Origin of the sequence: Arthrobacter sp. ES3-54, from assembly GCF_029504395.1 — a bacterium.
In the GTDB taxonomy this organism is placed as follows: Bacteria; Actinomycetota; Actinomycetes; order Actinomycetales; family Micrococcaceae; genus Arthrobacter.
The window spans coordinates 113128-284697 of sequence record NZ_JAQFIF010000006.1; the positions used below are offsets into that span (position 1 = coordinate 113128).

Annotated in this window: 156 protein-coding genes, 3 tRNA genes and 1 pseudogene (1 of these 160 only partly in view); 64 read left to right on the forward strand and 96 right to left on the reverse strand. The window is 67.3% G+C overall.

Annotated features, from left to right (window positions below):
* Window positions 1-760, forward strand: the end of a protein-coding gene (locus tag M2428_RS12785) for a SulP family inorganic anion transporter (RefSeq protein WP_277526318.1). It extends 938 nt beyond the left edge of the window; only the last 760 of its 1698 coding nucleotides appear in the window; the start codon falls outside the window, past its left edge; the stop codon is at window positions 758-760.
* Here M2428_RS12785 and M2428_RS12790 read toward each other — a convergent pair.
* From M2428_RS12790 to M2428_RS12810, 5 genes are all read right to left on the reverse strand, one after another.
* Window positions 750-974, reverse strand: a complete 225-nt coding sequence (locus tag M2428_RS12790) for a DUF3188 domain-containing protein (protein ID WP_277526319.1) — start codon at window positions 972-974, stop codon at window positions 750-752. The two genes, M2428_RS12785 and M2428_RS12790, sit on opposite strands and share 11 nt — an antisense overlap.
* 148 nt (window positions 975-1122) lie before the next feature.
* The gene (locus M2428_RS12795; protein ID WP_277526474.1) at window positions 1123-1977 is read right to left on the reverse strand and encodes a DUF2797 domain-containing protein; all 855 of its coding nucleotides are present in this window, start codon (window positions 1975-1977) and stop codon (window positions 1123-1125) included.
* Between the two features lie 117 nt (window positions 1978-2094).
* Window positions 2095-2958: a CoA ester lyase gene (locus M2428_RS12800; protein WP_277526320.1), complete on the reverse strand. Its 864-nt coding sequence runs from the start codon at window positions 2956-2958 to the stop codon at window positions 2095-2097.
* A 173-nt stretch (window positions 2959-3131) separates the two neighbouring features.
* Window positions 3132-4082: an aldo/keto reductase gene (locus tag M2428_RS12805; protein ID WP_277526475.1), complete on the reverse strand. Its 951-nt coding sequence runs from the start codon at window positions 4080-4082 to the stop codon at window positions 3132-3134.
* Between the two features lie 41 nt (window positions 4083-4123).
* Window positions 4124-5830 carry a glycoside hydrolase family 13 protein gene (locus M2428_RS12810; protein ID WP_277526321.1) on the reverse strand — a complete coding sequence of 569 codons (1707 nt, stop codon included), beginning with the start codon at window positions 5828-5830 and terminating at the stop codon, window positions 4124-4126.
* A 104-nt stretch (window positions 5831-5934) separates the two neighbouring features.
* Between M2428_RS12810 and M2428_RS12815 the strand changes: the two genes are divergently transcribed.
* Window positions 5935-7110 (forward strand): ROK family protein, encoded by a 1176-nt coding sequence (locus M2428_RS12815; protein ID WP_277526322.1) that lies wholly within the window; start codon window positions 5935-5937, stop codon window positions 7108-7110.
* 206 nt (window positions 7111-7316) lie between these two features.
* Entirely contained in the window at window positions 7317-10481 is a 3165-nt protein-coding gene (locus M2428_RS12820; RefSeq protein ID WP_277526323.1) for a M43 family zinc metalloprotease, read from the forward strand.
* Window positions 10482-10580: 99 nt separating this feature from the next.
* Here the strand turns inward: M2428_RS12820 and M2428_RS12825 are convergent, their stop codons facing one another.
* The 3 genes from M2428_RS12825 to yidC all read right to left on the reverse strand — a co-directional run bounded on the left by M2428_RS12825 (window position 10581) and on the right by yidC (window position 13748).
* Window positions 10581-12152 (reverse strand): Na+/H+ antiporter, encoded by a 1572-nt coding sequence (locus M2428_RS12825; protein WP_277526324.1) that lies wholly within the window; start codon window positions 12150-12152, stop codon window positions 10581-10583.
* A gap of 145 nt (window positions 12153-12297) precedes the next feature.
* Complete coding sequence (locus M2428_RS12830) at window positions 12298-12951, reverse strand: NAD(P)H-binding protein (protein ID WP_277526325.1); 654 nt, start codon at window positions 12949-12951, stop codon at window positions 12298-12300.
* Window positions 12948-13748, reverse strand: a complete 801-nt coding sequence (gene yidC, locus M2428_RS12835) for a membrane protein insertase YidC (RefSeq protein ID WP_277526326.1) — start codon at window positions 13746-13748, stop codon at window positions 12948-12950. The genes M2428_RS12830 and yidC overlap by 4 nt, the downstream gene beginning before the upstream one ends.
* A gap of 137 nt (window positions 13749-13885) precedes the next feature.
* Here yidC and M2428_RS12840 point away from each other — a divergent pair, with 137 nt between their 5' ends.
* Together M2428_RS12840 and M2428_RS12845 are read left to right on the forward strand one after the other, a co-directional pair.
* A complete protein-coding gene (locus M2428_RS12840; protein WP_277526327.1) occupies window positions 13886-14476 on the forward strand; it encodes a dihydrofolate reductase family protein in 591 nt (196 codons plus the stop codon).
* 265 nt (window positions 14477-14741) lie between these two features.
* Entirely contained in the window at window positions 14742-15464 is a 723-nt protein-coding gene (locus M2428_RS12845) for an HNH endonuclease family protein (RefSeq protein ID WP_277526328.1), read from the forward strand.
* Window positions 15465-15526: 62 nt separating this feature from the next.
* Here M2428_RS12845 and M2428_RS12850 read toward each other — a convergent pair.
* The 4 genes from M2428_RS12850 to M2428_RS12865 form a co-directional block, all read right to left on the reverse strand.
* A tRNA-Met gene (locus M2428_RS12850) sits at window positions 15527-15600 on the reverse strand.
* 62 nt (window positions 15601-15662) lie between these two features.
* Window positions 15663-15734 (reverse strand) — tRNA-Thr (locus M2428_RS12855).
* A gap of 233 nt (window positions 15735-15967) precedes the next feature.
* Entirely contained in the window at window positions 15968-18097 is a 2130-nt protein-coding gene (locus tag M2428_RS12860; RefSeq protein WP_277526329.1) for a DEAD/DEAH box helicase, read from the reverse strand.
* Window positions 18098-18487: 390 nt separating this feature from the next.
* Window positions 18488-19141 (reverse strand): MOSC domain-containing protein, encoded by a 654-nt coding sequence (locus M2428_RS12865; protein WP_277526330.1) that lies wholly within the window; start codon window positions 19139-19141, stop codon window positions 18488-18490.
* Window positions 19142-19216: 75 nt separating this feature from the next.
* Between M2428_RS12865 and M2428_RS12870 the strand changes: the two genes are divergently transcribed.
* Complete coding sequence (locus M2428_RS12870) at window positions 19217-20407, forward strand: acyl-CoA dehydrogenase family protein (RefSeq protein WP_277526331.1); 1191 nt, start codon at window positions 19217-19219, stop codon at window positions 20405-20407.
* Here M2428_RS12870 and M2428_RS12875 read toward each other — a convergent pair.
* The 6 genes from M2428_RS12875 to M2428_RS12900 form a co-directional block, all read right to left on the reverse strand.
* Entirely contained in the window at window positions 20404-20532 is a 129-nt protein-coding gene (locus tag M2428_RS12875) for a hypothetical protein (protein WP_277526332.1), read from the reverse strand. The genes M2428_RS12870 and M2428_RS12875 overlap by 4 nt on opposite strands.
* Before the next feature lie 35 nt (window positions 20533-20567).
* A complete protein-coding gene (locus M2428_RS12880; protein WP_277526333.1) occupies window positions 20568-21944 on the reverse strand; it encodes a glycosyltransferase 87 family protein in 1377 nt (458 codons plus the stop codon).
* A 102-nt stretch (window positions 21945-22046) separates the two neighbouring features.
* On the reverse strand, window positions 22047-23396 hold the full coding sequence (locus tag M2428_RS12885; RefSeq protein WP_277526334.1) for an MFS transporter: 1350 nt from the start codon (window positions 23394-23396) through the stop codon (window positions 22047-22049).
* Complete coding sequence (locus M2428_RS12890; protein ID WP_277526335.1) at window positions 23393-23914, reverse strand: helix-turn-helix domain-containing protein; 522 nt, start codon at window positions 23912-23914, stop codon at window positions 23393-23395. Before M2428_RS12890 ends, M2428_RS12885 begins: the two co-directional genes overlap by 4 nt.
* A gap of 64 nt (window positions 23915-23978) precedes the next feature.
* Window positions 23979-25187, reverse strand: a complete 1209-nt coding sequence (locus M2428_RS12895; RefSeq protein WP_277526336.1) for a cystathionine gamma-synthase — start codon at window positions 25185-25187, stop codon at window positions 23979-23981.
* Between the two features lie 17 nt (window positions 25188-25204).
* Window positions 25205-26590 carry a cystathionine beta-synthase gene (locus M2428_RS12900; RefSeq protein WP_277526337.1) on the reverse strand — a complete coding sequence of 462 codons (1386 nt, stop codon included), beginning with the start codon at window positions 26588-26590 and terminating at the stop codon, window positions 25205-25207.
* An 81-nt stretch (window positions 26591-26671) separates the two neighbouring features.
* Here M2428_RS12900 and M2428_RS12905 point away from each other — a divergent pair, with 81 nt between their 5' ends.
* A complete protein-coding gene (locus tag M2428_RS12905; RefSeq protein ID WP_277526338.1) occupies window positions 26672-27865 on the forward strand; it encodes an SLC13 family permease in 1194 nt (397 codons plus the stop codon).
* Between the two features lie 109 nt (window positions 27866-27974).
* Here M2428_RS12905 and M2428_RS12910 read toward each other — a convergent pair whose 3' ends face one another.
* The gene (locus M2428_RS12910) at window positions 27975-28397 is read right to left on the reverse strand and encodes a VOC family protein (protein WP_277526339.1); all 423 of its coding nucleotides are present in this window, start codon (window positions 28395-28397) and stop codon (window positions 27975-27977) included.
* A 163-nt stretch (window positions 28398-28560) separates the two neighbouring features.
* Between M2428_RS12910 and M2428_RS12915 the strand changes: the two genes are divergently transcribed.
* The 3 genes and pseudogenes from M2428_RS12915 (at window position 28561) to M2428_RS12925 (ending at window position 31416) form a co-directional block, all read left to right on the forward strand.
* Window positions 28561-29541 carry a 3-methyladenine DNA glycosylase gene (locus M2428_RS12915; protein ID WP_277526340.1) on the forward strand — a complete coding sequence of 327 codons (981 nt, stop codon included), beginning with the start codon at window positions 28561-28563 and terminating at the stop codon, window positions 29539-29541.
* 96 nt (window positions 29542-29637) lie between these two features.
* Window positions 29638-30604 (forward strand): annotated as a pseudogene (locus tag M2428_RS12920) (ATP-binding cassette domain-containing protein).
* Window positions 30604-31416, forward strand: coding sequence for an ABC transporter permease (locus M2428_RS12925; RefSeq protein WP_277526341.1), 813 nt, complete (start codon window positions 30604-30606; stop codon window positions 31414-31416). The pseudogene M2428_RS12920 and the gene M2428_RS12925 overlap by 1 nt, the downstream one beginning before the upstream one ends.
* Here M2428_RS12925 and M2428_RS12930 read toward each other — a convergent pair.
* Window positions 31413-33089: an AMP-binding protein gene (locus M2428_RS12930; RefSeq protein ID WP_277526342.1), complete on the reverse strand. Its 1677-nt coding sequence runs from the start codon at window positions 33087-33089 to the stop codon at window positions 31413-31415. The genes M2428_RS12925 and M2428_RS12930 overlap by 4 nt on opposite strands.
* A 111-nt stretch (window positions 33090-33200) precedes the next feature.
* Between M2428_RS12930 and M2428_RS12935 the strand changes: the two genes are divergently transcribed.
* A complete protein-coding gene (locus M2428_RS12935; protein ID WP_277526343.1) occupies window positions 33201-33479 on the forward strand; it encodes an antibiotic biosynthesis monooxygenase in 279 nt (92 codons plus the stop codon).
* A 144-nt stretch (window positions 33480-33623) separates the two neighbouring features.
* On the opposite strand, the gene trxA is transcribed toward M2428_RS12935, so the two are convergent.
* Window positions 33624-34037, reverse strand: a complete 414-nt coding sequence (gene trxA, locus M2428_RS12940; protein WP_277526344.1) for a thioredoxin — start codon at window positions 34035-34037, stop codon at window positions 33624-33626.
* Window positions 34038-34115: 78 nt separating this feature from the next.
* A complete protein-coding gene (locus M2428_RS12945; protein ID WP_277526345.1) occupies window positions 34116-34661 on the reverse strand; it encodes an acyl-CoA thioesterase in 546 nt (181 codons plus the stop codon).
* 227 nt (window positions 34662-34888) lie between these two features.
* Here M2428_RS12945 and M2428_RS12950 point away from each other — a divergent pair, with 227 nt between their 5' ends.
* Entirely contained in the window at window positions 34889-35323 is a 435-nt protein-coding gene (locus M2428_RS12950; protein ID WP_277526346.1) for a hypothetical protein, read from the forward strand.
* A gap of 13 nt (window positions 35324-35336) precedes the next feature.
* Here the strand turns inward: M2428_RS12950 and M2428_RS12955 are convergent, their stop codons facing one another.
* The 4 genes from M2428_RS12955 to M2428_RS12970 all read right to left on the reverse strand — a co-directional run bounded on the left by M2428_RS12955 (window position 35337) and on the right by M2428_RS12970 (window position 37514).
* Entirely contained in the window at window positions 35337-35771 is a 435-nt protein-coding gene (locus M2428_RS12955) for a VOC family protein (RefSeq protein ID WP_277526347.1), read from the reverse strand.
* A complete protein-coding gene (locus M2428_RS12960; RefSeq protein WP_277526348.1) occupies window positions 35771-36313 on the reverse strand; it encodes a GNAT family N-acetyltransferase in 543 nt (180 codons plus the stop codon). The genes M2428_RS12955 and M2428_RS12960 overlap by 1 nt, the downstream gene beginning before the upstream one ends.
* A 72-nt stretch (window positions 36314-36385) precedes the next feature.
* Window positions 36386-36799 (reverse strand): DUF1801 domain-containing protein, encoded by a 414-nt coding sequence (locus M2428_RS12965; RefSeq protein ID WP_277526349.1) that lies wholly within the window; start codon window positions 36797-36799, stop codon window positions 36386-36388.
* On the reverse strand, window positions 36783-37514 hold the full coding sequence (locus M2428_RS12970; RefSeq protein WP_277526350.1) for an MgtC/SapB family protein: 732 nt from the start codon (window positions 37512-37514) through the stop codon (window positions 36783-36785). The genes M2428_RS12965 and M2428_RS12970 overlap by 17 nt, the downstream gene beginning before the upstream one ends.
* A 180-nt stretch (window positions 37515-37694) precedes the next feature.
* Here M2428_RS12970 and M2428_RS12975 point away from each other — a divergent pair, with 180 nt between their 5' ends.
* Window positions 37695-38159, forward strand: a complete 465-nt coding sequence (locus tag M2428_RS12975) for a DUF1810 domain-containing protein (protein WP_277526351.1) — start codon at window positions 37695-37697, stop codon at window positions 38157-38159.
* Here M2428_RS12975 and M2428_RS12980 read toward each other — a convergent pair.
* The 3 genes from M2428_RS12980 to M2428_RS12990 all read right to left on the reverse strand — a co-directional run bounded on the left by M2428_RS12980 (window position 38156) and on the right by M2428_RS12990 (window position 40218).
* Window positions 38156-39301, reverse strand: a complete 1146-nt coding sequence (locus M2428_RS12980) for an EAL domain-containing protein (RefSeq protein WP_277526352.1) — start codon at window positions 39299-39301, stop codon at window positions 38156-38158. The genes M2428_RS12975 and M2428_RS12980 overlap by 4 nt on opposite strands.
* On the reverse strand, window positions 39298-39474 hold the full coding sequence (locus tag M2428_RS12985) for a DUF1059 domain-containing protein (RefSeq protein WP_277526353.1): 177 nt from the start codon (window positions 39472-39474) through the stop codon (window positions 39298-39300). The genes M2428_RS12980 and M2428_RS12985 overlap by 4 nt, the downstream gene beginning before the upstream one ends.
* 150 nt (window positions 39475-39624) lie before the next feature.
* Window positions 39625-40218, reverse strand: a complete 594-nt coding sequence (locus M2428_RS12990; protein ID WP_277526354.1) for a DinB family protein — start codon at window positions 40216-40218, stop codon at window positions 39625-39627.
* A gap of 121 nt (window positions 40219-40339) precedes the next feature.
* Between M2428_RS12990 and M2428_RS12995 the strand changes: the two genes are divergently transcribed.
* Complete coding sequence (locus M2428_RS12995) at window positions 40340-40909, forward strand: LysM peptidoglycan-binding domain-containing protein (protein WP_277526355.1); 570 nt, start codon at window positions 40340-40342, stop codon at window positions 40907-40909.
* Window positions 40910-41049: 140 nt separating this feature from the next.
* Here M2428_RS12995 and M2428_RS13000 read toward each other — a convergent pair.
* Both M2428_RS13000 and M2428_RS13005 read right to left on the reverse strand, forming a co-directional pair.
* Window positions 41050-41131 (reverse strand) — tRNA-Tyr (locus tag M2428_RS13000).
* 161 nt (window positions 41132-41292) lie between these two features.
* Window positions 41293-41547, reverse strand: coding sequence for a hypothetical protein (locus M2428_RS13005; RefSeq protein ID WP_277526356.1), 255 nt, complete (start codon window positions 41545-41547; stop codon window positions 41293-41295).
* 198 nt (window positions 41548-41745) lie between these two features.
* On the opposite strand from M2428_RS13005, the gene M2428_RS13010 reads away from it, so the two are divergent.
* Window positions 41746-42237 (forward strand): YajQ family cyclic di-GMP-binding protein, encoded by a 492-nt coding sequence (locus M2428_RS13010; protein ID WP_018773569.1) that lies wholly within the window; start codon window positions 41746-41748, stop codon window positions 42235-42237.
* Window positions 42238-42362: 125 nt separating this feature from the next.
* Here the strand turns inward: M2428_RS13010 and htpX are convergent, their stop codons facing one another.
* On the reverse strand, window positions 42363-43232 hold the full coding sequence (gene htpX, locus M2428_RS13015) for a zinc metalloprotease HtpX (RefSeq protein WP_277526357.1): 870 nt from the start codon (window positions 43230-43232) through the stop codon (window positions 42363-42365).
* Between the two features lie 50 nt (window positions 43233-43282).
* Window positions 43283-44563, reverse strand: coding sequence for an MFS transporter (locus M2428_RS13020; RefSeq protein WP_277526358.1), 1281 nt, complete (start codon window positions 44561-44563; stop codon window positions 43283-43285).
* Window positions 44564-44663: 100 nt separating this feature from the next.
* Between M2428_RS13020 and M2428_RS13025 the strand changes: the two genes are divergently transcribed.
* From M2428_RS13025 to M2428_RS13035, 3 genes are all read left to right on the forward strand, one after another.
* Window positions 44664-45131, forward strand: coding sequence for a Fur family transcriptional regulator (locus tag M2428_RS13025; RefSeq protein ID WP_277526359.1), 468 nt, complete (start codon window positions 44664-44666; stop codon window positions 45129-45131).
* A gap of 23 nt (window positions 45132-45154) precedes the next feature.
* Entirely contained in the window at window positions 45155-46654 is a 1500-nt protein-coding gene (locus tag M2428_RS13030; RefSeq protein ID WP_277526360.1) for a catalase, read from the forward strand.
* 175 nt (window positions 46655-46829) lie between these two features.
* Window positions 46830-47465, forward strand: coding sequence for a DUF2461 domain-containing protein (locus M2428_RS13035; protein ID WP_277526361.1), 636 nt, complete (start codon window positions 46830-46832; stop codon window positions 47463-47465).
* Window positions 47466-47473: 8 nt separating this feature from the next.
* On the opposite strand, the gene M2428_RS13040 is transcribed toward M2428_RS13035, so the two are convergent.
* The 6 genes from M2428_RS13040 to M2428_RS13065 form a co-directional block, all read right to left on the reverse strand.
* Entirely contained in the window at window positions 47474-48079 is a 606-nt protein-coding gene (locus M2428_RS13040; RefSeq protein WP_277526362.1) for a TetR family transcriptional regulator, read from the reverse strand.
* Window positions 48080-48240: 161 nt separating this feature from the next.
* Complete coding sequence (locus M2428_RS13045; RefSeq protein WP_277526363.1) at window positions 48241-49812, reverse strand: amino acid permease; 1572 nt, start codon at window positions 49810-49812, stop codon at window positions 48241-48243.
* A 164-nt stretch (window positions 49813-49976) separates the two neighbouring features.
* Complete coding sequence (locus tag M2428_RS13050) at window positions 49977-50384, reverse strand: DUF779 domain-containing protein (RefSeq protein ID WP_277526364.1); 408 nt, start codon at window positions 50382-50384, stop codon at window positions 49977-49979.
* An 81-nt stretch (window positions 50385-50465) separates the two neighbouring features.
* Window positions 50466-51989: an aldehyde dehydrogenase family protein gene (locus M2428_RS13055; RefSeq protein WP_277526365.1), complete on the reverse strand. Its 1524-nt coding sequence runs from the start codon at window positions 51987-51989 to the stop codon at window positions 50466-50468.
* A gap of 133 nt (window positions 51990-52122) precedes the next feature.
* Window positions 52123-53508, reverse strand: coding sequence for a GAF domain-containing protein (locus M2428_RS13060; RefSeq protein ID WP_277526366.1), 1386 nt, complete (start codon window positions 53506-53508; stop codon window positions 52123-52125).
* Window positions 53509-53759: 251 nt separating this feature from the next.
* Window positions 53760-55196 carry an FAD-dependent oxidoreductase gene (locus M2428_RS13065; RefSeq protein ID WP_277526367.1) on the reverse strand — a complete coding sequence of 479 codons (1437 nt, stop codon included), beginning with the start codon at window positions 55194-55196 and terminating at the stop codon, window positions 53760-53762.
* 130 nt (window positions 55197-55326) lie between these two features.
* On the opposite strand from M2428_RS13065, the gene rarD reads away from it, so the two are divergent.
* The 4 genes from rarD (at window position 55327) to M2428_RS13085 (ending at window position 59302) form a co-directional block, all read left to right on the forward strand.
* Complete coding sequence (rarD, locus tag M2428_RS13070; protein ID WP_277526368.1) at window positions 55327-56352, forward strand: EamA family transporter RarD; 1026 nt, start codon at window positions 55327-55329, stop codon at window positions 56350-56352.
* Window positions 56353-56482: 130 nt separating this feature from the next.
* Window positions 56483-56887 carry an STAS/SEC14 domain-containing protein gene (locus M2428_RS13075; protein ID WP_277526369.1) on the forward strand — a complete coding sequence of 135 codons (405 nt, stop codon included), beginning with the start codon at window positions 56483-56485 and terminating at the stop codon, window positions 56885-56887.
* Window positions 56874-58406 carry an EAL domain-containing protein gene (locus tag M2428_RS13080; protein ID WP_277526370.1) on the forward strand — a complete coding sequence of 511 codons (1533 nt, stop codon included), beginning with the start codon at window positions 56874-56876 and terminating at the stop codon, window positions 58404-58406. The genes M2428_RS13075 and M2428_RS13080 overlap by 14 nt, the downstream gene beginning before the upstream one ends.
* 50 nt (window positions 58407-58456) lie before the next feature.
* Complete coding sequence (locus M2428_RS13085) at window positions 58457-59302, forward strand: class I SAM-dependent methyltransferase (protein ID WP_277526371.1); 846 nt, start codon at window positions 58457-58459, stop codon at window positions 59300-59302.
* Here the strand turns inward: M2428_RS13085 and M2428_RS13090 are convergent.
* Window positions 59269-60141, reverse strand: coding sequence for a universal stress protein (locus tag M2428_RS13090; RefSeq protein ID WP_277526372.1), 873 nt, complete (start codon window positions 60139-60141; stop codon window positions 59269-59271). The two genes, M2428_RS13085 and M2428_RS13090, sit on opposite strands and share 34 nt — an antisense overlap.
* Before the next feature lie 190 nt (window positions 60142-60331).
* On the opposite strand from M2428_RS13090, the gene M2428_RS13095 reads away from it, so the two are divergent.
* Complete coding sequence (locus M2428_RS13095) at window positions 60332-61108, forward strand: hypothetical protein (protein WP_277526373.1); 777 nt, start codon at window positions 60332-60334, stop codon at window positions 61106-61108.
* 185 nt (window positions 61109-61293) lie between these two features.
* Here M2428_RS13095 and gabT read toward each other — a convergent pair whose 3' ends face one another.
* Together gabT and M2428_RS13105 are read right to left on the reverse strand one after the other, a co-directional pair.
* Window positions 61294-62649, reverse strand: a complete 1356-nt coding sequence (gene gabT, locus M2428_RS13100) for a 4-aminobutyrate--2-oxoglutarate transaminase (RefSeq protein ID WP_277526374.1) — start codon at window positions 62647-62649, stop codon at window positions 61294-61296.
* Between the two features lie 81 nt (window positions 62650-62730).
* A complete protein-coding gene (locus M2428_RS13105) occupies window positions 62731-64161 on the reverse strand; it encodes a gamma-aminobutyraldehyde dehydrogenase (protein WP_277526375.1) in 1431 nt (476 codons plus the stop codon).
* Between the two features lie 146 nt (window positions 64162-64307).
* On the opposite strand from M2428_RS13105, the gene M2428_RS13110 reads away from it, so the two are divergent.
* The 6 genes from M2428_RS13110 to M2428_RS13135 all read left to right on the forward strand — a co-directional run bounded on the left by M2428_RS13110 (window position 64308) and on the right by M2428_RS13135 (window position 72873).
* A complete protein-coding gene (locus tag M2428_RS13110; protein WP_277526376.1) occupies window positions 64308-65750 on the forward strand; it encodes a PucR family transcriptional regulator in 1443 nt (480 codons plus the stop codon).
* Window positions 65751-65863: 113 nt separating this feature from the next.
* Entirely contained in the window at window positions 65864-67174 is a 1311-nt protein-coding gene (locus tag M2428_RS13115) for an MFS transporter (RefSeq protein WP_277526377.1), read from the forward strand.
* Complete coding sequence (locus M2428_RS13120) at window positions 67171-67851, forward strand: FadR/GntR family transcriptional regulator (protein WP_277526378.1); 681 nt, start codon at window positions 67171-67173, stop codon at window positions 67849-67851. Before M2428_RS13115 ends, M2428_RS13120 begins: the two co-directional genes overlap by 4 nt.
* Before the next feature lie 406 nt (window positions 67852-68257).
* Window positions 68258-69091: a polyphosphate kinase 2 gene (gene ppk2, locus M2428_RS13125; RefSeq protein WP_277526379.1), complete on the forward strand. Its 834-nt coding sequence runs from the start codon at window positions 68258-68260 to the stop codon at window positions 69089-69091.
* Between the two features lie 28 nt (window positions 69092-69119).
* Window positions 69120-71888 carry an HAD-IC family P-type ATPase gene (locus M2428_RS13130; RefSeq protein WP_277526380.1) on the forward strand — a complete coding sequence of 923 codons (2769 nt, stop codon included), beginning with the start codon at window positions 69120-69122 and terminating at the stop codon, window positions 71886-71888.
* A 145-nt stretch (window positions 71889-72033) separates the two neighbouring features.
* Complete coding sequence (locus tag M2428_RS13135; RefSeq protein WP_277526381.1) at window positions 72034-72873, forward strand: DUF1206 domain-containing protein; 840 nt, start codon at window positions 72034-72036, stop codon at window positions 72871-72873.
* 49 nt (window positions 72874-72922) lie between these two features.
* Here M2428_RS13135 and M2428_RS13140 read toward each other — a convergent pair whose 3' ends face one another.
* The 13 genes from M2428_RS13140 to M2428_RS13200 all read right to left on the reverse strand — a co-directional run bounded on the left by M2428_RS13140 (window position 72923) and on the right by M2428_RS13200 (window position 87864).
* Window positions 72923-73924 carry a DNA topoisomerase IB gene (locus tag M2428_RS13140; RefSeq protein WP_277526382.1) on the reverse strand — a complete coding sequence of 334 codons (1002 nt, stop codon included), beginning with the start codon at window positions 73922-73924 and terminating at the stop codon, window positions 72923-72925.
* Between the two features lie 161 nt (window positions 73925-74085).
* Complete coding sequence (locus M2428_RS13145) at window positions 74086-75549, reverse strand: FAD-dependent oxidoreductase (RefSeq protein ID WP_277526383.1); 1464 nt, start codon at window positions 75547-75549, stop codon at window positions 74086-74088.
* Between the two features lie 88 nt (window positions 75550-75637).
* A complete protein-coding gene (gene cobA / locus M2428_RS13150; protein ID WP_277526384.1) occupies window positions 75638-76924 on the reverse strand; it encodes a uroporphyrinogen-III C-methyltransferase in 1287 nt (428 codons plus the stop codon).
* A 211-nt stretch (window positions 76925-77135) separates the two neighbouring features.
* Window positions 77136-77432, reverse strand: coding sequence for an antibiotic biosynthesis monooxygenase (locus tag M2428_RS13155; protein WP_277526385.1), 297 nt, complete (start codon window positions 77430-77432; stop codon window positions 77136-77138).
* Window positions 77433-77628: 196 nt separating this feature from the next.
* Window positions 77629-78567 (reverse strand): ABC transporter permease, encoded by a 939-nt coding sequence (locus tag M2428_RS13160; RefSeq protein ID WP_277526386.1) that lies wholly within the window; start codon window positions 78565-78567, stop codon window positions 77629-77631.
* Window positions 78557-79282 (reverse strand): ABC transporter ATP-binding protein, encoded by a 726-nt coding sequence (locus M2428_RS13165; RefSeq protein ID WP_277526387.1) that lies wholly within the window; start codon window positions 79280-79282, stop codon window positions 78557-78559. The genes M2428_RS13160 and M2428_RS13165 overlap by 11 nt, the downstream gene beginning before the upstream one ends.
* A 44-nt stretch (window positions 79283-79326) precedes the next feature.
* Window positions 79327-80505: an ABC transporter substrate-binding protein gene (locus M2428_RS13170; protein ID WP_277526388.1), complete on the reverse strand. Its 1179-nt coding sequence runs from the start codon at window positions 80503-80505 to the stop codon at window positions 79327-79329.
* A gap of 241 nt (window positions 80506-80746) precedes the next feature.
* Complete coding sequence (locus M2428_RS13175) at window positions 80747-81913, reverse strand: RtcB family protein (RefSeq protein ID WP_277526389.1); 1167 nt, start codon at window positions 81911-81913, stop codon at window positions 80747-80749.
* Window positions 81914-82075: 162 nt separating this feature from the next.
* Entirely contained in the window at window positions 82076-83500 is a 1425-nt protein-coding gene (locus M2428_RS13180; RefSeq protein WP_277526390.1) for a GTP-binding protein, read from the reverse strand.
* Entirely contained in the window at window positions 83500-84447 is a 948-nt protein-coding gene (gene cysD / locus M2428_RS13185; protein WP_277526391.1) for a sulfate adenylyltransferase subunit CysD, read from the reverse strand. Before cysD ends, M2428_RS13180 begins: the two co-directional genes overlap by 1 nt.
* Window positions 84444-85232, reverse strand: a complete 789-nt coding sequence (locus tag M2428_RS13190) for a phosphoadenylyl-sulfate reductase (RefSeq protein WP_277526392.1) — start codon at window positions 85230-85232, stop codon at window positions 84444-84446. Before M2428_RS13190 ends, cysD begins: the two co-directional genes overlap by 4 nt.
* Window positions 85229-86974, reverse strand: a complete 1746-nt coding sequence (locus M2428_RS13195; RefSeq protein WP_277526393.1) for a nitrite/sulfite reductase — start codon at window positions 86972-86974, stop codon at window positions 85229-85231. The genes M2428_RS13190 and M2428_RS13195 overlap by 4 nt, the downstream gene beginning before the upstream one ends.
* Window positions 86975-87117: 143 nt before the next feature.
* Complete coding sequence (locus M2428_RS13200; RefSeq protein WP_277526394.1) at window positions 87118-87864, reverse strand: CbiX/SirB N-terminal domain-containing protein; 747 nt, start codon at window positions 87862-87864, stop codon at window positions 87118-87120.
* Window positions 87865-87925: 61 nt separating this feature from the next.
* Between M2428_RS13200 and M2428_RS13205 the strand changes: the two genes are divergently transcribed.
* Together M2428_RS13205 and M2428_RS13210 are read left to right on the forward strand one after the other, a co-directional pair.
* A complete protein-coding gene (locus M2428_RS13205; RefSeq protein WP_277526395.1) occupies window positions 87926-88591 on the forward strand; it encodes a trimeric intracellular cation channel family protein in 666 nt (221 codons plus the stop codon).
* Window positions 88592-88611: 20 nt separating this feature from the next.
* Window positions 88612-89040, forward strand: coding sequence for a hypothetical protein (locus M2428_RS13210; protein ID WP_277526396.1), 429 nt, complete (start codon window positions 88612-88614; stop codon window positions 89038-89040).
* Window positions 89041-89207: 167 nt separating this feature from the next.
* On the opposite strand, the gene M2428_RS13215 is transcribed toward M2428_RS13210, so the two are convergent.
* From M2428_RS13215 to M2428_RS13230, 4 genes are all read right to left on the reverse strand, one after another.
* Window positions 89208-90029, reverse strand: a complete 822-nt coding sequence (locus tag M2428_RS13215; RefSeq protein ID WP_277526397.1) for a DUF559 domain-containing protein — start codon at window positions 90027-90029, stop codon at window positions 89208-89210.
* 478 nt (window positions 90030-90507) lie between these two features.
* Window positions 90508-91608: a polyprenyl synthetase family protein gene (locus M2428_RS13220; RefSeq protein ID WP_277526398.1), complete on the reverse strand. Its 1101-nt coding sequence runs from the start codon at window positions 91606-91608 to the stop codon at window positions 90508-90510.
* On the reverse strand, window positions 91605-92981 hold the full coding sequence (locus tag M2428_RS13225; RefSeq protein WP_277526399.1) for a geranylgeranyl reductase family protein: 1377 nt from the start codon (window positions 92979-92981) through the stop codon (window positions 91605-91607). The genes M2428_RS13220 and M2428_RS13225 overlap by 4 nt, the downstream gene beginning before the upstream one ends.
* A 12-nt stretch (window positions 92982-92993) precedes the next feature.
* The gene (locus M2428_RS13230) at window positions 92994-93788 is read right to left on the reverse strand and encodes a demethylmenaquinone methyltransferase (RefSeq protein WP_277526400.1); all 795 of its coding nucleotides are present in this window, start codon (window positions 93786-93788) and stop codon (window positions 92994-92996) included.
* A gap of 153 nt (window positions 93789-93941) precedes the next feature.
* Here M2428_RS13230 and M2428_RS13235 point away from each other — a divergent pair, with 153 nt between their 5' ends.
* From M2428_RS13235 to M2428_RS13250, 4 genes are all read left to right on the forward strand, one after another.
* Window positions 93942-95357, forward strand: a complete 1416-nt coding sequence (locus tag M2428_RS13235) for a chorismate-binding protein (RefSeq protein WP_277526401.1) — start codon at window positions 93942-93944, stop codon at window positions 95355-95357.
* 310 nt (window positions 95358-95667) lie between these two features.
* Entirely contained in the window at window positions 95668-96621 is a 954-nt protein-coding gene (locus M2428_RS13240; RefSeq protein WP_277526402.1) for an ABC transporter substrate-binding protein, read from the forward strand.
* Window positions 96622-96656: 35 nt separating this feature from the next.
* Complete coding sequence (locus tag M2428_RS13245) at window positions 96657-97622, forward strand: amino acid ABC transporter permease (protein WP_277526403.1); 966 nt, start codon at window positions 96657-96659, stop codon at window positions 97620-97622.
* The gene (locus tag M2428_RS13250; RefSeq protein ID WP_277526404.1) at window positions 97619-98395 is read left to right on the forward strand and encodes an amino acid ABC transporter ATP-binding protein; all 777 of its coding nucleotides are present in this window, start codon (window positions 97619-97621) and stop codon (window positions 98393-98395) included. The genes M2428_RS13245 and M2428_RS13250 overlap by 4 nt, the downstream gene beginning before the upstream one ends.
* Window positions 98396-98492: 97 nt before the next feature.
* Here M2428_RS13250 and M2428_RS13255 read toward each other — a convergent pair whose 3' ends face one another.
* The 5 genes from M2428_RS13255 to M2428_RS13275 all read right to left on the reverse strand — a co-directional run bounded on the left by M2428_RS13255 (window position 98493) and on the right by M2428_RS13275 (window position 106722).
* On the reverse strand, window positions 98493-99452 hold the full coding sequence (locus tag M2428_RS13255; RefSeq protein ID WP_277526405.1) for a hypothetical protein: 960 nt from the start codon (window positions 99450-99452) through the stop codon (window positions 98493-98495).
* A 268-nt stretch (window positions 99453-99720) separates the two neighbouring features.
* Window positions 99721-101454, reverse strand: coding sequence for a 2-succinyl-5-enolpyruvyl-6-hydroxy-3-cyclohexene-1-carboxylic-acid synthase (menD, locus tag M2428_RS13260; protein ID WP_277526406.1), 1734 nt, complete (start codon window positions 101452-101454; stop codon window positions 99721-99723).
* Window positions 101451-103274, reverse strand: coding sequence for an arginine--tRNA ligase (gene argS, locus M2428_RS13265; protein ID WP_277526407.1), 1824 nt, complete (start codon window positions 103272-103274; stop codon window positions 101451-101453). The genes menD and argS overlap by 4 nt, the downstream gene beginning before the upstream one ends.
* A gap of 150 nt (window positions 103275-103424) precedes the next feature.
* Window positions 103425-105518, reverse strand: a complete 2094-nt coding sequence (locus M2428_RS13270) for a PhoX family phosphatase (protein ID WP_277526408.1) — start codon at window positions 105516-105518, stop codon at window positions 103425-103427.
* Between the two features lie 166 nt (window positions 105519-105684).
* Complete coding sequence (locus M2428_RS13275) at window positions 105685-106722, reverse strand: o-succinylbenzoate synthase (protein WP_277526409.1); 1038 nt, start codon at window positions 106720-106722, stop codon at window positions 105685-105687.
* Window positions 106723-107039: 317 nt separating this feature from the next.
* On the opposite strand from M2428_RS13275, the gene M2428_RS13280 reads away from it, so the two are divergent.
* Window positions 107040-108074 (forward strand): phosphatase PAP2 family protein, encoded by a 1035-nt coding sequence (locus M2428_RS13280; RefSeq protein ID WP_277526410.1) that lies wholly within the window; start codon window positions 107040-107042, stop codon window positions 108072-108074.
* On the opposite strand, the gene M2428_RS13285 is transcribed toward M2428_RS13280, so the two are convergent.
* From M2428_RS13285 to M2428_RS13300, 4 genes are all read right to left on the reverse strand, one after another.
* On the reverse strand, window positions 108052-109266 hold the full coding sequence (locus M2428_RS13285) for an MFS transporter (protein ID WP_277526411.1): 1215 nt from the start codon (window positions 109264-109266) through the stop codon (window positions 108052-108054). The genes M2428_RS13280 and M2428_RS13285 overlap by 23 nt on opposite strands.
* A gap of 38 nt (window positions 109267-109304) precedes the next feature.
* The gene (locus M2428_RS13290) at window positions 109305-110042 is read right to left on the reverse strand and encodes a GAF and ANTAR domain-containing protein (RefSeq protein WP_277526412.1); all 738 of its coding nucleotides are present in this window, start codon (window positions 110040-110042) and stop codon (window positions 109305-109307) included.
* Window positions 110043-110077: 35 nt separating this feature from the next.
* Window positions 110078-111364, reverse strand: a complete 1287-nt coding sequence (locus M2428_RS13295; RefSeq protein WP_277526413.1) for a MinD/ParA family protein — start codon at window positions 111362-111364, stop codon at window positions 110078-110080.
* Between the two features lie 117 nt (window positions 111365-111481).
* Window positions 111482-112297 carry an MBL fold metallo-hydrolase gene (locus M2428_RS13300; protein ID WP_277526414.1) on the reverse strand — a complete coding sequence of 272 codons (816 nt, stop codon included), beginning with the start codon at window positions 112295-112297 and terminating at the stop codon, window positions 111482-111484.
* 245 nt (window positions 112298-112542) lie between these two features.
* On the opposite strand from M2428_RS13300, the gene M2428_RS13305 reads away from it, so the two are divergent.
* Window positions 112543-113172, forward strand: coding sequence for a TMEM175 family protein (locus M2428_RS13305; protein WP_277526415.1), 630 nt, complete (start codon window positions 112543-112545; stop codon window positions 113170-113172).
* 59 nt (window positions 113173-113231) lie between these two features.
* Here the strand turns inward: M2428_RS13305 and M2428_RS13310 are convergent, their stop codons facing one another.
* From M2428_RS13310 to pdhA, 3 genes are read right to left on the reverse strand one after another with little or no spacing between them, the layout of a single operon-like run.
* Window positions 113232-114797 carry a dihydrolipoamide acetyltransferase family protein gene (locus M2428_RS13310; RefSeq protein WP_277526416.1) on the reverse strand — a complete coding sequence of 522 codons (1566 nt, stop codon included), beginning with the start codon at window positions 114795-114797 and terminating at the stop codon, window positions 113232-113234.
* Between the two features lie 2 nt (window positions 114798-114799).
* The gene (locus M2428_RS13315; RefSeq protein ID WP_277526417.1) at window positions 114800-115912 is read right to left on the reverse strand and encodes an alpha-ketoacid dehydrogenase subunit beta; all 1113 of its coding nucleotides are present in this window, start codon (window positions 115910-115912) and stop codon (window positions 114800-114802) included.
* A complete protein-coding gene (pdhA, locus tag M2428_RS13320) occupies window positions 115909-117132 on the reverse strand; it encodes a pyruvate dehydrogenase (acetyl-transferring) E1 component subunit alpha (protein WP_277526418.1) in 1224 nt (407 codons plus the stop codon). The genes M2428_RS13315 and pdhA overlap by 4 nt, the downstream gene beginning before the upstream one ends.
* Before the next feature lie 159 nt (window positions 117133-117291).
* On the opposite strand from pdhA, the gene M2428_RS13325 reads away from it, so the two are divergent.
* On the forward strand, window positions 117292-117756 hold the full coding sequence (locus M2428_RS13325; protein ID WP_277526419.1) for an Lrp/AsnC family transcriptional regulator: 465 nt from the start codon (window positions 117292-117294) through the stop codon (window positions 117754-117756).
* On the opposite strand, the gene galU is transcribed toward M2428_RS13325, so the two are convergent.
* From galU to paaA, 7 genes are all read right to left on the reverse strand, one after another.
* Window positions 117753-118643, reverse strand: a complete 891-nt coding sequence (galU, locus tag M2428_RS13330; protein WP_277526420.1) for a UTP--glucose-1-phosphate uridylyltransferase GalU — start codon at window positions 118641-118643, stop codon at window positions 117753-117755. The genes M2428_RS13325 and galU overlap by 4 nt on opposite strands.
* A 97-nt stretch (window positions 118644-118740) precedes the next feature.
* Window positions 118741-119520, reverse strand: a complete 780-nt coding sequence (locus M2428_RS13335) for an enoyl-CoA hydratase/isomerase family protein (RefSeq protein ID WP_277526421.1) — start codon at window positions 119518-119520, stop codon at window positions 118741-118743.
* Window positions 119521-119559: 39 nt separating this feature from the next.
* Entirely contained in the window at window positions 119560-120798 is a 1239-nt protein-coding gene (gene paaE / locus M2428_RS13340; RefSeq protein ID WP_277526422.1) for a 1,2-phenylacetyl-CoA epoxidase subunit PaaE, read from the reverse strand.
* Between the two features lie 15 nt (window positions 120799-120813).
* On the reverse strand, window positions 120814-121368 hold the full coding sequence (gene paaD / locus M2428_RS13345) for a 1,2-phenylacetyl-CoA epoxidase subunit PaaD (protein ID WP_277526476.1): 555 nt from the start codon (window positions 121366-121368) through the stop codon (window positions 120814-120816).
* An 11-nt stretch (window positions 121369-121379) separates the two neighbouring features.
* Window positions 121380-122270: a 1,2-phenylacetyl-CoA epoxidase subunit PaaC gene (gene paaC / locus M2428_RS13350; RefSeq protein ID WP_277526477.1), complete on the reverse strand. Its 891-nt coding sequence runs from the start codon at window positions 122268-122270 to the stop codon at window positions 121380-121382.
* Window positions 122271-122290: 20 nt separating this feature from the next.
* Window positions 122291-122710, reverse strand: coding sequence for a 1,2-phenylacetyl-CoA epoxidase subunit PaaB (gene paaB / locus M2428_RS13355; RefSeq protein WP_277526423.1), 420 nt, complete (start codon window positions 122708-122710; stop codon window positions 122291-122293).
* On the reverse strand, window positions 122707-123738 hold the full coding sequence (gene paaA, locus M2428_RS13360; protein WP_277526424.1) for a 1,2-phenylacetyl-CoA epoxidase subunit PaaA: 1032 nt from the start codon (window positions 123736-123738) through the stop codon (window positions 122707-122709). Before paaA ends, paaB begins: the two co-directional genes overlap by 4 nt.
* A gap of 184 nt (window positions 123739-123922) precedes the next feature.
* Here paaA and M2428_RS13365 point away from each other — a divergent pair, with 184 nt between their 5' ends.
* Together M2428_RS13365 and M2428_RS13370 are read left to right on the forward strand one after the other, a co-directional pair.
* A complete protein-coding gene (locus M2428_RS13365; protein ID WP_277526425.1) occupies window positions 123923-124285 on the forward strand; it encodes a helix-turn-helix transcriptional regulator in 363 nt (120 codons plus the stop codon).
* A complete protein-coding gene (locus tag M2428_RS13370) occupies window positions 124285-125634 on the forward strand; it encodes a permease prefix domain 1-containing protein (protein ID WP_277526426.1) in 1350 nt (449 codons plus the stop codon). Before M2428_RS13365 ends, M2428_RS13370 begins: the two co-directional genes overlap by 1 nt.
* On the opposite strand, the gene M2428_RS13375 is transcribed toward M2428_RS13370, so the two are convergent.
* Window positions 125627-126529 carry a M23 family metallopeptidase gene (locus M2428_RS13375; RefSeq protein ID WP_277526427.1) on the reverse strand — a complete coding sequence of 301 codons (903 nt, stop codon included), beginning with the start codon at window positions 126527-126529 and terminating at the stop codon, window positions 125627-125629. The genes M2428_RS13370 and M2428_RS13375 overlap by 8 nt on opposite strands.
* Before the next feature lie 141 nt (window positions 126530-126670).
* Here M2428_RS13375 and arfB point away from each other — a divergent pair, with 141 nt between their 5' ends.
* Both arfB and M2428_RS13385 read left to right on the forward strand, forming a co-directional pair.
* Entirely contained in the window at window positions 126671-127093 is a 423-nt protein-coding gene (arfB, locus tag M2428_RS13380) for an alternative ribosome rescue aminoacyl-tRNA hydrolase ArfB (protein ID WP_277526428.1), read from the forward strand.
* A 214-nt stretch (window positions 127094-127307) separates the two neighbouring features.
* A complete protein-coding gene (locus M2428_RS13385) occupies window positions 127308-127898 on the forward strand; it encodes a low molecular weight phosphatase family protein (RefSeq protein ID WP_277526429.1) in 591 nt (196 codons plus the stop codon).
* 15 nt (window positions 127899-127913) lie between these two features.
* Here M2428_RS13385 and M2428_RS13390 read toward each other — a convergent pair whose 3' ends face one another.
* Window positions 127914-128246, reverse strand: coding sequence for a hypothetical protein (locus tag M2428_RS13390; RefSeq protein WP_277526430.1), 333 nt, complete (start codon window positions 128244-128246; stop codon window positions 127914-127916).
* Window positions 128247-128672: 426 nt separating this feature from the next.
* Here M2428_RS13390 and M2428_RS13395 point away from each other — a divergent pair, with 426 nt between their 5' ends.
* From M2428_RS13395 to M2428_RS13420, 6 genes are all read left to right on the forward strand, one after another.
* Window positions 128673-129731 (forward strand): LCP family protein, encoded by a 1059-nt coding sequence (locus M2428_RS13395; RefSeq protein ID WP_277526431.1) that lies wholly within the window; start codon window positions 128673-128675, stop codon window positions 129729-129731.
* Between the two features lie 75 nt (window positions 129732-129806).
* On the forward strand, window positions 129807-130916 hold the full coding sequence (locus M2428_RS13400; protein WP_277526432.1) for an LCP family protein: 1110 nt from the start codon (window positions 129807-129809) through the stop codon (window positions 130914-130916).
* Between the two features lie 27 nt (window positions 130917-130943).
* The gene (locus tag M2428_RS13405; protein WP_277526433.1) at window positions 130944-133160 is read left to right on the forward strand and encodes a S9 family peptidase; all 2217 of its coding nucleotides are present in this window, start codon (window positions 130944-130946) and stop codon (window positions 133158-133160) included.
* A gap of 188 nt (window positions 133161-133348) precedes the next feature.
* Complete coding sequence (locus tag M2428_RS13410) at window positions 133349-134131, forward strand: peptidoglycan-binding protein (RefSeq protein WP_277526434.1); 783 nt, start codon at window positions 133349-133351, stop codon at window positions 134129-134131.
* A gap of 7 nt (window positions 134132-134138) precedes the next feature.
* A complete protein-coding gene (locus M2428_RS13415) occupies window positions 134139-136721 on the forward strand; it encodes a hypothetical protein (RefSeq protein WP_277526435.1) in 2583 nt (860 codons plus the stop codon).
* A 297-nt stretch (window positions 136722-137018) separates the two neighbouring features.
* Window positions 137019-137645 (forward strand): dihydrofolate reductase family protein, encoded by a 627-nt coding sequence (locus M2428_RS13420; protein WP_277526436.1) that lies wholly within the window; start codon window positions 137019-137021, stop codon window positions 137643-137645.
* Window positions 137646-137666: 21 nt separating this feature from the next.
* Here M2428_RS13420 and M2428_RS13425 read toward each other — a convergent pair whose 3' ends face one another.
* The 3 genes from M2428_RS13425 to M2428_RS13435 all read right to left on the reverse strand — a co-directional run bounded on the left by M2428_RS13425 (window position 137667) and on the right by M2428_RS13435 (window position 140123).
* A complete protein-coding gene (locus M2428_RS13425; RefSeq protein WP_277526437.1) occupies window positions 137667-138152 on the reverse strand; it encodes a DUF4383 domain-containing protein in 486 nt (161 codons plus the stop codon).
* Window positions 138153-138329: 177 nt separating this feature from the next.
* On the reverse strand, window positions 138330-138893 hold the full coding sequence (locus M2428_RS13430) for a GNAT family protein (RefSeq protein WP_277526438.1): 564 nt from the start codon (window positions 138891-138893) through the stop codon (window positions 138330-138332).
* A gap of 60 nt (window positions 138894-138953) precedes the next feature.
* A complete protein-coding gene (locus tag M2428_RS13435) occupies window positions 138954-140123 on the reverse strand; it encodes an acetate kinase (protein WP_277526439.1) in 1170 nt (389 codons plus the stop codon).
* A gap of 191 nt (window positions 140124-140314) precedes the next feature.
* On the opposite strand from M2428_RS13435, the gene M2428_RS13440 reads away from it, so the two are divergent.
* On the forward strand, window positions 140315-140578 hold the full coding sequence (locus M2428_RS13440; protein ID WP_277526440.1) for a hypothetical protein: 264 nt from the start codon (window positions 140315-140317) through the stop codon (window positions 140576-140578).
* Window positions 140579-140607: 29 nt separating this feature from the next.
* Here M2428_RS13440 and pta read toward each other — a convergent pair whose 3' ends face one another.
* Complete coding sequence (gene pta, locus M2428_RS13445) at window positions 140608-142719, reverse strand: phosphate acetyltransferase (RefSeq protein WP_277526441.1); 2112 nt, start codon at window positions 142717-142719, stop codon at window positions 140608-140610.
* Between the two features lie 91 nt (window positions 142720-142810).
* Between pta and M2428_RS13450 the strand changes: the two genes are divergently transcribed.
* The 4 genes from M2428_RS13450 (at window position 142811) to M2428_RS13465 (ending at window position 146279) form a co-directional block, all read left to right on the forward strand.
* Window positions 142811-143350 carry a hotdog fold thioesterase gene (locus M2428_RS13450; RefSeq protein WP_277526442.1) on the forward strand — a complete coding sequence of 180 codons (540 nt, stop codon included), beginning with the start codon at window positions 142811-142813 and terminating at the stop codon, window positions 143348-143350.
* Window positions 143351-143366: 16 nt separating this feature from the next.
* The gene (gene paaK / locus M2428_RS13455; RefSeq protein WP_277526443.1) at window positions 143367-144695 is read left to right on the forward strand and encodes a phenylacetate--CoA ligase PaaK; all 1329 of its coding nucleotides are present in this window, start codon (window positions 143367-143369) and stop codon (window positions 144693-144695) included.
* 31 nt (window positions 144696-144726) lie between these two features.
* Entirely contained in the window at window positions 144727-145332 is a 606-nt protein-coding gene (locus tag M2428_RS13460; protein ID WP_277526444.1) for a TetR/AcrR family transcriptional regulator, read from the forward strand.
* An 83-nt stretch (window positions 145333-145415) separates the two neighbouring features.
* Entirely contained in the window at window positions 145416-146279 is an 864-nt protein-coding gene (locus tag M2428_RS13465) for a DUF427 domain-containing protein (protein WP_277526445.1), read from the forward strand.
* 118 nt (window positions 146280-146397) lie between these two features.
* Here M2428_RS13465 and M2428_RS13470 read toward each other — a convergent pair whose 3' ends face one another.
* The 3 genes from M2428_RS13470 to paaZ form a co-directional block, all read right to left on the reverse strand.
* On the reverse strand, window positions 146398-146805 hold the full coding sequence (locus M2428_RS13470; protein ID WP_277526446.1) for a VOC family protein: 408 nt from the start codon (window positions 146803-146805) through the stop codon (window positions 146398-146400).
* Between the two features lie 100 nt (window positions 146806-146905).
* On the reverse strand, window positions 146906-147298 hold the full coding sequence (locus tag M2428_RS13475; protein WP_277526447.1) for a hypothetical protein: 393 nt from the start codon (window positions 147296-147298) through the stop codon (window positions 146906-146908).
* Between the two features lie 330 nt (window positions 147299-147628).
* Window positions 147629-149731 (reverse strand): phenylacetic acid degradation bifunctional protein PaaZ, encoded by a 2103-nt coding sequence (gene paaZ / locus M2428_RS13480; RefSeq protein ID WP_277526448.1) that lies wholly within the window; start codon window positions 149729-149731, stop codon window positions 147629-147631.
* A 166-nt stretch (window positions 149732-149897) separates the two neighbouring features.
* Between paaZ and M2428_RS13485 the strand changes: the two genes are divergently transcribed.
* Window positions 149898-150314: a PaaI family thioesterase gene (locus tag M2428_RS13485; protein WP_277526449.1), complete on the forward strand. Its 417-nt coding sequence runs from the start codon at window positions 149898-149900 to the stop codon at window positions 150312-150314.
* 305 nt (window positions 150315-150619) lie between these two features.
* Window positions 150620-151828 carry a globin domain-containing protein gene (locus tag M2428_RS13490; protein ID WP_277526450.1) on the forward strand — a complete coding sequence of 403 codons (1209 nt, stop codon included), beginning with the start codon at window positions 150620-150622 and terminating at the stop codon, window positions 151826-151828.
* A gap of 116 nt (window positions 151829-151944) precedes the next feature.
* Here M2428_RS13490 and M2428_RS13495 read toward each other — a convergent pair whose 3' ends face one another.
* On the reverse strand, window positions 151945-154701 hold the full coding sequence (locus M2428_RS13495; RefSeq protein ID WP_277526451.1) for a S1 family peptidase: 2757 nt from the start codon (window positions 154699-154701) through the stop codon (window positions 151945-151947).
* A gap of 156 nt (window positions 154702-154857) precedes the next feature.
* Window positions 154858-155463: a tyrosine-protein phosphatase gene (locus M2428_RS13500; RefSeq protein WP_346780750.1), complete on the reverse strand. Its 606-nt coding sequence runs from the start codon at window positions 155461-155463 to the stop codon at window positions 154858-154860.
* Between the two features lie 227 nt (window positions 155464-155690).
* Here M2428_RS13500 and M2428_RS13505 point away from each other — a divergent pair, with 227 nt between their 5' ends.
* A complete protein-coding gene (locus tag M2428_RS13505) occupies window positions 155691-156527 on the forward strand; it encodes an SGNH/GDSL hydrolase family protein (protein ID WP_277526452.1) in 837 nt (278 codons plus the stop codon).
* Here M2428_RS13505 and M2428_RS13510 read toward each other — a convergent pair.
* The 6 genes from M2428_RS13510 to M2428_RS13535 form a co-directional block, all read right to left on the reverse strand.
* Window positions 156524-157147, reverse strand: a complete 624-nt coding sequence (locus tag M2428_RS13510; protein WP_277526453.1) for a GNAT family protein — start codon at window positions 157145-157147, stop codon at window positions 156524-156526. The two genes, M2428_RS13505 and M2428_RS13510, sit on opposite strands and share 4 nt — an antisense overlap.
* Window positions 157148-157179: 32 nt before the next feature.
* Window positions 157180-158055: a 3-hydroxyacyl-CoA dehydrogenase family protein gene (locus M2428_RS13515; RefSeq protein ID WP_277526454.1), complete on the reverse strand. Its 876-nt coding sequence runs from the start codon at window positions 158053-158055 to the stop codon at window positions 157180-157182.
* 2 nt (window positions 158056-158057) lie between these two features.
* Window positions 158058-158858, reverse strand: a complete 801-nt coding sequence (locus M2428_RS13520; protein WP_277526478.1) for an enoyl-CoA hydratase/isomerase family protein — start codon at window positions 158856-158858, stop codon at window positions 158058-158060.
* Between the two features lie 14 nt (window positions 158859-158872).
* Window positions 158873-160084, reverse strand: coding sequence for an acetyl-CoA C-acyltransferase (locus tag M2428_RS13525; RefSeq protein ID WP_277526455.1), 1212 nt, complete (start codon window positions 160082-160084; stop codon window positions 158873-158875).
* 109 nt (window positions 160085-160193) lie between these two features.
* On the reverse strand, window positions 160194-160874 hold the full coding sequence (locus M2428_RS13530) for a pentapeptide repeat-containing protein (RefSeq protein ID WP_277526456.1): 681 nt from the start codon (window positions 160872-160874) through the stop codon (window positions 160194-160196).
* Window positions 160871-161344: an SRPBCC family protein gene (locus tag M2428_RS13535; RefSeq protein ID WP_277526457.1), complete on the reverse strand. Its 474-nt coding sequence runs from the start codon at window positions 161342-161344 to the stop codon at window positions 160871-160873. Before M2428_RS13535 ends, M2428_RS13530 begins: the two co-directional genes overlap by 4 nt.
* A gap of 112 nt (window positions 161345-161456) precedes the next feature.
* Here M2428_RS13535 and M2428_RS13540 point away from each other — a divergent pair, with 112 nt between their 5' ends.
* Window positions 161457-161633 (forward strand): CsbD family protein, encoded by a 177-nt coding sequence (locus tag M2428_RS13540; RefSeq protein ID WP_277526458.1) that lies wholly within the window; start codon window positions 161457-161459, stop codon window positions 161631-161633.
* 106 nt (window positions 161634-161739) lie between these two features.
* The gene (locus tag M2428_RS13545; RefSeq protein ID WP_277526459.1) at window positions 161740-162510 is read left to right on the forward strand and encodes a dienelactone hydrolase family protein; all 771 of its coding nucleotides are present in this window, start codon (window positions 161740-161742) and stop codon (window positions 162508-162510) included.
* A 246-nt stretch (window positions 162511-162756) separates the two neighbouring features.
* On the opposite strand, the gene M2428_RS13550 is transcribed toward M2428_RS13545, so the two are convergent.
* Window positions 162757-164676 (reverse strand): FAD-binding monooxygenase, encoded by a 1920-nt coding sequence (locus M2428_RS13550; RefSeq protein WP_277526460.1) that lies wholly within the window; start codon window positions 164674-164676, stop codon window positions 162757-162759.
* A gap of 223 nt (window positions 164677-164899) precedes the next feature.
* Between M2428_RS13550 and M2428_RS13555 the strand changes: the two genes are divergently transcribed.
* From M2428_RS13555 to M2428_RS13580, 6 genes are read left to right on the forward strand one after another with little or no spacing between them, the layout of a single operon-like run.
* Window positions 164900-166396 (forward strand): fumarylacetoacetate hydrolase family protein, encoded by a 1497-nt coding sequence (locus M2428_RS13555; protein WP_277526461.1) that lies wholly within the window; start codon window positions 164900-164902, stop codon window positions 166394-166396.
* Window positions 166389-167096 carry a GntR family transcriptional regulator gene (locus M2428_RS13560; protein ID WP_277526462.1) on the forward strand — a complete coding sequence of 236 codons (708 nt, stop codon included), beginning with the start codon at window positions 166389-166391 and terminating at the stop codon, window positions 167094-167096. The genes M2428_RS13555 and M2428_RS13560 overlap by 8 nt, the downstream gene beginning before the upstream one ends.
* Window positions 167097-167105: 9 nt before the next feature.
* Window positions 167106-168620: a 5-carboxymethyl-2-hydroxymuconate semialdehyde dehydrogenase gene (gene hpaE, locus M2428_RS13565; RefSeq protein WP_277526463.1), complete on the forward strand. Its 1515-nt coding sequence runs from the start codon at window positions 167106-167108 to the stop codon at window positions 168618-168620.
* A 48-nt stretch (window positions 168621-168668) separates the two neighbouring features.
* Complete coding sequence (gene hpaD, locus M2428_RS13570) at window positions 168669-169757, forward strand: 3,4-dihydroxyphenylacetate 2,3-dioxygenase (protein ID WP_277526464.1); 1089 nt, start codon at window positions 168669-168671, stop codon at window positions 169755-169757.
* A gap of 1 nt (window position 169758) precedes the next feature.
* A complete protein-coding gene (hpaH, locus tag M2428_RS13575; RefSeq protein ID WP_277526465.1) occupies window positions 169759-170544 on the forward strand; it encodes a 2-oxo-hept-4-ene-1,7-dioate hydratase in 786 nt (261 codons plus the stop codon).
* On the forward strand, window positions 170529-171350 hold the full coding sequence (locus M2428_RS13580; protein ID WP_277526466.1) for an HpcH/HpaI aldolase/citrate lyase family protein: 822 nt from the start codon (window positions 170529-170531) through the stop codon (window positions 171348-171350). The genes hpaH and M2428_RS13580 overlap by 16 nt, the downstream gene beginning before the upstream one ends.
* Window positions 171351-171570: the final 220 nt, after the last annotated feature.

The window sequence follows — 171570 nt, forward strand, 5'->3', positions numbered from 1 at the left end:
CGGCTTGTTCGGCGGCATGCCCGCCACCGGGGCGATCGCCCGGACCGCCGTGAACGTCCGCTCCGGCGCCAAGACCAGGCTCTCCGCGGTGGTGCACGCCCTGGTGCTGCTGGCCATCATCTACCTGGCGGCGGGGCTCGTCGGCAAGATTCCCCTGGCGGCGCTCGCCGGCATCCTCATGGTCACGGCCACCCGCATGGTCTCGCGGCACACGGTCACGGCGATCCTCCGGTCCACCCGCGCCGACGCCGCGGTGTTCGTGATCACGGCCCTCATCACCGTCGCCTTCGACCTCATTGTGGCCATCCAGATCGGACTCGCCGCGGCAGCCGTGTTCACGCTGCGGACGTTCGCGTCTCTGAGCGGGGTCCGGCGCGAGGACATCCCCGGGGCGCCGGTCCCGGGAGATGAGCACATCGCCATTTTCCGGCTGGACGGTGCCATGTTCTTCGGCGCCGCGGAGCGGGTTCTGCAGGAGATCAGCCAGGTCCAGGACGTCCAGGTGGCCATCATCCGGCTGTCCCAGCTGCGGATGCTGGACGCCACGGGCGCCCATATGCTCGTCGAGGTGATTTCCGCGCTGGAGCTGCGCGGCGTCACGGTCCTGCTGAAAGGGGTCCAGCCGCAGCATCTGGAGCTTGTGACCAACGTGGGGGTCATCCGCTCACTGCGGCATCACAGGCATCTGTTCACGTGCCTTCCGGACGCCGTGGAGCATGCCCGGAGCCATGTGGTGCGGAACGCAACCGCTAGCGCTTGAGGTTCTTCCGGATCGTCTGGCCGCGGACCACAAGACCGGCAATGTGCAGGATCAGGCCCAGCCCAATCACCGCCAGCGACGCGAGGGCAAGGGCCTGGTTGCCGATGCTGTTGCCGACCACACTGAGGATGATGCCAAGGGCGATCAGGCCCATGGCACTGAAGGCGAGCACCTTGTAGGCGGTTGGCGCGGTGGCCCAGAATTCATTCAGCACCGTGCCAGTCTACCGGGGCACGTCGGCAACGCCGCGAGCCGCAAAAATTCCTGGCGACACTTAGAATGCCTGGCGACGCCCAAATTACTTGGCGACGCCGGAATACGGCCGCGTCCGGTATTTTGCGCGTCGCGGGGCAATTCCAGCGTCAGAACAATGCTTCCTGCACGGCCGGGACGTCCGAGCCGTGGTCACCGAGCTCGATCATCCGCGCTTTGAGCTGCCCCAGGTTCACCACGAATTCCAATTCGCTGCCATCCAGCACTGCCAGCGCAATGCTGCCGCTCAGCGAATCGACCCGGAACCCGTGCGCTCCCGTCCCCAGGTCGTGGGGATAGGCATGCCGGGCGGCCGGGGCGCAGGCGTTGGCAGCGAGCTCCGGCCGGGCCCACCGCTCATCCACCACCTCGAAGCCCTCCCCGCCAGCACCGGCGAGCAATGTCCGGGCCTCCCCTGCCAACCGCCTGTTCACGGCATCGAGTTCGACGGCGGCTGCCGGCGCCACGAGCGCAGCCGCCTTGGCGGCGGCGCGGACCTGCTGCGGCAGCCCGGCGTCGCGCGTGATCATGTCTTCAAGGATGCGGACCACGCGGCCGTCCCCGGCACGGGCGATGTACCGGGCGACGACGGCGCCCTGCTCGGCGAGCCGGTTCCATTTGCGCAGGTCCGAGGCGGTGCCGACCTTGCTGGCCCCGGTGGCGAACGTGGCGACGTAGAGCCAGTGCGGCTGCATCAGGTACGCGCGCAGGCCCGGCGGGACCCGGCCGCCGCGGTGAAAGTCGTGGATAAGCCGCGAGTCGTCCAGGACGAAACACTGTTCGCACTGGCTGCCCTTGGTGGCGGCAGCACGGGCGGGGCAGAGGACGTGGTCCCGGTCCGCGGGACCGTGCACCGTGTGGTGCCCGAGGCAGTGTTTCCCCTTCGCGGCGAGCCGGAAACCGAGCCGGGTGCCGGCGTCGAGCGCCATATCAGTGAGCGTGCCGTCAGGGTCCTGCAGGCGCATCACCGGGAGCCCGCCCTGTCCAGAAGCCGCGGCGGGAACGGGCGCCAGACCATCCCAAAAGACCCCGTGGACCAGATAGCGGGTATCGGTGACGGGGTCTCCTTGAGTGGTGTGGGGCTACAGCGCCGGCTGCACGCCAAAGGCTACCGCGAGCTTCATGATCTTCTCGGCGCGACCCAGGCGCGGCAGGTCGGAACCGTCGCGGATGACGCGGCCGCTGGCCTCGAAGTCGGCCATGAAGTCCGTGGCCCACGCGACGTCGGACGGCGTGGGGCTGATGACCTCGTTGATGACGGGGGTCTGGTCGATGGCCAGGCACAGCTTGCCGGTCATCCCCATCATCACTGTGATGCCGGTCTGCTCGCGCAGGATGGGGTGGTTCGTGCCGACGGTGGGGCCATCGATGGGGCCGGGCAGGTTGCCGACGCGGCTGGCCACAACCAGCTTGGCGCGCGGGTAGGCCATGGCTTCCGCGGTGGCCGCCATGCCGGTGTCGCGGCGGAAGTCGCCCGAGCCGAAGGCCAGGCGGAAGGCACCCTGGGCTTTCGCGATGTTGTTGGCTTCCTCGATGCCGACGGCGGACTCGACCAGGGGAATGACCGGGGTCTTGCCGTCCATCCGGTGGAAGCTCTCCGTGACTTGGTCGGCCGATTCGGTTTTGGCCAGCATGATGCCCAGCAGGCCGGGGGTGCCGCGCAGCCCGGCGAGGTCATCGGCCCAGAACGGGCTGGTGGCGTCGTTGATCCGGACCCACGCGCTGCCGCCAGCGGTCAGCCAGTTGACGACGTTGGCGCGGGCGGTGTCCTTCTGGGAGGGGTCCACCGCGTCTTCGATGTCGAGGATGATCGCATCGGCCCGGGAGACGGCGGACTGGTCGAAGAGGTCGGTCTTCATAGCGTTCACCAGCAGCCAGGAGCGGGCGATGTCGGCCGGGATGTTGCGCTGGGGCCGAAGTGATTCGGCGGTGGTCATAGAGGTCATGCATCTACGCTAGCCGCCCGGGGGCACTTGCCGCCAAGCGATCCTGCCCTCAGGGGCGACCATTACGACCAAAATCACGTCCTCGCCCAACCAGTTGGCAGCAGAAGCCGTCTTCAGGACGCAAAACGGCCTCACCTGCCAGCTAGTTGAGTGGGGCGTGACGGCGGGAGTGGCTAGGGGATGTTGCTGCCCCGGGCCGCGACCCAGAGGCCGTACCACTCGGCGCGGGTCATCGCCGCTGCGGCCTCGGCGGCACCGGCGCAGGCGAGGATCCTGTCCGGGTTGGCGGTGCCGATCACGGGCGCGATCCCCGCGGGGTGCCTCATGAGCCAGCCCAGCACGATCGCCTCCCCCGTAGTACCCTTCGCGGCGGCCAGGGCGGTCACCAGGGCGGAGGTGGCTTCCTCTGCTGGCGTCGGCACGGCGGCCGGCGCCCCGGTGTACAGGCCGCGGGCCAGCGACCCGTATGCCTGCAGCCGGATGCCCTTCCGGACGCAGTGCTCCACGGTGCCGTGCGGGAAGCTGTAGTCCGTGCCCTCGGCATGGTTGACCAGCACCGTGCTTTCGAGCCAGGCACGTTTCAGCAGGCTCATTTCGAGCTGGTTGCCCACCACCGGCGCCTCGAGCCGGTCCTGCAGCATCTCGATCTGCGGGCCCGACATGTTGGACACGCCCACTGCCCGCACCTTGCCTTCGGCCATGAGCTGCCCGACGGCGGACGCCACCTCCGCCGGATCCATCAGGGGATCGGGGCGGTGCAGCATGAGCACGTCGACGTAGTCCGTCCTGAGCCGGGCCAGGCTTTCGTTGACCCGTGACAGGATGCCGTCCCGGCTGAGGTCGTAGTAGGCCTCCAGGCCCTGCTCGCCCAGCCGGATGCCGCACTTGGTCTGCAGCCGGATCTTCTCCCGCAGCCCGGGGGTCCGGGCCAGGACCTCGCCGAAGACGGCTTCGGCTTTGCCGTTGGTGTAGATGTCCGCGTGGTCAAAGAGCGTGATGCCCGCGCTCATGGCGGCTTCGACGGCGGCGGCCGCCTCGTCAACGTGCGCGGACGAGTACGGCTCCGCCGACCAGTTGCCGCCCAGGCCCATGCAGCCGTAGACGAGTTCCTGGGGGAGGCTCACGTCGAGGCCGGGCGTGCCGGTCGAATCCTTCGGTGCGGGCCTCACCGCAGCCAGACGGTGGTGTTGGCCGGCAGCTGTCCATCCTCCAGCGGGCCGCTGCTGGCCAGCACCTCGCCGGCAGGCAGGTCAACCGGCGCATCGCCGAAGTTGGTCACCGTCTGCCAGCCGCCGGGACGGCTGAACCGCAGGACATCGGCGCTGCCGGATTCCTGCCATTGCAGTTCCTCCGAGGTCTGCAGTTCGCGGCGCAGCTTCAGGGCCTTGCGGTAGAGCTCCAGGGTGGAGCCTTCCACGCCGTCCTGGGCTGCCACGGCGTAGCGGCCGAACCAGGCCGGCTGCGGCAGGTGTGCCCCGCCGGCGCCGAATCCGAACGAGGTGCCCTCCGGAGCCCACGGCAGTGGCACGCGGCAGCCGTCGCGGCCGATCTCTACGCCCTTGTTCCGGAAGAAGGTGGGATCCTGGCGCTCGGCGTCGGGGATCTCCGCGACTTCCTGCAGCCCCAGTTCCTCGCCCTGGTACAGGTAGGCGGAACCCGGCAGGGCCAGCATCAGCAAGGTGGCGGCGCGGGCGCGGCGCAGGCCGAGTTCGACGTCGAGCTCTTCGACAGGGGCGCCGGCCAGCAGCCAGCCCTTGCCGTCCTGGCCCTGGGCGTGCTTGCCGCCGCCTTGGGGCAGGCCGTAGCGGGTGGCGTGGCGGACGACGTCGTGGTTGGAGAAGACCCAGGTGGAGGAGGCCCCGGATTCCGTGGCCTCGGCGAGGTTCCGGGCGATGATTTCGCGGAACTCGCCGGCGTCGAAGTCGGCCTGCAGGAGGTCGAAGTTGAACGCCTGGCCCAGGCCTTCCGGGCTGGCGTAGCGGGCGCGGCGGGTGGCGTGCACCCAGGCCTCGGCGACGGCGGTGCGCGGCGGGTTGTACTCGTTGAACACCTCGCGCCATTCGGCGTAGACCTCGTGGACTTCGTCGCGGTCCCAGAACGGGTGCGAGCCGTCCGGGAATCCGTCCGTGCCGGTGTTGGCGGCGCTGAGCTCCACCTTGGAGATCAGCGGCTCGGTGAGGTCCTTGGTCAGCGCGTGGGCGACGTCGACGCGGAAGCCGTCCACGCCGCGGTCCGACCAGAAGCGCAGCGTCTTGAGGAAGTCGTCGCGGATTTCGCGGTTGGCCCAGTTCAGGTCGGGCTGTTCCTTGGCGAAGATGTGCATGTACCACTGGCCGGGCGTGCCGTCGGGCTCGGTGATCCGCTCCCAGGCGGGGCCGCCGAAGACGGACTCCCAGTCCGACGGCGGGAGCTCGCCGTTTTCGCCGAGGCCGTCGCGGAAGATGTAGCGCTCGCGGGCAGCGGATCCGCGCGGCGCGGCCAGGGCCTCCTGGAACCATTCGTGCCGGTCCGAGGAGTGGTTGGGGACGATGTCGGCGATCAGCTTGATGCCGGCAGCGTGCAGCGCGGCGGACATCTCATCGAAGTCCGCCAGGGTGCCGAGCTTGGGGTCCACATCGCGGTAGTCGTCGACGTCGTAGCCGCCGTCGGCCAGCGCCGAGGGGTAGAACGGGGAGAGCCAGACGGCGTCGATCCCGAGTTCCTTCAGGTACGGGACCTTGGCGGTGATGCCCTTGATATCGCCCAGGCCGTCACCGTTGGAATCGGAAAAGCTCCGCGGGTAGATCTGGTACACCGATGCCTGGCGCCACCAGTTGGGATCGGCGGCGAGGTCGGAACCGGACAGGGTTGCCAGCGTGGCGGTGTTGGTCAAAGGGAGATTCCTTCGGGTCTGGGAGGGCTTCTGATAATTTAGATACAAGCTAAATATATTGCCTGAACAATTATGGGTCCGGGAACAGAAGAGGTCAAGAAGTGATGCCGCACGCAGCCGCCGCCACGCCGCAGCTGCTGCGCCGCGTCAACGCCCAGGCCGTGCTGCGCCACCTCCGCGGCGCCGACGCCGCCACCGGCACCGAGCTGATGGCCCTGACCGGACTCACCCGGGCCTCGGTGATTGCCGTCTGCGAGGACCTGATCGGCCGGGGCTGGATCGTGGAGCTGGACCAGCCCCGCGCAGACCCGGCCAATCCCCGGAAGGGCCGCCCGGCCCGGCGGTTTGCCTTCAACCGGGAGGCAGGGTTCGTGCTGGGCCTGGACATCGGCGCCGCGACCACCACCGCCGCCGTGGCCGACCTCCGCGGCACGGTCGTCGGCCGGTCCAGCGAGAGCTTCCGCGCGGCGGACATCCCTGCGCAGGAGCGGGTCGGCGTCATCGATCTCGTCTGCCGCCAGGCGCTGGAGGCCGCGGGAAAAGACCCGCGCAACGTGCTGGCCGTCGGAGCCGGGATCGCCGCACCGGTGGACCGGGACGGGAACGTGCTCGTGACCCAGCGGTTCTGGAGCCTGTTCGACGTCGGGCTCCGCTCCGTGCTCAAGGAGCTGCACGGCTGGACGGTGCTTCTGGAGAACGACGCCAACCTGGCCGCGCTCGGTGAGCGCTGGCGCGGCTCCGGCGCGGGCGTGGACGATCTGGTGGTGCTCCTGGCGGGCGAACGCCTGGGCGCCGGGGTGATGGAATCCGGGCGGCTGCTGCACGGCCGCGGCGGGGCCGCCGGCGAGATGGGCTATCTGGACATGGTGGAAGGCGTTGGCTCCAGCGACGGCATTGCTGCCCTGGCGCGGCAGTGGTCCGCGGCGGGCGGCGGACCGTCCGCGGGCGGCCCTGCAAGCGCGCCGCGCGTCTTCGAGGACGCGGCGGCAGGAGACGCGGCGGCCCTGGCGATCCTGGACCGGATGTCGGAGCGCATGGCGCGCGTCATCGCCTCAATCGCGAGCCTGATCAACCCCGAGCAGGTGGTGATCGGCGGCGCCGTCGCCGAGTCCGCCGGCGCCCTTCTGCCGGGCATCACAGCGCGGCTCCCCCGCTTCACCGCCACCCCGCCCCGCGTCACGGTCTCGCCGCTGGGCGACAAGATCGTCACGGTGGGCGCGATCCGGCATGCCCTGGACTTCGTTGAGGACAATGCGCTGGAACTCGAACTGGCCGGCTGAGGCCTTGCCGGCCGCCTAGTTTTTCACAAGAGCGGTTTCTCAAGATTCGGCAACGATTGGATACCCAAGCCGAAAGTTTGGCGCAAGTTTCCCGGTATTGCGGCCTGCCGTCCGTAGACTGACCTCACTTTGGTCTCTTGCGGCCGTTCAGCTGACCCGTCGGCCGGACGGCCGTCTCATGAAAGATAAACGTGAACCCTCTACGGATGAAGACTGCGTTGTTTGCCGCGCTTGTCCTTGCCTTGGCTTCGGTCCCAGCCACCGGCACGGCGCCAGCCCTCGCTGAGCAGTCGCCGACGCCCGTCGCGGCCGCTACCGCAACAGCTCCGGCAGTTCCGGCCGCTACCGCAACAGCTCCTGCAGCTCCGGCGGCGACCCCGACGCCGGCACCCACGGCTGCTACCTCGACTCCCAGCGCGCAGACGGTCCAGCCGACGCCAAAGTCCTCCGCCCCTGCCGGCGTCAGCCCATCGCTCACGACCGTTGAATCGCTCCCGGTGGAAGGCTCCGACCAACCGTTCATTGCGCACACGTTCGAAAACCCTCCCCCGGTCGGCAAAAAGGGCGCGCCAGCTTCCGCCGCCGCGACGGCACGGACCACGGAGTCCTACTCACTGACCCGCTCCGGCGACATCAAAGTACGCCTGGTCCTGGTCCAGTTGGCCGACAAGAAGGCCAGCATCCCGCAAGCCGCAGCACAGGCTTCCATCGCCACCAGCAGTAACTATTGGAAGAGGATGTCCAACGGCCGGTTGTCGATGACCGTGACCAAGGTGGAGAGCCGCAACAGCAAGGCCACCTCGACGCAGCGTTACCCGGACATGATGAACACTATTGCCGGAGAACTCGGGTGGACTCCCAGCACCAATACCGCCCTCGTGGTCTTCGTCTCCACGCCCACGCTCTCCGACGGCGCGTACGGCGCCGGCTGGAGTTATCAGGGCACCAGCGGGCGGGTCATCATGCCGCTCCCGGCGAAGTTGACCAACAGCGTCCTGACGCACGAATTCGGCCACGTGCTCGGGCTCATGCACGCAAACAGCCTTCAGTGTGGAAGCGGCGCCCAGGATGTCGGCACGAACTCGAACGGGTCATTCGCCGATTCCAGCTGCAGCATCCGTGAATACGGCGACAGCCTGGATCTGATGGGCATCTCCCAACTCACCCAGCCAGCCATCAGCTCAACTCTTTGGACCTATGGGGGGTTTGGCCGCGGCGACGAAATCGTTGACGCAGGGACGCTCAACGGCATGAGGAAATTCACCCTGAAGGCATGGGCGGGTACCGACGCGAACCGGGCAGTGAAGTTTACGGATCCCGTGAGCGGCGAATCCTATTTCCTGGAGTTGCGGCTGCCTGTCAGCTATGACACCACCGAGGCTGTGGACCTGAATCGTGGCGTCAAAATTGTCCAGCAGCTGGGGGCTGGCTCGCTGATTCTCCTGCCGGATTCCAGGCCGTTCGCCGGTTACTACAATCCCCGCCAGACCTGGCAAGCAGGACAGACCTTCACCACCCATGCCGGCACGCGGGTAAGCATTGACGCGATCACCTCCGCTGCCGCAAGCGTGACGGTTGAGTCGATACTCTCAATAGCCGGCAGGGCAATCACCCCTGTCGCTGCAGCCACACCCGCCCTTGGAAGCCCGACAACCGCCGTCGCGTGCGGGCTACGGGCCGGCGGGTGCTACAGAAGTTTTCAGGGCGGCTCGGTCCACTGGTCACCAAACACCGGCGCAGTCGCAACGGTCGGTGCGATCGGCGCCTCCTGGGGTGCCTTGGGATACGAAAACGGCAAACTGGGCTACCCGACCAGCCGTCAGCTTTGCGGTCTGACTGGGGGCGGCTGCTACCAGACATTCCAGGGCGGCACCATCCACTGGTCGCCGGCCACCGGCGCCCGCGCCACCGTGGGCACCATCCGCGCGACTTGGGGCACCCTGGGCTACGAAAACGGCAAGCTCGGCTACCCCGTCACCAACGAGATTTGCGGCCTGACCGGCGGCGGCTGCTACCAGCGCTTCCAGGGCGGCACCATCCACTGGTCGCCCGCCACCGGCGCCTCCGCCACCTGGGGCGCCATCCGTGCCACCTGGGCAAGCCTGGGCTCCGAGAAAAGCAAACTCGGCTACCCGTCCGGCAAGGAAACCTGCGGGCTGGTCAACGGCGGCTGCTACCAGACATTCCAAGGCGGCACCATCCACTGGTCGCCCGGCACCGGCGCGGTTGCCACCTGGGGCGGGATCCGCGGTGCATGGGGAAACCTTGCCTACGAAAACGGAAGGCTCGGCTATCCCACCGCTAATGAGGTCTGCGGACTGGTCAACGGAGGCTGCTCCCAGGCGTTCCAGGGCGGAGTAATCTACTACGCTCCGGGAGCCGGCGCGTTCGCCACGTGGGGCCCGATCCGTAAAGCATGGGGCGCCCAGGGTTACCAAAACGGAAAGCTCGGTTACCCGACCAGCAATGAAATCTGCGGACAGTCCGGCAGCTGCGATCAGTCCTTCCAGGGAGGTCTCATCCACTGGACCGCTGCGGCGGGTGCCATCGCGACCTCAGGGCCGATCTGGACCGCCTGGGCGAGCCTGGGTTCGTCCCAAGGAAAGCTCGGCTACGCCGTGGCCCGTGAGGTCTGCGGCCTGGCCGGCGGCGGGTGCTCCCAAGCGTTCAAGGGCGGCACCATCCACTGGTCGCCCGCTACCGGCGCCTTCGCCACCTGGGGCGGCATCCGTGCCACCTGGGCAGGCCTGGGCTCCGAGAAAAGCAAACTCGGCTACCCGACGGGCAGGGAAACGTGCGGCCTGATCAACGGCGGCTGCTACCAGACGTTCCAGGGCGGCACCATCCACTGGTCACCGGCCACCGGCGCCCGCGCCACCTGGGGCGGGATCCGTGCCACCTGGGCCAGCCTGGGCTACGAAAAAGGCAAGCTCGGGTATCCGACGGGCAAGGAGACCTGCGGCCTGATCAACGGCGGCTGTTACCAGATGTTCCAAGGGGGCACCATCCACTGGTCGCCCGCCACCGGCGCCCGCGCCACCTGGGGCGGCATCCGTGCCACCTGGGCCAGCCTGAGCTACGAAAAAGGCAAGCTCGGTTACCCGTCCGGCAACGAAATCTGCGGCCTGGCCGGCGGCGGCTGCTACCAGACGTTCCAGGGCGGCTCCATCCACTGGTCGCTCGCCACCGGCGCCATCGCCACATCGGGCCCCATTCGCGCAACCTGGGGCAGCCTAGGGTACGAAAGGGGACGGCTTGGCTATCCGGCTGCAGCGGAAGACTGCGACGCGGTCAGCGGCGTATGCAGCCAGCGATTCCAGAACGGAACCATCACTTGGTCTGCCGCGCAGGGCAGCGTGGTAATCCCCTGACCGACTGGCCCGCGGCGGTTGGCCATGAGCACCAACCGCCCGGGCGCCCGGCGCCCGGGAAGTTGCCAGCCCACCACCCGGGCTAACCGCAAAGGGTCATCACTCCGGCATGATCATGGTGCGCAGGTCCAGCTGCCGCAGCACCCGGTCCGCGACTTCCGGGTCCATGCCCGGCTCGTTCCGGGCCGCCACGACTTCCTGGCGGGCCGCGTCGAGGGCGATCGTCTGCACGGCAATCGCCAGTTCGCGGCCGCGTTGGCGCTGCTCCCCCGCGCTCTCATTCTTTAGGCTCCCGTCCAGCAGCTCGGCGTGTAGCCGGGTCATTTTCTCCTTCACCAGCGCCACCTTCTCCGCCGGGAGTTCCTTCATAAGCTCGTTGTCCCTGAGCGCGGCGATTGCTGCCTGTTGCGCACGGCGGGCCAGCACGCGGGCGGCGTCGCGTTCTTCCGAACCGTCCTCGGACGCCTTCAGGAACCGCATGAGCCACGGCAGCGTCAGCCCGGGCAGTACCAAGGTGGCCAGCAGGACCGCGCAGGCGATCACCAGCAACTCGCTACGGGCCGGGAACGGCGTGCCGTCGGCAATTGTCAGCGGAAGGGCCAGCGCCAACGCCAGGGTGGCCAGGCCGCGCATGCCGCACCAGGTCAGGATCAGCACGTCCTTGGCGGACGTAGGGCGCAGGACATCCTTCCTGGCCCGGGACAGGCCGGACATCATGGCCAGCCAAGCGAAGCGTGCGGCGAACACGAGGACGCACACAACTGCGGCTGTGCCGATCATGCCGAACACGGCGCTGCCTTCCTCATGGATGACCTGCCGTACTTCCAGCCCCACCAGCCCGAAGGCCAGGCCGGTGATCAGCAGTTCCACGACGTCCCAGAACGCGGTGCGGGTCACCCGCTCCGCGGCGTCCGCCGGCCGGGAGTGGCGCTGCATTTCCAGGGCGGTGACGACGACGGCGATCACCCCGGAGGCGTGCAGCTCCTCGGCCAGGATGTAGGCGGCAAACGGCACCACGAGGGTGACGGCGCTCCGGGCCACCATGGAGGACACGAGGCGGGTGATCAGGCTCGTGAGCCAGCCCATGCCGATGCCCACGACCACCGCGAGCGCGGCTCCCAGGACAAACTGGAGGACGACGTCGGAGGCGATTTTGGTGCCGGCTACGGCGGCGGCCACTGCCGCCTGGAAGATGACGATGGCGGCGGCGTCGTTGAAGAGGCCCTCGCTCTGGAGAACGTTGATGAGCCGCCGCGGCATATGGACACGACTGGCGATGGAGTCAACGGCCACGGGATCCGGCGGAGCCACCATGGCGCCCAGGGCGATCGCGGCCGGAATGCCGATGCCCGGGATCATGAGCCAGGCAGCGCCGGCCACCACCGCCGTCGAGACCACCACCAGCGCGACGGCGAGCATGAGCAAGGTGCGCCAGCGGACCCGGAAAACGGCCCAGGAGCTGCGCTGGGCCGTCGCGAAAAGCAGCGGCGGCAGGAAGATGGGCAGGATCAGTTCGGGCGGGATCTGAATCTCCGGGAAGCCTGGGATGAACGTCAGGGCGACGGCCAGGAGCAGCATCAGCACCGGGTAGGGCAGCCTCAGCCGGTCCCCCATGCCCACGGCCCCCACTGTGGCCAACAGGAGTCCAACGATAAGTGCCAACTGATCCATGCGCCCGCTTTCCCCGAAGGCGAGCCGGGGGCATCCCGGGTGGATGCACGGGCCGCCCCCACTACCCTATCGAGGTAATCGGTGCGGGGCTTAAGGGCTGGGCCTACGGTTCTGGGCTTACGGTTCTGGGCTTACGGTAACGGGCCTAAGGTTCGAGGGCCGCCGCGAGCGGTAGGGTACCGTCCCGGAACTGGATGATGCGCCCGATCGTGACGGGCAGTCCGAGAACCGCCGCCGCCACCAGGGCGACGTTGGCGCGGGAGGTTGCGGTGCCGTCCGACGTATCGGCGGGGTCGACGTCGATCATCCCGTTGCCGGGTCCGGCCGTCAGCGTGCCGGGCCCCAGAATGGTCCAGTCAAGGCCGGAGCCGCGCAGGTAGGCATCCGCCGCGGCCTTGGCCTCGGCGTAGGCGAAGAAGCCGTTGTCCGAGGGGACCCCGTGGTCCGGCCCGGCGCCGAAGTAGGAGACCATGACGTACCTGCTGACGCCTGCTTCTGCCGCGGCGTCCATCGAACGGATCGCGGCGTCCCGGTCCACGGCGTAGGTCCGTTCGGGGCTGCCGCCGCCGGCCCCGGCAGACCACACCACGGCGTCGTGGTTCCGCAGGGCATCGGCGATCTGCGCCGTCGTCGCGTTCTCCACGTCCAGAAGCGAAGGCGTGGCACCCGTGGCCGCGACGTCGGCCGCGTGGTCCGGGTTGCGGATGAAGGAGGTGACCTCCTGCCCGTCCGCCGCGAGGATCCTGGACAGTTCCAAAGCCACCTTGCCGTGGCCGCCGATGATTGCGATTCGCGTCATGGACCCATTCTGTCCCACCTGATGGCGAACTGCTGCCCCATGGTCCAAAGGTTGGTGGTGGTCCAGTAGATCAGGACGCCGATGGGGAACACGATGCCGCCCACGCCGAAGACGACAGGCAGACTGTAAAGGATCACCTTCTGCTGGGCCATGACCGGACTCGCCAGGGCCTCGTCGGACAAGGTCCTGGCCATGATTTGCTTCTGCGTGATGAACTGCGCGGCTGTCATGGCCAGGATCATCACGATGGAGAGGACCCACACCGAGAGTTGGTTGCCGCCGACGCCGTGCAGCAGCGATGCCGAGAGCGGGGCACCGAAAATAGTGGACTGGTCGAACTGCATGACCTGCTCGGCGCTCATGGCACCGACGCCTTGGCTCTGGCCGGCCGTGGTGCTGATGCCGGAGAGCACCTGGAACAGCGCAAAGAAGAAGGGCATCTGGATCAGCATGGGCAGGCAGGCCGAGAACGGGTTGGTGCCGTGCGCCTTGTACAGGGCCATCTGTTCCTGCACCATGGCCTGGCGGGAGAGCGGATCGGTCTTACCCTTGTACTTCTCCTGCAGCTTCTTCAGGTCAGGCTGCAGCAGCCTCATGCGCTGCTGGGCGTTGACCTGCTTGAGAAACACCGGGATCAGGGCGGCGCGGACGACCAGCACGATCCCGATGATGGACAGGGTCCACGTCCAGCCGCTGGCCGCCGGCATGCCGATGGAGTTGAGGCCGTCATGGAAGGCCGCCATCATGGCTGAGACCAGCCATCTAAACGGGGCCATGACGGTGCCAAAGAAGTCCACTGCTATCCCCAACTGTCAGGTGCTGCAAAGCTACGGTGAAACGAGCCGCTTGTCACGGGCGCGGGCTGCGTGAGGGCACGCAGCCGACCGGGAAACAAGGCGAGACCCGAGCCGCCGAGTGGTGGCATGATGGGCCCATGAGCCAAGTCACGTGCGATCTGACTATCTCCCTCGACGGATTCCTCGCCGGCCCGAACCAAAGCATGACGGACCCCTTGGGCGAGGGCGGAGAGCTCCTGCACAGGTGGCAGTTCGAAGAACGCCAGTCCAACGCGGCCTGGCTCGACGGCATTCTCGCGGCCGGCGCTTACATCATGGGACGGAACATGTTCGCTGGGCCCGGGACGTGGGATGAAACGTGGCGGGGATGGTGGGGTGAGGAACCGCCCTACCACGCGCCTGTGTACGTGCTCACCCACCACCAGCGCGAGCCCCTGGAGATGCAGGGCGGCACCACGTTCAACTTCGTGACCGACGGGATTGAATCAGCGCTGGCCCAGGCGCGGAAGGCCGCCGGCAGCAAGGATGTGGCCGTTGCCGGAGGAGCGCAGACCGTCCGCCAATACCTGTCTGCGGGGCTGATCGACGAGCTGCGGCTCCATATCGCGCCCATCCTCCTGGGAGCGGGCGAGCGGCTGCTGGACGGCGTCGGGAACCTCAAGCTTGAACCGACGGAAGTGAGCGGCACCAACCTCGTTACCCACGTGCGCTATCGGGTGGTCCGCTGAAACGCTGAGTCTTAGTTTTAAAGTTCGCGGCTTCGCCTCATTGAGATCACGTCCCACATCTGGTCACCCATCGGAGTGGCACCCGTCTCGGCCAGGAAACAGCAAGACCCCCGGAAATCGCACGGTGATGGCGTCGACGATGCATCAGCGAACAGATCGCCAAGTGGCCTCCGAAACCGCCCCGAACCGTCCGCTTCTTCAGGTGGCAGGACGCCGGCGACGGGCTACTATTGCTTTCACGTCTTCCTGAGAGTAATCGAGAACCATGAACGTCCATCGCTCCAGCCATGTCGGCGCCACAGCCCTCTCGGTACTGAAATCCAGGCAATTGATTAAGCTGCGGCGGGCGGTGGGTGTAGCGGTGGTTGCGGCAGGCCTGCTGCTGAGCGGCCTTGCCGTTCCGGCCGAAGCAGCAACCGTATACACGGCTCCGCTGCGGACTGCCGTACGCGGACTCACTGTCGCGGCCGAGGTCAACGCCGGCTATGACCGGGATCGCTACTTCGGCGCCTGGGCGGATACCAACGGGGATTGCCAGAACACGCGGCAGGAAGTCCTCGTCCAGGAATCGAAGGGGGCCGTGTCCTATACCAACCGCGGTTGCATGGCCAGCAGGGGACGCTGGGTGACATCGTGGGACAACGGGGTTCACACCTCAGCGACGGAGGTGGAGGTCGACCATCTGGTCCCGGTTAATGAAGCCTGGGGCTCCGGCGCAAGGTATTGGTCCCAGGCGCGGCGCGTGGCTTTCTATAACGACCTCGGGGACAGCCGCACCCTGAACGCGCAGACGTCCGCTCTCAACCACTCGAAGCGGGCCAGTGGCCCGGAAAGGTGGCTGCCGCCGAAGAATCGTTGCGCGTACATCGGCCAGTGGGTCGCGGTGAAGATCCGCTGGGGCCTGAGCGTCAACACCACAGAGAAGGCGGCGCTGATCCTCTACGCAGAATCCTGCCCTAACGTCACCCTGACGGTTACCCGCGTCTAGCCACCCGTCTCCCGATACAGAAAAGACCCCCGGAATCTCAAGGATTCCGGGGGTCTTGCCTGTAGCGGTGGGGAGGCTCGATCTCCCGACCTCACGATTATGAGTCGTGCGCTCTAACCAACTGAGCTACACCGCCATAAATGAGGAAAACCTGCGCTAAGCCGGTCAAAAACCGCCTTGACACAGGCCCTCATCCAGAGCCCCCCACCGGAATCGATCCGGTGACCTCGTTCTTACCAAGAACGCGCTCTACCACTGAGCTAGGGGGGCAACGAGTAAATACTCTACCGGAAGATTCGCCCACCAACAAATCGGCGGCCGGACGACGTCGGACCGGCCGAAAACAGCGGAAATCCGGGCCCCCAGCACGGTCCTGCGAGCCTGAATCGGCTCCCAGAACCGGCATGCCGCCGCGGCTGTGACGAAGTGAACACGGGGGCGGAATAGTTAAACAAGAACGGGCCGGCTCAGGGAGCCGGCCCGTTCTCAGATAGTGCTAGTGATTACCACTTGTTGCGGGGCTTGAAGCCGCCTTCGGTGCGGGGCTTGCGGGTGTCGGCGCCGAAGGTGCGCTGCTCGGAGCGCTCGCTGAAGGAGCGGCCGCCACGGTCAGCGGAGGACCGCTCGCCGTCGCCCTTGCGGAATTCGCGCTTGAAGCCGCCGTTGCCCTTGAAGTTGCCGCTGCCACCGGAGTAGCCGCCACGGTCCCCGCCGCGGTCGCCGCCGCGGTTGCCCTGGTAGGAGCCGCTGCCACCGGAGGGCTTGCGGCCGTTGTCGAGCTCGAGGTGGATCAGCTCGCCGCCGATCCGGGTGCGGGACAGGGCCTTGAGCTGGTCGGCGCTCAGGTCCGCCGGGAGCTCCACGAGGGAGTGGTCCGAGCGGATGTCGATGCCGCCGATCTGGGCCGAGGAGATGCCGCCTTCGTTGGCAATGGCGCCAACGATGGAACCCGGCATGACGCGCTGGCGGCGTCCGACGGCGATCCGGTAGGTGGCGTTGCCCTCGGTCAGGGTGCGGGTCGGGCCGCGTGAGCCGAAGCCGTCCTTGGAGCGCTCGCGCTTCTGGAACTCGGGCGCTGCCGGCAGTTCCTTGACCAGGAGCGGCTGTCCGCCCTGGGCCATGACGGCCAGTGCGGCGGCGATCTCCGAGGCCGGCACGTTGTGCTCTTCCTCGTAGGAGGAGATGAGGTCGCGGAACGCGGCGACGTCCTCGGACTCGAGGGTCTCCGTGATGCGCTCGGCGAACTTGCCCAGGCGCAGCGTGTTGACGGTCTCGGCCGTGGGCAGGTGCATCTGCTCCACCGGCTGGCGGGTTGCCTTCTCGATGGAACGCAGCAGGTACTTCTCCCGCGGCGTCATGAACAGGATCGCGTCACCGGAACGGCCTGCGCGGCCGGTGCGGCCGATGCGGTGGACGTAGGACTCGGTGTCGTGCGGGATGTCGTAGTTGACCACGTGGCTGACGCGCTCGACGTCGAGTCCGCGGGCGGCGACGTCAGTGGCGACAAGGATGTCGATCTTGCCGTCGCGCAGGGCCTCAACCGTGCGCTCACGCTGCTGCTGCGGGATGTCACCATTGATGGCGGCAGCCTGGAAGCCGCGGGAGCGCAGCTTGTCGGCGAGGTCCTCGGTGGCCATCTTGGTCCGCACGAAGGCGATCACGCCCTCGAACTCTTCGACCTCGAGGATGCGGGTCAGCGCGTCGAGCTTGTGCGGGCCCATGACCTGCAGGTAGCGCTGGCGGGTGTTGGCGCCCGTGGTGGTCTTGGACTTGACCTGCACCTCGGCCGGGTTGTTCAGGTACTGCTTGGAGAGCCGACGGATCTGGCTCGGCATCGTGGCGGAGAACAGCGCAACCTGGCGGCCCGCGGGGGTCTGCTGGAAGATCTGCTCAACGTCTTCGGCGAAGCCCATGCGGAGCATCTCGTCGGCCTCATCCAGCACGAGGTACTGGAGTTCGGACAGGTCAAGGGAACCCTTGGAGATGTGGTCGATGACACGGCCGGGGGTACCGACAACAACCTGGGCGCCGCGGCGCAGGCCGGCGAGCTGGGGGCCGTAGGCGGAGCCGCCGTACACCGGGAGGACGGTGAAGTCGTCGATGTGCTTGGCGTAGGAGGTGAAGGCCTCGGCCACCTGGAGGGCGAGCTCACGGGTCGGAGCCAGCACCAGGGCCTGGGTCTTGCGGGACGGGCCGTTGAGGTCGTGGAGCTCGGCCAGACGGGACAGTGCCGGTACTGCGAATGCTGCAGTCTTACCGGTACCGGTCTGGGCCAGGCCCACGACGTCGCGGCCTTCGAGCAGCAGCGGGATGGTTGCTGCCTGGATCGGGGACGGCTTCTCGTAGCCGACGTCCTGCAGGGCAGCGAGGACACGGCCGTCGATGCCGAGGTCTACGAACTTGACGCCTTCTTCCTCGGCGTCCTCGTCCTTCGCCGGGGCGGAAGTGGCCTCGGTCTTGGTGTCAGCCTGCGGGGCAACTTCGGCAGCCTCGGCGGCGGCCGGTGCTACAACGTTCGCAGGAGCCTCGGTGAATTCCGGGGCGGAGCCGGCTGCGGGGGCAGCCGTTTCAGAAGTCTCGACGTCGCTCTGAATGTTTTCGGTGTCGACGGAGTTGTTCTGATTTTCGGGCATAGGTGAAATTTCCTCATCCATAGGGGCCAAGCGGCACAACCCGAGGTGAGCGGAGCCGCAGTACGCGTGACACGAATTGCCGGGCGTACGGTTGACCGGCGGGTCACATAGAAGTCCGGCGCTTTCGCAATCCCGTGGCAGGACTTCCCGCTGCATCTCTTGGCTGCTATCCCAGCAGTCTGTACAGCGTTTTCTTTTGCCGGCTCTCCCTATGAAAATGCCCGCATCACAGTTGCGGGCCCCAACACTTGCCAGTCCTGCCTCAAGAATTGGGCAGGAATAAGGGATTTCCGGAGTGGGGGATATTTCAAGTGTAGGGCATGGATCAGGACAGTGGTAGTTGAGGGGCCAACGGCGGACGGTGAGCTTGCGCACACCGGCGCCCCAGGCCTAGACCCCGAGGCGGCGCTGCAGCTGCTCAAAGCCCTGGTGGTACTCGGGCTGCAGGCGGATCTGGCCGTCGGCGTCGGCGTCGCGCAGGGCCTCCATGTCCTCCAGTGTGGGGTCGGTGAACCACTTGGCGATCGTCACGCCGTGGGCGGGGACGAAGAGCTGGTGGATGTGGTTTCCGGCTTCGATGCTGCCGGTCCTGACCACCCTGAGGTAGGTGCCCACCCGGCCTGCCTCGGTGAACCGCTTGACCCAGTGCGGTTCGCCCATCCGGCGCTGGAAGGTGGCGCAGGGGATGCGGGGTGAGGTGACTTCGACCTCGACGTCCAATCCGATCTTCCAGCGTTCGCCGATCACGGCGTTGGAGGCGTTGAGGCCCGTGATCCGCAGGTTTTCGCCGAAGATGCCCGGCGGCAGGTCCCGCCCGAGCTCGCCGGCCCAGTAGTCGGCGTCGTCCTGCGAATACGCGTAGAGTGCCTGGTCCTCGCCGCCGTGGTGGATCCTGCTGGCCTGGACATCACCGCGCAGGCCGAGTTTGTGGACCCGCACCGGTCCGGCGACGGGGCGCTTGTCAATCGCGGTGACCCCGACGCTGCCGGGATCATCGAGCAACTGGTGAACCCTGCAGACAGCAAGCACAGATGCGGTTTCCATGGCACCAGTGTAGGCCTGCGGCACGGCCGGGCACCGGACTCAACGCGGCACGCTGGCCGGCCGTAGGATGCTGGCATGAGCAACCACGTCAACCAGTCCGACGTTTCCGATGTCCTAGCGATCGATTCGCTGCTGAGCGCTGAGGAGCTGGCTGTGCGGGAGCGCGTCCGCGATTTCACCAACCAGCGGATCCGCCCCGACATCGCCGGCTGGTACGAGGACGCCGTGTTCCCCCTCGACCTCGCCCCGGAACTTGGCGAACTCGGCGTGCTCGGCATGCATCTGGAGGGCTACGGTTGCCCGGGCCGCTCCGCCGTCGAATACGGCCTCGCGGCCATGGAACTCGAGGCCGGCGATTCCGGCGTCCGCACGTTCGTCTCCGTGCAGGGCTCCCTCGCCATGACAGCCATCCACAAGTGGGGCTCCGAGGACCAAAAGCAGGAGTGGCTCCCCCGGATGGCCGCCGGCGAACTGATCGGCGCGTTTGCCCTGACCGAGCCCACGGCCGGATCCGATCCAGCGTCCATGACCACCTTTGCCCGCCCTGACGGGACCGGCGATAGCGCCGGCTGGATCCTGGACGGCGCCAAACGCTGGATCGGGCTCGCCTCCGTGGCGGATGTGCTGGTGGTGTGGGCCATGACCGACGACGGCGTGCGCGGTTTCCTCGTCCCCGCCGGCACCGCGGGCGTCACCGCCACCCCGATCGGGCAGAAACTCTCGATGCGCGCCTCCATCCAGTGCGACATCACGTTCGACGCCGTCCGGCTGGGCCCCGAGGCGCTGCTGCCGGCGGCGCGGGGGCTGCGGGGCCCCTTCTCCTGCCTCAACGAGGCCCGGTACGGGATCGCGTGGGGTGCGATGGGCGCCGCCCGGGATTCCTACGAGGCCGCCCTGGCCTATGCCCAGGAGCGGCTGCAGTTCGGCAAACCGCTGGCCGGATACCAGCTAACGCAGGAGAAACTCGTGAACATGCTCCTGGAAATCCAAAAGGGCACCCTGCTGGCCCTGCACCTGGGCCGGCTCAAGGACGCCGGCACGCTGCGTCCGGAACAAATCTCGCTCGGCAAGCTGAACAACGTGCGGGAGGCACTCGCCATTGCCCGGGAGGCGCGCACCATCCTGGGCGGCAACGGCATCACGCTGGACCATTCCCCGCTGCGGCACGCCGCCAACCTGGAATCGGTCCGCACGTACGAGGGAACCGACGAAGTCCACACCCTGATCCTGGGCCAGCACATCACGGGTCTGCCCGCCTTCCGCTAGCCGCGCGAGTCGAGCGTCCGTGTAGAAGTCCCGGCGGCAAGACGGCGCGCAATGCCGGCGCCCATTCCGGCGAGCCGGCCGACCCCGGTGACAAGGGCCGTCTTATGCGGGACAAGGTTGCTCATACCAGACAGCTCAGCGGTGGCGGCCGTCAGGCCGCCTACGAAGCGGAGGAAGAGGCGGCGGCCCGGAAGTCCCGTTCGGCAGCCGGCCCGGACGCGAGGTCGAGCCCGGGTGGCAGGTCGAGCCCCGGTGCCAGCGCATCGAGCCGCAGGGCGACGAGCCAGCAGACCAGCAGGGCCACGGCGCAGAAGACACCGGAGCTGGAGGCCATGATCCACAAGCCGGGCGTCTGGACATCGAGGTTTTCCGCGCCGAGGGCTGTGCCAATGGTCTTGGGCGAGAACAGGAAGACGAGGATCGAGATGCCCAGCACGACGCCCATGGTCCAGCGCATTCCGGCGTAGCGGCGCGGGGTTTCCCGCAGGGTCCAGGCGAAAGCCGGAAATATTGCCGCGACCCAGACCCAGTGGTGGGACCACGAGACCGGGCTGATCAGGAGCATGGTGAGCGCCGTCGCGGACACGGCCACGACGCGGGCGCCCTGATCGCTGGCGGCTTTGATCACTCCGGCGCCAACGGCCACGACCACCAGGCTCAGCACCAGCCACGGCACAGTGGCGTGCGCCTCCGGGACACCGAAGTGCAGCAGGGCGCCCTTGAGCGACAGGTTGTCCACATAGCCCGCTCCCCCCATCCGGGAGGTGTCCGGCAGCATCTGGAGCCAGAACTGCAGGGATTCGGCGGGCCGCAGCAGCCAGCCGAGCACCACGGTGGCGGTGAAGCCGGCAGCCATGTTGCCCAGGCCGCGCCAGTCCTTGCGGACCAGGTAGTACAGCCCGAACACCAGGGGCGTCAGCTTGATGCCGGCAGCGACGCCCACCAGGAAGCCGCTGCCGGGGAAGCCGCGGGTCCAACGCGGGTTGCGGGCCAGCAGGTCCACGGCGATCAGGCCCATCAGCAGGGCATTGATTTGTCCGAACGCCAGGGTCTCGCGCCACGGACCGAGGTTCAGCACCGCCAGGACCAGGACGGCGGCGGCCCAGCCGTTGCCCGGAGTCCGGAAGGTAGCGCGCCACGAGGATTTCGCGTTCCAGTACCGGACCGCACGGGCCGCGGTCAGGATCGCCACGACGGCGCCGGCCGCGTTGAACAGGTTCAGCGCTGCCGCCTGGGGCAGCCGGGCCAAAAGACCGAAGATCAGGGCGGCGAACGGCGGGTAGGTGAACATCAGGTTCGGGCCGCCGGCCCAGTCCACATTTCCCCTGTACAGGTCCGAGGGCGCCGCGCCGGCGTCGTTGAGGATTTTGCCGCCGTACCAGTAGACGCTGAAGTCCAGGCCGTGCTTGGCCCAGAGGCCGAGCGAGATCCAGATGAAGTAGCCCACGGCGGCGATGGCCAGGACGACGGAGAGCCGGAGCAGCTGCGGGACGGGTGAGTGCCGCGCCGGGCTGTGGTCGGAATCGGGCACTGACATGAATTCCCCAATCGGGCTGCTGGTGTAGACGCTGGCCGTTTGGTCGGTTCCGTCCAGGGCGGCGCAAACGCGCCCTCGCTGTCGGGTCAGTCTACAGAACAGCTACGCCGGGACCGGGACCGACTCCGGCTTCCGGGCGTCTTTGCGGATGGTGGCGCTGATGACGGCGGCGATGGTGCACATGGCGGCGGCGGCAAACCAGGCGTAGGTGTACTGGCCGGTGGCGTCACGCACCGCCCCGGCTGCAAGGGCGGCGGCGGCCGCGCCGAGCTGGTGGGCCGCGAACACCCAGCCAAACACGACGCTCCCGTCGGCACCGAACACCTGGCGGCAGATCGCGGCGGTGGGAGGCACGGTGGCGACCCAGTCCAGGCCGTAGATGACCACGAACACGATCATGCTGGGCTGGACGGTGGCGCTGAGCAGCAGCGGCAGGACCAGCAGCCCGATCCCGCGGAACTGGTAGTACACGGCGAGCAGGATCCGGGGGTTGAAGCGGTCCGTGAGCCAGCCGGAGGCGATGGTGCCGATGATGTCGAAGAGGCCGACGACGGCGAGCAGGCCCGCCGCGGTGGTTTCGGGCATGCCGTGGTCATGTGCGGAGGGGATGAAGTGGGTGCCGATCAGCCCGTTGGTGGTCGCGCCGCAGATCGCGAAACCGGCCACGAGGGCCCAGAAGGTACGCACCTTGCTGGCCCGCTTGAGGACCTGCAGGGCACGGACCGCGGCGTTCCGGCGCGCCTCCGCTGTTTCCGGCCCTATCGATTCGGTCGATTCGGTCGATGCCAGCCCGGTGCTTGCGTCGGCGGCCGGCGGCGTCGCCCCGTAGGGCAGCACGCCGACGTCGGCCGGGGAGTTCTTCAGGAACTTCAGCACGAGCGGCACCACGGCCAGCGCGCCGGCACCGATAAGGAGCGAGGCCTGCCGCCAGCCCGGGTCCTGGGCCAGGAGCGCGATGAAGGGCAGGAACACGAGCTGCCCGGCGGCACTGCCGGCGGTGAGGATGCCGATCACCAGGCCGCGGCTCTTGGCGAACCAGGTGTTGGCGATGGTGGCGGCGAAGACCAGCGCCATGGACCCGGTACCGAGCCCGATCAGCAGCCCCCACGTCAGCAGGATCTGCCAGGACTGCGTCACGAGGACCGTCAGGGCGCTGCCGGCGCCGATCAGCACCAGAGCCACGGCCGTGACGGCGCGGATGCCGAAACGTTCCATCAGGGCCGCCGCGAACGGCGCCGTGAGCCCGAAGAGCACGAGGTTGATGCTGACCGCGGCAGAGAGCACGGTGGTGGACCAGCCGAACTCGTTCTGCAGCGGCACCATCAGCACGCCCGGCGCTGCCCGGAACCCGGCGGCGCCGACCAGCGCGAGGAATGCCACGGCGGCGACAGTCCACGCCGGGTGGAAGCGGCGGCGGACGGGAACGGGGGCCATGGTTTCAGGGGCGCTCATGCGGCGGTTCCGTTCTGGACAGGGGTCCCGGTGCCGGCCGAGGCCAGGGGCACGGGGTCCGCGGTGCGGGAGAGGCTGTGCCAGCTCGTGTTGACGGCCGTCAGCGGTTCCCCGCAGGCCGTACACGTGTCCGCCGAGGAGGTCCGCTCCCCGCAGCCGCTGTGGATGACGAACATGTGCGCCTGCCCGGACGGCGCCGGGAGGTGCTTTTCGGCCCAGATCACGACGGCGTTGAGCACCGGGAGGGCGTCCTCGCCCTTGGCGGTGAGGACGTATTCCTGGCGGGTGCGGCCGCCGTCGTCGTAGGGCCGCCGGGTGAGGAGGCCGGCCTCGACGAGCCCGGCGAGCCGCTTGGTGAGCACGGAATCGGCCACCCCCAGCCGCTGCTTCATGGCCTCGAAGCGGCCGTTGCCGAAGAACACCTCGCGCAGGACCAGCATGCTCCAGGGATCGCCGAGGATGTCGAGGCCGCGGGCCATGCTGCAGGTCCGCTGGGACCAATCGGATCGAAGTGCCATGCGGCCACCCTAGCTGACTCTCTTAGAGAAAGCTAGGGTGGCCGAGGCGCGGGTTAGCTGCCGCTTAGTTGTTGTCCGCCAGCGAGGAGATGGCGGCGTCGAGGTCCGCGATCAGGTCCTCGACGTCCTCGATGCCGCAGGAGAGCCGGATCAGGTTGACCGGGACCGCCAGTTCGGTGCCCTTGACCGAGGCGTGCGTCATTTCCGAGGGGTAGTTCATGAGCGATTCGATCCCGCCCAGGGACTCGGCCAGGGTGAACACGGAGGTCGATTCGGCCACCTTGCGTGCCGCGGCCTCGCCGCCCTTGAACTGCACGGAGATCATGCCGCCGAACTTCTTCATCTGCTTCCGGGCCAGCTCGTGGCCCGGGTGGGACGGCAGGCCCGGGTAGAGCACGGCCTCCACCTCGGGGCGTTCCAGCAGCCATTCGGCCACGGCCTGGGCGTTGTCGCTGTGCCGGTCCATGCGCACGCCGAGGGTTTTCAGGCCGCGGGTGGTGAGGAAGGCGTCCATCGGCCCGGACACGGCGCCGACGGCGAACTGGACGAAGCCAATCTTCTCCGCCAGCTCCGGGTCGTTGACCACGATCGCGCCGCCGACGACGTCCGAGTGGCCGCCGATGTACTTGGTGGTGGAGTGCACCACGATGTCGGCGCCGAGGGCGAGCGGGGTCTGCAGGTACGGCGAGGCGAACGTGTTGTCCACCACGAGGAGCGCGCCGGCGTCGTGCGCCACCTTGGCGAGCGCCTCGATGTCGGTGATCTTCATCATCGGGTTCGACGGCGTCTCCACCCACACCAGGCGGGTCTTGCCGCCGCCGTCGGCGGTGCCTCCGGCCGCGACGGCGGCGGCGACGGCGTCGAGGTCGGCCATGTCCACCGGGGTGTTGCCGATGCCCCACTCCCCCAGGACCCGGCTGATGAGCCGGTATGTTCCGCCGTAGGCGTCGTTGCCGAGCACAATGTGGTCACCGGGGCGGCTGAGGGCGCGGATCATCGAGTCCTCGGCGGCCAGGCCCGAGCTAAAGGAGAACGCGGCGCTCCCGCCTTCCAGCGCGGCCAGCTGCTCCTGCAGCGAGTCACGGGTGGGGTTGGTGCCCCGGCCGTATTCGTAGCCGTCCCGCAGCCCGCCGATGCCGTCCTGGGCATAGGTCGACGAGAAGTGCACAGGGGGCACCACCGCCCCGGTGCGGGGCTCAAACGCCTGGCCGGCGTGGATGGCGCGGGTGTTGAAGCCCGGGTTTTTCGAGGAAGAGCTTTTAGGCAAAGACATGGGACTCCTTGAACTGGTCAGTTGCTGAGGTACGCGAGGAGGTCGTGGCGGGTCAGGATCCCCACCGGGGCGCCGACAAACGTCACCATGAGGGTGTCAGCGTCGGAGAGGAGTTCGCGGGCGGTCGAGATCGATTCGAGCGAGCCGATCACAGGGAGGCGGGCCTCCATGTGTTCGGAGATTTTGTCCGAGAGTTTGGCCTCGCCGCGGAACAGCTTGGCCGTGAGGGTTCGCTCGTCCACGGCGCCAAGGACCTCGCCCATGACCACGGGCGGTTCCTGGGACAGGACGGGGATGTGCGAGACGCCGTATTCGTTCATGATGTTGATGACATCGCGGACGGATTCGTTCGGGTGGATGTGGACGAGGTCCGGGAGTTCACCGGTCTTGGCCTTGAGGACCTCGCCCACCGAGGCCTCGTCCCCGCTGGCCAGGAAGCCGTAGGAGCGCATCCACTGGTCATTGAAGATCTTCGCCAGGTAGCCGCGGCCGGAGTCCGGCAGGATGACCACGACGACGGCTTCCGCCGGGAGGTCCTTGGCGACCTCCATGGCGGCCACGACGGCCATGCCCGAGGACCCGCCCACCAGCAGGCCTTCCTCGCGCGCCAGCCGGCGCGTCATCGCGAAGGAATCGGCGTCGCTGACGGCAATGACGTCGTCCGGGACGGACTTGTCATAGTTGGCCGGCCACATGTCCTCCCCGACGCCCTCGACAAAGTACGGGCGGCCCGTGCCGCCGGAGTACACCGAGCCTGCGGGATCCGCGCCGATGATCTTCACGACCCCGCCCTCTGCCGCGGGCCGCCCGGCGGAAACTTCCTTGAGGTACCGGCCTGTGCCGGTGATCGTGCCGCCGGTGCCGGCGCCGATGACGCAGTGCGTGATGCGGCCGTCGGTGTCGTGCCAGATCTCAGGGCCGGTGGTTTCATAGTGGCTTGCCGGGGCGGCCGGGTTGGAGAACTGGTCCGGCTTGTAGGCTCCCGGGATCTCGGTGACGAGCCGGTCCGAGACGCCGTAGTAGCTTTGCGGGCTGTCCGGCGGGACGGCGGTGGGCGTAACCACCACTTCGGCGCCGTAGGCCTGGAGCACGGCCCGCTTGTCTTCGCCGACCTTGTCCGGCACGACGAAGATGCAGCGGTAGCCCTTCTGCTGGGCCACGAGCGCCAGGCCAACGCCGGTGTTGCCCGAGGTGGGCTCCACGATGGTGCCGCCGGGCAGGAGCTTGCCCGTTCGTTCGGCCTCCTCGATCATCTTCGCCGCGATGCGGTCCTTGATCGAACCGCCGGGGTTCAGGTATTCCAGCTTCACCAGGATGGTGGCAGCGATGCCATCGGTCACGTGGTTGAGTTTGACGAGCGGCGTATGGCCAATGAGGTCCAGGATGGACTGGGCGTACTTCATAGGTACAAAGTTACCGTCTCCGAACGGGCGGGCACGTCGGCGCGGCCACGGCGCTGCCACGGCTCTGGCAGATGCGAGGATATGGCGGTGAAGAGGATCGCCCGGCTGAAGAAGCTCAGGAGCTACGCGCTGCCCGCTGGCATGCTGCTGGCCGGCTGCGCGGCGCTGGCCACCGGGCTGCTGCCGGTCCCCGCTTTTCAGGAGCTGGCAGCGCGGACCGTGCCGGTGCTGGCGTTCGTGGTGGCGATGTCCCTGGTCACGGAGCTGGTGGATGAGGCCGGGCTCTTCCGCGTGGTCACCGAGCGGCTGGCCGCCCTGGGCCGCGGCCGGGTCCTGTTGCTGTGGTTCCTCGTGATCGCCCTCGCCACCGTTTCCACGGTGTTCTTGTCGCTGGATACGACGGCGGTGCTGGTGACTCCCGTCGTCGTGCTGCTGGCCATTCACGCCCGCATTCCGCCGCTGCCGTTCGCGCTGACCACAGTGTGGCTGGCGAACACGGCCTCGCTGCTGCTGCCGGTCTCCAACCTGACCAACCTGCTGGCGCAGGACCGGCTCAAGCTCAGCCCCGCCGCGTTCGCTTCGCTGGTGTGGGCCCCCGCCTTGGTGGGGATCCTCGTGCCGCTGGTGCTGCTGTGGCTGGCGTTCCGGAAGGATCTGCGCGGCACGTACGGGCCGCAGCCGGTCCATAAAGTGCGGGACCGGGTGCTGCTGTACGCGGCGTCCGGGGTCATGGTGGTCCTGCTTCCGGCGCTTGTCTCGGGGGTTCCGGTGCAGATCCCGGCGCTCGCGGCAGCCGCGGCCCTGCTCCTGCTTTTCCTCTGGCGGCGGCGCTCCGTCCTGCGCTGGTCCATGATTCCGTGGCGTCCGCTCATGCTCACGTCCGGACTGTTCATGGTGGTGGAGGCCCTGCACGCCAACGGGCTCACCCGGTTCCTGTCCGGGATCGCCGGCACGGGCGAGAGCCTGCCGGCGCTCCTGCAGCTCGCCGGCCTGGGCGCTGGGGCAGCCAACGCTGTCAACAACCTGCCCGCCTATTTGGTCCTGGAACCGGTGGGCGGCTCCCCGGCCCGGCTGGCGGCCCTGCTGATCGGCGTGAACCTGGGCCCGCTGGTGACCCCGTGGGCTTCCCTGGCCACGCTGCTGTGGCACGAGCGGCTCCGTTCCCTCAACGTGGAGATCCGCTGGGGAGGCTTCGCCGTGGCCGGCGTGATCGCCGTCGTCCTCACTGTCCCGCTGGCGGTCGTGGCACTGTGGCTCACCACGGGGATGCACTGAGGCAGGTGCTGAGGTGATTGTTCTGGGGTTGGATGTACCGAGTTTGATGTACTGAGTTGGATGTACTGAATTGGATGTACTGAGGGGGCCTGCGCGCCCGTCAGGGATGTCAGGCGCCGATGTCATCCGCCGCTGCGCCGGTGCCGCCCTCACGCGGGGCGCTTTGCCAGAGACCGACCACGTTGCCTTCGGTGTCACGGAAGTAGGCGGCCCAGCCCATGGTGCCGATTTCCTGCCGCGGCAAGACGGTGCTGCCGCCCAAGGAATTGATCTTCTCCAGCGCCGCGTCAATGTCATCGACGTCCACCGTGACAACCGGGGACGTGAGGTCCCCTTCGCGGCGGAACATGCCGCCGTTGATCGAGCCCGGAACGGAGGGCATGCCGGTTGCGTCCGTCGGCGTCGTCTTGATCATGGCGTAGCTCATCTCCGGCACGGCGCTTACTTCCCAGCCGAACGCGGAACTGTAGAACTCCCGTGCGCGGCCCTCGTCGTCTGCGGGGATTTCGAAATGTACCACTCCACCAGCCATCACACTCTCCTAAGAACAAGGATTCGGGCCAAGAGGCGGGCGTGGACGCTCCACGCCACAGCCGGATTTTAGTCCCGGCAGCGCCGGGGGTTAAGGGCCGTACGGCCCCTGCTCGGTTGCTTCGGATGCGGCCGCTGTCAGGAGGACATGGGAACATGTTCGAATGACCGTTGCAGACGTCCCCGCAGGCCTCGCCGCCGCGGCGGACGCCTCCTTGCGGTGGCGCCCGGGCGGCCCGTTCGACTTGATGCAAACCATCGGCACGCTCCTGCGCGGCCACGGCGACCCGTCCATCCGCACAGCCCCGGACGGAGTCTGGCTCGCGTTCACCACCCCGCACGGTCCGGCCACACTGCGCCTGGCAACCGCCGGGCCATGGGCGGACCCGGCCGTGGACGCGCAGGCCTGGGGCCCCGGAGCGGTGGACGCCGTCGATTCCGTGCCCCGCATGCTCGGGAGTGAGGACGATTGGTCCGGCTTCGACGAGCCCGCGTTCCACGCCACGCTCCCGCGCATGGTGGTTGAAGCCCGACGCCGGAACCTCGCGATTCGGCTGCCTGCAACCGGCCGGATGATGGATTCACTGGTGCCGACCATCCTGGAGCAGAAGGTCACTGTCATCGAGGCCCGCCGCGGGTACCGCTACCTGATGTACCGCTTCGGGACGGCCGCGCCGGGTGCCGGCACCGTGGCTCCCGCCAATCTGCTAGTCCAGCCGACGGCTGCGCAGTGGCTGCACATTCCGTCCTGGGAATGGCACAAGGCAGGGGTGGGGCCGCAGCGTTCGGCCACCATCATGCGGGCGCTGCGTTCCGCCGCCGCGCTTGAACGGCTCGCCACGCTTCCCGCCGCGGAGGCAGGGACCAAGCTGCAGACGCTCCCCGGAATCGGGGTGTGGACGGCGGCGGAGGTGGTGCAGCGCACGCATGGCTGTCCGGATTCGATCGCGGTGGGCGATTACCACCTGGCGGCCTACGTGGGCGCCGCCCTGACCGGCCGCCGCACGGACGACGCCGGCATGCTCAGGCTGCTGGCCCCCTGGGCAGGGCACAGGCAGCGGGTGGTCCGGATGCTCGGGCTGAGCGGCTTCCGGAAACCGACGTTCGGCCCGCGGATGACCATCCAGGACCACCGCGGCCACTGACAACGCCCGGTGGACCGACCCCACGCGCCGGGTATGCCGTTGCGGCATGGCGTCCGGCAGCCCAGGGCGCCCGTGCCTCGCCCCCTGGAGTGCGCAGTGATTCACACCCGGAAACTCACCAGAAATTTCGTCGTCAAGAAGGAAACAGTAGAAGCCGTCAAGGGCGTCGACATCGACGTCGCGCCAGGTGAGCTCGTAGCGTTCCTCGGCCCGAACGGCGCGGGCAAATCCACCACCCTGCGGATGCTGACCACCCTCCTGAAGCCCACGTCCGGGACCGCCACCGTAGCGGGGCTGGACGTCGCGGCAGATCCGGCAGGGGTGCGGGCCAGGATCGGCTACATCGGACAGGGCAACGGCGGCGGCCACAGCTACCGCGTCATCGACGAGATGATCATGCAGGGCCGCTTCTACGGAATGAATGCCGCGGACGCCAAGGCCCGGGCCGACGAGCTGCTCACATCGCTGGAGCTCACCGACCTCGCAAAACGCACCGTCATCAAGCTCTCCGGCGGCCAGCGGCGGCGTATGGACGTGGCCCTGGGCCTGATGCATTCTCCGCAGCTGTTGTTCCTGGACGAACCTTCCACCGGTATGGACCCGCAGAACCGCGCGAACCTCTGGGAGCATCACGCGCATGCGCGCCGAGCACGGAACCACGATCGTCCTCACCACGCATTACATGGACGAGGCGGATTCGATGTCGGAGCGGGTGATCGTCATAGACCACGGCACGATCATCGCCGATGACACTCCTGCGCGTCTCAAGGCGGACCTGGCCGGGGACCTGTTCGCGGTGGAGGTCGCGGCGGGGTCCGCGGCCGGAGTGCGGCCCCTCCTGCGGCGTGCGGCCGCGGGTGGCGAAGTGGAGGAAGGCGCGTACGACGACGTGGTCCGCTTCCGGCTCCGGATCACTCACGACTCCCGGCTGGCTCCGGGACTTCTCAACCAGATGCACGATGCCGGCGCCCCCGCCTTGTCCATGGAACTCAAGCCTCCAACGCTGGACGATGTGTTCCTTGAACTGACCGGGCGCAGCCTGCGGGAAGGAGCGGACGCCTGATGCTTGGGCAAGCCACCCGGGACCAGACCGCACTGAAGAAACCGGGACTTCGGCAGGTCCTGCGGGACACCTGGTATGTCTTCTGGCGCGAGATGCTGCTTCCGTTGCGGGATCCCTTCTCGCTGGTCTTTTCCTTGCTTCAGCCGCTGGTCTTCCTCGCCCTGTTCGGGCCTTTGCTCGGATCCGCCGTGGGGGCTCCGGCCTTCGGCGGCCAGTCCACATTGCAGTGGTTCCTGCCCGGCGTGGTAGTGATGATCGCGCTGTTCGGCACGTCCATGACCGGATCCAATCTGCAGTACGAGCTCATGACGGGCTCCTACGAGCGGATCCTGGCCACGCCGCTTTCCCGCTCCTCGCTGATGATCGGACGGGCGCTCAAGGAGTGGGCGCCGCTGGTGGTGCAGGGCATGTTGATCGCCATAGTGTGCGTGCCCTTCGGGTTCACCTTTTACCCGTTGCATGTGGTGTTCGGCCTCATCATCCTGGGCATCTTCGGCATCGGTTTGGGCGCCCTGTCCTATTCGCTGGCCCTGGTCTCGCAGAGCAAGGAGTGGATTTTCTGGGCTGTGCAGCAGACGCTCCTGTTTCCGCTCATGATCCTGTCCGGCATCATGCTGCCCATTGAAACCGGTCCGGACTGGATGCAGGTGGCGAGCCGGTTCAATCCGCTGACGTATCTGGTGAACGCGGAACGCGAACTGTTCGCCGGATCCATCGGCCTGGACACGCTGTACGGGCTCGTTGCCGCCGTCGTGACCGCGGTCATCGGCCTTGCTGTGGGCATCCGGACCATCAGCCGGAGCACCAGCTAGAGGCCCAGCCTCGCCGCGGCCTCCTGGCGCATGTCCACCTTGCGGATCTTGCCGGAGACGGTCATCGGGAAGCTGTCCCGGACATCCACGTAGCGCGGGATCTTGTAGTGCGCCAGCTTGCCGCGGCAGAACTCGGCCAGGCTGGCGGCGTCCATCGGCGCGGCGCCGGGCTTCAGGATGACGCAGGCCATCAGTTCCTCGCCGTATTTGGCGTCCGGGACGCCGATCACCTGCACGTCCTGGATGTCCGGGTGGGTGTAGAGGAATTCCTCAATTTCGCGGGGATAAACGTTCTCGCCGCCGCGGATCACCATGTCCTTGATCCGGCCCTCGATCACGATGTAGCCGCCGTCGTCCATCCGGGCGAGGTCCCCGGTATGCATCCAGCCGTCGGCGTCGATCGCCTCCGCGGTCTTGTCCGGCTGGTTCCAGTACCCCTGCATCACGGCGTAGCCGCGCGTGCAGAGTTCGCCGATCCCGCCGCGCTCCAGCACTTCTCCCGTCACCGGGTCCACGATCCGGCTCTCCAGGTTCGGCATGGTCCGGCCCACGGTCTCGGTCCGCTGGGCCATGGTGTCCACGCTCCGGGTCATGGTGGACACCGGCGAGGTCTCCGTCATGCCGTAGCAAATGGCGACATCTGTCATGTTCATTTCGGTGATGACCCGGTTCATCACCTCGATCGGGCACAGCGATCCGGCCATGACGCCCGTGCGCAGGGTCGAGAGATCGTAGGAGGCGAAGTCCGGCAGGGCGAGCTCGGCGATGAACATGGTCGGCACCCCGTACAGCGAGGTTCCACCGAAGTCCTGCACGGCCTCCAGCGCCGAGGCCGGCGTGAACGCCCGTCCGGGGATGATGGTGGCCGCGCCGTGGCTGAGGGCCGCCAGGTTCCCGATCACCATGCCGAAGCAGTGATAGAAGGGCACCGGGATCACCACCCGGTCGTGTTCCGTGTAGCCCAGCTGCTCGCCGATCGAGTAGCCGTTGTTGAGGATGTTGTGGTGCGTCAGGGTGGCTCCCTTCGGGAAACCCGTGGTGCCCGAGGTGTACTGCAGGTTGATGGGATCGTGCGGGTCCAGTTCCGCCATGCGCGCCTTCAGGGCGGAATGCCCGACGTCGTCGGCCCGCTTGAGCAGTTCGGCGTACGTGCGCTCCGCCTCGTTTTCGGGCTCGCCCGCGGTCAGCCCGTCCAGGCCGGCATCCGGGAGGAAGACCAGCTCGCGCAGGTCCGGGCAGGCCGCCAGCGCCTGCCGCGCCATTCCGGTGTAGTCGCTGTTCCGATCCGACGGCGCGGTGACCAGCATCCGCATGCCGTTCTGCTTGACCACGAACTCGAGCTCGTGGCTGCGGTAGGCGGGGTTCACGTTGACCAGGATCGCCCCGATCTTCGCGGTGGCGTACTGCAGGATGGTCCATTCGGCGCAGTTGGGGCTCCAGATGCCGATCCGCCCGCCCTTCGCGACGCCCAGGGCGAGGAGCGCACGCGCCAGGCGGTCGACGTCGTCGTTCAACTTGGAATAGCTCCACCGCCGGGCCTCTTCGCCGGGCACCGCGGCCGCCTCGATCAGGGCGTCCTGATACGGGAACCGCGCCGCAATCCGTTCGAAGTTCGCGCCAATGGTTTCCTCGAGCAGCGGAACGTCAGTGTCCCCGGCTGTGTAAGCAAGCATGATGTGACGCTACCAACTGACCGAAGGCAAAAGAAGAGCAAAGCTTGGAAGTCCTATGAAATCTTGGGTCATCTTCCGGCCCCGGCGTGGCGGCCCGGTAGGGTAATTGCCATGACTGCACCCGTTGACCTTCAGGCCATTTTCATCCCCAACGACGGCGAATTCTTCCGCGTGAAGCTCGCCCTGGACATCGCGATTGACGAGGTGGTCAATGAGCCCGGCTGTATCCGCTACGAGCTCACCGAGGCCAGCGAGGACAAGCTCGTGCTGACCGAACGGTGGGCCAGCCAGTCGGACCTGGACACGCACTCCAAGGGCACTGCCGTCCAGGACCTGAACGAATCCCTCAGCGCGCTGCTGGCCGAGCCGGTCAAGCTGGAAACGCTCTAGGCAGTCCGCCTGCAACCAGCGCCCGGTAAACGCGCAAAAACGCGGGCCCACGCCGCGTCCAATCCCCGAGGGGTTTAGAGGCGCGGCGTGAGCCCGCGTTGCTTAAAGCCGTGGAGTTAAGCCTCCGATTTAAGCCGTGGCGGTTCAAGCTTCCGGGATCTGGGTCCCGTCCTGGTTGGCCGCCGCGGCGGCGGCCTCGGCCTGCGAGCGGGCTACGTGGGCGTGGACTTCTTCCATGTCCAGGGCCTTGACGGCGTCGACCACCTGCTCCAGCTGCTGCGCATTCAGGGCGCCGGGCTGCGAGAACACCAGGACCTTTTCGCGGAAGGCCATCAGCGTGGGGATCGACGTGATGCCGGCCTCGGCAGCGAGCTGCTGCTCGGCTTCGGTGTCGACCTTGGAGAAGACGACGTCCGGGTGCTTCTCGGAGATCGCTGAGTACGTGGGGCCAAACTGCTTGCACGGGCCGCACCATTCGGCCCAGAAATCGACGAGGACGATGTCGTTATCCTCGACTGTCGATGCGAACTGTTCACCTGTGATGTCTACGGTAGCCATGAGTCAACGGTACGGGAGCAGCCGTGAATTGTCCCCGGCATTTCGCTGTTGGCACATCCGGGCAGACCGGAGCGGAGGTCACGCCCAGGCGTGCGGGGCCGGACGCCTGGCGCCGGGCAGGGCATTGGTTTCGCGCCATTCGTGGATCCACTCGGGCAGCTCCAAATCCGACGGCGGAGCGCCGAATTCGCGGACGATTTCCTCCTGGCTGACGGGCTTGCCCCTGCTGACCAGCCGGGTGGCGATGTAGGCGCGCGCGTAAACCTCGCCGTCCACCACCATCCGCTGCTCGAAGTAGATGGCCTTCGAGTCGAGGCCGATGATCCTGGATTCGATGGTGTACTGCTGCCAGAGCTGCAGCGAACGGCGGAAGGCGATGGTCTCCCCCGCCGCCACCGGGGTCCAGCCCCGCCGGCGCATCTTTTTCCAGGTTCCGCTGCGGGCCATGAGATCGAAGCGCCCGAGGTCCATGAGCGAGAAGTACATGCCGTTGTTGACGTGCAGGGCGATGTCGATATCCGTGGGCAGGACCCGCAGCGGCAGCGAGGAGTTGTCCCAGATGCTCAGGGGTGAGCGGCGCGAGGACGTGAACAGCAGAAGGAGGGTCCGGAACAGAAGGTGCATGAGCCAATGTTACCCGTCGGTAACAAGCGTGCCAAGGGGCAAGGCGGCGTACAGCTAGCCGCGCGCGGACAGAGCCGAGCCGACCGCCGCGGCGGCTCCAAAGTGTCTTCAGCGATTGACCGGCCCGAACTGCCAGGAACATAATCGGAATCGGTACTAGCTTCACCACACGACTGCGCCGACCATGAGGCCGACGGCAGAGCATTCAACGGAAAGCGGTCGGCACTATGAGTACTGCCCATCACCCTGTCGCTTCGACTGGCTGGACCGGTTGGGTCCGTTTCGCCGGAGTCATTCTGATCATCAACGGCGTTTTCAGCGGCCTTCAAGGTCTCGTCGCGCTCACCGGGCCCGACACCTACTATTTGTCGACCCCGGGCACGCTGTTCCTCTTCGATGCGAAGGGGTGGGGCTGGTGGAATGTGGCTCTCGGGGCGCTCCTGATCCTCACCGCCATCGCGCTCTTCTCCGGTGCAACGTGGGCTCGAGTGGTTGCTGTCGTCGTTGCGGGCGTCAGCGCAGTCGTTCAACTGATGCTCATTCCGGTGCAGCCGTGGTGGTCCTTCATCGTCATCGCCATGGACGTGCTGATCATCTACGCGGTCATCGCCCACGGCGAGGAACTTAAGGCTGAACAGGCGCCTCCGTCAACCAACCCGTAGGGCACCGACGGGATCAGTCCGAGGCAACCAGCTCCACTTCGTAGCCGTCCGAATTCACGAGGTAGGCGGCGAAGTGGCCGGGGCCTCCAGCGTGCGGGTATTTCTCCGGAAATAGCTCGGCCCAGCCGTGGCTGAGGCTCTCGCCCGCCACGGCGTCCACGTGCTCCCGCGTCCCCGCGCTGAAGGCGAGATGGTTCAGGCCCGGCGCGGTGCGCTGGTGCACGGTTCCGCTCAGGGCCGGGGACTGCTCGACGACTATATACGTGGGCCCCCGGCGCCAGCTGCACCCGTGGGTCCAGTCCTGGTAGGCCTCGTAGCCGAGCCGGCCCAGCAGCCAGCCCCACTGGTCCCTGGCCCGTTGCAGGTCCGGCACCCAGAGCTCAACATGGTGCAGGGCACCAAAGTCCGCAGACGTAATCGGAACGCGTGCATCCGGAACAGCCGCCATCAGTACAGGATCCGCTGGAACAGGATGTGGTCCTGCCAGGAACCGGCAATCCGAAGGTACCGGGGGGCCAAACCGATCTCCTCAAACCCGGCCCGCTTCAGGATCCGCTGCGACGCGGAGTTGTGCGGGAGGGTGGCGGCCTGCAGCCGGTGCAGGCCCAGCTCGTTCCGGGCGGTTTGGACGGCGAACTCCAGCGCTGCCGAGCCAATCCCCCGCCCGGTCATGTCCTTGTCCACCCAGTAGCCAAGGTGGGCGCTGAGGAACGGCCCCCGGACAATCCCGCTGAGGTTCATCACCCCGATGATCCGGGAACCTTCCACCAGAACCCATGGCACGTCCGATCCCGCGATGAACAACCCGAGCTTGGATTCAATGCTGGCGGCCTGCCCCTCGACGGTAAAGAATTCCTTGGTCCGCACCGGCTCCCAGGGCGCCAGGTGCTCCCGGTTCCGCAGGTAGGCATCCGCCAGGGGGCCAGCGTCGGGCCTGCGCAGCACGCGCACACGCACAGTCTTCGTCAGGGCGATGCTGTTCTCGGTCATCCGGAGACTCTAACGGTCATCCCGAACGGCTTCAATCAGCGTGCACGGCAGTTCGAGAATGGTCATCGTGCTTCATCGGCCAGGCTTGAGCTTCCGCCAGCCGCCGGCCCGGTTGTTTGCGATGATCTGCCGGAACATCGCGGTGAGGGCCTGGCCGGGGATGGCCTCCCCCTGGGTGAAAGCGACGGTGCGGGCGGTCTTGTTGTCGTGCCCGCCGGTGATGATGCCCTCCGGGTCCGGGGCGATCCCGCCGTCGTACAGGAAGACGTTGACGTGGTCCTTGGCCGCGAGCAGGGCGCAGATGTTGCCGTCGAGGACGAAGTAGGGCTGCGTGGTGCGCTTGATGGTCTCTTCGACCGCCGGGTCGGCGGCAAGGACAAGTTCACGCACCTGAGCGCAGATATCCTGCTGCCAGTCCGGCAATGCCGCTATGAACGCGTCGACCCGGGGATCCTGCTGCGGCGGGTTGTCAGGCGCTTTCGTCATCGTCGTCTTCGTTCGGGTCGGAGCCCTGGACGGTGACGCTCTTCACGCCGGGCAATTCCAGGAGGTAGGGGACGAGCTCCCGCAGCGGAAGATGCCCGTGGAAGCGGACGTCCATGAGGACGATCGGATTTTGTTCATCGCCCGATTTTTTGGTGCTCAGGATTGAAGAGCTGAAGCCCATGTTAGTAGCGATCTCCAACACTTGCCGCAGCACCCCCTGGTTGTCGGCATAGCCCAGGTGCAGGACCCGGTGGGCGTCCGGGGTCGGGATCTTCCTGATCATGGGAGAGACGACGTACAACGTGATGAGGTGGAAAGCGGTCAGTGCAACAGCCAGGGACAGCATTCCGGCCCCGCACGCCATGCCAACGGCGGCGGAAACCCAAATGCTGGCGGCCGTCGTCAGGCCGCGGACAACGTTCCGTCCCTTGAAAATCACGCCGGCGCCGAGGAAACCGATGCCGCTGACGATTTGGGCCGCAATACGGGACGGGTCCATGGTGGCCCCCGGCGCCATCGCGTAGACGAAGCCGTAGGCCGAGATAAGGGTGAAGGTGCAAGAGCCCAACCCGACCAGAACGTGGGTGCGGTAGCCCGCGATCTTTTGCCGGACCTGCCGTTCTGTGCCAATCAGCGAACAGAGGACAAATGTCGCCAGCAGCAGCCCGACTTCCACCAGCGTGGTTGGGGTATATAGCCCATATGCGTCCTGCATCCCGCCCTCCGGCCCGGCCCGAGAGTGGCGCCCGGTCAACTCTGAGGTGCGCCAAGGACTCTCGAAGTTGATACTACCGCTGCCCTTTGTTGGGGAGTAGGGCGGGGTTGGGGAGTAGGTCGGGGTTGGGCGCTTCCACGGCCCTGTCGCTTCACTGCCTGGCGACGTAGCCTAGCGAGCATGAAAGAAGACCCCTACGATCTTGAACGGTTCGTGATCGCCCAAGACGCCGGCGGAACCTACGGGCACGCCCTGGCGGAGCTGAGGTCGGGCATGAAGCGGAGCCACTGGATGTGGTTCGTTTTCCCCCAGCTCGCAGGCCTGGGGCACAGCGAAACGGCCCGCAAATATGCCATCTCCTCCCTGGACGAGGCCCGGGCCTACGTCTGGCACGACGTCCTTGGCCCCCGCCTCCGGGAGGTGGCCGCCGCGGTGGCTTCCCTGGAGGGGCGGTCCGCGGTGCAGATCTTCGGCGGCATCGACGCTCGGAAGCTGCACTCGTCCATGACGCTGTTCCGGCTGGCGGCCCCCGGCGAATCCGTGTTCCGCGATGTCCTGGACCGCTATTTCGATGGTCTGGAGGACCCCGGCACGGGACAGTTGCTGGGGCAACGGTCAGGCGATCCGGACCCGGCCGACGGTTAGCTGTCGGCCAGGGCCGTGATCATCCGTTCCATGCGGGCGACGCCGGCAAAGCGGCCGGCGTTGTCCGTCACCAGCAGGGGGTCAAACCGGCTGGCCTGACTCCGAGTCATGGAGCGTGCCAGGGCCTCGCTGATCGGAGTGTCCAGGTTGACGCACATTCCCGGGCTGACCACGCCCAGTGCCGCCGCCGCGGGGTCGAGCACCGCAACGGGCCGCAAATGCTCGCCCATCAGCACCACTGACTGCAGGGCGGGGCTGTCATCAAACGCGGCGGCCGCCGTCGCCGTCGTGGTGGCCGTCGTCGCGGGTTCCACGATGTCCCGGATGACGCCCTGGTGGGCCACCGGTGGTTTGGACGCGAGTCGGTGGGCAACCTCAAGGTCGATCGGTTCCCACGCCGGCCCCGGCCGGGCCAAGCAATACCCCTGCACCAGCGGTACGCCGAGGGCGACGAGGGCGTCCAGTTCCTCCACCCGCTCCACTCCTTCGGCCAGGATCCAGGCATCCACGCGGCTGGCAAAGGTTCCGAGCATGGAGATCAGGGCGCGCTTGGCTTCGTCACGGTCGACATCCTGGATGAGTTCACGATCGATCTTGATCAGCGAGGGCCGCAGCGCCAGGAGGTGACGGAGTCCCGCGTAGCCGGCCCCGGCGTCGTCGATCGCGATCAGCGCGCCCGCAGCGCGCAGCTGGTTGAGGTCAGGCTCAAGCTCCAGATAGGAGTCGATCGGGGTTTGTTCCGTAAGTTCAACCACCAGTCCGCCAAGGTTTCCCTGACTGCGCCAGATCTCACGGATCCCCTCCGTCAGCAGCAGCTCCGGTGAGACGTTGAGGGTCAGGAAGCAGTTCGCAGGCAGGGTGGGGCGTGCCGCGAGCGCCACCCGCAAGGCCGCTGCCTCGAGCTCGGCCGCCAAGCCATGCGTGCGCGCGGCGGCAAACCACACTTCAGGATTTTTTTCGGCGAAACCCGGAAACCGGGCCAGGGCCTCATAGCCCACCACTGTGCCGCGGGCAGTATCAACAATGGGTTGGTAGGCCGCGGCAAGGCCAACACCTCGGCAGGCGGCCGCCAGATCCTCGTTCCAATCCGGGCCCGGAGCGGTCCCGGCGTCGGGCGGGTGGCCGCCTGCCTCGTGAATCAACTAACGGAAATGATGGCTTTGTGGACCGACTGCACGACGTCGGCCGGCAGCTCCTCCAGCCCATGTGCGGACGCAGCATGGGCTGCCACATTCACCAGAATTTCGTCTTCCGTACTGCATACCCAGCGGGCTTCGCAGCCCGGAACCACATCACCACAGGCAAACGACTTCACGATCGCTCCTTCTTCTTCAACAGCGGACCGGACCACCCTACGTTGGCACTGCCTCGAAAACTGAGATTTTGCTTTCAGAACATTGGGTGTTGCCGGCAGCGTGTCGCCGGCTAGGTTCTCCGGCCGCTGTCGGCCCGATGTCGGCCTGCGCTACCGGTCTGGCGCGCCTGCTGCGGCGGCGACGGCGGCCGCCTCGATGCGGGCCCGATGAACATTCCACTCTTCGGGTGTGCGTACGGAGAGGTTCGGGTCCCCCGGGCGCTGGCCGGCCCTGCCGTCGATGAGCTCGCGCAGGATGTCCGCGTGGCCTAGGTGATGGGCCGTTTCCACGCACATGTGCACGAGAATCTGGTGCAGGGTCACGTGCTTGCGCTGGTCCGGCCACCAGGGCACCACGCCGGGTGCGTCCAGGGCGAGTTCATCGATGGTGGCATCGCTGTGCACGGCAGAGAGCCGGTGCAGCTCGGCGATCTGCTCGCGCGTCTCGCCGGGGGCAGCCCACATGTCGGCGTCCGGCTCCGCATCGTCGGCGAACCATGGCAGTTCCAGGTCGCTGGGCCGGCCAAAAACCTCGCCAAAGTAACCGAGTTCAACGCTGGCCACATGCTTGACCAGGCCCAGCAGGTTGGTGCCCGTGGCTGTGAGGGGCCGGCGCGCGTCGTACTCGCTGAGCCCGTCAAGCTTGGCCAGCAGGCTGGCCCGCCGGGTGCGCAGATAGGTGTGCAAGATCGCTTTTTCGTCCATGACCGGCACTATACCGAACCCGCGGAGCCTCGCCCTACGGAAAATCATGTTTCATCAAACGTATGGAATAATTGGCGCCAACGGGCCTCGGGGGGAGGCCCCGAATGACAGGACACCCAGCGTGAGTCACGGTTCCGGTGTAAAACGCGTCCGGACGGCCGCCGCAGTTGTTCTGGCCGCGGTTCTAGCCGGCCTGCTGACCGCCTGCGAATCCGGCACGGATGCCCGGGGCGGAACCCCGGCGGCCGCTGCAACGTCCCCGGGGCCCCCTGCAACGTCCCCGGCGCCCCCGGGCCTGCTGGGGACGACCGAACTGAACGGGTTTTATCAGCCGATGCGCTACACGGCCGTCGACGGCGACACCTGGGAAGGCATCGCCGCCCACTTCCGGATGACTCCCGAGATCCTCAGGAGTTTCAACGATTCGGCGTCCGTTGCGGCGGGAAAGGTCATCGATCTCAGAGGCGTGGACGTGCCGCAGCTCGGCGCCGGCGGTAGCGTGACCGGCCAGGACGGGCGGGGGCAGCTCTTGTACAGGACGAGCGCCGGTGATACTCCCTCCGGCATCGCGAGCCGCTACGGCATACCGCTCTATGCACTGCGGATAGCCAATTTGAATTATCTGACCGGCGGCGAATGGATTCCGCCCGCCGGGACAACGATAGCTATCCCCAATCCGCCCCTCGACTGAGCCTCGGACTATCTCTGCGCGGACTGTGTTGGGTGGGCCCGACGAACGTGACTGGGCCCGACGAACGTGGGTGGGGCCGCGGAACCGCGGGCAAAGAAAAAGCCTCCGGAACCGATTGGTTCCGGAGGCTTTTCCAAGGGTGGCAGATGAGGGATTCGAACCCCCGTAGGCGTTGCCAGCTGATTTACAGTCAGCCCCCTTTGGCCGCTCGGGTAATCTGCCGAACTTCAAAAGAAGATCACTCGCGGTTTCCAGTCCCAGAACGCCTGTTTCCAGTCCGTTCCGCTTCCAGCACCCGCGGGCAAGACAACTTTACAGAACTTCCGCCGAAGAATCGAATCGGCGCTTCAGCGGCCCAGAAATGGGCCAAAATGCCTGGAAATTCAGGCCTCTCCGAGAATGCGCCCGGCCAGCCTTGCCTCGAATCGTGCCGCCTGCTCCGGGGTGACCTGGTTCAGCTCGACAGCGCGGGCCAGGTCCGTGTGGACACCGTCCATGCGCGCTGAGGCATCGGGGGCCGGGCTCAGAATGATGGAGGCCGCCAGTGCGGCGGCGGCAACGGAGGTCGCCGTCGCGGCCAGCGTGGTGGCAGCGGCGGCGGTGGTGCGGTTAACGTAGCGGACGGCCTTGTGGTGCATGTTCTTGCCTTTCAGCAGCGGTTCCAACCCTTGCAACTCTTCCGGGCCTGGCTTCGTTCCCGCCGTGATTGAGCTATGAGCGGACTGTGAAACCTCGTCCCGTCCGGCCGCCCTCCAGAATGGGGGCATCCGTACTAGGCTGGAATGCAGACAACCGGCCTCACATCAGGCACCCGGCTAACCATCAGGAGGAAAGTCATGGCAGGCGAATCCACGTTCGACGTCGTCAGCAAGGTAGACAAGCAGGAGGTCGCCAACGCGCTGAACCAGGCACAAAAGGAAATTGCCCAGCGCTACGACTTCAAGGGCGTCGGCGCCGAGGTTGATTTCAGCGGCGAGAAGATCCTGATGAAGGCCAACTCAGAAGAGCGGGTGCTGGCGGTGCTCGACGTGCTGCAGTCCAAGCTCATCCGCCGCGGCATCTCGCTGAAGTCCCTCGACACCGGCGAGCCCTACGCCTCCGGCAAGGAATTCCGGCTCGAGGCCTCCATCAAGGAGGGCATCGCCCAGGACCTCGCCAAGAAGATCAATAAGCTGATCCGGGACGAGGCCCCCAAGTCCGTCAAGTCGCAGATCCAGGGCGACGAGCTCCGGGTGACGTCGAAGTCCCGCGATGACCTCCAGGAGACCATGAACCTGCTCAAGGGCTTCGACGAGGCCGACCTGCAGTTCGTCAACTTCCGCAGCTAGCTTCCCGTCCGCGGCGCAAGTTTCCTCACGACGCGCAAAAGGGCTGGCGACACCGGTATTCGGGTGTCGCCAGCCCTTTTGCGTGTCACGGATCTATTTGCGCGTCGCCAGAGCCGCAGGTGGCTTCAGGTGAGCTGCCGGCCGGCCATCCGCTCCAGCCGGCCGATCCGCTCGGCCATCGGCGGGTGGGTGGAGAACATCTTGGCCACGCCTCCGCCGCGGAACGGGTTGGCGATCATCATGTGGGAGGCGTTGACCAGCCGCTGGTCCTGCGGCAGTGGCGCCAACTGCACACCCTGCTCGATCTTGCGCAGGGCGGAGGCGAGCGCCAGCGGATCTCCGGTGAGCGCGGATCCGTCTTCGTCGGCGTCGTACTCCCGCGTCCGCGAGATGGCCATCTGGATCAGGGACGCGGCGAACGGGGCCAGCAGCGCCATCGCGATCGCGGCGAACGGGTTCGCGTTGCGGCGATCCCCGCCGCCGAACAGCAGCATCATCTGCGCCACCGAGGTAATGACGCCGGCGACGGCGGCGGCCACCGACGCCGTCAGGATGTCCCGGTTGTAGACGTGCATCAGTTCATGGCCCAGGACGCCGCGGAGCTCGCGGGCGTCCAGCAGCCGCAGGATGCCCTCGGTGCAGCACACCGCCGCGGTCTGCGGATTCCGGCCGGTGGCGAAGGCGTTCGGCGCCATGGTGGGCGAGATGTAGATCCGCGGCATCGGCTGGTTGGCCCGGCCGGACAGTTCCCGGACGATCTGGTACAGCTGGGGCGCCTCGGCCTCCGTGACGGGATAGGCCTGCATGGACCGGATGGCGAGCTTGTCGCTGTTCCAGTACCCGTAGGCGGTGGTGCCCACGCCGATCAGGGCCATGATCCAGATCGGCGCGGCACTGCGGGTCCCGGCTGCGATGAACGCCCCCAGACCAAGCAGGACCGCCCACAGGACTCCGAACAGGGCCGCGGTTTTCAGTCCGTTGTGATGCTGGTGCACTGGTCCTCCTGATGCCCTTGACCTCGATGGGTACCAATGAAAACGAACCGCTACGCTACCGGGTTCCGCGCGTCGTACCGCAGGAATCCGCACTGCAGGTGGGCCAGCGTCCAGGCCACGGCAATGCACATCGCGCCGCCGATCAGCAGAACCCATCCCTCGTTCAAAAGTTTAGTCGCGCCGCCTGCCAGCATGTCACCGATCCGGGGTCCGCCGGCCACCACCACCACGAACACGCCCTGCAGCCGCCCGCGCAGGTGGTCCGGGGTGGAGGCCTGCAGGATGGTGGTCCGGAAGACGGCGCTCACGGAATCCGCGATGCCGGCCAGCGCGCAGCACACGGCGGCGGGCAGCAGCCACACCGTCACGCCGGCCTCTCCGGCCTCTCCGGCATGACCGGCGAGGACCACCACCAGGCCGAAGGCCGCCACCGAGGCGCCCCAGCCCATTACGGACCACACCACCGCGGCACCCTGCCGGCGGACGCCGCCCAGCGGGCCGGAGAACAGCCCGGCCAGGAACGCGCCCACGGCCATCGAGGCCAACAGGATCCCCACCGTGGCCTCGCCGCCGCCGATCATCACGGCACCGATCGCAGGCAGCAGCGCCCGGGGCTGGGCGAAGATCATGGCCACGAGGTCGATCACGAATGTCATGCGGAGGTTGGGCCGGGTGCCAAGGAAACGGAATCCCTCCACCACGGAACGCAGCCCGGCCGGCCTCGCATGCTCCCCGGGCGGCATGGGCGGCAGCTTCAGGAGCGCCCAGAACGCAAACGCAAAGCTGACGACGTCGATCGTGTAGGTCCAGCCGAACCCGATCCACGCCACGAGCACCCCGGCCAGCAGCGGCCCGGCGGTCATGGTCAGCCCGAATATCATCATGCTGAGGGCGTTTGCGGCCGGCAGCAGCTCCTTGCGCACCAGGACGGGGATGATCGCGCTGCGGGCGGGCTGGTTGATGGCCTGGGCGCCGCTCTGCACCGCCACGAGTGCGTAGAGCAGCCACACGTTGCCCAGTTGCATCCATGCCTGCAGGGCCAGCGCGGCCGTGGTAAGCCAGAGGACGGACGAGGCCAGGAGCGCCACTGTGCGGCGGTCGTGGGCGTCGGCGATCGAGCCGCCCAGGAGGCCGCCGAACACCAGCGGCACGAGGGCGAAGAGGCTGAGCAGGCCCACATAGAGGCTGTCCTGGGTCAGCCGGTAGATCTCCAGGCTGACTGCCACGAGGGTCAGCTGGCTGCCCAGTGCGGAAACGGCGGACCCCAGCCACAGACGGCGGAAGGCCGGACTTTCACGCAACGGCGTGATGTCCGCCAGAAATTTCCCCACCGGGCAACTCTAGTGGCGAGCCGCGGGCGCCCTGGACGCGGCCGGAAATGTTAGCCGCGCCTTATTGTGAGACAGTCATAATAAGTGCTTGAATGGGGGTATGACGGATTCCTCGGGCACCCACGATGCATGGGCAGCGGCCCTGCGTGCCCACGGCCGCCGGGTGACCAAGCAGCGCCTGGCCGTGCTGGCCGCCGTCGAACATCACCCGCATTCGCCGGCGGAGGCGATCCTTGCCGCCGCCCGGCAGGAATTGCCGGACCTGACCGCGCAGTCCGTCTATGTGGTCTTGGGGGACCTGACCGATCTGCACATGCTGCGCCGTTTCGAACCCCCGCACTCCCCCGCGCTGTACGAGACGCGGGTGGGAGATAACCACCACCATGCCGTGTGCATCAGCTGCGGCCGCGTGGAGGACGTCGAATGCGCCGTGGGCCACGCGCCCTGCCTGACCCCGCACTGGGACGCGAACGCCAAGCCGATGACCATCCAGATCGCGGACGTGCTGTACCAGGGCATCTGCCAGGACTGCCAGCGCACCCAACAACTTCCCTCCGAACGAAACTAAGAAACCCAACCAAAAGGAGAACGATGACCGAGATCATCTCTGCGCCCGCCGTGTCCACGACACAGTCCGGCGCTCCCGTCACTTCCGACGCCCACTCCAAGTCCGTCGGCGCCGACGGCGCGCTCATCCTGACCGATCACTACCTGATCGAGAAGCTCGCGCAGTTCAACCGCGAGCGCGTCCCGGAGCGTGTCGTGCACGCCAAGGGCGGCGGCGCCTTCGGTAGCTTCAAGACCACCGAGGACGTCTCGAAGTACACCAAGGCCGCGCTGTTCCAGCCCGGCACGGAGACGGACATGCTCATCCGCTTCTCCTCCGTTGCCGGCGAGGCAGGCTCCCCCGACACCTGGCGCGACCCCCGCGGTTTCGCCGTGAAGTTCTACACCACCGAGGGCAACTACGACCTCGTCGGCAACAACACCCCGGTGTTCTTCATCCGCGACGGCATCAAGTTCCCCGACTTCATCCACTCCCAGAAGCGCCTCCCGGGCACCCACCTGCGCGACGCCGACATGCAGTGGGACTTCTGGACCCTCTCCCCCGAGTCCGCCCACCAGGTCACCTGGCTCATGGGCGACCGCGGCCTGCCGGCCTCCTGGCGTGAAATGCAGGGTTACGGCTCGCACACCTACCAGTGGATCAACGCCGAGGGCGAGCGGTTCTGGGTCAAGTACCACTTCAAGTCCAACCAGGGCGTCAAGTCCATGTCCGGTGACGAGGCCGAGGCCCTGGCCGGCGCTGACGGCGACTTCTACATCCGCGACCTGCAGGAAAACATCGCCGCCGGCAACTTCCCGTCCTGGGACCTGCACGTCCAGGTCATGCCGTACGAGGACGCCAAGACGTACCGCTTCAACCCCTTCGACCTGACCAAGGTGTGGCCGCACGCGGACTACCCGCTGATCAAGGTCGGCACCATGGAGCTGAACAAGAACCCGGAGAACTACTTCGCGCAGATCGAGCAGGCAACCTTCGCGCCGTCGAACTTCGTGCCCGGCATCGCCGCTTCCCCGGACAAGATGCTGCAGGCCCGCATCTTCTCCTACGCGGATGCGCACCGCTACCGCGTCGGCACCAACCACGCCCAGCTCCCGGTGAATGCGCCCCAGAACCAGGTCAACAACTACAGCCAGGACGGCGCCGGACGTTACCACTTCAACGCTCCGACCGTTCCGGTATATGCACCGAACTCCGTCGGCGGCCCGGCCGCGGTTGAGCCCGCCATTGCCGGCGGCGGCTGGGAGAACGACGGCGCGCTCACGCACTCCGCGCACTCCCTGCACCCCGAGGACAACGACTTCGGCCAGGCCGGCACGCTGTACCGCGAGGTGTACAACGACGGCGAGAAGGCCCGCCTGCTGGAGACCGTCACCGGCGCCGTCAGCGGCGTCAAGAACGCCGGCGTCAAGGAACGCGCCATCCAGTACTGGACCAACGTCGACGCCGAGTTCGGCGCCAAGCTGCGCGCCAGCCTCGGCGCCGGCCAGGTTGAGTCCGACGCAGAGGCCGCCAACAAGGTCTGATCGCCGCGTCGCGGGTTGCCTGAACGGCCGGCCGCTTCAAAGGCCGACTGTACCTGTGACCGTTTGAGCCACTAGAACGCCCCGCCACGGACCTCCGTGGCGGGGCGTTTGCCGTTATCCACATGGGCGCGCGTGCCCCTCGCCACCGTGCACTGCGGCTCCGTAGGATTTGGGCATGACCGCATTTGCAGGCATTCCGGATGACGCCTTCCGGTTCTACGCCGATCTTGAACAGAACAACAACCGGGACTGGTGGCTGGAGCACAAGCCTGTCTACGACGCCGCGGTGAAAGGGCCGCTAACCGAGTTGCTGGCCGAGCTGGAGCCACGCTTCGGCCAGGCCAAGCTCTTTCGCCCCAACCGGGATGTGCGGTTCTCGCCGGACAAGTCGCCCTACAAGACCGCGCAGGGGGCCTTCGCGGCGCTGGACGAAGGAGTGGGCTTCTATATCCAGCTCAGCGCCGACGGCATGCTGATCGGCGGCGGCTGCCACACCCACACCCCGGCCCAGCTGGCACGCTTCCGCGGCGCCGTGGACGATCCCGCCAGCGGCGAAGTCCTGCAGGAGATCGTGCGCCAGGTCGAGGCAGCGGGGTTCGAGGTGGAGGGCGAACGCCTGAAGACGGTGCCGCGGGGTTTCGAGAAGGACCATCCCCGGGCGGAGCTGCTCAAGCACAAGTCGCTCACGGCCGGGGTCAATGTGGGCCAGCCCGGCTGGCTTGCCGGACCCGGGGCGGTGGAGGAAGTGGCGCGGCGCTGGGAGGAATTGCGCCCCCTCGTGGAGTGGGAGGGCCGCTACGCCGCCCCCTGAGATTCAGCTCAGATGTGCTGGCCGTCGGTGGCCAGGCGCCTGTCGAGATTGTTGAAGAAGACCAGCATCATCAGCTCAAAGGCCTTGGTGGCTTCCTCGGGCTGGTTGTTGACGACGAAATCGAACTGGAGCCCATAGAACGCTGCGGTGAACAGGCGGGCGTCGGTGTCCGCGAACTCCGGCAGGATGCCCTGGATGATGAGCCAGTCCCGGGCCTTCTCGTGCAGCATCCGGAAGTGCTCCGGGGCGGTGCCGCGCGGCGCCGCGGCCACAACGTCCTGCGCAGTCGCCTCGAATTCAAGCCGGGCCAGGTGCCGGTTGCGCTGTGCCATGGTCCACTGCCAGGACTCGAGGAAGAAGGCCCGCCATGCATCCCTGTCGATGTCCCTGACGTCGGTGGCACGGACGCTGTCCAGCCGGGATTCGATGCCGCGGATGATCTCGTTGATCAGCTGCTCGCGGTTGCCGAAGTGGTACACCAGGACGTAGCTGCTGACGCCCAGCCCCTCGGCGAGGCTGCGGAATGTCAGCTCCGCCAGCGTCTTGTCCATGAGGTAGTCGAGAATCGCCGACAACAACTCTGATTTACGTTCCGGTCTTGCTGGGCGGGCCATGTGTCCATCTTAGGGAGCGCAGGCCAAACGCCGAGCACCGGCCAAACGCCGAGCGCGTGCCAAACGCCGAAGTCGCCGGAACCGTGCGAGCACGCCGGAAGTTTCCAGCGAATTCGCACGGTTCCGGCGACTCCGGTTATTCGGGACGGACGGCTCCCCGGTCAGGAGCGGGTCAGCGCGTCCTCGTCGGTCTCCGCGGCCGGTGCGGCCGCCTGGACGGGGCTTGCCGTCCCCGGGCCGTTCACGGAGGCGCGGGCCTCCGCGAACTTTTCGTTCAGCCTGGAGTGGCGCTGGCCGTAGGCGAAGTAGATCGCGACGCCGATCACCAGCCAGATCGCGAAGAAGATCCAGGTCTCCACGGCGAGGTTCGTCATGAGGTACAGGCACAGGACGGCAGAGACGATCGGGAGCACCTTGCCGAACGGGACGCGGAAGGCCGGCTTCAGGTCGGGACGCTTCTTGCGGAGCACCAGGATGCCGAGGCTGACCATCACGAAGGCGGACAGGGTCCCGATGTTGATCATTTCCTCCAAAAGATCCACATTGGTCAAGCCGGCAACGAGCGCCACTCCGGCGCCACAGATGATCTGGAGGCGGGCCGGTGTTCCACGCGCGGCGCTGGTCTTGGACAGGGAGCGCGGAAGCAGGCCGTCGCGGCTCATCGCGAGGACCACGCGGGACAGGCCCATGAGCAGCACCATGATGACGGTGGTTAGGCCCACCAGGGAGCCGAAGGCGATGACCTTGGCGGCGTCGGTATTGCCGACGGCCTCGAAGGCGGTGGTGAGCGTCGGGTTCTTGGCCTCGGCCAGCTTCGTGTAGGACACCATGCCGGTCAGTGCCAGCGACACCAGGATGTAGAGCACCGTAACGATCGCCAGGCCACCGAAGATGCCGCGGGGCAGCGTCTTCTGCGGGTTCTTGACCTCTTCGGCCGAGGTGGCGACGACGTCGAAGCCGATGAAGGCGAAGAAGACCAGGGCGGCGCCGGCGAAGATTCCCAGGGTCCCGTACTGGGCGGGGGCCGCGCCGGTCAGGAAGCCGAAGAAGGACTGCTTGAGGACATCCGCGGTTCCGGTGCCTCCGGTCGGCTCGGAAGCCGGGACGAACGGGGCGTAGTTCTCGAACTTCATGTAGGTGAAGCCCACGACGATCACGAAGAGGACCACCGCGATCTTGATGAGCGTGAAGATGTTGCCGACCCGGGCAGAGAGTTTGGTCCCGAGCACCAGCAGCACCGTGAAGATAGCAACAATCAGGAAGGCGCCCCAGTAGAGGTCGACGCCGCCCAGGGAGATCGACGGCGGAATGTCCACGCCCATGAGCGCGAAGACCTTGCTGAGGTAAATGCCCCAGTACTTCGCGATCACGGCGCCGGCCGTGAAGAGTTCGAGGATCAGGTTCCAGCCGATAATCCACGCGAGGATCTCACCCATGGTGGCGTAGGTGAAGACGTAGGCGGAGCCTGCGACCGGGATGGCCGTGGCGAACTCGGCGTAACACATGATGGCGAGCGCGCAGGTGACGGCGGCGATCGCGAAGGAGATGGTCACGGCGGGGCCGGCGAAATTCGCCGCGGCCTTGGCGCCGACCGAGAAGATTCCGGCGCCCACGGCAACGGCGACCCCCATGATCATGAGGTCCCACGTGCTTAGCGAGCGCTTCAGCTTGCGTCCGGGTTCATCGGCGTCGGACATGGACTGTTCGATGGATTTGGTCCGGAAAAGGTTCATAGGAAAGTCCGCAATCTCGATAACTGGTTTGGAAACAGACCTATCTATCCTAGATGTCCATCCACTGGACGGCCCGATTTGTCCCACATAGTGAGACGCCCGGGCAGGGTGGGTGCGGCCGCGGACCAGCCTCAGAACCCGCGCGGGTGGGCCCAGACCAGGACTCAGCCGGGCCAGTCCATCAGCGTCGAGCGGATCAGGAATCGCTTGCCTTCCGGTGCTTCCACCGAGAACCCGCTCCCCCGGCCGGGAACGACGTCGACAGTCAGGTGCGTGTGGCTCCAATAGTTGAACTGCTCCCTGGACATCCAGAATTCCAGCGGCTGGGGCTGCAGACCGTCCGAAATGTCGAACAGTCCCAGCTGCACGTCCGAGTCCCCCGTGATGAACTCCCCTGCCGGATAGCACATCGGTGAGGAACCGTCGCAGCAGCCCCCGGACTGGTGGAACATCAGCGGCCCGTGCTGGAGCCACAGCTTGCGCAGCAGTTGTACGGCCTCCGGCATGAGCGCCACCCGGGAGAAGTCCTCGCCGGGGCAGGTCACGGCGGCGTCAAGCCTGGTCTGGGTCATTTGGGGTCTCCCTGGCTGGTCCGGAAAGTGGTGCGGGCGGGGCGGATCACTGCCGATCCGCCCCGCCCGGGTCAATGCGGCTTAGAAGAAGCCGAGCTTGTTCTCGTTGTAGCTGACCAGGAGGTTCTTGGTCTGCTGGTAGTGGTCCAGCATCATCGAGTGGTTCTCGCGGCCGATGCCGGAGGACTTGTAACCGCCGAACGCAGCCCCCGCCGGGTAGGCGTGGTAGTTGTTGACCCACACGCGGCCGGCCTGGATCTCACGGCCGGCGCGGTAGGCGACGTTGCCGTTGCGGGACCAGACGCCGGCGCCGAGGCCGTAAAGGGTGTCGTTGGCGATGCCCATGGCGTCGTTGTAGTCGCTGAAGCGGGTCACCGAAACTACCGGGCCGAAGATTTCCTCCTGGAAGATCCGCATCTTGTTGTGGCCTTCGAAGATAGTCGGCTGGACGTAGTAACCGCCGGCCAGGTCTCCGGGCATTTCGGCCCGGGCGCCGCCGGTGAGCACCTTGGCGCCCTCCTGCTTGCCGATGTCGATGTAGGAGAGGATCTTTTCCAGCTGGTCATTGGAGGCCTGGGCACCAAGCTGGGTCTCTGTGTCCAGCGGGTTGCCCTGGATGATTTTCTCCGTCCGGGCCACGGCGTCGGCCATGAAGGAATCGTAGATATCTTCCTGGACCAGGGCGCGGGACGGGCAGGTGCAGACTTCACCCTGGTTGAAGGCGAAGAGCGTGAAGCCCTCCTGGGCTTTGTCGTAGAAGGCGTCGTTGCTGTCCGCGACGTCGTTGAAGAAGATGTTGGGGCTCTTGCCGCCGAGTTCCAGGGTGACCGGAATCAGGTTCTGGCTGGCGTACTGGCTGATCAGGCGGCCCGTGGAAGTTTCGCCGGTGAAGGCGATCTTGCGGATGCGGGGGCTGGAGGCCAGCGGCTTGCCGGCCTCCACGCCGAACCCGTTGACCACATTGAGGACACCGGCCGGCAGCAGGTCGCCGATGAGTTCCATCAGCACCAGGATCGAGGACGGTGTCTGCTCGGCGGGCTTGAGGACGACGGCGTTGCCGGCGGCGAGGGCCGGGGCGAGCTTCCAGACGGCCATGAGGATCGGGAAGTTCCAGGGGATGATCTGGCCGACGACGCCGAGCGGCTCGTGGTAGTGGTACGCGGTGGTGTCGTCGTCGAGCTGGGACAGCCGGCCTTCCTGGGCGCGCACGGCGGAGGCAAAGTAGCGGAAGTGGTCCGCGGCCAGCGGAATGTCGGCGTTGAGGGTTTCGCGGATCGGCTTGCCGTTGTCCCAGGATTCGGCGACGGCGAGCATCTCGAGGTTCTCATCGATGCGGTCGGCGATCTTGTTCAGGATGGCGGCGCGCTCGGCGACGGAGGTCTTGCCCCAGGACGGTGCGACCTTGTGGGCGGCGTCCAGTGCCAGTTCGATGTCCTCGGCGGTGCCGCGGGCCACCTCGCAGAAGGCCTTGCCGGTCACCGGGGTGATGTTCTCGAAGTACTGGCCCTTAACCGGGGCAACCCATTCGCCACCAATCCAGTTCTCGTAGCGGTCCTTGAAGGTGACCTTCGAGCCCTCGGTACCGGGCTGGGCGTAGACAGTCATTGCTAGCTCCTTTGCTGTGCAAGATTAATGGCGGCCAGTTGCTGGCGCTCACCGTTGCCTACAGCGTAGAAGCCGGAAGGTTGCAATCAGGTTGCAAGCAAGTGATCCGGGTCACTTTCGCGGGAAATGCCGGTCAGGCGCCGAGTTCTTTATCCAGCCGTTCGAGATCAGAGACGACGGCGGCACGTTTGGGCGAGCGGGGCGGCAGCAGCTTCAGTGCGGCGCTCCGGACCTCGACGTCGTCCCTTGCCTCGGGCAGCTCGGCGTACTTCAGCAGCGATTCCGCGCTGCCGTCAGTCAGCACTGCCTCGCGCAGCAGGGAGGAGACCCGGCTCCGCAGTTCGACGATGCCGGGCGCTTCCGAGCGCGGCAGCACGGCCCCGCGGTAGATCTCCAGGGCAATCCGGTGGGCGCCACGCTGCAGGCAGTTGAGGACCTGGCCGGAGTCCGGCACCAGGTCCATCGGCAGCCGGTAAGGCCGGGATTGCGGGACCGCGTCCGGGTTGAGTTGTTGCAGGACCTTGCGCAGGCGCACCATCTCGGCCCGCAGAGTCATGGTGGAGGCCTCCCCGGGATAGAGCAGGGTGCAGAGCTCCTCCGCGTTCAGTCCTGCGGGGTGGGTGCTGAGCAGGGCCAGGATTTCGCTGTGCCGGGCGGACAGGGCCACGGTGCGGCCGTCGATGCTGAGCAGCGCCTGGTCCCGGCCCAGCAGCTGGAGGCTGTTGCGGTAGAGGCTGCCGGCGGCTGCCGCATCGCGCCCGCTGTGGGAGGCGGGCCCCGCGTTTCGCCGCCGCGACGGCGAGGACTGCCCTGCCGCGGCCAACTGCAGCCGTTCCACCCGCAGGTGCGCCTGGGCCGCGGCGACCGTCGCCTCAACCAGCGACAAGGTATGCGGGGCCACGGCCGACGCCGTGCCGGTGATGTCCACGACCCCCAGCAGGGCGCCGGAATCAGGATCGTGGAACGGCACAGCCGTGCAGCTCCACGGATGCACCGAGCGCTTGTAGTGTTCGGCACCGGAGATCTGGATTCCCCGGCCGAGAGCCAGCGCGGTGCCGGGGGCGCTGGTGCCGACTGTCGCCTCGGACCAGTCGGCGCCGGGGACGAACATCATGCCCTCGGCCCGGCGCTGCAGGGCTGCGTCGCCTTCCACCCAGAGCAGCCTGCCGACCTCGTCCCCCACAGCTACCAGCATTCCGCTGTCATGGCTCGGCAGGACCAGGAGCTTGTGGATCACGGGCATGATGGCGGCCAGCGGGTGCTGGCGGCGGTATTCTTCGAGTTCCTCGCGGTCCATGGCCAGCGGCGCCTCGGGGTTGTCCGGATTGGCGTGCAGCTGCGCGGAACGCCGCCACGACTCCTGGATCAGGCTGCTGAGTCCAGGCAGTTGCAGGTTCCCGGGGAAAGCGAGTCCGCGCGAGTCCAGTTCCTCGTGCCCGGTGCTGGCATGCTGCTGGCGCAGCTCCGCGGTGACTCCGCCTGCGGGCGGCAGAGCTGCCGGATGGACCAGATTCCTCATTGAACTCCCACTGGACGGGCTCGACGGCGTACCGAAGGCCGCCACGTCCGGCCCAGTCTAGTGGGCGTTTCGGACCCCTCGCTAGAGGATGCGCCGTCCTGCCCACCGCATGCCCCCAGCGCCCGTCCTGCCGTGGCGAACAGCTCCGCGACGCGCAATCGCCTCCCCGACGCGCGAAAATACCCCCGCGGCCGGAATACCCTGCGCGCCAGGCATTTTGCGCGGCGTGGAAAAATTTGCGCAGCGCACGGCTACCCGCGGGAAATCTCGATCATATCCTCGCGCGGCACAACCTTGATGCGCTCCCGCTCGATCCCGTCGGCGGACTGCGCCGCGGACCATTCGGCGCCGAGGGCGAGCTCATGGGCGTCGAGCTTGATCCACCCTTCCCACGTGGTGTACTCGATGCCGCGCTCCTGAAGCAGGTCGATGATGGCCTGCGGGTCCGGGTTCTGCGCCGGGGGCAGCGTCAGCCGGTCCTCCAGCAGGAAGCCGATGGTTTCCAGCGCGTCGCCCTTCGTGTGGCCGATCAGGCCGACGGGCCCGCGCTTGATCCAGCCGGTGGCGTAGATTCCGGGCACGGCGTTCCCGTCGGCGTCGAGCACGCGGCCGCCTTCGTTCGGGACAACGCCGCGGCGGGCGTCGTATTCCAGCTCGTCCAGCGGCGAACCGTGGTAGCCGATCGCGCGGTAGACGGCCTGGACCGGGTAGTCGAGGAACTCCCCGGTGCCCTTGACATTCCCGGTGCCGTCCAGCTCCATGCGTTCGAACTTGATGCCAGCGACCTTGCCGGGGTTCGCGGCGTCGTCATGGATCTCGACGGGGCTGTGCAGGAAGTGCAGGTGAAGCCGGCGCGAGGACGGTTCCTCGGCCTCGGCGTGCTCCTCGACGAGCCAGTTCGTCAGGGTGTTCACCATGGTCCGGACCTGGTTGTTGCTGCGGATGGCCTCGTCCGAGGCCTCGTCGAACTCGAAATCCTCCGGATACAGCACGATGTCCACGTCCTTGGCGTGGCTGAGTTCGCGCAACTCCAGCGGCGTGAACTTCACCTGGGCCGGGCCGCGGCGGCCAAAAACGTGGACGTCGGTGACCGGCGAATCCTTCAGTGCCCGGTAGACGTTGTCCGGGATTTCCGTGACCAGGAGTTCATCGGCGTGCTTGACCAGCATGCGGGCCACATCGAGGGCCACGTTGCCGTTGCCGATCACCGCAATCTCCTTGGCCTCCAGCGGCCAGTCCCGCGGCACATCCGGGTGGCCGTCGTACCAGGAAACAAAGTCTGCCCCGCCGAAGGAACCCTCCAGGCTGATCCCGGGAATATCCAGGTCCGCGTCCTTGATGGCGCCGGTGGAGAAGATGACGGCGTCATAGAACGCCCGGAAGTCATGCAGCGTCAGATCCCGGCCATAGGTGACGTTGCCGAGGAACCGGATGTCGCCGCGGTCCAGGACCTTGTGCAGTGCGTTGACGATCCCCTTGATCCGCGGATGGTCAGGTGCCACCCCGTACCGGATGAGGCCGTACGGTGCCGGATATGCCTCGAAGAGATCGATGCTGACCTGGAGGTCGCCGCCTTTGACCTCATTGGACTTCGTCAGGATGTCCGCGGCGTAGACGCCGGCCGGACCGGCACCAACAATCGCGACACGGAGGGGACGAGTGGATGTGGATTCGGCCGAGTTGGACACCGGGAGCCCTTCTGAGTCTTAGGGACAGCGCCAGTAGATACAGCGCACAGGCCCCTATTCTAAATGTCGCCGGCTGGCTCGTGCTCCGATTGGCAGGAATAGGCGCCGCGCAGGTGGTGTTATTGATCTTGTGCCTAAGCCGAACGGATCCTTCTCCCCCGCCCCACTGACAGCGCTGAGCGCCGCAGCCGCTGCAACAGGGTCTGCGCCGGCCCGGCCGGCGGGACCGGCACCGGTAGACAAGGACACGACGGCGGGGATCCTCTTCGGCATCGGCGCCTACGGGCTCTGGGGACTGCTGCCCCTGTACTTCTTTGTGCTGGCACCCGCCGGCGCCGTCGAGATCGTGGCCAACCGTGTGGTCTGGTCGCTGATTTTCTGCACCCTGCTGATCACCGTGACCCGTTCCTGGCGGGTGCTCGGCGCCGCGTTCCGGAACCGCACGGTGATCGGCCCGCTGTCCATCGCCGCAGCTCTGATCGCGGTGAACTGGCTGACGTATACCTACGGCGTGACCACGGGCCAGGCCGTCGAGGCCTCTTTGGGTTACTTCATCAACCCGCTGGTCTCCGTGTTGCTGGGAGTCTTTGTCCTGAAGGAAAAGCTGCGCCCGCTGCAGTGGGCCGCCGTCGGCATCGGTTTCGTTGCCGTCGGGGTGCTGACGGTCTCCTACGGCAAGCTCCCCTGGATCGCGTTGACGCTTGCGCTGAGCTTCGGACTGTACGGATTCGTCAAGAAGCGCGTCGGCCCGCGGGCGGACGCGATCACCAGCCTCACCGTGGAGACGATCGTGCTGGCGCCAGTGGCTGCGGCCACGATGATCTTCCTCGCGGTCAGCGGGGCGGCAAGCCTGGCCTCAAACGGTGCAGGGCATTTTTGGCTGTTGGTGGCGTCGGGCGTCATCACCGCCGTGCCACTGCTGTTCTTCGGCGCCTCTGCCCGCCGGCTGCCGATGACCACGATCGGCCTGCTTCAGTACTTCGCACCTGTCCTGCAGTTCATTGTGGCGCTCGTCGTGTTCAAGGAAGCCATGACGCCGGACCGCTGGGTCGGTTTCGGCGTCGTCTGGCTGGCGCTGCTGGTGCTGACTGTGGACATGCTGCTCACAGCCCGGAAGAACTCCGTGACCCGGAAACTGGCCCGCGCCGCCGCCTAGCGTTACTGCCTAGCCCTACTGCCCTGCGTTACTGCCCTGCGTTACTGCCTTGAGGGGCTATGGCCTGCGCACCACGGCCGCTGTGCATTAGTGTCATCATGAATGCACATGTTGGGGCGAAAATTGAGGATTGCTGGTGCCAGAAGAGGATCGTGAAACTCCGGGCGGGCGCGACTTCTCGTCTTTGGACTTCGACAGCAGCGGCATCTTGCGCCTCGAGTGGGCCCGGGGCGTCGTGATTGATGCCCCCAACGCCCAACTGGCCATGGATCGTGTCAATGACTTGTGCGGCGGCCGGCCCACGCCGCTCCTGATCGACATGGCCACGACGCAGTCCGTCAGCCGGGCCGCCCGGGCCGTGTTCGCCAAGCGCTGCGACGCCTCGGCAATCGCGCTCCTCGGCTCGTCCGCCGTGGACCGGGTTCTCGCCAATTTCTTCCTGGGCGTCAATTCGGCGCCGGTTCCGACACGCTTTTTCACCAACGGCGATGAGGCGGTCCGCTGGCTGACCGCGCAGGGTCATGACAAGGCCTGAGGATGACCGCCGCCTCGAGGAACTCGTGGACGGCATCGTTGTACTGTCCTCGGGCGATCTGTCGAACCGCCTGCCAGTCTCACCGGCACGGGACGGCATTGACGCCGTCACCACGGGCATCAACCTGCTGGCCGAAGAGCTCCAAAGCATGTACGAGGACCTGGAAGTCCGGGTCGCCGAGCGGACCGCGCTCCTGGAGGCGGCCAAAGCCGAACTCCGCCGCGTCATCAACACCGACGAGCTGACCGGCCTGGCCAGCCGCTCGCTGCTGCGGGAAAAAGTGGCCGACGCCGTTGCCGGGGCCGGCACCGGACACCAGCCGGCCCTCATCCTGCTGGACCTCGATTCCTTCCGGCTCATCAACGACAGCCTTGGCCATGCCGCGGGGGACGCCGTGCTGCGCGAGGCGGCCCTGCGGCTTCGCGCAGCGGCCGGGGCCGGCCACCTGATCGCACGCCTCAGCGGCGATGAGTTCGCCGTGCTCATCGCGGACCAGGACACGGAGGCCGTGCTGCAGATCGCGGCCCGGCTCGGCGAATCGCTGAAGGACAGAATCATCGCCGGCGGTGTCGCGGTGGCCCTCACGGCCGGAACCGGTGTCCGGCTGGGGGAACCTGGCCTGCGCAGCGAGGAACTCATCCGCGATGCCGACATCGCCATGCACGAGGCCAAGAAACGCGGCCGGGACACCCTCCTGGTCTTTTCCGCGGCCATGCACGAAGCCGCCAAGCAGCGCGTCCACCAGGTGGCGGAGCTGAGGACGGCGCTGGCGATGGACCAGCTCGAGCTGGAATACCAGCCCATCATGGACCTGCGCACAGGAGCCATTGCCGGCGCCGAGGCCCTGATCCGCTGGCGCCACCCCGCCCTGGGCCTGCTGGCGCCGGATACCTTCCTCGATGCCGCCGACGAGGCCGGGCTCACCGTGGAAATCGGCCACTGGGTACTCCGGAACGCCATTGCGCAAACCGGCCGCTGGAAGTCCGATCCCGGGCTTCCGGCGGACTTCAGCACGCACATCAATCTCTCCCCTGCTGACCTGCACCACGTCGATCTGGCGCCCTATGTCGAAAGCCTGCTGGCCCGGCACGGCGTGGACCCCTGCCATGTCTCAATCGAGATCACCGAAACCGCGATCATGCGCGGCGGCCCGGAAGTGGCAGCCACCATGCAGTCGCTCAATGACCTCGGCGTACGGATCGAGATCGATGACTTCGGCACGGGCTATTCGTCCATCAGCTACCTGCGCACCCTCCCGGCCGCGCAGGCAAAGATCGACAAGTCCCTGCTCGACGGACTAACCACAGACCGGCAACAGGAGACATTCGTCGCGGCCATCCTGCAACTGATCCATTCGGCCGGACTGGGCGCCGTCGCCGAGGGCATCGAGGACAGGGAGCAGGCGAACAGGCTGCGGCAGCTGAACTGCGAATTCGGTCAGGGGTACTTCTTCAGCCGTCCGCTGCCGGTGCCGGACATGACGGATCTGCTCGCGCACAAAGACGGTGCGGTCGCGTGAGCGGACCCGTTCCGGCGGGCACGGACAGAACGGGCACACGCACACTGGGCATGGATAAGGCGGCGGACACGCTCCGGCTGGTGGCCAAGGTTGCGGCACTGTCCCTGCACCGTCCCAGGCGCCCGGACCGACGCTGGGACGCCTTCTGGCGCGGAGTCTCCCTTGGCTCCCTTAGCGAACCGATCATCTGGGATGCCGCCCCCGGCGCCGGGAACGAAGAGATCCGACACCACCTGCAGGCCATGGCCAACGCGATGGATACCCGCCTCCCCTTGATCGATCTCGGCTGCGGGAACGGCGCCATCACACGGCGGCTGACCGAAATCTTTCCCTCGGTCCTGGGCGTCGACGTCTCACCTGAGGCCGTGGCAGCCGCGCAGTCCGCGCACCCGCACGTCCCCGGCCTCAGTTTCCGGCGCCTGGATGCTACGCAGCCGGCCGCGGCGGCAGGGCTCTGGCGCGAACTCGGCGACACCAACGTCTTTGTCCGCGGCGTGTTCCACGTCCTCAGCCGACGACGGCAGGCACGCCTCGCAGGCTCCATCGAGGCCCTCCTCGGCACCCAGGGACGGATCTACCTCGTCGAGACAAACGTCCCGGGCGGCGCGCTCAGCTACCTGCGGGGCCTGGGCGCCACAGGCGAGAAGATCCCCGGACCGCTCCGCCAGGCCATTTCTGCCCTGCCGAAACCGGGGCATTTCGGCACGAGGCAACGCTCGCGCGTGTTCCCCGCGGACCGCTGGACCCTCATCGCGGAGGGTGCCACCGTCCTGAAGACGGTGCCGATGGAGACCGGTGGACCGCCCGGCAGCATTCCCGCGTACTGGGCGGTCCTGGCCCCGCGGCCCCAGACCTCCGGGCCTCAGACCGCCGGGAAGGTATCCACTTGCTGGTAGTCGCGCGGGACCACGACCATCGGAACAGGGAGCGCCCGCAGCACCTTGTAGGCCGTGCTGCCGATGAACAGCTTGTACTTCTCCGCCAGACGGGATGACCCCACGATCATGACCTCGCCGTCGTCCCATTCCAGGTCGTCGATTGCTTCTTCGATCGTGCGCCCATGGGCGACCTCGACACTGACGTGGTGGCCCTCCGGCAGACGGTGTGCGGCGGCGGACAGGACGGTGTTGGCGTGGATGTGGGCCGCGTTGACGTTTTCCCCGCCGTCCCCCTCGACGTCCAGTTCCACGAGGGAGACCAGCCGAAGCGGCACCCCGCGGCGCTCGGCGGATTCGATCGCGACGTCGATCGCCGCCTCCGCTCCGACGCGCTGGCCCACGGCGAGGGTCAGACGCGTGATGGCTTCGGTCCGGCGGTAGCCGTGCGGCGCCAGTGCCACCGGAACCGGGGCGGCGTGCAGAAGGGCGTTGGCCACGTTGCCCACGGTATGGCGCTTAAACAAGCCATGGCTTGCCGCACCCACCACAATCAGGCCGGCCCTGTACTCGAGGGCGGCGTCGATCAGGCCAGCTGCGAACGATTCCGCCTGGCGGACGTGGAAGTGCGCCTCCAGTCCCTCAGGGACGAGTTCCATTCCCTGGCGTTCCGCGGAGAGGACCTGCTGCTCCGCGGCGCTGACCCGGTTTCCTTCCGGGTTCATCGCCACATAGGGCGTGTGCCGGTCCACCACATAGACCAGGTCGAGATGCGCTCCCTGCGCGCGGGCCATGGCCGACGCCAAGGCAACGGCGTCTGCGCCGCGTTCGGTGGGTGTATAGCCGACTACGTATCGCATGTATGAACCCCTTATGGGTCTGTGGCAGACGCCAGCTGCGCCCCGGGGGTTCCGGGCGACGTCGGCCGGTCTGCGCTCCTGCAGTGGATAGGAACGACTCTAGTCCAGCGGGCCCCGAAAGATGGTGACTATTGGCCCTGAGCAGCACAAACTTCTGGGCCTACGCTGGGATGGTCGAGGGGAGCCCGTCATGAACGCCATCCGCAACCGCAGGACCGGGTCGCGGACCGCGCGGGTGGGAACCCTGGCGCTCCTGCTGGTCCTGACCGCCTGCGCGCCGCCAGCCCCGCCGCCCTCGGCCGGCAGCCAGCCGCCGTCGCAGTCCCCGTCCGTCAGCGCGGCGGCCAGCCTGTCCCCCTCGGCGGCCGGCGACGCTGACGAAACGGCGCCCCCGCAACCAGGCGACAAGGTGATCTCGTCCACGGTCACCCACAACTGGTCGGTGCCGGGGCCGGCCACCCCGTTCCACACGGACCACGGAAACCCTGTGCCCATCGCGCCACCGCCGGCGGCACCGCTGCCGACGCTGCACGCGATCGGCGCGGGCCAGCACGCCTCCGACTCGCCGCCATATGACCAGCTGAGCTTCCGGTTCACCGGCGGCTTTCCCAGCTACGACGTTCAGACGGTCCCCGAACTCGTCAATGACGGCAGCGGCCTGCCCATCCCGATGCCCGGCACGGGAAGCATCCTCGAGGTGACGTTCCGCGGCGCCCAGTCGCACACTGCGGACGGCACAGCCAGCACCGTGACCAGCGCGCCAGCGCCGGCCATCGGGTACCAGGCGCTCGCCAGCTACGCCCCGGCCGGGGACTTCGAGGGCGTGCTGAGCTACGGCATCGGCGTCGGCCGTCCGATGAGCACGGTCCCGGAGACAAAGGTGCGCGTCACTGAGGTGGAGAAGATCGAACAGGGCCAGCACCTGTATGTGGTGGCGATCCAGCTGGACGCGACCGCCTGGAAGTAGGGCGGTATACGCCAACACAAGCCGGAACGACGGAGCGGCGAAAGAACGGGAACCACGAAAAGACGCAGGAGCCGCGGACGGTGTGTCCGCGGCTCCTGCGTTGTGTCGCCCGCTGTTCGGCAGGGCTGGTCTCCGGGAAGGGATTGCCTTCCCGGCAGCTCAATGGCGGTTGGCTTGGCGCTTGGCTAGGCGTTGGCCTTGATGGCCGCGGCCAGGACCGCGAGGCCGTCCAGCAGCAGCTCGTCGCTGATCACCAGCGGCGGCAGCAGCCGGATGACGTTGCCATAGGTACCACAGGTGAGGATGATGACGCCCTCCTTGAGGCAGGCTGCGGCGACGGCCTTGGTCAGCTCCGGGTTCGGCTCCTTGGAACCGGCCTGGACGAGTTCAATGGCCAGCATGGCGCCGCGGCCGCGGACGTCACCGATCACGGGCTGCTCAGTGGCGAGTTCGCGCAGCTTGCCGAGCGCGATCTCCTCGATGTGCTTGGCACGGCCGTTGAGGTCGTACTGCTCCATCGAACCGATCGAGGCCAGCGCGGCGGCGCACGCCACCGGGTTGCCGCCATAGGTGCCGCCGAGGCCGCCCGGGTGCACGGCGTCCAGGAGGTCGGCACGGCCGGTGATGGCCGAGAGCGGCATGCCGCCGGCGATGCCCTTGGCCATGGTGATGATGTCCGGGACAACACCTTCGTGGTTCACGGCAAACCATTCGCCGGTGCGGCAGAAGCCGGACTGGACCTCATCGGCGATGAAGACGATGCCCTTGTCCTTGGCCCAGTCAGCCAGCGCGGGCAGGAACCCGTCGGCAGGGACAATGAAGCCGCCCTCGCCCTGGATGGGTTCGATGATGATCGCGGCGACCTGCTCGCCGCCAATCTGCTTCTCGATCATGGTGATGGCGCGCTTGGCGGCCTCGGCACCGGTGATCGCCGGGTTTTCCTCGCGGAACGGGTAGCTCATCGGCATGCGGTAGACCTCGGGCGCGAACGGGCCGAAGTTGGTCTTGTACGGCATGGCCTTGGCCGTCAGCGCCATGGTCAGGTTGGTGCGGCCGTGGTAGGCGTGGTCGAACGCGACGACGGCGTCCCGGCCGGTGGCCAGGCGGGCCACCTTGACGGCGTTTTCGACAGCCTCGGCGCCGGAGTTGAACAGCACCGTGCGCTTTTCGTGATCGCCCGGGGTCAGGCGGTTCAGCTGCTCGGCCACGGCGACATAGCCTTCGTACGGGGTGACCATGAAGCAGGAGTGGGTGAAGTGCTCGACGGCTTCCTTCACGGCGCCGACGACGGCGGGGTCCGAGGCGCCGACGCTCGTCACCGCGATGCCGGAGCCGAGGTCGATGAAGGAGTTGCCGTCGACGTCGTGGATGATGCCGCCGTCGGCGTCGGCCACGAAGACCGGGACGCTGGACGCGACGCCGGCGGCGACGACCGCCTTGCGGCGCTCGGTCAGGGCAACGGACTTGGGGCCAGGGAAGTCGGCCTGGACGCGGCGTTTCTGCTCGAGCCGGTAGGTGATGTCATGTGCGGTGGTGGTCATGGGAAAGCCTTTCTAAGCGGGCGGTTGAGGCGCGCGAGTTATGCGTCAGGGTGAGCTAAGCAGCCGCGTTAAGCGACTGCGTTATGCGTCCAACGCAGACATGACGTGCTTGATGCGGGTGTAGTCCTCGACGCCATACATCGACAGGTCCTTGCCGTAGCCGGACTGTTTGAAGCCACCGTGCGGCATCTCGGCGGTGAGAAGAATGTGGGTGTTGATCCAGACGGCGCCGAAGTCGAGGTCCCGGCTCAGGCGCATGGCGGTGCCGTGGTTGGACGTCCAGACGCTGGAGGCCAGGGCGTACTCGACGTCGTTGGCCAGTTCCACTGCCTCGTCCTCGGTGCTGAACTTCTGCACCGTGATGACCGGGCCGAATGTTTCCTTCTGGACAATGTCATCGGTCTGCTTGGCGCCGGTGACAATCGTGGGCTCGAAGAAGAAGCCCTTCTCGCCCGCGCGGTGGCCGCCGGTCTCGATCCTGCAGTTCGCCGGCAGGTGCTCGACAACGGACGTGACCGCGTTGAAGTGGTTGACGTTGTTCAGCGGGCCGAAGTAGTTGTCTTCGTCGTTCTGCGAGCCCGTGTGCAGGGTCTTGGTGTGCTCCACCATGGCGGCGACGACGTCGTCGTGCACCGAATCCTGGACCAGGACCCTGGTGATGGCCGTGCAGTCCTGGCCGGCGTTGAAGAAGGCGAACTCGGCGATCGCCGCCGCGCTCTTCTTGATGTCGGCGTCGGCGAAGACAATGGCCGGAGCCTTGCCGCCGAGTTCCAGGTGGGCGCGTTTGAGTCCCTTGGCGGCGCCCGAGGCGACGGCGATGCCGGCGCGGACGGAACCGGTGATGGACACCAGGCCCGGGACCTTGTGCTCCACCATCATGGCGCCGGTCTCGCCGGTGCCCAGGACAACGTTCAGGACGCCGGCCGGGAAGATCTCACCAGCGAGCCGGGCCAGCACCAGGGTGGATTCCGGGGTGGTGTCCGAGGGCTTGAGGACCACGGTGTTGCCGGCGGCCAGGGCGGGACCGATCTTCCAGATGGCCATGAGGAACGGGTAGTTCCACGGGGCAACTTGGGCGACGACGCCGATCGGCTCGCGGCGCACGTAGGAGGTGTGGCCTTCGAAGTACTCGCCGGCGGACTTGCCTTCCATGATGCGGGCGGCGCCGGCGAAGAAGCGTAGCTGGTCAGCGCCCGCGGCCACTTCCTCGGAGGCGATCAGGGAGCGGACCTGGCCCGTGTTGCGGTGCTGGGCCTCCACGAGCTCGTCGCTGTTGGCCTCGACGGCATCCGCGAGTTTGAGCAGCATGAGCTGCCGCTGCCCCGGCGTGGTGTGCTTCCAGGTCTTGAACGCGTTCTTGGCTGCCGTCATGGCGGCGTCGACGTCGGCCTGCACCGAGATCGGCGCCTGCGCCACCACGTCGCCGTTGGTGGGGTTCACGATGGGCAGCAACCCGGTGCCGGCGGGGGTGACAAACTCGCCGTTGATGAAGTTCTGCAAGGTTTGAACCACGGTGTACAACCTCTTTCTTACTGCCAATGACGGATGTGTAACTGGTCACGAGCCTATGCCAGCAGTGCAAGTCAGGGAATAGGCACCTGCACACCAGGCCTGCCACACTTTAGTGCGCTTGACCAGCACCCGGCTATCCTGAATTTATGGCCATTTCACTCGCCGCCCTGCTGGGGGTTCCGTCCCTGAATCTCACCAAGGCCGGCCTTGCCGAAACCACCTGGCACCAGGACATTCTCTGGGTTGCCGTCACCGAACAGGAGGATCCGCAGCGCTTCCTCAACGGCGGGGAACTGATCCTGACGACGGGGATGCGGCTCAAGAGCGCCGCGGAGCAGCGCCGGTTCGTGCGGCAGGTCCAGCGGGCAGGCGCGGTGGGAATCGGGTTCGGGGTCGGCCTGACGCACGACGCCGTGCCGCCGGCCCTGATTGCCGAGGCCAACCGCTGGGGGCTGCCGGTGGTGGAAGTGCCGTACGAAACGCCTTTCATCGCGATCGGAAAGCTCGTGGCCGATGCCCAGTCCGCGGACCATCTGGTCAAGCTCGAGCGGCTCATCGCGGGGCACCAGATCCTGGCCCGCGCCCTGCTGACCGGCGGCGGCCTCGCCGAACTCCTGAAACACCTGGGCTCGATGCTGCGCACCGAGATCGTCCTGACCCAGTTCACCGCCCAGCTCTACAACAGCGTGTCCGGCCACCCGGCACCCAAGGCGGAAGGTTGGGCGTCCTACCCCATCCCCACGGGCCGCCGCGACGCCTGCACCCTGTGGGTGAAGCAACCCTTCGAGGACTCGGGCATTGTGGGCTACGCCCAAAACCTGATCAGTGTCGAGCTCAATAACATGGTCAAGCAGCGGCAGGCCCAGCGGGCGCTGGCCGGCCAGGTCCTCGACGACGTCATCCACGGGACGCTGGAGGCCAGCGAAGCCACCCGGCGCCTCGCCGGCGTCGGCATCAACAGCACCCGCAAGAACGTGGTCCTGCTCGCCGAATCGGCCGCCCACCAGAAACAGCTAGGGAGTTCTTCCCTGCCCCAGCCGCTCGAGGCGGCGGTCAGCGCCGTCGTCGGGAAGGACCTCGTGGTGGTGACGCCCGACGACGGCAGCGGCGCCAGCGCCAGCGCCCGCAGCCTCAGCGACCACCTGGCCGAGGCCGGGATCCACGCAACGATTGGCATCGGCGGGGCCTACACCAAGCCCAACGGCTTGCGCTGGAGCTACTTCGAGGCACGCGACGCGGCCAGCCACGGCCTGCCGGTCAATGAGCCCGAGCGACTGAGCCTGACCTCGCTGCTGCTGGCCAGCGAGGACGTTCCGCTGGCGGACATGGCCAGCGAATCGCTGAACCCGCTGCGGGCCTTTGACGTGGCGCACGGGGCCGAACTCATGGCCACACTGGAAAGCTACCTCGGCAACAACGGTTCGGTGGCGGCCGTCGCCGAGGAACTCACCCTGCACCGCAATACGGTCCGCTACCGGTTGGCGCAGATCACCGAACTCACAGGATACGACCCCGCACAGACGGCGGACCGGGTGCAGCTCTGGCTCGCGCTGGCGGTGCAGCGGCTCAGCGCCCGGCACCCGCGCTGACAACCACCGCGCCGGCACCGGCACAGCCCTCAGGAATGCGTCACGTGCCGAGATATTCGCCACTAAAGGCTGACTCCCAAACATCAAACGTCTAACGTTTAAATATGGTAAGCATGGCTAGCAGCACGGCGGTTTCCGCACTTTCCCAGACAGCCCCACCCGGCGCGGCCCGCCCGCGCGGCGTGATCGTGGCCGGCGTCGTGGCGCTCGTGCTCATCGGGCTCAACCTGCGCGCCGGAATCACCGGCGCCGCCGCGCTCTTCCACGACCTGCAGGCTGTCCTGGGCTACGGCCCGCTGATCGCAGCCCTGATCCCCTCGATCCCCACGCTGTGTTTCGCGGTGGCCGGCGCGGCCACGTCCTGGCTCACCCGGCAGCTGGGGCTGGAAAAAGCCATCCTGCTCTCCCTCGTGATGCTGGCGGCGGGGCTGCTGCTCCGCGGAGTTCCGTCCACCGGGATGCTGCTGGCCGGCACCGTGGCCGGGATGTCCGGGCTGGCCATCTGCAATGTGGCCATGCCCTCCTTCATCAGGGTGCACTTCGCGGACCGCACGTCGCTCATGACCGCCGTCTACACGTTGACCATGACCACAGGCGCCACCGTCACGGCCGTGCTGATCGTTCCGGTGGCCCAGGCCCTTGGCTCTCCCTCGGCAGGCGTCGGTTCCATCGGTCTCCTGGCCTTGGGCGCCTGCCTCGGCTTCATTCCGATCGCGGTGCACGCCCATCGCAACGCGTCGGCCGGCAAGGCCGCCCGGGTTTCCCCCTGGCCCCTGCTGCGGACCCGCACCGGGGCGCTGATCACCCTCGGCTTCACCGTGCAGGCACTCCTGGCCTATGCCGTGCTCAGCTGGTTCCCCTACATGCTGGTCACGATGGGCGTCACCGCCTCCGACAGCGGGCTCATGTTCGGACTCATGCAGCTGGTCTCCGTCCCCGCCGGCATGGTGCTGGTCGCCATCGGCTCACGCCCCCGGATGCTGCGGACGGCGTTCTACCTGGCCACCGTGACCATGGCCCTCGGCGTCCTGGCCATGCTGGTCCTGCCAGCTGCTTTGGCTCCACTGACCGCGGTGCTGCTGGGCTTCGGTCTCGGCATCTTCCCGCTGGTCATGGTGATGATCAGCCGCAGTGGCCGCACCACGTCCGAGACCACCGCGCTGTCCACCGTGGCCCAGTCCGCCGGGTATCTGCTCGCGACCCTCGGGCCGTTCGGCATGGGCCTGCTGCACAGCGCCACCAACTCCTGGACGCTGCCCCTGGCGCTCCTGCTGGCAGTGGCCCTCGGCCAGATCGCGGTAGGCCACCTCCTGTCGGCGGGACCGAAGGAGCTGCGGGCCAAGGAACTGCGGGCCAAAGAACTGCGGGCCGCCGCGCACTCGCCCGAGGGAACTGGGTACTCCCCCGAAGGAACACGGCGATGACACTGACTGCCTCGCACCGTCCGCCGTTGGCGGAGGAAATCACGGCCAAGCTGCGGGCGCTGATCCACTCGGGCGAGTGGCCGCTGCAGCAGCGCATTCCGGCCGAACCTGAGTTGATGGCCGCGTTCGGGGTCTCCCGCGGCACGCTGCGCGAGGCCATCAAAGCGCTCGCCCACAGCGGCATGCTCGAGGTCCGCCGCGGGGACGGCACGTACGTCCGCGCCACGAGCGAGATCGCAGGCGCCACGCAGCGGATGTATGAGGACCACTCCCAGGAGCACATCCTCGAGGTCCGGGTCGGGCTGGACACCCAGGCGGCCCGGCTCGCTGCCCGCCACGCGACGGCAGACGACCTCACCTCCCTGCGCGGTTTGCTCACCGCACGCCGTGTCGCCTGGTTGGCCGAGGACTATCCCGCGTGGGCCCGCGCCGATTGGGATTTCCACGTGCGCGTAGCGCAGGCGTCCGCCAACCCGCTGCTGCATGAGCTGTATGTCAGCTTCGGCAGCGTTTTCCACAATGATCTGCTCCGCCAACAGCGGCGGGGAGGCTTCGACGGCCTGCCGCTCGAGGGCCACGACGAACTCGTGGCCGCGATTGCTGCCCGGGACGAGGCTGCCGCCGTCGAGAGTGTCACCCGGAACCTGAACTCCTGCGCGGAATGGCTCCAAGAGTAGCCCCTAGGGTTTTCCCAAGGTGGCCAGAAGATGCTCTGTCTCAGTGGCGGCCGCCACTCGCGCACCGGCCTCGCGGCCAGGCTCGCGATCACGCGGATTCCCGTCATCGTCGGCGTCAACGCCGACTCCAGACGGCCGGTCCCTGCGCCCAGCAGCAGGGGCCGGCTCGGCTGTGGCGCGTGGTTCCGCGGGCACGTCGATAGGGTCTTAGTGCCGTAGACCGGTCTCCGACCTCGGTCAACACTAAGAGTGGTAGGACGCTATACGAAGGTGCCCGCGACAGGGTGCCTGCATTTCAGGTCCAGTCCCGGGGACGAACGTGCAGCCTCATCGAATGACAGTCTCGTCGGGTGTCAGTCTTGCCGGGTGTTGTGATTGCCTCAGCAAGTACGCCGCGAGGAGGTCGATGGTGGGCAAGAAGAAGAAAAAGACCAAGAGCGCCGACGGACAGGACGAGCAGGCCGGCAAGAAGATGCCCCGCAAGAAGTACGAGGCGGAGATGGCCGTCCTGCAAGGTGAGCTGGTCGCCATGCAGGAGTGGGTCAAGGCCACCGGAGCCAAGGTCTGCATCGTCTTCGAGGGCCGGGACACGGCCGGCAAGGGTGGAACGATCAAGCGCATCGTCGAGAGGGTGAGCCCCCGGGTGTTCCGTGTGGTGGCTCTCCCCACCCCGACCGAGCGGGAGAAATCCCAGATGTACCTCCAGCGCTATATGTCGCACTTCCCGGCGGCCGGCGAGGTGGTCATCTTCGATCGCAGCTGGTACAACCGTGCGGGTGTGGAGCGCGTGATGAACTTCTGCACCCCGGAGGAGACCCAGAGGTTCCTCAACTTGGCCCCGATGGTTGAGAAGGCGATGGTCGACGCCGGAATCATCCTGATCAAGTACTGGCTCGAGGTCAGCGCTGACGAGCAGACCCGGCGGCTCAAGAGCCGCATGGATGATCCCCGCAAGACCTGGAAGTTGTCTCCGATGGATCTCAGGTCCTACAAACGGTGGTACGACTACTCCCGGGCCAGGGACGCCATGTTCGAGGCGACCGACACCGCCTGGGCACCGTGGTACGTCGCGAACAACGACGTCAAGAAGCGCGGCCGGCTCAACATCATCAGCCACTTGCTAAGCCAGGTGCCCTACGAGCCGTTCCCGGGGCTCGACGTCGAACTCCCCAAGCGTCAGAAGTCCGACGACTACCGTGAACCCACGCTGGCTGTCCGGCACATCCCGACACCATTCTGAGCAGCGTCCCGGCGATGAGGAGGAAGTCATGACCGACAATCCCGGAGCGGCAGCAGAGTTGGCTGCGACCGACGTGGACACGACGTGGTACGCGCTGGCCCCCGCGGAGGTGGCGGCCGAGCTGCAGGTGGACCCGGCCAGCGGGTTGAGCGCGGCAGAGGCGGAGCAGCGGCTGCAGGAGTACGGGCCGAATGCCCTGGCCGCCGCGAAGCCGGAACCGGCCTGGAAGCGGTTCTTCAAGCACTACCGGGACTACATGCAGATCGTGCTCGTGGTCGCCGCCCTGGTCAGCCTGCTGATCGAGGAGTACGGGACCGCCATCGGGCTCGCCTTGCTGACGCTGTTCAACGCGTGGTTGGGCTATCACCAGGAAGGCAAAGCCGAGGCGGCCGCCGCCTCCTTGGGGAAGATGATGAAGTCGATGGCGAAGGTGCGCCGCGACGGTGACATGGCGGAGATCCCCGCCGAGCAGCTTGTGCCGGGCGACATCGTGGTGGTCGATGCCGGTGACCGTGTCCCTGCCGACGGCAGGATCATCCTGGCGGCGACCCTCCAGATCGAGGAGGGCGCACTGACCGGCGAAAGCGTCGCCGTCGAAAAGGACACGGCGGCCATCAGCCGGCACGAGGTCGGTATCGGAGACCGCGTGAACATGGCGTTCATGAACACCAACGTGACCCGGGGCCACGGCGAGATCCTCGTGACCACCACCGGCATGGGGTCAGAGGTCGGCCACATCGCCCACATGCTGTCCGGCCAAAAGGAGGAGAAAACCCCCCTCACCAAACAGGTGGACCGGCTCACGATTTTCATCATCATCGCGGCCCTCTTCGCGTTCGTCGCGATCGTGGTGATGGGCCTGGCACAGGGCGAGACTTTCGCGGTGCTCTTCGGGATCGGCGTGGCCCTGGCGGTCGGCTCGATCCCGGATGCGCTGCCCGCCGTCGTCACCACCATCCTGTCGGTGGGCTCGGTCAACATGGCCAAGAAGAACGCCATCATGAAGGTCCTGCCGGCGGTCGAGACGCTGGGTTCCACATCGGCCATCAATTCCGACAAGACCGGCACCTTGACCCTGAACCAGATGACGGTGCGGGAATTCGTGACTGTGCAGCACCACTACACGGTCAGCGGCGAGGGCTACAGCTTCAACGGCCAGATCCAACGGACCACCGGCGACGCCGAACGTGACCTGGACTACGTGATGTTCCCGTGCGCGCTGTGCAACGACTCCGATATCGAGGACGGCGAAGTGATCGGGGACCCCACCGAGGCGGCGCTGTACGTGCTCGCGCAGAAAGGCGGCGTGGACGTCCGGGAGTTCCGCAGGAACAATCCGCGGGTGGCGTCCGTGCCCTTTGACTCCGACTACAAGTTCATGGCCACCTTCCACCTGATGCCCGGTGCCGATGGCAGGCCCGTGATCCGGGCCTACGTGAAGGGCGCACCCGACGTCGTTCTCAACAGGTCCTCGTCCGGGCGGATGCCGGGCGGACGCACCGAGACCCTCACCGAGGAAATGCGGGGGAAAGTGCTGGCCGCGAACGAACGCATCGCCAGCCAAGGCCGGCGGGTGCTCGCCCTGGCGCAGCGCGAGTTCGACCCCAGGACGTTCCAACCGTCGGGCGATCTGATGGCGCTGATGCAGGACCTGGAAATTTCGGCGCTGATTGGCGAGGTAGACCCGCCGCGCGCCGAGGCGGTGGCTGCCATCGCCAAGGCGAAACACGCCGGCATCCGGGTCCGGATGATCACCGGCGACCATGCCATCACCGCGGCGGCAATCGCGGACGAGTTGGGCATCCGCGGGCGCGCCGTCACCGGTGCCGAGTTCGCGGCCATGAGCGACTCCGAGGCCGACAGCCAGGTGGACGGGATCGGGGTGATCGCCCGGGTGGCGCCGGAGCACAAGGTCCGGCTGGTCGAGGTGCTCAAGCGCAAGGGCAACGTGGTCGCGATGACCGGCGACGGCGTGAACGACGCACCGGCCATCGCCGCGGCCGACATCGGGATCGCGATGGGCATCACGGGCACCGACGTCGCCAAGGGAGCGGCGAAGATGATCCTCGCCGACGACAACTTCGCCACCATAGTGACCGCTGTCGAGCAGGGCCGGCTCGTGTACGACAACCTGCAGAAGTTCATCCGCATCCAGGTGGCCAACCTGTTCATGTTCATCCTGGCCTTCATCGGCTCGTCGGCGTTCGCGATCGCAGGCACAGCGCTGCTCAGCCCGGCGCAGGTGCTGTGGATCCACATGGCGATCGTGGCCCCGATTGGGGCCGTGATGGGCCTGGACCTCGCGACGCCGGGCATCATGGACCGCAAGCCGCGGCCGTTCAACCAGCCCATCATCGTCCGGTCGATGATGGTGCGCCTGTTCGTGGTCGGGCTGTTCATGGCGGCCGCCACGCTGGTCCTTGTGCAGATCGGCAAGGCCAGCTACGGTTCCCTGGAGGTCGGGCAGACCATGGCCATAGTTGGCCTGGGGCTGATGAACATTGCGGTCGCGCTCAACCTGCGTTTCCCCGAGGAAAGCGCGTTCGGGCCTTCCACCCTGTCCAACCCGAAGCTGCTCTGGGCTTTCGCTTGGGCATTTGTCGGCTCGATGCTGATCACCCAGATACGCGTACTGCAGGAACTGTTCGGCACCCTCCCGCTCACCGGAGCGCAGTGGTTGATCTGCTTAGTGCCGGCCGTGGTGCTGCTGCTTCTTGGCGAACTGTTCAAGCTGATCCTGCGGGCCGTGCACGCGGGCGAACAGGCCAAGATCCAGACTGCGTCCGTACCTGCCTGAGCTCGTCTGCAACGTTGAGGGCCGGAACGCGATGTTCCGTCCCTCAACAGTTGCGGCTTCGCCCCGCGTAGAATCGGCGCAAAAGGCACAATGCCGCGGGCACAACACCGTTTCACCGGACCGAATGAGGATTAGCAGCATCGACATGGCAAAAGAAGACTCCGGGATCGAAGCCGCCCTCGGCGACGCCGCCGACGCCGCCGAGGCGGCGTCGGACAGCATCTGGCTCGACGTCGTCGCACGTTCGGGGTTCGCCGTGATGGCACTTCTTCATATTGTGATCGGGGCCATCGCCGTCGCGCTGGTCCTGGGCGCGCCCGGCCAGGCCGAACCCACCGGCGCCATCGAACAACTCGCCGCCAACCCGTGGGGTCCGGCCGTGATGTGGGCGGCCTGCATCGCCTGCGCAGGGCTCTCGCTGTGGCAGCTGAGCGAAGCGACCCTCCGGGCCCGTCACCTTCCGCGCGGCGAGCAGCTGGGCAAACTCGTTTCCTCCGGCTTCCTCGCCATTGCGTACGGGAGCGTCGGGCTGAGCTTCGCGGGCTTCGCACTCGGCCAGCGCGGCGATTCGGGCGACTCGACGCGGGACTTCAGTACCGCCCTGGTCCAGTCCCCGTTCGGGGCGCCGGCCCTGGTGGGCCTCGGGCTGACCATCATCGGGATCGGGGTGTACTTCATCGTCAAGGGCTTCGGAAAGAAGTTCAAGGAGGAACTGCACCACTTCGAAGGGACCCACCGCGGAAGGCTGATCAGCTTACTCGGAGTCACCGGCCACGCCGCGAAAGGGCTGGCGCTGATCCTTACCGGGCTGCTCTTCGTCATCGCCGCGGCAACCAACAACCCCGGTTCTTCCACCGGTCTGGACGGCAGCCTCAAGGCACTCCGGGACCACCCCTTCGGCCCGTACCTGCTCCTGGCGATCGGGGCAGGGTTCATCGCCTACGGCGTGTTCGCCCTGGTCCGGGCGCGCTTCGGCCGGATGTAGCGGCGGCGCGGGCGTAGCGACCCCAGATGCAGCGGGCGGAATGGGCGCACTAGCCCGCTGCCTTCCGCAGCGGAACCACATCGCCTTCCTGGTACAGCAGGGCGCGGATCTCGGACTCGGCGGAATCCGGCCGCTTCGGGTCGATCGTCTCCCCCGCGGCGAAGTGGTCCAGCAACCGCGGATCCACATAGCTTTTCCGGGCGATCGACGGCGTGTTACCCAGCACGGCGGCGGCGTCCTGCATGGCGCGGCTCACCGCGCTCTTGCGGGCCGAGACTTTCGGCTGCGGGCCGCTCTGCGCCAGGCTGACGGCTGCCGCCGCCGTCCCCCGCAGGGTCCGGAAGTCCTTGGCAGTGAAGTCCTCCCCCGTGCGCTCCTTGACGTATTCGTTGATGTCCGCGCTGGACACCGGATGCCAGCTGCGGCCGTCCTTGTACGCCAGCAACCGGGCTTTGCCGCCGCGCCGCTTGAGCTGGCGCACGACGGCGGCGAGGTCGGCGTCGTCGATCCGCGACTCCCAGGTCTTGCCGCTCTTGGCAGGAAAACTGAGCCGGAGTTCGTCCTTGCGCACCTTGACATGGGCGCAGAGCAGGGTTGCGAGGCCGTGGCTGCCGTTTTCGTTCGTGTAGCGCTCCGAGCCGACCCGCAGCGACCCGCTGTCGAGCATCCGGAAAGCGGCCGCCAGCACCCGTTCCCGGGTCAGCCCTTCGGAGCGCAGGTCCATGGTTACCAGACGGCGTGCGGCCGGCAGGGTCTCGGCCAGCTGGAGCGAACGGTCGAACTTCAGCCGGTCCTTCCGCTCCCGCCAGCTTGGGTGGTAGATGTACTGCCGTCGGCCCACCGCGTCGACTCCCGTGGCCTGGATGTGCCCGTTGTCGTACGGGGCAATCCAGACGTCCGTCCAGGCCGGCGGTATCCCGATGCCCTCCAAACGCTCCCGCACGGGTCCGGGCGGCAGGGTGGACCCGTCCAGGTCCTTGTAGCTGAACCCGGTCCCGGCGGGGACCCGGCGGTATCCGCGGCCGGAGGCGTTGCTGTGACGAAGCCTCATTGGCCGGCCTCGGGCGAATCGTGCTCATCCATGACGGTAAGCCTACTGACTACCGCCCGGGTTTCCACGCACAGCAACAAAAACGGGGTCACTTCGCGCCCATGATCCCGCCGGCGGGGATCGATGGACGCGAGGTGACCCCGCGTTGTTCTGCGTGGACGCTAGACCTCGACGGCGGCGCCGCGGGAGATTTCCACCATGTCCTCGCGGGGCACCACCTTGATGCGCTCGCGCTGGACGGTGACACCGTGCGACCCGCCGGCCGCGGTGGCCTTCTCGCCGAGGGCGCGCTCGTGCTCGTCCAGGGCCAGCCAGCCTTCCCAGCTGGTGTACTCGACGCCGCGGCCCGCCAGGAGTTCCACGATCGCCTCGGGGGCGGGTGTGGCGGCCTGCGGCAGGTTCTCGCGGTCCTCGAGCAGGTAGGTCACGGTTTCGAGGGCGTCGCCCTTGGTGTGGCCGATCAATCCCACCGGCCCGCGCTTGATCCAGCCGGTCGCGTAGATTCCCGGCACGTGGGTGCCGGCGGCGTCCAGGACGCGGCCGCCGTCGTTCGGGACAACGCCCTTGCTGTGGTCGAACTCGACCTCGGGGAGGGCGGAACCAAAGTAGCCGATGGCGCGGTAGACGGCCTGGACCGGGTAGTCGACAAACTCGCCGGTGCCGCGGGCGTTGCCGGTGCCGTCCAGTTCGGTGCGCTCGAACTTGATCCCGGCGACGCGGCCGGGAGCCTCGGCGCCGTCGTACACCTCCACCGGGCTGTGCAGGAAGTGCAGGTGCAGCCGGCGGGACGCGGTGAGCTCGGAGAGGTCCTCGGGCTGTTCGGCGATCCAGTTGGTGAGCGTGCCCACCATGGTCTTGGTCTGGTTGTTGCTCTGGATCTGCCGGTCGGACTCGGCGTCGAACTCGAAGTCCTCGGCGTAGAGGATGATGTCGACGTCCTTGGAGTGCGAGAGTTCGCGCAGCTCCAGGGGCGTGAACTTGACCTGGGCGGGGCCACGGCGGCCGAACACGTGCACGTCCGTGACGGGCGAGGACTTCAGCCCGGCGTAGACGTTGTCCGGGATTTCGGAAACCAGGAGGTCGTCGGCGTGCTTGGAGAGCATGCGGGCCACGTCCAGGGCCACGTTGCCGTTGCCGATCACGGCGATTTCCTTGGCCTCCAGCGGCCATTCGCGGGACACGTCGGGGTGGCCGTCGTACCAGGATACAAAGTCGGCGCCGCCGTAGGAACCCTCGAGCTCGATGCCGGGGATGTTCAGGTCCGCGTCCTTGATGGCGCCCGTGGCGAAGATGACGGCGTCGTAGTGGGTGCGGAGGTCATCGATGGACAGGTCCGTGCCGTAGTCCACGTTGCCGAAGAATCGGATGTCGCCGCGGTCCAGGACCTTGTGCAGGGCGTTGACGATGCCCTTGATGCGGGGGTGGTCGGGGGCCACGCCATAGCGGATCAAGCCGTAGGGCGCCGGGTAGCGGTCGAAGAGGTCGATGCTGACGGTGAGTTCGCCGCTCTTGACTGCCTCGCTCTTGGTCAGGATGTCCGCGGCGTAGACGCCGGCGGGACCGGAGCCGATGACGGCGACGCGCAGCGGGCGGGCGGCGGTTCCTACAGGGGTGTTCGTTGACACGGCTGTGTTCCTTTTTCTTCTGCATCCGTTGCTCCACAACCGCCCTTTTGGGGCTTGATAACGGCAGTTATGGAGCAATCGACGGGCTTTACGGGGTCAGTACGCGGGTCTTGGTGATGCGCGGAGCGTTCGGGGTGATGGTGCTGTAGTCCGCGGTCTTGAAATGCGACGGCGCGAACGGGCTGACGCGGACCACGTCGCCGATCACAATCACGGCGGGGTTCGCGACGCCGGCGGCCTCCGCTTGGTCCGCGATGGTCCCGAGGGTTCCGATGGTCACCCGCTGGTTCGGCAGGTATCCATTCTCTACGATGCCAACAGGCGTCCCCGGAGGCAAACCGGCGCGGGCCAGGGAGGCTGCCGAATCGCGCAGCTGGCCCACACCCATGAGCAGGATCACAGTGTGGTCCGCACGGGCGGGGACCTCGGAGAGTTCCTCGTGGCCGGTGACCACGCTGAAGCCCTTGGCGAGCCCGCGGTGTGTGACCGGGATGCCGGCGGCGGCCGGGACGGAAATAGCCGACGTGACGCCGGGAACCACTTCGACCTCGACGCCGTGCTGCCGGCAGAATTCGGCTTCCTCGCCGCCGCGGCCCAGGACGTAGGGGTCGCCGCCCTTGAGCCGGACCACTCGCTGGCCCTGCAGGGCTTCTTCGACCAGGATGCGGTTGATGCCGGCCTGCGGCACCGGATGATGGCCTGGGGTCTTGCCGACCTCGATCACGCGGACGTCGGGGGCCAGTTCGGTTAGGAGTTCACGCGGGCCGAGCCGGTCCGCCACCACGACGTCGGCCTGGCCCAGGAGCCGGCGGCCGCGGACGGTGATGAGTCCGGTGTCGCCGGGACCGCCGCCTACGAGGGCCACCGATCCGGCGGTTGCGCCTGTGCCGGAAACACGGTGCCGACGCAGCGGCAGGTCCCCGGTGTCCAGGGCGGTGGCGACGGCGTCGCGCAGTGCCATGGCGCGGCGCGGGTCGCCGCCGGCGTTGACGGCGATCTTGACGTCGTCCACCACGGCGACGGCGGGGGTCCAGGCGGCGGAGGCTTCGTGGTCGGAGGCATTGACGCACCAGATGCGCTGCGCCTCGGCGTCGGCCGAGACCTGCGCGTCCACGGCGGCGTCGCCGGTGGCGGTCTGGACGAACCAGACGCCGTCGACGTCGGAGGGGCGGTACAGGCGGGGCTCCCAGTTCAGGAGCCCTGCGTCGGCAAGTTCAGCCAGCGCCGGGCAGGCGAGCGGTGCCACGACGGTGACGCGGGCTCCGGCGTCGAGCAGCCCCTTGGTGCGCCGGGCCGCCACCGGCCCGCCGCCAACCACCAGCACGGGACGGCCTAGGAGGCGCAGCGCCGTGGGGTAAATGTCCTGAATTGCCATGCATCGACGATAGGGCGGCGTCACAGAGCGGAACAACGGTGCGGAAACACCAGTTCACGCAAGGTAACGCCACGTCACATTATTGGCGGGCTTTCGTGGGCAGGCTGGGAGCGGTCCGGGGGCACTTTGACGGCCGGAGCAGTCATCTCGGGCCAGAATGACGGCGTGTCCGTGTCAAGGTGCCCCGCCCCGCAGGAGCGCGGGCCTCGGCCTACTTCACGGCGATGAGTTCAACCGGCCGGATGTCCGGATCCTTGGCGAGCAGGGACGGACCGTGTTGGCCGAGGGCGGCAGGAATGGCCCCGTTGAGGTGGGCCTGCCGGTCCTCCTCGGTGTCAAAAGTGTCGAAAATGCCGAAGGTGTTCTCGTTGACCCGGAACGCGTACCAGGTCCTGGTGCCCGGCTCGGTGAGCACTATCTCGCGGCCCCCGTTCAGGAAGTCCCAAACTTCCTGTTCCTTCCCGGGCTTGGCCTCGACCAGTGCCAGCAAGCCAAATTTCGGTGCCACGGTTACCTCCTGAACAGTTGCGGGATGGGGCCGGACGCCGGCCTTGTCGTGAGTCTAGGCACGCAGTTTCGGCGGAACAAGGGGCTTCGAAGCCAACGGCTGCGGCACACTGACGTGCGGCTGACAAACGGGCAGCAGAAAGCCCGACGGCGAGTATCGCCGTCGGGCTTTCGTTGTTTGGAACTGCTGGGGTGCTTTACCGGGTGCTGCCGGCAAGCAGGCCCCGGCGGCGGAGCAGCCGCTTTTCGATCGGCGCGAAAACGAGCAGTTCGATCAGGATGCCGACGGCGAGGATCAGCAGGATGGCAGACATGACGATGGTCATGTCGGACAGGACACGGCCTTGGTCCAGCATGGAACCCAGGCCAAAGCCGATGGTGCCGCCGACGGCGATGATTTCCGCTGCCATGAGCGAGCGCCAGGAGAACGCCCATCCCTGTTTGAGGCCGCCGAGGTACCCGGGCAGGGCCGCCGGCAGGATGATCTGCAGGGCGAGCTGCAGGCGGGACGCACCCAGGACCTTTCCGACGCTGCGGTACTGCGGCGGAATCTGGTCCACACCGGAGATCAGCCCGTTGATGATCGAAGGAATGGCACCCATGAAGACGACGAAATACACAGTGGCGTCGGTGAGGCCGAACCAAAGGATGGCGGCCGGGACCCAGGCCACGGACGGCAGGACCTGCAGTCCGGAGATCAGTGGCCCGAACGCGCGGCGCAGGGGTGCCACCTGGGCCAGCAGGAGCCCCACCGGAGTCGCGATGACCACGCTGATCAGGAAGCCCACGACGCCGCGCTGCAGCGAGGTCCAGACGGCCTCCTGCAGCTTGCCCTCGCTCCACAGGGTTCCGATCTGGCCCACGACATCCAGCGGGCCGGGCACGACGTCACGACGCTTGAAGCCGAGGGACACGTACAACTGCCAGAGGATGATCAGCACGGCGAGCGCAGCCACCGGCAGCAGGATCCGGCTCCAGTCGATGCGGGTCTTGCGGATGGAGTCGGACTGCAGGGAATCGAGGCCCGCTTCGAGCTCGCGCAGGTCTTCCTTGCCGCTGGAGGAACGGGTCAGGGCCGCGTGGACCTTGCGGGTCTCGGCCGGGGCTTCCGCCACGGGAAGTTGGTTACTTGGCATGGCGGCGAATCTCCTCGCGTAGCCGGGCGGTGATTTCGCCGGTGAGCTGGCCGGCCAGTCCGGCGTCGGTGCGGTGTTCTTCGCTGACGTGCCACTCCCGCACCACGCGGCCGGGCCGGGAGGAGAGCAGCAGCACGCGCTGGCCGAGCCGGACGGCCTCGCGGACGTTGTGGGTGACGAAGACGATGGTCCGGCCGGTTTCCTTCCAGATCCGTTCGAGCTCGTCATGGAGCAGGTCCCGGGTAATCGCGTCCAGGGCCGCGAACGGCTCGTCCATGAGGAGCAGCTGCCGGTCCTGGGCCAGGGACCGGGCCAGGGACACACGCTGGCGCATTCCGCCGGAGAGTTCGTGCGGCCGCTTGTCGCCGGCGCCGCCCAGGTGCACCAGGTCCAGCAGCTCCCCCGCCCGGACCCTGCGGTCGGCTTTCCCGACGCCGCGCAGCTTCAGGGCCAGCTCGATGTTCTCCCGCGCGGTCAGCCACGGAAACAGTGCCGCGTCCTGGAACATGAAGGCGGCGCCGTCGCTGGGCACTTCGAGGGCGCCCGACGTCGGGGCCTCCAGTCCCGCCATGATGTTGAGCAGGGTGGACTTGCCGCAGCCGGACGCACCGAGCAGGGCGACGAACTCGCCCTGCCCGATGGTGGCATTGACGTCGTCCAGTACCGGGGCGTCGTCGCCGAAGCGCTTGCCCAGGTTTTCCAGTACGACTGGCATGGTCTGGTCCTTACTGTTGTGGCGGATGACTGGAGGCCCGGGAGCTAGTCCTTGCCGAGCCCTTCGGCGGAGATCTTCTTGCCGGCCGCAGTCTCGCCGAGGACACTGTTGAGCGCCGTGAGGTCGAAGATGCCGTTGATGTCGGCCTGCTTGGTGGTGCCGGCGTCGACGCCGTCCTGGAGCAGCTTCTTGTACGTCCCCGCGAGCGGGTCCGTGGTGAAGACGATGTTCTTCAGGGACCGGTCGATGACGTCGGCCGGCAACGCCTTGCCTGCGGCTGCCTTGAGTGCGTCGTTGAGGACGGTGGCCTTCTCGGCGGCGGGCGCCGCGTTGAGCCAGTCCACGGATTCAACATGGCCCTTGAGGAGCGCCCGCACGGTGGCAGGGTGCTCGGCGGCGAACTGCTTGTTGACGATCAGGACGGTGGTGACGAACTCGCCCTTCTCCCACAGGTCCTTCTCATCGACCAGGACCTTCGCGCCGGCCTGGAGCACCAGTCGCGAGGCCCATGGCTCCGGCAGCCACGCGCCGTCGAGCTTGCCGTCCTGGAAGAGCTTGAGGGTCTGGGCGTTCTCGGTCGGGTTGATCGCGACGTCGCCGCTGCCGTCCGTGGAGACTTTGAATCCCTGCTTGCCCAGCCATGCCCGGAGGGCCACGTCCTGGGTGCCGCCGAGCTGCGGCGACGCGAGCGTCTTGCCTTTGAGGTCGGCCGCCGAGTTGATGCCGGGCTTGACCACCAGCTGTGCTCCGCCGGCCGTCGCACCTGCGATGATGCTGATGGATTGGCCGTTGCTCTTGACATAGGAGTTGATGGCCGGGTTGGGGCCGATGTACGTGGCGTCAATGGCGCCGGCGTTCAGGGCCTCGATCGCGGCCGGGCCGGCGTTGAAGACCTGTGTGCTGAGCTTGGTCTGGCCGAGTTCCTTGGCCACGAACCCCTTGTTGACGCCCACCAGGGCCGGGGCGTGGGTGACGTTGCCAAAGTAGCCGAGCCGGAGTTCCGCGGCCGGGCCCTGATCCGCAGCAGCCGCTGCCGGGGCGGTTTCCTGGCTGCGGGACAGCGAGGATGCCACGGCTGCGCCGGCGCCGATCAGGAGCACAAGCCCCGCGACGAGGGCGATCTCCAGGGTGCGCTTGCGTTTGGGTTTGCCGGTCTCGCCAGCGACGATCCGTGTGGTGCCGGGCTGCGTGCCGGGCTCGGGGTTTTCGGGGGTGCGTGACATGGGTGAAGTCCTGTTCTGGGGTGTGTGCGGAAGGGCCGGGCTGGGTGGTCAGCGCCGGCGACATCGCCCCTGGAAGTCCCTGCGGGGGAGGCCGGGAAACCGTTCCGTTGTCTTCATTCATTCACCATAGGGAGTGTCATATTCGCGGTTCAACGCTCCGGAAACCCGGGGTCACGCGGGTTCACGCAGCGTCACATTCGGCCCAGGACACCCGGGGTCGCCATCCGGGCTCTGGAGCTCGTCAATCGCCTTTGACGTTGACGAGCTGCCGCAGCTTGTGCCGTATCTTGACGAGGTCGGCGGAGTCGCGCATCACCTGGTCGATGGGTTTGTACGCCGCCGGGATCTCGTCGATGAATGCCTCGCTGGGGCGGAATTCAATGCCCCGCATGGCGGCCTTCAGGTCGGCCAGCGAAAACGTTCTCTTCGCGGCGGTCCTCGAGTATTCCCTCCCGGCGCCGTGCGGCGATGAGTTCAGGGACACCGGGTTCCCCAGTCCGACAACGACGTAGGACGCCGTGCCCATGGAGCCGGGGATGAGCCCGGCGTCCCCCGCTTCGGCCCTAATCGCCCCCTTGCGCGAAACCCAGACGGATTTACCGTAATGCTTCTCCTGCGCGGTGAAGTTGTGGTGGCAGTTGATCCGTTCGGTCTCCCGGACACGACCGCCTGTCCATGATTCAAACTGCCGGACCACACGGTCCATCATCTCCTCACGATTCAGCAGTGCGAAGTGCTGGGCCCAGTGGAGTTCCCTAATGTAGCGCTCGAATTCGGGAGTGCCCTCCTCGAGGTAGGCCAGGGCAGGATTTGGCAGGACGGCGGTCCCCATCCGGTCCCCGCTCCGGGCCCGGGCGATGTGCCGTTGCGCGATGCTGTTGCCCACGCCGCGGGAGCCTGAGTGCAGGAACAGCCACACGGCGTCCGTCTCGTCCGCGCACACCTCGATGAAATGGTTGCCCGATCCCAGCGATCCCAGCTGCAGCTTCCAGTTCGCGGCGTACTGGGCGGGCTCGAAGCCCGCTGTCGCTGCCATTCGCCGCAGCTCAGCCAGCCGCGGTTCGGCGGTGGCGGTGATCCTGCGGTTGCACTTCCCGGAGGACAGGGGAATGGCGTGCTCGATACCCTCACGCAGGCGTTTCCGGTCCTTGGGCAGGTCCTTGAGGGCGTACTGCGTGCGGACGGCAATCATGCCGCAACCGATGTCGACGCCCACGGCGGCCGGGATAACAGCACCCAAGGTGGGTACGACGGATCCCACGGTGGCTCCCAGGCCCAGGTGGGCGTCCGGCATCAGCGCCAGATGCGGGTAGATGATGGGCAGCTGAGCCGTGGCCAGGGCCTGTTCGCGGGTCTTGTCATCCAGGATCGACGCCCAGCTGACGAGCCGGCTGTTGATGACTTCCACGGCACCCCTCCATGATGATGATCATGGTCCGCCGGCCGGGTGGCAAGGGCCAAAGCGGTGAATTCGCGGGAAACGCGCGAGGTCGCCGTAACTATACGGCGACCTCGCGCGTTTCCGGCGACTCCCGAGCAGTCGGGGTGCCTTCAGCCAGTTCGAGCAGGCCTAGATCGAGTAGCGTTCGTCCTCGTGGTCGCCGGGATGGTCGTTCACCAGGCCCGCGGCGAGGGTGTTGCCGTCGAGAGGGTCGATCACCAGGAACGCCCCGGTGCGGCGGTGATGCAGGTAGTTCTCCAGCGGCAGCGGGGCCGCGAGACGAAGCTGCGCGTGCCCGATGTCGTTGAGCTCCAGGGTGGACGTCGGCTCCAGGCCGAAGCTGGCGAGGTCCAGCTTGCCCGTCACGTTCCGGACCAGCGCCTGGACCGTGCGGGTACCGTGCTTGACCAGGACCTTAGAGCCCTCCCGGAGCGGCTTGGGCGAGAGCCAGCAGAGCGCAGCGTAGAGGTCGGCCGATGCTTCCCGCACCGTCCCCGCCGCCGCGATCGTGTCACCGCGGGCGACGTCGAACTCATCCGCCAGGCGCAGGGCCACGGACTGCGGTGCGGCTGCCTCGGCGAGCTCACGCCCAGCGAAGTCGATCCCGGTGACGGTAGTGCTGCGCGGGGCCTGCCCCGGGGTCAGGATGCTGACCTGGTCCCCCACCTTGACCGAGCCTTCGGTGATCTGGCCGGCGTAGGCACGGTAGTCGCGGTACGCCTCGGGATCGAGGCCGCCGGCGACGGCGTCCGGAGCCAGCGCGCCCTGCGGCCGGACCACTAGCTGGACCGGGAAACGGAAGCTCTCGAGGTGGCTCTCGAGTTCGTCCGCGGCCGGCAGCGTCTCGAGGACTTCCAGCAGCGCCGGGCCGTCGTACCACGGGGTGCGCTTCGAGGCATCGACCACGTTGTCGCCGTCGAGGGCGGACACCGGGATGACCCGGAGGTCGGCGACACCATCGGATCCGAGCCCGAGCTCGCGCCCGACCTGCTGGACGTCCGCCTCGATCTCGCGGAACACGTCCTCGCTGAAGCCCACGAGGTCGATCTTGTTCACGGCGACGATCACGTGCGCCACCCGCAGCAGCTGCAGCACGGACAGGTGCCGGCGGGTCTGCTCCAGGACACCCTTGCGGGCATCGATGAGCACGACGACGGCGTCCGCGGTGGACGCGCCGGTCACCGTGTTCTTGGTGTACTGCACGTGCCCGGGGCAGTCCGCGAGGATGAAGCTGCGGCGGTCCGTGGCGAAGTAGCGGTAGGCGACGTCGATGGTGATGCCCTGCTCGCGCTCGGCGCGCAGGCCGTCGGTCAGCAGGGCGAGGTCGATCGCCTTTGTGCCGGTGGCCCCTTCGCCGCCGAACCCGCGGTCCGCGGAAGTGCGGGCGACGGCGTCGAGCTGGTCGGCGAGGATCGCCTTCGAGTCATGCAGGAGCCGGCCCACCAGCGTGGACTTGCCGTCATCGACGGAGCCTGCGGTGGCGAAGCGGAACAGCGTGGTGGGCAGCGCCGCGGCAACGAGGTCCGGGCCGGGGAGAAACGTTTCCGTGCTCATTAGAAATAGCCGTCCTTCTTGCGGTCTTCCATGGCGGCCTCGGAGATGCGGTCATCGGCCCGGGTGGCGCCACGTTCGGTGATGGTCGAGGCGGCAACCTCAATGACGACGTCGCGCACGGTGGCGGCGGCCGATTCCACGGCGCCGGTGCAGGACATGTCACCGACGGTCCGGTAACGGACAGTCTTGGTGATGACTTCCTCGTGGTCGCGCGGCTGGGAGACTTCACCGACGGCGCGCCACATGCCGTCGCGGGCAAAGACTTCGCGGTCGTGGGCGTAGTACAGGCCCGGCAGTTCGATGTTCTCGCGCTCGATGTAGCGCCACACATCCAGTTCGGTCCAGTTGCTGATCGGGAAGGCGCGGACGTGCTGGCCCACGGTGTGCCGGCCGTTGTACAGGTTCCACAGCTCGGGGCGCTGGTTGCGGGGGTCCCACTGGCCGAACTCGTCGCGCAGGCTCAGGATACGTTCCTTGGCCCGGGCCTTGTCCTCGTCCCGGCGGCCGCCGCCAAAGACGGCGTCGAACTTGTTGCGCTGGATCGCATCCAGCAGCGGGACGGTCTGCAGCGGGTTGCGGGTGCCGTCGGCACGCTCGGCCAGCTCGCCGGAGTCAATGAAGTCCTGGACGGAGCCGACAACCAGCTTCAGGCCCAGCCGCTCCACGGTGCGGTCGCGGAACTCGATGACCTCGGGAAAGTTGTGCCCGGTGTCCACGTGCAGCACCGGGAAGGGCACCTTGCCGGGCCAGAAGCCCTTGGTGGCCAGGTGCAGCATCACCACGGAATCCTTGCCGCCAGAGAACAGCAGCGCAGGCTTCTCGAACTCGGCGACGACCTCGCGGATGATGTGGATGGCCTCGGACTCGAGGGTGTCCAGGCTGGAGAGGCGCGTTGAAACGGGAGCGTTGGTCACCTGCGTGGGCTCCTCAGTCAGGAAAGTGCTCATACGTGTAGTCCGCATTCTGTCTTGTCGGTTCCTGCCCAGCGTCCGGCGCGGGGGTCATCGCCGGGCGCCACCTTGCGGGTGCAAGGCTGGCAGCCAATGGACGGGTAGCCCTGTGAAAGCAGCGGGTTGACGGGAAGTAGGTTGTCGTCGGAGTACTGCACCAGCTGGTCGAAGGTCCAGGCCGCTACCGGGTTGACCTTGACCAGGCCGTTGGCCTCGTCCCAGGTGACCAGCGGCGTGTTGGTGCGGGTGGGGGCCTCGTCGCGGCGGACTCCGGTGAACCAGAGCTCGTAGCCGGCCAGGGTGCGGCGCAGCGGCGCCACCTTGCGCAGGGCGCAGCATTGCGCGGGGTCGCGGGCGAAGAGGTCCTTGCCCAGGAACCGGTCCTGCTGCTCCACGGTGTTCTCCGGCAGGACGTCCACTACGTTGACACGCAGGTTGGCCGCCACCTCGTCGCGCGTGGCGTGCGTTTCCGGGAAGTGGTAGCCGGTCTCCAGGAACAGGACGTCGACGCCGGGAAGCTGGTCCGCGACCAGCGCCGGCAGCACGGCGTCGGCCATGGAGCAGGCGACGGCGACCGCGGGAAGCTCGAAGTTGCGGGCCACCCAGGCGATGACATCGCGGGCCGGGGCGTCCCAGCCGAGCTCGGCGGCGCCGGCCTCGGCGAGGGCCTTGAGCTCGTCGTGGGAGCGGAGTACGGCAGGCGACGCAATATCCGCGGAGGGGCCACGGCCACCGGGGTCCCCGGCCGAGCTTGCGAGGTTAAGGTGTGGCTGGGGAATCATTGGAGATCACCCTCCTCCGCGGCGAACGCCCACTCGGCGAAGCTTTGGCCCTCGGAGCGGTCCGCGACGAACTTCCGGACCACGCGTTCGACGTAATCGGGCAGCTCCCCGGCCGTGACCTTGAGGCCGCGGACGGTGCGGCCGAGGCCTGCCTCTTCGCGGCTGTCGGAGGCGAGTCCGCCGCCGAGGTGGACCTGGAAGCCCGGGGTGGGGTCGCCGTCGGGCGTTGGCAGCATCATGCCCTTGAGGCCGATGTCCGCCGTCTGGATCCGGGCGCAGGAGTTGGGGCAACCGTTGATGTGCAGGGACAGCGCCTGGGGCAGCTGCTTGCTCTCGGCGAGGTCGGCCAGGCGGCGCTCCAGCTCGGCAACCGCCGTCGCGGCAGTAACCTTTGTTTCCACGATGGCGAGCTTGCAGAACTCGATGCCGGTGCAGGCGATGGTGCCGCGCCGGAAGACGGACGGGCGGGCGGACAGGCCCAGGGCGTCGAGCTCGGCCACGAGCGGGTCCACCTCGTCCTTGGGCACGTCGAGGACCACGAGCTTCTGGTGCGGGGTGGTGCGAAGGCGCCGTGAGCCGCGGGCTTCCAGGGTGTCCGCGAGCCTGACCAGCTGGCTGCCGGAGAGGCGGCCGGCCAGCGGGGTGGCGCCGATGAAGAACTTGCCGTCCTTTTGTTCGTGCACGCCGATGTGGTCGCCGGGCGTGGAGGGCTTGGGCGCGGCGGGGCCGTCGGAGAGCTTGTAGCCGAGGTATTCGTCCTCGAGGACCTGGCGGAACTTCACCGGTCCCCAGTCGGCCAGCAGGAACTTCAGGCGGGCCTTGGTACGCATGCGACGGTAGCCGTAGTCGCGGAAGATGCTGGTGACGCCGAGCCACACGTCGGCGGCCTGGTCCGGGCGGACGAAGGCGCCGAGACGCTTGCCCAGCATGGGGTTGGTGGAGAGTGCGCCGCCTACCCAGAGGTCGTAGCCAATGCCGAGTTCGGGGTGGACCAGGCCCACCAGGGCGACGTCGTTGATCTCGTGCACCACATCCTGGCTGGGGTGGCCGGTGATGGCGGTTTTGAATTTGCGCGGCAGGTTGGCCAGTTCCGGGTCGCCGATGAACCGTTCGGCGAGTTCCTGGATCAGCGGCGTGGGGTCGATGATCTCGTCCTTGGCAATACCCGCAACCGGGGAGCCGAGGATCACGCGGGGGACGTCGCCGCAGGCTTCTGTGGTGGATAGCCCCACGCCTTCGAGGCGGCGCCAGATCTCGGGCATGTCCTCCACCCGGATCCAGTGCAGCTGGATGTTCTGGCGGTCCGTGAGGTCGGCCGAGTCGCGGGCGAAGTCCACGGAGATCTGGCCGATGACGCGCAGCTGCTCGGTGGTGAGCGCACCGCCGTCGATCCGCACGCGCAGCATGAAGTATTTGTCTTCGAGTTCGTGCGGCTCAAGCGTGGCGGTCTTGCCGCCGTCGATCCCGGGTTTGCGCTGGGTGTACAGGCCCCACCAGCGGAAGCGGCCGTGCAGGTCGGTGCCGTCGATCGAGTCGAAGCCGTGCTTGGAATAGACGGACTCGATACGCTCGCGGACGTTGAGGCCGTTGTCTTCCTGTTTCCAGGTCTCGTTGGCGTTCAGCGGCGCGGTGCCGTCCACTTTCCACTGCCCGTGCGGCTTGGCGGCCGGACGGGAGGGGCGTTTGGTGCGGCCGGCGGCAGCCTCGTCCGTGGACGCTCCGGCTAGAGCTGTATCAGTCATGCATCGACTGTAGGGGCGGCTGTAATCCCGTCACAAAGGTTCAGAAATGGGGAGTCACCTAGGGAAATAATTCGTCACGAACCGCCGGCAACCCTTGAAGTAGCCCTGCGGCTGTGCATCTGCGGGGACTGATGCGGGGACCGTCAGGGGCGTTGTTGTGGGGCCGCGGCCAGCGCGGCGTCGTAGCGTTCCAGGGCAATTTCGGCGAGGACCGGGGAGGGCAACAGGGGCGCCGTCACAAGGTCCGCGCCGGCCTTGGCCAACTGGTCATGGAAGAAGCCGGGCGCCAGGAGATAGGAGGCGATGACCACGCGTCCGCCCAGGTCCACGGCACCGGCCGATTCCCCCGCGCCGGCGCCGCCGGCTGCCTCCTCGCGGAGCATGGCGACGGCGTCGGGAACCGAGGGCTTGGCGGAGGCGCCGTAGCCGGCCACGATCCGGTTGGAACGCAGCGCACGGAGCTGGTCCGCGAGTTCCTCGACATTCCGTGCCGCGCTGGGATCGGAGGAACCGGCGGCGGCGAGGACCACGGCGTCGTTGTCCGTCACCCCGGCCTCGCGCAACCGCTGGTCCAGCAGCGCTGCGAGCCGCGGATCCGGCCCCAGCGGCGCCGCGGCAAGAGTGTCCGGCCGGCTCTTCACGGCCCGGGCGATGTCCACCTTGACGTGGTACCCCACGCTCAGCAGCAGCGGCACCACGACGGCGGTTTCCCCCTCCGGAAGGCCCGCCACGACGGCCGGCAGGTCCGGTTCCTGCACGTCGACGTAGGCCTCGCGGACGTCCAGCCCGGGCCGGAGCCCGGCGATGCCGTCCCGGAGCGCGTTGACCTCCGCGGCTCCGTGCGGGCTCGACGTGCCGTGGGCGCAGGCGATCAGGATGGGGCTATTCATAGCCGTTAGCGTAACCTTGGAGCCGCCCTATCCGCCCCCTTGTTATCGACCGGGACGCTTCATGACCTTCTACTTCAGTGTTGTCCTGGTCTGGCTTGACCTCGCCGGCGTCTTCTTCTTCGCGGTCTCCGGCTCGCTGCTCGCCGCACGGAAGCAGTTCGACATCATCGGCTCGCTGCTCCTGGCCTCTGTGGTGAGCCTTGGCGGCGGTGTCATCCGCGACATCATCATCAACGCAGGCCCGCCCGCCGCGTTCACCAACCCGGCGTACCTGGCGCCGCCCCTGCTCGCCACGGTGCTGGTCTATTTCCTGTTCTCCAGCGTCCAGCGCTTCACTTCGCTGCTGGTCCTGTTCGACGCCGGTGGGCTGGCCCTGTTCTGCATCACCGGCACCTTGAAGGCCCTGGCCGCCGGGATGAATCCCGTGGCTGCCGTCCTGCTGGGTGTCACGACGGCGGTGGGTGGCGGCCTGCTGCGGGATATCACCGCCAACGAGGTGCCGCAGCTTTTCGACCCCAAGGATTTGTACGCGTTGCCGGCGTTCGCCGGGGCAGTGTCAACCGTGGTCCTGTCGCTCACCGGAACCTTTACCGCGGTGAGCGCCTGCGCCGTCGCCGCCATCGTCTTCGCCTTCCGGGTCACGGCCTGGCGGCGCCACTGGTACGTTCCGCTGGCGGTGCGCGGCTGGCACCGGCTGGGCCTGGACGCGACGGAAAACGACCGCTAGGGATTAGCTAGGATAAGACCATGACTGACATGTTCCTCGAGAAATTCCGCGCGCTTGTCCCGAAGTATCTCGAAGACGAATGGCAGGAAGAAGATGGCCTCCCGGCCGACGAGCTTGATTCGGCCCTGGCCGAACACCAGTTCCAGGTCCCGCTGGTCCTGCGCGAGTTCTACCTGGCCGTCGGCGGCTGCGAGGACATCATGGAGGCCTACCACTACTTCTGGGACCCCGAAGAGCTCGAAGTCGACGACGAGGGTTTCCTCATGTTCCTCGAGGACGAGGAAGAGCAGTTCACCTGGGGCTTCCGCGTCGGGGACCTCAGCATCCCGGATCCCATCGTGTACCGCCGCAACAACGCCCGGGGCCAGTGGAAGAGCGAGGAGGGGACCTTCTCCGAATTCGTCTTCGACATGTTCGAGTGGGCCTTCAACGACGAGGACGAGGACTAGGCGGCCGCAGCCTCTACCCTCTCCTCTTCGGCTTTCCCCCTCACCGCCCCCTTCTCCCCCACCGTCCGTTCGCCCCGCCGATTCTCCCCAGGTTTGGCGTCCCTCACCGGAGTGTCCGGCGGAACCGCCGGTCATCTGCGGCGTCGGAACTTCATACTTGGGGAAATTCAGCGGATGACGCGGCCGTGTAGCACCTGCCACACCTCATCGATGACCTTCTGCGGGTTGTAGACGACATCGTTATACCCGTACCGGAGGACTGCGTTGCCGGCCAGGGTGCTGGCGTTGTTCCTCCCCCGGTCCCTCTTGACCTGCGTGCGCTCAAGATGGGTGCTCCCGTCGATCTCCACGATCAGGAATCCTTCAAGCAGGAAGTCCACGAAGCCGATCCCCGGAAGGTTCACCTGCGTCTGGGTGTAGATTCCCTGGCTCCTGAAGAGAAGCCTGGCAACGACCTCGATCGCCGAATCAGCGGTGCCGTCGACCAGGCCAAGGACTGCGCGGGCGGCCCCGTTCCGGTTTCCCGGCAGCCGCTGCCTGAGGTAATCAAGCGTGGTGCGGCCCTGCAGCAGGGCGCTTTCCACCATGACGGCGGCATCCACCGGGGGCAGGCAGCGCAGCGCATGGAGCAGGGTGTCCGTTAGGCTGGCCACGGGCTGCGGGAATTCCGGCGGGACCAGGCTTGCGCGGTGGACGACAGCTCCGGACGCTGATCCGTGTGCGCACAGCAGGTGCAGCCGTTCGGGCTCATGGAGGCGCCATATGCCGTGGAACGGCGCGGCGGAGGCGCAGGTGATCGTGCCGTTCGCGAGCACGGCAGCTAGGAAGTCCGCCCGCGCCCCGGGCAGCGCCACCACCCCATGGCGGAGGCGACGAATTTCACCGGCAGCCACGGAAGTGCGGATTCCGTTCGATGTAAAACCGGCCTGCAGCAATGTGGCCGTGCGGGCAACCGAGCCGGCGTATCGCAGGTAACTCGCGAGGTCCATGGGACAAGCACACTCGTGGAATGACACCCCGGGCAGCCACCACGTCGGCTATGTGGATAAGTCCGCACCACTCGCGCCACTGGTTTTGTCCGGTTTTGAGGACGTCCGACGGCGTGTCCCGCCACCGGCCCGCGCGTCCCGCCCCTGCCCGGCCAAAGGTGGGGAAACTCAGCGCGACAACGATCGGCATTCGGTCGAAATCTTATGACAATGAATTTACAGAAAAGTCTGGACTCTATGACACAACTGTCATAGAGTCGTTCTGGGTTCACCAAATGCCTCCGGTGGATCTGATGCGAACGGAGAAATGGCCCCGGTTCGGCACAACGGAAGACTCGAACGTTGTGAGGAACCGGGGCCATTCCGTTTAAGCGAGAGGCCGGTGGAGGCTAGGCACCAAGGCGAACGTGCAGGACGCGCCCAGCCTGAAGGAACCGACAGGACCAGGCCAGAGACCGGTTAACGCCAAGCCGGAAGGCTAGCTGCTGCGGTCCACTACCGCGTGGGCGAAGCTGGTCAGCGAGGCCTTCACGACGCCTTCCGGCAGCGGGGCAAGGGCGGCAATGGCCTCATCGGCCCAAGCTCGCGCCACCACCCATGACTGTGCGGTGACGGGGTGTTCCCGGAGGCCGGCTACGGCGGCGGCCAGGGCCTCGTCCGAGCTGAGGTCGCCGTCGATCAGCGTCAGAAGTTCGACGGCGGTCTGGTCCCCGTCGCGGGCGGCGTTGCGCAGCAGCAGCACGGGCAGGGTGGGGATGCCTTCGCGCAGGTCGGTCCCCGGGGACTTGCCGGACTTGACCTTGATCCCGGTGACGTCGATGACGTCGTCGGCGAGCTGGAAGGCCACGCCCACCTTCTCGCCGTATTCGACCAGGAAGGGCTCGTAGGACTCGTCGGCACCGGAGAAGATTGCGCCGAGCTGGCCGGAGGCGGCCACCAGCGAGCCCGTTTTGTCCGCGATGACGGACAGGTAGTGCGCCAGGGGGTCCTCGTCCGGCCGCGGTCCCACGGTCTCGTGCAGCTGGCCCAGGCAGAGCCGCTCAAAGGTGCGCGCCTGGATGCCCAGCGCACGGGAGCCGAGCTCCGAGACCAGGATGGAGGCGCGCGCAAAGATGAGGTCGCCGGTCAGGACGGCGACGGAGTTGCCCCAGACCTCGTGGGCCGTCGGCGCCCCACGGCGGAACGGCGCGGAGTCCATGACGTCGTCGTGGTACAGGGTGGCGAGGTGCGTCAGTTCGACGACGACGGCGGCCTGCACCACCGCGGGCAGGGAGGCATCGCCAAGGTGGGCGCACAGCAGGGTCAGCAGGGGACGGATGCGCTTGCCGCCGGCTTCCACGAGGTGACGCGACGTTGCGTCAGCCAGGGGATCGGAATTGGCAATGGCCTCGCGCAGCTTCTTCTCGACGCGCGCCAGGTTGGTGGTGATCGCGGGGCCCAGCTCGGGGTCACCCGCAATCGCCGCGAAGCCTGCCGGCAGTTGAAGACCGGTGGCGATCGCGGTGGTATTGAGGTCGGGTTCAGAGCTCGGCAGGCCGTGTCCGGCGTGCGTCCAGCTTTGGTCTGCAGAGTTGGTCACGGGTTAACCCTAACTTTTGTTGCGGAAACCGCGGAGTTGGTGTCGGAGTGCGGAACACTGTCCGTGGCGGGTGCGGCCTGGTTGGACGTGGCCTGATTCGATGTGGCAGGGACCAGGGATTCCAGGACCCGGATGACCCGGTCCTCGAAACCCCTGGCGGCAGGATCGGTGAGGTTGGCCAGCAGCCGCACCACGAAACGCATGAGCACGGGGACGGGCATGCCGGTCCGGAGGGCCAGTTTCATGACGGCCGGCTTGCCGATCAGGGCGGCGAACGCACGGCCCAGCGTGAAGTGCGAGCCCCACTGCTGCCGCACGTAGTCGGCGTACCGGGCCAGGTGCGCGTCGGCGTCGGCCGCACTCCAGCCTGCCGACGCGGACCGGGCGGCGCCGTCGATGATGAATTCGGCCGCAAAGCGGGCGGACTCCATGGCGTAGGAGATGCCCTCACCGTTGAACGGGGAGACCATGCCGCCGGCGTCGCCGAGCAGCAGCAGGCCCGGAGAGTAGTGCGGGGTGCGGTTGAAGCCCATGGGCAGCGCGGCGCCGCGGATCTCGCCCACCTGGTTATCCGGGGTGAAGCCCCAGTCGGCGGGCATCCCGGCGGTCCATTCGCGCAGCACCTGCTTGTAATCCAGCTTGCCGAAGTCCTTCGAGGAGTTCAGGATGCCCAGGCCCACGTTGGAGGTTCCGTCGCCGACGCCAAAGACCCAGCCGTAGCCGGGCAGGAGTTTGCCGTCGCGGCCGGGAAGCTCCAGCCAGCCTTCCATCCAGTCGTCCTCGTGCCGCGGCGAGGTGAAGTAGGTCCGCACGGCCACGCCGAGCGGACGGTCGTCGCGCTTGCCGATGCCCAGCGACACGGCAGTGCGCGTCGAGTTGCCGTCCGCCGCGAGGACGACGTCGGCGGTGAAGTCGCGCGTTTCGCCGGTCTTGCGCCCGGAGTTGTCCAGCAGCGCGGCGCGGACGCCCGTCACCCGGCCGTCCTCGGAGTGCAGCGCCTCGGTGACGCTGTGACGTTCGTGCACGACGGCGCCCGCAGACTGGGCGTGGCGGGCCAACTGTTCGTCGAAGCCGAGACGGGTCCGGATCAACCCGTACTGCGGGAAGTCGGCGACCTCCGGCCAAGGCAGTTCGATCGTGCGGCCGCCGGCGATCAGGCGCAGGCCCTTGTTCCGCCGCCAGCCGTCGGTTTCGGGATGTGCAAGGCCCAGTTTCTGGATCTCCCGGACTGCGCGCGGAGTCAGGCCGTCGCCGCAGACCTTCTCACGGGGAAAGCTGGTTTTCTCCAGCACCGTGACGTCAATGCCGGCTTTGGCAAGGTAGAAGGCGGCGGTGGATCCTGCCGGGCCCGCTCCGACAATCAGTACTTTCACGACGCGTAGCGGCTAAAGCCCGGGCCGGGTGATGTTGCGGCGCAGCTTCGCCACCGGTCCGGTGTGGGCTGCCATTGCCGCAGCGCCCGCGGCGGGGCCAGTTGAGGGGCCGGCCAGCGGTTTCTGGGCGCGGTGCACCGCGACAATGCCGCCGCTGAGGTTGCGGTAGGTGACGGATTCCCAGCCAGCCTCCTGCAGCCAGGCCGCGAGGTGGTCCTGGTCCGGCCAGGCGCGGATGGACTCGGCGAGGTAGACGTAGGCATCGGGGTTGGAGGAGACCTTGACGGCGATGGCCGGCAGGGCCCGCATGAGGTATTCGGTGTACATGGTGCGCCACAGCGGCACCACGGGCTGGGAGAATTCCGCGATGACCAGCCGGCCGCCGGGCTTGGTGACCCGGAGCATCTCGGCCAGGGCCTTCTTCGGCTCGTTGACGTTGCGCAGGCCAAAGGAGATCGTGCTGGCATCAAAGGTGTCGTCAGCGAACGGCAGCCGGGTGGCATCCCCGGCGATGAAGTCGATGTCCGGGCGGCGGCGCTTGCCGACCTTGAGCATGCCGAGGGAGAAATCACAGGCGATGACGTTGATGCCGGCGTCGGCATACGGCTCGCTGGAAGTACCGGTGCCGGCGGCGAGGTCCAGGACGCGCTGGCCGGGCGATACGCCCACGGCCTCCACCACCACCTTGCGCCAACGCCGCGTCTGCCCCATCGACAAGACATCGTTGACGACGTCATATTTGGGGGCGACGTCGTCAAACATCGTGGCTACTTCGTCCGGACGCTTATCCAAGGATGCTCGGTTCACCCTGCCATTGTCTCAAATGATCGGCTCGCCCACGAACGGGGCGCCAATCAACGCGGCTTTCACCTGCGGGAACGGCCGCTTCGGACTCGCTCAGCCCCGGCCGGACCCTGTTTATCCACGGCACGGGCGATCACGGGCTAGTGTTGTGCCATCATGACGAGCACGTTCCGCACCTTGACAGTCCCCCTCGATGCCGAAACTTTCCCCGGGGGCCTGCCGTCGTTTCTGGTCCGGGATGATGTCCTCTGCTGGACCCGCCGCGAGGCCGGGCTCGTGGGCTTCGGCGAGATCGCCCGGTTCACCGCCACGGGCCCCGAGCGGTTCCTGGAGGCGGACATCTGGTGGCGCCATCTGGTTCTCGAGGCGGACATCGAGGACGCGGTGGACTGCCCCGGCACCGGGCCGGTGGCTTTTGGCTCCTTCGCCTTCTCCAAAGTCTCCGCCCACGAGTCCCGGCTGCTGGTCCCAGAAATCGTCGTGGGGCTACGCGACGGCCAAGCCTGGCTGACCCAGCTCACGCTTGACGACGGCGAACTCACCGAAGCGGGCGCCCGCGCCGCCCTGGACCGCTGGCTTGGCAGCGCCGGCGCCAAGACCAATGTCGATGCCGGCGACAGCGCCAGCGCCAGCGCCGATACGGACAGCGCCGAGGTGGACGACCCGGTGCCGGGGGCCGCACAGGCCGGTGGCGCCGTCGTCGTACGTCCTCTGCCGTTGGCTGCAGGGGCAACTCTGCACACCGGCTCGCTCAGCGAGGGAGACTGGATGGCCGCCGTCGCCGCCGGGGTTCAAGAGATCAGGACCGGGGCCCTGGAGAAGCTGGTGCTGGCCCGCGACGTCGTGGCCACCGTCCCCACCGGCGTCAATGCCGCCAAAGTGCTCCGCGAACTGTCGGCCCGGTACCGCGAATGCTGGACGTACGGGGTGGACGGGCTTGTGGGCGCCACGCCGGAAATGCTGATCCAGGTGGAGGGCCGCACCGCCCAGGCCCGCGTCCTGGCCGGCACTCTGGACCGCCGCGACGCCGACGGCATGGACGGCTCCCCGCTGGAATTCGCCGAACGCGTCCTCGCCGGCTCCGAAAAGCAGCGGCACGAACACGACATCGCAATCCAGTCCCTGACCACGCAGCTGGCCCCGTTTTCAGAGGCCATGAACGCGCACAGCGAGCCGTTCATCCTGGAACTGCCCAATGTGTGGCACCTGGCCTCGGATGTGAAGGCCGAGCTGGCCGAGGTGGAAGGCCACGTCCCCACCTGCCTGGCCCTGATCAACGCACTGCATCCGACCGCCGCCGTCTGCGGCACCCCCACCCTCGTGGCCGGGGCGTTGATCCGCAAGCTTGAGCATCTGGACCGCGGCCCGTACGCCGGGCCGGTCGGCTGGCTCGACGCGGCCGGCAACGGCGAGTGGGGCATCGCACTGCGCGGCGCCGTCATCGAATCCCCGCAGACGGTCCGGCTCTACGCGGGTTGCGGCGTGGTGGATGGCTCCGTCCCCGAGACCGAGCTCGCCGAGACGTGGGCGAAGTTCCGCCCCATGCTGGAGTCGCTCGGCATCAACAGGTAGCCTGCGGGGTTGGCGGGGGCCTGCGCCGGCGAGGCCGCCGGTGTGCGGCGCCGGTGTGCCGCGCCGGCGAAGCGCGCGGGACTGGCATTTGTTGGCGAGGCCAGCGGGGTGCGGCGCGGCAGGCCCGCGGGGACGTCGAATCGGCCGGAATCCGGGATTACAGACAGAGCGGGCATTGGAGATATTGCATTTGGGTCTGGTTTAGTTATCCAATAGTGAAACTTAGTTTTCTGTGACGTACATCTCTTGTTCGGCGATACACTATAAATCGGCTTCGTTACGCATCCCTCCGGCAACAAAAGGTAAGAAAATGCAGATCTCCCGTTCGCTCCTGAGCAACCCCGCACTCAAGGCCGCCACGGTGCTCGCCGTGAGCGCATTGGCCCTCACGGCCTGCACGAACGCCTCCGAGACCGGGACCGGCGGCGCGGCCGCCCCTTCCGGCAGCGCGGCGGCCAGCTTTGACCCGAGCACGGTCCAGAAGGACGATGCCCTGGCGGCCATGGTGCCTGAGGCAATCAAGACTAAAGGCACGCTGACCGTTGGCTCGGATACGTCCTACGCACCCGCCGAATTCCTCGGTACCGACGGCCAGACCGCCGTGGGCTACGACGTCGACATCGCCAAGGCGATTGGCGCCGCGCTGGGCCTGAAGGTCCAGGTACAGACTGCCGAATTCACCGGCATCCTTCCGGCCCTTGGTCCGAAGTATGACCTCGGGATCTCCTCCTTCACGATCAACCCGGAGCGGCTCGCCGCGGTGAACATGGTCAGCTACTACAAGGCCGGCACTGGCTGGGCAGTCCAGAAGGGCAACCCGAAGAAGGTCTCCCTGGATGACCTGTGCGGCAAGTCGGTCGGCGTGCAGACCGGCACCATCCAGGAGGATCCGGACCTCTCCGGCCGCAACAAGAAGTGCACTGCCGAGGGCAAGCAGCCCATCAACATCGTGACGCTCAAGACCCAGACGGATATCACCACCCGCCTGGTCAACGGCAGCATCGATGCGATGGCTGCCGACTCCCCCATCGTCGGCTACGCGCTGACCCAGACCGGCGGACAGCTTGAAAAGCTCGGCGAGGTCTACGACGCCGCGCCCCAGGGCATCGCCGTCGCCAAGTCCGATAAGGCCCTGGCGGACGTCATCCAGAAGACCGTCACCAAGCTGATGGAAGACGGCTCCTACAAGAAGATCCTGGAAGGCTGGGGCGCCGCTGACGGTGCCATCACCACGTCCGAGGTCAACCCGGCGGTCTCGTCTTGAGCCTTCCCACAACCCCACCAACGGCAGGGACACCGATGGACAGCCATCAGGACGCTCACGCAGCGCCGGTACTGAACAACGCAGTACCGGTAAGGCACCCCGGCCGCTGGATCAGCGCCGTCATCATCGTCGGCGTCCTTCTCGCCTTCCTGCAGAGCCTGTTCACGAACCCTAACTTCCGCTGGGATGTCGTGGGCACCTACATCCTGGACACTAAGGTGGTCCAGGGCGTGATGTGGACCCTTTTCCTGACGTTTGCCTCCATGGTCTTGGCGATCGTCCTGGCCATCCTCCTGGCGTTCATGAGGCAGTCCGACAACCCTGTGTTCCGCTGGTCCAGCTGGACGTGGGTCTGGTTCTTCCGGGGCACCCCGGTGTACACCCAGCTGCTCTTCTGGGGACTGGCCACTGTTCTCTACCCGACCGTCGTCCTCGGAATCCCGTTTGGTCCTGCAGCTATCACCTGGGTGACCTCGGATCCCACCCACGGCCTGATCCCGGCCATCCTTGGCCTGGGTTTGAATGAGTCCGCGTATCTCGCCGAGATCTTCCGGGCCGGCCTGAAGTCCGTGGACCAGGGCCAGAGCGAGGCTGCCGAGGCACTCGGCATGACGAAGGGCAAGATCATGCGGCGAATCATCCTGCCGCAGGCGATGCGCGTCATCGTTCCGCCTACCGGCAACGAGACCATCGGCATGCTGAAGACCACCTCCCTGGTCCTGGCCGTGCCGTTCACGCTGGACCTGACCTTCGCGACCAATGCCCTGGCCAACCGCATTTACCTTCCGATTCCGCTCCTGATTGTCGCCGCTTTCTGGTACCTGCTGGTCACCAGCCTGCTGATGGTGGGCCAGCACTTCATTGAGGCGCACTACGGCAAGGGCGTGGACAACCGGGTTCCGGCCGCAGTCAACCCCGCGGCCGCCAAGGCGGCCGCGGCCCCCAGCGCCGAGGCGGAGCCGGACCTGAAGATGGACTTCCCCGAGGAGGAGGCGAAATGACGATCACCCCAGAGAAACCGCTGGTCCAGATCGAGGGCCTTCACAAGTACTACGGCCACCACCACGTACTGCGCGGAATCGACCTGACCGTCAACCAGGGCGAGGTGTCGGTGGTGATCGGCCCGTCCGGTTCGGGCAAGTCCACCATGCTCCGCTGCGTGAACCTGCTCGAGACCATCAGCGCGGGACGCATTTCCGTGGGCGGCGAGCTGATCGGCTACCGCGAGGTCAAGGGCAGGCTCCATGACCTGAAGACCAAGGAAATCGCGGCCCAGCGGCGCGAGATCGGCATGGTGTTCCAGCGCTTCAACCTGTTCCCACACAAAACGGCGATGCAGAACATCATGGAAGCTCCGATCCAGGTCAAAGGCCAGTCCAAGGCAGTGGCGCGGAAGCGGGCCCTGGAGCTGCTGGACCGCGTGGGGCTCGGCGACCGTGCCGGCCACTACCCGTCCCAGCTCTCCGGCGGCCAGCAGCAGCGCGTCGCGATTGCCCGTGCCCTGGCCATGGATCCCGAACTCATGCTGTTCGATGAGCCCACGTCCGCGCTCGACCCGGAGCTTGTAGGCGATGTCCTGAACGTGATGAAGGACCTCGCCAAGTCCGGCATGACCATGATCGTGGTGACCCACGAGATCGGCTTCGCCCGGGAGGTCGGTGACCGCCTGACGTTCATGGACGGCGGCGTCGTGGTGGAGTCCGGCGATCCGCGGGAGGTCCTGGCCAACCCGCAGCACCCCCGCACCAAGGAGTTCCTGAGCCGGGTGCTGTAGCCCGACGCGGAGGTTTCCTGTCGATGCGCAAATGCCCTGTCGCTACCGTTATTCCGGTGGCGACAGGGCATTTGCGCGTCGCGGGAAGGGTTGCGTGTCATGGCCACGATGCGGAACGGGCTCGACGGCGGGGTGCACCGAACGCGGCCAGCTTCTGTTCCAGCCGGCCCGGCTCCATGAGGTCCGCCCAGACCCACCGCGCTACCCGGAGCCCCGTCGCCCGGATCCGATTTTCGCGCTCTTTCTCGTCCACGACGGCCTGCGATGCGGTCCTGCCCCGAAGGTATTCGGGTTTCAGATATTTCTCGATGCCGTCGAACTCGCCCACCAACCGTGCATTCTTCCAGTAGTAGTCCGCATAGCCCACCAGACCGGTGCCGTCCCGGATTTCGTGTTGAAGTTCCGGCGGCTGGAATCCCGCTACGCACATGAGCCCGCGGCTGTAGGACTCCCCCGGGGACCCGGACCGCGGATCCCCGAATTCCACGGCAGTCCTAATCCGCCGCGCAGCCGCAGCGGTGTAATTGCCGTCGACACCCGCCAGGAGTATTTCCTTAGAGAGCGCGGGCAGCCCATACGCGGCGTCCGGCCTGAGCACGTGGTCCAAAGGAACAATGGCTTGAGCAAATGGCGTGAAAGCAGCCAGATCCAGCACCGTACGGACCCTCCCCGTGACCAGGAGGCCTTCGCGCCGGAACACCTTGAGACGGTCCGGGTCTACGTAGTGCCGCCGCACCCCCGCGCGCGAGCGTCCGCCGCCGTTCTGAAGCGTCAGCGCATGGACCGGATGACGCTGGCCACTCGTTGGAACTCCCCACACGGACGCGGCGGAGTGCCTGGCAAAAACTGTCCGGGCCGTGAACGTCTCTGCGGCGGCGCTAACCCGGATCCGGTACTGTTCCCAAGGCTGCAGCGTCCTCCACGCCTCCCCGTCGACGTAAACGCCATGGCGCACACGAACGAGCGCTCCTGACCGGGAGCGTTTGGCTAGCTCTTTCGGCGTGAGCCCCTGCTGGACGTGCTCGCGGGCCAGGATCAGTCTCGGCAATTCGTTCATGGAACGAAGATCGCAGCAAGGGAGCCGCGGCGCCATGACCGGCCGCCCGGGTGTGGACAACCCGCCGCGCATCCCGTTCGGCGACGCGCATTCCGGCCGGCGACGCAGATTCCGGCCTGCGACGCGCAGATTACCTGACGTGGCGGGTATTCGGGTGTCGGTTGGTATTTTGCGTCGCGCCGGGCGCGGAGCGCAGCGTCGGGCAGTTTGCGCAGCGCAGGGTGCGGAGCGCGTCGTCGCGCCGGGCGCGGCGCACGGCGCACTGCGGCTACGTCTGCGGGAGGCCTTCCACGGCGGTAGCGACCGCGGCCCGGATGGCGCGGTGCAGCTCCCCCAGCCGGTGCCGGTCCGTACGCACTTCGATGATGCTGCGGCCCTCCAGCGGGCCGGACAGCGCTTCGGCGAGTTCCGCCGTCGTGCCGACCCTGCGGTGCACGACGCCGTAGGCCGCGGCCAGCGCGGCGAGGTCCACCCGCTGGGGGGTGGCGAAGAGGCGTTCGACGGCGTTGCCGTAGCGCCCCGCCGCGGCGACTGCGCCGTGCTCCAGGAGCCCGAAGATGGCACCGCCGGCGTCATTGAGCACCACGATCCGCAGCAGCGGTTCGGCCTCCCCGGCGCCGAGCAGGAGTCCCCCGGCGTCGTGCAGGAACGTCACGTCCCCCATAAGCACGGTGGTTTCCTGGCCCCCGCCCAGCGCGATCCCCGTGGCGGTGGACGTGGTGCCGTCGATCCCGGCCAGACCCCGGTTGGCGAACATGGTGGCCTGCGGTTCCGCGGGCGGCGCCCCGGCGAGGTCGACGTCGCGGATCCCGTTCGAGGAGCCCAGGACCAGCTGCTCGCGGGCGTGCTTCCAGACCTCGGCACCAACCGACGGGCCGGTCGGCGCAGGGGACGCGGCCAGGATCAGGTCCACGGCGTGCTGCGCGGCGGCTCCCGCCAGCAGCCAGGCATCGAGCCACGCGGCAGCCCCGCGGCCGGCGAACACCGCCAGGTCCGCCAGGGATTCCAGCGGCAGTTCGGTGCGGCGGCCGGGTTCGTACCAGGCCACCGGCACGGGCTGGTACAGGGCCGAGGGGACATCGGCCCGCTCCAGCAGCGCACTCACCGGCCGGGAGAGCGTCGGCCGGCCGAAGAGGACCACCCGTTCGATCGGATGGGCCGAGTCCGCGCCGAAGTGGTCGATCAGCAGCCGGTAGGGCCCAACGGCGTTGGGGCCGAAGCGGGCGTTGGAGGACGGTTCGGCCAGCAGCGGCAGGCCGTGCGCGCGGGCAAAGGCCTCGGCGACCGGACCGGCGTCGTGCCCGGCCAGCACCACGGTGCGCCGCTCCGGCAGTGCTGTTGACGCGGCCGGGAAGTCCAGCGCCAGGGGGCGCCGGGCGGCCCGGTACAACCCGCGTCCGGCCGCCGCGGGCAGCCCGTCGCCCACGGCGGGGACCAGCGGGTCACGGAAGGCAAGGTTCAGTTGCACCGGCCCGGGAGGGGCGTCCTCGAAGGCTCCGGTGGCGGCGCTGAGGGCGGTGTCGACGGCGCGCTGGGGATCGCTGCCCGCGGGCACGTCGACGGCGAAGCGGACGTGCTCGCCGAACAGGTCCAGCTGTACGGTGGTCTGGTTTGCCCCGGTCCCCCGCAGCTCCTCGGGCCGGTCGGCGGAGATGACCACGAGCGGCACCGCGGCATGGTTGGCCTCCATGACGGCCGGCAGGAGGTTGCCGACGGCGGTCCCGGACGTGGTGAGGACGGCGGCGGGGGCTCCGGCGGACAAAGCGAGGCCGAGGGCCGTGAAGCCGGCCGTCCGCTCGTCGATCCGGACCAGCAGCTCCACGCGTCCGGTGGCTTCGGCCTCGGCCAGGGCATAGGCCATGGGCGCCGAGCGCGAACCCGGGGACACCACCACCTGGCGCACACCGGCGGCGAGCAAAGTGTCGACGGCGATGCGCGCCGCCTCCACCGCGGTCAGGCCGCCGGAGGTGGACGAGGCGGCAGCGGAATCCGCCGGACTCACATGTTCTCCGGCGTTTCGATGCCCAGAAGTTCCAGGCCGCCGGACAGGCGGCGCAGCGCCAGCGCGCACAGGGCCAGCCGCGAGTCCCGGACGGATTCCTCGGCCTTGAGCACCGGGCACTGGTCGTAGAAGGTGGTGAACAGCTGCGCGAGCTCAAAGAGGTAGCCGCAGAGCCGGTGCGGCTCCAGGGCGTCCCGGACCTTGTTCAGCGTCGCGTCGAACTCCAGCAGGTGCAGGGCCAGCGCGCGTTCTGCGGGTTCGACGACGGCGATCGCCGTGGCGGGCCCGCCCTCCCCGGCTGCCGCGATGCCAGTTGCCTGGGTGCCGGCCGGCGTGCCGCCGTCGCCGCCGGTGACCTGCTCCAGCACCCCGGCTTTGCGCAGGATGGAGCGGATTCGTGCGGCAGCGTACTGCACGTAGGGTCCGGTGTTGCCGCTAAGGGCGAGCATCCGGTCGAAGTCGAAGACGTACTCGGTCTCGTGGCCGGTGGAGAGGTCGGCGTACTTGACGGCGCCGATGCCCACCTGGCGGGCGGTCACGGCGCGCTCGTCCTCACTGAGCTCGGGCCGGCTCGCGTCAATGACGGCACGGGCGCGGTCCACGGCCTCCTCGAGCAGGGCCATGAGCTTCACCGGGGCACCGGAGCGGGACTTGAGGATCTTCCCGTCTTCGCCGAGCACGTTGCCAATCTGCACGTGCACGGCCTGGACTGTGTCCGGCAGCCAGCCGGCGTCGCGGGCGGTGGTCATGACCATGCGCAGGTGGACGTTCTGCGGGGCGCCGACGACGTAGAGGATCCGGTTGGCCGCCAGGTCGCGGACCCGGTAGCGGATGGTGGCGAGGTCTGTGGTGCCGTAGCCGTAGCCGCCGTCGGACTTGCGGATGATCAGCGGCAGCGGTTCCCCGTCGCGGCCGGTAAAGCCGGCGGGGAAGGTGCACAGGGCGCCGTCGCTGATCCGGGCGAGGCCGCGTTCCTCTAGTTCCTGGCACAGCTGTGCCAGATGCGCGTCGTAGGAGCTTTCGCCGGCGATGTGGTCATCGGTGAGGCTGATGCCCAGCGCGGAGTAGATGGCGTTGAAGTAGCGCTTGGACTGCGCGACGAGCCGCTGCCAGACGGCGAAGGTCTCGGTGTCGCCGCCCTGCAGGGCCACGACGCGGAGCCGGGCGCGGGTGGCGAAGCCGTCCTCGTCGGTGGCGGAGGCATCGAACTTAGCCCGGGCGGCCTGGTAGAACGCGCTGGGGTCCTCCACCAGCAGCGCCGCTTCCGGGGAGTCCTCACCGATCTCCAGCCAGTGTTCGATCAGCATGCCGAACGGGGTTCCCCAGTCGCCGATGTGGTTCTGCCGGATCACGGTGTCACCGAGGGCTTCGAGCACCTTGACCAGACTGTCCCCCACCACGGTGGTGCGCAGGTGGCCGACGTGCATTTCCTTGGCGACGTTCGGGGAGGAATAGTCGACGACGACGCGCTGCGGTGTTGCGGCCGGCGTCACCGCGGTGGCCTTGGACGCGGCTTGGACCGACTCTGCATTGAGCAGTTCCTCGATCCAGGTGCCGTCAAAGCTCAGGTTGATGAAGCCGGGCCCGGAGATTTCCACGCTGGTGCAGATGCCGTCCAGGTTCAGGGCCTCGACGATCTTGGCGGCGGCGTCCCGCGGCGGCAGGCCGGCTTTCTTGGCCAGGGCCATGGCGGCGTTGATCTGGATGTCGGCGAACTGGGAGGGCCTGACCACCGGGTCCGCCTGCCGGAACTCTTCGCCGAACGCGGTGGCAATTGCAGCCTGGACTCTGGGGACAACCAATTCGGCCGGATTATTCACAGTCCCAAATTATCAGTTCGGGCCTGCCCGGGTTTCTCCCCCCTCCCTCAGCCCGAAGCAACGCGGGGCCATCTCGCCCATCCAGTGGCCAAAATGGGTGCGAACTGACCCCGCGTTGCAGTGTTGTTGTTTTGCCGTGCCGGCAGGTGGCTAGGCGTCGGTGCGGAACACCTGGACCACGGACGGACGCGGGGCGCGCACCTGGCCGGGCTTCGGCGTCGCGCCGGCGGCGACGTAGTCCGGGAAGTAGGAGTGCTGCTCGGCGAAGGTCCCTTCCTCGCCCGGGTGCTGAACGGCAACGAATACTGTGCGTTCGTCGTCGTGGATGACCGGGCCGCAGGTCTCGGCGTCGCGCGGGACGGCCAGGAACTGCTCCACCTTGCCGCGTTCGGCACCGTCCAGGGTCACCTTGAAGAGCCCGTCAGCGTAGCCGATGCTGGAGGGCGCGCCGTCGGTCGAGATCCACAGGTTGCCCACGGAATCGAAGGCCACGTTGTCCGGGCAGGAGACGGGTGAGACCTGGCTGGCGGGGAACCCGGCGAAGTAGGCGGTGGAGTTCTTGGCCGGATCGCCGCAGACCATCAGCAGGTTCCAGCCAAATGTGGTTGAAGTCTGGTCCCCGGTCTCGGTGATTTCGACGATGTGGCCGTCGCGGTTGAGGGTGCGGGGGTTGACCTCGGTGGCGCCTTCCTTGCCGGGCTTGCCGCGGTCCGCGTTGTTCGTGCAGACGACGTAGACCTTGCCGGTGTGCAGGCTGGGCTGGACGTCTTCGCAGCGGTCCATCTTGGTGGGGCCCACCTTGTCGGCGGCGAGGCGGGTGTATACGAGCACCTCTTCCACGGACATCCCGGCCACCTTGGACTGTCCGCCCACCACGAGGGGCAGCCATTCCCCGGATCCGTCGAAGGCCCCGTCGGCCGGAAGCTTGCCCGCGCCGTCGAACCCGTCCGGCGAATTGCCTGTGAACTTGGCGACGTACAGGTCGCCTTCCGAGAGCAGAGTGAGGTTGTTCCTGCGGTCCTCCGCCGTTTTCCCGGGCCGGTATGTGCCGGCCGAGACGAACTTGTACAGGTAGTCGAAGCGCTCGTCGTCGCCCATGTAAGCCACCACGTGGCCCGACTTGGCGACGATCACGTTGGCGCCTTCATGCTTGAAGCGGCCCATCGCGGAGTGCTTGCGGGGCGTGGAGGAGGGATCGAACGGGTCCACTTCCACGATCCAGCCGAAACGGTTGGCCTCGTTCTGGTAGCCGGGGTTGCGGGTGTCAAAGCGCGGGTCATCCAATTCCCACTGGCGCGCGGTGGGCTTGTTGGTCAGGCCGTAGCGCTTGTCCGCGTCAGAGGTTCCAGGCGTGGCGAAATAGCCGTTGAAGTTTTCCTCGCCGGACAGGATGGTGCCCCACGGCGTGGTGCCGCCGGAGCAGTTGCCCAGCGTGCCCTTGATGGACCGGCCGCTGGGATCGGCTGCGGTCTTCAGGAGCGCGGATCCGGCGGCCGGGCCGTCGAGCTGGTAGGTGGTGTCGGTCAGGAAGCGACGGTTCAGGCCGGCGCCCCGGACGTAGTTCCAGGGCTTGTTCTTGTTCTTGCGCTCCAGCTCGACCACCGTGAGGCCGTGGGCTGCGCGGCCGATCGCGCGGGCCTCCGCGGCGTCGAATCCGGCCGGCAGCATGATGGACTCATTGGTGTATTCGTGGTTGGTGAAGAGCACGGCCCGGCGGTCCTTGGAGCCGTCGATCGGCAGGATGTCCGTGTAGTCGTTGTTATAGCCGAACTGGCGGGCCTGCGCCGCCGCGCTCTGGTGATCGAGGTCGAAGGCCGGCGAGTCCTTGAAGAGCGGGTCGCCCCAGCGGATCACCGGCTGCCAAGTGAACCCGGCCGGGACGGTGAGCTGGTCCACGGCGGCGTCCACCGGAGCGATGGCGGTGAACTGCAGCTTCGATTTTCCAAACCCCTCCTTGGCGGCGGCGGCGAGGCCCGGGCCGCCGTCGGCGGCAGCGGGCCCGGCGGACGTCACCGCATTGCCGAAGGCGACGGCGAGCGCACCGGCGGCGCCGAAGCCCAGGGCAGCGCGGCGGGACATCGTGGCGGAGGCGATGTCCCGGAAGTAGCCGTTGGTGCTGGTGTTGCAGACCTCGCCCGAGCAGGCGTTGGCGCACTTCAGCGCGCAGGTAACGGGGCTCCGCTTGCCTTTGGTGTGGCCAAGCATGGGGAGCAGGGAGAATGTGCGTCCGGAGGAGACAGACATGGAGAGACCTTCCATGGGGTGAGTTGCGGTCGCGCCCACCCTTCCAGCCGCTGGCTACCGAGAGGCGTCTCCCAGATGAAGCCTGGGTGAACGTGTGAAGATCCGGCGTACCCGCCGACCCCGTCGGTTGCTCCGTAAACGCCGTTTTCGGGGTCCTGAAGGGCAGTTACGGAGCAGTCGATGCGGCCAGCACGGCGTGTACGCGCCGCAGCCGGTCCAGCCACCAGTCCCGGCGTTCCGGTGAGGCGGCGTGTGCGTCCAGCAGTTCCGGCGCCGGGCGGACGTCGCGGAGGGTGATCGCGCCGTCGTCGGGAACCAGTGAATCCTGCGTGACATCGGCGGCGAGCAGGGACACTGTCCCCAGGCCGCAGGCGTACGGCAGTTCCGGCAGGGCGGCGGCGAGGGCCAGGCCGGCCCGGATGCCCACCGAGGTGTCCAACGCCGAACTCACGACGGCGGGCAGCCCCGCCTGCGCCACGATTTGCAAGGCGCGCCGCACTCCCCCGAGCGGGGCGACCTTGACCACGATCAGGTCCGCGGCGCCGGCGCGGGCCACTTTGAGGGGGTCCTCTTCCTTGCGCACGCTCTCATCCGCGGCAATCAGCACGGGGACGCCGGCGGCCCGCAGCTGCCGCCGGACCTCGGCGAGGCCCGCGATCTCCGGCACGGGCTGTTCGGCATATTCGAGCCCGACGGCGGCGAGCCGCCTGAGTGCCGTGACGGCCTCCGGCACGTCCCAGCCGCCGTTCGCGTCCACCCGGATCGCGGCGTCCGGCAACGCCTCCCGGACGGCCGCCACCCGGGCGGCGTCGTCGTCGAGGCTCTGGCCGCGTTCCGCCACTTTGACTTTGACCGCGCCCACCCGGCCAAAGCGGGCCAGGATCTCGGGCACCTGGCGTGCCGGCACGGCTGGGACAGTGGCGTTGACCGGGATGCTGTCCCGCAACGGCGCCGGAAACCCAGCCCAGCCGGCCTCGATGGCGGCCGCAAGCCAGCGGGAGGCCTCGGCGTCGTCGTACTCGGGGAAGGGAGAGAATTCGCCCCAGCCCAGCGGCCCGCGGAGCAGCAGGGCCTCGCGCTGCAGGATGCCCCGGAACTTCACGCGCATCGGCAGGCTCACAACATGGGCGCCGGCCAGGAGTTCGTCGAGGCCGGGCAGGGGCACGGCGGAACGTGCCGGAGGGTCCATGGGGAGGGCGGGCATGGTGCCACTGTACTGGCATGCCGTCCTATGATGCCGCACTGGGACGCGAAGCGCTGGGGACGCAGGACAGGGAGGCTGATGAGGTCCTTGATGGGCCGGCGATGACTGGGGGTGAGTCCCTGGTCCAGGAAACTCGTCTTCGCCGGCCCCGCTCAAGGAGCGTAGTGCCGGGTGATAATCCGCGCCGGCACAAACGACTCTACGAGTCCCGCTCCGGCGGGACACGAGTAGCGAGTACTCGATTATTGGCGGGCGCTACACCCGGCGCGCGCCGGACCTTCAGCTGGCGCGCAGGGTTCTGTGGGACTCTTAATGGCATGACTTTTCGGCAGGAACACACCCCTTGGGACCCGTCTGCCCGAGTCCAGATAACACAGCTCCCAAAAACACAGCTCGCGGAAACACAGCTGCTCACGGCCCTGCCGCCCGAACCTCCGGAGCGCCGGCCTCGAGCCCGCCAGACACCGGATCCGCGGGCCCAGCGGTCCCCCGGCAAGGCCACGGCCGCCTTGTTCGTGCTGGCCACGGTTGCCTGCGTCGCTGGGCTGGCCGCCACCTACTTCTTCTTTGTCCGCACCACCACCGGACAGTTCATTGACGAATCGGCCCTCGTCGAAGCCGTTGAGCTCAGCGGCACCGTGGGCAAGGCCGCCACGAAACTCCTGGACTGGCTGCCGGCGCTCTCTGTGGTGATCGCGTCAATCGTGGTGGTCTTCGTCACCATCCTGCGGCGCCGCTGGTCTGCGGCCGGGATCGCGATTGCTGCTTGCGTGGGCGCCAACGTGGCAACGCAAATCCTGAAGGACCTCCTCCCGGTCCGGCCATACCGCGGCGTCGAGACACTGGAACTGAATTCGCTGCCCTCGGGCCACACCACCCTGGCTGCCTCGGCCGCAGCGGCCGTGTTCCTGCTGGTCTCGCCGCGCTGGCGGCCGCTGGCCGGCTATCTGGGCGGCAGCTTCGCGGTCGCCACGGGCGTGTCCACCCTGATCAACCAGTGGCACAGGCCCGCCGACGTCGTGGCGGCCTTCCTGCTGGTGGGCGCCTTCATGATCCCGGCCGGCTGGCTGATCATCCGCCGGGGCCCGCGCTGGAACGTCTGGGACGGGTACGGCGGGCACTGGGCCTCGGCCAGGGTGTGGGTGCTGCTTCCCCTCCTCACCGGCCTTGCCGCGGCCGGGGTGGCGGCCTATGCCTTGCTGAACATCGGCCCGGGCGGGCAGATCAGCACCATCAGCTACTTCTGGGCCGGAACGTCGCTGATCATCATTGCTGGCTACCTCGCCACCGTGGCCGGCGTGTGGTTGTTCGGCTTGGCCGCCCGGACCGTCAGTAGTTCCGGCGGTGCTTGAGGCGCGGAATGGTCACGGCGAACACCGCGGCGGCGGCGAAGCCGATCACACCGGTCGCAGCCACGCCGGCCCCCAGGGCCGCGACGGCGGTGACGGCTGAGAGCAGTACGGGACCGCCGGTGGCGCCGGCGTCGGCCATGAAGCGCCAGATGCCCAGGAACTGGCCGCGGCCGTTGTCCGGCGAGAAATCGGCCCCGAGCGTCATGTTCAGACCGGAGCTGATGCCGTTGCCGAAGCCGATCAGGAGCGCAGCCAGCATTAGCGAGACGAATCCCGTGCTGAGCGGGATCAGCAGCATGGCCGTGCCCATGATGAGCGTGGACGGCACGGCCACCCATTGCCGGCCCTTGCGGTCCATCAGCTTTCCGGCCGGATAGAACACCAGCATGTCGATCGCCCCGGAGATCCCGTAGATCAGGGAGGCCTGGGTGGGGTCCAGACCCAGGTGATCGGCCCACAGCGGGATGACCACCTGGCGCGAGGCGCGCAACGCGCTCAAGAGCAGGACCCCGGCCCCCACGCTAAGGAAGACGCCGGCGTGGGACACCGCAATGCCGCGCATGGTGGGCTGCTGCGCAGGGACGCCGTCGGCCGGAGGCGGCTTCGCCTCGAGGTCGGGGATGGTGACGGACACCGCCGCCGCGGCAGCCATGGCCACGACGCCGGCCCAGTAGGCGCCGCTGATCCCTGCAAACTGCATCACGGCGGCGCCGATGAACGGGCCGATGAAGATCCCGATCCTGTTGACGCCGCCCAGCGTGGACAGCGCCCGCGCCCGGACCATGACCGGCACGGCCTCGGTCAGGTATTTCTGCCGCGCCAGGCTGAAGACGCTGGCGGCCATGCCCACCACCACCATCGCCGCCGCCAGCACCCAGAGCCCGCCGGAAAATAGCGGGGCGACCGCCGCCGCGGCGAGGGCGACAGCGCTGGCGGCCGCGGCCCCCACGATCGCCCAGCGTTCCCCGAATTTCAGCGTGATCAGTGAAGCCGGCAGGTTGAAGAACCAGGATCCGAGGCCAATCAGTGTGACAATCAGCGCAGCCCCTGGCACGGAGGCGCCAAGATCGCGGGCGGACAGGGCCACCACGGGAAGGATCGCGCCCTCGCCCAGGCTGAACATGAGAGCCGGCCCGAACGCGGGTACGGCGATGCTACGGAGGCTGAAGGGGGCGAGGCGTGTGGTGGTCATCCCCTTCATCCTAGGCATCCGCCGGGGCCCTCCCTGACTTAGGCGTCGAAGTGGGTACGGACTTCGACGCTGGTGAGGTTCCGCAGCACGTCTGCGGCAACCTCCCTGAGCTTTTGGTTCCGGTTGCTCGATACCCGGGTCAGGATGGCCATGGCCTCGTCCTGGGAGCAGCGGTTCTGCGCCATGATCACACCACAGGCGAGATCTATGGAGGTGCGGTGTTCCATGGCGGCCTGCATGTCCTCGGCCCGGGACTGGGCGGTCCCGATGCGCACGGCCAGGCGCAGGGCACGCCCTGCCAAGTCCGCGAATCCGGCCGCTTCGGCAATGGTCTCCTCCGTGAAGAGTCCAGTGTCCGCCGCGAAGAAGTTCAGTGCCGCGGCGGCGTCTTCACCGATTTCCAGCGGAACGCCCAGGGTGCTGCGGCACCCGTTGGCGGCAAGCTGGCGCTGGTAGTCGGGCCAGCGGGGGTCGGTGTCCACGTCTGCCAGCAGGACCACGGCCTTGATGCGCAGGGCCTCGATACAGGGACCCGAACCCAAGCCTTGCTCAATGCGGTCCAGGACCACGGCGTGAGGGCTGCTGCCCGCGACCGTCATGGTCCGTTTACGGCGCTGGAGCGTGACACCGCACTCAATCTCGGCGCCGGTCATGTGGCTCAGCGACGCGGCTGAAAACTCCGCGAGACGATTCAGGAAGTCGTCGACGTTTTCGGTACCCAGGAGTAAATCCTGCAGGTGCCGGGCGGCGTCGTCCCCGATGTAGTTGTTGGCCATGCTCAAATGTACCGCGGAGGCCAGAGTGGGCGCGCTTAGTTGTAGCCGTCGACGATCGCCGCGGCGATCTCACGGTAGGCGCGCCGCGTTTCGGGGCGAAGCACATCAAGGGTGACGAGGTCGCCGTCGGCCACTCCGCGGTCGTGCGGAACTGCGATCAGCTGGCGGCAGATGCCGGACAGGTGTTCCTCGATAGCGTCCTTGTCCACCCGGGTGGACACCTCGTCCTTGTCGGTGATGACCACGACGGCGTTGCGGGCCAGGTCTTCGTAGCCGTGGCTGGCCAGCCAGTGAAGGGTGCTGCGGGCCCGTTTGGCGCCGCTGACGGCATAGCCGGCAGCGATGATCAGGTTGTCCGCCGATTGCAGGATGCCGCTCATCGCATTGTGCGTCACGCCCGTGCCGCAGTCGATCAGCGCCACGGAATAATAGGCGGAGATGAGCTTGCGGATCCGCAGGTATTCCTCGGCCGTCAGCGAATCCGATACCTCGGGATCCTGTTCACCGGCAATGAGGTGCAGCCTGCCGGCATGGTGCATATAGCGGGCCAGGGCCGTGAGGGAATCGACCGACTCGATGTTCCTTAGCAGGTCCGTGATGGTCCGCGGGCTCTGCTGCTGATAGATGCCCTCGCCTAGGGCGCGTTCGACGAGGTCGCCGGAATCGGGGTTGGCGTCGATCGCGCACGGAGGATCGCCCCGGAACTCCGCCAGGGTCAGTCCGACGCCAACCGTGGTGGAGGTCTTGCCGATGCCGCCCTTCAGGCTCAGGACGGCCGTATTGTAGCTGCCCTGGAGCTGGCGGGAGATGCGCCGGGCCAGTTCGTCTTCCTCACGCTGCCTGGCACTCGGGCCCAGGTTCAGCCCGCCGCCGGTCAGGTTGTAGAGCGCCCCGCGGAATCCGCCGACGGGCCGGGGCTTCTGCTCGCGGACAAAAAGACCCGGGGAACTGATGAAGTCGGGCACCGGGGCGTCGGCCAGGGCCGCCGCCCTGCTGGCTGAACGCGTGGAACGGGCGGGCTGGGCAGGCACGGCAGGAGCGGCCTCGGGGGCAGGCGGCTTCAGCACAGGATCCTTGGACGGTTTTTGGGGCTGCGGGCGCGCGGGAGCGTCGGCTGCAGCAGCGGCCTCCGCCCAGGAACCGCTGGGGGCTGTCTGGCGCTGTTCGGCCTGATTGCTGGAAATGATAGGCATGGTTCCTGTCCAGGCGTCGGAGTCGTCGCCACGACGGCGGTCTCTCCGACGCGGGAGTTGGGCCTGCTCTGCAGCTGCTTCAGCTTCAGCGAGGGCGTTGGCGGTCTTGTTTTCGACCGGTTCTGGCATGTTCGTTCCCCCCAGGGATCACAGCGCAGACCGCTGCAGTGCTCGATTGACATCGTTCAAGGAACAAGTCTAGGGGCAGTAATGAGCACACTTACCATTACTGCCAAGATCCTGGCCCTAGCGGTGGGCCCCTGTGTCTTGCAGGCGCTTGATAAACCAGCGCGACTGCTCGGGGCCGTACGGCAGGATCGGGATGGCCTTGGTTGCGTCGTCCGGGGTTTCCCTGGTGGCCTGGATTGCCTGCCGGACTGCCGTGGTCATGGTGTTGGCCATGGTCTTGACGAACTGGTCCGAGCACGGTTCGCCGTGGCCGGGAATCAGGAATTCGTAGCGGTGCCGCAGCGCGGAGAGGTGCCGGAGGGCGTCGGCCCAGTCTTCCGGGAATGAGTCCTCGAAGGATGGGTGGGAACCCTGTTCCACGAGATCGCCGGCGAAAAGGGTGCTCGCCGTGCCGACCAGGAGGTCACCGTCGGTGTGGCCGCGGCCCAGATAGAACAAGGTGGCGGTCTGCCCGCCAAGATCCACGAGGACGGGCTGGTCCTTCACTATGGCGTTCGGAACCACCAGCTCGGCGTCGGAGCCCTGCCCGGCTGCCATTTCCGGTTCCGACGAGGCCACGAACCGGCGCTGCTCATCACCGTTCTCCTCGATTTCCGCAGCGCAGTTCTCGTGCGCCCAGAATTCCGTGACGCCGTCGTCGGCGAAGACGGCATTGCCGAAGAAGTGGTCGTAGTGGGCGTGCGTGTTGACGACCACTAGAGGCAGCGCGGTCTTTTCCCGCACGGCCGCCAGGATCTCACGGCCCTGCCGGGGGCCGCCCCCGGTGTCGATCACCATGGCGCGCTCGGTGCCGACCACCAGACCCGTGTTGAGCAGGGAACCTTGAGTTGTCAGTACGTAGTTGTCTGGACCGACTTCGAGCCATCGTGACATTGAATCTCCGTATTTCCGACGCTTTTCCGGCGTGTTTGTGCGGTCTTGTTGGTGCGGTGTTTGGTGCGCTGCACAGGCCTCGATTCTACCCGTGTCGGATGGCAATTCCCTTCAGGGCATGCCCGTCCCGCCCCTGTGGCGGCTCTGCCCGGAGGCCCTCGTCTTAGCCCCCACCGCGGAGTAGCCTGTGGCCTACTTCCGTCGATGAGCCAGGTGCTCACCCGAATGATTGGGGGTGGCTCCCGTTGAATGCCGGTACTTCCCTGGAGCGGATGGTGTTCTTCAGCGATGCCGTCTTCGCCATCGCCCTGACCCTCTTGGCCCTGGACCTGAAACTGCCCGAGGGCATCCCAGCCGAGCAGCTGGACAGCGCCCTGATCGCGGCCTGGCCGCAGTTGCTGGCGTACGCCCTGTCCTTTGCCATCATCGCCAAGACATGGATGTCCCATCACTCCGATTTTGCCCTCATTCGCCGCTTCAATGCGAACCTGGCCTGGCTGAATCTGGCCCTCTTGTTCTTCATTGCCATGCTGCCCGCTCCAACGTCGATCCTCAGCGACTACGGGGACGACCCCACTCCGTGGCCCAGCGTTTTGTACGCCGCCAACATTGCCGCGGTCTATCTGATGCTGGCGGCCATTTGGGGCTACGCCAAACACGCCGGGCTGATGGACCGCGAGATGGCCGCCCACGTGCACCGCCGCATCTTTTACGCGCGCCTGGCCGTGGCCTTGGTCTTCGTCGTCTCGATTCCGGCGGCGTTCGCCCTCAACGCCTACACGCCGTTTTTGTGGCTGCTGCTCCTGCCGGCGTCGTGGCTGGCGCGGTGGCTTTCCGCGCGGGCGGAGACGAGCGCAGGACCCGCACAGAACTAACCGCACAGAACTGACCGTGCGGTCCCGCCCCGCCCGGGAATCCCCGGGCGGGGCGGGGCTCACATGTCTGCGAGCGCAGTGCCCGGGTTCTCGATCGCGTCGGCGACATAACGCAGGAAGCCGCCCGCGGTGCCCCCGTCGCACACCCGGTGGTCGAACGTGAGGGTCAGCTCGGTGACCTTACGGACCGCGAGCTCACCGTTGACCACCCAAGGCTTGTCGATGATCCGCCCGACGCCCAGGATCCCCACTTCGGGGTGGTTGATGATCGCGGCGGAACCGTCAACCCCGAACACGCCGTAGTTGTTCAGCGTGAAGGTGCCGCTGCCCAGCTCCGCCGGGGTCGCTTTGCCCTCGCGCACGACGGCGGTGAGGCGGCGGATCTCGGCGTCCAGTTCGCGGGCACTGAGCTTGTCCGCGTTCCGCACCGACGGCACCATCAGTCCGCGGTCGGTCTGCGCCGCAAAACCGAGGTTGACGCCGTCGAAGGCCACAATCTCCTGCATCATGCCGCCCGCAGCATCCTCAGTGGTCACGATCCTGGTGTTCAGCTCAGGGAACTTCTTCAGCCCGGCAGTGACGAACCGGGCGATGAAAGCCAGCAGGCCCGGGGTGTTGTGCGGGTCGGCCTTCTTCAGCGCCGCACGCATCTCCACGAGCGCCGTGGCGTCCACGTCCACCCACACCGTGGCTTCCGGGATCTCGGACCGGCTGCGCGTCATGTTCGCCGCGACCGCCTTGCGCACTCCACGGACCGCTGTGCGTCCGGAAATGCCCAGCCCGGTGCGCGCATCGGTGCCCGACGCCGCGGCCGGCTCCACGGCCGGTTCCTCGGCCGGGCGCTCAACCACCGGTGACGGCTTGATGACGGCTTCGACGTCGCGCCGCATGATGAGCCCGCTGGCCCCCGACCCCTGGAGGTCCCCCAAATCAACCCCATGATCGCGCGCCATCCGGCGAACCAGCGGAGAAATAACCGCGCCCAATTTCCCCGGCACCCGGGTCCGCAGCAGCACCAGGTCATCGGCAGCCTTCTCGGCTGCAGACACCCCGCTGGCAGGCTCAGCGACCGAAGTAGCGGCGGCCCGCTTAGGAGCCCGGCTCCGCCTGGCAACCCCATGCCCGCCCGGCGTCCCATAACCAATCAAGACATTCCCAGACCCAGCCTTCTCTTCCTCGCGGTACGCCTCAGCCGCAACAGCGGAAGCGGACGGTGAGCCAGCAGCGACAGCCGACGCGGATGATGCCGCCCCGGGAGTGGCATCGGGCCTGTCGGAGCCGGACGGCATGCTGCTTGCAGCAATGCCGTCCGGCGAAGGGGCGGGGGCGGCATCATCCGCGCCGGCCCCACTGGGGGCGGCGCCGACAGAAACACCAGCACCAACCGGCATCACCGAGATCAGCGGCTTGCCGACGTCGAGCGTCTGGCCGGGCTCGCCGTGCAGCACGGCCACGGTGCCGGCGTACGGCGAGGGCACCTCCACCATGGACTTCGCCGTCTCCACCTCGGCGATCGGCTGGTCAACGCGGATCTCGTCGCCCACGGCCACGAGCCAGTTCACGAGTTCGGCTTCGGTAAGGCCTTCGCCCAGGTCCGGCAGGAGGAATACTTTCGGTTCGCTCATGGTCAGTCTTCCCACTGGAGGTCGTCAACGGCGTCGAGGATGCGGTCCACGCCGGGCAGGTAGTAGTGCTCGAGCTTGGGCGCCGGGTAGGGCACGTCAAAGCCGGTGACGCGGCGGATCGGCGCCGCCAGATGGTGGAAGCAGCGTTCCTGGACCCGGGCGACGATTTCCGAGGCCACGGACGCGAAGCCGTGGGCCTCGGCGATCACTACGGCGCGGCCGGTCTTGCGGACCGAGGCGCAGACGGTCTCGTCGTCGAACGGCACGATCGAGCGGACGTCGATCACTTCCAGCGAGCGGCCTTCCTCGGCGGCGGCGGCCGCGGCGGCGAGCGCCGTGGGGACGGACGGCCCGTAGGCGATCAGCGTGGCGTCGGTGCCGGGGCGGGCGACGGCGGCCCGGCCCTCGGAGGAGGTGCCGCGCTCGGTGTTCGCGGCGTGCTCGGCGCGCAGCGCGTCCAGGTCCACCTGGTCCTTGGACCAGTACAGCTTCTTGGGCTCCATGAACATGACGGGGTCGTCGGAGTCGATGGCTTCGCGGAGCATCCGGTAGCCGTCGGCCACGGTGGCGGGGGTGAAGACCTTCAGGCCGGCGGTGTGCGCGTAGTAGGCCTCGGAGGAGTCGCAGTGGTGCTCCACTCCCCCGATGCCGCCGGCGTACGGAACCCGGATGACCATGGGCAGCTTCACGGCGCCCTTGGTGCGGTTGTGCATCTTGGCGACGTGGCTGACGATCTGTTCGAAGGCCGGGTAGGCGAACGCGTCGAACTGCATCTCGATGACCGGGCGCATGCCGTTCATGGCCATGCCCACGGCCATGCCGACGATTCCGGATTCGGCCAGCGGGGTGTCGAAGCAGCGGCTCGTGCCGAAGGTCTTGGTGAGCCCGTCCGTGATGCGGAAGACGCCGCCGAGCATGCCGACATCCTCGCCGAAGACCAGGACCGAGGGGTCCGCGTGCATGGCGTCAGCCATGGCGGTGTTGAGCGCCTTGGCCAGCGTGATGGTCTGCGGGCCGGTCAGTTCTGCGGTGGCTGCAGCCTTCGCGGCCGCGCGGGCAGTCGCGGCGCTGACGTTGCCGTTCGCCTCGGAGGACGTGGTGATGGTGGGGCTCATTTGCCGGCCTCCGTAGCGGTGGATGCGGCGTCGCGGGCCAGTTCGTCGGCGAGCATGGCTGACTGTTCCTTCAGCTGTGGGGTAGGGGTGGAGAAGACGTACTTGAAGAGGTCCTGCGGTTCCACCGGGACCTCTTCGCTGAGGCCTTCGCGCAGCTGCGTGGCAACTGCTTCGGCCTTGTCTGCGATCCTGGCGGCGCGGTCATCGTCCAGCAGGCCGCGGTCCGTCAGGTAGGTCTGCATCCGGCTCAGCGGATCCTTGGCCACCCATTCGGCGACTTCGCTGTCCTGCCGGTAGCGGGTGGCGTCGTCGGCGTTGGTGTGCGCCTGCATCCGGTAGGTGTGCGCCTCCACGAGCAGCGGGCCGGAACCTTCCCGGGCGAGCTTGACGGCCCGGCCCAGGACGGCGAGCAGGGCCACGACGTCGTTGCCGTCCACGCGTTCGCCGGCCATGCCGTAGCCCACGGCCTTGTGGGCCAGCGAGGGCGCAACCGACTGGTGCGCGAGCGGCACGGAGATCGCGTACTGGTTGTTCTGGACGAAGAAGACCACGGGCAGGTGGAAGACGGCGGCGAAGTTCAGGGCCTCGTGGAAGTCGCCTTCGCTGGTGGCGCCGTCGCCGCACATGGCCAAGACCACGGTGTCCTCGCCGCGCAGCTTGGCGGCGTGGGCAACGCCGACGCCGTGCAGCAGCTGGGTGGTCAGCGGGGTGCACTGGATGCCGACCTTGTTCTTGGCGGGATCGTAGCCGCCGTGCCAGTCGCCGCGGAAGAGCGTCATGGTCTGCACAGGGTCCACGCCGCGGGCCATGACGGCCACGGAGTCACGGTAGGTGGGGAACAGCCAGTCACCCTCGGCAAGGCACAGTGCGGCGGCAACCTGGCACGCCTCCTGGCCGTGGCTGGAGGGGTAGACGGCCATGCGGCCCTGCCGGACCAGCGCGGAGTTCTGGTCATTGACGCGGCGGCCGACGACGAGCTGCTCGTAGGCGGCCAGCAGTTCGGCCTCGCTGGGCAGGCTGTATTCGTGCCCGGGCTGGGTGCCCTGTTCCGTGTGCGGATTCAGGGTGCCGTCGGGGCCGACCATCTGGATCTGGTGGCGGGCCGGGAGCATGTAGTCCTCAACCGTGATGCCGAACTTGCTCACGGCATCACTGGCTGGATCTTGCTGTGCGACCTGCTGCGCGGGTCGCTGCGCAGCATGGTCTGCGGAGATCGTCATTGGTCAATCCTTCTGTAGCCACTAATCTTTCCCAGTATGCCGCCAGCCGCTGTTTCGTATCCACCTCCGCGGCAAACCGTGGAGAAGTCCACAAATTTGCCCTACTCTGGAAGACGAATCGTAAGTGTGAGCTGGATTACCGGCGGGGGTTGTAGACGAATGGCAGGGCTTGAGGCGGAGCAGGTGGCGGTGCCGCTGGACGATGTGGACCGGAACATCATTGCGGAGCTGACCCGGGACGGCCGGATGTCCGTGACCCAGGTGGCCGAGAACGTCCACATTTCCCGCGCCCACGCGTACACCCGGATTGCCCGGCTCACCGGTGAAGGCGTCCTGACCAAGTTCACCGCCCTGGTGGATCCCATCAAGGCCGGCTTGAAGTCGTCGGCCTACGTCACGCTGAAGGTGCGCCAGCATTCCTGGCGCGAGCTGCGCGAACTCCTGCGCGCCATCCCGGAGGTCCATCACATCGCGCTGGTGGGCGGGGACTTCGATGTCATCCTGCTGGTGCGCGCTGTGGACAACATTGACCTTCGCCGGGTGATCTTCGACCAGCTGCAGTCCATGCCCGGCGTCCTGGACACCCAGACCTTCCTGGTGTTCGAAGACGTGGACACGCGCTAGCTCACGAACGCCTTCATCCAGGCCCGGAGCTCCTCGCCGAACTCCACCCGCTCGGCCGCGATCGAGATGACCGCCTTGAGGTAGCTGAGTTTGTCTCCGGTGTCGTACCGGCGGCCCCGGAAGACCACGCCGTAGACGCCGGCGCCCTCGCCGTCGGACACGGCAAGGGTCTGCAGCGCATCGGTGAGCTGGATTTCGCCGCCGCGGCCGGGCGGAGTGTCCTCCAGGACATCGAAAATCTCCGGATGCAGGACGTACCGGCCGATCACGGCCAGGTTCGACGGGGCATCGGCGATGGCGGGTTTCTCCACGAGCCGGTTGATCCGCACATGGTCCTGGCCCGGCACCACCGAAATGTCGGCGCAGCCGTAGGCACTGATTTCCACGGGATCCACCTCGATCAGGGCCACGACGGAGCCGCCGGTCCGGGCCTGGACGTCCATCATGGTGGTCAGCAGCTCGTCCCGCTCGTCGATCAGGTCATCGCCCAGCAGGACGGCGAAGGGTTCATAGCCCACGTGTTGGCGGGCGCAGAGGACCGCATGGCCGAGCCCTTTGGGGTCGCCCTGGCGCACATAGTGCAGCGGGCCCAGGCGGGAAGCGTGGCGGACGGCCTCCAGCCTGTCGAAATCACCCTTGAGTTCAAGGGCGTGCTCCAGCGAAGGCTCGCGATCGAAGTGGTCCTCCAGCGCACGCTTCTGGCGCCCGGTAACCATCAGCAGATCCGTCAGCCCGGCCCGGACGGCTTCTTCTACGACGTATTGGATGGCCGGCTGGTCGACCACCGGCAGCATTTCCTTGGGCATTGCCTTTGTGGCCGGCAGGAAGCGCGTTCCCAGCCCCGCCGCGGGTATGACAGCTTTAGTTACAGATCTCCCCAGACTCATAACCGAACTTTACAAGCGGGTTACGGAAATGAGAATGCTTCGGGGCAAAGACGAGTACCCGGGCAACGCGTTTCCGCGTACCCCGCCGGGCCGCCTGTCAGCCCTTGAAAACCGGGCTGCGCTTCTCCTGGAAGGCGCGGAAACCCTCGGCGTAGTCCTCGCTCTTGCACAGCCGTGCCTGCTCTGCGTTTTCCTCTTCCATGGCCTCCCACAGCCCCAGCCGCTGGTCCCGGATGTGCGCCACGAGCTCCTTGCTGGCCCTGAACGCACCGGTGGCGCCGGTGGCAACGCCGGCCACGATGGCCCGGGTGTTCTCCAGCAGTTCCGCCGCGGGCATGGCTCGGCTGAACAGGCCCTGCGCCACGGCGTCGGCGCCGCTCATGAGCTCCGCAGTGTAGATCAGGTCCAGGGTCCGGTGCATGCCAAGGCGCTCGGTGAAATACCAGTGCCCGCCGGAATCGAGGGTGGCGCCGAGCTTGGCGAACGGTGAGCCGAACTTGGCATTCTCCGCCACGTAGACCACATCCGTGGCCAGCAGCAGGCCCAGCCCCACACCGAGGCAAGCGCCCTGCGCCGCGGCGAACGTGGGCGCGGGGAAAGCGCTCATTTTCTTGAGCAGCGGCTGGACGAGCCCGCCCAGGTACGCCTGCGCGTCGTCGCTCTCCGGGGTCACGCCGGCAATGTCCCGGCCGGCGCAGAAGGCGCGACCCTCGCCGCGGAGCAGCAGTGCGCGGACCTCGCCGCGCGCGGCGGCGTCAGCGGCGTCGTCGTACGCCCGGGACAAATCCGCGAGTGCCTGCTCGTCGAGGGAGTTCAGCTTGTGCGGGGCATCGAGTACGACCTCGGCAACGCCGTCGGCGATGGACAGGGAAATCATGGGGCTCCTTGGATTCGAAAAGGCGGGCGCCGAAAAAACCTAGACGTCGAAGTCGACCGTGACTTCCGGTGTGGTGGGGTGGGACTGGCAGGTCAGAACGTAGCCCTTGTCGAGCTCGTCCTGCTCCAGGGCGTAGTTCTCGTCCATGCTGACATTGCCGCTGACCAGCTTGGCCCGGCAGGTGCCGCAGACGCCGCCGGCGCAGGCGAACGGCACGTCGGGGCGGACGCGGAGGGCTGCGTTGAGGATGGATTCGCGGGCGTGGGTGGGGCTCGCCACTTCGCCCTGCAGGCCGTCCAGCTTGAACGTGATCTTGTAGGTCTCTTTGGATTCGTCCGCGACCACAGGCCGGCCAATGTTGCCCTCCGGGCGGTCCGGCTTGCCGGAGGTGAACAGTTCAAAGCGGACGTGCTCCGGGGCGACGCCGCGCGCGGCGAGGGTGTCCCGGCACAGCTGGACGAGTTCGAACGGGCCGCAGAGGAACCATTCGTCGACGTCGTCAGCGTGGATGGCGGTGCCCAGCAGCGCCTGCAGCTTTTCGGCGTCAATCCTGCCGCTGAGAAGCGGCGCGATCCGCTGTTCACGCGAGAGCACGTGGTGCAGCGCCAGCCGGGCCGGGTATTTGTCCTTCAGGTCCGCGAGTTCTTCGAGGAACATCACGTCCATGGCGGCCTTGTTGGCGTAGATGAGGTCGAAGCGGGTCTCCGGGTGGGCCGCCAGCAGGGTGCGGGCGATGGCGATCACGGGGGTGATGCCGGAGCCTGCGGCGATCGCCACGAACGAGCCGGGCTCCCCCGCCAGTTCGGTGGCCATCTCCTGCGGATGGTTCATGGAGTTCATGACGTTCTGCTCCACGGACTTGCCGTCGCGGCCGTGCTTGGAGACAAAGGCACCCATGGGGCTCATGACGTCCAGCACGTCCCCGGCCCTGAGTTCGGCGTTGGCCCACGTGGAGAACAGGCCCCCGAGGTCCTTCTTGATGGCCACCCGGATTTCGCTGCTGCCGTCCGCGAAACTGCGCGGTTCGGCGCAGATCGAGTAGCTGCGGCGGATCTCGTGCGGCTGCCCGTCGGCGTCGGGCAGGGTGGTGCGCAGCGCGACGTACTGGCCCGGCAGGTAGTCGAACTGTCCGGCGAGCTCGGCCGGGACCCCGAACGTCACCTCGATGGCGTCGTCGGTGAGCCGGCGGACCTCGTCCACCGTCAGGGAGTGGAAGGACGCACGACGGCGGCCGGTGGCTGCGGCCGACTCCGCGGCGGTCTGGCGGACAACCTTCATGGAGGCACCTGTTCCTTACAAAACTTTGAAGTAGTCGAACGGTTCCTTGCAGTCCTGGCACACGTAGAGGGCCTTGCAGGAGGTGGAACCGAAACGGGTGAGTTCTTTGGTGTTCAGCGATGAGCACTGGGGACATTTGACGGCGAGCGCGAGCCGGACCGGGCCGGTGTGCCGGACTGCCGAGTGGCCCGACGGCGGGGCGATCCCGTACTGCTCCAGCTTGGCCCTGCCGTCCTCGCTCATCCAGTCGGTGGTCCAGGCCGGAGAGAGGACTAGTTCGACCCTCACGCTCGGGTACCCCGCGCGGTTGAAAGCCGCGGTGAGGTCATCCCGGATGGCGTCCATGGCGGGGCACCCCGAGTACGTCGGGGTGATGGTGACCTGGACGGCGGGAACCATCCCGCCGTCGTCGTAGAGCTGGACATCGCGCAGGATGCCGAGGTCCGCAATGCTGAGGACCGGGATTTCGGGGTCGCACACTGTGGCAGCCACCGCCCAGGCTTTCTCCTGGGCGGTGTTGCCCTTGGCGGCGTTGCGGCGCTCGGCGGTTTCCGGATCGGAGACAAACATTTCCATGGTGCCTACCAGCTGGCTCCGGGGTACTCGCGGGCGAGCACCTGCATCTCGGCGAGGATGTAGCCGAGGTGTTCGGAGTGCAGGCCGCGGCGGCCCCCGCCCGGTGTCGGCTGCACGTTCGGGACCTCGAGTTCGGCTTCGGCCAGGACCTCGCCGGTGAGCCGGTCGAAGTCCTCGCGCAGGCTCGAGGGCTGGGGCGCGGCGCCGGCTTCGCTGAGGCGTCCGGTAAGTTCGTCGTCGCGGAACAGCTCATCAACGTAGGGCCAGATGACTTTGAACGCGTGGATCATGCGCCGGCGTGATTCGTCGGTGCCGAGGGCCAGGCGCAGGACCCACTGGGCGCTGTGGTCCCGGTGGTAGTCCACTTCCTTGACCGCCTTGGCGGCGATGCCGGCCAGGGTGGAGTCGGTGGAGGACGTCAGCCGGCGGTAGAGCTCGAACTGGTAGTAGCTGACCACGAACTGCCGGGCAATGGTGACGGCGAAGTCCCCGTTCGGCTGTTCGAAGAGCGCCGCCGAGCGGAACTCGTGCTCGCGGCGGAGGTAGGCGAGATCGTCTTCGCTGCGCCCGTCCAGTCCGCCGGCGTAGCTGAGGAGGGACCGGGCATGGCCGAGTTCGTCCAGGGCGATGTTGCCGAGGGCGACGTCCTCTTCGAGCTCCGGCGCGCGGGAGATCCAGTGGCCCAGGCGCTGGGCCAGGATCAGGGCGTCGTCGCCCAGGCGCAGGGCGAACTCGGCGACGTCTTCGCTCGGCTTCGCGGCGCCGCGACTGACGGCCAGCGCGATGTCTTCCGGGCGGAGGGCGTTGCCGGGGGTGATGCGGGTGGCGCTGGCTCCGCTGTCCCCGGCGGCGCCGGATACGCCGACGGAGATGTCGCCGTGGCCGCCGTCGTGCATGTCTGTTTCAGGAGTAGTGCTCACAGGTGCTTCACGCCCTCACTCTTGGTGTAGTACGTGGCGTGGCGGTAGTCCTTGCCCTGGGGGGATTCAAAGAAGGAACCTTTGGAATCGGGGTCGCTGGAGGCGATGGCCTCGGCCGGGACCACCCAGATGGACACCCCTTCGTTGCGGCGGGTGTAGAGGTCCCGGGCGTTGCGCAGGGCCATGGCCGCGTCGGGTGCGTGCAGGGATCCTGCGTGGACGTGGGACAGGCCGCGGCTGGAGCGGACAAATACTTCCCAGATGGGCCAGACGTTGCCTGTTACGCCGGTCGGGCGGATCTCGGCGGCTGCGGCCGCGTTCGTCCGGTCTGCTGACTGATCTTCCGCCTTGTCAATGGAGCGGGAGCCGCTGTCTGCAGTACTTGCCGGGAACTCCGGGTTGCCGTGGGGGGTCATGCTGCAAATTCCTTCTCTGCTTGCTTCTTGGCCTGCTTTTCCGCGTATGCGGCTGCGGCTTCGCGCACCCACGCGCCGTTCTGGTGTGCCTCGCGGCGCCGTTCCAGGCGCTGGGCGTTGCAGGGGCCGCGGCCGGCCAGGACTTCATGGAATTCGGCCCAGTCCAGCGGCCCGTGCTCCCACTTCTTGGTTTCCTCGTTGAACCGGATGTCCTTGTCAGGCAGCGTCAGGCCGAGGACCTTGACCTGCTCCATCATCATGCCGACAAACCGGTTGCGGAGTTCGTCATTGCTGAATCGCTTGATGTTCCAGGCCATGGACTGCTTGGAGTTGGGCGAGTCGTCATCCGGGGGCCCAAACATCATCAGGGCCGGGGCATACCAGCGGTTCACCGCGTCCTGCGCCATCTGCTTCTGTTCGGGGGTGCCGTGGGAGAGTTCCAGCAGAATCTCAAAGCCCTGGCGCTGGTGGAAGGACTCTTCCTTGCACACCCGGACCATGGCCCGGCCGTAGGGGCCGAAGGATGCGCGGCAGAGCGGCACCTGGTTGGCGATCGCGGCGCCGTCGACCATCCAGCCGATGGCACCCATGTCGGCCCAGGTGCGGGCCGGGTAGTTGAAGATGGAGGAGTACTTGGCCTTGCCGTCCATCAGGTCCTGCATCATCTGATCACGCGGCTGGCCGAGGGTTTCGGCGGCGGAGTAGAGATAGAGTCCGTGGCCGGCCTCGTCCTGGACCTTGGCCATGAGGATGGCCTTGCGCTTCAGGCTCGGGGCGCGCGAGATCCAGTTGGCCTCGGGCTGCATGCCAATGATCTCCGAGTGGGCATGTTGGGAGATCTGGCGCAGGAGCGTTTTGCGGTAGGCCGGGGGCATCCAGTCACGCGGCTCGATCCGGGAATCCTCCGCCATGACCTTGTCGAAGTATGCCTGGCCCTCGGCGTCGCGCCGGGCCGCGTCCTCGGGGCTCGGTTCATGCCGTACCGGCGATGGCTCGGCGGGCACTGACTGCAGGGTCTGCGATGCCATGGTTGCTCCTAATGAATTTCCGATAAATAATTACCGACCGTTCGTTCAGGATATGCGGAAGGCGCGAGATGCGTCAAGGACAAAGGTTTGCGGGTCAACCGCCGCGCCAGGACGTCTATACCTAGAGCTACTATGTTTGATACCTTTCAGTCCTACGTATCAGTCCTAGGTATTAGGAGGCGCAGTGCGCATTGATAAGGACCTGGTCGCCGCTTCAGCCACTCCTCTTGTGCTGGGCATCTTGGCGGACGGCGACCTGTACGGCTACGCAATCCTCAAGCGAGTGAGTGAGCTCTCGGGCGGCGGTATGCAGTGGACCGACGGAATGCTCTATCCGCTGCTGCACCGACTCGAGCGGCTCGGTTACGTGTCCTCGCTGTGGGGTACGTCCGACGCCGGGCGCCGGCGCAAGCACTACACCATCACGCCGGCGGGCCGGGACGCCCTCGCCGACCGCCAGGAGCAGTGGACCGTCGTCGCAGACGCGCTGCGCCAGGTGTGGCAGACAACTCAAGGGCCGGCTGCCGCGACTGAGGGGTGGGCGTGATGACGCCACACGCTGAGCTGGAGGCCCAGATCGAGCGGTGGCGCGGATACGTTCAGCGGAACCGTGCGATCTCCCCCTCCGACGTCGACGAGCTGGAGGACCACCTGCGCGAGCAAATCGCCGATCGGCAGGCGACCGGCCTCGACGACGAGGAGGCCTTTCTCGTCGCCATCAAGCGCCTGGGCAACCTGGACGCCGTCTCACGCGAATTTGCCCGTGAGCACTCCGACCGGCTGTGGAAGCAGCTCGTCCTGGTACCGGCCGGCTCCGACGACGCCAACGCGTCCCCGTGGCGCGAGCTGGCCGTCGTCCTCGCACTCGCCGTCGGGGCGGGCGTGGCGGTCAAGGCCGGCTCTGCCTGGTTCGACGACGGCGCAGCCCTGATGCGCAACCTGGGCCTGCTCGTATTCCCCTTCCTGGCCGCGTACTTCGCGTGGAAGCGGCGAATAACCGGTGCGGTGGCGGCGACACTGATCGTCCCGTTTGCGGCCCTCGCGGTCGCCCTCAACCTCTACCCGTTCGCCCCAGCCGGGTCCACCGGGATGCTCGCCGCCCTGCACGCCCCGGTCATCCTGTGGCTGCTGACCGGCCTGGCCTACGTCGGCGGGAGGTGGCGGTCCGACAAGCGCCGCATGGACTTCGTCCGGTTCACCGGCGAGCTTGCGGTCTACTACACGTTGCTGGCGCTGGGCGGCGCGGTCCTGATCGCCCTCACACTCGCAACCCTCCGGGGAATTGGTGTCGATTTCCAGCCGGTCCTGGAAGACTGGGTCCTGCCCTTCGCTGTGCCCGGGGCTCTCGTGGTCGCGGCCTGGCTCGTCGAGGCCAAGCAACAGGTTGTGGAAAATATCGCCCCCGTCCTCACCCGCGTTTTCACACCGCTGACCGTTGCCATGCTGCTGGTCCTTTTGGCCGTGCTGGCCACCGCGGGCGGTTTCGTCGACATCGACCGAAACCTGCTCATCCTCCTGGACGCAATCCTGGTGCTCGTCCTCTGCCTGCTGCTCTATTCGATTTCCGCCCGCGACCCGCTCGCCCCTCCCGGACTGTTCGATGCATTGCAGTTGGCCCTCGTCATCGCGGCCCTTGCGGTCGATGCCGTGATGCTGACTGCGATGCTGGCCCGTATCGCCGAGTTCGGCTACAGCCCCAACAAGATCGCCGCGCTCGGCCTGAACCTGCTGCTGCTGGTGCACTTGTTGCGCGCGGCCTGGCTCGCCGTCGGATTCCTGCGCGGGCGCCTCCCGTTTGCTGCCGTGGAGCGCTGGCAAACCCGCTACCTGCCGATCTACGGCGCCTGGGCAACAGTTGTGGTGGTGGTCTTCCCGCCCGTCTTCGGCTTCATCTAGTGCTGCCTCTGCCCCGGGCCGGGAACGCAGTCGCTGCCGTCAGCGCCGGTCCCCCGAAGTCAATAATGTCGACGTCGAGCGGGATCTCAGAGCTGCGCGGACTCGGGCTCGGGAGAAGGCCCTCGTTCCACGTGCCCTCCAGCGTCGTGGCAGTCGCCCACCGCTGCGCGTCCATCTGGCCTTGCAGCCTGAAGCGGTCGAAGACGAACGGCAGTCCGGCCGAACCGAGCACCGACCTCCCTTCCGTGATCTGGAAGTGCAGGTGCGGCGCGGAGGTGTTTCCGGTGTTGCCGATCTTGCCCAGCGTCTGGCCGGGCAGGACACTGTCGCCCACTTCGACGGTGACCGAGCCCTTCTGCATGTGGGCGTACGTGGCGTAGCGGCCGTCGCTGTGGCGTACCGTGACGTGGTTGCCGAGAACGTTCTCGAGCGTGATCGTGCTGGGATCGGGCAGACGGCCGGGGTTCTGGTCGTCGAGGGTATTCAGCGCGCCCACGACGGTGCCGCCGGAAACGGCAACGATGTCGGCTCCATACGCGGTGTAGCTGTGCACATTGGATGGGTCGCCGTTGACAAGCCGGCCCTCGCCGTCAAGACGGATCCAGTCGATGGCGAAGCGCTGCGCGGCGTGCAGAGATCCGTTGATCGGCAGCACCGAGGAACCGAGGGTGGTGGCCGTGATCGGTGATAATTCGTCGGCGGCCGCGGACGGGACCCCTGTCGATTTCGGGTCTGGACTATTTTTCGGGTCTGGACTATGTAACCAGTCGGATCCCGAGAAGACAACGAGTAGAACGATCACGAGTGCGACACCGATCGCCGCCGCCACGAAGGCGACGACTGGGCTCCGGCTGGACGCATTTGTGGTCCTGCGCACTGTGTTGTCGCTTTTCATACGGGCTGGCGGCCCGAGGACGTGTCGTTCGCTCCGTTCGCCAGCAACTGGTCGATTAGCTGATTTTACGCGGCGGGAACTGTGCGTTCCTAGGCCATGGGAGTGGCATTGATCGCGCCCATATCGTGCAAGGCTAGTGGCATGGATCTGGAGGTGTCACCCGCGCTCACCATTCCCGCCTCGGAACTCGGCTGGCGGTTCTCGCGTTCGTCCGGGCCGGGCGGTCAACACGTCAACACCTCAGACAGCCGCGTGGAACTCTCGTGGAGCATCGCCGACTCGGCGGCGCTCTCGGATGACCAACGGCTGATGCTGCTCAGGCGTCTCGGCCAACGCCTCATCGCCGGGGTGATCACCGTGACCGCTTCGGAGCGGCGCTCTCAGCTGCGCAACCGCGAGATCGCACTGGCCAAGCTCTCCGCCCTCGTGGCAGAGGGGCTTGCTCCCGAAGCTGCTCGCCGCCGCGCCACCAAACCCACCCGGGGCTCGAACCGTCGACGCCTCGCCGCAAAGGAACAGCGGGCAGCGACGAAACGGCAACGACAGCGGCCGTCCGCCGAGTAGTTCCGTCCAGTCAGCTCAAGGCCGCCCCCGAGCGTCACAGCCCGGGCGAGCGCGGCTGGGTTTCGTTCCTATGACGTACAGGGCTTGGAGGATCCTCGCGATCGCATGTGCCTGCGCCGCTACTTATGACTGACTGAACATGCTGATCCATGCACAGCTAGACTCGGAAACCATGCCGCTGGCCAGAGTCTCGCTAATGGAAGTTGGTTAAACCTTGCAATCGCCCCGCCCCGTTCGGATCCTGACGGTCTGCACCGGCAACATCTGCCGCTCGCCGGTGGCCGAGCGCCTGCTGCAAGCTGGCCTGGACCAGGTGCAACCCGGTTCCTTTGAGGTGCGGAGCGCCGGCACTCGGGCGATGGTGGGCGAGCCGATCCAGCCGCTCTCTGCGGACATCATCAGGACCTATGGCGGAACGCCGGACGGCTTTGCGGCCCGGCAACTCACGCCAGCGATCCTCAAGGAGTCCGATCTGGTGTTGACGATGACCGCTAGGCATCGCGGTGAGGTGATGCAGATGGATGCCTCATTGCTGAAGCGCACCTTTACTATCCGCGAGTTCGCCCGAATGCTTGAGGTCCTTGAGCAGCGCGACGTGCCCTCCCCTACCAGTGACATTTCGGCCTTTTGGCGGGAACTCCCCGGCCAGGCGGCGTCAGTAAGGCACTTGGCACTGCCCAAGGACGCCTCCGACAACGACGTTGTGGATCCCTACCGAGGCGGGCAGGAGTCCTACGACCAGATGATGGACGAACTCGCCCCGGCCATCCTCGCCGTTCTGCGGTTCGCACGCCACCGCAGCTGAGTCGGGTGCTTGTATCTAGGCCGCCGCCGCCAGCCTTCGAACCCGGGGAACGGAGGCCGCTTCCGCCGGCGCTACGATGCTGAGCTGGCATTCTGACTGAAGCGGATCAATGGCGGGCGGCAGGTGGTGGGAGGCCGAGCACTCCCGCAACTGCTCGAGGGCCGCCGGTTCCACCACGGCGTGGCTGACATCCAACACCAAATGGAGTCCTTCCCTCAGGTGGTTTGCCCGCTTGACCACCACGTACAGGGCCTGGAGGCTCCTCGCCGTCACATGTCCCTGTGCTGCTACTTCTGCCTGGCCGCAATCGAGGTCGAGCCTGACAAGAACCCGTAGTTTGTGGTTCACAACGATTCCCCTGTTCGTGCATTTACCGCTTGGCCGCGACGCTGCGACCGCTTTGGCCGCGACGCTGCGACCGCAACCCAGCCTAGGCAGGGAGTGTGACGCAGGCAACAGGGCGCTTCATATCGGGGAAACCTCGCGTTATGTGCCGGTTTGTTGGCGAAAAAGTGTTGATCGGTGGGCCCGGTGTATTGTAAAGGAGGCCCCACGGCGGCCATCCGGCACCTGGCCCTGGTCCAGGACGCAACGGAGAGCGACGTCGTGGCCTCTTACCGCCACGGCGAGGAACTGCATCCACCGGATGCAGGACGCGCCAGCGCGGCCAGCCAGTGCACTCTGCGTTTCGCGCCCCTCAATACTCCGGCGCGGCCCGCCTGAGTACTGACAGCCAGAATCCGGGCACCAGGCCCGGCCGACTTAGAGGAACTCATGACACACCCCTTCGACAGCCCAGACGACGTCCGCGGGGCGGAAACCCGCGAGCGGCGGCCCGTGAAGAAACGCCGAGGCCGCAAGGTGCTGATCGCCGTCGCCGTCGTGGTGGCGCTCGTCGCGGTGGTGGCTGGCGGCTACCTCTTCAACCTTGCACGGACCTTCGACTCCGGCACGAGCAAGATTGACCAGGCCTTCCCGGAGGAGTCCACACGCCCGCAGAAGACAAATACCGCGATGAACATCCTGGTGATGGGCAGCGACAGCCGCGGCGCCACCGAGTCTGATGCCGCGGGCGGAACGCCCACGAGCCAGCGCGCGGACACACTGATGCTCATGCACATCCCGGCGGACCGCAAGAACATCTACACCATGTCCATCATGCGCGACCTCTGGGTGGACATCCCCGGTCACGGCGAGGCGAAGATCAACTCGGCGCTGGCTCTCGGCGGCACACCCCTGATGGTGCAGACCATCGAGTCGATCTTCCAGCAGCGCATCGATCACGTGGCGATGATCGACTTCGAGGGCTTCAAGGGACTCACAGACGCGCTGGGTGGGGTGAGCGTGAATATCAAGGTGCCGTTCACGTCGACCGCACTGCCGGGCCAGTCCTTCGCCCCGGGCCAGCACACCTTCAATGGAACAGAAGCCCTGGCCTTCGTGCGCGAACGCCACGCCTACGCGGACGGCGACTACCAGCGGGTCCGCAACCAGCAGGAGTTCCTGCGGGCCATCATCAAGAAGTCGATCGCCGGCCAGACACTGAGCAACCCGATCACGATCAACAACATGGTGGGCGCCGTCTCGCCGTTCGTCACGGTCGACAAGACCCTGGACTCGGGCGCCGTGGCAGGGCTGGGGCTCGAGCTCAAGGACATCCGGGCGCAGAACACCGTCATGTTCACGCTGCCAACCGGCGGCATCGGAACGTCCACGGACGGCCAGTCGATCGTGCTGACCGACCCGAACGCCATTCACGACATTTCCGCGGCGATGGCCTCGGATTCCCTGGGCGAGTACGTCGCCTTGAACAAGTTCGAGAACGGGAACTGAGTCCCGCCAAGTGATGCGCCAGGAGAGGCCCTTGGACCCTTAGTCCGCGGCGGGCAGCGGTGGTAGCGTCCGTTCATGGGGAACGATCCGGAGCCAGCAGACGCGGCTTCCGCGGCGTCCCCGCCCCCTCCCGCGTCCCCCGCGGCGGGCCGCCGTCGTCCGATTATTCTGCTCCTGGGGGCGCTGCTCGCCGTGGTCGTGGCCGTCGCGGCGTACGTCCTCACCGGGCAGCGGCCCGGGGGCCCCGCTCCGGCCGAAGGCACGGTGCCGACCGCCACCCCGGCCGCCGCTACTGCGAGGGCACCGAGCCCCGCGCCCTCCCCGCCACCTAGCCCCACGCCCGCGCCGGAACCACCCGCCGTCGCCCTCAACATCTTGCTGATCGGGAGCGACAGCCGGGTGAATGAACGGGCGGTGGCCGCCGGCGGCTCCGCCTCCGACCAGCGCGGGGACGCCCTCGTGCTGATCCACCTCCCGGCGGACCGGAAGAGCGTCTACGGCATCTCGATCATGCGCGACCTATGGGTGAAAATCCCCGGCCAAGGAACCGCGAAAGTGAACGCCGGACTTGAACTGGGCGGGCTGCCGCTGATGACGAAGACGGTGGAGGCGCTGCTGGGCCAGCACATCGACCACACCGTGATGTTGGACTTTCAGGGTTTTGCGGCCCTGACAGACGCGCTGGGCGGCGTCGACGTCAACGTCAAGCAGGCATTCACCAGCACGGCCGATGACAGGGTGTATTTTCGGGCGGGCGTGAACCGACTCAACGGGCTGCAGGCCCTGGCCTTTGTCCGCGAGCGCCATGCCTTCACCGACGGCGACTACCAGCGGGTCCGGAACCAGCAAACTTTCCTGAAAGCCGTCATGGCCAAGATGGCATCCGAACGCAGGCTGGCGGACCGTGACACCGTCCGCAAACTCATCAAAACCGTGCTGCCGCACGTGACCTTGGACGCAAGCTTCACCCTCAAGTCGCTGGAGAACCTCGCCTTCACCCTCCGCAACACAGCGCCGGGACGTGGCGTGTTCTTCACGCTGCCGACCGCCGGCACCGGAACCAGCCCGGACGGCCAGTCGATTGTCCTGCAGGACCCGTCCGCGACGGCCGGCCTCTCCGCCGCGCTGGGCTCGGGAAAGCTTGCCGGGTACGTGGCGGCCCGCAATCTGCAGAACGGCAATTGAGGCGCCGCTCTTCGGTACATTGGGTCCATGACCCAGACTCCCGCCCAGCCGTCCCATCAGCCCCCCGTCGCCCGAAAAGTTCCCTCGGTGCGCACCCACCACGGCGACGCGTTCGAGGACAATTACGAGTGGCTGCGGGACAAGGAATCCGCCGAGGTGGTGGACCTGCTCAAGGCGGAAAACACTTACCAGGAGACGGTGACCGCCCACCAGGAGCCGCTGCGCGAGGCCATCTTCCAGGAGATCAAGGGCCGCACCCAGGAAACGGACCTCTCCGTCCCGAACCGCAAAGACGGCTGGTGGTACTACACCCGCTCGGTCGAGGGCAAGGAGTACGGCATCCACTGCCGCGTGCGCGGCCAGGAAACCGGAGACCGCGTCGCGGACTGGACTCCCCCGGCCGTGGAGGCCGGTGTCGCCATCCCCGGCGAGGAGGTCCTCCTCGATGGCAACCTCGAGGCCGAGGGCAAACCGTTCTTCGCCGTGGGCGGGGCGGCCACCACGATCGACGGCACGCTCTACGCCTACGCCGTGGACAACGCCGGCGACGAGCGCTTCACGCTGCGCATCAAGGACCTGCGCACCGGCGTGCTGCTGCCGGACGTGATCGAGAACGTCTTCTACGGCATCTCCTTCTCCCCCGACGGCACGCGGATCTTCTATACCGTGGTGGACGAATCCTGGCGGCCGTACCAGGTGAAGTCCCACGAACTCGGCACACCCGTCAGCGAGGACGCGGTGATCTATCAGGAGGACGACGTCGCCATGTGGCTCGGATTCGAGCTCTCGGCCGACCGGCGCCACCTTGTGCTCAGCATCGGCTGCTCCGAGTTCAGCGAAACCCGCCTGCTGCGCTTTGACGACTTCGACGCCGGACTGCGCACCGTGATCTCCCGCGACGAGCGCATCCTGTACGAGGCCGAGCCGTTCCTGCTGGCGGACGCATCTGGCCGGAGCCAGGAGCGGATCCTGCTCACCCACAACAAGGACGCCATCAATTCCATGGTCTCGCTCGTGGACCCGGCCGAGCTCGCCAAGCCGCTCGCCGAACAGCACTGGGACACCGTCGTCGCCCATTCCGACCAGGTCCGCGTCAACGGCGCCGGGGTCACCTCCACCCACGCGGTGGTCTCCATCCGCAAGGACACCATCGAACGGGTCCAGGTCCTGCCCCTGGCCGGCCTGGGCACCGCGGAGCAGGGCGCCGCGGTGGAACCTGCGTTCGACGAGGAGCTGTACACCGCCGGCATTGCGGGCTCGGACTACGAGGCCCCCGTCATCCGGATGGGCTATACCTCCTACTTCACGCCGTCCCGGGTCTACGACTTCGTGCTGCCCACCCCGGAGCAACCGGGCGGTGAACTCCTGCTGCGCAAGGAGAGCCCGGTGCTGGGCGGCTACTCGCCGTCGGACTACGTCGCCACCCGGGAATGGGCCACCGCCGGGGACGGGACGAAGGTTCCCCTCTCGGTGCTCCGCCACGCCTCCGTGCGGCAGGATTCGACGGCGGCCGGTCTGGTGTACGGCTACGGCTCGTACGAACTGAGCATGGATCCGGGCTTCGGGATTCCCCGGCTGTCCCTGCTGGACCGGGGCATCGTGTTCGTGATTGCCCACATCCGTGGCGGCGGCGAGTTGGGCCGGCACTGGTACGACGACGGCAAGAAGCTGCACAAGAAGAACACGTTCACGGACTTCATCGCGGCCACGGACTGGCTCGCCGGATCCGGCTGGGTGGACCCGGGCCGGATCGCCGCGATGGGCGGCTCCGCCGGTGGCCTGCTGATGGGCGCGGTCGCCAACCTGGCGCCGGAAAAGTATGCGGCGATTGTTGCCGCCGTCCCGTTCGTGGACGCGCTGACCACCATCCTGGACCCCGAGCTGCCGCTCTCGGCGCTGGAGTGGGAGGAATGGGGCAACCCGATCACGGATCCGGACGTGTACGCGTACATGAAGTCGTACACGCCGTACGAGAACGTCCGCGCCGTGGCGTACCCGAAGATCGCCGCGGTCACCAGCTTCAACGACACCCGCGTGCTCTACGTGGAGCCGGCCAAATGGGTGCAGCGGCTGCGCGAAGTCAACACTGGAAGCGAGCCGATTGTCCTGAAGATCGAGATGGAAGGCGGCCACGGCGGCGCCTCGGGCCGGTACGTGCAGTGGCGCGAACGGGCCTGGGACTACGCGTTCGTCGCCGATTCCCTTGGCGCCACTGAACTGTTCCCGGGAGCGGGAGTGAAATAGCCGAATGTCCCATCGGTTGCTCCGTAGGCGCCCCTTTGGACGTCCATAAGGGCAGTTGCGGAGCAATCGATGGGGCGTCCGATACCCAATTAATGATCATCATGCTTACTATTGACCGGTGTTAGGCACATCGATGTAGAAACTGCTCACTGGGGGCAGCAGACACCGTGCCGGAGATGGAGCTTGGTATGAGCGTTGAGCAGGGAATGACCCCGTTGACTGATGATGAGCTGATGGCGCAGGGCGGCACCGCCCTTCCGGACAAGGAGGTCGCCTCCGTCCTGGACCTGAACGCCGACCTGAACCTGGGGATCAGCGCCGCGGCGCCGATCGACCTCGGCATCGCCGCCAACGCCAACGTTGCCGCGCCGATTGATGCGGCTGCCTCGGCAAATGTGCTCTCCTTCGGTTCTGAGTCCCAGGCTCTCGCCGATCAGGGCACCATCATCAACCAGGGTGTCACGGGCGATGCCACCGCAGACTCCACCCAGGACAGCGTCATCGATCAGGGTACCGGCACGGATGCCGGGACCGCGGCAGGTCCTGCTGCAGCGCCTGCCGCCTCGGATCCGGCCACGGCCGGTCTCGGCGGCGCCGTACCTGCCGGTACTGTTCCTGCCGGTGCCGTTCCTGCCGGTGCCACCGGCGTCCTGCCCGATGGCACGGCCCCGGACCTGGGCGGCGCGCCGACGGATGTGGCCGGCGCCGCGGGCGCCGCGGGTGCCCTCAGCGGCAACCTGCTCAACGTCGACGTGAACCTGGACGCGAACGCCGGCATCGCAGCACCTATCAATGGCGCGGTGGCCGCGAACGCCAACGTGGCCGCGCCGATCGACGCGGCCGTCGGTGCCAACATCGGCTCGATCGACAGCAACGCGTTCGCCGTCGCCCAGCAGGATGCCATCATCAACCAGGACATCCATGGCGACGCCACGGCGTCGGCTGACCAGCAGTCCGACCTGAAGCAGTAGCACCTAGATGAGCACTGTGCACGGAGGGCCGTCCGGGCAGGACGGCCCTCCGGTCGCGCCCGCCCCCGACGGCGTCGGCTCTGCTACCGATACTGCAGCCGGTCCTGCCGCAGTCACTGCCGGCGGATCCGACGCCGGAACGGGCGGCGCCGGTACCGCCGGCGCAGGTACTGAGGGCGCAGGGTCGTCCGTGGCCGTCGGCCTGCAGCCGGTGCCGGTGCGGGCCGCCGGCGTGCAGCTGATCGGCGAGGCGAAGGGGTCCGGCTACAAGGAAGCCCCGTCGCTGGTGCGCCGCTCCGACGGCCAGACCATCCAGCTCACCCGCCTGCTGTACCTGGTGCTCGAGGCGATCGACGGCCGGCGGGGCCCGGAGGAGATCGCCGGGCACGCCAGCAACAGTTTCGGACGGCTCGTCAGTGCCGAGAACGTCCGCACGCTGATCACCTCCCAGCTCCTCCCGCTTGGCCTGCTCCGGCTGGCGGACGGTTCCGAGCCCGCGGTGAAGAAATCGAACCCGCTGCTGGGCATGCGCTTCCGGTATTCGGTAACCGATCCGGACCGCACCCGGAAGATCACGGCGCCGTTCGCCACGCTGTTCAACCCCCTGATCGTGGTGGCCGTGACCGCTGCCTTCCTGGTCACATGCTGGTGGGTGCTGATGGTCAAGGGGCTGGCATCGGCCACCCACGAAGCCTTCGCCAACCCCGGCCTGGTGCTCCTGATCCTGGTGGTCACTGTGCTCTCGGCCGGTTTCCATGAGTTCGGCCACGCCGCCGCCGCCCGCCGCGGCGGCGCCACCCCCGGCGCCATGGGCACGGGCCTGTACCTGATGTGGCCGGCCTTCTACACCGACGTCACCGATTCCTACCGGCTGGGGCGGGGCGGCCGGCTGCGCACCGACCTCGGCGGACTCTACTTCAACGCAATCGTGGCCGTGGCAATCATGGGCATCTGGTGGGCCACCGGCTTCGATGCGCTGCTGCTGGTGGTGGTCACCCAGATCCTGCAGATGGTCCGCCAACTGATGCCGCTGGTCCGATTCGACGGCTATCACATCCTGGCCGACGCTACCGGCGTCCCGGACTTGTTCCAGCGCATCAAGCCCACCCTGCTGGCCCTGGTGCCGTGGCGAAAAACAGATCCCGAAGCCAGGCTCCTGAAACCCTGGGCGCGGGCAGTGGTCACCATCTGGGTGTTGGTCACGGTTCCCCTGCTGCTCTTCAGCATGGCCACCATGGTGCTGACCCTGCCGCGCGTCCTCGGCACCGCCTGGGACAACGGCCTCAAGCAGCAGGCCATGCTCTCCCACAGCCTCTCCGCCGGGGACTTCGCCGACGCTGCCGTGCGGGTGATCGCGATCGCCTGCCTGGCACTGCCGGTGCTGGGCATCCTGTACATCGTGCTGCGCCTGGTCCGCCAGCTGGCCACCGGGCTGTGGCTGAAAACCCGCGGCAAGGCCCTCCAGCGCGCCACCGCCATCGTTGCCATCGCGGCTGTGGCCGCGGGCCTCGCCTGGGCCTGGTGGCCCGGCGCCGACACCTACCGCCCCGTCCAGCCCTACGAGCGCGGCACCCTGGCCGACGCCACCACGGCAGTCTTCCCGGCCGCGGTCACCAGCCAGATGGCAGAGGGCCAGTCGGGCAAGACCGTTGCCCTGTGGCCGGAGGGTGCCCGGAAGCCCACACGCGACGAGCCGCAGCTGAGCATGGTCCTGGTGCCCCGGCAGGCCGCCACGGCCGGCTCGGCAGGCACGGCCGGCGCCGCGGCGCCGTCGTGGGTGTTCCCCTTCGACCGGCCGACCCCTCCGGAGGATGACGGCCACCAGTCCCTCGCAGTCAATACCACTGACGGTTCCGTGGTCTATGACGTCGCCTTCGCCCTGGTCTGGGCGGACGACGGCGAGACCGTGGACACCAAGAATGAGGCGTACGCCTTTGCCAGCTGCGCGGACTGCGCCGCAGTGGCGGTGGGCTTCCAGGTGGTCCTGATTGTGGGTCAGACCGATGTGATCGTCCCGGAAAACCTCTCGGCTGCGGCCAACTACAACTGCCTTCGGTGCCTGACCTACGCCCTGGCGAGCCAACTGGTGCTCACCCTCGATGGGCCCCTGAGCAGCGACGGCATGGCCAGGCTCAACGCGTTGTGGCAGGAGATCGCTGCCTACGGCAAGGACCTGCGCAACCAGCCGCTCTCCGAGATCCAAGGCCGGCTCAGCGCGTACAAGGAACAGATCATGGCGGTCATCAAGGCCGATCCCAGTGCCACCCCGGCCGGGTCTGCCGGTACGGCCACGACGCCGGGCGCAACATCCGGCGCCACAACGGGAGCCACAACGGGCGCCTCTCCCGGCAGCACGCGGGCCCCGTCACCGGGCGCCAGCGGCACCGGGACCACGGCCCCGGCCGGCGCTGCTGCACACACTGGGGGCACCGCGACGTCCGCTCCCGGGTCCGGCCCGGGTTCTGGGGCCACTGTGCCCGCGGAGCAGCAACCGACGCAGCCCGCGGCACCGGCGCCGGCCGGTTCCACCCCGCCTGCAGCGGGGACGGCCACGCCCGTGCCGGCAGGAACCGCCCCGCCGGCTCCGTAGGCACGCACCCGTGGAACCCGTTCGGCCGGAAGGATCTCTCCTTCCGGCCGAACGTGTCAGATCGCCTGGGTCCCAAGGGCTAGGTCAGCGGGCCTTCCATTCATCCGCGAGGAGGGTGTACACCATTTCTGTGGCCCATTCGCCCCTTTAGTGCCACTTTGACCTGCCACTTTTCATCTGCCGTGATTCCAGGCGCATGCCGAGCCGTTGAACCCGATAACCAACACCCCGATAACTAACACCCCGACACCCACACGACGGCACCCAACGTGGCAACCAACACGGAGAGGCAACGCGATGAGACTGACGCTGACAGAGTTCCTCACATTGGACGGCGTGGCGCAGGGTCCTGGATCGCCCGAGGAGGACACCAGCGACGGCTTCACACAAGGGGGCTGGTTCGTCCCCTACCTGGACGAGGATTTCATCCATCGGGCGGCGCACTGGCTCGGTGAGGCGGATGCGTTACTGTTCGGTCGCCGGACCTACGTCAACTTTGCGAGGGACTGGCCGAAAATCACGGACCCTGATGATCCGTTCTCCGAAAAGATGAATGGGTTGCCGAAGTATGTGGCCTCGCACAGCCTGGCGCAGGCCGGTTGGGCGCCGACGACCATCCTGTCCGGGGACGTCCCCGCACAGGTCGCTGAGTTGAAGAGACAGCCCGGCAGGGAGTTGCAGATCCACGGGAGTGCTCGGCTGGCCCAGTCGCTGCTGGGCGCAGGGTTGATCGACGAACTGAGGCTGGTGATCGCCCCGGTGCTGGTAGGCAACGGCAGGCGACTGTTTCCACCCGGAGGCGCCCCGGCGGGCTTGCGTCTGGTCCGCAATGAGACGACGCCGGGCGGACTGGCCATTCTTATCTTTGAGTCGGCAGGGCCTCCGACGTACGGGACCTATGAGCCTGGTTCGTCCCGTGCTTGAGGCCGGTGGTTGAGCCAGCCCCTACGCGGTGCTCTCCTTCTTCGTCGCCGCGCTCGTCTCCACGGCATCCCTGCCGAGCCAGAGGCCCAGACCGATCATGGCGACGCCGAGAATCAGATGCAGCCAGTTGTCGGCAGAGTTGAACGGAACGAAGTTGGCGTTGGCGCTCATATCGACCACCAGGCCGTAGATCCACAGAAGCAGGTATACAGCGCCGCCGCCGAGCAGGAACATTCGGGCCAACCGATCTGTCCGGGCCATGGCAATGCCTGCCACGCCGAACAGCAAGTGGACGATGTTGTGCAGCACGGACACCTGGAAGACTCCAAGCAGCATGGCCCCTGATTCGTGTCCCGCAAAAGTCATGGCGCCGTAATTGGTGGTGATCCCCGGAATGAATCCGAGGACTCCGACCAGCAGGAAAACCGCACCGATACCCACGGCGGTGTTATGAAGGGTCAACCCCATCATGTGGTGGTGCTGGGCAGGGTGTGAAGCGGTAGTCATGGCCTTCCCTTTCACGCAAAATGCTGGCTTTTCAGGTCGAAAACCGGCCTCGCGGCAGGGGGTCGCAGGAATCCTGCCGACGCCCACATTTTACTCCCGAAAACAGCGCCCGTGCAGGGAAACCAGGACCTCAGAGCACTCGGGTGGAGCCGCCCGAGTTCAACCGCTGGGGCCCAATTAGCGGGCTTTCCATTCATCCGCGAGGACGGCATACACCACTTCGGTGGCCCATTCGCCCTTGTAGTGCCACTTGTCCACCTGGCGTGATTCCAGGCGCATGCCGAGCCGTTCACAGAGCGCCGCCGAGTCCGTGTTCAGGGCATCGAGCTTGGCGTCGATGCGGTGGAAGCCCAGCTCGTCAAAACCGAGCTTGAGCAGCGCCCGGGCGGCCTCGCTCGCGATACCCCGCCCCCGCGCCTCCGGGGCCAGGCTCCAGCCGATCTCGGCCTGTCCGCACCCCTCCAGCCATTTCAGCACCACCTCACCGAGCAGCCCGGGCGAGTCCGCGGACTCGATGGCCAGGGCCACCCAGTCGCCCTCCTTCTCGAACTCGAAGTTGGCGTACCGTCCCACCGTTTCCATCGACTGGGTGTAACTCTTGGCCTCGCGGGGCAGGAACCGGGCGGTTTCCGGGAGCGAGTGGTAGGCGTGGAAGGCATCGAGATCGGAGGCTTCGAAGCGCCGCAGCACGAGCCGTTCGGTGCGGATGGGCAGCGGAGGGAGGGGCTTGGGTTCGGTCATGCCTCCAACGCTACCCATCGGCTGCTCCATAAGCGCCGTTTTGAGCCGCCACAAGGGCGGTTACGGAGCAACCGATGCCTGGGCGACGACGGCGGCCGTTGCCTCAGCGATCGCCCGCTCCTCGTCGGTGGGGACCACCAGGACCGGCAGGGCCGACGTCGGCGTGGAGATGACCCGCGGTTCCTTGGACCGCTCCCGGTTCAGCCCGGCGTCGAGTTCGACGCCGAGGGCACCGAGCCGCTGCGCCACCAGGTCCCGGAACTGGTGCGAGTTCTCGCCGATCCCGGCCGTGAACACGAGGGCCTTCGCGCCGCCAACGGCCACGTGGTACCCGCCGATGTACTTCGCCAGCCGGTAAGACGCGACCGCCAGGGCCATGGCCGCCTTGGCGTCCCCGGCCTCCGCGGCCTCCACCACCGAACGCATGTCGTTGTTTCCGGCCAGGCCCTTGAGCCCGGACTGCCGGTTCAGCATCGAATCCAGGTCCTCGGGAGACCAGCCGGTCCGGGCCAGGAAGACCAGGATGGACGGATCGAGGTCACCGGAGCGGGTTCCCATGACGAGTCCTTCGAGGGGCGTGAATCCCATGGAGGTGTCGATCGACTGGCCACCGCGGATCGCCGTGACCGAGGCGCCGTTCCCCAGGTGGGCAATGACGGCGTCGAACTCCTCGACCGGAACATCCAAGAGCGCCGCCGCCCGGTGCGCAACGTATTCGTGCGAGGTGCCGTGGAACCCGTAGCGGCGGATGCCGTGGTTCGTGTAGAGCTCGTCCGGCACGGCATAACGCCATGCGTGCTCGGGCAGGGTGCGGTGGAAGGCGGTGTCGAACACGGCCACCTGCGGCAGCTCGGGCCACTTCTTGGAGATCGCGCGGATGCCAAGGACGTTGGCGGGGTTGTGGAGCGGCGCGAGCGGGTTCAGCCGTTCAATGGCCCGGGTGATCTCGTTGTTGACCAGCACCGGCTCGGCGAAGCGCTCCCCGCCGTGCACCACGCGGTGGCCCACGGCGTCGAGCACACGGTCCCCCAAGGCTGCGTGGATGGCCGCGTCCACCTGCTCGAGGGCCTCGGCGTGGTCGCGGGGGCCTTCGATCTGGCCGTCGCCCTCACCGCCGGCGCCCATGCCGATCTTCTCGATCAGGCCTTCGGTGAGCACGCTGCCGGCCTCGACGTCGCGCACCTGGTACTTGAGCGAGGACGAGCCGGAGTTGATGACGAGCACGAGCATGGGGCCTCCTAAGCCTTGGCTTCGACGCTACCCGAGGGTGCGTCGGGACTGGCATCACGCCGGAGCCTGGTGGAGCGCTCCGTGGGAACCACTATAAATTGCCGGACCGGCAAGGGCGCCAATCCGTTGCGAAAGCCGGGCCGGGCGCCTAGAGTCGGCGGACCAACTAGACAACTCACGAAGGGATTTCCATGACTAACGACGCGACCGAGCCCGAGACCGCCCAGCCAGAGAGCACCAAGCCGGCCAGCGGTTCCGGAAAGCCGGATCCCACCGGCGTCGTAGGTGCGAACCCCGCGCTGGACGACACGGGAAACCCGAAGGCAGCCGAGGTCGGAGAAGCCGCCGAGGCCCCTGAGAATCTGCAGGATCTGGATCTCACGCCGGCCGGGCTGGCCGATGAGCCTGCCAAGCAGGAAGACCCCGAAAGTCCGGCGAAGCCGGAAAACAGCTGACGGAAAACAGCTCACCGGAAAACAGCTGACTATGCACGGGCAGCCGCGGGTGCCGGCTCGGCAGCGGGCTCCACAGACTGCGCCTGGACGGCGGTGATGGCCACCGTGTTCACGATGTCCTCCACGGTGCACCCGCGGGAGAGGTCGTTGACCGGCTTCCGGAGCCCCTGCAGGACCGGCCCGACGGCGACCGCACCCGAGGACTGCTGGACCGCCTTATACGTGTTGTTGCCGGTATTGAGGTCCGGGAAGATGAACACGGTGGCCTGCCCGGCGACGGACGAGCCGGGCATCTTGGACTGCGCGATCGCGGCGTCCACGGCGGCGTCGTACTGGATGGGGCCTTCGACGGCGAGATCCGGGCGGCGGGCCTTCACGGCTTCGGTGGCCTGCCGGACTTTGTCCACTGCCTCCCCGGTCCCGGACCCGCCGGTGGAATAGGAGAGCATCGCGACCCGCGGCTCCACGCCGAACTGGACCGCGGTCTCGGCCGAGGCCAGCGCGATGTCCGCCAGTTGCTCCGCGTTCGGGTCAGGATTGACCGCGCAGTCGCCGTAGACCAGCACCCGGTCCGGCATCAGCATCAGGAACACCGAGGAGACGATCTTCACGCCGTCGCGCGTCTTCACGAACTCCAGCGCGGGACGGATGGTGTGGGCGGTGGTGTGCGCGGCGCCGGATACCATGCCGTCCACCGCTCCCAGCTGCACCATCATGGTGCCGAAGTAGCTGCCGTCCAGCATGACTTCCAAAGCGCGGGCGAGGTCCACGCCCTTGTGCGCGCGCAGCTCCGCATACTTCTCCGCGAACTGCTGGCGCAGCTCCGACGTCGCGGGATCCACGATTTTGATGCCGGCGAGCTCGATGCCCCGGGTGGACGCCAGCTCCCGGACCGCGGACTCGTTGCCCAGGATGGTGAGGTCGCAGACGTCCCGCCGGTGCAGAATCTCGGCGGCACGCAGGACCCGCACGTCGTTCCCCTCCGGGAGGACGATGTGCCGGCGCTGCAGCCGGGCCCGCTCAATGAGGTCGTGCAGGAACCGCAGCGGCGTCATCCGTTCCGGCCGCGGCAGGTGCAGCCGCTCCAGCAGCTCCGCTTCGTCCACCCGTTTGGCCCACAGGCCCAGGGCGGAGGCCACTTTGCGGCGGTGCCCGGACCAGATCTCGCTGCGCACCTCGGAGACCCGCTTGGCGGTGGTGTACGTGTCGTCCGGGGCCGCGAACACGGGGAATGGCGCCTGCGCCAGCAGCGAGTAGATGTTGGGGTCCGGGGCCAGGCCGCCGGTGAGGATGAGCGCCGACGGCACCGGGAACTCCGGCGAGAACGACGACGCGAGGCACCCCACCATCACGTCTGCACGATCCCCCGGAACGATCACCAGGGCGCCGTCGTCGAGCACGTGCAGGAAGTTGGCAACATTCATCGCCGCCACCTTGATGGAATGGACGTCGCGTTCCATGTCCGGCCGGCCGGCCACCTGGCCGATCCCTAGGGCCGACGCCACCTCGCCGGTGGTGGGCCGGGCGATGTCTTCCAGCTCAGGGAAGACATACACCGGGCGGCCGGACGCACCGGGCTTCACGGCTGCGGCGATCCCGTCCACGTCCTCCGGGTCGGCGCGGTTCACCATGATGGCCAAGAGGCTGCAGCGTTCCGCCGCCAGTTCCTTGCGGGCAACCTCGACGGCGTCGGCGGCCTCCGCGACGGTCCGCCCCTTCGCGCCCACCACGGCCACCACGGAGGCGGCCAGGTTGTTTGCGAGGCGTGCGTTGAGGTCGAATTCGACGGCGGCATCCTGGCCGGTGAGGTCCGTCCCCTCCACAATCACCACGTCGCAGTGGCGGGACATTTCGGCGAATATCTCCACGCAGCGGGCGTCGATCTCGGCCCGGTTTCCCTCGGCCAGCAGCCCGCGGACCTCGGCAAACGTCAGGCCGCCGCGGCAGCGCTGGTCGTCAAGATCGAACCGGGCCTTCATCAGTGCCACCATTGGGTCCGCCGCGGCGTCGTTGCCGTGGACCACAGGCTTGAAGAAGCCGATGCGGTCCGCGTGCCTGTGCAGCGTGTCCGCCAGCCCCAGCGCTATGAGGGACTTGCCGGAGCCCGGGGTGGTAGCGCTGACGTAGATTCCTTTGGCCATGTGTCCCAGCATACTTACACCTCTTGACAGCGGGCACCCAGATGGGATTACCTAATGAACATTCGGTAAATAAAGCTGGAGGCAACGACGCATGGCTGAACTGACGATTTCCGGTGGCACCCACGCCATCCTGAAAGACGACTATGCCTCCGAATGGATGGGCATCGAAGTTCTCGCACTGGACGACGGCCACGCCACGATCCGGATGACGCTCCGGCAGGAAATGCTTAACGGATTCGGCATGGCCCACGGCGGAATGATCTTCGCCTTCGGCGACACAGCCTTCGCACTGGCCTGCAACCCGGCCAGCCCGAGCCCGACCGAGGAGGGCAGCATCACCGTGGCCTCCGGCGTCGACATCAACTTCCTCAAGCCGGCGTTCCGCGGCCAGGTCCTGACCGCCGTCGCCAACCGCCGTGCCAGCACCGGGCGCAGCGGGCTCTACGACATCCAGATCTACGCCGCCGCTCCCGGCGCCGGCGCGCCTGAGACGCCGCAGTCGGCAGCCGCCGGCTCGGTTCCCGCCGCCACGGTCCCAGGCGAACTCCCCGCCGACCTCGCCACCGGAGCCGCTGCGGGGGAACTCATCGCCGAGTTCCGCGGCCGCAGCCGCACCATCTCCAAGAAATAGAAACAGGGAACCACTGATGACCCAAGAAACTGCCGCCGCCACCACTGACGCTGTCCTGGACCGCGAGGAAACCATTTCCCGCGACGAACTCGAGACGCTCCAGCTCAGCCGCCTGCAGCACACGGTGGCGTACGCCTATGACCGCGTCCCCCTGTACAAGCGCAAGTTCGACGAGGCCGGCGTCCACCCGACGGACCTGCGTGAACTCTCCGACCTCGCAAAGTTCCCCTTCACCACCAAGGAAGACCTCCGGCTCGAGTACCCCTTCGGCATGTTCGCCGTGCCGCAGAGCGAGGTCGCCCGGATCCACGCCAGCTCCGGCACCACGGGCCGCGCCACCGTGGTGGGCTACACCAAGAAGGACCTCGCCGACTGGGCCAAGCTCGTGGCCCGCTCGCTGCGCGCCTCCGGCGTCCGGCCGGGCATGAAGGTGCACAACGCCTACGGCTACGGCCTGTTCACCGGCGGCATGGGCGCCCACGCCGGCGCCGAGGCCCTCGGCTGCACCGTCATCCCGATCTCCGGCGGCCAGACCGAACGCCAGATCACGCTCATCCAGGACTTCAAGCCCGACGCCATCCTGGCCACCCCCACGTACCTGCTGACCATTGCCGACGCGATGATCAAGCAGGGCATCGACCCGGCCTCCACGTCACTGAGGTACGCGGTCCTGGGCGCCGAGCCGTGGACCGAGGAAATGCGCCACGAGCTCGAGACCACCATGAACCTCAAGGCCTGCGACATCTACGGCCTCTCCGAGGTCATGGGCCCGGGCGTCGCCGGCGAAGCCGTGGAAACGCAGGACGGCAGCCACATCTGGGAGGACCACTTCCGGCCCGAGATCATCGATGCCTTCGACCCCACCGTGGTGCTGGGCGACGGCGAACCGGGCGAGCTCGTCTTCACCTCGCTCACCAAGGAAGCGCTGCCGATCATCCGGTACCGCACCAAGGACCTCACCCGGCTGCTGCCGGGCACCGCGCGCCCGGCGCACCGCCGCATGGGCCGCATCACCGGCCGCAGCGATGACATGATCATCCTGCGCGGCGTGAACCTGTTCCCGTCACAGATCGAGGAGATCGCCCTGCGCATCCCCGAGCTCAGCCCGCACTTCCAGCTGGAGCTCACCCGGCCCGAGGGCCATCGGATGGACCAGATGACCGTTAAGATCGAGCGCCGCGACGCCGTCACGGCCGAGGGCGCCGCATCCGCCGCCAGGGTCCTGCAGCAGCAGATCAAGATCCATGTGGGCTCCTCCTGCACCGTCGACGTCGTCGAGCCCGGCTCGCTGGAGCGGTCCAACGGCAAGCTGCGGCGGATCTACGACATGCGCCCCAAGGGCTGAGTGAGCACCCGATCGTGAGAAACTAGCCACTATGCCCAGCACAGCAACCACCACCAAGCGCGGCCGTCCCGGCTATGACCAGCAGTCGGTGCTGGTGATCGCCGTCGACGTCTTCAACCGCCACGGCTACGACGCCACCTCGATGGGCATCCTTGCCGAGAACCTGGGCATCTCCAAGTCCGCGATCTATCACCACGTACCGTCCAAGGGCGACCTGCTCAAGCTCGCCTTGGACCATGCGCTGGGCGGTCTCGAGGCGATCCTGGACCAGCCCGGGGCCACCTCCGGCTCGGCCGATGCCCGGCTGGAGTTCGTGGTCCGCCAGACCATCTCGGTGCTGGTGGAGCGGCTGCCCTTCGTGACGCTGCTGCTGCGCCTGCGCGGGAACACGGAAATCGAGCGGGACGCGCTGGAACGGCGCCGCACCTTCGACCACAAGGTGGCCGCCCTGATTTCCGAGGCCCGGGATGAGGGCTCGCTCCGCCAGGACATTGACCCCCGCACCGTGACCCGCCTGCTCTTCGGCACCATCAACTCGATTGTCGAGTGGTACAAGCCCGGCGGTTCGCTTTCCCCGGAAAAGCTGGCCGACGACGTCATCACCATGGCGTTCCACGGCCTCCACGTCCCCGGCTAGGCCGGGACCGCTCCTCCCGCCGAATCCCTCATTGACGGCAATCTGTCATTGACGGAGCCGGGCGCTGGGTCCACGCTGTGAGGATGGCCACCAGATTATCGAAGGTGCTCATGGGCGCTTTCCCCCAGTTGCGTTACGAACCCACCGCCAAAAGGGTCCGTGCGAGCCTCGGCGGCAACGTCGTGGTGGACACGGTGCAGGCCTGGCTGGTTTGGGAACCCCGGCGGGTCACCCCCATTTTTGCCGTCCCGGAGCAGGAACTGCTTGCGGAGCTGGCCCCACCGGCGCTGCCGGTGCCTGCCGTCGAGGAACACACCTTCGCCCTTCGGAAGGGCGAGGCTCCGACCTCGCTCGACCCCGGAACAAAGTTTGGCAGGCACACCTGTGCCGGCGAGGAACTCGACGTCATGACGGCGGCGGCGACGGCTCCCCGGGCAGCCTTCCGGCCCGAGGACCCGGACCTGGCCGGCTACGTGGTGCTGGATTTCACCGCCTTCGACTGGCTCGAGGACGATGAGGAGATCATCGGCCATCCACGTGATCCGTTCCACCGCGTTGATATCCGCGCGTCGTCCGCGGAGGTGGATGTGGCGCTCGACGGCGTGACGCTCGCCAAGACGAACGGGGCGCAGTTGCTCTACGAGACGCTGCTCCCGGTGCGGTACTACATCCCGCCGTCGGATGTGCGGCTGGATCTGATGGAGGAGAGCCCCAGGCGGACCGTCTGCCCGTACAAGGGCCAGGCGAGCTACTGGAGCTACCCGGAGTCCGGGCAGGGCAGGAATATCGCGTGGAGCTACGACCGCCGGTACCGCGACGCCGCCCAGATCCACGGCCTCATCAGCTTCTACAATGAAAGAGTGGACCTGCGGGTCAATGGCGTACTCCAAGTCCGCCCCGTGTCGCCGTGGTCCCGCCCGGATGGTACGGGGGCACCTCGGGGATGAGCGCAGATCTGGGCAATAGCAGGTCTGGAAAGTAGAAGGGGCGCCCCGCTGAGCCGGAGCGCCGCGCTTCTCACCACCCTGATCTTGTCCCCCCGACTTTCCAGGGCTGGACCGGACCTCAGAGCTGGTAATCAGCTGCCGTGGTGATGTTCTCGTGCACGCAGAGAATATTGTGCTCGGAGTCCATGAACCAGGCGCACTTCTCTGAATCAGTTGTACAAATGTGGTTTTCGGTCCTGAGATCCGGGCGGTCGTAGTCCTGGAACATGACGCCCTTGGCTTCCATTTCCTGGACTGTGCGTTCGATCTCGCTGACTTCGAAACTCAGGGTGGTGTGCTCTGAATGCTTTCCATCCTTGACTGGCATCAACTGCAGCATCGGGCCGTCGCCGCTGCCAAATAATTCACTTCCGTCATCTGCCACTCCCCGGTGCGGGAGACCGAGCGTCTCGGCGTAGAAACGCCGGGCGCGTTCTGCATCATCGACTGGCAGGACTGTTGTGGCTTTGTTGAGTACTAGGGTCATTTCGCCACCTCCTACGAGCAAGATTTTACGCCGGAGCGGGGTGGAAAGAGCCTGCAATTTGCCCCCTGAACCGGCTACGCTCCTGGGGATGCCCCGTTCTTCAGCTGGCGGCGTTGGAGCGTGGAGCCGGGCGATAGTAGTCAGTCAGGAATCCGGCGAGGAGACCGCCCAGAACCAGCGCCAGCGCCGGCCAAAGTCTTACGGGGCCAACGACGTCGCGGATATCGACTCTCAGGAACGGCAGAAGAAGCATCGAGACGGCTATATAAACGATTGCCAGCACCAGTCCGATCTTGATGAGGGTTGCCCCCTGTGATCGCATCTTCTTCTTGGGAAACTGCTTCGCGTACTCCTGCGCGGCGCCGAAGTCGTCTTCAGCCGGAGCCCCGGTGGCGCTCTCGTGAGCGCGGACTTCGTCCAGGGTCTCGGCGATCTCATCTTCCGAGAACCCGCGGATGCGCAGGTTGAAAGTCAGGTCTCGTGCGTAGCTCATGATTGTTCCTGTCGGGTTGCTCGGATCTCGGCGCGGGCTTCGTTCATGCGCTGCCCTCATGGCTGAGCACGGCGAGCACTGCCTGCGGAAGCTCTGCACGGGTCAGCTCCTGGTTCGCGTCTCCCCGTTCATGAATAGATAGTGTCATGACTTAGCCTTCGCCCTGCTTCATGGATCCCCGGCCGGCATTCCAGCAAGCTCCGGCGTGTACTTCCTCCGCCCGGCTGTTTTCGTCCGTTAAAGCACGACACGGTCGTTGCAACTCCCAAAAATTCTGGGGGTTGCAACGACCGCTGGAGCCTTAGGGACGTGAGGGAGCGTCGGGAGGGGCTACTTTTCGACGAGGGTCAGGACGTCGTAGGTCGCCACGATTTCGTCGTTCTGGTTGGTCAGGACGGCGTCCCAGGCCACCTCGCCGTACTCGTCGGTCTCGCGCGGCGTGATCTTCTTGGCCGTCAGGGTCACCCGGATGGAGTCGCCCGCGGCCACCGGGGTGATGAAGCGCAGGTTCTCCAGGCCGTAGTTGGCCAGGACGGGACCCGGTGCGGGCTCCACGAACAGGCCGGCGGCCCAGCTGAGCAGGAGGTAGCCGTGCGCCACGATGCCCGGGAAGAACGGGTTGGCCGCGGCCGCGTCCTGGTTGGTGTGGGCGTAGAAGGTGTCGCCGGTAGAGTTCGCGAACTTGGTGATTTCCTCCAGCGAGACCTCACGCAGCTCCGAGCGGATGGCGTCACCAATGTGCAGCGTGGCCAGGGATTTCCGGAACGGGTGCTGGCCCTCCGTCTCGAGCGTGAAATTGCGGTCCGCGCCGGTGTGCCAGACGCCGGTGACGGCCGTAAGCATGTTGGGCGAACCCTGGATGGCGGTGCGCTGCATGTGGTGCATCACCGAGCGGATGCCGCCGAGCTCTTCGCCGCCGCCGGCGCGGCCGGGGCCACCGTGGACCAGGTGCGGGACCGGGGAGCCGTGCCCGGTGGAGCTGCGGGCGTCCTCGCGGTTGAGCATGAGCACGCGGCCGTGATGGGCCGCGATACCGGTGACCAGCTGCTGCGCCACGGCGGGATCGTTCGTGCAGACCGAGGCGACCAGCGAGCCGCCGCCGCGGGCGGCGAGGCGGACGGCGTCGGCCAGGTCCGTGTAACCGATCACCGAGGACACCGGGCCGAAGGCCTCGAGCGAGTGGACCTCCTCCGTCTCCGGGTTGGCCCAGCTCAGCAGGACCGGGGACATAAAGGCACCGCCGTCGACGACGCCGACGCTGCCGTCCGCGCTGGTGACCTTCGGCGCATCGAGCGTGCCGTAGGCAAGCTCCCCGCCGGCGTCGAGCATGGACTGGACGGCGGCGCGCACATCCGCGAGCTGCTCGAGGGAGGCCAGGGCGCCCATGGTGACGCCCTCGGCGCGGGGGTCACCGAGCACGACGCGTTCGCGGATGCGGTCCCCCACGGCGGCGGTGACGTCGGCGACGAGTTCCTGCGGCACGATCGCGCGGCGGATCGAGGTGCATTTCTGGCCGGCCTTGGCGGTCATCTCGGTGACGAGGGACTTGATGAAGGCGTCGAATTCCGGCGTGCCCTTGACGGCATCCGGGCCCAGGATCGCGGCGTTGAGCGAGTCGGTCTCCGAGGTGAAGCGGACCCCGCCCTTGACCACATTGGGGTGGGACTTGAGCGTGTTGGCGGTCGAGGCCGAACCCGTGAAGGCCACCAGGTCGCGGTAGTCCAGGTGGTCCAACAGGGTGCGGACGGAGCCGGAAATCAGCTGCAGCGAGCCCGTGGGCAGGATGCCGGATTCGTCGATCGCCTTGACCACGGCGGCGGCCACGTAGCCAGTGGGGGTGGCCGGCTTGACGATGGTGGGCACGCCGGCGAGGAAAGCCGGGGCGAGCTTCTCCAGCATGCCCCACACGGGGAAGTTGAAGGCATTGATCTGCACGGCGACGCCGGGGATGCGGGTGTAGATGTGTTCACCGGCGAACGAGCCGTCCCGGGACAGCACCTCCATGGGGCCATCCACCACCACCTGGGCGTTGGGCAATTCGCGCCGGCCCTTGGACCCGAAGGTGAACAGGACGCCGATCCCGCCGTCAATGTCGATCATCGAGTCGATCTTGGTGGCACCGGTCTGCGCCGAGAGCGCGTAGAACTCCTCGCGGCGGCCGTTGAGGTACTGCGCCAGCTCCTTGAGCTTGAGCGCGCGCTGGTGGAAGGTCAGCGTGCCCAGTTCCGCCTGGCCGGTGGTGCGGCCGTAGTCCACGACGGCGGCGAGGTCGAGCCCCTCGGTGCTCACCTTGGCCAGGAGCTCGCCGGTGCTGGCGTCCAGGACCGGCGCTGCGCCGGCGGCAGAGGCGGCGTCGGGAGTCCACCAGGAACCCCGGACGAAGCTGGGAACGATCTCGACAGTGTCTACTGTGGGTGCGGCTGTGGTGGTCATCGTTGACGGGTCCTTCCAACGGGGGAGCAAGATCAACACGGCCGGAACATTACTGACCGTCCGTTCGGTAATATGATCTAGAGTACATGAATGAGGCCTGCCGCACACTAGCCGCGGCGCCACCGACCGTCCGGGCCCACGGCCGGCCGGCAACAAAGGAGACGCTATGACGCCAGAGACCGGCAGCACCGAGTTGTGGAAGATCACCCTCGGGGAACTCGACGAGAAGATGGGCGTGAAGATCGTCGAGGAGTCCGTGGACCGCGTGGTGGCGACCATGCCGGTGGAGGGCAACCGGCAGTCGTTCGGGCTCCTGCACGGCGGCGCCTCGCTTGCCGTGGGCGAGGCCGTGGGGTCCTGGGCCGCCGTCATCCACGCCAGCACCCTGGGCAAGACGGCGGTGGGCGTCGACGTCTCGGCCACGCACCACAAATCGGCCCGCGAGGGGCTGATCACCATTACGGCAACCCCGATCCATCTGGGCGGCACCCTGACCACCCACGAGGTGCTGATCACCAACGAGTCGGGCCAGCGGCTCTGCACCCTGCGGATCACCAACCTGCTGCTGGCCCGCAAGGCCTGACTACTGAGTTCGCGGTTCGCGGTTCGCGGTTCCGCCCCGAACCCCTCGGGCTCGCCGGAGACGTGCGGGCTCGCCGTAACGTTACGGCGAGCCCGCAGCTTTCCGGCGAGCCCGCAGCTTTCCGGCAACCCCGAGCCCGGACGCGGACCTGGATCTGGACGGGGACCTGGTCCGGGACGTCGCATACACCCGGTCTCCCCCGGTGATGTAGGGCCGATCGACCCGGAAGGCCCGCTGCCCCGGCTGTTAGCTTGGAAGAGCTGAGTCGCCCGGCGCCGCCGGGTCGCACCGGAAAGGGATTCACCATGCTCTCGGACACCTCGCTTCCTGTCATCAAGGCAACGCTTCCCGTAGTCGGCGCGCACATCGAGGAAATCGCCAAGCGCTTCTACAAACACATGTTCGAGGCACGGCCAGACCTCCTGGATGGCCTCTTCAACCGGGGAAACCAGTCGGACGGCCGCCAGCAGCAGGCACTCGCCGGATCCATCGCGGCGTTCGCCACCATGCTCGTGGAGAAACCGGACCAGGTGCCGGACCATCTGCTCTCCCGGGTGGCCCACAAACACGTCTCACTGGGACTGAGCCCGGACCAGTACCAGATTGTCCACGACCACCTCATGTGGGCGATCGTGGATGTACTCGGGGATGCCGTCACTCCCGAGGTCGCCGCCGCCTGGGACGAGGTCTACTGGCTGATGGCGAACCTGCTCATCAACAAGGAGCGCGGGCTGTACAACGCCGTGCACCTATCCCCCGAGACCATCTGGCGGACGTGGCGGGTGGCGCGGCGGATCCAGGAGACAGCCGACGTCGTCTCGTTCGTCGTCGAACGGACCGACGAGCGCGACGTCAAGCCGTCCCTGCCGGGGCAGTACGTGACCATCAAGATGACCATGCCCGACGGCGTGCAGCAGCCGCGGCAATACAGCCTGACCAAGGCCGACGACGGGCAACACCGGCAGTTTGCCGTCAAGAGGGTCCATGGGCATCAGACGCCCGACGGCGAGATGTCCACACTGCTCCACAACGATGTCCAGGTGGGCGACGAGGTGGTGCTCTCAGCACCGTTCGGCGACGTGGTGCTGGAGTACACGGACCGGCCCCTGGTCATGGCCAGCGCCGGAATCGGCATCACCCCCATGGCCGGGATGCTCTCGCACCTCGTGCAGTCCGGTTCCCAGCGCCAGGTGATGCTCCTGCATGCCGATGACAGCGAGGCATCCTTCCCGCTCCGCGCGCAGGTCGGAGAGGATCTCGCGAAACTGGCGGACGGGACCTTGAAGTCGTGGTTCCTGACTCCCGCCGAGGCCGGCGGGACGTCCGGGTCCGCCTTCACCGGATTCATGGATGTCAGCGACGTGGAACTCCCCGACGACGCCGAGTACTACCTCTGCGGTCCCCTGCCCTTCCTGAAGTCGGTTCGGAGCGCCTTGATTGCCGGTGGCGTAGCGGCCAAGGACATTCAATACGAGGTTTTCGGCCCGGATCTCTGGCTGGCTGACTTCCAGTAGCCGCGGCTCGCTTTTCTGCCCCGACACCTCGGGGTCGCCGGAGACCTGCGGGGTCGCCGTAGCCGTACGGCGAGCCCGCAGCTTTCCGGCGAGCCCGGGCCTGCTGGAGGCGCCGGCTAACGCACCGTCCGGCGCCGGCCGAACGCCACGAAGGCTGCGCCGAGCAGCAAGGCTCCGGCGCCAAGACCGGCTACGGGCAGGAGCCCGCCAGCACCCGTGCTGGCCAGCAGACCCGCACCGCCTGGCGACATACCGTCCGGTGCCGTGCCGCCGACAATTACGGAGGTGTCCGACGGCGGGACGGGAGCTCCGGCGGGGTTGGCCGGCTGCGCGGGCACTCCCGGCGGCTGGGCGGCAGGCGGTTGGGCGGCCGGCGGTTCGGCGGCAGGCGGCTGGGCGGCAGGCGGTTCGGCCGGGGTTCCGCCGGAAACGGCAGGGGGGTCGATGATGAAGGTTACTTTGGCCGGGCGCGAGGCGACTGCATCAACGGCCTGCGTGACCGTCAGCGTATGCCCTCCGGCGGCCAGTCCCGCAGGGAATGGAACGCTCCACAGGGCGTCGCCGGCCGGGTTCTGCGGAGTCCTGGGCTGAAGGGCCGCCCCGGCTCCTGCACCGCCCGCTTCGGCCTGCACGGATCCAACGGTCACCCCGTCCACGGCAACTCGCACGTCGGCACCGTCTACTGCGGTGCCGGAGACGTCCGTGGGCAGGGCGTCCGTGCGGAGATGTTTGCCGTCCCGGATGCTCGACACCGCCGGCGCCGGCGGAGTGACGGTATAAGTGCTGGTCACGGAGGGGCTGTCCGCCTCTCCGGGAGTGGTGAGCACCGCCGTGACCGAGACCTTCCCGAAGACCGGCTGATCGGCCACGTTGATGCTCCAGCGGCCGTCCAGACCGACGGTCGCCGAACCGTCGACATCGCCCGACAGCACAACGGTCGCGCCGGGCATGCCCGTGCCGGCGATGCTGTTCAGTGCAGGCAGAGCGGTACCCGTCGGCGTCGTCATTCCGGGCGCCGGAAGTGGGGCTGGTGCGACGGTGGCCGTAAAGGACGCCGGTCCAGAATGGCTGAAGCCGTTCACGGTCTCCGCTGAGAAGGCCAGCGGCCCACTCGGTAGCGGGGCCCGGAACGTCCAGTTCCCGGCAGCATCCACGGGCACCTCGAGTTTTTGCGCCCCAATGGTGATGCGGACCTTGGATTTCGCAGCCACAACGGAGGCCGGACCGGCACCCACGTGCCCGGTAATCGGCTCCCCGGCTGTTACGGTTCCGTTTGCGGCCGCGGCGAGCGTTGGCTTGGTCAGGAACAGCTGGAGCTGGACGCCGCCGGGGACCCGTCCGGTGGCGTCCTCGAGCGTGGTGGCGATGGCCCGCGTCTGGACGCCGCCCTCGCTTTCGGCCCCGGTGTGCATGCCGACGGCGAAGTTTCCGCTGATCCACGGGCCGCCGGAATCTCCGGGGCGGGACTTGACCGTGCTGGAGTCGAAGCCGTTCAGGGCCCGGAGATCGTTGTCATAGTTTGGTGGCAGGGAGTTCGGTCCGGCGATGACCCAGGTGCCCACCGAGTCCACGGTCCCGCACGACCAGCCGAGGCTCCGGCCGGAGCGGCACACGGGCTGGCCCTGGAACGGGGCCACCGTGCCGACGATCCTCACGGACGTCGGCCCCGGATCGGCGGGGTTGTCCCACCGCGTGACAGCGGGCTGGAGGTTCAAGCCGCTCCTGATGCCCTGAAGCACGGCGATGTCCGTGCCGACGTTGGTGCCGTCCGTAGCCACCACGGAATTGCCCGGACCGCCGAACTGGCTGAACCCGAACGTCCCCAGGGTCCCGGCTGCCGCGCCCGTACCGGCACCCCCGGCCGCCGGTGCTCCTGCCGGAATCTCGATCAAGGCCTGCTTCGCGGCGCCATCGGCGGCACAGTGCCCGGCCGTCAGGACCAGGGGTTTGCCCGCGGGGCTGAAGGCCCCGAACCCGGCGGAGCACACGGCGTGGCCGTCAACGACGTACCCCTGGCCGCCAAAGAAGTCCTCCTCAGTGGCGATCCGCGATCCTTTTTCCAGCGCCACGTTGGCGTAGCGGGCCACAAACTCCGCCGCGGACATCTTCGGCTTCGCGCCCGGCGCTGTCGCCGGCTCCACATCCAGACCCGACGCGGGAACGGCGCCGGCGGAGGGAACGGCCTCAGCCGTGTTGGTGCCGCCGGCGCGGATGACGAAGTGGCCATTGGTGTAGGTGACAGCCTGCAGTCCGGCGGCCCCGACCTCGCGGACGTAGGCCTCGAACAGTTGCTGGGTACTGGAGGCCAGGAGCTCCGCGGACGACGGGGCAACGGCGGCGGTTTTAGGTGCCACAAGCACGAAGGTGGCCGGGCCGGTCTGGTTCAGTTCGGCCACGCGGGCCTGGAGCTCGGGGCCGCTGCCTTCAACCGCGATCTTGCCCCCGGCGAGGCTGATCCCCACATAGCCGGGGAGGGCCCGAAGGGAGGGCGCGGCGTCGGCGGCACGCCGGGCCAGTGCACCGGCGGCGTTAAATTCTGCAAGGGTCATGCCGAGGTCCCGCTGCACGGCCTCGGCGAGGCCGGCGTCGCTGATGGGCGTCGCGGAAGGGACCGGAGAAGAATCAGCCAGAGGCGGGTCCGACGGCGCCGCCGTCGCCGTCGTCAGGGCCGGGGCCGGCGTCGGAGTCAATACCGTCGTTGGGACCGGCGACGGCGATGGCGTCGAGTCCGCGGGTGCCAGGGCCCGTGTGTCCGTGCCGGTTTCAGCCAGCGCCGGCACCGCGGACAACGCACCAACGGGCAAGGTGCCGGCAAGCGCAATCGCGAGGGCCGCGGCGGCGCGCACCATCGGCTGGAACTTCGGAGTCTTCACTGGGTCACCCTACCTGCGGGCCACCCTATCTGCCGAGCTTTGCCAGGATGGCCGCGAGCTCGGCGGACGTCACCCCGTGGCGGCACAGGTAGTCCGTGGTGTTCAGGGACCGGACAAATTCCAGCAGGCTTTTGCCCCGGGATTCCAACAGGGGCGTCAGGACGTCCTCGGGCAGAAAGCGCTCGTGGGATGCGGGACGGCCGCGTGCCGGTGGTGCTCGTTGATGCCCCGCATCGAGCGCTGGTAGCCGTGCACAATGGCCTCGTCGCTGTGGCCGGCGAGGTCCTGGAGCATGGCCGCGATCATGCCGCTCCGGTCCCGCCCGGCGGAGCAATGGATGACCACTCCGCCCTCCGCCGCGGCCACCGCTCTGAAGACACGGGTCAGCAGGTGCGGGAACAATCTCGCGTTGTCGGCATAGCAGGCAGGGTCGTTCAGGTAGGGCACACAGAGCTGGCGGAATTCGCTGTTGCCCGGGTCTTCGGTGGGGGCCAGCACGACGGCGAAGCCGGCCAGGGCTGCCGCCTTCACCTGCGGGTCGGTCTCCCGGCGCCGGATTTCGGCTTCGTTGCGGAGGTCGATGACGGTCCGGATGCCACGGCGGTGTGCCTGCCGCCAGCCGGCCTCGGTAAGCCATTCCCGGCGTCCCATCCGGAACAAGTCCCCGGCCACATGCCACGCGTTGACGGCCCCGTCCCACTCCATCGCTCCGGGCACCGCCGTCGCCTTGGCGTGCTCTGATGGCCCGGCGGGAATTGTCATCCTGAAAGCTAAGCACACGCACCGGCGCCGATCCACGGTGGAATTCAGGAAAGATCTGCACAACGGGACTATCGGTATGGTGTGGGTCCCGGCTTCGGCATAGGGTGGCGGTGAACCCGGCGGCCTCCGGGCTCTTTTCAGTTCGCCTGCGGCCGGGACTGACACCTCTTCGTGGCACGTTTTCACGGCACAGGCGCTGAAACCAGCGTGCTACTGAGGGGAACACCATGGGATCTCTGAAACTTCGACGCCGGCGGACGGCTCTGGCGGCCGGTCTCGCCACCCTGGCGATGGCAGTCGGTTTGGCGGCGGTGCCGGCGCAGGCCGTGGACAGGACCAAGTACATCGCGCTGGGAGACTCCTACGCCGCCGGGCAGGGGGCGGGGCCGTACCTGGATGATTGTTACCGCAGCGAGAACACCTATTCCGAACTGGCGGCCGAATCGAAGGCCATCAAGCTGGTCACCAACGCGGCCTGCAGCGGCAAGACGACCCAGGACGTCGTGAACACCCAGCTAAGGAAACTGAACAAGAGCACGGAGCTCGTCACTATCACTGCCGGCGGCAACAACCTCCGGGTCGGGGCCATCTTTACGTCCTGCGCCGCCGCGATGGTCAACCCCGCCGCGGGCCCGCAGTGCGAGGCTGCCACCGCCTACGCGGCGGGCGAGATCGCCAGCAAGAAACTGGCCGGTGATGTGATCGCCATGATTCAGAGCGTGAAGTCTGCCGCGCCCAACGCCAGGGTTGTGGTGACGGGCTACCCCTACCTCTACGATCCGGTCGCCCCCGGCCAGAAGGATCCGATGTCGCTGTTCATCAATAAGGCCGCACAACTGGCTGACGGCCTGAACGGGTCCATCGCCGCAGCCGCCTGGGCTACCGGAGCAGAGTACGTCGACGTCAGGGCCGCCTTCGCCGGTCACGGCATTAACTCTGCAGCCCCGTGGGTAAATCTCGACCTTTCGGCCCCGACCAGTCCCGACAACTTCCACCCGAACGCCAAGGGCTACGAGGCGTACTTCGCATCGCTTAACCGGGCCAAGGCCTACTCGGCACCCTAACGCCGCTTGGCCAGCCTGGACTCAAGGGCGTTGCGGACCATCGGCCACTCGTGTTCCAGGATGGAAAACACGACAGTGTCTCGCAGCGCGCCGTCAGCGCTGCGCGTGTGGCTGCGGAGCACACCGTCCTGCTTTGCGCCCAGCCGCGCGATCGCCTCGCGGGACTGGTGGTTGAGCCAGTGCGTCCGGAACTCGACGGCGGGGCAGCCGAGCGTCTCGAAGGCGTGCCGCAGCAGCAGCAACTTGGAGTCCGGGTTGCTCCCGCTGCCATGTGCCGACGCCGCGTTCCAGGTGGAGCCGATCTCCACCCGGGGCGTGGTGGCGTCGATGTTCATGTAGGTGGTCATGCCGATCACCCGTCCCGGTCCGCCCGTAGCGGGGTCCAGCAGACGGGTGGTGAAGGGCAGCATGTCGCCGCTGTCCTGCAGGGCCAGGCGCCGCTCAATCTCCACTGCCATGTGTTCCGGTTCGGGCACGCTGGTGTACCAGAGCTGCCACAGCTCGCCGTCGCGGGCCGCCTCGACGAGGCCGTCGTGGTGGTCAAGGCTCAGCGGCTCAAGGACGACGTATTTGCCGGTCAGGGTGATGGGGGCGATCGCGGGACGGTCCAGTGAAGTCACCGCACCATCCTAGGGGCACGGACAGGCGCCGGTCACTTGGTCCAGTCGAAGAAGCCCTTGCCGGACTTGCGGCCCAGTTCCCCGCGGGCAACCTTGTCCCGCAGGATCTGCGGCGGCGCGAAACGATCCCCCAGCGTGGACTGCAGGTACTCCGCGATGCCGAGGCGCACATCAAGGCCCACGATGTCGGTGGTCCGCAGTGGGCCCGTGGGGTGCTTGTAGCCCAAGACCATGGCGTTGTCGATGTCTTCAGCGCTTGCCACGCCCTCTTCCACCATACGCATCGCTTCGAGGGCGATCGCGACGCCAAGCCGGGAGGAGGCGAAGCCCGGCGCGTCGTTGACCACGACGGCGGTCTTGCCGAGAGCCTCGACCCAGCCGCGGGCGGCCCGGGCCAGAGCGTCGGAAGTCTGCTCGCCGAGGACCACCTCGATGAGCGTCGACGCCGGCACCGGGTTGAAGAAGTGCAGGCCCAGGAAGTTCTGCGGCCGCTTCAGCTCACGGGCCAACCCGTTGACGGACAGCGACGACGTGTTTGACGCGAGGTAGGCGCCGTCGGCGAGCCGTTCCTCGATGCCGCGCAGCGCGGTGACCTTCAGATCCCAGTCTTCCGGAACGGCCTCGACCACCAGTTGCCGGCCGGCGAAGTCGTCGTAGTCCACCGTGACCGCGAGCCGGGAAGCCATCTCGTCCAGGTTGGCGTCCACGGCGCCGCGCTCAATGCTCTTGGCAGCGGCGGACTCGACCCGCTCCCGGGCGGCCTCGGCCGAAGCCTCGTCGCGCTCGACCACCACGACGTTGGCTCCCTTGATCAGGAAGGCGTGGGCGATGCCGGCGCCCATGCGGCCGCCGCCGAGAACTCCCACGAAGTTGGGGAGGTTATCGGCGGGGAGTGCGGAGTTGCCCATGTCTATTTCTGCTTCCCGGATTCTTTGGCTGACGTTTTCTCTGATTTCTTCTCTGATTTCTTATCCAGAAAAGCCTGCATACGGTCGAACTTGGCCTGGGACTCGAAGAGGATCCCCTGCGCCAGCTGGTCAATGAGGGGATGCGCCTCGGCCGGGGCGTGGAACACGGACTTGGTGATCCGCACGGCTAGCGGGTCCTGCGTGGCAATCCTGTCGGCGAGCCGGTGGGCGGCGTCCATCAGCCCGGACGGTTCATGGATTTCGGTGATGAGATTGACGGCGAGGGCACGTTCTGCGCGCAGCACGGCACCGGCCAGCAGCATTTCCTTGGCGACGGGCTCCCCCACGAGTTCCTTCAGGCGCCAGCTGGCACCGGCGGCGGCCAGGATGCCGAGGCCGGTTTCGGGATTGCCGATCCGGACTGACGGGGTGCCGATCCGGAAGTCGGCGGCGTAGGCCAGTTCGGCGCCGCCGCCGAGGCAGAAGCCGTCCAGGGCTGCGATGACGGGCATCGGCAGCTTGGCGATCCGGACGAAAATGGTGGAGTTGATGCCCTGCAGGGCATCGTCGCGGCGCCGTTCGCGCAGCTGCCCGATATCGGCGCCGGAGGCGAAGACCCCGTCCGTGCCGGCGATGATGAGTACTTTCGGTTGCTGCTCGAGATGGGCGCAGACGGTGTGGAGTTCGTCGACCATCTGCTGGTCGATCGCGTTGCGGACCTCGGGGCGGTTGAGCACCACCACCACGCGGTCCTCGCGCTCGTCGACCAGGAGCGTGCTGAAGCCAGCCGCTTCGAGGGCCAGTGCCGCGGCCGCCACTACACGCGCTCCAGCAGCATGGCCGTGCCCTGGCCGACGCCGATGCACATGGTGGCGAGCCCGATCTTCGCGTTTTCGCGTTCCATCCGCCCCAGCAGCGTGATGGCGATCCGGGAACCGGACGACCCCAGCGGGTGGCCCAGGGAGATCGCGCCGCCGTCGCGGTTCACAATCTCCGGGTCGAGGCCGAGCCGGCGCATGCTGGCCAGGGACTGGGTCGCGAACGCCTCGTTCAGTTCGACGGCGCCGAGGTCACCGACGCTGAGCCCGGAACGGGCGAGCACCTTCTGGGTGGCCGGGACCGGACCGATGCCCATAATTTCGGGCTCGCAGCCGGCAGAGGCGCCGTCGATGATGCGGGCCCGCGGTGTGAGGCCAAGCTTCTGGATGGCGGCTTCCGAGGCCACGATGATGGCGGAGGCGCCGTCGTTCAGGGTGGAGGAGTTGCCTGCCGTGACGATCGAGCCGCCCTTGACTACCGGCCGGAGCCCGGCGAGGACGTCCATGGTGGTGCCGGCGCGGGGGCCCTCATCGGTGTCCACCACGGTCTCGCCCTTGCGGGACTTGACGGTCACGGGGACGATTTCCTCGGCGAAGCGGCCGGCGGCTATGGCGGCCAGGGACCGTTCGTGGGAGCGGACGGCGAAGGCGTCGGCGTCCTCCCGCGAGATGCCGTCAACCCGCCCCACTTCTTCCGCCGTCTCGGGCATGGAGTAGGTCATCTTGCCGTCCCGGGAGAGCTCGCCCTTGGTGAACTGCGGGTTGACGAAACGCCACCCGATGGAGGTATCGAAGATTTCGCCCGGCTTGGCGAAGGCGGTTCGGGGCTTTTCCTGGACCCAGGGGGCCCGGCTCATGGATTCGACGCCGCCGGCGATCACGATGTCCGCGGCGCCGGACTTGACCATGTGGCTGGCCATGATGATGGCGCTGAGCCCGGAGGCGCAGAGCCGGTTCACGGTGATCCCGGAGATGTGGAGGGGCAGTCCGGCAAGGAGGGTGGCCATCCGGGCCACGTTGCGGTTCTCTTCGCCGGCGCCGTTCGCGTTGCCGAGGATCACCTCGTCGATGGTGTCCGGATCGACGCCGGCTCGGGCTACAGCCTCGCGAACCACCAGTGCGGCCAGGTCATCGGGGCGGACTGCGGAGAGGGCGCCGCCGTAGCGGCCCACGGGGGTGCGGGCGCCGCCAACAAGAAAAGCCTCGACCATGAGAACATCCTTCACCAAGAAAGCGGGGTCGGCAGCAGAGTAAATTACCGACCGTTCGTTCTATAAAGATTACACGGCGGGGCAAGGGGGTCAACCGGATGGCGCCGGATTACGCGACGACGACGCCCAGATGGGCCGCGAGCAACGGGGCGAGCAGGGTGAGCTGGTAGTCGTCCACTACAAGGCCGGCCAGGCTGCCCAGTCCGCTGATCGTGCGGAAATCGGTGCCCCGGAGGTCGAAGTCCTTGAGCCGGGCGCCGGTGAAATCAAGGGTGCCGATCGTGCAGTTCTTCAAGGCGACGCGGGTGGCGGTGCAAGAGCCCAGATCCAGTTCGTTGATGATGCAGTCGCTGATCTGCACGTCCGTGAGCTTGGACCCGCGCAGATTCACATAGTCGAGTTTGCCGCCGTCGATCCGCACCGACTGCCAGCCGCTTTCATAGAGCTCCGCCGATCCCCAGCGGGGGTTGCCGATCTCCACATCCCGGAGGCTGGCCCGGGCCGCCGTCAGCACCGGAGCGTAAACCTCGGTCAGGATGCAGTCGCGGAACGTGGCGCCGCGCAGCTGCGTCTCATTGAAGGACACTCCGGTAAATTCGCATTCGGCAAAATCCGTGGCGCCAAGGTCCAGGCCGTCTGCCGACGCGCGGCTGTACCGGACGCCGTCGTACCGTTCACCGCGCCGGAACTCCGGGGCAGGATCGTCCCGCAGCTCCCCCGGCCGGACCGGTGCGAGGCGGGGGGCTGTGACCTTGGGAGCTTTGTCCGCCGCAGCGCGCCGCACCGTCACAGGGACTCGGCTTTGGCGGCGATGTCCGCCAGGTCTTTCGCAAGCGCCTTGCGGGTGATGCGCATCCCCAGCAGGCCGAACACGGCGAGCATGATCCTGCTGAACCGGGTCGGCCTGATGACTTCGGCGCCGAAGGTCAAGGTGAGATCCGTTCCGCCGTCGCGCTCCGCCAGCGCAAACCTGGAGGTGTAGTCGGCGCCGCCCTGGAGGGCTTTCACTGTCGTGGTGCCGCCACGGCCACTCGACGGCGCCTCGGCCTGGGAAACCCACATCTCCACCGTTTCCGAGCGCCCCAGCATGGTGCGGGTTTCCTTCCATCGGGTGCCCACGGCATAGGGTCCGTCGGTGAGCATCTGGATCGAATCGACGCCGGACAGGGTCGCGGCAGATCCAGGAATGTCCGACACCACCTTCCAGACCGAGTCCGCCGGAGCCTTGATGTGCTGCGTGAGAGTGGTCTTGTGGTCCATGACCTCGAGCCTATCGGATCACCGCGCGGCACCCCCTTGAATTAGTAAGCATGCTTTGTGTTATGGTGTTCGGACAGTGAATTTCAACCGGAAACGAAAGGTGGCCAACACCATGGGTATCGGAGACAAGATTCAGAACGAAGCGGAGAACCTGGGCGGCAAGGCCAAGGAAGCTGCCGGAAACGCCACGGACAACGACCAGCTGCGCGCCGAGGGCCAGAAGGATCAGGTTGTAGCCGACGCGAAGAAGGTCGGCGAAAACGTCAAGGACACCTTCAAAAAGGACTAGTCCTTCCAAACTTTGCGGCGCCGGATCTTCCTTTGGGGGATGTCCGGCGTCGCTTTTTTGTGCCCGTTTGCGAGAATGAGCCCACACAGCCGACAAAGGGGACACCATGGCACGGACCGATGCAGACCACGGCCAGCCCGCCAGCCGGGATCTCAGCAACGTCGACTTAAGCAGGGCCAGTGCTGCCGCCGGCGGCTCCCCGGTGCTGCGCGGATATCTGGCGCCGCCGGAGGGCGAGGGGCCTTTTCCTGCGGTCCTCATGGTCCATGAGGCCTTCGGCCTGGACGACATCACCGTCCGCCACGCCAACCGCATGGCGGCGGCCGGCTACCTGACGCTGGCCGTTGACCTGTACAGCGACGGCGGCGCCCGCCGCTGCCTCGTGGCCACCATGCGTGCGCTGGCGGCGGGCGAGGGCCGGGCCTTCACCGATCTGGCCACCGCCCGGGACTGGCTGCGGGAATCCGGCCGGACCACGGGCAAGGTCGGCGTGATCGGTTTCTGCATGGGCGGCGGCTTCGCCCTGCTCCTGGCCAATGACGGCTTCGACGCCGCCGCCGTCAATTACGGCCGGCTCCCCAAAAACCCCGAGAAGGCCCTCGCCGGCGCCTGCCCGATCGTGGCCAACTTCGGCGGCAAGGACCGCACCCTGCGGGGCGGGGCCGCGAAACTCGAGTCGGTACTGGACCGCCTGGGCGTGGCCCACGACGTCAAGGAATTCCCGCACGCCGGGCACGCCTTCCTCAACGACGTGGAGACCGGGCCGAGGGCGCTGCGGCCGCTCTTCCGGGTCATGGGGATCGGCCCGGATCCGGAATCGGCCCCGGAAGCCTGGCAGCGGATCGAGGACCACTTCGCCCAGCATCTGAAGCCCTGAGCCCCCGTGCCAGACGGTGCGTGGGTGCTCAGGCGTCACGACGCATGAGTGCTCAGGCCGGCACGGGATCGGGATGTCTGCGTTTGTCCCGGCTCCCCGCGTGACGACGCTCGATCCCAGTTACTCGGTGCCGGACCCCGCTTCACCTCCACGCACCCCCAGGATTGTGCGGGTACGTGGAGGTGCGGTCAGCAGCAACTGGGCGGGAGCGTCACGGCGCCATCGGATGGTGCCGCATGCCGGCGGTTAGCCCGCGTGGTTCTGGAATTCACGGGCGCGGTTGCCTGCCCGCAGGAGGGGCGCGAAGAACGCGGCGAGTTCCGCCGTCGCCGTCAGCGGCAGGACGTTCGCCACGTACTGGTCCGGCCGTACCACCACCACGACGCCGCCGCGGTCGATGCCGCGCAGCTCGAAGATATCCGCCGTCGGATCCGTGGCGTAGACCTTCTCGAGGTAGGGGAGCTTGAACGGCCCCACTTCCGGCTTGAACACTGCAGGGACGGAGCCAATGTCGATGCCCGTGTGGTCCTGCTGGTAGATCACCTTCACGTCGAACCACGCGTCACGATCGGCGCCCGCCGGCGTGGCGGCGAGCGGCGAATCCGGGGCATTGGCCAGCCACGCGGCCAGGTCCGTGGTCGGTGACGGGGCTCCAGGTGCAGCCGAATCCGCGAAGACGTAGATGCGCCACCGGCCGTCCGCCGTTGCCTGGTGGCCGAGCTGGAGCGGATTGGTGTCGCAGACGCGTTGAACCGGCGCGGACTTGAAGCGCTTGCCGACGGGAAAGCCGCTGGCCAGGTTCTGGTGCGTCGCCTCGGCGACGATCATCGACGGCGAATACTCGGTCATGAAGCCCGCGGGGAACTCTGCGGTCCGCACATAGAAGTCCTCGAGCTCGGAGGGGTTCTCGAACTCTTCGGGCTTCTTCGCCATGAGCGTCGACCACACCTTGTCGAAGTCGATGAGGTTCTTCGCGACGACCTGCCGCTCGGCCGAGTAGGTGGAGAGCAGGGCCTCCGGACTGCGGCCTTCGAGCACGTGGCCGAGCTTCCAGCCGATGTTGAAGCCGTCCTGCATGGAGACGTTCATACCCTGGCCGGCCTTGGCGCTGTGGGTGTGGCAGGCGTCGCCGGTGATGAAAACGCGTGGCGTGCGGGTGCCGAGCTCCTCCGGGAGGACGTCGTCGAACCGGTCGGTGAGGCGGTGGCCGACCTCGTACACGCTATGCCAGGCCACGTTGCGCACGTCGAGGGTGTAGGGGTGGATGATCGCGTTGGCCTTGGCAATGATCTGCTCGATGGTGGTTTTGCGGACGGCGCCTTGATCGTCTGCGGCGACCTCGCCGAGGTCGACGTACATGCGGAAGAGATGCCCTCCCTCGCGCGGGATCAGCAGGATACTGCCGCCGTCATGGGACTGGATGGCGCACTTGAGGCGGATGTCGGGGAAGTCCGTGGAGGCGAGCACGTCCATGACGCCCCATGCGTGGTTGGCCTGGTCGCCGGCCATGGTGCAGCCGATCGAAGCGCGGACCTTGCTCCGGGCCCCATCCGCACCGATAACGTACTTGGCCCGGACTGTGCGCGTTTGGCCCTCGTTGGGGCCGGCGGTGTGGAGGAGGGACACGGCGACGGGGTGCTCCCCCTCGTCGGCGACCTCGAGGTCGAGGAACTCGTAGCCGTAGTCGGGCGACATGCGCGTAGGCGCGTTTGCCATGAACTCGGCGAAGTAGTCCAGCACGCGTGCCTGGTTGACGATCAGGTGCGGGAACTCGCTGATCCCGCCCGGGTCGTCGAGTGTCCGGGCGCTGCGAACGATGTTCGCGGGGTCCGCGGGGTCCGGCTTCCAGAATGCCATTTCGGTGATGCGGTAGGCCTCGGCGATGATCCGCTCGGCGAAGCCGAAGGCCTGGAAGGTCTCGACGCTCCGGGCCTGGATGCCGTCGGCCTGCCCGATGGCGAGCCTCCCGCCGCGGCGCTCCACGATCCGGGTGGTGATGCCCGGAAACTGGGACAGTTGGGCGGCGGCGAGCATACCTGCGGGCCCGGTGCCCACGATGAGCACGTCCACCTCGTCAGGAAGCTGGGCGGGACGATCGATGCCAACGCCGGCGGCCGGCTGGACTCGCGGGTCACCGGATACGTAACCGTGGTGGTGAAAATGCACGGGCTTTCCTCACTTCGTTGTGTGGCGGTCTTTCAGCGTCGCATGTGTTCGATAATCGAATTTGATGTTCGATAATCGAATTTTCGTCTATGATCCAGAACTGTACGGCAGATATGACGCGGGTTACAAGTACTTTGAAAACCCTCGGAAGCGGGGGTTGACGATCCGCACTTGCTGGGTCATAGTCATCGTATACGATTTCGTACTCGATGAGGAGACATTCTTGGAAAAGGTCACCGACCACACCCTGGCCGCGGCCCGCAAAGTCATCGCGGTGCATATCAACTACCGCAGCCGGGCAGCCCAGCGCGGCCGCACCCCGGAGCAGCCTTCCTACTTCCTGAAGCCGTCGTCGTCCCTAACAGTCGGTTCGGCAGCTGCCCCCTCAACCGTGGAACGCCCGGCCGGCTGCGAACTCCTCGGCTACGAGGGCGAAATCGCTTTGATCATCGGCAAGGCTGCCCGCCGGGTGGACATCGAGGACGCCTGGAGCCACGTCGAGTGGGTCACCGCCAGCAACGACCTCGGCGTCTATGACCTCCGCTACGCGGACAAGGGCTCCAACCTCCGCTCCAAAGGCGGCGACGGCTTCACTCCGGTGGGGCCGGGCCTGATCGCCGCAGACGCAGTCGATCCCGCAAAACTGCGGATCCGGACCTGGCACAACGGCGAGCTGGTCCAGGACGACACCACCGGTGACCTGCTGTTCCCGTTCGCCCGGCTCGTGGCCGATCTGTCCCAGCTGATCATGCTCGAAGAGGGCGACATCATCCTCACCGGCACCCCCGCCGGGGCTTCGGTGGCCGAGCCGGGCGACGTCGTCGAGGTGGAAGTCAGCGCCGGCGAACTCAACGCACTCTCAACCGGCCGGCTGGTCACCCGTGTTGAGGAAGGCACGACGCCGTTCGCGGACTTTGGCGCCCGGCCCAAGACCGATGACATGCAGCGGGAGGAGGCGTACGGCTCCCGTGAGGCGGCAGGCCTTCCGGCGCATACACAAGAGGCGCCGGCTCCCATCCTGTCCCCGGAGCTGAAGGCGAAGCTGGAAAGCGTCTGCACGGCCACCCTGTCCTCCCAGCTGCGCAAGCGCGGCCTGAACAACGTGAGCATCGACGGCCTGACCGCGACGCGATCGGAGAAGCGGATCGTGGGCCTGGCCCGGACCCTGCGCTATGTCCCAAACCGCGAGGACCTCTTCACGGCCCACGGCGGCGGCTTCAACGCCCAGAAGAAGGCCATCGATTCCGTCAATGAGGGCGAGATCCTGGTGATGGAAGCCCGCGGCGAAAAGGGCACCGGCACCATCGGCGACATCCTGGCCCTCCGCGCCCAGGTCCGCGGCGCCGCCGCCATCATCACCGACGGCGGCGTGCGCGACTTCTCCGCCGTGGCCGCCATGGACATGCCCACTTACTATGCCAACCCGCACCCCGCGGTCCTTGGGCGCCGGCACATCCCGTGGGACACGGACATCACCATCGCCTGCGGCGGCACCACCGTGCAGCCCGGGGACATCATCGTGGCCGATGCGGACGGCATCCTGGTGATCCCGCCGGCCCTCGCCGAAGAGCTCGCGGACGATTCCATCGCTCAGGAACGCGAGGAAACCTTCATCGCCGAAATGGTGCAGCAGGGCCACAGTGTGGACGGCCTCTACCCGCTCAATGCAGCATGGCGAACCCGCTACCAGGAATGGGAAGCCGGCAAAACCCATGACTGACACAGCCATCGCCGCAGGCACCCAGACAGTCAGCAAGTCAGAGCAGGCCTATGTGACCGTCAAGTCCCGGATCGTGGACGGGACCTACTCCCCCGGCTACCGGCTGGTGCTGGCGAAGATCGCCGAGGACCTAGGCGTCAGCGTGGTGCCGGTCCGCGAAGCCATCCGCCGGCTCGAGGCCGAGGGCCTGGTCAAGTTCGAGCGGAACGTCGGCGCCACCGTGTCCGGCATCGACCCCACCGAGTACCTCTACACGATGCAGACCCTCAGCATCGTCGAGGGCGCCGCTACGGCTCTCTCGGCTCCGTTGATCGGGGAGGCGGACGTGGCCCGCGCCCGGGCCGTCAACGCCGAGATGCGCGAATGCCTGCAGCACTTCGATCCCGTCCGGTTCACCCGGCTGAACCAGGACTTCCACAGCGTTCTGTTCGAGCACTGCCCCAATCCGCACATCCTGGACCTCGTCCACCGGGGCTGGAACCGGCTCGCGTCCCTGCGATCATCCACGTTCCGCTTCGTCCCCGGCCGCGCGCACGAATCCGTGGACGAGCACGAGGCGCTGCTACAGCTCATCGAGTCCGGCGCCAGCCCGGATGACATCGAAAAGGCCGCCCGCCGGCACCGCAGCGCCACCCTCGACGCGTACCTCGCCCAGGCGGCGGCAAACGACCTCCCGACCCCGCAGACCACACAGCAGTAAGGAAAAACAATGACGTTCACTGCCGCAGAAACCAAATCTCACTACGTTCCGCAGGACCTTCCCACCCACATCCAGCACTACATCAACGGCAAATTCGTTGATTCGGTGGGCGGGGCGACCTTCGATGTCCTGGACCCGGTCTCCAACCAGAACTACGCCACCGCCGCCGCCGGCCAGAAGGAAGACATCGACCTCGCCGTCGCCGCCGCCCGCGACGCGTTCGTCAACGGCCCGTGGCCGAGGATGAAGCCCCGCGAGCGGGCCCGCGTCCTGAACAAGATCGCGGACGCCGTCGAAGCCCAGGAGGCACGCCTGGCCGAGCTCGAAACCTTTGACACCGGGCTGCCCATCACCCAGGCCAAGGGCCAGGCGCTGCGCGCGGCCGAGAACTTCCGCTTCTTCGCGGACCTGATCGTGGCCCAGTTCGACGACGCCATGAAGGTCCCCGGCGCCCAGATCAACTACGTCAACCGCAAGCCGATCGGCGTCGCGGGCCTCATCACGCCGTGGAACACGCCGTTCATGCTCGAGTCCTGGAAGCTCGCCCCGGCCCTGGCCACCGGCAACACCGTGGTGCTCAAGCCGGCCGAATTCACTCCCCTGTCCGCCTCGCTCTGGGCAACGATCTTCAAGGACGCCGGCCTTCCCGACGGCGTGTTCAACCTCGTCAACGGCCTCGGCGAGGAAGCCGGCGACGCCCTCGTCAAGCACCCGGACGTGCCGCTGATCTCCTTCACCGGTGAAACCACCACCGGGCAGACGATTTTCCGCAACGCCGCGGCCAACCTCAAGGGCCTGTCCATGGAGCTCGGCGGCAAGTCCCCGTGCGTCGTGTTCGCCGACGCCGACCTCGACGCCGCAATCGACTCCGCGCTGTTCGGCGTCTTCTCCCTCAACGGCGAGCGCTGCACCGCCGGCTCCCGGATCCTGGTGGAGCGCGCCGTGTACGAGGAATTCTGCGACAAGTACGCCGCCCGGGCCAAGAACATCGTGGTCGGGGACCCGCACGACCCCAAGACCGAGGTCGGCGCGCTGGTCCACCCGGAGCACTACGCCAAAGTGGCCTCCTACGTGGAGATCGGCAAGTCCGAAGGCCGGCTGCTGGCCGGCGGTGGCCGCCCGGACCACCTCCCCGAGGGCAATTACATCGCCCCGACCGTGTTCGCCGACGTCGCCCCGGACGCGCGGATCTTCCAGGAGGAAATCTTCGGCCCCGTCGTCGCCATCACACCCTTCGATACCGACGACGAGGCCCTGGCCCTGGCGAACAACACCAGGTACGGGCTCGCGGCCTACATCTGGACCCAGAACCTGACCCGGGCGCACAACTTCTCGCAGAACGTCGAGGCCGGCATGGTCTGGCTCAACAGCCACAATGTCCGCGACCTGCGCACCCCGTTCGGCGGGGTCAAGGCCTCGGGCCTGGGCCATGAGGGCGGCTACCGGTCCATCGACTTCTACACCGACCAGCAGGCCGTCCACATCACCCTCGGCACTGTTCACACTCCTAAATTCGGCGCCTAAGTTTCCAGCCCGCGCCAAGCAGCCCCCTTTCAAAGAAGAGAGAACGCCATGACCAACTTCGTCCCCACCCCCACCGTCCCGGCCCCGGACATCGTCCGCTGCGCCTACCTGGAACTCGTGGTCACGGACCTCGCCAAGTCCCGCGAGTTCTACGTGGACCTGCTGGGCCTGCACGTCACCGAGGAAGACGAGAACACGATCTACCTGCGGTCCCTGGAAGAGTTCATCCACCACAACCTGGTGCTGCGCAAGGGCCCCGTGGCCGCTGCTGCCGCCTTCGCGTACCGGGTGAAGTCCCCGGCGGAGGTGGACGCCGCCGAGGCCTACTACAAGGAACTGGGCTGCCGCACCGAGCGCCGCAAAGAAGGCTTCACCAAGGGCATCGGCGACGCCGTCCGCGTCGAGGACCCGCTCGGTTTCCCCTATGAGTTCTTCTACGAAACCGAACACGTCGAGCGCCTCACCCAGCGCTACGACCTCTACTCCGCCGGCGAGCTGGTCCGGCTGGACCACTTCAACCAGGTCACCCCGGACGTCCCGCGCGGCCGCAAATACCTTGAAGACCTGGGCTTCCGCGTCTCCGAGGACATCAAGGACTCCGACGGCGTCACCTACGCCGCCTGGATGCACCGCAAGCAGACCGTGCACGACACCGCATTGACCGGCGGCAACGGCCCGCGGCTGCACCACATTGCCTTCGCCACGCACGAGAAGCACAACATCATCCAGATCTGCGACAAGATGGGCGCCCTGCGCATCTCCGACCGCATCGAACGCGGCCCCGGCCGGCACGGCGTCTCCAATGCGTTCTACCTCTACATCCTGGACCCGGACGGCCACCGCATCGAGATCTACACGCAGGACTACTACACCGGCGACCCGGACAACCCCACCATCACCTGGGACGTCCACGACAACCAGCGCCGCGACTGGTGGGGCAATCCTGTGGTCCCCTCCTGGTACACCGAGGCTTCCCTGGTCCTGGACCTCGACGGCAACCCGCAGCCCGTCATCGTCCGCGAGGAAAAAAGCGAGATGGCCGTGACCGTGGGCGCCGACGGCTTCTCCTACACCCGCAAGGAAGAGGACGGCCCCGCCGGCGAAAAGACCGGCTTCAAGCTCGGAGCGCAGGTTTAGCGTGCTGGATCCCGCGACGATCGAGGCCATCGCAGACGAACTGCTGGAAGCCGGGCGCTCCCGGACCCCGGTCCCCCGCCTGACGGCCCGCTACCCGGACATGACGGTGGAGGACTCCTACGCCGTCCAGCAGCTGTGGCGGCGCCGCAACGAGGACGCCGGCCGGACCCTAGTGGGCCGCAAAATCGGCCTCACGTCCAAGGCGATGCAGGCCGCCACCGGCATCACCGAACCGGACTACGGCGCCATCTTCGATGACATGGTGCTCGAAACGGGATGCTCGGTGCAGTGGGACCAGTACACCCACCCGCGGGTCGAAGTGGAACTGGCGTTCGTGCTGAAGAAGGACCTGGCCGGACCCGGCTGCACCATCTTCGACGTCCTGAACGCCACCGACTACGTGGTCCCGGCCCTGGAGATCCTGGATTCCAGGATCGAAATGGAGGGCCGGACCATCGTGGACACCATCGCCGACAACGCCGCGATGGGCGCCATGGTGGTGGGCGGAAACCCCGTCCGCCCCGACGCCGTGGACCTCCGCTGGGTCTCCGCCATCCTCTACAAGAACCAGACCGTGGAGGAAACCGGCGTGGCCGCCGGCGTCCTGGACCACCCGGCCAACGGCGTGCACTGGCTGGCGAACAAAATTGCCGCCCACGGGGACGGCATGAAAGCCGGCGACATCATCCTCGCCGGATCCTTCACCCGGCCCCTCTGGGTTTACAAGGGCGACACCGTCCACGCTGACTACGGACCGCTGGGGAGCATCACATGCCGCTTCGAGTAGAACCCGACGCCACCTTCCGTGACGCCCTGGCCGCGGCAGACCGGCCGCTGGCCGGGATGTGGGTCTGCTCCGGCAGCCCGCTGGTGGCAGAGCTCTGCGCCGGGGCCGGCCTGGACTGGCTCCTGATCGACGCCGAGCACAGCCCCAACGGGCTCGAATCCGTCCTGGCCCAGTTGCAGGCGGTGCACGGTTACCCGGTCCGGGCGATGGTCCGCCCGCCGGTGAACGACACGGTGCTGATCAAGCAGTACCTGGACCTGGGCGTCCAGAACCTGCTGATCCCCATGGTGAACTCGGCAGCCGAGGCGGAGGCCGCCGTGGCCGCCACCCGGTACCCGCCGCACGGCGTCCGCGGCGTGGGCTCGGCCCTGGCCCGGGCGTCGCGCTGGAACCGGATCCCGGACTATCTCGCCCGTGCTTCCGAAACCGTGAGCGTCACGGTCCAGATTGAATCCGAAGCCGCGGTTGCGGCCGTGGAGAACATCCTGGCGGTGGACGGCGTGGACGCGATTTTCCTGGGACCTTCCGACCTCGCCGCCTCCATGGGGCTGCTGGGCCAGCAGGAACACCCCCAGGTGCGCGCCGCCGTCGAACACTGCGTTGCCGCCGCCAAAGCGGCCGGGAAACCCGCCGGTGTGAACGCCTTCAACCCCGCCACCGCGCACCACTACATGGCAGCCGGCGCAGCGTTCGTGTTGGTCGCGGCCGATGTGTCCATCCTCGCCCGCGGCTCAGAAGCCCTCGCCGCCGAATATATCCGGACGGACCCGGTGGTTGAGCCTGGCGACGCCCCCGCCAGCTACTGAAGATCCGCGGCGTCACAACGCGACGGCGGCAACCACCTGGTCGAGGTCTTGGGTTCTAACGGTCGTTGCAACACCCGAAGTTTTGGGAGTTGCAACGACCGTGCCTCGTTTAATGGATGGTTCATCGGAACCTCAGAAACATACGAGATCAACTGCTCAGCAGAGGGAGGGTTTCTTCAGGGTCTTTGATCGAACCGGAAGTGTGACGGACGCCGCCGCA

What these genes read in the sequence shown, in the direction of transcription:
- M2428_RS12795 (WP_277526474.1), bottom strand. Translation starts at nt 1,977, where the DNA reads ATGCGCCTGCAGGACCCTGACGGCACGCTCACTGATATGGCGCTCGAC.
- M2428_RS12800 (WP_277526320.1), bottom strand. Translation starts at nt 2,958, where the DNA reads ATGACCTCTATGACCACCGCCGAATCACTTCGGCCCCAGCGCAACATC.
- M2428_RS12815 (WP_277526322.1), top strand. Translation starts at nt 5,935, where the DNA reads ATGCCGCACGCAGCCGCCGCCACGCCGCAGCTGCTGCGCCGCGTCAAC.
- M2428_RS12820 (WP_277526323.1), top strand. Translation starts at nt 7,317, where the DNA reads ATGAAGACTGCGTTGTTTGCCGCGCTTGTCCTTGCCTTGGCTTCGGTC.
- M2428_RS12825 (WP_277526324.1), bottom strand. Translation starts at nt 12,152, where the DNA reads ATGGATCAGTTGGCACTTATCGTTGGACTCCTGTTGGCCACAGTGGGG.
- M2428_RS12830 (WP_277526325.1), bottom strand. Translation starts at nt 12,951, where the DNA reads ATGACGCGAATCGCAATCATCGGCGGCCACGGCAAGGTGGCTTTGGAA.
- M2428_RS12840 (WP_277526327.1), top strand. Translation starts at nt 13,886, where the DNA reads ATGAGCCAAGTCACGTGCGATCTGACTATCTCCCTCGACGGATTCCTC.
- M2428_RS12845 (WP_277526328.1), top strand. Translation starts at nt 14,742, where the DNA reads ATGAACGTCCATCGCTCCAGCCATGTCGGCGCCACAGCCCTCTCGGTA.
- M2428_RS12860 (WP_277526329.1), bottom strand. Translation starts at nt 18,097, where the DNA reads ATGCCCGAAAATCAGAACAACTCCGTCGACACCGAAAACATTCAGAGC.
- M2428_RS12865 (WP_277526330.1), bottom strand. Translation starts at nt 19,141, where the DNA reads ATGGAAACCGCATCTGTGCTTGCTGTCTGCAGGGTTCACCAGTTGCTC.
- M2428_RS12870 (WP_277526331.1), top strand. Translation starts at nt 19,217, where the DNA reads ATGAGCAACCACGTCAACCAGTCCGACGTTTCCGATGTCCTAGCGATC.
- M2428_RS12875 (WP_277526332.1), bottom strand. Translation starts at nt 20,532, where the DNA reads ATGAGCAACCTTGTCCCGCATAAGACGGCCCTTGTCACCGGGGTCGGC.
- M2428_RS12880 (WP_277526333.1), bottom strand. Translation starts at nt 21,944, where the DNA reads ATGTCAGTGCCCGATTCCGACCACAGCCCGGCGCGGCACTCACCCGTC.
- M2428_RS12885 (WP_277526334.1), bottom strand. Translation starts at nt 23,396, where the DNA reads ATGAGCGCCCCTGAAACCATGGCCCCCGTTCCCGTCCGCCGCCGCTTC.
- M2428_RS12890 (WP_277526335.1), bottom strand. Translation starts at nt 23,914, where the DNA reads ATGGCACTTCGATCCGATTGGTCCCAGCGGACCTGCAGCATGGCCCGC.
- M2428_RS12895 (WP_277526336.1), bottom strand. Translation starts at nt 25,187, where the DNA reads ATGTCTTTGCCTAAAAGCTCTTCCTCGAAAAACCCGGGCTTCAACACC.
- M2428_RS12900 (WP_277526337.1), bottom strand. Translation starts at nt 26,590, where the DNA reads ATGAAGTACGCCCAGTCCATCCTGGACCTCATTGGCCATACGCCGCTC.
- M2428_RS12905 (WP_277526338.1), top strand. Translation starts at nt 26,672, where the DNA reads ATGGCGGTGAAGAGGATCGCCCGGCTGAAGAAGCTCAGGAGCTACGCG.
- M2428_RS12910 (WP_277526339.1), bottom strand. Translation starts at nt 28,397, where the DNA reads ATGGCTGGTGGAGTGGTACATTTCGAAATCCCCGCAGACGACGAGGGC.
- M2428_RS12915 (WP_277526340.1), top strand. Translation starts at nt 28,561, where the DNA reads ATGACCGTTGCAGACGTCCCCGCAGGCCTCGCCGCCGCGGCGGACGCC.
- M2428_RS12925 (WP_277526341.1), top strand. Translation starts at nt 30,604, where the DNA reads ATGCTTGGGCAAGCCACCCGGGACCAGACCGCACTGAAGAAACCGGGA.
- M2428_RS12930 (WP_277526342.1), bottom strand. Translation starts at nt 33,089, where the DNA reads ATGCTTGCTTACACAGCCGGGGACACTGACGTTCCGCTGCTCGAGGAA.
- M2428_RS12935 (WP_277526343.1), top strand. Translation starts at nt 33,201, where the DNA reads ATGACTGCACCCGTTGACCTTCAGGCCATTTTCATCCCCAACGACGGC.
- trxA (WP_277526344.1), bottom strand. Translation starts at nt 34,037, where the DNA reads ATGGCTACCGTAGACATCACAGGTGAACAGTTCGCATCGACAGTCGAG.
- M2428_RS12945 (WP_277526345.1), bottom strand. Translation starts at nt 34,661, where the DNA reads ATGCACCTTCTGTTCCGGACCCTCCTTCTGCTGTTCACGTCCTCGCGC.
- M2428_RS12950 (WP_277526346.1), top strand. Translation starts at nt 34,889, where the DNA reads ATGAGTACTGCCCATCACCCTGTCGCTTCGACTGGCTGGACCGGTTGG.
- M2428_RS12955 (WP_277526347.1), bottom strand. Translation starts at nt 35,771, where the DNA reads ATGGCGGCTGTTCCGGATGCACGCGTTCCGATTACGTCTGCGGACTTT.
- M2428_RS12960 (WP_277526348.1), bottom strand. Translation starts at nt 36,313, where the DNA reads ATGACCGAGAACAGCATCGCCCTGACGAAGACTGTGCGTGTGCGCGTG.
- M2428_RS12965 (WP_277526349.1), bottom strand. Translation starts at nt 36,799, where the DNA reads ATGACGAAAGCGCCTGACAACCCGCCGCAGCAGGATCCCCGGGTCGAC.
- M2428_RS12970 (WP_277526350.1), bottom strand. Translation starts at nt 37,514, where the DNA reads ATGCAGGACGCATATGGGCTATATACCCCAACCACGCTGGTGGAAGTC.
- M2428_RS12975 (WP_277526351.1), top strand. Translation starts at nt 37,695, where the DNA reads ATGAAAGAAGACCCCTACGATCTTGAACGGTTCGTGATCGCCCAAGAC.
- M2428_RS12990 (WP_277526354.1), bottom strand. Translation starts at nt 40,218, where the DNA reads ATGGACGAAAAAGCGATCTTGCACACCTATCTGCGCACCCGGCGGGCC.
- M2428_RS13005 (WP_277526356.1), bottom strand. Translation starts at nt 41,547, where the DNA reads ATGCACCACAAGGCCGTCCGCTACGTTAACCGCACCACCGCCGCCGCT.
- M2428_RS13010 (WP_018773569.1), top strand. Translation starts at nt 41,746, where the DNA reads ATGGCAGGCGAATCCACGTTCGACGTCGTCAGCAAGGTAGACAAGCAG.
- M2428_RS13025 (WP_277526359.1), top strand. Translation starts at nt 44,664, where the DNA reads ATGACGGATTCCTCGGGCACCCACGATGCATGGGCAGCGGCCCTGCGT.
- M2428_RS13030 (WP_277526360.1), top strand. Translation starts at nt 45,155, where the DNA reads ATGACCGAGATCATCTCTGCGCCCGCCGTGTCCACGACACAGTCCGGC.
- M2428_RS13035 (WP_277526361.1), top strand. Translation starts at nt 46,830, where the DNA reads ATGACCGCATTTGCAGGCATTCCGGATGACGCCTTCCGGTTCTACGCC.
- M2428_RS13040 (WP_277526362.1), bottom strand. Translation starts at nt 48,079, where the DNA reads ATGGCCCGCCCAGCAAGACCGGAACGTAAATCAGAGTTGTTGTCGGCG.
- M2428_RS13045 (WP_277526363.1), bottom strand. Translation starts at nt 49,812, where the DNA reads ATGAACCTTTTCCGGACCAAATCCATCGAACAGTCCATGTCCGACGCC.
- M2428_RS13050 (WP_277526364.1), bottom strand. Translation starts at nt 50,384, where the DNA reads ATGACCCAGACCAGGCTTGACGCCGCCGTGACCTGCCCCGGCGAGGAC.
- M2428_RS13055 (WP_277526365.1), bottom strand. Translation starts at nt 51,989, where the DNA reads ATGACTGTCTACGCCCAGCCCGGTACCGAGGGCTCGAAGGTCACCTTC.
- M2428_RS13060 (WP_277526366.1), bottom strand. Translation starts at nt 53,508, where the DNA reads ATGAGGAATCTGGTCCATCCGGCAGCTCTGCCGCCCGCAGGCGGAGTC.
- M2428_RS13080 (WP_277526370.1), top strand. Translation starts at nt 56,874, where the DNA reads ATGACAAGGCCTGAGGATGACCGCCGCCTCGAGGAACTCGTGGACGGC.
- M2428_RS13085 (WP_277526371.1), top strand. Translation starts at nt 58,457, where the DNA reads ATGGATAAGGCGGCGGACACGCTCCGGCTGGTGGCCAAGGTTGCGGCA.
- M2428_RS13090 (WP_277526372.1), bottom strand. Translation starts at nt 60,141, where the DNA reads ATGCGATACGTAGTCGGCTATACACCCACCGAACGCGGCGCAGACGCC.
- M2428_RS13095 (WP_277526373.1), top strand. Translation starts at nt 60,332, where the DNA reads ATGAACGCCATCCGCAACCGCAGGACCGGGTCGCGGACCGCGCGGGTG.
- gabT (WP_277526374.1), bottom strand. Translation starts at nt 62,649, where the DNA reads ATGACCACCACCGCACATGACATCACCTACCGGCTCGAGCAGAAACGC.
- M2428_RS13110 (WP_277526376.1), top strand. Translation starts at nt 64,308, where the DNA reads ATGGCCATTTCACTCGCCGCCCTGCTGGGGGTTCCGTCCCTGAATCTC.
- M2428_RS13115 (WP_277526377.1), top strand. Translation starts at nt 65,864, where the DNA reads ATGGCTAGCAGCACGGCGGTTTCCGCACTTTCCCAGACAGCCCCACCC.
- M2428_RS13120 (WP_277526378.1), top strand. Translation starts at nt 67,171, where the DNA reads ATGACACTGACTGCCTCGCACCGTCCGCCGTTGGCGGAGGAAATCACG.
- ppk2 (WP_277526379.1), top strand. Translation starts at nt 68,258, where the DNA reads ATGGTGGGCAAGAAGAAGAAAAAGACCAAGAGCGCCGACGGACAGGAC.
- M2428_RS13130 (WP_277526380.1), top strand. Translation starts at nt 69,120, where the DNA reads ATGACCGACAATCCCGGAGCGGCAGCAGAGTTGGCTGCGACCGACGTG.
- M2428_RS13135 (WP_277526381.1), top strand. Translation starts at nt 72,034, where the DNA reads ATGGCAAAAGAAGACTCCGGGATCGAAGCCGCCCTCGGCGACGCCGCC.
- M2428_RS13140 (WP_277526382.1), bottom strand. Translation starts at nt 73,924, where the DNA reads ATGAGGCTTCGTCACAGCAACGCCTCCGGCCGCGGATACCGCCGGGTC.
- cobA (WP_277526384.1), bottom strand. Translation starts at nt 76,924, where the DNA reads ATGGCAATTCAGGACATTTACCCCACGGCGCTGCGCCTCCTAGGCCGT.
- M2428_RS13160 (WP_277526386.1), bottom strand. Translation starts at nt 78,567, where the DNA reads ATGCCAAGTAACCAACTTCCCGTGGCGGAAGCCCCGGCCGAGACCCGC.
- M2428_RS13165 (WP_277526387.1), bottom strand. Translation starts at nt 79,282, where the DNA reads ATGCCAGTCGTACTGGAAAACCTGGGCAAGCGCTTCGGCGACGACGCC.
- M2428_RS13170 (WP_277526388.1), bottom strand. Translation starts at nt 80,505, where the DNA reads ATGTCACGCACCCCCGAAAACCCCGAGCCCGGCACGCAGCCCGGCACC.
- M2428_RS13180 (WP_277526390.1), bottom strand. Translation starts at nt 83,500, where the DNA reads ATGAGCACGGAAACGTTTCTCCCCGGCCCGGACCTCGTTGCCGCGGCG.
- cysD (WP_277526391.1), bottom strand. Translation starts at nt 84,447, where the DNA reads ATGAGCACTTTCCTGACTGAGGAGCCCACGCAGGTGACCAACGCTCCC.
- M2428_RS13190 (WP_277526392.1), bottom strand. Translation starts at nt 85,232, where the DNA reads ATGATTCCCCAGCCACACCTTAACCTCGCAAGCTCGGCCGGGGACCCC.
- M2428_RS13195 (WP_277526393.1), bottom strand. Translation starts at nt 86,974, where the DNA reads ATGACTGATACAGCTCTAGCCGGAGCGTCCACGGACGAGGCTGCCGCC.
- M2428_RS13200 (WP_277526394.1), bottom strand. Translation starts at nt 87,864, where the DNA reads ATGAATAGCCCCATCCTGATCGCCTGCGCCCACGGCACGTCGAGCCCG.
- M2428_RS13205 (WP_277526395.1), top strand. Translation starts at nt 87,926, where the DNA reads ATGACCTTCTACTTCAGTGTTGTCCTGGTCTGGCTTGACCTCGCCGGC.
- M2428_RS13210 (WP_277526396.1), top strand. Translation starts at nt 88,612, where the DNA reads ATGACTGACATGTTCCTCGAGAAATTCCGCGCGCTTGTCCCGAAGTAT.
- M2428_RS13215 (WP_277526397.1), bottom strand. Translation starts at nt 90,029, where the DNA reads ATGGACCTCGCGAGTTACCTGCGATACGCCGGCTCGGTTGCCCGCACG.
- M2428_RS13235 (WP_277526401.1), top strand. Translation starts at nt 93,942, where the DNA reads ATGACGAGCACGTTCCGCACCTTGACAGTCCCCCTCGATGCCGAAACT.
- M2428_RS13240 (WP_277526402.1), top strand. Translation starts at nt 95,668, where the DNA reads ATGCAGATCTCCCGTTCGCTCCTGAGCAACCCCGCACTCAAGGCCGCC.
- M2428_RS13245 (WP_277526403.1), top strand. Translation starts at nt 96,657, where the DNA reads ATGGACAGCCATCAGGACGCTCACGCAGCGCCGGTACTGAACAACGCA.
- M2428_RS13250 (WP_277526404.1), top strand. Translation starts at nt 97,619, where the DNA reads ATGACGATCACCCCAGAGAAACCGCTGGTCCAGATCGAGGGCCTTCAC.
- M2428_RS13255 (WP_277526405.1), bottom strand. Translation starts at nt 99,452, where the DNA reads ATGAACGAATTGCCGAGACTGATCCTGGCCCGCGAGCACGTCCAGCAG.
- M2428_RS13270 (WP_277526408.1), bottom strand. Translation starts at nt 105,518, where the DNA reads ATGTCTGTCTCCTCCGGACGCACATTCTCCCTGCTCCCCATGCTTGGC.
- M2428_RS13275 (WP_277526409.1), bottom strand. Translation starts at nt 106,722, where the DNA reads ATGCCCGCCCTCCCCATGGACCCTCCGGCACGTTCCGCCGTGCCCCTG.
- M2428_RS13280 (WP_277526410.1), top strand. Translation starts at nt 107,040, where the DNA reads ATGACTTTTCGGCAGGAACACACCCCTTGGGACCCGTCTGCCCGAGTC.
- M2428_RS13285 (WP_277526411.1), bottom strand. Translation starts at nt 109,266, where the DNA reads ATGACCACCACACGCCTCGCCCCCTTCAGCCTCCGTAGCATCGCCGTA.
- M2428_RS13290 (WP_277526412.1), bottom strand. Translation starts at nt 110,042, where the DNA reads ATGGCCAACAACTACATCGGGGACGACGCCGCCCGGCACCTGCAGGAT.
- M2428_RS13295 (WP_277526413.1), bottom strand. Translation starts at nt 111,364, where the DNA reads ATGCCAGAACCGGTCGAAAACAAGACCGCCAACGCCCTCGCTGAAGCT.
- M2428_RS13300 (WP_277526414.1), bottom strand. Translation starts at nt 112,297, where the DNA reads ATGTCACGATGGCTCGAAGTCGGTCCAGACAACTACGTACTGACAACT.
- M2428_RS13310 (WP_277526416.1), bottom strand. Translation starts at nt 114,797, where the DNA reads ATGAGCGAACCGAAAGTATTCCTCCTGCCGGACCTGGGCGAAGGCCTT.
- M2428_RS13315 (WP_277526417.1), bottom strand. Translation starts at nt 115,912, where the DNA reads ATGAGCCCCACCATCACCACGTCCTCCGAGGCGAACGGCAACGTCAGC.
- pdhA (WP_277526418.1), bottom strand. Translation starts at nt 117,132, where the DNA reads ATGACGATCTCCGCAGACCATGCTGCGCAGCGACCCGCGCAGCAGGTC.
- M2428_RS13325 (WP_277526419.1), top strand. Translation starts at nt 117,292, where the DNA reads ATGGCAGGGCTTGAGGCGGAGCAGGTGGCGGTGCCGCTGGACGATGTG.
- galU (WP_277526420.1), bottom strand. Translation starts at nt 118,643, where the DNA reads ATGAGTCTGGGGAGATCTGTAACTAAAGCTGTCATACCCGCGGCGGGG.
- M2428_RS13335 (WP_277526421.1), bottom strand. Translation starts at nt 119,520, where the DNA reads ATGATTTCCCTGTCCATCGCCGACGGCGTTGCCGAGGTCGTACTCGAT.
- paaE (WP_277526422.1), bottom strand. Translation starts at nt 120,798, where the DNA reads ATGAAGGTTGTCCGCCAGACCGCCGCGGAGTCGGCCGCAGCCACCGGC.
- paaD (WP_277526476.1), bottom strand. Translation starts at nt 121,368, where the DNA reads ATGTTTGTCTCCGATCCGGAAACCGCCGAGCGCCGCAACGCCGCCAAG.
- paaC (WP_277526477.1), bottom strand. Translation starts at nt 122,270, where the DNA reads ATGCACGACGGCGGCCACGGCGACATCTCCGTCGGCGTATCCGGCGCC.
- paaB (WP_277526423.1), bottom strand. Translation starts at nt 122,710, where the DNA reads ATGACCCCCCACGGCAACCCGGAGTTCCCGGCAAGTACTGCAGACAGC.
- paaA (WP_277526424.1), bottom strand. Translation starts at nt 123,738, where the DNA reads ATGGCATCGCAGACCCTGCAGTCAGTGCCCGCCGAGCCATCGCCGGTA.
- M2428_RS13370 (WP_277526426.1), top strand. Translation starts at nt 124,285, where the DNA reads ATGACGCCACACGCTGAGCTGGAGGCCCAGATCGAGCGGTGGCGCGGA.
- M2428_RS13375 (WP_277526427.1), bottom strand. Translation starts at nt 126,529, where the DNA reads ATGAAAAGCGACAACACAGTGCGCAGGACCACAAATGCGTCCAGCCGG.
- arfB (WP_277526428.1), top strand. Translation starts at nt 126,671, where the DNA reads ATGGATCTGGAGGTGTCACCCGCGCTCACCATTCCCGCCTCGGAACTC.
- M2428_RS13395 (WP_277526431.1), top strand. Translation starts at nt 128,673, where the DNA reads ATGACACACCCCTTCGACAGCCCAGACGACGTCCGCGGGGCGGAAACC.
- M2428_RS13400 (WP_277526432.1), top strand. Translation starts at nt 129,807, where the DNA reads ATGGGGAACGATCCGGAGCCAGCAGACGCGGCTTCCGCGGCGTCCCCG.
- M2428_RS13405 (WP_277526433.1), top strand. Translation starts at nt 130,944, where the DNA reads ATGACCCAGACTCCCGCCCAGCCGTCCCATCAGCCCCCCGTCGCCCGA.
- M2428_RS13410 (WP_277526434.1), top strand. Translation starts at nt 133,349, where the DNA reads ATGAGCGTTGAGCAGGGAATGACCCCGTTGACTGATGATGAGCTGATG.
- M2428_RS13415 (WP_277526435.1), top strand. Translation starts at nt 134,139, where the DNA reads ATGAGCACTGTGCACGGAGGGCCGTCCGGGCAGGACGGCCCTCCGGTC.
- M2428_RS13420 (WP_277526436.1), top strand. Translation starts at nt 137,019, where the DNA reads ATGAGACTGACGCTGACAGAGTTCCTCACATTGGACGGCGTGGCGCAG.
- M2428_RS13425 (WP_277526437.1), bottom strand. Translation starts at nt 138,152, where the DNA reads ATGACTACCGCTTCACACCCTGCCCAGCACCACCACATGATGGGGTTG.
- M2428_RS13430 (WP_277526438.1), bottom strand. Translation starts at nt 138,893, where the DNA reads ATGACCGAACCCAAGCCCCTCCCTCCGCTGCCCATCCGCACCGAACGG.
- M2428_RS13435 (WP_277526439.1), bottom strand. Translation starts at nt 140,123, where the DNA reads ATGCTCGTGCTCGTCATCAACTCCGGCTCGTCCTCGCTCAAGTACCAG.
- M2428_RS13440 (WP_277526440.1), top strand. Translation starts at nt 140,315, where the DNA reads ATGACTAACGACGCGACCGAGCCCGAGACCGCCCAGCCAGAGAGCACC.
- pta (WP_277526441.1), bottom strand. Translation starts at nt 142,719, where the DNA reads ATGGCCAAAGGAATCTACGTCAGCGCTACCACCCCGGGCTCCGGCAAG.
- M2428_RS13450 (WP_277526442.1), top strand. Translation starts at nt 142,811, where the DNA reads ATGGCTGAACTGACGATTTCCGGTGGCACCCACGCCATCCTGAAAGAC.
- paaK (WP_277526443.1), top strand. Translation starts at nt 143,367, where the DNA reads ATGACCCAAGAAACTGCCGCCGCCACCACTGACGCTGTCCTGGACCGC.
- M2428_RS13460 (WP_277526444.1), top strand. Translation starts at nt 144,727, where the DNA reads ATGCCCAGCACAGCAACCACCACCAAGCGCGGCCGTCCCGGCTATGAC.
- M2428_RS13465 (WP_277526445.1), top strand. Translation starts at nt 145,416, where the DNA reads ATGGCCACCAGATTATCGAAGGTGCTCATGGGCGCTTTCCCCCAGTTG.
- M2428_RS13470 (WP_277526446.1), bottom strand. Translation starts at nt 146,805, where the DNA reads ATGACCCTAGTACTCAACAAAGCCACAACAGTCCTGCCAGTCGATGAT.
- M2428_RS13475 (WP_277526447.1), bottom strand. Translation starts at nt 147,298, where the DNA reads ATGAGCTACGCACGAGACCTGACTTTCAACCTGCGCATCCGCGGGTTC.
- paaZ (WP_277526448.1), bottom strand. Translation starts at nt 149,731, where the DNA reads ATGACCACCACAGCCGCACCCACAGTAGACACTGTCGAGATCGTTCCC.
- M2428_RS13485 (WP_277526449.1), top strand. Translation starts at nt 149,898, where the DNA reads ATGACGCCAGAGACCGGCAGCACCGAGTTGTGGAAGATCACCCTCGGG.
- M2428_RS13490 (WP_277526450.1), top strand. Translation starts at nt 150,620, where the DNA reads ATGCTCTCGGACACCTCGCTTCCTGTCATCAAGGCAACGCTTCCCGTA.
- M2428_RS13500 (WP_346780750.1), bottom strand. Translation starts at nt 155,463, where the DNA reads ATGACAATTCCCGCCGGGCCATCAGAGCACGCCAAGGCGACGGCGGTG.
- M2428_RS13505 (WP_277526452.1), top strand. Translation starts at nt 155,691, where the DNA reads ATGGGATCTCTGAAACTTCGACGCCGGCGGACGGCTCTGGCGGCCGGT.
- M2428_RS13515 (WP_277526454.1), bottom strand. Translation starts at nt 158,055, where the DNA reads ATGGGCAACTCCGCACTCCCCGCCGATAACCTCCCCAACTTCGTGGGA.
- M2428_RS13525 (WP_277526455.1), bottom strand. Translation starts at nt 160,084, where the DNA reads ATGGTCGAGGCTTTTCTTGTTGGCGGCGCCCGCACCCCCGTGGGCCGC.
- M2428_RS13535 (WP_277526457.1), bottom strand. Translation starts at nt 161,344, where the DNA reads ATGGACCACAAGACCACTCTCACGCAGCACATCAAGGCTCCGGCGGAC.
- M2428_RS13540 (WP_277526458.1), top strand. Translation starts at nt 161,457, where the DNA reads ATGGGTATCGGAGACAAGATTCAGAACGAAGCGGAGAACCTGGGCGGC.
- M2428_RS13545 (WP_277526459.1), top strand. Translation starts at nt 161,740, where the DNA reads ATGGCACGGACCGATGCAGACCACGGCCAGCCCGCCAGCCGGGATCTC.
- M2428_RS13560 (WP_277526462.1), top strand. Translation starts at nt 166,389, where the DNA reads ATGACTGACACAGCCATCGCCGCAGGCACCCAGACAGTCAGCAAGTCA.
- hpaE (WP_277526463.1), top strand. Translation starts at nt 167,106, where the DNA reads ATGACGTTCACTGCCGCAGAAACCAAATCTCACTACGTTCCGCAGGAC.
- hpaD (WP_277526464.1), top strand. Translation starts at nt 168,669, where the DNA reads ATGACCAACTTCGTCCCCACCCCCACCGTCCCGGCCCCGGACATCGTC.
- M2428_RS13580 (WP_277526466.1), top strand. Translation starts at nt 170,529, where the DNA reads ATGCCGCTTCGAGTAGAACCCGACGCCACCTTCCGTGACGCCCTGGCC.